Source organism: Pseudomonas sp. E315, from assembly GCF_055406205.1.
Genome location: NZ_JBUZPJ010000003.1, coordinates 57,672 through 283,928, shown reverse-complemented (window position 1 = coordinate 283,928; position 226,257 = coordinate 57,672). Strand labels below are relative to the sequence as shown.

207 protein-coding genes, 3 tRNA genes, 3 pseudogenes and 1 riboswitch (2 of these 214 running past the window's edge) are annotated in these 226,257 nt (G+C 55.5%); of the genes and pseudogenes, 104 read left to right on the top strand and 109 right to left on the bottom strand.

Going from position 1 to position 226,257, the window contains the following annotated elements:
• The 9 genes from aauS to ACZRJQ_RS06680 all read right to left on the bottom strand — a co-directional run.
• A protein-coding gene (gene aauS / locus ACZRJQ_RS06720) for a two-component sensor histidine kinase AauS (protein ID WP_463977589.1) crosses the window boundary here: on the bottom strand, positions 1-1,738 show its 5' portion. Its footprint begins 167 nt before the window's first position; only the first 1,738 of its 1,905 coding nucleotides appear in the window; its start codon is at positions 1,736-1,738; its stop codon lies off the left edge, out of view.
• A 158-nt stretch (positions 1,739-1,896) separates the two neighbouring features.
• The gene (locus ACZRJQ_RS06715; RefSeq protein WP_463977588.1) at positions 1,897-2,631 is read right to left on the bottom strand and encodes an amino acid ABC transporter ATP-binding protein; all 735 of its coding nucleotides are present in this window, start codon (positions 2,629-2,631) and stop codon (positions 1,897-1,899) included.
• A complete protein-coding gene (locus ACZRJQ_RS06710; RefSeq protein ID WP_261741124.1) occupies positions 2,628-3,302 on the bottom strand; it encodes an amino acid ABC transporter permease in 675 nt (224 codons plus the stop codon). The genes ACZRJQ_RS06715 and ACZRJQ_RS06710 overlap by 4 nt, the downstream gene beginning before the upstream one ends.
• The gene (locus ACZRJQ_RS06705; protein WP_463977587.1) at positions 3,302-4,048 is read right to left on the bottom strand and encodes an amino acid ABC transporter permease; all 747 of its coding nucleotides are present in this window, start codon (positions 4,046-4,048) and stop codon (positions 3,302-3,304) included. Before ACZRJQ_RS06705 ends, ACZRJQ_RS06710 begins: the two co-directional genes overlap by 1 nt.
• Before the next feature lie 197 nt (positions 4,049-4,245).
• Positions 4,246-5,175: a glutamate/aspartate ABC transporter substrate-binding protein gene (locus tag ACZRJQ_RS06700; protein WP_463977586.1), complete on the bottom strand. Its 930-nt coding sequence runs from the start codon at positions 5,173-5,175 to the stop codon at positions 4,246-4,248.
• Positions 5,176-5,524: 349 nt separating this feature from the next.
• Complete coding sequence (glpD, locus tag ACZRJQ_RS06695) at positions 5,525-7,063, bottom strand: glycerol-3-phosphate dehydrogenase (protein WP_463977585.1); 1,539 nt, start codon at positions 7,061-7,063, stop codon at positions 5,525-5,527.
• 262 nt (positions 7,064-7,325) lie between these two features.
• Positions 7,326-8,081, bottom strand: a complete 756-nt coding sequence (locus ACZRJQ_RS06690) for a DeoR family transcriptional regulator (RefSeq protein WP_060690881.1) — start codon at positions 8,079-8,081, stop codon at positions 7,326-7,328.
• A gap of 138 nt (positions 8,082-8,219) precedes the next feature.
• Positions 8,220-9,725, bottom strand: coding sequence for a glycerol kinase GlpK (glpK, locus tag ACZRJQ_RS06685; protein ID WP_463977584.1), 1,506 nt, complete (start codon positions 9,723-9,725; stop codon positions 8,220-8,222).
• Positions 9,726-9,812: 87 nt separating this feature from the next.
• A complete protein-coding gene (locus tag ACZRJQ_RS06680) occupies positions 9,813-10,664 on the bottom strand; it encodes an MIP/aquaporin family protein (RefSeq protein ID WP_463977678.1) in 852 nt (283 codons plus the stop codon).
• Between the two features lie 369 nt (positions 10,665-11,033).
• On the opposite strand from ACZRJQ_RS06680, the gene ybaK reads away from it, so the two are divergent.
• Entirely contained in the window at positions 11,034-11,504 is a 471-nt protein-coding gene (gene ybaK, locus ACZRJQ_RS06675) for a Cys-tRNA(Pro) deacylase (protein WP_463977583.1), read from the top strand.
• Positions 11,505-11,578: 74 nt separating this feature from the next.
• On the opposite strand, the gene ACZRJQ_RS06670 is transcribed toward ybaK, so the two are convergent.
• Both ACZRJQ_RS06670 and argF read right to left on the bottom strand, forming a co-directional pair.
• Positions 11,579-12,688 carry an ABC transporter ATP-binding protein gene (locus ACZRJQ_RS06670; protein WP_463977582.1) on the bottom strand — a complete coding sequence of 370 codons (1,110 nt, stop codon included), beginning with the start codon at positions 12,686-12,688 and terminating at the stop codon, positions 11,579-11,581.
• Positions 12,685-13,605 (bottom strand): ornithine carbamoyltransferase, encoded by a 921-nt coding sequence (gene argF / locus ACZRJQ_RS06665; RefSeq protein ID WP_463977581.1) that lies wholly within the window; start codon positions 13,603-13,605, stop codon positions 12,685-12,687. The genes ACZRJQ_RS06670 and argF overlap by 4 nt, the downstream gene beginning before the upstream one ends.
• A 377-nt stretch (positions 13,606-13,982) precedes the next feature.
• Here argF and grxD point away from each other — a divergent pair, with 377 nt between their 5' ends.
• Entirely contained in the window at positions 13,983-14,324 is a 342-nt protein-coding gene (grxD, locus tag ACZRJQ_RS06660) for a Grx4 family monothiol glutaredoxin (RefSeq protein WP_463977580.1), read from the top strand.
• A gap of 91 nt (positions 14,325-14,415) precedes the next feature.
• On the opposite strand, the gene bfr is transcribed toward grxD, so the two are convergent.
• Entirely contained in the window at positions 14,416-14,886 is a 471-nt protein-coding gene (bfr, locus tag ACZRJQ_RS06655) for a bacterioferritin (RefSeq protein ID WP_048378033.1), read from the bottom strand.
• Positions 14,887-15,084: 198 nt separating this feature from the next.
• Positions 15,085-15,303: a bacterioferritin-associated ferredoxin gene (locus ACZRJQ_RS06650; RefSeq protein WP_463977579.1), complete on the bottom strand. Its 219-nt coding sequence runs from the start codon at positions 15,301-15,303 to the stop codon at positions 15,085-15,087.
• A gap of 275 nt (positions 15,304-15,578) precedes the next feature.
• Between ACZRJQ_RS06650 and ACZRJQ_RS06645 the strand changes: the two genes are divergently transcribed.
• Positions 15,579-16,181: a peroxiredoxin gene (locus ACZRJQ_RS06645; RefSeq protein ID WP_047274004.1), complete on the top strand. Its 603-nt coding sequence runs from the start codon at positions 15,579-15,581 to the stop codon at positions 16,179-16,181.
• 76 nt (positions 16,182-16,257) lie between these two features.
• Here the strand turns inward: ACZRJQ_RS06645 and rnt are convergent, their stop codons facing one another.
• A complete protein-coding gene (gene rnt, locus ACZRJQ_RS06640) occupies positions 16,258-16,932 on the bottom strand; it encodes a ribonuclease T (protein WP_463977578.1) in 675 nt (224 codons plus the stop codon).
• Entirely contained in the window at positions 16,929-17,975 is a 1,047-nt protein-coding gene (gene pyrC, locus ACZRJQ_RS06635; RefSeq protein WP_463977577.1) for a dihydroorotase, read from the bottom strand. The genes rnt and pyrC overlap by 4 nt, the downstream gene beginning before the upstream one ends.
• A 155-nt stretch (positions 17,976-18,130) precedes the next feature.
• Between pyrC and ACZRJQ_RS06630 the strand changes: the two genes are divergently transcribed.
• Together ACZRJQ_RS06630 and ACZRJQ_RS06625 are read left to right on the top strand one after the other, a co-directional pair.
• On the top strand, positions 18,131-19,036 hold the full coding sequence (locus tag ACZRJQ_RS06630; RefSeq protein ID WP_463977576.1) for a flagellar protein MotY: 906 nt from the start codon (positions 18,131-18,133) through the stop codon (positions 19,034-19,036).
• Positions 19,037-19,164: 128 nt separating this feature from the next.
• On the top strand, positions 19,165-20,382 hold the full coding sequence (locus tag ACZRJQ_RS06625; RefSeq protein ID WP_048378028.1) for an argininosuccinate synthase: 1,218 nt from the start codon (positions 19,165-19,167) through the stop codon (positions 20,380-20,382).
• A 67-nt stretch (positions 20,383-20,449) separates the two neighbouring features.
• On the opposite strand, the gene ACZRJQ_RS06620 is transcribed toward ACZRJQ_RS06625, so the two are convergent.
• The gene (locus ACZRJQ_RS06620; RefSeq protein ID WP_463977575.1) at positions 20,450-21,244 is read right to left on the bottom strand and encodes a hypothetical protein; all 795 of its coding nucleotides are present in this window, start codon (positions 21,242-21,244) and stop codon (positions 20,450-20,452) included.
• A gap of 563 nt (positions 21,245-21,807) precedes the next feature.
• Here ACZRJQ_RS06620 and ACZRJQ_RS06615 point away from each other — a divergent pair.
• Positions 21,808-22,008 (top strand): hypothetical protein, encoded by a 201-nt coding sequence (locus tag ACZRJQ_RS06615; protein WP_463977574.1) that lies wholly within the window; start codon positions 21,808-21,810, stop codon positions 22,006-22,008.
• Positions 22,009-22,328: 320 nt separating this feature from the next.
• The gene (locus tag ACZRJQ_RS06610) at positions 22,329-22,955 is read left to right on the top strand and encodes a response regulator transcription factor (protein WP_048359026.1); all 627 of its coding nucleotides are present in this window, start codon (positions 22,329-22,331) and stop codon (positions 22,953-22,955) included.
• Positions 22,956-23,210: 255 nt separating this feature from the next.
• On the opposite strand, the gene ACZRJQ_RS06605 is transcribed toward ACZRJQ_RS06610, so the two are convergent.
• The 4 genes from ACZRJQ_RS06605 to metG all read right to left on the bottom strand — a co-directional run bounded on the left by ACZRJQ_RS06605 (position 23,211) and on the right by metG (position 27,461).
• On the bottom strand, positions 23,211-23,390 hold the full coding sequence (locus ACZRJQ_RS06605) for a PA3496 family putative envelope integrity protein (protein WP_463977573.1): 180 nt from the start codon (positions 23,388-23,390) through the stop codon (positions 23,211-23,213).
• A gap of 106 nt (positions 23,391-23,496) precedes the next feature.
• Entirely contained in the window at positions 23,497-24,135 is a 639-nt protein-coding gene (nth, locus tag ACZRJQ_RS06600; RefSeq protein WP_463977572.1) for an endonuclease III, read from the bottom strand.
• Between the two features lie 69 nt (positions 24,136-24,204).
• Positions 24,205-25,194 carry an electron transport complex subunit RsxB gene (gene rsxB, locus ACZRJQ_RS06595; protein ID WP_463977571.1) on the bottom strand — a complete coding sequence of 330 codons (990 nt, stop codon included), beginning with the start codon at positions 25,192-25,194 and terminating at the stop codon, positions 24,205-24,207.
• 215 nt (positions 25,195-25,409) lie between these two features.
• Positions 25,410-27,461, bottom strand: a complete 2,052-nt coding sequence (gene metG / locus ACZRJQ_RS06590; RefSeq protein ID WP_463977570.1) for a methionine--tRNA ligase — start codon at positions 27,459-27,461, stop codon at positions 25,410-25,412.
• A 182-nt stretch (positions 27,462-27,643) separates the two neighbouring features.
• Between metG and apbC the strand changes: the two genes are divergently transcribed.
• Positions 27,644-28,738 carry an iron-sulfur cluster carrier protein ApbC gene (gene apbC, locus ACZRJQ_RS06585; protein WP_463977569.1) on the top strand — a complete coding sequence of 365 codons (1,095 nt, stop codon included), beginning with the start codon at positions 27,644-27,646 and terminating at the stop codon, positions 28,736-28,738.
• A 126-nt stretch (positions 28,739-28,864) separates the two neighbouring features.
• Here the strand turns inward: apbC and ACZRJQ_RS06580 are convergent, their stop codons facing one another.
• Positions 28,865-29,074 carry a cold-shock protein gene (locus tag ACZRJQ_RS06580; protein WP_002554837.1) on the bottom strand — a complete coding sequence of 70 codons (210 nt, stop codon included), beginning with the start codon at positions 29,072-29,074 and terminating at the stop codon, positions 28,865-28,867.
• Positions 29,075-29,425: 351 nt separating this feature from the next.
• Between ACZRJQ_RS06580 and dcd the strand changes: the two genes are divergently transcribed.
• Both dcd and ACZRJQ_RS06570 read left to right on the top strand, forming a co-directional pair.
• On the top strand, positions 29,426-29,992 hold the full coding sequence (dcd, locus tag ACZRJQ_RS06575; protein WP_019411020.1) for a dCTP deaminase: 567 nt from the start codon (positions 29,426-29,428) through the stop codon (positions 29,990-29,992).
• Positions 29,993-30,086: 94 nt separating this feature from the next.
• Positions 30,087-30,293: a hypothetical protein gene (locus tag ACZRJQ_RS06570; RefSeq protein WP_463977568.1), complete on the top strand. Its 207-nt coding sequence runs from the start codon at positions 30,087-30,089 to the stop codon at positions 30,291-30,293.
• 58 nt (positions 30,294-30,351) lie between these two features.
• Here ACZRJQ_RS06570 and ACZRJQ_RS06565 read toward each other — a convergent pair whose 3' ends face one another.
• The 3 genes from ACZRJQ_RS06565 to ACZRJQ_RS06555 all read right to left on the bottom strand — a co-directional run bounded on the left by ACZRJQ_RS06565 (position 30,352) and on the right by ACZRJQ_RS06555 (position 34,672).
• Positions 30,352-31,479, bottom strand: a complete 1,128-nt coding sequence (locus ACZRJQ_RS06565) for a succinylglutamate desuccinylase/aspartoacylase family protein (RefSeq protein ID WP_463977567.1) — start codon at positions 31,477-31,479, stop codon at positions 30,352-30,354.
• Between the two features lie 50 nt (positions 31,480-31,529).
• The gene (locus tag ACZRJQ_RS06560; protein WP_463977566.1) at positions 31,530-33,980 is read right to left on the bottom strand and encodes a penicillin acylase family protein; all 2,451 of its coding nucleotides are present in this window, start codon (positions 33,978-33,980) and stop codon (positions 31,530-31,532) included.
• 236 nt (positions 33,981-34,216) lie between these two features.
• Positions 34,217-34,672: a carboxymuconolactone decarboxylase family protein gene (locus tag ACZRJQ_RS06555; RefSeq protein ID WP_463977565.1), complete on the bottom strand. Its 456-nt coding sequence runs from the start codon at positions 34,670-34,672 to the stop codon at positions 34,217-34,219.
• A 124-nt stretch (positions 34,673-34,796) separates the two neighbouring features.
• Here ACZRJQ_RS06555 and pdxR point away from each other — a divergent pair, with 124 nt between their 5' ends.
• Positions 34,797-36,233 (top strand): MocR-like pyridoxine biosynthesis transcription factor PdxR, encoded by a 1,437-nt coding sequence (gene pdxR, locus ACZRJQ_RS06550; RefSeq protein WP_463977564.1) that lies wholly within the window; start codon positions 34,797-34,799, stop codon positions 36,231-36,233.
• Between the two features lie 9 nt (positions 36,234-36,242).
• Here pdxR and ACZRJQ_RS06545 read toward each other — a convergent pair whose 3' ends face one another.
• The 5 genes from ACZRJQ_RS06545 to ACZRJQ_RS06525 all read right to left on the bottom strand — a co-directional run bounded on the left by ACZRJQ_RS06545 (position 36,243) and on the right by ACZRJQ_RS06525 (position 38,846).
• A complete protein-coding gene (locus tag ACZRJQ_RS06545; RefSeq protein ID WP_463977563.1) occupies positions 36,243-36,884 on the bottom strand; it encodes a glutathione binding-like protein in 642 nt (213 codons plus the stop codon).
• 183 nt (positions 36,885-37,067) lie between these two features.
• The gene (locus tag ACZRJQ_RS06540) at positions 37,068-37,280 is read right to left on the bottom strand and encodes an SEC-C metal-binding domain-containing protein (RefSeq protein ID WP_048362703.1); all 213 of its coding nucleotides are present in this window, start codon (positions 37,278-37,280) and stop codon (positions 37,068-37,070) included.
• A 7-nt stretch (positions 37,281-37,287) separates the two neighbouring features.
• Positions 37,288-37,773 (bottom strand): LEA/WHy family protein, encoded by a 486-nt coding sequence (locus ACZRJQ_RS06535; protein WP_463977562.1) that lies wholly within the window; start codon positions 37,771-37,773, stop codon positions 37,288-37,290.
• Positions 37,774-37,867: 94 nt separating this feature from the next.
• The gene (locus ACZRJQ_RS06530) at positions 37,868-38,344 is read right to left on the bottom strand and encodes a YchJ family protein (RefSeq protein WP_463977561.1); all 477 of its coding nucleotides are present in this window, start codon (positions 38,342-38,344) and stop codon (positions 37,868-37,870) included.
• Positions 38,345-38,348: 4 nt separating this feature from the next.
• Complete coding sequence (locus ACZRJQ_RS06525) at positions 38,349-38,846, bottom strand: DUF6231 family protein (RefSeq protein WP_463977560.1); 498 nt, start codon at positions 38,844-38,846, stop codon at positions 38,349-38,351.
• A 163-nt stretch (positions 38,847-39,009) separates the two neighbouring features.
• Here ACZRJQ_RS06525 and ACZRJQ_RS06520 point away from each other — a divergent pair, with 163 nt between their 5' ends.
• From ACZRJQ_RS06520 to ACZRJQ_RS06505, 4 genes are all read left to right on the top strand, one after another.
• On the top strand, positions 39,010-39,699 hold the full coding sequence (locus tag ACZRJQ_RS06520) for a PA1041 family peptidoglycan-binding anchor lipoprotein (protein ID WP_463977559.1): 690 nt from the start codon (positions 39,010-39,012) through the stop codon (positions 39,697-39,699).
• 90 nt (positions 39,700-39,789) lie between these two features.
• Positions 39,790-40,515 (top strand): PA1041 family peptidoglycan-binding anchor lipoprotein, encoded by a 726-nt coding sequence (locus ACZRJQ_RS06515; protein ID WP_463977558.1) that lies wholly within the window; start codon positions 39,790-39,792, stop codon positions 40,513-40,515.
• 139 nt (positions 40,516-40,654) lie between these two features.
• Positions 40,655-40,933 (top strand): DUF1145 domain-containing protein, encoded by a 279-nt coding sequence (locus ACZRJQ_RS06510; RefSeq protein ID WP_463977557.1) that lies wholly within the window; start codon positions 40,655-40,657, stop codon positions 40,931-40,933.
• Positions 40,926-41,684 carry a collagen-like protein gene (locus ACZRJQ_RS06505; RefSeq protein ID WP_463977556.1) on the top strand — a complete coding sequence of 253 codons (759 nt, stop codon included), beginning with the start codon at positions 40,926-40,928 and terminating at the stop codon, positions 41,682-41,684. Before ACZRJQ_RS06510 ends, ACZRJQ_RS06505 begins: the two co-directional genes overlap by 8 nt.
• 56 nt (positions 41,685-41,740) lie before the next feature.
• Here ACZRJQ_RS06505 and ACZRJQ_RS06500 read toward each other — a convergent pair whose 3' ends face one another.
• The gene (locus ACZRJQ_RS06500) at positions 41,741-42,205 is read right to left on the bottom strand and encodes a CopD family protein (RefSeq protein ID WP_463977555.1); all 465 of its coding nucleotides are present in this window, start codon (positions 42,203-42,205) and stop codon (positions 41,741-41,743) included.
• Positions 42,206-42,303: 98 nt separating this feature from the next.
• Here ACZRJQ_RS06500 and dinG point away from each other — a divergent pair, with 98 nt between their 5' ends.
• From dinG to pdxH, 6 genes are all read left to right on the top strand, one after another.
• On the top strand, positions 42,304-44,448 hold the full coding sequence (gene dinG / locus ACZRJQ_RS06495; RefSeq protein WP_463977554.1) for an ATP-dependent DNA helicase DinG: 2,145 nt from the start codon (positions 42,304-42,306) through the stop codon (positions 44,446-44,448).
• Positions 44,449-44,542: 94 nt separating this feature from the next.
• Complete coding sequence (locus tag ACZRJQ_RS06490) at positions 44,543-46,837, top strand: beta-galactosidase (RefSeq protein WP_463977553.1); 2,295 nt, start codon at positions 44,543-44,545, stop codon at positions 46,835-46,837.
• A gap of 113 nt (positions 46,838-46,950) precedes the next feature.
• Positions 46,951-48,096, top strand: coding sequence for a serine hydrolase domain-containing protein (locus ACZRJQ_RS06485; protein ID WP_463977552.1), 1,146 nt, complete (start codon positions 46,951-46,953; stop codon positions 48,094-48,096).
• A 237-nt stretch (positions 48,097-48,333) separates the two neighbouring features.
• Positions 48,334-49,479, top strand: a complete 1,146-nt coding sequence (locus tag ACZRJQ_RS06480; protein WP_463977551.1) for a serine hydrolase domain-containing protein — start codon at positions 48,334-48,336, stop codon at positions 49,477-49,479.
• 110 nt (positions 49,480-49,589) lie between these two features.
• Positions 49,590-50,612 carry an OmpA family protein gene (locus tag ACZRJQ_RS06475; protein WP_463977550.1) on the top strand — a complete coding sequence of 341 codons (1,023 nt, stop codon included), beginning with the start codon at positions 49,590-49,592 and terminating at the stop codon, positions 50,610-50,612.
• 24 nt (positions 50,613-50,636) lie between these two features.
• Positions 50,637-51,284 carry a pyridoxamine 5'-phosphate oxidase gene (gene pdxH / locus ACZRJQ_RS06470; RefSeq protein ID WP_463977549.1) on the top strand — a complete coding sequence of 216 codons (648 nt, stop codon included), beginning with the start codon at positions 50,637-50,639 and terminating at the stop codon, positions 51,282-51,284.
• Here pdxH and ACZRJQ_RS06465 read toward each other — a convergent pair.
• A complete protein-coding gene (locus ACZRJQ_RS06465; protein ID WP_463977548.1) occupies positions 51,232-51,513 on the bottom strand; it encodes a hypothetical protein in 282 nt (93 codons plus the stop codon). The two genes, pdxH and ACZRJQ_RS06465, sit on opposite strands and share 53 nt — an antisense overlap.
• 186 nt (positions 51,514-51,699) lie before the next feature.
• On the opposite strand from ACZRJQ_RS06465, the gene ACZRJQ_RS06460 reads away from it, so the two are divergent.
• Positions 51,700-52,164, top strand: coding sequence for an outer membrane lipoprotein (locus ACZRJQ_RS06460; RefSeq protein WP_463977547.1), 465 nt, complete (start codon positions 51,700-51,702; stop codon positions 52,162-52,164).
• A gap of 102 nt (positions 52,165-52,266) precedes the next feature.
• Here ACZRJQ_RS06460 and nhaA read toward each other — a convergent pair whose 3' ends face one another.
• Positions 52,267-53,448 carry a Na+/H+ antiporter NhaA gene (nhaA, locus tag ACZRJQ_RS06455; RefSeq protein WP_463977546.1) on the bottom strand — a complete coding sequence of 394 codons (1,182 nt, stop codon included), beginning with the start codon at positions 53,446-53,448 and terminating at the stop codon, positions 52,267-52,269.
• A gap of 265 nt (positions 53,449-53,713) precedes the next feature.
• Here nhaA and ACZRJQ_RS06450 point away from each other — a divergent pair, with 265 nt between their 5' ends.
• The gene (locus tag ACZRJQ_RS06450; protein WP_463977545.1) at positions 53,714-54,808 is read left to right on the top strand and encodes a PLP-dependent cysteine synthase family protein; all 1,095 of its coding nucleotides are present in this window, start codon (positions 53,714-53,716) and stop codon (positions 54,806-54,808) included.
• A gap of 61 nt (positions 54,809-54,869) precedes the next feature.
• Here ACZRJQ_RS06450 and ACZRJQ_RS06445 read toward each other — a convergent pair whose 3' ends face one another.
• The 3 genes from ACZRJQ_RS06445 to ACZRJQ_RS06435 form a co-directional block, all read right to left on the bottom strand.
• Entirely contained in the window at positions 54,870-56,480 is a 1,611-nt protein-coding gene (locus ACZRJQ_RS06445; RefSeq protein ID WP_463977544.1) for an NAD(P)/FAD-dependent oxidoreductase, read from the bottom strand.
• Between the two features lie 122 nt (positions 56,481-56,602).
• Positions 56,603-57,274 carry a COG3650 family protein gene (locus ACZRJQ_RS06440; protein WP_463977677.1) on the bottom strand — a complete coding sequence of 224 codons (672 nt, stop codon included), beginning with the start codon at positions 57,272-57,274 and terminating at the stop codon, positions 56,603-56,605.
• A 59-nt stretch (positions 57,275-57,333) separates the two neighbouring features.
• The gene (locus ACZRJQ_RS06435) at positions 57,334-57,933 is read right to left on the bottom strand and encodes a short chain dehydrogenase (protein ID WP_463977543.1); all 600 of its coding nucleotides are present in this window, start codon (positions 57,931-57,933) and stop codon (positions 57,334-57,336) included.
• A 105-nt stretch (positions 57,934-58,038) separates the two neighbouring features.
• Here ACZRJQ_RS06435 and ACZRJQ_RS06430 point away from each other — a divergent pair, with 105 nt between their 5' ends.
• Positions 58,039-58,965, top strand: coding sequence for a LysR family transcriptional regulator (locus tag ACZRJQ_RS06430; RefSeq protein ID WP_463977542.1), 927 nt, complete (start codon positions 58,039-58,041; stop codon positions 58,963-58,965).
• Between the two features lie 64 nt (positions 58,966-59,029).
• Here the strand turns inward: ACZRJQ_RS06430 and ACZRJQ_RS06425 are convergent, their stop codons facing one another.
• The 5 genes from ACZRJQ_RS06425 to ACZRJQ_RS06405 all read right to left on the bottom strand — a co-directional run bounded on the left by ACZRJQ_RS06425 (position 59,030) and on the right by ACZRJQ_RS06405 (position 64,050).
• Entirely contained in the window at positions 59,030-59,731 is a 702-nt protein-coding gene (locus ACZRJQ_RS06425) for an ABC transporter ATP-binding protein (protein ID WP_463977541.1), read from the bottom strand.
• Entirely contained in the window at positions 59,732-60,499 is a 768-nt protein-coding gene (gene livG / locus ACZRJQ_RS06420; protein WP_463977540.1) for a high-affinity branched-chain amino acid ABC transporter ATP-binding protein LivG, read from the bottom strand.
• Positions 60,496-61,752 carry a high-affinity branched-chain amino acid ABC transporter permease LivM gene (locus tag ACZRJQ_RS06415; protein ID WP_463977539.1) on the bottom strand — a complete coding sequence of 419 codons (1,257 nt, stop codon included), beginning with the start codon at positions 61,750-61,752 and terminating at the stop codon, positions 60,496-60,498. Before ACZRJQ_RS06415 ends, livG begins: the two co-directional genes overlap by 4 nt.
• Positions 61,749-62,672 carry a high-affinity branched-chain amino acid ABC transporter permease LivH gene (livH, locus tag ACZRJQ_RS06410; protein WP_463977538.1) on the bottom strand — a complete coding sequence of 308 codons (924 nt, stop codon included), beginning with the start codon at positions 62,670-62,672 and terminating at the stop codon, positions 61,749-61,751. Before livH ends, ACZRJQ_RS06415 begins: the two co-directional genes overlap by 4 nt.
• A 250-nt stretch (positions 62,673-62,922) precedes the next feature.
• Positions 62,923-64,050: a branched-chain amino acid ABC transporter substrate-binding protein gene (locus ACZRJQ_RS06405; protein WP_463977676.1), complete on the bottom strand. Its 1,128-nt coding sequence runs from the start codon at positions 64,048-64,050 to the stop codon at positions 62,923-62,925.
• Positions 64,051-64,248: 198 nt separating this feature from the next.
• On the opposite strand from ACZRJQ_RS06405, the gene ACZRJQ_RS06400 reads away from it, so the two are divergent.
• Together ACZRJQ_RS06400 and ACZRJQ_RS06395 are read left to right on the top strand one after the other, a co-directional pair.
• A complete protein-coding gene (locus ACZRJQ_RS06400; protein ID WP_463977537.1) occupies positions 64,249-64,416 on the top strand; it encodes a hypothetical protein in 168 nt (55 codons plus the stop codon).
• Positions 64,409-64,714 carry a DUF2288 domain-containing protein gene (locus ACZRJQ_RS06395; RefSeq protein WP_463977536.1) on the top strand — a complete coding sequence of 102 codons (306 nt, stop codon included), beginning with the start codon at positions 64,409-64,411 and terminating at the stop codon, positions 64,712-64,714. Before ACZRJQ_RS06400 ends, ACZRJQ_RS06395 begins: the two co-directional genes overlap by 8 nt.
• Before the next feature lie 147 nt (positions 64,715-64,861).
• Here the strand turns inward: ACZRJQ_RS06395 and ACZRJQ_RS06390 are convergent, their stop codons facing one another.
• From ACZRJQ_RS06390 to rapA, 3 genes are all read right to left on the bottom strand, one after another.
• Positions 64,862-67,045, bottom strand: a complete 2,184-nt coding sequence (locus ACZRJQ_RS06390) for a hypothetical protein (protein WP_463977535.1) — start codon at positions 67,043-67,045, stop codon at positions 64,862-64,864.
• Positions 67,046-67,255: 210 nt separating this feature from the next.
• Entirely contained in the window at positions 67,256-69,457 is a 2,202-nt protein-coding gene (locus ACZRJQ_RS06385; RefSeq protein ID WP_463977534.1) for a putative bifunctional diguanylate cyclase/phosphodiesterase, read from the bottom strand.
• A gap of 316 nt (positions 69,458-69,773) precedes the next feature.
• Entirely contained in the window at positions 69,774-72,620 is a 2,847-nt protein-coding gene (gene rapA / locus ACZRJQ_RS06380) for an RNA polymerase-associated protein RapA (RefSeq protein ID WP_463977533.1), read from the bottom strand.
• Between the two features lie 174 nt (positions 72,621-72,794).
• Here rapA and ACZRJQ_RS06375 point away from each other — a divergent pair, with 174 nt between their 5' ends.
• The 3 genes from ACZRJQ_RS06375 to ccoM all read left to right on the top strand — a co-directional run bounded on the left by ACZRJQ_RS06375 (position 72,795) and on the right by ccoM (position 73,659).
• Positions 72,795-73,130, top strand: coding sequence for an aspartate-semialdehyde dehydrogenase (locus ACZRJQ_RS06375; RefSeq protein WP_463977532.1), 336 nt, complete (start codon positions 72,795-72,797; stop codon positions 73,128-73,130).
• A gap of 111 nt (positions 73,131-73,241) precedes the next feature.
• Positions 73,242-73,403 carry a hypothetical protein gene (locus ACZRJQ_RS06370; RefSeq protein WP_463977531.1) on the top strand — a complete coding sequence of 54 codons (162 nt, stop codon included), beginning with the start codon at positions 73,242-73,244 and terminating at the stop codon, positions 73,401-73,403.
• Positions 73,404-73,545: 142 nt separating this feature from the next.
• Positions 73,546-73,659: a cytochrome c oxidase subunit CcoM gene (gene ccoM / locus ACZRJQ_RS06365; protein ID WP_019411060.1), complete on the top strand. Its 114-nt coding sequence runs from the start codon at positions 73,546-73,548 to the stop codon at positions 73,657-73,659.
• A 191-nt stretch (positions 73,660-73,850) separates the two neighbouring features.
• Here ccoM and ACZRJQ_RS06360 read toward each other — a convergent pair whose 3' ends face one another.
• Together ACZRJQ_RS06360 and ACZRJQ_RS06355 are read right to left on the bottom strand one after the other, a co-directional pair.
• Entirely contained in the window at positions 73,851-75,323 is a 1,473-nt protein-coding gene (locus tag ACZRJQ_RS06360) for an inorganic phosphate transporter (RefSeq protein ID WP_463977530.1), read from the bottom strand.
• A 361-nt stretch (positions 75,324-75,684) separates the two neighbouring features.
• The gene (locus ACZRJQ_RS06355) at positions 75,685-75,885 is read right to left on the bottom strand and encodes a hypothetical protein (RefSeq protein WP_463977529.1); all 201 of its coding nucleotides are present in this window, start codon (positions 75,883-75,885) and stop codon (positions 75,685-75,687) included.
• 731 nt (positions 75,886-76,616) lie between these two features.
• Here ACZRJQ_RS06355 and pcaR point away from each other — a divergent pair.
• The 9 genes from pcaR (at position 76,617) to pcaC (ending at position 86,157) form a co-directional block, all read left to right on the top strand.
• On the top strand, positions 76,617-77,459 hold the full coding sequence (gene pcaR / locus ACZRJQ_RS06350) for a pca regulon transcriptional regulator PcaR (protein ID WP_463977528.1): 843 nt from the start codon (positions 76,617-76,619) through the stop codon (positions 77,457-77,459).
• A gap of 303 nt (positions 77,460-77,762) precedes the next feature.
• Entirely contained in the window at positions 77,763-79,109 is a 1,347-nt protein-coding gene (gene pcaK, locus ACZRJQ_RS06345; RefSeq protein ID WP_463977527.1) for a 4-hydroxybenzoate transporter PcaK, read from the top strand.
• A gap of 167 nt (positions 79,110-79,276) precedes the next feature.
• On the top strand, positions 79,277-80,134 hold the full coding sequence (locus tag ACZRJQ_RS06340) for a CoA transferase subunit A (protein ID WP_463977526.1): 858 nt from the start codon (positions 79,277-79,279) through the stop codon (positions 80,132-80,134).
• Positions 80,131-80,913 carry a CoA-transferase subunit beta gene (locus ACZRJQ_RS06335; RefSeq protein ID WP_463977675.1) on the top strand — a complete coding sequence of 261 codons (783 nt, stop codon included), beginning with the start codon at positions 80,131-80,133 and terminating at the stop codon, positions 80,911-80,913. The genes ACZRJQ_RS06340 and ACZRJQ_RS06335 overlap by 4 nt, the downstream gene beginning before the upstream one ends.
• The gene (gene pcaF / locus ACZRJQ_RS06330) at positions 80,910-82,115 is read left to right on the top strand and encodes a 3-oxoadipyl-CoA thiolase (protein ID WP_463977525.1); all 1,206 of its coding nucleotides are present in this window, start codon (positions 80,910-80,912) and stop codon (positions 82,113-82,115) included. Before ACZRJQ_RS06335 ends, pcaF begins: the two co-directional genes overlap by 4 nt.
• A 120-nt stretch (positions 82,116-82,235) precedes the next feature.
• Entirely contained in the window at positions 82,236-83,528 is a 1,293-nt protein-coding gene (locus tag ACZRJQ_RS06325; RefSeq protein ID WP_463977524.1) for an MFS family transporter, read from the top strand.
• Positions 83,529-83,576: 48 nt separating this feature from the next.
• Positions 83,577-84,941 carry a 3-carboxy-cis,cis-muconate cycloisomerase gene (locus tag ACZRJQ_RS06320; RefSeq protein ID WP_463977523.1) on the top strand — a complete coding sequence of 455 codons (1,365 nt, stop codon included), beginning with the start codon at positions 83,577-83,579 and terminating at the stop codon, positions 84,939-84,941.
• Between the two features lie 12 nt (positions 84,942-84,953).
• Positions 84,954-85,754, top strand: a complete 801-nt coding sequence (gene pcaD / locus ACZRJQ_RS06315) for a 3-oxoadipate enol-lactonase (protein ID WP_463977522.1) — start codon at positions 84,954-84,956, stop codon at positions 85,752-85,754.
• Between the two features lie 10 nt (positions 85,755-85,764).
• Positions 85,765-86,157, top strand: coding sequence for a 4-carboxymuconolactone decarboxylase (gene pcaC, locus ACZRJQ_RS06310; RefSeq protein ID WP_463977521.1), 393 nt, complete (start codon positions 85,765-85,767; stop codon positions 86,155-86,157).
• An 82-nt stretch (positions 86,158-86,239) separates the two neighbouring features.
• On the opposite strand, the gene ACZRJQ_RS06305 is transcribed toward pcaC, so the two are convergent.
• The 7 genes from ACZRJQ_RS06305 to ACZRJQ_RS06275 form a co-directional block, all read right to left on the bottom strand.
• On the bottom strand, positions 86,240-87,064 hold the full coding sequence (locus tag ACZRJQ_RS06305; RefSeq protein WP_463977520.1) for a methyltransferase domain-containing protein: 825 nt from the start codon (positions 87,062-87,064) through the stop codon (positions 86,240-86,242).
• 18 nt (positions 87,065-87,082) lie between these two features.
• Positions 87,083-87,475 (bottom strand): helical membrane plugin domain-containing protein, encoded by a 393-nt coding sequence (locus ACZRJQ_RS06300; RefSeq protein WP_463977519.1) that lies wholly within the window; start codon positions 87,473-87,475, stop codon positions 87,083-87,085.
• A gap of 24 nt (positions 87,476-87,499) precedes the next feature.
• The gene (locus ACZRJQ_RS06295; RefSeq protein ID WP_463977518.1) at positions 87,500-88,690 is read right to left on the bottom strand and encodes an NAD(P)/FAD-dependent oxidoreductase; all 1,191 of its coding nucleotides are present in this window, start codon (positions 88,688-88,690) and stop codon (positions 87,500-87,502) included.
• Between the two features lie 237 nt (positions 88,691-88,927).
• Positions 88,928-90,196, bottom strand: a complete 1,269-nt coding sequence (locus ACZRJQ_RS06290; protein ID WP_463977517.1) for an OprD family porin — start codon at positions 90,194-90,196, stop codon at positions 88,928-88,930.
• 299 nt (positions 90,197-90,495) lie between these two features.
• The gene (locus ACZRJQ_RS06285) at positions 90,496-91,947 is read right to left on the bottom strand and encodes an AdeC/AdeK/OprM family multidrug efflux complex outer membrane factor (protein WP_463977516.1); all 1,452 of its coding nucleotides are present in this window, start codon (positions 91,945-91,947) and stop codon (positions 90,496-90,498) included.
• On the bottom strand, positions 91,944-95,099 hold the full coding sequence (locus ACZRJQ_RS06280) for an efflux RND transporter permease subunit (RefSeq protein WP_463977515.1): 3,156 nt from the start codon (positions 95,097-95,099) through the stop codon (positions 91,944-91,946). Before ACZRJQ_RS06280 ends, ACZRJQ_RS06285 begins: the two co-directional genes overlap by 4 nt.
• A gap of 3 nt (positions 95,100-95,102) precedes the next feature.
• A complete protein-coding gene (locus ACZRJQ_RS06275) occupies positions 95,103-96,254 on the bottom strand; it encodes an efflux RND transporter periplasmic adaptor subunit (RefSeq protein ID WP_463977514.1) in 1,152 nt (383 codons plus the stop codon).
• A gap of 265 nt (positions 96,255-96,519) precedes the next feature.
• Here ACZRJQ_RS06275 and ACZRJQ_RS06270 point away from each other — a divergent pair, with 265 nt between their 5' ends.
• The 3 genes from ACZRJQ_RS06270 (at position 96,520) to ACZRJQ_RS06260 (ending at position 98,944) form a co-directional block, all read left to right on the top strand.
• Positions 96,520-97,164, top strand: a complete 645-nt coding sequence (locus tag ACZRJQ_RS06270; RefSeq protein WP_463977513.1) for a TetR family transcriptional regulator — start codon at positions 96,520-96,522, stop codon at positions 97,162-97,164.
• Positions 97,165-97,613: 449 nt separating this feature from the next.
• Positions 97,614-98,312, top strand: a complete 699-nt coding sequence (locus ACZRJQ_RS06265) for a CoA transferase subunit A (RefSeq protein ID WP_463977512.1) — start codon at positions 97,614-97,616, stop codon at positions 98,310-98,312.
• Between the two features lie 2 nt (positions 98,313-98,314).
• Complete coding sequence (locus ACZRJQ_RS06260; protein ID WP_463977511.1) at positions 98,315-98,944, top strand: CoA transferase subunit B; 630 nt, start codon at positions 98,315-98,317, stop codon at positions 98,942-98,944.
• Between the two features lie 59 nt (positions 98,945-99,003).
• Here ACZRJQ_RS06260 and fdxA read toward each other — a convergent pair whose 3' ends face one another.
• Together fdxA and mutS are read right to left on the bottom strand one after the other, a co-directional pair.
• The gene (fdxA, locus tag ACZRJQ_RS06255; RefSeq protein ID WP_463977510.1) at positions 99,004-99,327 is read right to left on the bottom strand and encodes a ferredoxin FdxA; all 324 of its coding nucleotides are present in this window, start codon (positions 99,325-99,327) and stop codon (positions 99,004-99,006) included.
• Between the two features lie 142 nt (positions 99,328-99,469).
• On the bottom strand, positions 99,470-102,049 hold the full coding sequence (mutS, locus tag ACZRJQ_RS06250) for a DNA mismatch repair protein MutS (protein WP_463977509.1): 2,580 nt from the start codon (positions 102,047-102,049) through the stop codon (positions 99,470-99,472).
• A gap of 192 nt (positions 102,050-102,241) precedes the next feature.
• On the opposite strand from mutS, the gene ACZRJQ_RS06245 reads away from it, so the two are divergent.
• From ACZRJQ_RS06245 to recX, 5 genes are all read left to right on the top strand, one after another.
• Complete coding sequence (locus ACZRJQ_RS06245) at positions 102,242-102,976, top strand: LexA family transcriptional regulator (protein WP_463977508.1); 735 nt, start codon at positions 102,242-102,244, stop codon at positions 102,974-102,976.
• A gap of 275 nt (positions 102,977-103,251) precedes the next feature.
• Positions 103,252-103,581, top strand: a complete 330-nt coding sequence (locus tag ACZRJQ_RS06240) for a phage holin family protein (protein ID WP_463977507.1) — start codon at positions 103,252-103,254, stop codon at positions 103,579-103,581.
• An 83-nt stretch (positions 103,582-103,664) separates the two neighbouring features.
• The gene (locus ACZRJQ_RS06235; RefSeq protein WP_463977506.1) at positions 103,665-104,165 is read left to right on the top strand and encodes a CinA family protein; all 501 of its coding nucleotides are present in this window, start codon (positions 103,665-103,667) and stop codon (positions 104,163-104,165) included.
• Positions 104,166-104,248: 83 nt separating this feature from the next.
• The gene (gene recA / locus ACZRJQ_RS06230; protein ID WP_463977505.1) at positions 104,249-105,367 is read left to right on the top strand and encodes a recombinase RecA; all 1,119 of its coding nucleotides are present in this window, start codon (positions 104,249-104,251) and stop codon (positions 105,365-105,367) included.
• 8 nt (positions 105,368-105,375) lie between these two features.
• Positions 105,376-105,843, top strand: a complete 468-nt coding sequence (gene recX, locus ACZRJQ_RS06225) for a recombination regulator RecX (protein WP_463977504.1) — start codon at positions 105,376-105,378, stop codon at positions 105,841-105,843.
• A gap of 42 nt (positions 105,844-105,885) precedes the next feature.
• Here recX and ACZRJQ_RS06220 read toward each other — a convergent pair whose 3' ends face one another.
• Together ACZRJQ_RS06220 and ACZRJQ_RS06215 are read right to left on the bottom strand one after the other, a co-directional pair.
• On the bottom strand, positions 105,886-107,004 hold the full coding sequence (locus ACZRJQ_RS06220; RefSeq protein ID WP_463977503.1) for an LOG family protein: 1,119 nt from the start codon (positions 107,002-107,004) through the stop codon (positions 105,886-105,888).
• A 230-nt stretch (positions 107,005-107,234) separates the two neighbouring features.
• Entirely contained in the window at positions 107,235-107,645 is a 411-nt protein-coding gene (locus tag ACZRJQ_RS06215; protein ID WP_463977502.1) for a PA3611 family quorum-sensing-regulated virulence factor, read from the bottom strand.
• 221 nt (positions 107,646-107,866) lie between these two features.
• Here ACZRJQ_RS06215 and ACZRJQ_RS06210 point away from each other — a divergent pair, with 221 nt between their 5' ends.
• The 3 genes from ACZRJQ_RS06210 to ACZRJQ_RS06200 all read left to right on the top strand — a co-directional run bounded on the left by ACZRJQ_RS06210 (position 107,867) and on the right by ACZRJQ_RS06200 (position 110,011).
• Positions 107,867-108,628, top strand: a complete 762-nt coding sequence (locus ACZRJQ_RS06210; protein WP_463977501.1) for a tRNA-uridine aminocarboxypropyltransferase — start codon at positions 107,867-107,869, stop codon at positions 108,626-108,628.
• A gap of 294 nt (positions 108,629-108,922) precedes the next feature.
• On the top strand, positions 108,923-109,573 hold the full coding sequence (erdR, locus tag ACZRJQ_RS06205) for a response regulator transcription factor ErdR (protein ID WP_463977500.1): 651 nt from the start codon (positions 108,923-108,925) through the stop codon (positions 109,571-109,573).
• Between the two features lie 75 nt (positions 109,574-109,648).
• Complete coding sequence (locus tag ACZRJQ_RS06200) at positions 109,649-110,011, top strand: diacylglycerol kinase (protein WP_048362753.1); 363 nt, start codon at positions 109,649-109,651, stop codon at positions 110,009-110,011.
• Here ACZRJQ_RS06200 and ACZRJQ_RS06195 read toward each other — a convergent pair.
• A complete protein-coding gene (locus ACZRJQ_RS06195; RefSeq protein ID WP_463977499.1) occupies positions 110,008-110,934 on the bottom strand; it encodes a LysR family transcriptional regulator in 927 nt (308 codons plus the stop codon). The genes ACZRJQ_RS06200 and ACZRJQ_RS06195 overlap by 4 nt on opposite strands.
• Positions 110,935-111,051: 117 nt before the next feature.
• Here ACZRJQ_RS06195 and fpr point away from each other — a divergent pair, with 117 nt between their 5' ends.
• Positions 111,052-111,831, top strand: coding sequence for a ferredoxin-NADP reductase (fpr, locus tag ACZRJQ_RS06190; protein WP_262204218.1), 780 nt, complete (start codon positions 111,052-111,054; stop codon positions 111,829-111,831).
• A 372-nt stretch (positions 111,832-112,203) separates the two neighbouring features.
• Here fpr and tsaA read toward each other — a convergent pair whose 3' ends face one another.
• The 5 genes from tsaA to rimO form a co-directional block, all read right to left on the bottom strand.
• Entirely contained in the window at positions 112,204-112,899 is a 696-nt protein-coding gene (tsaA, locus tag ACZRJQ_RS06185) for a tRNA (N6-threonylcarbamoyladenosine(37)-N6)-methyltransferase TrmO (RefSeq protein ID WP_463977498.1), read from the bottom strand.
• Between the two features lie 121 nt (positions 112,900-113,020).
• On the bottom strand, positions 113,021-113,482 hold the full coding sequence (locus ACZRJQ_RS06180) for a YehS family protein (RefSeq protein WP_463977497.1): 462 nt from the start codon (positions 113,480-113,482) through the stop codon (positions 113,021-113,023).
• A gap of 76 nt (positions 113,483-113,558) precedes the next feature.
• Positions 113,559-114,269, bottom strand: coding sequence for an rRNA pseudouridine synthase (locus tag ACZRJQ_RS06175; protein ID WP_463977496.1), 711 nt, complete (start codon positions 114,267-114,269; stop codon positions 113,559-113,561).
• Positions 114,270-114,340: 71 nt separating this feature from the next.
• Positions 114,341-114,805, bottom strand: coding sequence for a GNAT family N-acetyltransferase (locus tag ACZRJQ_RS06170; RefSeq protein ID WP_463977495.1), 465 nt, complete (start codon positions 114,803-114,805; stop codon positions 114,341-114,343).
• A 104-nt stretch (positions 114,806-114,909) separates the two neighbouring features.
• On the bottom strand, positions 114,910-116,247 hold the full coding sequence (gene rimO, locus ACZRJQ_RS06165; protein WP_463977494.1) for a 30S ribosomal protein S12 methylthiotransferase RimO: 1,338 nt from the start codon (positions 116,245-116,247) through the stop codon (positions 114,910-114,912).
• A gap of 292 nt (positions 116,248-116,539) precedes the next feature.
• Here rimO and ACZRJQ_RS06160 point away from each other — a divergent pair, with 292 nt between their 5' ends.
• On the top strand, positions 116,540-118,441 hold the full coding sequence (locus ACZRJQ_RS06160; protein WP_463977493.1) for a potassium transporter Kup: 1,902 nt from the start codon (positions 116,540-116,542) through the stop codon (positions 118,439-118,441).
• 128 nt (positions 118,442-118,569) lie between these two features.
• On the opposite strand, the gene ACZRJQ_RS06155 is transcribed toward ACZRJQ_RS06160, so the two are convergent.
• The 5 genes from ACZRJQ_RS06155 to ACZRJQ_RS06135 all read right to left on the bottom strand — a co-directional run bounded on the left by ACZRJQ_RS06155 (position 118,570) and on the right by ACZRJQ_RS06135 (position 123,414).
• Entirely contained in the window at positions 118,570-119,853 is a 1,284-nt protein-coding gene (locus tag ACZRJQ_RS06155; RefSeq protein ID WP_463977492.1) for a virulence factor family protein, read from the bottom strand.
• Positions 119,853-122,495, bottom strand: coding sequence for a bifunctional lysylphosphatidylglycerol flippase/synthetase MprF (gene mprF / locus ACZRJQ_RS06150; RefSeq protein ID WP_463977491.1), 2,643 nt, complete (start codon positions 122,493-122,495; stop codon positions 119,853-119,855). The genes ACZRJQ_RS06155 and mprF overlap by 1 nt, the downstream gene beginning before the upstream one ends.
• Positions 122,496-122,750: 255 nt before the next feature.
• Positions 122,751-122,827: transfer RNA gene (locus ACZRJQ_RS06145), tRNA-Met, on the bottom strand.
• A 150-nt stretch (positions 122,828-122,977) separates the two neighbouring features.
• Positions 122,978-123,054 (bottom strand) — tRNA-Met (locus tag ACZRJQ_RS06140).
• Positions 123,055-123,337: 283 nt separating this feature from the next.
• Positions 123,338-123,414 (bottom strand) — tRNA-Met (locus ACZRJQ_RS06135).
• Positions 123,415-123,703: 289 nt separating this feature from the next.
• Between ACZRJQ_RS06135 and dinB the strand changes: the two genes are divergently transcribed.
• Positions 123,704-124,765, top strand: coding sequence for a DNA polymerase IV (dinB, locus tag ACZRJQ_RS06130; RefSeq protein ID WP_463977490.1), 1,062 nt, complete (start codon positions 123,704-123,706; stop codon positions 124,763-124,765).
• Positions 124,766-124,794: 29 nt separating this feature from the next.
• Here dinB and ACZRJQ_RS06125 read toward each other — a convergent pair whose 3' ends face one another.
• The 4 genes from ACZRJQ_RS06125 to ACZRJQ_RS06110 form a co-directional block, all read right to left on the bottom strand.
• The gene (locus tag ACZRJQ_RS06125) at positions 124,795-125,742 is read right to left on the bottom strand and encodes a hypothetical protein (RefSeq protein ID WP_463977489.1); all 948 of its coding nucleotides are present in this window, start codon (positions 125,740-125,742) and stop codon (positions 124,795-124,797) included.
• Between the two features lie 17 nt (positions 125,743-125,759).
• Positions 125,760-127,475 carry a proline--tRNA ligase gene (locus ACZRJQ_RS06120; RefSeq protein ID WP_463977488.1) on the bottom strand — a complete coding sequence of 572 codons (1,716 nt, stop codon included), beginning with the start codon at positions 127,473-127,475 and terminating at the stop codon, positions 125,760-125,762.
• A gap of 103 nt (positions 127,476-127,578) precedes the next feature.
• Entirely contained in the window at positions 127,579-129,123 is a 1,545-nt protein-coding gene (locus tag ACZRJQ_RS06115; protein WP_463977487.1) for an AmpG family muropeptide MFS transporter, read from the bottom strand.
• Positions 129,124-129,165: 42 nt separating this feature from the next.
• Positions 129,166-129,540: an MGMT family protein gene (locus ACZRJQ_RS06110; protein ID WP_463977486.1), complete on the bottom strand. Its 375-nt coding sequence runs from the start codon at positions 129,538-129,540 to the stop codon at positions 129,166-129,168.
• Between the two features lie 142 nt (positions 129,541-129,682).
• Here ACZRJQ_RS06110 and ACZRJQ_RS06105 point away from each other — a divergent pair, with 142 nt between their 5' ends.
• Complete coding sequence (locus ACZRJQ_RS06105) at positions 129,683-130,696, top strand: DUF481 domain-containing protein (RefSeq protein WP_463977485.1); 1,014 nt, start codon at positions 129,683-129,685, stop codon at positions 130,694-130,696.
• An 88-nt stretch (positions 130,697-130,784) separates the two neighbouring features.
• Here ACZRJQ_RS06105 and ACZRJQ_RS06100 read toward each other — a convergent pair whose 3' ends face one another.
• Positions 130,785-131,543, bottom strand: coding sequence for an SDR family oxidoreductase (locus ACZRJQ_RS06100; RefSeq protein WP_463977484.1), 759 nt, complete (start codon positions 131,541-131,543; stop codon positions 130,785-130,787).
• Between the two features lie 140 nt (positions 131,544-131,683).
• On the opposite strand from ACZRJQ_RS06100, the gene ACZRJQ_RS06095 reads away from it, so the two are divergent.
• From ACZRJQ_RS06095 to groL, 4 genes are all read left to right on the top strand, one after another.
• A complete protein-coding gene (locus ACZRJQ_RS06095) occupies positions 131,684-132,415 on the top strand; it encodes a HugZ family pyridoxamine 5'-phosphate oxidase (protein ID WP_463977483.1) in 732 nt (243 codons plus the stop codon).
• Positions 132,416-132,480: 65 nt separating this feature from the next.
• Entirely contained in the window at positions 132,481-132,954 is a 474-nt protein-coding gene (locus ACZRJQ_RS06090; protein ID WP_463977482.1) for an FxsA family protein, read from the top strand.
• A gap of 243 nt (positions 132,955-133,197) precedes the next feature.
• The gene (locus ACZRJQ_RS06085) at positions 133,198-133,491 is read left to right on the top strand and encodes a co-chaperone GroES (protein WP_016779794.1); all 294 of its coding nucleotides are present in this window, start codon (positions 133,198-133,200) and stop codon (positions 133,489-133,491) included.
• A gap of 49 nt (positions 133,492-133,540) precedes the next feature.
• Positions 133,541-135,184 carry a chaperonin GroEL gene (groL, locus tag ACZRJQ_RS06080; protein WP_463977481.1) on the top strand — a complete coding sequence of 548 codons (1,644 nt, stop codon included), beginning with the start codon at positions 133,541-133,543 and terminating at the stop codon, positions 135,182-135,184.
• A gap of 179 nt (positions 135,185-135,363) precedes the next feature.
• On the opposite strand, the gene ACZRJQ_RS06075 is transcribed toward groL, so the two are convergent.
• Positions 135,364-137,316: an LTA synthase family protein gene (locus ACZRJQ_RS06075; RefSeq protein ID WP_463977480.1), complete on the bottom strand. Its 1,953-nt coding sequence runs from the start codon at positions 137,314-137,316 to the stop codon at positions 135,364-135,366.
• Between the two features lie 202 nt (positions 137,317-137,518).
• Here ACZRJQ_RS06075 and colR point away from each other — a divergent pair, with 202 nt between their 5' ends.
• From colR to ACZRJQ_RS06050, 5 genes are all read left to right on the top strand, one after another.
• Positions 137,519-138,202 (top strand): two-component system response regulator ColR, encoded by a 684-nt coding sequence (gene colR, locus ACZRJQ_RS06070; RefSeq protein WP_463977479.1) that lies wholly within the window; start codon positions 137,519-137,521, stop codon positions 138,200-138,202.
• Entirely contained in the window at positions 138,192-139,472 is a 1,281-nt protein-coding gene (locus ACZRJQ_RS06065; protein WP_463977478.1) for a sensor histidine kinase, read from the top strand. Before colR ends, ACZRJQ_RS06065 begins: the two co-directional genes overlap by 11 nt.
• Before the next feature lie 192 nt (positions 139,473-139,664).
• Positions 139,665-140,345 (top strand): class I SAM-dependent methyltransferase, encoded by a 681-nt coding sequence (locus ACZRJQ_RS06060; RefSeq protein WP_463977477.1) that lies wholly within the window; start codon positions 139,665-139,667, stop codon positions 140,343-140,345.
• A 3-nt stretch (positions 140,346-140,348) separates the two neighbouring features.
• Positions 140,349-141,065 carry a lipopolysaccharide kinase InaA family protein gene (locus tag ACZRJQ_RS06055; protein ID WP_463977476.1) on the top strand — a complete coding sequence of 239 codons (717 nt, stop codon included), beginning with the start codon at positions 140,349-140,351 and terminating at the stop codon, positions 141,063-141,065.
• Complete coding sequence (locus ACZRJQ_RS06050; protein WP_463977475.1) at positions 141,065-141,292, top strand: hypothetical protein; 228 nt, start codon at positions 141,065-141,067, stop codon at positions 141,290-141,292. The genes ACZRJQ_RS06055 and ACZRJQ_RS06050 overlap by 1 nt, the downstream gene beginning before the upstream one ends.
• A gap of 142 nt (positions 141,293-141,434) precedes the next feature.
• On the opposite strand, the gene ACZRJQ_RS06045 is transcribed toward ACZRJQ_RS06050, so the two are convergent.
• From ACZRJQ_RS06045 to ACZRJQ_RS06005, 9 genes are all read right to left on the bottom strand, one after another.
• Positions 141,435-142,532, bottom strand: coding sequence for a DUF1513 domain-containing protein (locus ACZRJQ_RS06045; protein WP_463977474.1), 1,098 nt, complete (start codon positions 142,530-142,532; stop codon positions 141,435-141,437).
• A 14-nt stretch (positions 142,533-142,546) separates the two neighbouring features.
• Positions 142,547-143,611 (bottom strand): imelysin family protein, encoded by a 1,065-nt coding sequence (locus ACZRJQ_RS06040; RefSeq protein ID WP_463977473.1) that lies wholly within the window; start codon positions 143,609-143,611, stop codon positions 142,547-142,549.
• A gap of 26 nt (positions 143,612-143,637) precedes the next feature.
• Positions 143,638-145,062 (bottom strand): di-heme oxidoreductase family protein, encoded by a 1,425-nt coding sequence (locus ACZRJQ_RS06035; RefSeq protein ID WP_463977472.1) that lies wholly within the window; start codon positions 145,060-145,062, stop codon positions 143,638-143,640.
• Between the two features lie 181 nt (positions 145,063-145,243).
• On the bottom strand, positions 145,244-146,590 hold the full coding sequence (locus ACZRJQ_RS06030) for an imelysin family protein (protein ID WP_463977471.1): 1,347 nt from the start codon (positions 146,588-146,590) through the stop codon (positions 145,244-145,246).
• A gap of 162 nt (positions 146,591-146,752) precedes the next feature.
• Positions 146,753-148,804 (bottom strand): putative bifunctional diguanylate cyclase/phosphodiesterase, encoded by a 2,052-nt coding sequence (locus tag ACZRJQ_RS06025; protein ID WP_463977470.1) that lies wholly within the window; start codon positions 148,802-148,804, stop codon positions 146,753-146,755.
• A gap of 305 nt (positions 148,805-149,109) precedes the next feature.
• A complete protein-coding gene (locus tag ACZRJQ_RS06020) occupies positions 149,110-149,706 on the bottom strand; it encodes a superoxide dismutase (RefSeq protein ID WP_153381551.1) in 597 nt (198 codons plus the stop codon).
• Positions 149,707-149,957: 251 nt separating this feature from the next.
• The gene (locus ACZRJQ_RS06015; protein WP_463977469.1) at positions 149,958-152,606 is read right to left on the bottom strand and encodes a T6SS phospholipase effector Tle1-like catalytic domain-containing protein; all 2,649 of its coding nucleotides are present in this window, start codon (positions 152,604-152,606) and stop codon (positions 149,958-149,960) included.
• A complete protein-coding gene (locus tag ACZRJQ_RS06010) occupies positions 152,591-153,112 on the bottom strand; it encodes a DUF3304 domain-containing protein (protein WP_463977468.1) in 522 nt (173 codons plus the stop codon). Before ACZRJQ_RS06010 ends, ACZRJQ_RS06015 begins: the two co-directional genes overlap by 16 nt.
• A gap of 406 nt (positions 153,113-153,518) precedes the next feature.
• A complete protein-coding gene (locus tag ACZRJQ_RS06005; RefSeq protein WP_463977467.1) occupies positions 153,519-154,121 on the bottom strand; it encodes a LysE/ArgO family amino acid transporter in 603 nt (200 codons plus the stop codon).
• 110 nt (positions 154,122-154,231) lie between these two features.
• Between ACZRJQ_RS06005 and ACZRJQ_RS06000 the strand changes: the two genes are divergently transcribed.
• The 3 genes from ACZRJQ_RS06000 to ACZRJQ_RS05990 all read left to right on the top strand — a co-directional run bounded on the left by ACZRJQ_RS06000 (position 154,232) and on the right by ACZRJQ_RS05990 (position 157,143).
• A complete protein-coding gene (locus ACZRJQ_RS06000) occupies positions 154,232-155,125 on the top strand; it encodes a LysR family transcriptional regulator ArgP (RefSeq protein WP_463977466.1) in 894 nt (297 codons plus the stop codon).
• A 52-nt stretch (positions 155,126-155,177) separates the two neighbouring features.
• Complete coding sequence (locus ACZRJQ_RS05995) at positions 155,178-156,176, top strand: NAD-dependent epimerase/dehydratase family protein (RefSeq protein WP_463977465.1); 999 nt, start codon at positions 155,178-155,180, stop codon at positions 156,174-156,176.
• Positions 156,177-156,285: 109 nt separating this feature from the next.
• Positions 156,286-157,143, top strand: a complete 858-nt coding sequence (locus ACZRJQ_RS05990) for an ATPase (protein WP_463977464.1) — start codon at positions 156,286-156,288, stop codon at positions 157,141-157,143.
• An 80-nt stretch (positions 157,144-157,223) separates the two neighbouring features.
• Here ACZRJQ_RS05990 and ACZRJQ_RS05985 read toward each other — a convergent pair whose 3' ends face one another.
• A complete protein-coding gene (locus ACZRJQ_RS05985; RefSeq protein ID WP_463977463.1) occupies positions 157,224-158,741 on the bottom strand; it encodes an MDR family MFS transporter in 1,518 nt (505 codons plus the stop codon).
• 73 nt (positions 158,742-158,814) lie between these two features.
• Complete coding sequence (gene pobA, locus ACZRJQ_RS05980) at positions 158,815-159,999, bottom strand: 4-hydroxybenzoate 3-monooxygenase (protein WP_463977462.1); 1,185 nt, start codon at positions 159,997-159,999, stop codon at positions 158,815-158,817.
• A gap of 171 nt (positions 160,000-160,170) precedes the next feature.
• Here pobA and ACZRJQ_RS05975 point away from each other — a divergent pair, with 171 nt between their 5' ends.
• Positions 160,171-161,049, top strand: coding sequence for a helix-turn-helix domain-containing protein (locus ACZRJQ_RS05975; RefSeq protein WP_463977461.1), 879 nt, complete (start codon positions 160,171-160,173; stop codon positions 161,047-161,049).
• 318 nt (positions 161,050-161,367) lie between these two features.
• Here the strand turns inward: ACZRJQ_RS05975 and ACZRJQ_RS05970 are convergent, their stop codons facing one another.
• Entirely contained in the window at positions 161,368-162,273 is a 906-nt protein-coding gene (locus tag ACZRJQ_RS05970) for a LysR family transcriptional regulator (RefSeq protein ID WP_463977460.1), read from the bottom strand.
• A 113-nt stretch (positions 162,274-162,386) separates the two neighbouring features.
• Here ACZRJQ_RS05970 and ACZRJQ_RS05965 point away from each other — a divergent pair, with 113 nt between their 5' ends.
• A complete protein-coding gene (locus ACZRJQ_RS05965) occupies positions 162,387-163,268 on the top strand; it encodes an MBL fold metallo-hydrolase (protein ID WP_463977459.1) in 882 nt (293 codons plus the stop codon).
• A gap of 53 nt (positions 163,269-163,321) precedes the next feature.
• Positions 163,322-163,921, top strand: a pseudogene (locus ACZRJQ_RS05960) (NAD(P)-dependent oxidoreductase); the annotation flags it as partial.
• Here the strand turns inward: ACZRJQ_RS05960 and ACZRJQ_RS05955 are convergent.
• Positions 163,920-164,849 carry an AraC family transcriptional regulator gene (locus ACZRJQ_RS05955; RefSeq protein ID WP_463977458.1) on the bottom strand — a complete coding sequence of 310 codons (930 nt, stop codon included), beginning with the start codon at positions 164,847-164,849 and terminating at the stop codon, positions 163,920-163,922. The pseudogene ACZRJQ_RS05960 and the gene ACZRJQ_RS05955 overlap by 2 nt on opposite strands.
• A 318-nt stretch (positions 164,850-165,167) precedes the next feature.
• Here ACZRJQ_RS05955 and ACZRJQ_RS05950 point away from each other — a divergent pair, with 318 nt between their 5' ends.
• Together ACZRJQ_RS05950 and ACZRJQ_RS05945 are read left to right on the top strand one after the other, a co-directional pair.
• Positions 165,168-165,497, top strand: a complete 330-nt coding sequence (locus ACZRJQ_RS05950) for a putative quinol monooxygenase (protein ID WP_463977457.1) — start codon at positions 165,168-165,170, stop codon at positions 165,495-165,497.
• A gap of 41 nt (positions 165,498-165,538) precedes the next feature.
• A complete protein-coding gene (locus ACZRJQ_RS05945; protein ID WP_463977456.1) occupies positions 165,539-165,778 on the top strand; it encodes a hypothetical protein in 240 nt (79 codons plus the stop codon).
• Here the strand turns inward: ACZRJQ_RS05945 and ACZRJQ_RS05940 are convergent.
• Together ACZRJQ_RS05940 and ACZRJQ_RS05935 are read right to left on the bottom strand one after the other, a co-directional pair.
• On the bottom strand, positions 165,771-166,400 hold the full coding sequence (locus tag ACZRJQ_RS05940; RefSeq protein ID WP_463977455.1) for a flavin reductase family protein: 630 nt from the start codon (positions 166,398-166,400) through the stop codon (positions 165,771-165,773). The two genes, ACZRJQ_RS05945 and ACZRJQ_RS05940, sit on opposite strands and share 8 nt — an antisense overlap.
• A gap of 204 nt (positions 166,401-166,604) precedes the next feature.
• Positions 166,605-166,862, bottom strand: coding sequence for a hypothetical protein (locus tag ACZRJQ_RS05935; protein WP_463977454.1), 258 nt, complete (start codon positions 166,860-166,862; stop codon positions 166,605-166,607).
• A 374-nt stretch (positions 166,863-167,236) separates the two neighbouring features.
• Between ACZRJQ_RS05935 and ACZRJQ_RS05930 the strand changes: the two genes are divergently transcribed.
• Positions 167,237-167,992: a COG4705 family protein gene (locus ACZRJQ_RS05930; RefSeq protein ID WP_463977453.1), complete on the top strand. Its 756-nt coding sequence runs from the start codon at positions 167,237-167,239 to the stop codon at positions 167,990-167,992.
• A gap of 131 nt (positions 167,993-168,123) precedes the next feature.
• Here ACZRJQ_RS05930 and ACZRJQ_RS05925 read toward each other — a convergent pair whose 3' ends face one another.
• The 4 genes from ACZRJQ_RS05925 to ACZRJQ_RS05910 all read right to left on the bottom strand — a co-directional run bounded on the left by ACZRJQ_RS05925 (position 168,124) and on the right by ACZRJQ_RS05910 (position 173,770).
• Positions 168,124-169,446: an MFS transporter gene (locus ACZRJQ_RS05925; RefSeq protein ID WP_463977452.1), complete on the bottom strand. Its 1,323-nt coding sequence runs from the start codon at positions 169,444-169,446 to the stop codon at positions 168,124-168,126.
• Between the two features lie 380 nt (positions 169,447-169,826).
• Positions 169,827-171,161 (bottom strand): sigma-54-dependent transcriptional regulator, encoded by a 1,335-nt coding sequence (locus tag ACZRJQ_RS05920; RefSeq protein WP_463977451.1) that lies wholly within the window; start codon positions 171,159-171,161, stop codon positions 169,827-169,829.
• A 3-nt stretch (positions 171,162-171,164) separates the two neighbouring features.
• Complete coding sequence (locus tag ACZRJQ_RS05915) at positions 171,165-172,919, bottom strand: sensor histidine kinase (RefSeq protein ID WP_463977450.1); 1,755 nt, start codon at positions 172,917-172,919, stop codon at positions 171,165-171,167.
• Between the two features lie 125 nt (positions 172,920-173,044).
• Positions 173,045-173,770: a 4'-phosphopantetheinyl transferase family protein gene (locus ACZRJQ_RS05910; protein WP_463977449.1), complete on the bottom strand. Its 726-nt coding sequence runs from the start codon at positions 173,768-173,770 to the stop codon at positions 173,045-173,047.
• A 168-nt stretch (positions 173,771-173,938) separates the two neighbouring features.
• Here ACZRJQ_RS05910 and ACZRJQ_RS05905 point away from each other — a divergent pair, with 168 nt between their 5' ends.
• The 3 genes from ACZRJQ_RS05905 to ACZRJQ_RS05895 all read left to right on the top strand — a co-directional run bounded on the left by ACZRJQ_RS05905 (position 173,939) and on the right by ACZRJQ_RS05895 (position 177,659).
• The gene (locus tag ACZRJQ_RS05905) at positions 173,939-174,616 is read left to right on the top strand and encodes a response regulator (RefSeq protein WP_463977448.1); all 678 of its coding nucleotides are present in this window, start codon (positions 173,939-173,941) and stop codon (positions 174,614-174,616) included.
• Positions 174,613-175,959, top strand: a complete 1,347-nt coding sequence (locus ACZRJQ_RS05900) for an ATP-binding protein (RefSeq protein WP_463977447.1) — start codon at positions 174,613-174,615, stop codon at positions 175,957-175,959. Before ACZRJQ_RS05905 ends, ACZRJQ_RS05900 begins: the two co-directional genes overlap by 4 nt.
• A 365-nt stretch (positions 175,960-176,324) precedes the next feature.
• A complete protein-coding gene (locus tag ACZRJQ_RS05895; protein ID WP_463977446.1) occupies positions 176,325-177,659 on the top strand; it encodes a dicarboxylate/amino acid:cation symporter in 1,335 nt (444 codons plus the stop codon).
• Positions 177,660-177,707: 48 nt separating this feature from the next.
• Here the strand turns inward: ACZRJQ_RS05895 and ACZRJQ_RS05890 are convergent, their stop codons facing one another.
• Together ACZRJQ_RS05890 and ACZRJQ_RS05885 are read right to left on the bottom strand one after the other, a co-directional pair.
• Positions 177,708-178,202 (bottom strand): SprT family zinc-dependent metalloprotease, encoded by a 495-nt coding sequence (locus ACZRJQ_RS05890; protein WP_463977445.1) that lies wholly within the window; start codon positions 178,200-178,202, stop codon positions 177,708-177,710.
• Positions 178,203-178,324: 122 nt separating this feature from the next.
• Complete coding sequence (locus ACZRJQ_RS05885) at positions 178,325-178,927, bottom strand: Yip1 family protein (RefSeq protein WP_463977444.1); 603 nt, start codon at positions 178,925-178,927, stop codon at positions 178,325-178,327.
• A gap of 273 nt (positions 178,928-179,200) precedes the next feature.
• Between ACZRJQ_RS05885 and ttcA the strand changes: the two genes are divergently transcribed.
• Together ttcA and ACZRJQ_RS05875 are read left to right on the top strand one after the other, a co-directional pair.
• Positions 179,201-180,025 carry a tRNA 2-thiocytidine(32) synthetase TtcA gene (ttcA, locus tag ACZRJQ_RS05880; protein WP_463977443.1) on the top strand — a complete coding sequence of 275 codons (825 nt, stop codon included), beginning with the start codon at positions 179,201-179,203 and terminating at the stop codon, positions 180,023-180,025.
• A gap of 56 nt (positions 180,026-180,081) precedes the next feature.
• Positions 180,082-180,753: a DNA-3-methyladenine glycosylase I gene (locus tag ACZRJQ_RS05875; protein ID WP_463977442.1), complete on the top strand. Its 672-nt coding sequence runs from the start codon at positions 180,082-180,084 to the stop codon at positions 180,751-180,753.
• Between the two features lie 133 nt (positions 180,754-180,886).
• Here ACZRJQ_RS05875 and ACZRJQ_RS05870 read toward each other — a convergent pair whose 3' ends face one another.
• Positions 180,887-185,197: a fibronectin type III domain-containing protein gene (locus ACZRJQ_RS05870; RefSeq protein WP_463977441.1), complete on the bottom strand. Its 4,311-nt coding sequence runs from the start codon at positions 185,195-185,197 to the stop codon at positions 180,887-180,889.
• A 272-nt stretch (positions 185,198-185,469) separates the two neighbouring features.
• Between ACZRJQ_RS05870 and ACZRJQ_RS05865 the strand changes: the two are divergent.
• The 4 genes and pseudogenes from ACZRJQ_RS05865 to ACZRJQ_RS05850 all read left to right on the top strand — a co-directional run.
• Positions 185,470-185,903 (top strand): annotated as a pseudogene (locus tag ACZRJQ_RS05865) (transposase); the annotation flags it as partial.
• A gap of 84 nt (positions 185,904-185,987) precedes the next feature.
• Complete coding sequence (gene tnpB, locus ACZRJQ_RS05860) at positions 185,988-186,347, top strand: IS66 family insertion sequence element accessory protein TnpB (RefSeq protein WP_463977440.1); 360 nt, start codon at positions 185,988-185,990, stop codon at positions 186,345-186,347.
• Positions 186,348-186,365: 18 nt separating this feature from the next.
• Complete coding sequence (tnpC, locus tag ACZRJQ_RS05855; RefSeq protein WP_463977439.1) at positions 186,366-187,877, top strand: IS66 family transposase; 1,512 nt, start codon at positions 186,366-186,368, stop codon at positions 187,875-187,877.
• A 45-nt stretch (positions 187,878-187,922) separates the two neighbouring features.
• A pseudogene (locus tag ACZRJQ_RS05850) lies at positions 187,923-188,599 on the top strand (transposase family protein); the annotation flags it as partial.
• Positions 188,600-188,658: 59 nt separating this feature from the next.
• Here the strand turns inward: ACZRJQ_RS05850 and ACZRJQ_RS05845 are convergent.
• Positions 188,659-189,330 (bottom strand): hypothetical protein, encoded by a 672-nt coding sequence (locus tag ACZRJQ_RS05845; protein WP_463977438.1) that lies wholly within the window; start codon positions 189,328-189,330, stop codon positions 188,659-188,661.
• 449 nt (positions 189,331-189,779) lie between these two features.
• Here ACZRJQ_RS05845 and ACZRJQ_RS05840 point away from each other — a divergent pair, with 449 nt between their 5' ends.
• On the top strand, positions 189,780-190,916 hold the full coding sequence (locus ACZRJQ_RS05840; RefSeq protein WP_463977437.1) for a hypothetical protein: 1,137 nt from the start codon (positions 189,780-189,782) through the stop codon (positions 190,914-190,916).
• A 262-nt stretch (positions 190,917-191,178) separates the two neighbouring features.
• Here ACZRJQ_RS05840 and ACZRJQ_RS05835 read toward each other — a convergent pair whose 3' ends face one another.
• From ACZRJQ_RS05835 to arsC, 3 genes are read right to left on the bottom strand one after another with little or no spacing between them, the layout of a single operon-like run.
• Positions 191,179-191,592: a DUF2069 domain-containing protein gene (locus tag ACZRJQ_RS05835; protein ID WP_463977436.1), complete on the bottom strand. Its 414-nt coding sequence runs from the start codon at positions 191,590-191,592 to the stop codon at positions 191,179-191,181.
• The gene (gene wrbA, locus ACZRJQ_RS05830; RefSeq protein WP_463977435.1) at positions 191,585-192,190 is read right to left on the bottom strand and encodes an NAD(P)H:quinone oxidoreductase; all 606 of its coding nucleotides are present in this window, start codon (positions 192,188-192,190) and stop codon (positions 191,585-191,587) included. The genes ACZRJQ_RS05835 and wrbA overlap by 8 nt, the downstream gene beginning before the upstream one ends.
• Positions 192,187-192,540, bottom strand: a complete 354-nt coding sequence (gene arsC / locus ACZRJQ_RS05825) for an arsenate reductase (glutaredoxin) (RefSeq protein ID WP_463977434.1) — start codon at positions 192,538-192,540, stop codon at positions 192,187-192,189. Before arsC ends, wrbA begins: the two co-directional genes overlap by 4 nt.
• Positions 192,541-192,665: 125 nt before the next feature.
• Here arsC and ACZRJQ_RS05820 point away from each other — a divergent pair, with 125 nt between their 5' ends.
• On the top strand, positions 192,666-193,130 hold the full coding sequence (locus ACZRJQ_RS05820; protein ID WP_463977433.1) for a TlpA disulfide reductase family protein: 465 nt from the start codon (positions 192,666-192,668) through the stop codon (positions 193,128-193,130).
• A gap of 133 nt (positions 193,131-193,263) precedes the next feature.
• Here ACZRJQ_RS05820 and ACZRJQ_RS05815 read toward each other — a convergent pair whose 3' ends face one another.
• Genes ACZRJQ_RS05815 through ACZRJQ_RS05800 form a run of 4 tightly spaced genes read right to left on the bottom strand, consistent with a single transcriptional unit; the run spans position 193,264 to position 197,961 of the window.
• Positions 193,264-193,668, bottom strand: coding sequence for an META domain-containing protein (locus ACZRJQ_RS05815; RefSeq protein ID WP_463977432.1), 405 nt, complete (start codon positions 193,666-193,668; stop codon positions 193,264-193,266).
• Positions 193,665-194,102, bottom strand: a complete 438-nt coding sequence (locus ACZRJQ_RS05810) for a hypothetical protein (protein WP_463977431.1) — start codon at positions 194,100-194,102, stop codon at positions 193,665-193,667. Before ACZRJQ_RS05810 ends, ACZRJQ_RS05815 begins: the two co-directional genes overlap by 4 nt.
• A gap of 60 nt (positions 194,103-194,162) precedes the next feature.
• Positions 194,163-195,152 carry a 2-hydroxyacid dehydrogenase gene (locus ACZRJQ_RS05805; protein ID WP_463977430.1) on the bottom strand — a complete coding sequence of 330 codons (990 nt, stop codon included), beginning with the start codon at positions 195,150-195,152 and terminating at the stop codon, positions 194,163-194,165.
• 49 nt (positions 195,153-195,201) lie between these two features.
• The gene (locus ACZRJQ_RS05800) at positions 195,202-197,961 is read right to left on the bottom strand and encodes a response regulator (protein WP_463977429.1); all 2,760 of its coding nucleotides are present in this window, start codon (positions 197,959-197,961) and stop codon (positions 195,202-195,204) included.
• A 207-nt stretch (positions 197,962-198,168) separates the two neighbouring features.
• On the opposite strand from ACZRJQ_RS05800, the gene ACZRJQ_RS05795 reads away from it, so the two are divergent.
• The 7 genes from ACZRJQ_RS05795 (at position 198,169) to ACZRJQ_RS05765 (ending at position 206,566) form a co-directional block, all read left to right on the top strand.
• Positions 198,169-198,897, top strand: a complete 729-nt coding sequence (locus tag ACZRJQ_RS05795; protein WP_463977428.1) for a response regulator transcription factor — start codon at positions 198,169-198,171, stop codon at positions 198,895-198,897.
• Positions 198,887-200,257 (top strand): histidine kinase sensor domain-containing protein, encoded by a 1,371-nt coding sequence (locus tag ACZRJQ_RS05790; protein WP_463977427.1) that lies wholly within the window; start codon positions 198,887-198,889, stop codon positions 200,255-200,257. The genes ACZRJQ_RS05795 and ACZRJQ_RS05790 overlap by 11 nt, the downstream gene beginning before the upstream one ends.
• Positions 200,258-200,379: 122 nt before the next feature.
• Entirely contained in the window at positions 200,380-201,282 is a 903-nt protein-coding gene (gene cysM / locus ACZRJQ_RS05785; RefSeq protein WP_463977426.1) for a cysteine synthase CysM, read from the top strand.
• Positions 201,282-202,634, top strand: coding sequence for a 23S rRNA (uracil(1939)-C(5))-methyltransferase RlmD (gene rlmD / locus ACZRJQ_RS05780; protein ID WP_463977425.1), 1,353 nt, complete (start codon positions 201,282-201,284; stop codon positions 202,632-202,634). The genes cysM and rlmD overlap by 1 nt, the downstream gene beginning before the upstream one ends.
• Positions 202,635-202,753: 119 nt before the next feature.
• Entirely contained in the window at positions 202,754-205,006 is a 2,253-nt protein-coding gene (gene relA / locus ACZRJQ_RS05775) for a GTP diphosphokinase (RefSeq protein ID WP_463977424.1), read from the top strand.
• A 158-nt stretch (positions 205,007-205,164) separates the two neighbouring features.
• A complete protein-coding gene (mazG, locus tag ACZRJQ_RS05770; RefSeq protein WP_463977423.1) occupies positions 205,165-205,998 on the top strand; it encodes a nucleoside triphosphate pyrophosphohydrolase in 834 nt (277 codons plus the stop codon).
• 22 nt (positions 205,999-206,020) lie between these two features.
• A complete protein-coding gene (locus ACZRJQ_RS05765; protein WP_463977422.1) occupies positions 206,021-206,566 on the top strand; it encodes a DUF2058 domain-containing protein in 546 nt (181 codons plus the stop codon).
• Positions 206,567-206,683: 117 nt separating this feature from the next.
• On the opposite strand, the gene ACZRJQ_RS05760 is transcribed toward ACZRJQ_RS05765, so the two are convergent.
• The 4 genes from ACZRJQ_RS05760 to purM form a co-directional block, all read right to left on the bottom strand.
• The gene (locus ACZRJQ_RS05760; RefSeq protein WP_463977421.1) at positions 206,684-206,866 is read right to left on the bottom strand and encodes a hypothetical protein; all 183 of its coding nucleotides are present in this window, start codon (positions 206,864-206,866) and stop codon (positions 206,684-206,686) included.
• A 263-nt stretch (positions 206,867-207,129) separates the two neighbouring features.
• Entirely contained in the window at positions 207,130-207,843 is a 714-nt protein-coding gene (locus ACZRJQ_RS05755; protein WP_463977420.1) for a DUF3108 domain-containing protein, read from the bottom strand.
• Positions 207,844-207,851: 8 nt separating this feature from the next.
• The gene (gene purN / locus ACZRJQ_RS05750) at positions 207,852-208,502 is read right to left on the bottom strand and encodes a phosphoribosylglycinamide formyltransferase (RefSeq protein ID WP_463977419.1); all 651 of its coding nucleotides are present in this window, start codon (positions 208,500-208,502) and stop codon (positions 207,852-207,854) included.
• On the bottom strand, positions 208,502-209,560 hold the full coding sequence (purM, locus tag ACZRJQ_RS05745) for a phosphoribosylformylglycinamidine cyclo-ligase (RefSeq protein ID WP_463977418.1): 1,059 nt from the start codon (positions 209,558-209,560) through the stop codon (positions 208,502-208,504). Before purM ends, purN begins: the two co-directional genes overlap by 1 nt.
• A gap of 383 nt (positions 209,561-209,943) precedes the next feature.
• Here purM and ACZRJQ_RS05740 point away from each other — a divergent pair, with 383 nt between their 5' ends.
• The 5 genes from ACZRJQ_RS05740 to ACZRJQ_RS05720 all read left to right on the top strand — a co-directional run bounded on the left by ACZRJQ_RS05740 (position 209,944) and on the right by ACZRJQ_RS05720 (position 214,569).
• Positions 209,944-210,978 carry a DUF2066 domain-containing protein gene (locus ACZRJQ_RS05740; protein WP_463977417.1) on the top strand — a complete coding sequence of 345 codons (1,035 nt, stop codon included), beginning with the start codon at positions 209,944-209,946 and terminating at the stop codon, positions 210,976-210,978.
• Positions 210,979-211,010: 32 nt separating this feature from the next.
• The gene (locus ACZRJQ_RS05735) at positions 211,011-212,084 is read left to right on the top strand and encodes an AI-2E family transporter (protein WP_463977416.1); all 1,074 of its coding nucleotides are present in this window, start codon (positions 211,011-211,013) and stop codon (positions 212,082-212,084) included.
• A gap of 237 nt (positions 212,085-212,321) precedes the next feature.
• Complete coding sequence (gene hda / locus ACZRJQ_RS05730; RefSeq protein WP_463977415.1) at positions 212,322-213,026, top strand: DnaA regulatory inactivator Hda; 705 nt, start codon at positions 212,322-212,324, stop codon at positions 213,024-213,026.
• Between the two features lie 238 nt (positions 213,027-213,264).
• Positions 213,265-213,888 (top strand): C40 family peptidase, encoded by a 624-nt coding sequence (locus ACZRJQ_RS05725; RefSeq protein WP_463977414.1) that lies wholly within the window; start codon positions 213,265-213,267, stop codon positions 213,886-213,888.
• 144 nt (positions 213,889-214,032) lie between these two features.
• Positions 214,033-214,569, top strand: coding sequence for a C40 family peptidase (locus ACZRJQ_RS05720; RefSeq protein WP_463977413.1), 537 nt, complete (start codon positions 214,033-214,035; stop codon positions 214,567-214,569).
• Positions 214,570-214,646: 77 nt separating this feature from the next.
• Here ACZRJQ_RS05720 and ACZRJQ_RS05715 read toward each other — a convergent pair whose 3' ends face one another.
• Positions 214,647-215,954, bottom strand: a complete 1,308-nt coding sequence (locus ACZRJQ_RS05715; protein ID WP_463977412.1) for a PQQ-dependent sugar dehydrogenase — start codon at positions 215,952-215,954, stop codon at positions 214,647-214,649.
• 125 nt (positions 215,955-216,079) lie between these two features.
• Positions 216,080-216,322, top strand: a riboswitch (cobalamin riboswitch).
• An 81-nt stretch (positions 216,323-216,403) separates the two neighbouring features.
• Between ACZRJQ_RS05715 and cobO the strand changes: the two genes are divergently transcribed.
• From cobO to ACZRJQ_RS05665, 10 genes are read left to right on the top strand one after another with little or no spacing between them, the layout of a single operon-like run.
• Positions 216,404-217,015: a cob(I)yrinic acid a,c-diamide adenosyltransferase gene (gene cobO, locus ACZRJQ_RS05710; protein ID WP_463977411.1), complete on the top strand. Its 612-nt coding sequence runs from the start codon at positions 216,404-216,406 to the stop codon at positions 217,013-217,015.
• A gap of 10 nt (positions 217,016-217,025) precedes the next feature.
• The gene (locus tag ACZRJQ_RS05705) at positions 217,026-218,339 is read left to right on the top strand and encodes a cobyrinate a,c-diamide synthase (protein WP_463977410.1); all 1,314 of its coding nucleotides are present in this window, start codon (positions 217,026-217,028) and stop codon (positions 218,337-218,339) included.
• A complete protein-coding gene (gene bluB / locus ACZRJQ_RS05700; RefSeq protein ID WP_463977409.1) occupies positions 218,336-218,986 on the top strand; it encodes a 5,6-dimethylbenzimidazole synthase in 651 nt (216 codons plus the stop codon). The genes ACZRJQ_RS05705 and bluB overlap by 4 nt, the downstream gene beginning before the upstream one ends.
• Positions 218,983-219,891, top strand: a complete 909-nt coding sequence (gene cbiB, locus ACZRJQ_RS05695; protein ID WP_463977408.1) for an adenosylcobinamide-phosphate synthase CbiB — start codon at positions 218,983-218,985, stop codon at positions 219,889-219,891. The genes bluB and cbiB overlap by 4 nt, the downstream gene beginning before the upstream one ends.
• Complete coding sequence (gene cobD / locus ACZRJQ_RS05690; RefSeq protein ID WP_463977407.1) at positions 219,884-220,876, top strand: threonine-phosphate decarboxylase CobD; 993 nt, start codon at positions 219,884-219,886, stop codon at positions 220,874-220,876. The genes cbiB and cobD overlap by 8 nt, the downstream gene beginning before the upstream one ends.
• Positions 220,873-222,339 carry a cobyric acid synthase gene (locus ACZRJQ_RS05685; protein WP_463977406.1) on the top strand — a complete coding sequence of 489 codons (1,467 nt, stop codon included), beginning with the start codon at positions 220,873-220,875 and terminating at the stop codon, positions 222,337-222,339. Before cobD ends, ACZRJQ_RS05685 begins: the two co-directional genes overlap by 4 nt.
• Before the next feature lies 1 nt (position 222,340).
• Entirely contained in the window at positions 222,341-222,862 is a 522-nt protein-coding gene (cobU, locus tag ACZRJQ_RS05680) for a bifunctional adenosylcobinamide kinase/adenosylcobinamide-phosphate guanylyltransferase (RefSeq protein ID WP_463977405.1), read from the top strand.
• Complete coding sequence (gene cobT / locus ACZRJQ_RS05675; RefSeq protein WP_463977404.1) at positions 222,859-223,914, top strand: nicotinate-nucleotide--dimethylbenzimidazole phosphoribosyltransferase; 1,056 nt, start codon at positions 222,859-222,861, stop codon at positions 223,912-223,914. Before cobU ends, cobT begins: the two co-directional genes overlap by 4 nt.
• Positions 223,911-224,486, top strand: a complete 576-nt coding sequence (gene cobC, locus ACZRJQ_RS05670) for an alpha-ribazole phosphatase family protein (RefSeq protein ID WP_463977403.1) — start codon at positions 223,911-223,913, stop codon at positions 224,484-224,486. Before cobT ends, cobC begins: the two co-directional genes overlap by 4 nt.
• 2 nt (positions 224,487-224,488) lie before the next feature.
• The gene (locus tag ACZRJQ_RS05665; protein WP_463977402.1) at positions 224,489-225,220 is read left to right on the top strand and encodes an adenosylcobinamide-GDP ribazoletransferase; all 732 of its coding nucleotides are present in this window, start codon (positions 224,489-224,491) and stop codon (positions 225,218-225,220) included.
• A 74-nt stretch (positions 225,221-225,294) separates the two neighbouring features.
• On the opposite strand, the gene ACZRJQ_RS05660 is transcribed toward ACZRJQ_RS05665, so the two are convergent.
• On the bottom strand, positions 225,295-226,257 hold the 3' portion of the coding sequence (locus ACZRJQ_RS05660; protein WP_463977401.1) for a dermonecrotic toxin domain-containing protein. It continues 3,705 nt past the right edge of the window; 963 of the gene's 4,668 nt are visible here — the last part of the coding sequence; its start codon lies off the right edge, out of view; its stop codon occupies positions 225,295-225,297.

Genomic DNA, 226,257 nt, shown 5'->3' with positions numbered 1-226,257 from the left:
AGAAGGGTTCAAATAAATGTTTGCGGGTCTCTGGGTCAATGCCCGGGCCGTTATCCCGTACCCGCAGGCGGTATTTGTCGTCGATCAATTCACCTTCAAGCCACAGTTGGGGTGTTACGGCTTGGCCTTGCATGGCATCCAGCGCGTTCCCAATCAGGTTGACGAGAATCTGTTCAAGTCGGGTTTGATCGATTTTCAGGTCGGTGTCACTGATGTCGCGGTGCAGCTCAACGGCGCATGCTTCGATGCGACTGGCCAACAGTTGCAAGGCCGCGTCGACGGCCTTGCCCAAACTGGCTTGGCCGTGATCATCGCCGCGTCGGGCGAAGGAGCGCAGGTTGGCGGTGATGCGGCCCATCCGATCGACCAGATTGTTAATGGTGCTTAGATTGTCTGCGGCCACCTTAAGGTCGCCACGCTCAAGAAAACGCACAGTGTTACCCGACAAGGTGCGCAACGCGGCCAAGGGTTGATTCAATTCATGAGCAATGCTGGTCGACATTTGGCCGATGGCCGCCAGTTTGCCGGCTTGTACCAGCTCATCCTGAGCGCGGCGTAGGGTATTTTCAGTTTGTCGGCGCTCGCGAATCTGCCCCTTGAGACGCTCATTGCTGGCGCGCAAATGGGTGGTGCGCTCAGCGATTTTGCGTTCCAACTGATTGTTGGCCTCTTGCAAGGCCTCGCGAGCCGCCAGCCGGGTGGCAATGACTTTGCGCCGCTCGTTCCAGGCAATCAGCAGAAATGCCAGCAACGCAAAGGCCACGGCGACTAACATGCCTTGGTTCGCGGCTTCGCGGCGCAAGTCCTGCAAGGGGGTTAGTAGGGTAATGTCCCAAGGGGTGTCGTTCAGCCTGCGGGTTTGGGCCAGATAACTGACTTGTTGGTTATCGGTGACCACTTCGTTATTGCCAGCAAAGGTGACCTTTTCAACGCCTTCGGCTACGTGTTCACGGGCCAAGGGTTCAAGCTCATTGAGGGGCCACCAGTAATATTGCAGGCTACGGGCCAGCCGCTCTTTGATTTCAGGGGTTAGCGCCCTTACCGATTTGAGACGCCGGGCCGGGTCGCTGGACAAAATGATGATGCCGTTTTCGTCACTGACATAGGCTTCAAGGCGCGCGCGTTGCCAGCGCTCTTCTAACGCTTCAAGGCGGACTTTGATCACGGCAACGCCAATGATTTTGCCTTGCTCTTCCAGGCCGTGGGCCAAGTAATAGCCCGGCTCGCCGGAGGTGCTGCCGATCCCGTAAAAGCGTCCCGGCTGGCCGCGCACCGCGTCTTGGAAGTAAGCACGAAATGACAGGTCTTCGCCTAAATAGCTGTCGGTATCACGCCAGTTGCTGGTGGCCATTACCCGGCCAGTGGTGTCGAGCACATAGATCGCCCGGCTGCGGCTACGGCGGTTGAGGCCTTCCAGGTATTGATTGACCGTGACCCGGTTTTGCGTGCTTGGATCGGCCAGCAACGCAGAGACGCTGGACTCCAATTCGAGCAGGCTGGGCAGATAGGTGTACTTGCCCAGCTCACTCTCGACCGTGCGGGCGTGCAATTCGAGTTGGCGCTCGCCGTTTTCACTGAGGGTGCGAATGGCGAAGTGTTCGCTGGTGCGATAACCCGCGTAGCCCAGGCCCACCATCATCAAGAAGATCAGCGCAGGCAGCACAAAGTGACGGAGCAGACGTGGTTTCACGGCAAGTGAGGGCGGAGCACCGCGATAAAGAGTGGGGTCGCATTTCATCACAGATGCCTTGGGTCAACCACTGCGCGGTAAGGGGGATGCGAAGTCTGTCGTCACTGCCGATGGTTGCGGTGGGCTGCGTGGCAGCCCTTTTTACTCGAAAGCGAAGCCCTTTCGAGCTTTATCGCAGCCTGTGGCAGCGACTACAGATGAGTCACTTAGTGCTGCAGGATTTTGGCGAGGAAGTGTTGTGCGCGTTCAGAACGTGCAGTTACATCGCCAAAGAACTCTTCTTTTTCGCAGTCTTCGACGATTTTGCCCTGATCCATGAAAATCACCCGGTTGGCCACTTTGCGCGCAAAGCCCATTTCGTGGGTAACGCACATCATGGTCATGCCCTCGTGGGCCAGTTGCACCATGACGTCGAGCACTTCGTTAACCATTTCTGGGTCGAGTGCCGAGGTAGGCTCGTCAAACAGCATGACGATAGGGTCCATCGCCAGTGCGCGGGCAATCGCAACTCGTTGCTGTTGGCCGCCTGACAGTTGACCGGGGTGTTTGTGGGCGTGAGCCGACAAACCCACGCGCTCCAGCAATTCGAGGCCTTTTTTGGTGGCCTCTTCTTTGCTGCGGCCCAACACCTTGATCTGCGCGATGGTCAGGTTTTCGGTGATGGTCATGTGCGGGAACAGTTCGAAATGCTGAAACACCATGCCAACGCGTGAGCGCAATTTTGGCAGGTTGGTTTTTGGATCAGCGATTGAAGTGCCATCAACCACGATGTCGCCTTTCTGGAACGGTTCAAGGGCATTGACGCACTTGATCAGGGTCGATTTGCCTGAGCCTGAAGGGCCGCAGACCACAACCACTTCACCCTTTTTAACGTCGGTGCTGCAATCAGTCAGTACTTGGAAGTCCCCGTACCACTTGTTGATGTTCTTGATCGAGATCATACGGCAAACCTTTTTTGCAGACGCTTGACCAGCAGCGAGGCGGAAAAGCTGATGATGAAATACACCAGACCGGCGAAGATCAGGAACTCATTGGAGCGGCCGATGATGTCGCCACTGGAGCGCGAAGCATTGAGGAAGTCCACCAGGCCTACGGTGTAAACCAGCGAGGTGTCCTGGAACAAAATGATGCTCTGTTGCAGCAGCAATGGGGTCATTTTGCGAAACGCTTGCGGCAGGATGATCAAGCGCATGGCTTGGCCGTAACTCATGCCCAAAGCCTTGGCGGCGCCCATCTGGCCCTTTGGAATGGCTTGCACGCCTGCTCGCACGATCTCGCAGAAGTAAGCCGCTTCGAACATGACGAAAGCCACCATGCACGATTCGAATGCACCGATTGGCGTGTCTTTGCCGGTGATCCAGCGCAGCACAAACGGGACTGCCAGGTAGAACCAGGTAATGACCAACAGCAAGGGAATGGAGCGGAAGTAGTTCACGTAAGCGCCGGCCAGATTGGCCATCCACTTGCTCGACGACAAACGCATCAGTGCCAGCACGGTGCCCAAGGCAACGCCGCCGATCACGCCCAGAATCATGAGTTTTAATGTCATGACCATGCCGTTCCACAGGCCCGGCAGGGCAGGGACGATTCCGCTGAAATCGAAGAAGTCCATTATTTGCCCCCCAGTGACATTAGGCCGGGCACTGCGACTTTCTTCTCGATCAGGCGCATCAGCAGCATCAGGCTCATGTTCAAGGTGAAGTAAATCAACGTGGCCAAGGTGAAGGCTTCAAATAGGTTGGCCGAAAATTCGGCGGTCTGTTTGGTCTGAGCCAGCAGCTCCATCAAACCGATCAAGGACGCCACCGAGGAGTTCTTGAAAACGTTGAGAAACTCAGAGGTGAGTGGCGGAATGATGATTCGGTACGCTTGCGGCAACAGCACGTTCCAGTAGATCTGCACCAGACTAAAACCCATCGCACGGGCGGCAGCTTCTTGACCGCGTGGCAGGGCTTCAATACCGGTACGCACTTGCTCGCACACACGGGCAGCAGTAAACAGGCCTAAACACACGACAACGCTCAAGTACGCAGAGGTTGTTGGGTTGAGGTCTTGCTTGTACCACTCCTGCAAATCAGGTGGCAGCAGGTCGGGTACCAGGAAGTACCAGATAAATAGTTGCACCAGCAGCGGTACGTTACGAAAGATTTCCACGTAAACCGTGGCGATACCCGCGATAAAACGGTTAGGCAGAGTGCGCATTACACCCAGCAGCGAACCCAGTATCAGCGCAACAATCCAGGCAACGACAGCGATCGCAATGGTCCAGCCCAAACCGGAGATAAACCAGTCGAGATACGTCTCGCTGCCTACGCCGGTGGACTTGAAAAAAACGCTCCAGTCCCAGTTGTAATTCATGCAGGGTCTCCCCTCAGTTGGTTCTATGAACAAGCACTTGCTTCAGGGAATCCGTTCTTGCCCAACAAGGTTGTGGGCACACGCTCCCCGCTCGACAACCAGCGGGTCGAGTGCTCTAAGGCAGTAATAAGCAGTACAGCAGGTATTTGACGTTCCCGAGCGCGATTGCTCACGCTCGGGTGCCGGGGCGACAGAAATCAGGCTTTCTTGTCGTCGGCAGGTTTTTCGTCTGCTGCTTTGTCGGTTGGGTTGGCGATAAGCGCTTTCAGTTCGTCGCTCATCGGGAACATCAGGTTCAGGCCTTTTGGTGGAATCGGCTGCTGGAACCATTTGTCGTAGGTTTTGTTGATTTCGCCCGACTTGTAATAAGCCACGATGGCGTCATCCACTGCTTTTTTGAAATCGGGGTCGCCTTTGCGAACCATGCAGCCATAGATCTCGTATGACTGTGGAGTGCCGGTTACAGCCCAGTCAGCGGGTTTTTTGGCCTTGGCCATTTCACCAGCCAGCAGGGCGTCGTCCATCATGAACGCGACAGCGCGGCCCGACTCCAGCATGTTGAACGCTTCGCCGTGGTCTTTAGCTGAGATAACGTTCATGCCCATCTGCTTGTCAGCGTTCATCGCCTTGAGAATGCGCTCGGAGGTGGTGCCTGCAGTGGTGACGACGTTTTTGCCTTTCAGGTCTGCGAAATCTTTATAGGGCGAGTCTTTTTTGGACAGCAGACGTGTACCGATTTCGAAGATACCTACCGAGAAGTCAACTTGCTGCTGACGCTCAACGTTGTTGGTGGTAGAGCCACACTCAACGTCAACGGTGCCGTTTTGTACTAACGGGATGCGGGTTTGGGAAGTGACCAGGTTGTACTTGACCTTGAGGTCGGGCATGTCGAGTTGCTTTTTCAGCCCATCAACAATTGCCAATTGCACATCGTGGGAGTAACCAACCGGCTTGCCGGAGGCGTCTGCGATGTAAGAGAACGGGATGGAGGAGTCACGATGACCGAGGGTGATGGTGCCGGATTCTTTGATTTTCTTCAGTGTGCCGGTCAATTCGGCTGCAAAAACTGGAGTGCTAATCAGAGCGACAGCAATAGCTGCGCTCAAAAGTTGCGGAACGATGCGCATCGGTGTTTCCTCGACATTGTTTTTTTTATTGAGCCCGTTCGTGGGCCCTTTTGTACTTCAAATGTCCTAACAGGCTAGACGCACTGTTTAAGCATTCGGCTCTGAGTGTAGAGCATGAGTCATGCCAGACTCGAGAATTAAAGTTAATTCATTGATTTATATAAAGTTATTTAATCTTTGGCGAGAGCCTTGCGAGCACTGTGCCCGGAAAGCCGAATCGTTGCGGGGTGTTGCGTTCGGAAAACCGAATGAGGGAGGTGCAGGAGCATGCTTGCTCGCGACGTCGTCGATGCGGTATTTCAAGTGAATCGCATCGCGAGCAGCGTGTTCCTGAGTCAGGTCGGTAGGCTTAAGCCGCTTCAACCTTGCGGTATTTGAGGTTCAACGATGTCATGTATTGCGCCAAGTGTTGCTGCTCTTCAGGCGTGGTGAGCAAGCCAAGTTTGGTGCGGCGCCACAGAATATCGTGTGCCTCCAGCGCCCATTCTTGGCTGCACAGGTAATCGACTTCGCGGCTGTAGAGGCCGCTGCCGATGTGCTCGCCCATGTCGCTCAGCCCTTGTACGCCGTCCAGCAGGCGCCATGAGCGGTTGCCATAGGTGATTGCCCAGCGCTTGGCGATGGCGGCGTCGAGCCAGCTGTGTTTGCTGGTCAATGCTGCGCTCAAGGCCGACGGCGTCGTCATGTCTTCACCGCCGGGCAGTGTTGCGTTCGCGGTCCAGCTTGGCTTGATGTGGGTGAAGTACGGCGTCAATTGAGCCATCGCCGATTCAGCCAACTTGCGATAGGTGGTCAACTTGCCGCCAAACACCGACAGCAAAGGCGCTTCGCCCGGCGCGCCAGACAGCGCCAAGGTGTAGTCGCGGGTCACGGCTGATGGATTGTCGGACTCGTCATTGCACAGCGGGCGCACACCCGAGTAAGTGCGCAGGATGTCACTGCGGCTCACTTGCTGTTTGAAGTGAGCATTGACCACGTTAAGCAAGTAGTCGGTTTCTTCTTCGGTAATGCTGACCTTGGCCGGGTCACCGGTGTATTCGCGGTCAGTGGTACCGATGATGGTGAATTGGTCCATGTACGGGATCGTGAACACGATGCGCTGGTCTTCGTTTTGCAGGATGAAGGCGTTTGGCGCGTCATACAGCTTGGGCACGATCAGGTGGCTGCCCTGAATCAGGCGAATACCATAAGGTGAGTCTAGTTTCAGATCGTCCTTGATGAACTTGGCCACCCAAGGCCCGGCGGCGTTAACCAGCGCTTTGGTGCGAATCGAAAACAGGCTGCCGTCGGCGCGCTCCAGGTTCAATTCCCACAGCCCTTTGTTACGCCGCGCACTGACACAACGGGTTTGAGTGTGTACGTGAGCGCCTTTTTCGCGGGCGGCCATGGCGTTGAGTACGACAAGGCGGGCGTCATCGACCCAGCAGTCTGAGTATTCAAAGCCTTTTGTGATTTCAGCCTTAAGCGGGCTTGAGGCTCCGAACTTGAGACTGTTGGAACCTGCAAGTTTTTCGCGCTTGCCCAAGTGGTCATACAAAAATAGGCCCGCACGAATCATCCATGCTGGACGCAAGTGCGGACGGTGCGGCAACACGAAGCGCATAGGTTTGACGATGTGTGGCGCTTTTGCCAGCAACACTTCGCGTTCGGCCAGTGCTTCACGTACCAAGCGGAATTCGTAATGTTCGAGATAGCGTAAGCCGCCGTGGATCAACTTGCTGCTGGCCGAAGAAGTGTGGCTGGCCAAGTCGTCTTTTTCGCACAGGAACACAGATAAGCCGCGACCCGCAGCATCTGCCGCAATCCCGACGCCATTAATTCCGCCACCAATCACGGCAACGTCGTAAACCTCAGCGAGGGGAGTAGCAGGCAAGGTGGTGTGCGGCATGTGTGGGCCTCGCGTTCTTTACGCATATTTGAATTCGAACATTAATGTTCATTTTCGAAAATGGTAGCTGATAAATGAGCGCGCAGCCAGCCTCCTTCGATTAAAAAAACACATCGAAGAAGGGTTAAAAGAATAATTTCGAACATCTTCAGGGTGTTGCCGCTTAGCTTGTCGCCACACTCTGAATACAGAGTTGGCTTGCTCGCGACAGTCGAGGGTTGCGAGCAAGCGTGTTGTTGCAGCACAAAGGACAAGCTGTAGGTCAAACCACTTCGAGGCGGATTTTGTGCTGTGCTAACAGTTGGGCTAGCTCTGGTACGGGCGGCTGGTCCGTTACCAGGCAATCGATCAACGAGATAGGCCCAAGGCGGACCATCGCGTTACGACCGAATTTGCTGGAGTCTGCGGCAAGAATGGTTTGTCGGGCGTTGGCAATAATGGCTTGAGAGACCCGGACTTCCTGATAGTCAAAGTCCAGCAAGCTGCCATCTGAGTCGATACCGCTTATCCCCACCAAAGCAAAGTCGAATTTGAACTGATTGATAAAGTCGACACTGGCTTGGCCCACAATGCCGCCGTCGCGGCGCACATTGCCGCCTGCGATCAGCACTTCAAAATCGTCCTTGGCGCTCAAAATTGAAGCCACATGCAGGTTGTTGGTGATGATTTTCAGATGGTTATGGTTAAGCAATGCTCGAGCAATCGACTCGGTGGTGGTACCGATGTTGATAAAAATTGAGGCGTGGTCAGGGATTTGGGCTGCAATGGCTTCTCCAATACGACGTTTTTCATCGCGCATTTGATCGGCGCGCATGGCGTAAGCCGTGTTCTCAACACTGGAGTCATAAGCGGCGCCACCGTGGTAACGGCGTAACAAGTCGGCCTCTGCAAGCTGATTGATATCACGGCGAATGGTCTGCGGTGTAACGACGAACAACTGGGCCATTTCCTCGATGCTCACGTAGCCGCGTTCGCGTACGAGTTCGAGGATCTGCTGTTGGCGTGGAGGCAGATTCATGGTGTTTCCTTAGGGCGGCTAAGCAAAATTTGCCCATGATGCCGTAGGAAAGCGCCATCTGCTACACGTGACTTCGATCAGACACGCAAGCGTGCACTGTCGCGCCGAGGCGACAGTGCACGCTTGAAGGCAGGATGTTTAGTGGCTGTCTTCGTGTGGTTCCCAGTCGCGAGTGCGGCTCACTGCTTTTTTCCAGCCGGCATAGAGCTTCTCTTTGCTGGCTTCTTCAAGCTGCGGCTCAAACTGGCGTTCGATGACCGCTTTGCCACGAAGCTCATCCAGGCTGCTCCAGAAACCACAGGCCAGACCTGCCAGATAGGCGGCACCCAAGGCAGTGGTTTCGCGCATTTGTGGGCGTTCAACCGAGGTGCCAAGAATGTCAGCCTGGAACTGCATCAGGAAGTTGTTCGCAACAGCGCCGCCATCCACGCGCAGCGCTTTGAGGCGTTCGCCCGAGTCTTGCTGCATGGCGTCCAGAACGTCCCGGGTTTGGTAGGCAATCGACTCAAGCGCCGCACGAATGATGTGGTCAACGCGTACGCCGCGAGTTAAACCGAACAACGCGCCACGGGCATACGGGTCCCAATAAGGGGCGCCAAGGCCGGTGAATGCAGGCACCAAGTACACGCCGTTGCTGTCTTTGACCTTGTTGGCAAAGTATTCGGTGTCATGGGCGTCGTTGATTATTTTCAGCTCATCACGTAACCACTGCACTGTAGAGCCGCCGTTGAAGACGGCACCTTCCAGCGCGTAAGCCACTTCGCCGCGTGGGCCGCATGCGATGGTGGTAAGCATGCCGTGGGTCGATTTAACGGCATTGGCCCCGGTATTCATCAACAAGAAGCAGCCAGTACCATAGGTGTTTTTGGCCTGACCCGGTTCAACGCACATTTGCCCAAACAGAGCGGCTTGCTGGTCGCCTGCAATGCCGCCAATGGCGATTCCACTTTTAGTGCGGCCGTAGATTTCTGAAGAGGACTTCACCTCCGGCAGCATTTCGCGCGGGATATCCAGCACCTCCAGCATCTTGGCATCCCACTCCAGTGTGTGGATGTTGAAGAGCATGGTGCGCGAGGCGTTGGTGTAGTCGGTAACGTGGGTTTTACCGCCTGTAAATTTCCAGATCAGCCAGCTGTCGATGGTACCGAACAGCAGCTCTCCATTACGCGCACGCTCGCGGCTGCCTTCGACGTGATCCAAAATCCACTTCAGTTTGGTGCCGGAGAAGTACGGGTCAGTCACCAGGCCTGTGGTGTCGCTGATGTACTGCTCATGGCCATCGCGCTTGAGTTGTTCGCAAATTTCGGTGCTGCGTCGGCACTGCCAGACGATGGCGTTGTAGATCGGACGACCGCTGATTTTGTCCCATACAACAGTGGTTTCACGTTGGTTGGTGATACCGATGGCTGCGACTTGGTCGTGGTGCAGGCCCGCTTGGGCCAAGGCTTCGACCATCACGGCGCTTTGGGTGGCGAAAATTTCCATTGGGTCATGTTCAACCCAGCCAGCTTGCGGGTAGTGCTGTTGGAATTCTCGCTGGGCTGTGCAGACTACGTTGGCGTCACGATCAAAGATGATCGCTCGCGAACTGGTAGTGCCTTGGTCAAGCGCAATGATGTAGTTCTTATTCTGAATGTCGGTCATGAGATTGCCTTGCAGAATGTGGGAATGGTTCAGGGCGCGAGAAAGTAACGGGCAGTTGTCTCGTGCGCCCCGTTTCATAAGTCGATATCAGGAAGCCTGGGTTTTCACCGCAGCTGTGGCTTGGGCATCCGTTGCCACGGGCTCGACGTCAGGCAGATGGCGGGCAATTAACCCGCGATAAATGGCTGCGCCAAGGCAAGCACCGACGATCGGTGCAAAAATTGGAATCAAGAAATAGGGAATATCACGCCCGCCGGTGAACGAAACTTCACCCCAGCCAGCCAGGAAAGTCATCAGCTTTGGCCCGAAATCACGCGCGGGGTTCATTGCAAAGCCAGTTAGAGGGCCCATCGAACTACCAATTACGGCAATGAGCAAACCGATCAACAGCGGTGCCAATGCGCCACGCGGCAAGCCATTTTTGTCGTCGGTCAGTGCCATGATCACGCCCATGAGGATAGCGGTGATGACTACTTCTACCAGAAACGCCTGCAGCGTTGAGAGTGCAGGGTGCGGGTAGGTGGAGAATACAGAGGCTAATTCCAGACTTGCCTGGCTGCCACGAACCATTTGATGGGTTTGTTCGTAATCGAAAAACAAGTTGCTATAGAGCGTGTAGACCAATGCAGCTGCGCAGAAGGCGCCAGCAACTTGGGCAAGGATATAAAAAGGCAGTTTGCGCTTTTCGAAATCGGTGAACAGGCACAGTGCGATGCTGACGGCTGGATTCAAGTGCGCGCCAGATACGCCTGCGGTCAGGTAAATCGCCATGCTGACGCCAATGCCCCAGATGATGCTGATTTCCCATAAACCAAAACTGGCGCCCGCGACCTTGAGAGCCGCAACACAACCTGTACCAAAGAAGATTAAAAGTGCAGTGCCGAGAAACTCAGCCATGCACTGGCCTGAAAGCGTTGGGTGCTGCGTAGCGGTCGTCATTTGAAACCTCGTTTTTGTTGTTTTTTGACGTCGTCGATCAGGGTTGTTGTAGATGTTGAGCTGCTCGATCCAGCTTTTCATATGTAGGAAATATCGTATAAGTGCTGGCTGGACATATTCAGATTCGAAAAAATATAGACAAGAAACACTGCTGTCAAAGGTCGAAAGTGAACGAGCATTCACATTCTGACTTTTGACTTAGTTTTTGGTACTGGTTTTTCTGTAAGCAAACGCTACAAATTATCGGCTCAAGATGTAACGATTCAGCTGGCTGGCGTGCTGAAACCCCAGTTTTAGCGCTTCTGAACGGGCTGATGGCGCTAAAATTGCTCAGCGCTTTGCCTATCCAAATACATGACCGGGATTGCCATGACCCCTGCACTGGATCTATTGAAAAAAGTTCGCGCCGAACATCAGGTGCACAGCTACGAACATGACCCCAAAGCCGCATCGTACGGATTGGAGGCCGCAGAAAAGCTGGGCCTTGAGCCGGCACAGGTGTTCAAGACCTTGTTGGCCAGTAGCGAAAAAAGTGAATTATTGGTCGCCGTTGTACCGGTCGTCGGAAGTCTTGACTTGAAAGCGCTGGCGCATGCAGCAGGGGTCAAGAAAGTCGAGATGGCAGACCCGGCCGCGGCGCAGCGTGCAACGGGTTACCTGTTAGGCGGGATTAGCCCCTTGGGGCAGAAGAAGCGCCTGCGTACCTTTATTGATCAAAGTGCGCTGAGCTTTAAGACTATTTATGTCAGTGCAGGACGGCGCGGGCTGGAGGTTGAACTGGCCCCTGCGGTGCTGGCAGAACATACGCAAGCAAAGTTTGCAGAGATAGGCCGGGTTTAAGCGCAGGCTATTCTATTTGTAATCGTTACCGGAGGCTGCGTCGTAAGGCACAGCCTCCGGTCTCAGCGTGTGTTTCAGTTGCTCGCACTGAAGCGTCTTACACCCGATTCAGTACGCGGTATTTGTGCTGCGATGCTGCCGCTGGTTTGAAACATGACCAGGTGCTCGGCGGCGACGCGAATACCGACCTCAGTGCCCGGTAAATGATCAACATGGCTTGGGAAAATAGACTCCAGCTGGCTTCCTGTAGGCAGTTGCAGCCTGTATAGGGTTGAAGCCCCCAGGAAGGTCTTACCTATGATCTTGGCTTTCAACTCGCTATCGGGAGCGTAGACGATGTCGTCGGGACGCAGCAGAACGTCGACAGCGCCACCGGTTGGCCATGTGTAGGCTCGATTGCCACGCAATACGCCCAACTCGGTTTGAACTGACTCAGGACTGAGCAGTTGCCCGCGTATGAAGTAGCCCTGACCGATAAAACTGGCAACAAATGGGGTGAGTGGTTCGTGGTACAGGTTGTAGGGCGTATCCCATTGCTCAAGGCGCCCCTCTTTGAAGACGCCAACATGGTCGCTCACGGCAAACGCTTCTTCCTGATCATGCGTGACCAAGATTGCACTGGTGCCACGGGCCTTCAGGATGTCTCTGACTTCATGGCTGAGTTTGCGTCGCAGCTCACCGTCAAGGTTGGAGAAGGGTTCATCCAGCAATAACAGCTGAGGCTCCGGCGCGAGCGCACGGGCAAGCGCGACACGTTGTTGTTGGCCTCCCGAAAGCTCATGAGGGAAGCGCTTGCCGAGGTTTTTAAGGTTGACCAGTTCAAGTAGCTCTTGCGTCACACGGTCTTTTTGCGGGTGTTTACGAATGCCGAAAGCAATGTTGTCAGCCACGCTTAAGTGCGGGAACAGGGCGTAGTCCTGAAACACCATGCCGATACGGCGTTTCTCAGGTGCCAGAGTGAAGCCAGCACTGGAGATGACTTCTCCGGCAAGTTGAATCTCACCTTGATGAACAGGCTCGAAACCGGCAATCGCTCGCAACGTTGTCGTTTTGCCGCAGCCCGATGAACCCAGCAAGCAACCAATATCGCCGGCATTGAGGTGCAAGTTGAGATTTTGCACCACGCTCTGACCTTGGTAGCCGCAGGCCAGATCACGAAGACTTAATAACAGTGGCTGACTCATACGGACTGATACGCCGGTTGGAGCAGAAATTCGAGCAGCGCTTTTTGCGCATGCAGACGGTTTTCGGCTTGATCCCATGCAACAGAGCGTGGATCGTCCAACAAATCGAGGCTGATCTCTTCGCCGCGGTGAGCCGGAAGGCAGTGCATAAACAGCACGTCTTCAGCCGCTTGGTCGAGCAGGGCGCGGTTGACTTGATACGGTGCAAACAGCTGCATGCGTTTGGCGGCTTCTTCTTCCTGCCCCATTGAAGTCCAAACGTCGGTGCTCACCAAATGGGCACCGAGCACTGCTTGGCTAGGGTCACGCGTGATGGTGACGCGATCACCGGCTTGTGCCACGAATTCAGGGTTGGGCTCATAGCCTTCTGGGCAGGCGACGCGCAGTTTGAAGTCAAACTGGATGGCGGCTTCTATATAGCTGTTGCACATGTTGTTGCCGTCGCCGATCCAGGCCACGGTTTTGCCTTTGATGGAGCCTCGGTGCTCCAAGAAGGTTTGCATGTCGGCCAACAATTGGCATGGGTGCAGGTCGTCTGACAGGCCGTTTATGACAGGTACGCGGGAGTTGGCCGCGAAGTCGGTCAGCGTGCTGTGGGCGAAGGTGCGAATCATCACCGCATCGAGCATGCGAGACATGACGATGGCGCAGTCACCGATTGGCTCGCCACGGCCCAATTGAGTATCACGCGGCGACAGGAAGATGGCTTGGCCGCCAAGCTGGATCATCCCTGCTTCAAACGACAGTCGAGTACGGGTCGATGATTTTTCGAAAATCATGCCCAGTACGCGGTTTTTCAGAGGTTCGAAGAGCGCGCCGCGATTACGCAGGTCTTTGAGCTCAATGCCGCGACGAATCACGCTGAGTAGTTCTTCGGGCGTGCAATCCATCAAGGAGAGAAAGTGCCGTGCGCTCATCATTAACTACCTTTTTTGCAACGACCGCAGATGCTCAAAGCCGGGTTTTTCGGAAAAACGGGCGAGACCTGCGGCGAAAGCCGCACGTGGCGACGAAATAGGGGAAGGCGCGATCTTATAAGGAAATGTCGCGTCTTGCCAATAAGGGTCTTGTGTTTAAAGGTGTGGACGTGTGCTGCGCTGTGTCAGTTCGTTGGAGGTGACTGACGTCAGTTGCCCATTTGTACACTGACCTGACATTGCTTGGCAATTGGACGCTTTGCGCGCTTACCTTTCAGACTTTTGTCTGCCGGGCAGACCGAGCGCCTTGCAAGGCTTTGCGTTACAATGCGCCACCGTGCCGACAACTGAGTCGGAAAGTTCAGCCGAGGTGCTCCATGGATATCATCGAAACTATTAAAGAACAGATTGCCAACAACACCATTCTGCTCTACATGAAAGGCTCACCGAATGCCCCGCAGTGCGGTTTTTCGGCTAAAGCTGCTCAGGCCGTAATGGGCTGTGGTGAGAAGTTCGCTTACGTGGACATCCTGCAGAACCCGGAAATCCGTGCCAACCTGCCAAAGTACGCTAACTGGCCAACCTTCCCACAATTGTGGGTAGCAGGTGAGTTGGTAGGTGGCAGCGATATCATGGCCGAGATGGCCGCAGACGGTTCTTTGCAAGCACTGATTAAAGAAGCTGCCGAGAAAGCAGCGGCTGCCAAGGCAGATGCCTAATTAGTGTTGGGCAGCAAGTTCTGTTACGAAGTTGCTGTTTATTAAAAAGCCCCGTCAGTGTGAACTGGCGGGGCTTTTTAGTGAGTTTTAGTTACTCACCCATTTGCGATTGCAGATAGTTCTCAATGCCAACTTTGTCGATCAAACCCAATTGAGTTTCGAGCCAGTCGATGTGCTCTTCTTCAGATTCAAGGATATCTTCCAGAAGTTCACGGCTGCCAAAGTCGCCGACCACTTCGCAGTGTGCGATTGCAGCTTTAAGATCAGCGTGACCGGTCTTCTCGATGCGTAGGTCGCATTCGAGCATTTCCTTGGTGTGCTCGCCGATATGTAGCTTGCCCAAGTCCTGCACGTTCGGCAGGCCTTCAAGGAATAAAATGCGTTTAATTAATTTGTCCGCGTGTTTCATCTCATCGATGGACTCGTGGTATTCGTGCGCACCTAACTTTTCCAGGCCCCAATCCTGATACATGCGTGCATGCAGGAAGTATTGATTGATTGCGACCAGCTCGTTTCCGAGGATTTTATTGAGGTGCTGGATGACTGAAATGTCGCCTTTCATCGCGAGGGCCTGCCTTAATTAACGGTATATAGGCCAGAGTTTGAGCCGCGTACTTAAGACTGTCAAACCTAAGTGTTTGAATAATAAATGAAAATTAATCGGAATAAGAATGTTTGTGTTCCGCGTCTTGGCCCTAAGTGCTTGAATTTTTGGCATAAAAAAACCGGACATTGAGTCCGGTTCTTAAAAAAGAGGGGATTAAGCGACTGAAAATTCTGCCGGGAAACTCATCGCTGCTTGGCTGGCTTGCAGCGAAGTCAGGGTTTCACGAACCACTTGCTTGGCCAGGCAGGCACATTTGCCGCATTGACTGGCAACACCTGTCGCTTCGCGTACTTCGCGGTAGCTACAGCAACCGTCGTAGATAGCATCGCGGATTTTTCCATCAGTGACGCCGGTGCAAAGGCAAACGTACATAAATAAGAACCATCGCTGGTTGGGATTCAATGCGAAGGATCTTAATGTTAACGAGAATGATTGTCAAAGCAACTTAGGTCTAGATTGCCCTTGGTGTGGGCATGGCTGACGAACGGTCTCGGAGCAGGGGAGAGCGATTGTGAAAAGGGTTAAGAACGGTTCCGACGAGCGGTGTATGATGGCCGGTCATTTTCACAGGTGAACTGGCCGCTGAGCCTCCGTTTCAGGGCGGCTGGCCAGATCCCGTTTTCACGCTGCACATCAGGAGATAACCAATGAGCGTTCTCGTAGGCAAACAAGCCCCAGACTTCACTGTCGCCGCCGTACTTGGCAATGGCGAAATCGTAGACAGCTTCACGCTGTCCACCGCTATCAAAGGCAAATACGGCCTGGTGTTCTTCTACCCGCTGGATTTCACTTTTGTTTGCCCGTCCGAGCTGATCGCTTTGGATCACCGCATTCCTGAGTTCAAGGCACGTAACGTTGAAGTGGTAGCAGTCTCCATCGACTCCCACTTCACTCACAACGCATGGCGCAACACCCCAGTTAACAATGGCGGTATCGGTCAGGTGCAATACACAATGGCCGCCGACATGAAACACGAAATCTGCAAGGCCTACGATGTTGAGTCTGAGGGCGGCGTAGCATTTCGTGGCGCTTTCTTGATCGATGACAAAGGCATCGTTCGTTCGCAAATTGTTAACGATCTGCCGCTGGGTCGTAACATGGACGAGTTGCTGCGTTTGGTTGACGCTCTGCAATTCCACGAAGAGCACGGCGAAGTTTGCCCAGCCAACTGGAAGAAAGGCGACAAAGGCATGACCGCTTCGACTGCGGGCGTTGCTGCTTACCTGTCTGAGAATGCTGACAAGCTGTAAGCGTCAGTTTCAGGCGTAAAAAAACCGGACGTAATGTCCGGTTTTTTTAGGCGCCAAGAAAGTGCTAACAACTGAATCAGTCGTTAAAGTCTTTCCAGCCACCCATTTGTTTCCAGCTGTTGACGATGCCACAGAACAGCTCAGCTGTTTTCTCGGTGTCGTAACGTGCCGAGTGAGCTTCGCGTCCGTCAAAGTCGATGTCAGCGGCTTGACATGCTTTTGCCAGAACGGTTTGACCGTAAGCCAGACCGGCAAGGGTTGCGGTGTCAAAGCTTGAAAACGGGTGAAACGGGTTGCGCTTCATGTCTAGGCGGGCAACCGCTGCGTTCAAGAAACCCAAGTCGAAGCTGCTGTTATGACCCACCAGAATGGCGCGTTTGCAGCCATTGGCTTTTAAGGCTTTGCGCACACCACGGAAAATGTCGGTCAGCGCTGTTTCTTCGCTGACAGCCATGCGTAGCGGGTGATCAAGCTTGATGCCTGTAAATTCCAGTGCCGCGGCTTCGATGTTGGCGCCTTCAAAGGGCTCAACGCGGTGGAAATACGTGTGCTCCGGGAACACAAAGCCTTTTTCGTCCATGCCGATGGTCACTGCTGCGATTTCTAGCAGGGCATCGGTGGCGCTGTTGAAACCGCCGGTTTCAACATCGATTACGACCGGTAGGTAACCGCGAAAGCGTTCAGCCATTGGGTGGCGAGGGCCGCCGCCGTGTCCGCCTTCGTGTTCGTCATCAAAATGGTCGTCGCTCACAGCTGTTCCTCCAGCAGGCGCCAGCGCAGTTTTTCACCGGCGCGCAGCGGAATTACGGTTAGCTCGCCGAATGGCAGGCTAGTTGGGGCGGTCCACTCCTGGCGAACCAGGGTGATGTGTTCGGTGCTGGCTGGCAGTCCGTAAAAACGAGGGCCATTCAAGCTGGCAAAAGCTTCGAGTTTATCCAGCGCGTTACGTTGCTCAAAGGCTTCGGCGTACATCTCAATCGCCGCGTAGGCGGTGTAGCAGCCGGCACAGCCACACGCTGCTTCTTTAGCGTGTTGGGCGTGCGGTGCGGAGTCGGTGCCCAGAAAGAACTTCTCGCTGCCACTGGTCGCTGCATCCAACAAAGCTTCTTGATGGCTATTGCGCTTAAGAATCGGCAGGCAATAGAAGTGCGGGCGAATACCGCCAACCAGCATGTGATTGCGGTTGTACAGCAAGTGATGAGCGGTAATGGTTGCGCCGACGTTGGCCGGGGCCCCGTTGACGAACTGCACAGCTTCGGCGGTGGTGATGTGCTCGAACACGACTTTTAGGGTCGGGAAGCGATCCACAACGCGGCGCATGTGTTCGTCGATGAAGATTTTTTCGCGGTCAAACACATCCACATTGGCGTGGGTAACTTCGCCGTGTATCAGCAATGGCATGCCAACTTCGGCCATGGCTTCAAGCACCGGGAAGATTGCGTCGATGCTCGTAACGCCCGAGTCAGAGTTGGTCGTTGCGCCAGCCGGGTACAACTTGGCGGCGTGTACAAACCCACTGGCCTTAGCGGTGCGAATGTCTTCGGGCTGTGTTCGGTCAGTCAGATAGAGCACCATCAGCGGCTCGAAGCGGCTACCCGCCGGACGAGCAGCCAGAATGCGCTGGCGGTAGGCGTCTGCTTCGGTTGCATTACGCACCGGAGGCACCAGGTTGGGCATGATGATGGCGCGGCCAAAAGTGCGCGCAACATCCGCGACAGTGTGGGGCAACACAGCACCATCTCGAAGATGTATATGCCAGTCGTCGGGACGCAGCAGGGTCAGGCGGTCAGACATTGGGGATTCCAGGCGGGTCAAACTGATGCGAATGCTACCGGAAAAGACTCTATCAGGCACTCGCTATCAAGTTTTGTAAGCGTTAACCGATATCTCTAGGGAATGCCGTAAACCTGTTTGCTGTTTCTTTGCATCACAAGCCTGTGGAGCCTCCCGTGCGCCAGCGTTATCTAGCCTTACTCAGTATGTTTGCCAGCCTGCCCGCTGTGGCCATGACTTTCCAGACACGTCTGGAGAATATTGAGTGGAAGGTAGAAGGAGACAAATTTGAGTGTCGACTGATTCAGCCGATTACAGACTTTGGCTCGGGTGTCTTTGTGCGTCGAGCAGGCGAGCAGGCTATTTTTAGTCTCAATGCCTCTAATTCGGTTCTTGGAGAGGGCTCTGCTACTTTGCTGGCCGCAGCGGCACCTTGGCAGCCAGGCCGGGGTGATATCAATTTAGGGGCGGTGCGTATAGGACGTGGGCAAGTGCTGTTCAATAGCTCCCAAGCTCAGGCCGCAAGCTTGTTTCGCGGTTTGCTTGAAGGCCGAAGCCCATTGGTACGGCATTATTCGCGTGAGGGCGGTGTTTCGGAAGTTCGCCTGTTGCCGGTCAAGTTTCGTCAGGCAGTGGGTGATTACGATGCCTGTACGGCCAAACTATTGCCCAAGAACTTTGAACAGGTTCGTCAGAGTCAGATTGGCTTCCCAGGGGGCGGGATTGAACTGGATGCTCAGGCCAAAATCAGATTGCAGGTGATGGTTGAGTACTTGAAAGCGGACCCTACGGTTAATCACATTACGCTGGATGGGCACTCCGACAACACCGGCAATCGACTGACCAATCGTGATCTATCGCGCAGGCGTGCGTTGGCGGTGATGGACTATTTCAAAGAAAACGGTATTGAAGAATCACAGATAACGATGCGTTTTCATGGTGAGCAATACCCGTTAGCGCCCAATACCAATGCCGCTAATCGCGCCAAAAATCGTCGCGTCAGCGTGCGTCTGGAGCGAGTTCCTGAGCCCGAAAAACCTGCACCTGTGCCAGCCTCTACGAGCCCGGTGGCCATTTCTTGAACTGGGACGTTTGGTCGCACCTTTGACATAAACTGTCGCTTTGTCGTCTTAAGCTGTCGCGCCTCTGTAATTTCGGCTACATGAGCGGTAGACTGTTCGGCTTTTCGAACAACCCGTGGAGTGATGGCATGGCGGACGTAAACAAGGTCGTTCTGGCTTATTCGGGCGGCCTGGACACTTCGGTGATCCTGAAGTGGCTGCAGGATACTTATAACTGTGAAGTCGTTACCTTTACTGCTGACCTTGGTCAGGGTGAAGAGGTCGAGCCTGCACGTGCCAAGGCGCAAGCCATGGGCGTCAAGGAAATCTACATTGATGACCTGCGCGAAGAGTTTGTTCGAGACTTCGTGTTCCCTATGTTCCGTGCCAACACCGTTTATGAAGGTGAGTACCTGCTGGGTACCTCCATCGCCCGCCCACTGATTGCCAAACGTCTGATCGAAATCGCCAACGAAACTGGCGCTGACGCCATTTCTCATGGGGCAACGGGTAAAGGTAACGACCAGGTTCGTTTTGAGCTGGGCGCTTATGCTTTGAAGCCAGGCGTTAAAGTGATTGCTCCTTGGCGCGAGTGGGACTTGCTCTCTCGCGAGAAGCTGATGGATTACGCTGAAAAGCACGCAATCCCAATCGAACGTCACGGTAAGAAGAAGTCCCCGTACTCGATGGACGCTAATTTGTTGCACATCTCTTACGAGGGCGGTGTGCTGGAAGACACGTGGACTGAGCACGAAGAAGACATGTGGCGTTGGACTAAGTCGCCAGAAGACGCGCCTAATACGCCGACCTATCTGGAGCTGACTTACCGTAACGGCGATATTGTTGCGCTGGATGGTGTCGAAATGACCCCCGCGACAGTTTTGGCCACTCTGAACCGTATCGGTGGTGAAAACGGTATTGGTCGTCTCGACATCGTTGAAAACCGTTATGTTGGGATGAAGTCCCGTGGTTGCTACGAAACTCCGGGCGGCACCATTATGTTGCGTGCCCACCGTGCTATCGAGTCGATCACCCTTGATCGTGAAGTTGCTCACCTTAAAGATGAGTTGATGCCAAAGTACGCCAGCCTGATTTACACCGGTTACTGGTGGAGCCCTGAGCGTCTGATGTTGCAACAGATGATTGATGCTTCTCAGGCGCACGTTAATGGTGTTGTGCGTCTGAAGCTGTACAAAGGTAACGTGATTGTGACGGGGCGTAAGTCTGATGAATCTTTATTCGATGCAAATATTGCAACGTTTGAAGAGGATGGCGGTGCTTACAACCAGGAAGATGCTGCAGGGTTCATTAAGCTGAACGCACTGCGCATGCGAATTGCTGCAAACAAAGGTCGTAAATTGTTCTGATACAGTTGATTTAAAAAAAGCCCCGTCCTTTGGACGGGGCTTTTTTTTGGATGGCGGGTAAGTACTGTCATATCTGCGGTTTTTGTAAAAAAGTGTTTAGCGTCGCGGTATCAGTGTTGTAGTGCATAACAGTCATGTTCTCGGGAAGTTGGTTTTTTTTATGTGTGCTTACATGATTTTTGTGAACATTCAGAATCGAATTTAGTCGATTGTTAGTTAAGAAAAGAATAAAGCAGGTTTCCTTTGTGTTTTTTTTCTGGGTTCGAATTTTCTTGCAGTAATAATGTAATACATCGTTTAGGGAGCTCTTGGGCGGTAGGATCGCGTCTGGGGCGTTAAGGTCTATCAGGTAAATATTCATATTGTTTATGTGAGCGGTGGACAAAAGTGAGAAGGCAATGTGCCTGTTTTGAATTGCGGGCTTGCACGCGGCTAATGACGTATTGGTGCATGGGTGTGTGTGCAGTTTTGTCTGAGGAAGAAATACAAAGCTCGAAGCGGTGTGGGCTCGAAATTTCATGTCTGCACTGTAAGCTTTTCCTAAGTGTTCAGGTATTTCCCCCTTTTGTTTTGTTTTCATTGTTGTCTTGGAAGGCGGGTGGCTGGTAATGATATTTTGTTTAATAAAATTTTCTTCGTTTGTGAAATCTGAAGGTGAATAAAGCGACTGGTTATTAAAATTTAACGTCAAAAAGAATAAAGCTATTAAAAAAGAAGGGAATGTGATCAAAAACCATACATATATTTTCTGGTTCTCACTGTCGATAAACGGCAGCGATACAGCGGCTGATGCTTCAGTCAGCATGGAAAATATCGCAATGACAGTCAGTGGGTTATTTATTTTAATTATTTTTTTTGTCATGGGGAGGCCTGCTTTTTTGATTGAATTTCTTCCTTTGGCGTATAGGCATAAGGTGATGTTGTTTCAGTGAGTGTTTTAAGGGTATTCATTTCTTCGTCCGTTTGAGTAGTGTAAGAATTTATACCTGCTACAGGTAAGGTTGATGGGCAAGCACTAATAGGAGTAACGCTAGCCGGAGCGGGGAGGATGCGCAAATGAAGTGTGTCTTTAAATTCGAATCTAAGGGGCTTTGTCCTGAGGGTTAGTAGATTTTTAATCTGTATGTAGGTTCTATGCTTTCGGCGTGGAGCACGTATTCGCTCATCATGATGAGCAATCATTCATATGCGTGTAAGATTTTGACTGAAAAAATGTGAGTGAATTAACGAAGGTATGGGTATGTTCTTGAGGACTAAGAGTGCTTTAAGAGGTGATGTCAGTTTGAAGGTTTGTGATGCGAGAGGAGTAAAACGTAAGATGAATAAAGTTGTGATTTTTTTGAGTTTAGGGGATTTCCTAATACCTTGTAGTCCCATTCTCTAAGTGTGAAATTGTAATATTTTCTTCAAAAAAAAGAGTAGATTTTGTTTGGCATTCCTTTGGTGGATTTATCGCGATGGATTTTATCTTGTGGTATGTCTTTTGTGGTTTTTTTACTGAAAAATTTGTTTGAGTTTAAGGAAGGATTTGGTGCTCTTGAAAAGGTTTTTTTGAGAGATCGAAAGTGGCAGTTTGGTTTTATATCAATTGAACTGCCTCTAAGGAGCGGGGTGGCAGGCAGCTAAGAGGTGGTATTTTTTATAGATATAAGTCGAAGTCTTCTTGGGGACATTAAAATTGCACTACAGAGTCTGTCGGTTGAGCGCGTTACACAATAAAAGTGGCAAACGTTTGCTTTTTGCGTGTTGGTGTTTAGATGAGGTTTTTATGGTTTGCTTGCCTTCTATCTCAATGCTATCGGTGATTTCTTGTAGGGAAAGTCTTTATTGTCTGTAGGGAGTGTCTTTGGCTGTTAGTGCTCGGGGGGGAGCACTATGCCCAGGGTGTTGTGACTAGGCTATTGTGCTGACTCTAAAAATTCGAACAGCGAAAATTGGAATTACCCATGAATAAAGTGCTGATCGTGGATGATCATCCTGTGATTCGTCTTGCTGTACGTATGCTCATGGAACGTCATGGCTACGAGGTCATCGCAGAGACGGATAACGGAGTAGATGCTTTGCAACTAGCGCGTGAACATGCGCCGGATATTGTGATTTTAGATATAGGAATTCCTAAGCTTGACGGGCTTGAAGTCATTGCACGACTTTCCACGCCTGCCGTTCCTATTAAAGTGCTGGTGTTAACCTCGCAGGCGCCAGGCCATTTCTCTATGCGTTGCATGCAAGCGGGGGCAGCCGGTTATGTCTGCAAGCAACAAGACTTGACTGAGTTACTGAGCGCAATCAAGGCTGTCCTTTCTGGCTATAGCTATTTCCCTAATCAAGCGCTTCACTCTGTGCGTTCTAGTTTGGGGAATGCCAGTGAAGCCGACATGGTAAATCGCCTTTCCGGCCGAGAAATGATGGTATTGCAACAATTGGCTCGAGGTAAAAGCAACAAAGAAATAGCCGATGGCATGTTTTTAAGCAACAAAACCGTCAGTACCTATAAGACGCGATTGTTGCTAAAGCTGAACGCCCGCTCGTTGGTTGATCTAATCGAGCTCGCGCAGCGTAACGGTCTGGTGTAAGAGAATGCGATATAAACATTAGGTGTTGCACTAGGGTCTGTACGAAATGTTTTCGAGCGAACGTTTGGCAAGACGAAAGCAGGTGAGGAAGCGGATTTTACGTGTTTTAAATGAGCATTCTGAGCCTGTTTTCAACGCCGTATAACCGAGCGCAGATACATTTCGTACAGAGCCTAGGGGATTGTTTGCGTGCTGAACGTTCGAGTCCCTTAGGCCTTTAAAACAAAAAGCCTCCGTTTAGGAGGCTTTTGAGGGCTAAAGATCAAAGTCATAATCGGCTAGCTGTCTTTTGAGCCTTCTTTCTTCTAGAAGGTTGTCGATGGTGCGACGTTTGGCCAGGTTGGTTTTGGCGACCTCAACTACAGGCTCCACCACTTCTTCCAGATCACTGGGCTCGGTATCGTCCAGCTCTAAGTCTTCTTTGCCAGTGCTCATTCATTTCACTCCAGGCTAAGACGGTTGTTGGCGCACCTTATAGCGATATTCCTAAGTCAGGTAAAAAAGATTTTATCAATCGATCACCCCCTGGCTGTTCTATCGCTCAATCGTCTGATGTTTTTTCCTTGAATTCGCACAGGTCTTCAATACGACAGCTGCCGCACCTTGGCTTGCGCGCTTGGCACACGTAGCGTCCATGCAGAATTAACCAGTGGTGGGCGTCGAGCAGGTACTGTTTTGGTACAAACTTCATCAACTGCTTCTCGACCTCAACCACATTTTTTCCTGGTGCAATCCCGGTCCGGTTGCTCACTCTGAAGATATGAGTGTCGACGGCCATCGTTAGCTGCCTAAAGGCGGTGTTGAGCACAACGTTCGCAGTTTTTCGCCCTACCCCGGGCAGCGCCTCAAGTGCTTCTCGGGTTTGGGGTACTTCACTGGCATGTCGCTCGATCAGCAAGCGGCAGGTTTCAATGACGTTTTTGGCCTTGCTGTTATACAGGCCGATAGTCTTGATGTACTCCGACAAGCCCTCTACACCCAAAGCGTAGATGGCTTCTGGTGTATTGGCGACAGGAAACAGTTTTGCCATAGCTTTGTTCACGCTGACATCAGTAGCTTGAGCAGACAGGATCACGGCAATTAACAACTCGAAAGGCGAAGAGTAGGCCAGTTCGGTCTTTGGTTCGGGATTGTCTTCGTGAAACCGTCGGAAAATTTCAAGACGCTTGGCGGCATTCATGGATTAGCGTGTTCTCTGAGGAGCTGTCCGTAAGGCAGGGAGAGGCTGGCGCGAGCCCCAAAAAGATTATCAGTCTTTGCGTGGCTCAGCATTGTGAAGTGTTTGTTCGGCTTGAGTTACGGCCTCAGCGAGCAGCGCGAGTTGTTCGCTAGCCTGCTCATCAGTGATGGCCTTTTTGAGGGCGGCTCGACGCATGGCCAATTGAATTTTTGCGCGCTTGAGCTCTGCGTTATGACTGGCGGGTGCGGCCTTGGCGATGGCGGGGGCGTTTTCTAGCTGAGCCAGTGCTTGTTCAGCTGCTTCAAATTGTTCCTGAAGTGCTACGAGCTGAGCCTGTTGCTGTGAAGTCGGCGGATGACCAAATGCTTTCAGTGATTTGTTCAGTTGCGCGCGTGCCATAGCCAGCGTGACTTTGGCCTTTTTAAGTACTGCGTCGTTGGCCTGGCTTGCGCTGTTTGCCTGCGGCTCAATGCGGCTGGCCAGTGGGGTGGTCGATATACGCTGTGCGCGTGCCAGGCGCTCAGCTTGCTTGTGTTGCTCTTCAAGGCTTAGTCGTTCGTTACGGCGCTCAAAGCGGCGTCTGGTGTGGTCGCGCTTGTGTCTGCGAGCATCGTATTGTGCGCGTGTGAGTGTCAGTGCGCCGACAATCGGGATCACCCGGTCAGGCAGCGGGCGCATTTCTATGCAGTCAACAGGGCAGGGGGCCACGCAGAGGTCGCAACCAGTGCATTCATCTGTAATCACGGTATGCATAAGTTTGGCAGCGCCAAGAATGGCGTCAACCGGGCAGGCTTGAATACATTTGGTGCAACCTATGCACTCAGCTTCGCGAATATAAGCGATTTGTGCAGGGGCTTCACCGCGCTCTGTCTCTAATGCAAGTACGGGGATGCTGAGCAGGCTGGCCAATGCCGCGATTGTTTCAGTCCCGCCGGGCGGGCATTTATTGATGGCCTCACCTTGGGCAATGCCTTGCGCATAAGGTTTGCAGCCAGGGTGGCCACACTTTCCGCATTGGGTTTGCGGCAGTAAAGCGTCAATACGTTGAATCAGGCTCATGGGGTGATCAGTCCAGCGACAGCGGGCACGCACCCGTGCGGGCACTCATCATGCGCAGTGGTTAATAAAAATCAGACCATTAAGCAGCAATGCCAAGTCGGTCATTAATGATGCGGTTAAATCAACGGGGGCTGATTATCCGGCAAGGCAAGACAGGTGGCTACACCTGAATATCCGCTAACAGCCAATAGGCCGTTAGCGGATAAGGGGATGTGTTACTTGATGCGTTGACCAGGCTTGGCGCCGCTGTCCGGGCTCAGCAGGTAAATTTCTTCACCGCCAGGGCCGGCTGCCATCACCATGCCTTCGGATATCCCGAAGCGCATTTTGCGCGGCTTTAAATTGGCAATCATCATGGTCAAACGACCTTCGAGTTCTGCCGGGTTAGGGTAAGCGCTCTTGATGCCAGAGAATACGTTGCGTTGCTCATCACCGATATCCAGTGTCAGACGCAGCAATTTGTCTGCGCCTTCTACAGCTTCAGCCTTGAGGATCAATGCGACGCGCAGGTCGACGGCGGCAAAGGCATCGAAGTCAATTTCCGCTGCCAGAGGCTCCTTGACCAGCTCGCCATTGCCTTGAGGGGGGGCGGCACCGGTATCCGTTTGGCTCGCAACCAAGTCTTCTTTCGATGCGTCGGTCATGGCTTGTACTTTTACCGGGTCGATGCGTGTCATCAGGGGTTTGAACGCGTTTAACTGATGGTTCGCCAACAAGGTGCTGTGATCGGCCCACGTCAACGGCGAAACATTCAGGAATGCTTCTGCATCGGCTGCCAGAACGGGTAGTACCGGCTTGAGGAAAATGACGAGCTGGCGAAACAGGTTGATGCCCAGCGCGCAGACAGCCTGAACTTCGTCTTGCTTACCTTCCTGTTTGGCCATTGCCCACGGCGCTTTTTCAGCAATCCAGGCGTTGGCCCGGTCGGCCAGGCCCATGATTTCACGCATGGCTCGTGCGAAATCGCGAGCTTCATAAGCGTCGGCGATACTCGGTGCTGCAGCGAGAAAGGCGTCGGTCAATTCAGGGGCCGCATTGCCTTCTACCATCACGCCGGCGTTGCCTTTGTGGATGAAGCCTGCACAACGACTGGCGATGTTCACTACCTTGCCGACGAGGTCCGAATTAACTTTTTGTACGAAGTCTTCGAGGTTGAGGTCCAGGTCATCAACGCCACGACCGAGCTTGGAAGCATAGTAATAGCGCAGGTATTCCGGCGACAGGTGATCAAGGTAGGTGCGGGCCTTGATAAAGGTGCCGCGTGATTTGGACATTTTTTGCCCATTTACCGTTAGATAGCCGTGAACGTTGATCGCCGTTGGCTTGCGGTAGCCTGCCCCTTCGAGCATGGCCGGCCAGAACAAAGCGTGGAAGTTCACGATGTCCTTACCGATAAAGTGATACAGCTCGGTGGTGGAGTCTTTGGCCCAGTATGCGTCGAAGTCTAGGTCTGGTCGACGTGCACACAGGTTTTTGAAGCTGGCCATGTACCCGATAGGGGCATCCAGCCATACGTAGAAGTATTTGCCAGGCTCGCCCGGAATTTCGAAGCCGAAGTACGGTGCATCGCGGGAGATGTCCCATTCTTGCAGGCCCGAGTCTAACCATTCAGCGATTTTGTTTGCCACTGCATCTTGCAGCGCGCCGCTTCGGGTCCAGCTTTTAAGCATGGCGTCGAAGTCAGGCAGCTTGAAGAAGAAGTGCTGGGAGTCCTTGAGCACCGGCGTGGCACCCGAAATTGCAGACTTAGGGTTCTTCAAGTCAGTTGGAGCATAGGTTGCCCCGCATTTTTCACAGTTGTCGCCGTACTGATCTTCAGCGCTGCATTTAGGGCAGGTGCCCTTGATGAAGCGGTCGGCCAGGAACATTTTCTTTTCCGGGTCGAAATACTGAGTGATCGAGCGAGTGGCAATGTGGCCAGCCTCGCGCAACTTGATGTAAATCGCATTCGACAGTTCACGGTTTTCTTCAGCGTGGGTCGAGTGGAAGTTATCGAAGTCAACGAGGAACTCGGAAAAGTCGGCGCTGTGTTCAGCCTGGACGTTGGCGATCAGTTGCTCTGGCGTGATGCCTTCTTTCTCGGCGCGCAACATGATTGCCGAGCCGTGAGCGTCGTCTGCGCAGACGTAAGTGCATTGATTGCCGCGATGCTTTTGGAAGCGCACCCACATATCGGTCTGGATGTACTCAAGCATATGGCCAAGGTGGATTGAACCATTGGCATAGGGCAGGGCGCTGGTGACGAGGATCTTGCGTGGCTCGGACATGGGGCTCGGCTACTTGATGAGACGGTGGTCGGCCACTATAAAGCGCCGGACAATTTATTTCACCCCACGGGTGCTTATCTGGTGCTTTAAGGTGTTTTTAGCCTTTGCAAAAGCCTGCAGCGTCGGCTTTATAAGGGTTAGGATAGCGGCCTGTTTTACTCAGTCTTTTTCGGGAGTTGCCCATGAGCGCAGTCAATCGCGCAGCGGTGGAGGCCGTCCTTCGCCAATACACTGATCCTTACTTGAATCAGGACCCTGTCAGTGCCGGATGCGTGCGCACTATCGAGATCCAAAACGAGCGAGTTACTGTTGAGCTGCAGTTGGGCTATGCGGCGGGCTTGTTCAAGAGTGGCTGGGCGCAAATGTTGCAAATGGCCATTGAAAATATCGATGGTGTGACATCGGCCAAGGTTGAAATTACGTGCATAATTGCGGCGCACAAAGCTCAGGCGCAAATTCCGGGGCTGGCCAATGTGAAAAACATTGTAGCCGTGGCCTCAGGCAAGGGCGGCGTCGGCAAGTCGACGACGGCTGCCAACCTGGCATTGGCGCTGGCTCGTGAAGGCGCCCGAGTCGGAATTCTGGATGCCGATATCTATGGCCCGAGCCAAGGTGTGATGTTTGGTATTGCCGAGGGTTCTCGACCGAAGATCCGTGATCAGAAGTGGTTTGTACCCATTGAGGCTCATGGTGTTGAAGTTATGTCGATGGCATTTCTGACTGACGACAACACGCCGATGGTGTGGCGTGGCCCGATGGTTTCTGGCGCTCTCTTGCAGTTGGTGACGCAGACCGCTTGGAATGACCTGGATTATCTGGTTATCGATATGCCGCCTGGCACTGGCGATATTCAACTGACCTTGGCGCAAAAAGTGCCGGTCACGGGCTCTGTGATTGTGACGACGCCACAGGACCTCGCTTTGCTCGATGCGCGCAAGGGTGTCGAGATGTTCCGCAAGGTCAACATCCCGGTGTTGGGCGTTGTCGAAAACATGGCCGTTCACATCTGCACCAACTGCGGTCATGCAGAGCATTTGTTCGGTGAGGGCGGCGGCGAGAAGCTCGCGACTCAATACGGCGTTGAGGTGTTGGCGTCATTGCCTTTGTCGATGGAGATTCGCGAGCAGGCGGACAACGGCAAGCCGACTGTTATCGCAGAGCCTGATGGCCCTATTGCGCTGATGTATCAGGAGTTGGCTCGTCACGTAGGTGCGCGGATTGTTCAACAAGAGGCGATTTCTCAGGCGATGCCGAGCATCACTGAAAGCGACGACTGAGTACGAAGCGCTTGCCCTGCTGGGGTGAGCGCAAGCTTTGCAGTAAAAGCCACGATGATTGGCTTTTTTGCGGGCATAAAAAAACCCCGCTTTTAAGGGCGGGGTTTTTTACTGGATCAATACAAGTTAGATAACTTGTACTTCCTCAGCTTGCATGCCTTTCTGACCGCGAGTAGCGATGAAAGAAACCTGTTGGCCTTCTTTCAGGCTTTTGAAGCCGTCGGATTGGATTGCTTTGAAGTGAACAAACAGGTCGTCACCGGATTGTGGAGTGATGAAGCCGAAGCCTTTTTCATCGTTGAACCACTTAACGGTACCAGTTTGGCGATTAGACATGGTGTAACTCCTTGGACAAAGATAACTGCGACGCAGGAAAAGCCCTGGCCGAGACTGAGTGCAAAGAGCAGGAAAAATTCTTGGAGATGGTTGGATCGAAATTCAACATATCGTGTAGAGATTCTCAGTGACACAAGCAACACAGTGGCGCCACCTTAACGCTTTTTTTCAAACGTGCAAAGGGTCTTTGCGAAGGTTTCTCTAAAAACGTGACTGACGGTTAGCTCAACTGCCTGTATTCACGGCTCCTAAAGCTATTTTTGAGTTTTTTACGCCAGTCTTTGAACCGAGCCCTGCGCCCCGGTAAGATGGCGCACAGTTTTTTCCACCTCGCTATTCAGGACACCCGCCATGAGCATCAAGTCAGACAAGTGGATTCGCCGCATGGCGCAAGAGCACGGCATGATCGAACCCTTTGTCGAGCGTCAGGTACGCGGTGAAGGGGCTGATCGTCTGATTTCTTACGGCGTGTCGAGCTACGGTTACGACGTTCGCTGCGCAAACGAATTCAAAGTCTTCACCAATATCAACTCGGCCACCGTTGATCCGAAAAACTTCGATGAAGGCAGCTTCGTTGATGTCACCAGTGACGTGTGCATCATCCCGCCTAACTCTTTCGCCTTGGCGCGCACTGTTGAGTACTTCCGTATTCCACGGAACGTGCTGACTATCTGTCTGGGCAAAAGCACCTACGCGCGTTGCGGGATCATCGTTAACGTGACGCCGCTGGAGCCTGAGTGGGAAGGTCACGTAACGCTGGAGTTCTCCAATACCACCACGCTGCCCGCCAAAATCTACGCGAATGAAGGCGTGGCTCAGATGCTGTTCTTTGAGTCCGATGAAGAATGTGAAGTGTCTTACAAAGACCGTGGTGGCAAGTACCAAGGGCAGCGCGGCGTAACCTTGCCTCGTACCTGATCGGCTGAGGGAATTCCTGAGCGACAAAGCACTCTATTGATCGTATTCCCGGTTACGCACCCAGCGAGCCGGGTCATCGCTCAGGAGTGCCCTAATGAAGATCGATCCGAGTATCCACGCTCAGCTTGCAAGCCTTGAGCCCAATCAAGTGGGACTTTTGGCCTGGTCGTTGCTGGCTCATCCCCCGTTACATGCTGGTGGCATTCCCGGCCAGCCTGACCCTGATACCGATCCCACCCAACCGCAAGAGCCTGGTGTGCCGACACTGCCTGATGAGCCGCCACCTGCCCCCGTTGCGTAACAAGCGGCCATCAATGCCTGTGGTAGCTGCCGCAGGCTGCTTGCTGGTCAGGCTGCTTTCAAGATGAAAGCAGGTAGCCACTGCGATAAGCCTTGCTGCCCGCCACATGGGCAACCACCATGCCCGCTGTTGCCATACGCCGGAGTGATCGCGCGTAGAGCACGCCTGCATTTGTGGCGTATATGGGAGTGACGCGGTCATTGATCGGATCGATGATTTCAGCGACCTGTTGCCCTGCTTGTAGGTAGTCGCCAGGTTTGGCGCTAAACACCAGCAAGCCTCCTACAGGCGTGGCAACAGGTTCGACGCCTGCCAAGGGGGTTGCGGGGTAAAGCAGGGCAGGCAAAGGCTGAGGCTCGCCCTCAATGGCTCCGTAGGCAATCAAGTAGTCAATCAAGGCCTGGCAATCGCGCTCTGCCAGCTCATGGCTGACCTCGCCTTGCCCGCGCAGCTCAACCGTCACAGAAAGACTGCCCTGCGGGATCGCAAAGCAATCAGCGAAACGTTGCTGTAACGACCACCACAACAGGGTAAAGCACTCATCAAACGACAGTCCGCCTGAGTCAGTCGCCAGCAGGCTGGCCTGCGCGCCCAGATAACGAGCCAGCGGTTCGACTTGAGGCCAGGCCTGTGGCGTGGTGTAAAGGTGCGCGACGGCTTCGAAATCGCAATGCAGATCAAGTACCACATCGGCGTCGCAGGCCAATGTTTGCAAAATCAGACGCTGAGATTGCAGCTGTGTTTTGGGCGTTTGCGCCATCAAGGCATCGCGTAAATGGCGGCGGATGATAGGCAGGTTGTGCTTGGGATCGTCGTTCAGCAGGCCTTCAACTTGATCGCCGATTTGCGTACTTAAGTCCAAGAAGTTGCGATTGAAATTTTGCCCGCTTTCCAGCTCATAGCGCCCTAGCGGGAAATCCATCAACACCTGTTCCAGCCCGACCGGATTGGCCACGGGCACCAACACCACTTCGCTGCGCAGTCGCCCGGCGCTTTCCAGTTCGGCCAAACGCTGTTTCAGGTGCCAGGCGACAAGCATGCCAGGCAGTTCGTCGGCATGCAGCGAGGCCTGAATGTAGATCTTTCCTGTCGGCTGGGCAGGCCCAAAATGAAAACTGTGAATCTGTCGTTCAGTGCCAGGCACAGGGGCCAGTAAAGGATGAATCTGATGTCGCTGTAATTGCATGGATCAGTCCTGTTGTTTGCCGCTGTGCTGGGTGAACGCGCGTGTTGGTCTTACTTGCCTGGCACCAGTGTCAGACGGGTTTTACCGTAGCTTCTGTCGAAGTTCTGCGGCTGCATCGGGAAGCTGATGTATTGACCCTTGAGCCAAGGATCAATGCCGTCAGCATAATGTGGGCTGGCCGGGTTACTGGACTGCCCGCTGCTGTTTTGCCCCATCATCGGTTCGATTTGCCCGAAGTCTACGATCATGCGCATCGCTGGTATCAACGTGGTCTCGAAGTTGTTGCTGCCCGCGTTGTACGCAGCAATGTTCAGCGTGGTGTGATCACCACCAGCGGCAATGGGGCCGCGTACGGTTTGGCCATTAGCATTGCGCCACAGGTAGTGATGCAATTTGCCCCATTGCCAAGCTGTGTGATCGCTGCCCATCAGGCTGTCTCCCGTGCTGATGGCTGATGCCAGGCTGCGGGCCAGAATGGTTGGTTTATCTTCTTTTTGCGGGGTGCGAACGTCGTCCCAAAACGGGCTGTCTTCACGGCCCAACAAGTGGTCGGCTTGAGCCGAATACGACAAATTGCCGTTGGCGATAAAGGCTTTCCAGCTGGCGCTGGATTCGGGGCCTAGCTCATCAAGAAAGAGTTGGCGTGTGCTTTCTTGCAAAAACAGTTCATACAGCGCGGCATCGGCCGATGTTGGGCTGAGTTTGCCGTCAAAAGCCATCAAGCGGCTTAGCGCCTCACGGGCTTTGGCTTGATCTCCCGCAGGCAGTGCAGCAATAGCGTGTTTTAGCGGTTGCGCCATGCCCGCAGCGGTGAACATAGTCTTGAGTTTTGCCGCAAAGAGCGTGGTTTGGTCGTACTGCATCGCGATCATGCTGCGGGCGTCTTGCTTGCCGCTGCCTGCCAGCTGGGCGATGCGTTCGCTACGCTCAGGGGCCAGCCACGAATTGGACAGCTGCATGCCATAGCCATAAGCGGCGGTACGCTGGTTGGCTGTGCCTAGCCAGCCTTGTGCTGGGTCTTGATCGTAAGGGTGCAGCATCGGGTCGGCGTAGCCGTCCCAATCGTAGCGGCTGTCCCAGCCCGGTGAAGGGAATAAACCCAGCCCTTCGCGGCGATTAGGGTACGAACCGGTCACTTGCCAACCGATATGGCTGGCGTCGGCATACAGAAGGTTGAGTGCAATAGCGCGTATTTCGCGGCTGGCATCGGAGGCGCTTTCGCTGTTTTGCGCGCGCGAAAGGTCAAAAAACGCATCAAGGGTTTTATCGCCCTTCAACTCCGGGGTTTTCAGCGCCAGCCCAAGGGGGCTGTTGAGTGCATTTGGGTCACCCAAGGCGCTGTTGAGTAGGGGGCCGTGGCGTGTTTCGTAAACGGCTTCGCGAAGAGGACGCTGGCCTTTGATGAAATAGGTTTCGTTACGCACAGTGGCGGGTAGCCATTTTCCGTCAGCTTGGTAGTACAAGCTGTTGCCCTGACGTTTGAGTTTTTCGAGGAACACATCCTGGTTATCCCCCATAGCCATGCTCATGCCCCATGCCACCTTGCCGTTAAAACCGGCAAAAAGTGTTGGCAGACCTGCAATTGAAGCGCCAGCAGCCTGATATTTTGGCGCCCGAATTTGCACGAAGCTCCAGGCTGACGGAATGCCAATCGGCTGATGAATGTCATTGGCCAGCAAACTTTTGCCGCTGCGACTGCGTTGCGGGCCAATGGCCCAGTCGCTGGACGCAGTAACCCCAGGCAGGTTGAGTTGGCTGACGCGCTCAAGGGCTTGGGTGACGTCGTTCAGGCCTGTCAGATTCAGCCCTTTGAGCTTGTTGGCTTCATCCGTTGGCAATTGCTCATTGGGGTACGTTGGTGTCAGCCATGCGAGTTTTTCAGCGCCGACTTTCTGCGCGAGCACCAGCGCGTTGAGCTCTTCTTGCAGGTTGACCGAGGTTGAGAAGCTCAACAGGCTGAACATCAGCGCAGAGTCTTCAGGCTTCCAGTATTCGGCTTTATAGCCAGCCTGGGCGAGGTCAGCCGGGAGTTTGTCGCGGTAGCGGAACAAATAAGCGTTGACCCCGCGTGCATACACTTCAAAGAACTTTTTGAGGCGTGGCGACGAGCTTTTGTAGAGTTCGGCCGCCGTCTTTTTGAGGTTGATGCTGCGCATCAGGCGATCTGTGTCGAGTGCGTCGCTGCCTTCTAACTCCGCCAACCGACCTTGGGCTAACAACCGCAGGCGTACCATTTGGCTGATGCGATCACTGGCATGCACATAGCCCAGCGTGAACAGTGCATCGTGAAAGCTGCTGCTTTCGATCAGCGGCATACCCTGACTGTTACGGCGCACCGACACATTTTGCGCCAGCCCTTTGAGTGGCTGCACACCGGAGGTGGGAATAAGGCTTTCGCTGGAGTGGTTGTTTATCTGGCAACCGGTCAAGCCCAGCAGGCTGACCACTGCCGCGGCAACGCCGAACCGAGGTAGAAAATGAGTAAGGGCTGGCGAGGCCATGGCAAAGCTCCTGCGGGGGTAATGTCATCGAAAGGCGCTACGTTAGTGACGCCGATCACGCCGCGCAAGCGGTATCTAAAACACCCGAATAATTGCTTTGCATCGCCTCGCTAGTTGGCTGCTTTGGCGGCTGTAAGTGCTGCCACCCCCTGTCATTAGCGCATCGCTTTTTTGGGTCGCAAAGCGCTGCGGCCTTCAGTGCAATGAGCCGCCGACGCTACAAAAACACAGCCGGCTTAAGCCTTTTCGGCGCCCGCAGGCGTTGGGCGAAATGCCACCCCGAAGCGATTGAATGCGTTCATCAAACCGATTGCATAGGTCAGGTCGGCCAGTTCCTTATCGTTGAACGCTGCGCCGACTGCTTCATAGTCGGCATCCGGGACGCCAGCTGCGCCAATGCGCGTGACAGTTTCGGCCCAGGCCAGCGCAGCACGCTCGCGGGCAGTGAAAAGTTCGCCTGCTTCGTGCCATACCGGTACCAGCACAAGTTTGTCCACCGACAAGCCCAACTTGAGCAGGTCGCGCGAGTGCATGTCGATGCAGTAGGCGCAGCCGTTAATCTGCGAAACGCGCAAGTAAACAAGGTCGATAAGCAGGGCAGGCAGGCCGCACTGCTGTACATAGCCATGAACCCCTAAAAAGGCTTTGAACCCGGCTGGGGAGGCTTCGGCGTAATTAAGGCGATGCGTCATGTTGGATCCTTGAGTGAGCGTGTTTAAGGGCGCCATAGTGCAGCCCTTTGGCCTATTGAAAAAGAACCAAGATCCATGTTTAGTGCTAGGCCATGATTGCTCAAAAATGCTATTGGCCACCAAGATGACCTCTTCGGATAATCGCTTTCTCCCCCTCGACGCCTGCGCCACAGAGCCGATGTATAGGCAGCTGTATTGGCGTTTTCGTGGGGCCATTGCTGACAGTGTGCTCAAGCCCGGAGATCGCATGCCTTCCGCCAGGGCGCTGGCCAAAGAGCTGGGGTTGGCGAGGGGAACCATTGATGCCGCCTATGGATTGCTCAGCGCCGAAGGGTTTATTCAGTCGCGGGGGCAAGCGGGCACGGTTGTGGCGCCCGGGATTGATGCCAAGGCTTTAGTGGGCGCTGCCCCCAGCACGCTGGCTGCGCCTATCAATCAACAACCTGCTGCGGTATTGCCGCTTCAATTGGCCTTACCTGCACTGGATGCTTTTCCGAGGAAAATCTGGGCGCAATTGGGTGCAAAATGCGTGCGTGCAGCACAGACCGTGGACATGGCTTATCCGTCTGTCTACGGACTAGCCGCGTTACGCACAGCAATAGCGTCCTACTTGCAGGTCGCCCGGGGGATTACATGCCAGCCTGAACAAGTGTTCGTGACGTCGGGTTACCGCAACACATTGGCGCTCATTGCTCATGCACTGCTTAAGCCCGGTGACAACGTACTTGTGGAAGATCCGGGCTTTCCCTTGACCCGACAGCTTTTGCAGCATCTTCAAATGAACGCTGTGCCTGTTGAGGTTGATCAGGAGGGCATGCGGGTTGGGCTGGGTGTTGAGGGGTTTGCGCACGCCCGTGCGGCAGTTGTCACGCCCGCTCATCAAAGCCCGTTGTGCGTCACACTCTCGCTGGATCGAAGGCTTGAGCTATTGGCGTGGGCGACACGACAGCAAGCCTGGATTGTCGAAGATGACTATGACGGTGAGTACCGCTACGTCAGCCGCCCGCTGCCTGCGCTTAAAAGTCTGGACCATGCTGGACGAGTGCTCTATGCCGGCACTTTCAGCAAAGTGCTGTTCCCGGGGTTGCGACTTGCATATCTGGTTGTACCGAGTGCTCAAGTCGAACGATTTGAGCACGCCAGCCAAACCTGTCTTGGCGGTAGCCCTCATCTGACACAGGCCATCGTCGCTGCTTTCATGATGCAAGGGCACTTTGCGCGACATATCCAGCGCATGCGTAAGCTTTATGGCGAGCGTCGTGAGGCAACGGCAAAAGGGCTCAAATTGGCGTTGGGTGAGCGGGTGCGTATAGATGCTGCGCCGGGTGGCATGCACCTCATTCTTCATCTCACGCCAGCTCAGTCAGATCGCTTGTTGGTTGAGCGTTTACGTCACGAGGGTATTTACGCCGAAGCGTTGACGCAGTGGAGCACCCGGGATGACACTCAGCCTGCACTGCTGGTCGGTTTTGCCAACATCGACTCCCAAGGCACTGCCGAGCAGTTGGGCAGGCGCATCCTTGAACAGATGCTGGCGCAACACGAGGCGCCAGCGAGCTGAGCCTGTGACTTACGCGGGTGGATTGATCTTGGCCACCAGTGCGTAGGCGCGTTCGGTGGCCGGGCGGGCCTGGACACGTTCGAACCAGGTTTTGAGTGCCGGGAAGTCATCCAAGTTCTGACCTTGGCGCTCATGGGGCACGATCCACGGGTAGATTGCCATGTCAGCAATGCTGTACTCGTCGCCCGCAACAAACTCACGGCCTTGCAACTGGGTGTTCAGCACTCGATACAGGCGAGCGGTTTCATCGACATAACGCTTGATGGCGTAGGGGATTTTTTCTGGGGCAAACAGGTTGAAATGATGATTTTGCCCGGCCATCGGCCCCAAGCCACCCATTTGCCAGAACAGCCATTGCAATGCCATTTGCCGACCACGCAAATCTTTGGGCAGAAACTGTCCGGTTTTCTCGGCGAGGTACAACAAGATTGCCCCTGACTCAAACAATGACAGTGGAGCGCCGCCGTCGGCCGGCGTTTGATCAACAATGGCCGGAATTCGATTGTTTGGGGAAATTTTCAAAAAAGCCGGTTCAAACTGTTCGTTTTTACCAATGTTCACCGGATGAATGCGGTAAGGCAGCCCGGCCTCTTCAAGAAACAACGAAACTTTGTGGCCGTTGGGCGTGGTCCAGTAGTAAAGATCGATCATGGAGTGCTCCAGAAGGGGACATTTGCGCGTCTAGCAGTTCGCAGCGCCCTGTCAGTTTTACGCCAGATCAGGTGTGGGTTGAAAGTGCCTGACGCAGTTATGCGCAGGCATTTTGGCGGTGCTAAAACAAAAACGCCGCGCGAACCCAAGGTTCGTGCGGCGTTTGCAGGGCCTTTTAAAGAATCAGGCGCCGTGGCACTTCTTGAACTTTTTGCTGCTGCCGCATGGGCAAGGGTCGTTGCGGCCAACGTCTTTCAAGGCGTTGCGCACTGGCTCTTGGTGAGCGTGGCCGCAGTTCGGGCCGTGCACGTGACCGTTATCGTGGTCATGGGCGTGATCATGCTGGTCATGATCATGGTTGCAGTCTGGGCCGTGAACGTGGGGTTGTTGGGTCATTACTCAATCACTCTGGAATAAAATCGCCGGGGATTATCTCGCCTTTGCGCATCAGGTGCACGTCGTTCCCATAGAACAAGCCCGTTTGAAGCGTACCTTCAAGCCGATAAGGGATGGGACGCTCAGGAGACTCAAGCAATTTGACCAAAGGTTTGACGTGCTGCCACAGGTTGGTGCGTACAGGGACAATAAACTCAGCATGCTTTTTGGGCTCCACGCTGAACCACTCGCTGTATTCGCCCTCGGTCAGTTGGATCGGCCCCAGATAAACGTTGTAAGTCAGCCCGCGTACCGTAAGCGTTGAGTTATTGGGGTTGTCGACCCGAAAGTGCAGCTTGAAGCGTTGTTCTAGCAATTTGGCTTGAACCAGTTCGACCTCAACCAAATGAACTTCGGGTTCTTTGTCGGCTGATTCAAACCAAGAGGCGCAACCTGAGAGCGCCAGGATCATCGCAAGGCCAATAATTGTTGTTATTCGTGCCCGAGAATCCATTCCTTACTCCAATACAGACCGAGGCCTGAAATAGGTGCTTCAAGAGTGTGTGAACACGAGGCAACCACTGCGTGATAGCTCGTGTCAGCTCGACTCAATTACCGAAAAACCCCGCACAGCATTTTTTGAACTTAAAACCGCTTGCGCAGGGGCAGGCATCATTGCGACCCACTTTGAGCGGCACTGTGGGGTCGATGAAATACCAGCGGCCAGCGCTTTGTACAAATGACGAGCGTTCGCGGTGGCTGTGTTCACCTTGTAGGTCGTGCCAGCGTGCAGTAAAGGTTACAAATGCATGTTCAGGCTGACCGCCAAACACTTCGCTTTGCTCCACCTCCAGGCCTAGCCACGTACTGCGGGCGCTCCAGTCGGCGATCGCTAGCCGATCAAGCCCGGCCTGTTGTACGGGCAGGGTGGTATCGACCAGATAGTCGATCAGCCCCAACACATAAGCGCTGTAACGCGAGCGCATCAGCGATTCGGCACCTGGGGCGGGGTGCCCGGCGTGATAGTGCCCACAGCAGGCGTCCAGCAAATTGCCGCTGCCACACGGACAAATAGATGTACTCATCGGCTTACCACCAATATTTGCCAAAGTTTTCGGGATTGGCCCAAAACCTGGCATTTAGCCAATCGGGGACTTGTTTGTACTCACGTAGGTCATAAGTGAACAGATTTAGTTCCTGTTCGTCACGCTGAAAACGCTCGCTGTTTTGTAGGGCAAGAGCGAAAAAGTCGGTTTCTTTCCAGCCGCAAGCTGTCAGATCAGCCAACACAGCGATACGGCTCGCATTCAGGTTACGAATGCCTCCCAGCAGCTCCAGGCCTGTCTGCTTGGGTAAGTGCTCCAGACAATCGACAATCAAAGCAAGGTCAAAGCGCTGGGCCGCCAAGTCTGCGGGCAAAACACCGGGCTCGGCTTGCGCAATCAATGCTGTCGGATGCGCGGTTTGAAAGTCTGCCAGCGCGGGAAAGCTGCTAGCACTAACGATCAGCAGCCGTTGCGGGGCATGAAGATCAAGCAGTGCCGCCAAGGCTTGCTGGGGTGTACGGGGCGAAATACCAAGCGTCATTGAAAGTCCTCAATCAGAGCGCCCAAGACTAGCGTGCCAAGACGTATAGGCCTAGGGGCATTAACGTCGGGCAGGCTTATGGCACTTTGCTGGCGCATAACAAAACCGGCGTCTTTACTTCCAGAGCATCGGCCAATCGCCGACCCTCAGGAGAGACCCCTTTATGAGCATTATCAGAACAGCAGTCCCTTTGATTGTTCTCACCAGTGTGTTGACGGGCTGCGCCGGGTTGCAAAAAACCGACTGGCCCACCTGCGCAGCCGTTGGTGGTGTGGGCGGGGCGGCGTTGGGCGCCATACAAAGTTCGGCTTGGGCGGGCGGCGGGGCAGTGTTTGGCGCGGGTATGGCTGCCGCTTATTGCTGGGTGCATGGTGATGGCGATGCGGACGCAGATGGCGTGCCTGACAGCCGCGATAAATGCCCTGATACGCCAAGAGGGGTGCAGGTTGATGCGACAGGTTGCCCGATAGTGGAAGTAGTGGTCGTTCAGGAAGTCGTGGTGGTTGAAGAAACCATTGTGGTGCGCGACGTTCACTTTGAATTCAACTCGGCAAAATTGACTGCCACAGACAAGGAAAAACTCAACGTTATTGCCGCACGCCTGAAAAAAGATGCGGCCAATGCTCAGCTCAAAGTCACCGGTTATACCGACAGTGTGGGCAGCGAAGCCTACAACCTCAAACTGTCGAAAGAGCGGGCGCAAGCAGTGGTCAACTATTTGATCGACAGCGGTGTGCCGCGCAGCCAATTTGTGTCTGTGGCCGGTGGTGGTGAATCGAACCCTGTGGCCAGCAATCAGACGCCAGAGGGGCGCGCACAAAACCGCCGCACGGTGATTCAAATTATTCGCTGAGGTCCTTGTCCTGCGCGGCTTGTGTAGCCGTGAATGCGGGTCTTTACTCCTGTGTAACCGGTATCGGCCGGTGACACAGGAGCATTCACGATGAAAGTCCTATCACGGGCCGTTTTGCCGGCTCTTCTTCTGAGCGGTGTACTGACAGGCTGTAGCACTACCAGTGATGGCACCGCCCCACTAAATCAACGTACCTGGCCTATTTGCAGCCTGCTCGGCGGCTTGGTGGGCGGAGGGCTTGGCGCTATCGAAAGCGGGGCTTGGGCCGGTGGTGGCGCGGCATTGGGCCTGATTACCGGCGGCCTGATCTGCTATGCCCAAGACGGCGATGAAGACGGTGATGGCGTGTTTGATCGCCGTGACAAATGCCCCGACACCCCCGCCAACACGCCAGTGAGTCACAACGGTTGCCCGCTGCCGCAATATCCGGCCACAGCCAGCGTGCCAGAAGCAGTCGTGGTGCAAGACGAGGTCATAACGCTGAGTGATCAAGGGCCTGTGTTATTTGCCTTTGATTCGGCCGAACTGACTACTGAGGCGCGCAATCAACTGGCACCTCTGATGGCTAAATTGAGCAACGCTGACATCGTTAATATCAACATCGTTGGCTACACCGACAGCCAAGGCTCAGATGCCTACAACCAAAAACTTTCCGGGCGACGCGCCAATAGTGTGGCCACCTACTTGATCAGCCAAGGGATCCCGGCGGCTAAAGTGACCAGTCAGGGCATGGGCGAAAATCAGCCTGTGGCCGATAACGCAACTGAACAAGGTCGGACGCAAAACCGCAGGGTAGAGCTGCACATTAAGCGTTAAGGGGCACCGCTGGTCTGAGTAACTTCGTCAAACCAGCGGCGAACCTCGCGCTTTTATATATTTTTCACCCGGCCTCTGGCGTAGCCCTCATGCAAGCCGTTAATGTGCGCTCAAAGAAAAAACATAAAAGGGCGGTTGTATGAAGGTGTTTTGGGGGCTGGGGAAGGTTTTGACGCTGTTGTTCTGGGGAGTAGCCCTGATCAATGTGTTTAAACCGCTGATCAACCCATTTGATTTGCTGATTAACCTGGCCGCTAGCCTATTGCTGTTGACGCACATGCTGGAACTGGTGCTGTTCAATAGCAGCCTGCAAGGTCGCCCGCACCCTTGGCGTGATCGGTTGTATATCCTTTTGGTTGGAATCCTGCACGTGCAAACCCTCCCTAAACCTTCAGAACAAGGCGCGCGCCATGCGTAAGTTATGTTTATTGGCTGCGTTGTGCAGCCCTTTTGCTCAGGCGGATGTGGTGCAAGTGCAAGCCAACACCTTGATGCGTTTACCGGCCAATACCAGCGTATTGCAGCTCGAAAAGCTTGAAGTTGCCGACTACGGCACCTTGCTGATCCCGGCGGGAGTTACTCAGGTCAACATCGACCAACTGCGTTTAGGTCATGAGGCGCGCATTACCATTGTTCCTGGCGAGCGCGGGATTGAACTGCGAGTTGCTCATGCTGAACTCGACAGCGGGAGCCAGATCAATGCGCGTGGTGCCAGTGGCACGTTCGAAAAACCAGCGCGGCCTGCTCGCGACTTGACCTTGCGGTTTGACTCGCTGCAAGCCCCGCAATTGTCGATTGATGCCCGTGGTGGCACCGGAGCCCCAGGTTTTGTAGGGCTCGATGGCGGTAACGGCGAAGATCCAGGCTGTACGTGGGGCCAAGCGGGCAAAGGTGCAAATGGTGATAACGGCGGCAATGGCCAGCAGGGCGCTGCAGGTGCGCAAGTCCGGCTCGAACTGCCTCGCGATTACCCCGATGAGCTGATTAAAGTGCGTGTTGATGGTGGAGCAGGCGGTAAGCCGGGCGAAGCAGGGCGCGCAGGCGCTGGCGGTAAATCCAAGGGCTGCATTGTTTATCGCGCTGATGGCGGTAAGTCAGGCCACGCGGGGCTTGCCGGTGAGCCGGGTGAGGCAGGAGCGCCGGGTGCGCTGATTATTCAGCGCTTGTGATGCGTTTGCGGCAGTTGTCACGCACGGCTGCCGCAGGCTATGTCGAGCGGGCGTTTTCAAAACATGGGGCGTGCCGCTGCAATCGCCACTAACACCAACCCCACAATCAAATTGCACCCCACCCATCTGCGAATCCGGCCCAAGGCGCTTGCGCCTGCGGCCCAATCCTGTGCCTCAACTGCTTTGCGCAACTCAGGTAGTTGCAGCGATTGAATCCGAATAAACAGCGCCACCATGACGATGTACAAGCCCATCATGATTTGCACATAACGCGGCGCAGTTTCGAAACCGTTGAAGCGTATTTGTAACAAGCCCACACCGCTTATCGGCAAAATCACAACGGCGACCCACACCCAAACAAAAAATCGTTGAAACACCTGCACCCACAGTTTTAATCGCTGCGGGCCTTCAAGGGCCGTCATAGCGGCTGGGCGCAGAATCATCCAGGCGAAAAACATGCCGCCGACCCATATCAGGGCGGCCAATACATGCAGGCTGTAGGCGAGGGCAAAAGCAGTCATCGGGGTACTCCGTTCGGCGCAGGATGAATTAGCGGGGTATGATAGCGGCCATTCGAACCACTGAAAATTTATCCAGCGTTTCTTGCGCCCGAAGAACCATGATTAGTAACGAACTCAAATCCCAGATCCAGGGCGCCTACTCGCGTTTTCTCGAAGCTAAAAGCCTCAAGCCACGCTATGGCCAGCGTTTGATGATTGCCGAAGTCGCCAAGGTGTTGGGCGACATTGACACCGACGAAGAAGGCCATCGCAGTGGCGACCCTGCTGTGGTCGCCGTTGAGGCGGGCACTGGCACCGGTAAAACCGTGGCGTACAGCTTGGCTGCGATTCCTACCGCCAAGGCCGCCGGCAAGCGCTTGGTCATCGCAACGGCCACTGTCGCGCTGCAAGAGCAGATTGTTTACAAAGACCTCCCCGACTTGATGCGCAACAGCGGGCTGAATTTCAGCTTTGCGCTGGCCAAGGGCCGTGGGCGTTATATGTGCCTGTCCAAACTCGACATGCTGCTGCAAGAAGGCCACGCGCAAACCGCGACGGCGCAGCTGTTTGAGGAAGAGGGCTTCAAGATCGAGGTCGATGAAGCCAGCCAAAAATTGTTTACCAGCATGATCGAGAAGCTGGCCGGTAATAAGTGGGATGGCGACCGAGATAGCTGGCCTCAAGCCCTCGAAGATCAGGATTGGGCGCGTTTAACCACCGACCACAGCCAGTGCACCAATCGTCATTGCCCGAACTTCGGCCAGTGTGCTTTTTATAAAGCCCGCGAAGGCATGAGCAAGGTGGACGTGATTGTCACCAACCACGACATGGTGCTGGCCGATCTGGCGTTAGGTGGCGGTGCGGTGTTGCCTGATCCGCGTGACACGCTTTACGTGTTCGATGAAGGCCATCACCTGCCAGACAAGGCCATCGGCCACTTTGCCCATTACACGCGTTTGCGTTCGACTGCCGATTGGCTGGAGCAAACTGCCAAAAACCTCACCAAATTGCTGGCGCAACACCCGCTGCCGGGCGACTTGGGCCGCTTGCTGGAGCAAGTGCCGGAGCTGGCCAAAGAGATCAAGGCGCAGCAACAGTTCATGTTCTCGGCTTGTGAGCAAATTGCCGACTTTAAAGTAGGTGAAGAACCCGAGGGCCGTGAGCGCCCGCGCCATCGCTTTGTTGGCGGTTTGATCCCTGACCATCTACGTGAAATGGGCATTGAGCTGAAGAAGGGTTTTTCACGCCTCACAGACCTGTTCACCCGCCTGACCGAGATCCTCAAGGACGGCATGGATGGCGAGGTCAATATCGGTATTACCAGCAATCAGGCCGAAGAGTGGTACCCGCTGTTCGGCAGTTTGTTGTCCCGCGCCCAAGGTAACTGGGAATTGTGGACGGCCTTTACCGTAGAAGACCCGGAAGATAACCCGCCAATGGCGCGCTGGTTAACTTTGGCCGAAAGCGGGTCACTCTTTGACATTGAAGTAAACGCCAGCCCCATTCTGGCCGCCGAGATGTTGCGTCGAAACCTGTGGAACGTAGCCTACGGCGCTCTGGTGACCTCGGCGACGTTGACCGCTTTAGGCACTTTTGATCGTTTTCGCATGCGTGCAGGTCTGCCTAAAGCCGCCGTGACAGCCGTGGTGCCCAGCCCGTTTCACCACGCGGATGCAGGTGTGTTGCGAGTGCCGGATCTTAAAGCCGACCCACGCGATGCAATGGCCCATACCGCAGCGATCATCCGTGACCTGCCGGATCTGGTTGAGGGTTCGCGGGGCACATTGGTGCTGTTTTCATCACGCAAACAAATGCAGGACGTGTTTGACGGCCTGGAGCGTGATTGGCGCAAGCAGGTGTTTATTCAGGGCAACTTGTCCAAGCAAGAAACCCTCAACAAGCACAAGGCGCGTGTTGATGGTGGCGACTCCAGCGTGTTGTTCGGGCTGGCCAGCTTTGCAGAAGGGGTCGATTTGCCCGGCGCTTATTGCGAGCACGTGGTGATTGCCAAAATCCCGTTTTCAGTGCCCGATGACCCGGTTGAAGCGGCATTGGCCGAATGGATCGAAGCCCGTGGCGGTAACCCGTTCATGGAAATCTCCGTGCCTGATGCCTCGCTCAAGTTGGTGCAGGCTTGCGGGCGGTTGCTGCGAACCGAACAGGATCGCGGCACGATTACTCTGCTCGATCGGCGTTTGGTCACTCAGCGCTACGGCAAGGCTATTCTCAACGCGTTGCCGCCATTTCGGCGTGAAATTTCTTAAGAGCGAGTCGGCGTAATTTCCGACTTTGCGACCTATGCTTTGACTCTTAGCACCTCACAGGCCGCTTTCGGTCGTTAGGGAGACCCAGATCCATATGATTGGCCGTTCGTTATCTGCTGTTTTTGCGTTGATGGTCGCGACCCCGCTTTGGGCGGCGCCTGCGGGTCAACAAACCTTGTTCAACTTCGTCCGCCCCGCTGATGTGGTGCAAGTGGTGACCGTGGATGCGAGCTTGCCGCAATACAACGCGGAGCAAACAGCGGAAGGTGAAGTGCTGCGCCGCGTAACCTTCAACCCGGCCACTGCGCCCAGCCTGCGTTTGACCCCGCAAAGTGGTACCTGGGACTGGTCCGGCTCGGGGATGATGACCCTGCGCATCCAAAATGCGATGAGCTGGGCGTTGACCCTCGACGTCACGGTACAAAGCAGCAACGGCAAAACCCTCACCAGTCGCATTGACCTGCCGGCTGGGCCTGCTCAAACCTTGCTGCTGCCTTTGCAAGCCAATTCGCCCCGTAGCCAAGGCATGCGCGCAGGCCCGCCAATGCCGATGACCCTTGAGGGGCAGCGCATTCTGTTGGCTGGCAGTGAAGGCGAGATAGATCGTAGTCAAGTGGTGTCGGTCACCTTGTCGATCCCGCAACCTTCTGCTGCGCAAAGCATCTTGCTGGAGCGTTTTGGCGTGCAGGATGGCGAGGGTGTGATCAAGGCGGTGTACGGCTCGATTGTTGACGGTTACGGCCAGTCCACACGCGCCAAATGGCCAGAGCGTGTAAGCAATGACGAGCAGCTAAAAGCGGCGGCTGCCAAAGAGCAACAACAGCTTAAAGGTTGGTTGGCGGCACGTAGCGAGCAAGACACCTTTGGTGGGTTGCTTAAAGGCCCGACATTTAAGGCTACGGGGTTTTTCCATACCGAAAAGCGTAACGGCCGCTGGCATTTGGTCACCCCAGAGGGGCACCCGTTTTACTCGTTGGGCTTGAACGCCGTCACTGCCAATGACAGTCAGACCTACGTGACCGGGCGTGAATGGATGTTTACCGATCTGCCCGAAGGCAGCGCGCCGTTGGGTAATTTTTACGGCAACGCCGATCATGTGAACGGCAACGGAGCCTCTCAGGGCCGGGGGTTTAATGCCGGGCGTTGGTACAACTTTTATGGGGCCAACCTGCAACGCCTTTACGGCCAGCCCTGTGCGGTGACCCAAGCCGAGCCTGCTGTGCCTTGCCCGCCTGTTGTTTTCGACGCTAAACGCTGGCAGACCCACACTCTGGATCGCTTGCAAGCTTGGGGGTTCAACACCATTGGCAACTGGAGCGATCCGGCGCTAGGCCTAAACGATCGAGTGCCTTACACCTTGCCGCTGTCGATTGTGGGCGATTACGCCAGTATCAGCACCGGCGCTGACTGGTGGGGCGGCATGCCTGACCCGTTTGACCCGCGTTTTGCGATGGCCACTGAACGAGCGGTCGCGATTGCTGCGCGTGATCACCGCGATGATCCCTGGCTGATCGGTTATTTCGCCGATAACGAATTGGCATGGGCGGGCCCTGGCAACGACCCTAAATCACGCTACGCGCTGGCCTATGGCACGTTGCGCTTAAGCACTGATGTGCCGGCCAAGCGCGCCTTCCTTAAGCAATTGCGCGACAAGTACCGCAACCAGCAAGGTTTGTCCAAGGCGTGGGGGGTAGATATCCCGGCTTGGGAATTGATGGAAGACCCAGGTTTTGAAGCCCCATTGCCTAATGCTGAACACCCGCAGATCGAGGCGGATTATCAGCACTTTCAAAAGGTGTTCGCTGACACCTATTTCAAAACCATCACTGATTCATTGAAGTGGCACGCCCCCAACCATCTGATGCTTGGCGGGCGTTTTGCCGCCAGCACTCCAGAGGCCGTGGCCTCCTGCGCGCAGTACTGCGATGTGCTGAGTTTTAACTTCTATACCCTGCAACCGCAGGACGGTTATGACTTCGCGAAACTGCATGAGTTAGATAAGCCGGTGATGATCACCGAGTTCAATTTCGGCTCCCGCGATCGCGGCCCATTTTGGGGCGGCGTGACAGAGGTGCCTAATGAGCAAGCGCGTGGCCCTGCTTACGCCAAGTTCCTCAAGCAAGCCGCAGATGAGCCCTCCATTGTGGGCGTGCATTGGTTTCAGTACCTGGATCAGCCAGTGACCGGGCGTTTGCTGGATGGTGAAAACGGCCATTTCGGCATGATTGGGATCACTGACCTGCCTTTTACAGGCTTTGTCGACAGTGTGCGCAAAGCGAACCTGGGTCTGCTTGATCAGATCGGGCAAGAGGCAGCCAAGGGGCAGGCTCAAGCAGAGCAGGCCGTCAAAACCAGCTCTCACAGCCCAGCACCCGTTAAAAGTCACTGATTATCTGAAACCCGACAGGCGGCGATACTGTTCGTCGCTATCGGGTGGCTGTGACGTGGCGTACTGCCCCTCTAGAACTAAGGTTTTCCACTCAATTGAATGGAGCCTTCGATATGGACGCAAAAGGGAAGTGTGCAGCAGGATTCGAAGCCGTTCAGCAAGCGTTTGAGGCCATTTTTGATGACCCTCAAGAGAGAGGCGCTGGCGTTTGCGTACAAGTTGGCGGTGAAACGGTTGTGGATCTCTGGGCGGGTGTGGCGGATTTAGAAGGTAATAAACCTTGGGATCACGGCACGTTGGTCAATACCTACTGTGCCATCAAGCCTTTTACCGCAGTGGCCGCCTTAATGCTGGTGGAGCAGGGCAAGCTGGAGCTGGATGTTCCGGTTGCGCACTACTGGCCAGAGTTTGCGCAAGGCGGTAAAGAACGGGTCACTTTGCGTCAGGTGTTGTCCCATACCTCTGGGGTGCCTGCACTGCGCTTACCCAGTCGTAGCCCTGTTATGTACGACTGGGAAGCCATGATTGAGGTGATGGCGGCCGAGCCTCTTTGGTGGGCGCCGGGCACAGACGTAGCGTACGGTGCCACTACTTACGGCTGGATCGTGGGAGAACTCATTCGGCGCGTTGATGGCCGAGCCCCTTGCACCTTTATTAGGGAGCAGATTTCGCAACCCAACGGGCTGGAAGTTCACATGGGGGTAGAGCCACAGCACTTCCACCGCATCGCTTATTTCGAACGCGCACCGGGCCGAGTTGGCGACAACTATGCGCAAGACCTGCGCAACGTGTTGGTCGGTGAGCCCGAACATGTGGCAACCCTCGCGTTTACCAACCCTTCCAACTCACCTAGCCAAACAGATGACCCGCGTTGGTGGGCGCATCAGCAGCCGGGCGTCAATGGGCATGGCACCGCCCACGGTTTGGCCGGGTTTTACAGTGCGCTGTTGGCTGGGCGTTTGATTGGCCCTGATTTGTTGGAAGACTTCACTCGTGAGCACAGCAAAAGTATGGATCGCACCTTGCTGCGCCCCATGCGTTATGGGTTGGGCTGCATGATGGAACAACCGACTGAGCCGGGGGCAACGCATTGCATGGGCCCCAACGCATTTGGTCATGTAGGGTTGGGTGGCCCGGTTTCTTTTGCCGACCCTGAGCGAGAGGTGACGTTTGGTTTTGTCACTAACACGATGGGCAGCCATGTGCTGATGGACCCTCGTGTTCAAAAACTCGCCACCTTGGCTTACGCAGCGCTTTAGGTTTGGCGGGCGGTTGTTAGGGGTGCTCGCGATAGTACGCAACTGCGGCTAACGCGAGCACGTTAGCGTCAGGGCTTGGCTTTTTCACGAAAAATCCACTCATGGGTTGATAGCGTCTGCGCCACGCGTACTAGACGTGAAAATTGTACGAAAGGAGTTGTTTACTCTGTTTCAAAATCTGACTAGGGCTGGAACAATGCACCCCTTGTTGAGCGAAGCTTGATCCAGGAGGTACGGGTGCAGATTCAGGGTTTTCACGACCTTAAGTTCGAAGCAGTGCGCGAAGCGTTTGCAGAGATTTTTAACGACCCGCAAGAGCGCGGTGCGGCGTTGTGCATCCAAGTGGGCGGCGAAACCGTCATTGATCTGTGGGCCGGGACTGCTGATAAAGACGGCGAGCAGCCTTGGCACACCGACACCCTTGTTAATCTGTTTTCCTGCACCAAAACCTTTACCGCCGTCACGGCGTTGCAACTGGTGGAAGAGGGCAAGCTTGAGCTGGACGTACCGGTGGCGCGCTATTGGCCCGAGTTTTCGGCAGCGGGCAAAGAGTCCATTACATTGCGTCAACTGCTGAGCCATCGAGCCGGGTTACCAGCCTTGCGTGAACTGATGCCGCCAGAGGCCTTGTATGACTGGCAGGTGATGGTCGACGCCTTGGCTGCTGAGGCGCCGTGGTGGACGCCGGGTGAAGGGCATGGTTATGCGGCTATCACTTATGGCTGGCTGGTGGGCGAGTTGATTCGTCGCGCTGATGGGCGTAGTGCCGGTCAGTCGATCATGGCGCGCACGGCACAGCCGCTGGGGCTGGACTTCCATGTTGGTTTGGCTGACGAAGAGTTTTATCGGGTCGCGCATGTCGCTCGCAGCAAGGGCAATATTGGGGATGCTGCGGCTCAACGTTTGTTACAGGCGATGATGAAAGAGCCTACGTCCATGAGCACCCGGGCATTTACCAACCCGCCGTCTATCATGACCAGCACTAACAAGCCGCAGTGGCGACGGATGGAGCAGCCAGCGGCCAATGGTCACGGCAACGCACGCAGCTTGGCGGGGTTTTATAGCGGCTTGCTGGATGGGCGTTTGCTGGAGAGCGAAATGCTTGCTGAGTTGACGCGTGAACACAGCTTGGGTGAGGACAAAACCTTACGCACCCAAACCCGTTTGGGGCTTGGTTGCATGCTTGATCAACCCAGTGTGCCTAACGCTACGTATGGGCTTGGGCCTAAAGCGTTTGGTCATCCGGGTGCAGGTGGCTCGATCGGGTTTGCTGACCCCGATTCTGAGGTGGCATTTGGCTTCGTCACGAATACACTAGGGCCCTATGTGCTGATGGACCCGCGAGCACAAAAGCTGGTTAAAGTTTTGGCCGACTGTCTATAACGGGGTATTTGTAGGCCGTAGGTCGGAACGCTGTAGCTTTTATGTGTTTAATACGTTTTTTTATGTGGGCATAGCGCCTCTTTATTCTTAATTCATTGTGTGGATATTCAATGTCATCTAATAAGACCCTCGCTTTGGCTCTTTGCCTGGCTATTACCGGTTGCGCACAAACTCCACAGAATGACGCCGAAGGTGGCCACAAATGGTGGCAACTGGGATCGAGTGATCAGGCGTCCACTGCGGCTGACAAAAACGCCAGCGCAACCGACAAAAAAGTTACGCCGCCTGCCGCCAAGGCCGCCGTCGAAAAAGAAAAAGCCGTAGCAGTTGTAGCCCCCGCTGCAAGCACCAAGACAGAGAAGAACTGGTGGTGGCCATTCGGTGGTAGCGACGCCAAAGACTCGAAGACAGCTGCTACCAAAGTTATTCCAATGCCAGATCCGAAAATTACCCAAGCCTGGTTGGATGAGTATGAGCCGCGCCTGCGTTTGGCCATCAAAGACACCAACCTGAAGTTGGAGCGTCGTGAGAACCTGCTGGTGATCGTAGCCTCCGCTGACAGCTCGTTTAAAGCCACTCGCCCGGATTTGCTGATGCCTAACATGCTCGGCCCGTTCACTCGCGTGGCTAAAGTGGTTGAAGGTGACCCTAAAACAGCCGTTCTGGTACTGGGCCATGCCGACACCACGGGTGCGATGGCTGCCAATACCAAGTTGAGTCTGGATCGCGCCAAATCTGTGGCTGCGATCTTCCGCTTGAGCGGCTTGCAGAGCAATCGCCTGACCTTGCGTGGCATGGGCTCGGTTATGCCGCGTGCAGCCAACGACAGTAACGAAGGCCGGGCGCTGAACCGCCGGGTTGAAATCCTGATGACCCCGCAAAACACCATGTTGGCTTTGGTCAGCAAATACAGCCAGCCTGCGTTGTCGCCTGCTGAACTGCTGGCCGTACAACCGGCAGTAGCGGCGCCAAAAGCTTCGAGCAAAAAGGCCGCTGCACCCGCTAAAAAGGCAGTGGTGGCCAAGAAAGCAACGCCAGCTAAAAAGCCTGTAAAAGCGGCACCTGCCAAAAAACCAGTGGTGGCAAAAGCTGCGGCCAAAAAAGATGCTGCCAACACCCAAGCCAAAAACTGATGGTTTGATCTACGGGAGGGTGTCATGACTCAAGCGTTGGCCGATATGCGACGTGACTACACCCGTGACGGGCTCGCCGAGGCTCAGGCCCCGGCGGAACCTTTCGCGTTGTTTCATCAGTGGTTTGCTGATGCTGTCAAAACCGAGCAGCCACCGGTCGAGGCCAATGCCATGACGTTGGCGACGGTGGACGCCGAAGGTCGACCGCATTGCCGGGTTTTGCTGCTCAAAGGGTTGGACGAAAAAGGGTTCACCTTTTTTACCAACTACACCAGCGCCAAAGGCCAGCAACTGGTAGAGCGGCCATTCGCTGCAATGACGTTCTTCTGGCCGACACTGGAGCGTCAGGTGCGCATCGAAGGCGACGTGGTCAAGGTTACGGCGCAAGAGTCCGACGCCTACTATCAGGTTCGCCCACTGGGCAGCCGGATTGGAGCGTGGGCTTCGCCGCAAAGCCAGGTGATCAGTGGCCGTGAAGCATTAACCGAGTTGCTCAAGGCTACTGAGGCACGCTTCAGTGACACCCAACCACACTGCCCTGAGCACTGGGGTGGTTTTCGGCTACTGCCCAAGCGCATCGAGTTTTGGCAAGGGCGCCCCAGCCGTTTGCACGACAGGCTTAACTACCGGCTTGAGGGGGCTGACTGGACGCGCGAGCGTTTGGCGCCTTGACTGAGTAATCAGCCGCGGCCGCTTGCAGCCATGCTGGCAAGTCGCGGCGTTTTACTTTTTGCTGATGGGCAAGTTTAAGGCGCTCCAGCATAAAGGCCTTCTTGTCGGCATCGTCTGCTGCCAGCGACAGCGCCAAATCTCGATCCATCCAGCGTTTAATGCGCACATACAACCACCCGTGAAAATACAAACCTGCGGCCGTGGTGATGAAAATGATGAAGTAGTCCATGGCAATCCTGTGGCGGGCGGCGCAAGTTTTGTTATTACGCGCTACCCTTTGCTTAAGTTTTTAAATGGCTGTGGGGCCTGGCCTGGCTGTACAGGCGCTGAATAAAGGCCATTTTATCTGCGCCGTGCGGTGACATGCCCCCGGCTGCGGAGTTTAATGAATCCCTGATCTATTGGAGTTGATCTCATGCGTAAGTCCGTACTGTTAATTGCTGCTTTTTCTACCATGACAGTCTTGTTGAGCGGCTGCACCTCAAGCTTGACCGGCGACACATACTCGCGTGATGAAGCGCGTCGCGTACAAACCGTTCGTATGGGCACAATCGTTGCCTTACGCCCTGTACAAATTGAAGGCACCAAGACCCCGATCGGCGCTGCAACAGGTGCAATCGTGGGTGGTGTGGGTGGCAGTGCTATCGGTGGTGGCCGTGGCAGCATCGTGACCGCCGTAATTGGCGCCGTCGCAGGTGGTTTGCTGGGTTCTGCTGCTGAGTCTGGCCTGACCAAAACTCAGGGCGTAGAAATCACCGTGCGTGAAGATGACGGCAGCACCCGTGCTTATGTGCAGCAGGTTGAGCCGAATCAGGTCTTCCGTACTGGCGAGCGCGTGCGCATCATGACGGTTGATGGCACCAGCCGCGTGACCCAATAAGCCCACGGGTTTATCGCAAAAAATAAAAACCCCCGGCCAGCTTATGCTGTTCGGGGGTTTTTATTGCGTAAGTGCATCGCGAGTAAACTCGCGCCTACGCGGTTAAGCGGGTTGTTGATTGCGGCTAAAGAACGCCGTCACACCATACCCGATCAGTGCTGCGAGGATCGAGCCGGTCAGGATGCCCATGCGGTCCATGCCCACGTATTCGCTGCTACCCGCGACAAACGCCAACGAGCCAACGAACAGACTCATGGTGAAGCCTATCCCGCACAGAATGGCCACGCCAAACACCTGACCCCAGTTCGCGCCCGCAGGCAGTGCCGCGAGGCCGGTTTTGATGGCAAGCCACGTCAAACCAAACACGCCCACGGTTTTACCAATCAGCAAACCCGCCGCAATACCCATTGGGACATGGTGGGTGAAGCTGTGCAGGTTAACGCCCGCCAGTGATACGCCTGCGTTGGCGAATGCAAATAGCGGCAAAATCCCGTAAGCCACCCAAGGATGTAGCGCATGCTCGATGCTCAGCAGAGGCGAAGGCTCGGAATTTTTGGTTCGCAGCGGAATGCAGAACGCCAGTGTCACGCCCGCCAACGTCGCATGTACGCCGCTCTTGAGCACGCACACCCACAGGATCAGGCCGATGATCATGTAAGGCGCGATTTTCACCACGCCCATGCGATTCATCACAATCAACGCCACCAGGCACGCAGCAGCCAACAACAGTGACAGGCCGGACAACTCGCTGGAGTAGAACACGGCAATCACGATGATTGCGCCCAGGTCGTCGATGATTGCCAGCGTCATCAGAAACAGCTTCAACGACACCGGCACACGCTTGCCGAGCAGCGCTAACACGCCGAGGGCAAAGGCAATGTCGGTGGCCATCGGGATGGCCCAACCGCCAAGGGCGGCCGGGTTGTCCTTGTTCAGAAACCAGTAAATGAGCGCTGGAACCACCATCCCGCCAATAGCGGCTGCGCCGGGCAGAACCACTTGTGAGGGTTTGGACAAATGACCCTCGAGCAGCTCGCGTTTGACCTCCAGACCAATGAGCAGGAAGAACAAAGCCATCAGGCCGTCGTTGATCCACAGCAACGAGGGTTTGGCGATTTGCAGGGCGCCGATTTGAACCGCCACCGGCACATCCAAAAAGGCTGTGTAGAAGTGAGAAAGCGGTGAGTTATTGATGATCAAAGCCAGAGCGGCTGCGGCAATCAATAGCAAACCGCTGGCAGCTTCCAACTGAAAGAAACGAGTGAAAGTACTACGCAGAGGCAAGGTCGCTCTCCATTGAATAGTTAAAGGGTGCGACACCCTAACCCGTGCCGTTAGTTGTTAAAACAAAAAATATATTCTTTTTTGTTATAAGCAGTTGCCTGATATCACGACCTTAAAAAGCCTAGCAGTTGTGTGTCAAATTGAGTCGTTATTGTGTCTGTGTCAGTAGTGAGAAATACCTTAGGATGCACCTACTTTTGACGCACGCAGAGCAGCGCCTACCGTGGTGGTAAAGCCTGGCCGCTTGCCATTACGAGCCAATTTCATGATCGACGACCGCCAATGGGCACGTGAAGCCATACGAATAATTGAAGCGGATTTTCAGCGTTGCGCCGACACGCACCTGATCCCGCTGGCGTTGCCAGGTTTGCCGGGTATCGAGCTGTATTTTAAGGATGAGTCCAGTCACCCGACGGGCAGCCTTAAACATCGCTTGGCGCGCTCATTGTTTTTGTATGCGCTGTGTAATGGCTGGTTGAAGGCAGGCTCGCCAGTCATTGAAGCCTCAAGTGGTTCAACGGCGGTGTCAGAGGCGTATTTTGCGCGTTTGCTGGGGTTGCCTTTTATTGCCGTGATACCTGCCAGCACCTCGCCGGCCAAAATCGATCAAATTGCCTTCTATGGCGGCCAAAGCCATTTGGTTGAAGACCCGACGCAAATTCAGTCGGAGTCAGAACGCTTGGCCCGGGAAACCGGCGGCCACTTCATGGATCAGTTCACCTACGCCGAGCGAGCGACTGACTGGCGGGCAAACAACAACATCGCCGAATCCATCTTTCAGCAGCTGCGCTTTGAGCGTCACCCGGAGCCGAGCTGGTTGATTTCAAGCCCCGGCACGGGCGGCACCACTGCGACCTTGGGGCGATATGTGCGTTATCGCCAACACAGCACGCGGGTGTTGTGCGCGGATGCTGAGCGCTCGGTGTTTTTCGACTCTTATGTGAGTGGTGATACCCGATTGCAGCTTGATTGTGGCTCTCGCATTGAGGGCATTGGCCGACCACGGGTTGAAGCGTCCTTTTTGCCCAAGGTAATCGACGCGATGGTGAAAGTACCGGACGCCTTGTCGCTGGCGGCCATGCACTATCTGGCGCTGCGATTGGGACGACGGGTTGGCGGTTCCAGCGGGACTAACCTGATAGGCGCACTCGTTGCGGCGCAGCACATGGTGGCCAGCGGTGAGTCAGGTTCGATCGTGGCGATTTTGTGTGATGGCGGTGAGCGTTATGCAACCACTTACTACGATGAACAGTGGCTCAGCGCTCAAGGTTATGCGCTGCAAGGTCTGATCGACGCGGTGAAAGCCTGCGTGGAGCAGGGCGCAGCGTTGCCTGGCGGGGTGTTGAGGGCGGGTGTTTAAATCGTAATAAGCGTGCTGGCGTTATTGTCACCAGCACGCTCTTTGCTATCGAGCCAAAGGCTTAAGCCTCAATGCCCAAGATGTCACGGGCGACGGCTTCGGCAATCCGAATCCCATCAACACCGGCAGACAGAATACCGCCTGCGTAACCTGCACCTTCGCCAGCCGGGAACAGGCCTTTGACATTCAGGCTTTGCATCGACGCGTCACGGGTCATGCGCAGCGGTGATGATGTGCGGGTTTCGATACCGGTCAGCACGGCATCGTGCATTGAGAAACCTCGGATCTGCTTTTCAAATGCAGGCAAGGCTTCACGAATGGCTTCAATGGCGTAATCAGGCAAGGCCAGCGCCAAATCGCCCAACGCAACGCCCGGCTTGTAAGACGGCTCAACGCTGCCCAACTCGGTAGACGGTTTGCCCGCTATAAAGTCGCCAACCAGTTGCGCCGGAGCTTCGTAGTTGCTGCCACCCAGCACGTAGGCGTGAGCTTCGAGACGCTCCTGCAGCTCGATGCCGGCCAATGGCCCGCCCGGATAGTCTTCAGGGGTGATGCCAACCACGATGCCGGAGTTGGCATTGCGCTCGTTACGCGAGTATTGGCTCATGCCGTTGGTAACAACGCGGCCTGGTTCGCTGGTGGCCGCAACCACTGTGCCACCAGGGCACATGCAGAAGCTGTAAACCGAGCGACCGTTTTTGGCGTGGTGCACCAATTTGTAGTCGGCGGCCCCCAGTTTTGGGTGACCGGCGTACTTGCCCAAACGGGCACTGTCGATCAATGACTGCGGGTGTTCAATGCGGAAACCCACCGAAAATGGCTTGGCTTCCATGTACACGCCGCGACCGTGAAGCATGCGGAAGGTGTCACGGGCACTGTGGCCCAGCGCCATGATCACGTGGCGTGAATTCAGTTGCTCGCCATTAGCCAGCATCACGCCAGTCAGTTGCCCGTCTTCGATCAGCACGTCAGTCACGCGCTGTTCAAAGCGCACTTCGCCGCCCAGTGCGATGATCTGCTGGCGCATGTTTTCAACAACGCCGGTCAGACGGAACGTACCGATGTGCGGCTTGCTGACATAGAGAATTTCATCAGGCGCGCCCGCTTTGACAAACTCGTGCAGGACTTTACGACCGTGGTGTTTCGGGTCTTTGATTTGGCTGTAGAGCTTGCCGTCCGAGAATGTCCCCGCGCCGCCTTCACCAAACTGCACGTTGGACTCAGGGTTGAGCACGTTTTTACGCCATAGGCCCCAGGTATCTTTGGTGCGCTGGCGCACTTCTGTGCCGCGCTCAATGATGATCGGCTTGAAGCCCATTTGTGCCAGCAGCAGGCCTGCGAAGATACCGCACGGCCCAAAACCGACCACAATTGGCCGCTCGCTCAAGTCCTGCGGTGCCTGGCCTACTACTTTGTAGCTGACATCGGGGGCTGGATTGACGTTGCGGTCATCCGCGAACTTGATCAGCAGCGGCGTTTCATCGCGCACGCTCAGGTCAATGGTGTAGATAAAGCACAGCTCGGACGATTTTTTGCGTGCGTCGTAGCTGCGCTTGAACAAGGTGAAATCGAGCAGTTCATCGCTGGCGATGCCCAAGCGCTGCAGGATGGCAGGGCGAAGGTCTTCTTCGGGATGGTCGATCGGCAACTTGAGTTCGGTGATTCGTAACATGTCAGGGTCCAATTTGCGGGCCACTGGGGCGCCCCGGCAGCTTTAATGCGAACCGGCGATTATAAGCCGCTTCGGGGCGGTACTGTCAGGCTAAAAGCGCAATGTGCAGTAACAGTTGTCGATTAGTCGTTACGCGCGCCGCCAAAATAGCCGCAACCACGCTGAACTTGGCCGTTAATGCGCAGTTCGGCGCCCAAGTGCTGCACGCTGCCATTGGCGCTGTCGGTGCAACGCTGAGGGGCAACCCACAACTCAATGTGCTGATTGTTGGCTTCGGTCGATAGATAAAAGCGGCCGTCGCCAACTTGCTCCTCAACAAAGGGCAGCGCCAGTTTTGGCTGGCCTTCGCGCTCCAGCACCAAACCTTTGGCACCCGCTTGCACCACCCACGCCGGGCCGTTGCCGTTGGCATGCACGGTCAATTGCTTGAAGTTGGGGTCTTGGCAGGCTGCACTGTTGCGCTCCAGCCGATAAAGCTGTTGTAGCTGAACTTCGCCGTCAGTGCCCGCCGTGGTGCTGGCAGTAAAGCTGCCACGTATGTCGGCGAATAACTTGCCGGGCGTGTCAGGCATTTCTATCGCGTCTTGTACGAGAGTGGTGTTAGCGCTGTCGCGCACTACATATCGCTGTTGACCAACGCAGGGCTGGAACACTAATTGGCCATTTGCCGACACCAGCTCACCTTGTAAGCGGGTCAAGCTGGCATTGGAATCGGGGGTTTTGCTATTGAGCAGTTGGCAACCCGCGAATACGGGCAACAGGGCGAACAAAACTAAGGAACGGGCAGCACGCATCATCGGGACTCCTGGCAAGTGCCGCCACGTTACTGAGGCTAGTCGCGCATCACAAGTGTTTAGCCCACTTGATAGGTTTGGCCGGTGTGCAGGCCTTCGACACTTTTGGCGTAGGCCAGCGCCACGTCTGAAGCTGCCACTGGTTTGAAGCCCCGGAAGTAGGGGGCGTATTTGCTCATCGCTTCTTGCAGCACTGTTGGGCTGACCGAGTTCACTCGCAAGCCACGGGGTAATTCAATGGCCGCGGCGCGCACAAAGCCATCCAATGCCGCATTGACCAGCGCTGCTGAACTGCCGGTACGAATGGGCTCGCGGTTGATCACGCCGCTGGTAAAGGTAAACGAGGCCCCGTCGTTGGCAAATTCACGTCCGATCAGCAGTAAGTTAACTTGCCCCATGAGTTTGTCCTGCAGGCCTAGTGCGAAATCTTTTTCGCTCATGTCCGCCAAGGGCACGAAGTTGACGTTCCCGGCCGCGCAGATCAACGCATCAAAATGGCCAGTCTGTTCGAACAATCGGCGAATGGAGTGGCTGTCGCTGATGTCGACCTGAAAATCGCCGCTCTTGCGACCAATACGCACGATGTCGTGACGCGGGGCCAACTCACGATCAATCGCAGAACCAATGGTGCCGTTAGCGCCAATCAACAGGACTTTCATGGAGGTGTTCCTTCATTGGTGAGGTGTGGGCTCAGTCTAGTGGTGGTTTTTTAAGGCGATAAGCGCACTAATAGGCAACCTTTGGTTTTCATACGGAAACAATCGATGAGCGAAATGGACGATCTGGCTGCCTTTGCTGTGTTGATTGAAGCCGGCAGCTTTACTTTGGCTGCCCAGCAGTTGGGGTGCAGCAAGGGGCAGTTGTCCAAGCGCATTAGCCAGCTAGAGGCGCAGTTTTCGGTGGTGTTGCTACATCGCACAACACGCCGTTTAAGCCTGACAGCTGCCGGAGTTGCGCTGTTGCCGCAAGCACAGGCGTTGGTGGTGCAGGTAGAAAGGGCGCGTCAGGCGTTGGCGCGACTCAAAGACGATATGGCTGGGCCAGTGCGCATGACCGTACCGGTGTCGCTGGGCGAGACTTTTTTTGACGCGCTGCTGCTGGAGTTTTCGCGTGATTATCCGCAGGTACAAATCGAGCTGGAACTCAACAACAGCTATCGCGACCTGAGCCGTGATGGCTTTGATCTGGCCATTCGCTCGCAAGTGGCGAATGACGAGCGGTTGGTCGCCAAACCGGTATTGAGCTGGCACGAAATAACATGCGCCAGCCCCGCCTATCTAGATCAATACGGCGAGCCCGATACACCGGAGCAATTGGTTGAGCATCGTTGCTTACTTAACAGTCACTACAGTGGTCGCGAAGAGTGGCAGTACCACCAGCAACACGAGTTGTTTCGTGTGCGGGTTTCGGGGCCATTCGCCAGTAATCATTACAGCCTGCTGAAAAAGGCTGCTGTGATTGGTGCAGGCATTGCTCGATTGCCGTCTTATATGCTCAGCGCCGAATTGGCTGATGGACGCTTGCGTGGGCTGTTGTGCGAGTATCAGACGCGCAGCCATCCGATGTATCTGGTGCACCCTTATCAGGGTGGTTTGCCCAGACGTACGCAGGTATTGGCTGATTATCTTGTGGGTTGGTTCCAGCGCAGTGGTCAGGCGCTGAACCAGTTCTCGGGTGGGCATCGCCCGTAGGTGCTCATAAAACAGCCGCCCATAAAAAACGGCCCCGAAGGGCCGCTGTGTGCAGCAGGCAGGTTTAGCCGCCCAGATATGCATCACGTACTTTTGGATCGTTGAGCAATTGCTCGCCAGTGCCTTGCATGACTACCCGACCGTTTTCCAGCACGTAGGCGCGGTCAGCAATTTTCAGCGCTTGGTTGGCATTTTGTTCAACCAGAAACACTGTCACGCCTTCATCTCGCAGTTGTTCGATGATGTCGAAAATCTGCTGAATGATGATCGGTGCCAGCCCCAGTGATGGCTCGTCGAGCAACAAGAGTTTGGGCTTGCTCATCAACGCACGGCCAATGGCGAGCATTTGCTGCTCACCCCCCGACATGGTGCCGCCACGCTGGGTAAAGCGCTCTTTAAGGCGTGGGAACAGGTGCAGCACCTTGTCCATTTGTTCCTGATAGTCGTGTTTTTCAGTGAAGAATCCGCCCATAGCGAGGTTTTCTTCGACTGTCAGGCGGGCAAATACTCGACGACCCTCAGGCACAACGGCGATGCTTTTGCGCATGATTTGCGCAGAACTCAAACCCACCAGTTCGTCGCCCAAATAACGAATGCTGCCGCTGTGGGCCTGTGGTGAGCCGCACAACGTCATCATCAGCGTCGATTTACCGGCACCGTTGGCCCCGATCAGGGTCACGATTTCTCCCTGACGCACCTCCACGTTGACGCTGTGTAAGGCCTGGATCTTGCCGTAAAAGGTCGAGACGTTTTCAAATTGCAGCATTTACGCTTCCCCCAAATAGGCTTTGATCACTTCAGGATTGTCGCGGATCTGCTCCGGCGTCCCGTCAGCCAAAGGTGTGCCCTGATTGATCACCACGATATGGTCAGAAATGCTCATGACCAGTTTCATGTCGTGTTCAATCAACAGCACGGTGGCGTTGTGCTCGTTGCGTAAAACACTGATTAGCGCTTTGAGGTCTTCGGTTTCTTTAGGGTTAAGACCGGCTGCGGGCTCGTCGAGCATGAGAATACGCGGGCGCGTCATCATGCAACGGGCGATTTCAAGGCGGCGCTGCTGACCGTAAGCCAAGGTGCCTGCCGGGCGGTTGGCGAACTCAGTCAGGTTGACCTTGTCCAGCCAGTACGCGGCGTAGTCCATCGCATCGCGCTCGCTCTTGCGAAACGCCGGGGTTTTAAACAGGCCCGCCAGAAAGTTGGTATTGAGGTGACGATGCTGAGCAATCAGCAGGTTCTCAATGGCCGTCATGTCCTTGAACAGGCGCACGTTCTGGAAGGTTCGCACCACGCCCTTGCGGGCGATTTCGTGCCCCGGCAGGCCTTCAATGGCCTGACCATCCAACAGGATGCTGCCAGCGGAGGGCTTATAAAAACCGGTCAGGCAGTTGAACACAGTGGTCTTGCCAGCACCGTTAGGGCCGATCATCGATACCACTTGTTTTTCTTTGACGGTCAGGCCCACGCCGTTTACCGCCAACAAGCCGCCAAAGCGCATGCAAAGGCCACTGACTTTCAGAATCTCGCGGCTCATTTTCGCAGCTCCAAGTGAGGACGTTGCATTGGCAGCAGACCTTGCGGGCGCCAGATCATCATCAGCACCATCAGGGCGCCGAACAGCAGCATTCGGTACTCACTGAAGTCGCGCATCATCTCTGGTAGCAAGATCATCACCACGGCCGCCAAAATCACGCCCAGTTGTGAGCCCATGCCGCCCAGTACCACGATGGCAAGAATGATTGCTGATTCTAGGAAGGTGAATGATTCAGGGGTCACCAAACCTTGGCGAGCGGCAAAGAAACTACCGGCAAACCCAGCGAAAGTAGCACCCAAGGTGAAAGCGGACAGCTTGATGACGGTAGGGTTTAAGCCCAGCGCGCGGCAGGCGATTTCGTCTTCACGCAGTGCTTCCCACGCACGACCAATGGGCATGCGCAGCAAACGGTTGATCACGAACAATACGATCAGCACCAATACCAACGCGATCAGGTACAGGAAAATGACCTTGTTGATCGAGTTGTAGGCGATGCCGAAGTACTCGTGGAAGGTTTGCATGCCTTCAGCTGCGGTTCTATCGAAGCTCAGCCCGAACAGTGTGGGTTTAGGAATGTTGCTGATACCGTTTGGCCCGCCGGTGATGTCTGTCAGGTTACGCAGGAACAGACGGATGATTTCACCGAAGCCCAAGGTCACGATGGCCAGATAGTCGCCGCGCAAGCGCAGCACCGGGAACCCCAGCAGGAAGCCGAATGTCGCGGCCATCAGGCCCGCCAACGGCAAGCAAACCCAGAAGCTCAAGCCGAAGTAGTGCGCCAACAGCGCGTAGGTGTAAGCCCCCACGGCATAAAAGCCCACATAACCCAGGTCGAGCAACCCGGCCAGACCGACCACAATGTTCAGGCCAAGGCCCAGCATCACGTAGATCAGAATCAGCGTGGCGATATCGACTGCGCCACGCGAGCCGTAGAACGGCCAAATCAACGCAACAACGACCAAACCGAGAATGATCCAGCGTTGAGTGCTGGGCAGGGTCAGGAAGTTAGTCGCCTTGGCCGGGACTTTAGGCATTGCGGGCGAGGCCTTCCAGGCTGCACTCAGTTGTTGGCTGAACAACACTCGCACAAACATCAGCAGCGAACAGATCGCGATAACGCTCAGGGTAAAGGTGCTGGTGTTATGAACTTCAATGTTGATCCCGACGATAGTCAGTTTCAGACCGAGCACCGGGTAGGCCACAGCCCAGACCAACAGGGCACTAAAAAGCGCCGACTTAAGATTTCTAGTCATACTTTTTCAATCTCCGGACGTCCCAGAATGCCGGTCGGACGGAACAGCAGCACCAATACGAGCAGGCCGAAAGCCACTACGTCTTTGTACTGGTCGCCAAAAATATCGGCACCAAAGGCTTCAGCCACACCGAGCACCAGACCACCGAGCATCGCGCCGGGGATACTGCCGATCCCGCCCAATACTGCAGCGGTGAAGGCTTTAAGGCCTACCAGAAAACCTGCGTTAGGGTTAATCACGCCGTATTGCACGCTGATCAGTACCGCTGCAACGGCTGCCAGAGCAGCACCGATCACGAAGGTGAGTGCGATGACGTTGTTGGTATTGATGCCCAGCAAGTTGGCCATCTTCATGTCTTCGGCACAGGCGCGGCATGCGCGTCCCATACGTGAGCGAGAGATAAACAGGGTCAAGCCAAGCATGGCAAGGAAGGTGACGACGAAGACCACAATCTGCATGTAGGAGACGATAACTTCACTGGCGCCTCCAGGGCCAAAGGTGAAACCGCCAGGGATAAGGTTGGGGATGGATTTGTCTTTTGAGTCTTGGGACAAAAGCACCATGTTTTGCAGGAAAATCGACATGCCAATGGCAGAAATCAGAGGGATCAAGCGATTACTGCCCCGCAATGGACGGTAGGCAACCCGTTCAATGCTATAGCCGTAAGCACTGGTTACCACAATGCTGGCGATAAACGCGGCCGTCAGCAGCAGTGGCACGCTGTCCAGACCCATCATGGTCAGGCCTGCGATGGCGATAAATGCAATATAGGAACCAATCATGTACACCTCGCCGTGGGCGAAGTTGATCATTCCAATAATGCCGTAAACCATCGTGTAGCCGATGGCTATCAGGGCATAGGTGCTGCCAACGTTGAGGCCGTTAACCAGCATTTGGAAAAAGTGATAGATGTCAGGCATTACAAAGCTCCTAAAAACCTGAGACGCATTTCACTGGTGGAGTCATTTTCAGGCTTGAGCTGATTGGGTTTTCACCCACCTTGAGCGCAAGTCTTCAGCCAGCGAACCGCTGGTGACGGTTTTAAAGATTTTCAGGTGAGCAGACTCTCGGATCACGAAAGCGCGGCCCATTATCCGTGCGGCAAAGGCCTGTAAAACAAAACCCACCGCTAGCGCAGTGGGCTTTGTATATCAGGACGCAACCTCGCTCTTACTGAGGGCTTACTTCAGTTTTAGGTTTGCCGAAGTGCCATTCGTAGACCACGAATTTGAAATCTTCTACGTCGCCTTTGGCGTCAAACTTAAGGTTACCGGTTGGCGTTTTGAAAGTGCCTTTGTGGATGGCTTCAGCCACTTTGGCTGGGTCTTCGCTTTTCGCCTGCTCGATACCACCAGCGATGACTTCAACTGCTGCGTAAGCCGGGAACACGAACGGGCCGGTAGGGTCTTGTTTCTTGGCAGCAAAAGCATCAACCAGGGCCTTGTTGGCAGGGTCGGCGTCGAATGCTTTTGGCAGGGTCACCAACAGGCCTTCGGAAGCACCTTGAGCGATTTGCGAGATGGACTCGTTACCCACGCCTTCTGGGCCCATGAATTTGGCGTTCAAGCCTTTCTCTTTGGCTTGGCGCAGGATCAGGCCCAGTTCAGGGTGGTAGCCGCCGTAGTAAACGAAATCCACGTTGGCTTGTTTAAGCTTGGCAATAACAGATGAGTAGTCTTTTTCGCCAGCGTTGACGCCTTCAAAGACGGCGACTTTGGTGCCTTTGTCTTCGAGGGTCTTTTTGACGGCGGTGGCGATGCCTTCACCGTATTGTTGTTTGTCGTGCAATACCGCAACGACTTTCGGTTTGACGTGATCGGCAATGTAGTTACCGGCTGCTGGGCCCTGTGCGCTGTCCAGACCGATAGTACGGAAGATCATTTTGTAACCGCGAGCGGTGATTTCAGGGCCGGTGGCGGCCGGGGTGATCATGACAACGCCTTCGTCTTCGTAGATGTCCGAAGCAGGCTGGGTGGAGCTGGAACACAGGTGACCGACTACAAATTTAATACCGTCGTTGACCACTTTGTTGGCAACGGCAACCGCTTGTTTCGGGTCGCAGGCGTCATCGTAATCAACGGATTCAAGCTTTTTGCCATCAACGCCCCCCTTGGCATTGATTTGTTCGATGGCCATTTTTACGCCAGCGAACTGCATGTCGCCGTACTGGGTCAGAGGCCCGGTTTTAGGCCCTGCAATACCGATCTTGATGGTGTCTGCTGCAAACGAATGGCTGGCAACCCCGGCCAAAACCATAGCGGCAAACAGTTTAGTAATGTGCTTAGTAGCCATCTTTATTGGTGCTCCACTCTTCTGTTGTAATTTTTATAGTCCTGGAAGCCAAGGCAGCCGGACCGGGTCTTCTTTTAGCGAATTTCCCGGTCAATCCCCCCTGCAACTGTACCGGTACAGTGTAGAGCGCCGGTTTAGCGCTTGAATAGCGTGCAGCGGAGGGGAAAACCTGAAAATGTCGCTTAAACGAAAGAAAGAGACAGAATGGCGGCGAATTATGCTGATGATTTTTATCAGAATGTTGCCAATTCAACCTATCGCCCCGTATCTGCCAGATTTTTCTTCCAGTTCACACCTGAACCCGGGTTTTTCTACCCAGTGAGCGGCGCTATCATTGCGCCGATTTTTATACTCGGTGAAACCCATGATTGAAGAACCTAGCACCCTCTATGCCAAGCTGATTGGTGAGACCGCAACTATTGAGTGGAGCGTGTTGCAGCCGTTCTTTGCCAAGGGGGATTTACTGTGGATTGACCCCGCACTGGACTTGATCGAAGCGGCGCAAGCAGTGAGCCAGGATGATGCAGAGAAGGTGGCGGCCTGGATGGCCTCTGGAGTGCTTGGCAAGGTGTCTGACACGCAGGCTTTGGACTTTTCTGAACGCAATCCGCAGCTGTGGTCGGTGGTGGTATCACCTTGGATAATGATCCAGGAAAGGGCAGAAAAATAATCTTGCGCACCGAAAATGGGCGTTTTTAAGATTATTTTTCAAGCTGTGAGTGTGTAGGTCAGTAACTTGATTTTGCGTAGTGGCAACTTGCCGTAGAGAAACGCCACAGTTTGCGCTGTGGCGTTTTTTTGTGCTCGTGTGAGGGCTTTAGTACTCGGTTTTACCGGTGTGAGTGTTCAGGGAGATGATCTTGGTTTTACCAATGCGATGACGGTAGATTTCGCGCAGGTATTTGATGGCTTTTTTCACGCAGTCGCGTGAGAGGCGGATGTCATTGATCGAGACATATTTGTCTTTATCGTTAATCAGCTCGCGGTACTTCTTCTCGTACATCGGCTTGATCGCATACCAGTTGGTATCCAGAATTTTGGCCGGGTTTTCGAACTCATTGAGCAGCTCATCAATGCGGCTTTCATCAAACTCATCGCCTGTGATGAACTCCAACACCGAATCGTCCAGCGTCTCGTCAAAACGGTAGGGATTACGCGCAAAGCAGCGCTTGATAAACGCCACGATTAACGTCAGAAAGTCATCTGACAGGCATGGGCTTTTGGCGATCAAGGTAGTCAACGACAAGTTGGCCGAAGCGCCAATCACCAGTGCATAGCGCTTGAGCGTGGTGTTGGGGAACAGGCTGTTGAGGTGGGTCTTGAGTCGATTGAGGTCCATGTACGACAGTTTGTAGTCCTTGGGTAAGGATACGATCGACACCACCGATGAGCAGTTTTTGAAAAAGTGCAGGTCATGCAGTGCGGCAGCGTCATACCCTGAACTCTTGTACTGCTCAAGGGCGCAGCGATAGCGCTGCGACTCGATCGGCAACAGGCTGATGCCTTCGATGGCCTGGGTGTCTTTGTTGAAGTGTGGCAAGTCGATGGAGCGGAAAAACAGGTCGTCGATGTCCAGCCGCTGCGGCTCTTTTTCAAACACCTTGAATTTATCGGTGCTGGGCGCGGGTTGTTCAGGCACGACCGATTCGGCGTAGGCAATCGCCACAGGGCCTGCGAGGCTCATGAACAAGTCATTGGCGTCCAGGCGGATGGTTTCGCCAATGTCAATACCGGCGCGTCGGAAGTAAGTCTGGTCGTAGTCGGTGGTCACTGCCTGGGCAGTCAGAATGTTGAAAATCTGCTGCGAGATGTATTGGTTGGCGTGTTTTTCCATCGCATTGACGTCAATGTTCTGGATGTTGCCGTCATCGCTTTGTTCGGCGTAACGCATGATGTCGTTGGAGATCAGCATCATGGCGTTCCACGGGCGAATACGGCCCATGACGCTGGCTTCGCTGCTGTCTTCGTTGTCGAAGTTGTATGAGAAATCCCACTCTTCAGACAGGTACTTGCACAACAAACGCCCGGCGTTGATGTGCAGCGCCTCGGACATTTCACTGCGGTGATCGGAAATGTTCGGCAGTACGCAAATGCCGCTGGTAAAGATAGGCTCAAACACAAAGGCGTGACCGCTTTTGCTGTCGTGCTCGTCAGCCGGTTTGGTGTCGAAGGTTTTGTTCATGTACGAGAACTGCTGAGCCAGGCCAAACTCCGAGGCCATGCCTGAGCCCGTACCGCCGCCTGCGCTGAAAATCGAGAAATACAGACGCGATTGGTTGGCTTTGATCCCGCACGAATCAATCAGATAGGAATGAATCAGCTTCCAGTCTGGGCTTGAGAAGCGTTGGGCGTCCTTGTTCAGGATGATTTTGGCCAAATACTGACCCAAAATTGGCGCGTTGCCTGCACCGCCCGCATGGACTTCTGACAAGTCCATGATTTTCATTTTTTTGTAATCGCGGATGAAGTCGCTTTTTTCGCCTTTGCGCGAGAAGCGAATACGCCCGGCAATGTCTTTGTCCAAGTCGCCCAACAACACTAATGGCTCTACCAGAAACACCGGCTTGCTAGCTTTGCTTTGAACCAGTCGCAGGTTGTTGCGAATCCACTGGGCTGGTTTGTAACGCTTGTCTTCGAGGCGCAAGTCGGTGGCGTTGAACTCATTGAGGTAAAACTTGCGAGCGTTGTAAACCAGTTCAGCAACATCCAGCGCAATGTTCGAACCGCAGCGGCCCAGCCCGATCAAGCACACCGAAGGAAATTGCTGTTCGTCACGGCTTTCACTGTCGTCTTCGATCAACTCGGTACGCGGGTAAACAATGTCCCTCAAGCCGTCCAGGTTTTCGAGAATGCGATCAGTATTGGTTTCGGTGAAGTACAGGTATTGCTGGGTGGCGAGTGGGCGATGGCTTGAATAGCTTTTCGGTGCCTTGTGAGGCTCGATCAGTGTTTTCAGAGACAGCTCGGAAACAACGGGTGTCGCATTATTGTTAGAGGTCATTGGGTGCCATCTGCCTGGACTGTGCGACTGTTGAGGGGCTTTCAACGGCCAATACGAAGTAAGAAATCGCGTTTTTAGACGCGATTTGGGCGTGAACGATCCTTTTAACCCTCAGCTTGAATAAGGTTAATTTTGATCGAACAGAAATTAATCGGCCTGAAACGAAGGTTCTTTAATGGTCATACACGACTTTTAGTCGATGCTGGCATTTTACTGGCTTGAGAGTTGAAGCACTGCGAACTCAGGCTCTGGCAGATGCTGTTGATTGAGCTGTTCGAGCAGGTTGTTCAGTTCCTCCAGTGGCACGGGGTGGCTCAGTAAATAGCCCTGAATGAAGTCGCAGCCGTACTTGTTTAAAAACTCGAACTGGGCAAGTGTTTCGACACCTTCTGTCACCACTTGCAGGTGCAGCGTGTGGGCCATAACGATGATTGCTTGGACAATCTCCATGTCTTGGCTGGACTTGGGAATGTCTTGAATAAACGAGCGATCAATCTTCAACGTGTTGAGCGGCAAACGCTTTAAATAGGCGAGGGATGAGTAGCCAGTGCCGAAATCGTCAATCGACAGCGATACGCCGAGGGCCCGGATTTGAAGCAGCAGTTGTGAGGTATTGCTGATGTTGCCCATTAGCGCGTTTTCTGTGACTTCCAGCTCCAGGCGGTGGGCGGCGATACCGGATGAGCGCAGAGCGCTTTCAATTTCATCGGCAAGCTCGACGCGTACCAAATTCAAGGCTGAGCAATTGACGGCAATACCAATGCTGGCCCAACCCTGGCGTGTGAGGTCTGCCAGGTCGTGACAGGCTTTGCGCAACACCCAATTGTCCAGTTCGGCAATCAGCCCATTGGCTTCGGCGATGCTGATAAAACGTTCAGGGCTGAGCAAGCCATGTTCGGGGTGGTTCCAGCGAACCAAGGCCTCGAGTTTGGACACTCGGCCTGTTTTGAGGTCAACAATGGGTTGGTAATGCAAAAGCAGCCCCGTGTTTTCGCGCAAAGCATTGCGCAGCTCTTCTTCGATTTGCAGCTCCAGCGAAGCGCGAGCTTTGAGGTTTGTGCTGAAGAAGTTCAGGCTGTTGCGGCCATTGCCTTTGGATTGATAAAGCGCCAAATCAGCATGTTTGAGCAGTTCGTCGCTGGCTCTGCCGTCATCCGGGAATACGCTGATGCCAATGCTGGTGGTCATCACCATGCTGCGCCCAGCCAGCTCGATGGGCTCTTTCATTTTGAGCATGATGCGTTGCGCCATATGCCGTGCTTCATCGCGGTTGTTCAGGCTGATCAAGATGCAGAACTCATCCCCCCCAAATCGCGCGACAACGTCATCGTGGCTGCGCGTGGCGCTTTTAATCTGGTTGGCGATGACTTTGAGCAGTTCATCTCCCGCATCATGGCCCAGGCTGTCGTTGATGCGTTTGAAATGGTCAATGTCCAGAAACATGACCGCGAGCATGCTGTTGCTGTTTTCGCGCTCAATGAGTTTTTCAGCAAATAGCTGGTTGAACCCGCGGCGGTTAATCAGGTTGGTCAACGGGTCAAAATGCGCCACTTGCTGCAAGGACACGCGCGCCTGATCAAGCTGGCTGAGCAGCGCATTGACTCGCATTAAGTCGTGTTCTTTGTTTTGTAACTTTTTATCGACCAAGGCCGCGCTGATACTGCTGCCTATTAATAGCAAAGCGATCAGCGCCACCATCAGGGCCAACTGCCAATGATTGTTTTCGATGTGGGCTAGGGCGTCGCTTATGGGGGATGGGGTGTGCAGCGCCCACATGCCGACGAAGTGAACACTCAGGATGGCGGCACCGCCCGCAATACTGATGGCGTACTTTAAAAACTGGTGACGCAAACCGTTGACTGAGCGTAAAGATATGGCCAGCAATAGCCCGCCAAAGCTTGCACCGACTGCGAGCAGTAATGAGAGCGCAAACATGGCCCTGCTGTAATGCTGCTCACTGTTGGAGTGCATGGCCGACATGCCGACATAGTGCATGGCGCAAATGCTCAGCCCAAAAATCAACGCTGCCAGTAGTAGGCGAATACGCGATACGGGGCAGTGATTGAGGATCTGGGTGGTGATTACCGCGCCAATCAGGATAATCAGCAGGGAGCCAACAGTGATGCCTAAGTCGTAATGCACTTCGATGGGAGTATCGAACGCCAACATACTGATGAAGTGCATTGCCCAGATGCCGCCCGCCAAGCAACTTGCACCGAGCCAGCGCCACACTGTTTTGGCTTTGGTTTTTTCAGCGTTGGCTGCGCGTTCAACCATGTGTAAGGCGGCTAAACAAGAAGCACAGGCCACAACATAGGCAAGAAACACTAAATAAGGGTTATGACTGCTGCTGAGCAGTTGCTGCCCATGCTCAGTGTGTTCGCCAAGAAACTGCAACCCTAGCCATTCCATTGCGCGCCTCGGCACTTGTCCAAGTTTGCTAGTCGAAAGACGCTAGCTTGCGCTCAAGTATAGGTGGGTGGATTTGCTTTGGGAGGGGTGATGGCTAGATGACACCTATCATTTTGCTATAAGCGTCGAAGGTATCGTGCGTGTAGTACAAAAACGTACATTAAAGGACAACTTTAGAAGCGAGCCTGCTCGCGAAAAGCTCGAGGCACATCGCGCTCATCCAGCGCCCACACGTTATCGTTGACGTCCTTCGCGAGCAGGTCTCGTTTGATTAAGTGAATTAAGGCCCGCTTGTTTGCGCAAGCGGGCCTTTTTATCAGCCTGCGACCAGCACTCGAATCGCTTCAAGGCGCAGAGCCGCTTTTTCAAGCATGGCCAAGCCTTGTTCGCGTTGTTTGCGCAAGGCAACCAGTTCGCTGTCTCGCACGCTTGGGTTGACGGCCTGCAAGGCTGTCAGGCGCGCGAGTTCTTCTTCGGTGTCGGCAGCCAAGCGGCGCTGAGCTTCTGCCACACGTTCTGCGTGACGTGGTGCGATTTTGGCTTCACCGGCGTTGATTTTTGGCGTCAGGCTGTCGCGTTGGGCTTGAACGAACTTGTTGGCGCTGGCGCGAGGAACGCTTTCCAGCTGTTCATTCAGGGTTTCGAAGGCCACGCGTGACGACAGGTCGTTGCCATTAGCGTCGAGCAGGCAACGCAGCGCAGCAGGCGGCAGGTAACGACCCAATTGCAAGGCGCGCGGGGCAACCACTTCGCTGACGTAAATCAGCTCAAGCAGTACCGTGCCGGGTTTGAGTGCCTTGTTTTTGATCAGCGCGACGGCGGTGTTGCCCATTGAGCCTGACAACACGAGGTCCATGCCACCTTGCACCATTGGGTGTTCCCAAGTGATGAACTGCATGTCTTCACGCGACAGCGCCTGATTGCGGTCGTAGGTGATGGTGACACCTTCGTCGTCACCCAGCGGGAAGCTGGCGTCGAGCATTTTTTCGCTCGGCTTTAGGATCAGCGCGTTCTCTGAGTGGTCTTCGCTGTCAATGCCGAAGGCGTTGAACAGGGTTTCCATGTAGATCGGCAGGGTGAATTGATCGTCTTGTTCAAGGATCGCTTCAACCAGTGCTTCACCTTCGCCTGAGCCACCGGAGTTCAGTTCCAATAGACGGTCGCGGCCGGTGTGCAGCTCTTGCTCAAGACGCTCGCGGTCGGCTCGTGCTTCGTTGATCAGCGCTTGCCATTCGTCATCGTCTGCGCCTTCCAGCAATGGCAGCAGACGCGGGCCGAAGCGATGTTGCAGGGCGTTGCCAGTTGGGCAGGTATTGAGGAAGGCGTTTAGCGCTTCGTGATACCACTGGAACAGGCGCTGTTGCGGGCTGGTTTCGAGGTACGGAACGTGCAGCTCGATGACGTGCTTCTGGCCAATACGGTCCAGACGGCCAATCCGCTGTTCCAGCAAATCTGGGTGGGACGGCAGATCGAACAGCACAAGATGGTGTGCGAACTGGAAGTTACGACCTTCGCTGCCGATTTCGGAGCAGATCAGCACCTGAGCACCGAACTCTTCATCGGCGAAGTAGGCAGCTGCGCGGTCGCGCTCCAGAATGTTCATGCCTTCGTGGAAGACCGTGGCAGGAATGCCAGAACGCACGCGCAGTGCGTCTTCCAGATCCATTGCGGTTTCGGCGTGGGCGCAGATCACCAATACTTTGGTGCGCTTGAGCATTTTGAGGGTGTCGGTTAGCCACTCAACCCGAGGGTCAAAGCTCCACCAGCGTTCTTCATCGCTGGCGTCAGGCTGGGCCTGAAAACTGACTTCGGGGTACAGCTCGGCGTGTTCACCCAGCGGCAGCTCCAGATATTGGTCTGGGCATGGCAGCGGGTAAGCATGCAGTTTGCGCTCAGGGAAGCCTTGAATGGCAGCGCGGGTGTTACGGAACAGGACGCGACCGGTGCCGTGACGATCAAGCAGCTCGCGCACCAAGCGGGCACTGGCTTCGGTATCGCCTTCGTTGACCGCAGCAAGCAGCGTGTCACCTTCGGCGCCGAGGAAACCGTGAATAGTGTTATGGGCTTCGGGCGATAGACGGCCTTTGTCCAGCAGCTCTTGTACAGCTTGGGCGACAGGGCGGTAGTTTTCGCTTTCGGCCCGGAAGGCCGCCAGATCGTGGAAACGGTTTGGGTCCAGCAGACGCAGGCGCGCGAAGTGGCTGTCTTGCCCCAATTGCTCCGGGGTTGCAGTCAATAGCAAGACGCCCGGGATCACGCCGGCCAGTTGTTCGACCAGATCGTATTCAGGGCTGACGTGGTCTTCATGCCACACCAGGTGGTGGGCTTCGTCGACCACCAACAAGTCCCAATCAGCACCAAACAGCGCTTCTTGAGCTTTGGGGTCGTCGACCAGCCACTCAAGAGCCACCAGCGCCAATTGGCAGTCTTCAAACGGATTGCTGGCATCGCTTTCGATGAAGCGTTCTTCATCGAACAGCGCGACCTCAAGGTTGAAGCGGCGGCGCATCTCCACCAGCCATTGGTGCTGGAGGTTTTCTGGCACCACGATCAACACGCGGCTGGCTCGACCACTGAGCAACTGGCGATGAATGACCAGACCGGCTTCGATGGTTTTACCCAAGCCCACTTCGTCAGCCAGCAAAACCCGAGGCGCGATACGATCAGCGACTTCACGGGCGATGTGCAGTTGGTGAGCGATAGGTTGCGCCCGCACGCCGCCCAAGCCCCACAGCGGCGATTGCAACTGGCGGCTGGTGTGCTCAAGCGTGTGGTAACGCAATGAGAACCATGACAGCGGGTCGATTTGCCCGGCAAATAAACGGTCGCTGGCCAAGCGGAACTGGATGAAGTTCGACAGTTGGGTTTCTGGCAGTGTCACGGATTCGTTTTGCTCGTTAAGCCCGTGATAAACCATCAAGCCGTCGACATCTTCGACTTCGCGCACGGTCATCTTCCAGCCTTCAAAGTGGATGATCGTGTCACCCGGCGAGAAGCGGACGCGCGTGAGCGGTGCGTTGCGCAGCGAATATTGACGGGTTTCGCCAGTGGCCGGATAGAGCACGGTCAACAAGCGACCGTCCTGTGCCAGAACGGTGCCTAAACCTAGCTCAGCTTCGCTGTCACTAATCCAGCGTTGCCCCGGTTGATACTGCTGCGCCATGCTGCCTGACTCCCGCTTCGAAAAAGCCGAGTATATTAACGGATCAGAGGCCTCAGTCCAAAGCTCTCTCATAAAAAGCTACTCGGCTTATAAAGCTGGCGGTGGTGGTTTTCGACGAGTGGCTCAAGACGCACGACTTGCCGCCGACAGCTTGAGTACAGGAGAACAATAATTATGCTGCCGCCGATCTTACCGCTGAGCGTTATCCCCGTGACTTCGCAACAGGACCCAGTGCGCCCGCGCCCGGATATTCCGCCTGTGGTGCCCGCGCAAGCCAGCTCGGGCGATAGCAGCATTAACCTCAAACATCATGACTCCGAACAGGCCACGCTGTTGCTACGTGAAGAACAGCAGCGTCAGCAACAGCAGCGCCGTCGTGAGGCGCAAGGACAGGAGCAAGAGGTGGTGATTGTTCCGGGCGATGAGCTGAACGAAGACAACACAGTGCCTGTTTCCCCGCTGATTGATGGTGCGCCGCGCCAAGGGCTGTGGGTTGATGTCGAGGTTTAGGTGTTTTTTTCTGGTCAGGCAGGCGGGTGCGACGCATTATTGGCCCATTACCTGAGGCGGCCGCTTCATGTTGTGCCTGGACTGAAACAAACTGACGGTGACCCCATTTTTATGAGTCAAGACAATAAGCTGGTTGACCTTGGGGCCGAGCGCGCCAAGCGTGTGCACGACCTTAATGAAAAGCGTCTGATCGAAGTGCGCAATGCCTTTGAGCAAGCCATGCCGTTGGCAAATGCCAAGAAAAAGCCTAAAAAGAAGCCAAAAAAGCGCTGAACATCGGCGTTTTGATGATCTGAGTCAAAATCCCTCGTTATCTTCGCCTTGGCCGTGATCACTATTGATCCCGGTCAAGTTGTGCACGTGCCAGTCTGGTTAACCTAGCTTCAACACACACAGACACGCGCAGGAGGCCGTCATGTTTCTCGATAATGTGGTTATCGCCGGAGTACTCACCGTCGGTCTCATGGTTTTATTTTTCGCGGGTCTAGGGATTTTTATCTGGAAAGACTCCCAGAAGCGCAATAAGTAGCGCCGGGGTCTTACAGAGTTACAGAGCACGCAAGGCATTTTGGGCGACTTCGGTTGCCCATTTTTTTGCGCGTGTGTTTTGTATGTGTGGCGCCGTTGGGGCTTGGGTGCGGTAGTAAGCGCTCCATATTGCAGGCATAAAAAAAGTACGACCCGTGAGGGTCGTACTTTTTTGTGCTGCGCGTGTTGAGATCAGGCCAGCGCTTTGGAAGCCAGCCAGAACAGTGCCGCAGACAGTGCGATGGTTGCAGGCAAGGTCAACACCCAAGCCATCAGGATGGTCTTGATGGTGTTGCCTTGCAGGCCGCTCTTGTTGGCGACCATCGTACCGGCAACGCCCGAAGACAGAATGTGTGTCGTCGAGACAGGCAGGGCGAAGATGTTAGCCAGGCCAATTGCAAAGGTGGTGGTGATTTGAGCCGCCATGCCTTGTGCGTATGTCATGCCTTGCTTGCCGATCTTCTCGCCGATGGTTTTAACCACGCGCTTCCAACCGACCATAGTGCCCAGGCCCAAGGCCAGTGCAACGGCCAGAATTACCCAGAACGGGGCGTATTCAGTGGTGGCAGTCAGGTCTTTGCGCAGTTTTTCGAGGTCCGCTTTTTCGCGGCTATCAAGGGCTGGCAATTTGCTGACCTTTTTCGCGGTGTCATCCAGACAAAGCAGGTAGCGACGGATCTCGATGCGTTTTTCCGCTGACAGCGACTGGTAGTTCGCAACGCCTTTCAAGGAGCTGAGCAGCGCGTCAATGGTTGGCTCGGTCTGTTGCGGGTTGCAACGGAACTTGCCCGGCAAGTCGTCTTTTACGCTTTTACCCAGTGCTAAAAACTCGCTCAAGGTGGCGTCGTTACGCTTATAGAACTGGCTCAAGTGCAAAGTTGCATCGCGAGTACGTTCAATCTGGTAAGTGGTGCTGTTGAGGTCCAGAACAAAAGCGCTTGGCACGATGCCGATCAATACCAACATGATCAGGCCGATGCCTTTTTGGCCATCGTTGGAGCCGTGAACAAAACTCACCGTCATGGCCGAGATCACCAGAACCAGGCGATTCCAGAACGGCGGGTGCTTTTTGTCATCCATTTTGCGGCGCTGTTCGGGCGTCTTGTGCATCTTGGAGGCAGGGCGCCACCATTTAAGACCTACCAACAGCAGGCCCGCCACCACGAAACCGGCGAGAGGCGAGAACACCAGTGAGGCACCGATGTCGATTGCTTTTTGCCAGTTCACGCCATCGCTGAGCGGAATGTCATTGAGCAACGCATTGGCCAGCCCGACACCCAGGATTGAGCCGATCAGGGTGTGTGAACTGGACGCTGGAATCCCGAAATACCAGGTTCCAAGGTTCCACGTGATGGCAGCTGCCAGTAGCGAGAACACCATGGCCAGGCCATGTCCGGTGTTCACATTAATCAGTAGCTCTACCGGCAACAGGTGGACGATGGCATATGCCACCCCCACACCGCCCAGCAGAACGCCGAGAAAGTTGAACACACCAGAAAAGAACACTGCCAAATGAGGCGGCATCGCTTTGGTGTAGATGACAGTCGCTACCGCATTTGCGGTGTCATGAAAGCCGTTGATGAACTCAAACGCGAGAACAAAGGCTAGGGCGAAGAAGAGGCTGATAAGAACCCAGGCGTCCAATCCGCTTAATAGATCGATCATGAAGGTTTTCTGACACGGTCATAAAGGGGGCCGGATTATGCCAGAAAACCCCGGTAATCAATGCACTAGCTGCTGGTTGGTAACATCTGTAAATGAAAAAACCTGTAAGGCGTGCGCGTTCCCAGTCGTGGGAAAACCTCTCCAAGCCACTGAAATTGCAGGGTATAGGCCTTTACCGCTGACAAGTTTCAGCACCCGTGGAGGTCTGTTTTTAAAGTGCGAAATTTCTCTCGCAAGACGCTCTCACGGGTCAGGTTGCGGTTTCCGGGAAAAAACGGTCGCGCTGGCTGTTCACTCAAATCCCAAGCGTTAACCCATAGCAAAGTGGTCAACCTTGACGGGTTGCACTTGAGTGGGAGGCTTATGACTCCTCGGATTTGAGTTCTTTTTCGATCTTTTGGATTTCTTGGGAAAAAGCCTGATCAAGCAAGCTGGCGCGCTTACGCCAAGGTTTGCGTTCTGGCTCTGGTTGGGCGGCGTAGGTTGTAATTTCGCCGCCGTAAACATCCTTGTAACGTTGTTCCTGACGCTCAAGTTCTGCGCGCAGTTCTTCTTTCGTCACATTGTTACCTGATTAAGTTGAGTTTGAATCTGGTGAACACCCGGCATTGAACGTATTTGATCCATGACACGTTTGAACCGGCCGCAGGGGGTGTGTTGCCCTTGCGCAAGGTCTGGGTTAAACAGGCCAAACTTTGCCGTGTTGCCACGTGATCAACTAAAAAGTGATCGTCGTTGCTGATAAGTGTTCACCCCATATGGGTACGACCACTGCGCGCAGAAGTATTAGCCTCAGCGCACAACTGTGAGCGAGGTGTTTGTAATGGATCCAATGCGGCACGTGGCTTGGGCACATTTGCTCGGCGTTAGCCGTGCTACAGAACCCTGAATAACGGCGCTACTATCGCCGATGAACTTCATGCGCGTCAACGTTCAGATCAATAACCTACTACTGGCATCGCCGCGCTACAACTGAGCATAGATCTAATATCGAAATGCCGAGTATTAGTTATCCAAGTTATTGAACGTTTGTTGTGGTTTTAATCGAGACAACTATTCAGGCGTCTTACGTTCTTTTATTACTTCAGTATTTGTAAAGATAGGAGTGAGAGACGGGCAAATGCCACAGCAATGGCGTGGACAGGGCGAGTTAGCATTTGCTTAGCGCAGGGGATCAAGGATTGCGATTATCGGTTGATGGTTCGATAATCGCCCAACGATACGTGCTCCATGCTTGTTCCACGGCATGTGCAGGTCTGTAATAACAATAAATAGCGGTAGCAGGGGACATCCATGAATGACCAATTGCGCAATGCCTTTGCCTGTGTCGCGCCTCCGATCGTGGCTTCGCCCGCCAAACGTATCCAGGCGTTCACGGGGGATCCGGACTTTATGGCCTCACTGGCCCGCGGCCTTGCTGTGGTGCAAGCGTTTCAGGAGCGCAAGCGGCATTTGACCATTGCGCAAATCAGCCACCGAACCGAAATCCCGCGAGCGGCGGTACGTCGCTGTTTGTACACGCTAATTAAACTCGGTTATGCCACAACCGATGGCCGCACTTATTCGTTGTTGCCCAAAGTGTTGACGCTGGGCCATGCCTATTTGTCTTCGACACCTTTAGCTGTATCAGCCCAGCCGTATCTGGATCGTATGAGCGAGCAACTGCATGAAGCCTGCAACATGGCGACGCTCGAAGGTGAAGATATTCTCTATATCGCTCGCTCGGCGACGACCCAGCGTTTGATCTCGGTCGATCTGTCGGTGGGCGGGCGACTGCCGGCATATTGCACCTCGATGGGGCGTATTTTGTTGGCCGCACTGGACGATGTCACCCTGAACGAGTACTTGGCCCATACCGAATTCCAGGCCAAAACCAGCCGAACCCTGCACACAGCTGAAACGTTGCTTGAGTGTTTACATCAAGTGCGTGAACAAGGTTGGTGCGTGGTTGATCAAGAGTTGGAACAAGGCCTTCGCTCTATTGCGGTGCCTGTGTACGACGCTTCGGGGCAGGTGCTGGCGGCCTTGAATGTCAGCACACACGCAGGCCGAGTGACGCGTACCGAGTTGGAGCAGCGCTTTTTGCCGATCATGCTCAGCTCCAGCCGCGACCTGAGCGCTCAGTTGTTCAGTTGAAGATATTTTTGGACTAAGCGTTCGATAAACGCACAGTTAAGCGTTTATCGAATTGCATGAGCGCGGCGCGCTGATTAATGTCGCGACAGCGCTCTGAGTTGATGCCTGCAACCTTCGCTCGCTCAAGGCTCGCCCAATAATAATGAAGAGGCCAAAAGCCATGAATCTGCCCATCCGTCTGCTTCTAGAGCAGTTATCGAGCGTTTGCTTCAGACCCGTCTGATACCCCTAATACAGTTTTTAGTGTGAGCTGCTGGTCTCTGGCTGGCTTTCGTTCGCCTGCGTTTTTGCGGAATAAAAATAATGAATTCGCCTCAATCTGCTGTCGGTAACTGCCTTGATGTGCAGTCGTTTATCAATGCCCAACCCCTGTCGCGTTATCAATGGCGAGTTGTGATTCTGTGTTTTCTGATTGTGTTTCTGGACGGTCTGGATACAGCGGCAATGGGGTTTATTGCCCCGGCCTTGTCTCAAGATTGGGGCATCGACCGCGCCAGTCTTGGCCCGGTAATGAGTGCGGCGCTGATTGGTATGGTGTTCGGCGCCCTGGGGTCTGGCCCGCTGGCTGACCGCTTTGGGCGCAAAGTGGTGTTGGTTGTCGCGGTATTGGTATTTGGCGGATTTAGCTTGGCGTCTGCCTATAGCACCAACGTTGATCAGTTGCTGGTATTGCGCTTTTTGACCGGGCTTGGCCTGGGCGCAGGCATGCCCAATGCCACCACTTTGCTCTCGGAGTACACCCCAGAGCGACACAAGTCGTTGCTGGTGACCAGCATGTTCTGCGGTTTCAACCTGGGCATGGCAGGTGGCGGGTTTATCTCGGCCAAGCTGATTCCGATGTTTGGCTGGCATAGCCTGTTGTTGATTGGCGGGATATTGCCGCTGATTCTGACAGTGGTACTCGTGGTGTGGCTGCCGGAGTCTGCGCGTTATTTGGTGGTACGCAATCGAAGTGTTGAGCGCATTCGCAAAACGCTGTCACCAATTGCCCCTGCCGTGGTGGCGCAAGCCTCCAGTTTTAGCGTGCCGGAACAGAAGACCGTCAAGGCGCGTAACGTGCTTGCGGTGATCTTCTCCGGGACTTACAGCACGGGCACCCTGTTGCTCTGGCTTACTTACTTTATGGGGCTGGTGATTGTTTACCTGCTGACCAGTTGGTTGCCTACGCTGATGCGCGACAGCGGCGCCAGCATGGAACAGGCCGCCTTTATTGGCGCGCTGTTCCAGTTCGGTGGTGTGCTGAGTGCCGTGGGGGTGGGGTGGGCCATGGATCGATTCAACCCGCACAAAGTAATCGGCATTTTCTATCTGTTGGCCGGGATATTTGCCTACGCAGTTGGGCAGAGCCTGGGCAACATTACGATTCTGGCCACGTTGGTGCTGGTGGCGGGCATGTGCGTGAACGGCGCGCAATCGGCCATGCCTTCTTTGGCGGCGCGCTTTTACCCAACCCAGGGGCGTGCAACGGGGGTTTCCTGGATGCTGGGTATCGGCCGATTTGGCGCGATTCTCGGCGCATGGATGGGCGCAACCCTGCTTGGCTTGGGTTGGAACTTCGAACAAGTGCTGACCGCCTTGGTAATTCCTGCGGCATTAGCCACGGCCGCTGTCCTGATCAAAGGAAAGGTCAGTCACGCTGACGCAACGTGAGTCAGGGTAATTAACCAGCAAGCTAACTATGTGTTCGATTAACGAACACATAGTCGATTATCGGATTGTTTGGCTGATGGCAGCGGCTTAACCTGCTGAGCATCCGGTGCCGCTCTGGCGCACCTTCATCTAGCTAAGTGGCCAACAAAAAACGGGAGCTACCCCTCATGGCAGACATCATTTCGTTACACGACGCCGTGAAACAATTTGTGAACGATGGCGACACGGTCGCCCTCGAAGGTTTCACTCATCTGATTCCGACCGCAGCAGGTCATGAAATCATTCGTCAGGGTAAGAAAGACCTCACTCTGGTACGCATGACGCCTGACTTGATCTACGACCAATTGATCGGCGCCGGTTGTGCTCGAAAATTGATTTTCTCTTGGGGTGGTAACCCGGGTGTTGGTTCATTGCACCGCTTGCGTGATGCCGTTGAGAAGCAGTGGCCGCAACCGCTGGAAATCGAAGAACACAGCCATGCTGACTTGGCTAACGCTTACGTGGCCGGCGCCTCGGGCTTACCTTTTGCCGTGTTGCGTGCCTATGCAGGTTCCGATCTGCCCAAGGTTAACCCGCTGATCAAAACCGTGACCTGTCCATTTACCGGTGAAGTACTGGCCGCCGTGCCTTCAGTGCGTCCCGATGTGACGGTGATTCATGCACAAAAGGCCGACCGCAAAGGCAACGTGCTGCTGTGGGGCATTTTGGGAGTACAGAAAGAAGCCGCACTGGCTGCCAAGCGCTGCATTGTGACAGTTGAAGAAATTGTCGATGACTTGCAGGCGCCCATGAATGCTTGCGTACTGCCGACCTGGGCTTTGAGCGCGGTGTGTCATGTGCCGGGTGGCGCGCATCCTTCTTACGCCCATGGTTACACCGAGCGTGATAACCGTTTCTATCAGGCGTGGGACCCGATTGCCCGCGATCGTGAGACGTTTGTTGCCTGGATTGATGAATACATTCACGGCACTGCGAATTTCAGTGAGTTCCAGGCCAAGTTGGCTCGCCGTTCGGAGGCAAAATAATGGCTTACTCCACCAATGAAATGATGACCGTTGCGGCTGCCCGCCGATTGAAAAATGGCTCGGTGTGCTTTGTGGGTATCGGCTTGCCGTCCAAAGCGGCCAACCTGGCGCGCCTAACGTCCTCCCCGGACGTGGTACTGATTTATGAGTCTGGCCCGATTGGTGCCAAACCGAACGTGCTGCCGCTGTCGATCGGTGATGGTGAGCTGGCTGAAACCGCAGACACTGTCGTGTCGACCAGTGAGATTTTTCGTTACTGGCTGCAAGGCGGGCGAGTGGATGTCGGCTTTTTAGGTGCAGCTCAGGTCGATCGTTTTGGCAACATCAACACCACAGTGGTGGGCGACTATCATCAGCCAAAAGTACGTCTGCCGGGTGCTGGTGGCGCGCCGGAGATCGCTGGCTCGGCAAAAAGCGTGCTGATTATCCTCAAGCAGTCTGCGCGTTCGTTTGTCGAGAAGCTGGACTTCATTACCTCTGTAGGCCACGGCGAAGGCGGTGATTCGCGTAAGCGTCTGGGGCTGCCGGGTGCGGGGCCAGTGGGGATCATCACTGACCTGTGCACGATGGAGCCCGAAGCGCAAACCAACGAATTTGTGGTGACCGCTTTGCACCCTGGCGTAACACGCGAGCAAGTTATCGCGGCGACTGGCTGGGCGATTCGTTTTGCAGACAACGTTGTGCAAACGGCTGAACCGACTGAGGTTGAACTCACTGCGTTGCGCGATCTGGAAGCGCGCACGGCAGTGGCTCACGGCCAGGCACCGGGAGAAGCATGATGCGCGAGGTTTTTATATGTGACGCGATTCGCACCCCCATTGGCCGCTTTGGCGGTGGTTTGGCCGCGGTGCGTGCGGATGATCTGGCTGCGACGCCGATCAAGGCGCTGATTGAGCGCAACCCGAGCGTGAAGTGGGACGAAGTGGATGAAGTCTTTTTCGGCTGCGCTAATCAGGCAGGCGAAGACAATCGCAACGTCGCGCGTATGGCGGCATTGTTGGCCGGGCTGCCAGAAACTATTCCAGGTGTCACGCTCAATCGCCTGTGTGCCTCAGGCATGGATGCCATTGGAACTGCCTTTCGGGCGATTGCCAGTGGCGAGATGGAGCTGGCAATTGCTGGTGGCGTCGAGTCGATGTCACGTGCGCCCTTTGTGATGGGCAAGGCGGATGCAGCTTACTCGCGCAACATGAAGCTGGAAGACACCACCATTGGCTGGCGTTTCATCAACCCGCTGATGAAGGCGCAATACGGCGTCGATCCGATGCCGCAAACCGCCGATAACGTGGCAGATGACTACCACGTCTCGCGCGCTGATCAAGACGCTTTTGCACTGCGCAGTCAGCAGCGTACAGCTGCCGCCCAAGCCGCGGGCTACTTTGCCGAAGAGATCGTGCCGGTACGCATCGTGCACAAAAAGGGCGAGACCGTGGTTGAGCGCGATGAACATCCGCGTGCTGACACCACCCTTGAAACCTTGGGCAAACTCAAGCCAGTCAATGGCCCGGACAAAACGGTGACGGCCGGCAATGCGTCGGGCGTGAATGATGGTGCGGCGGCCCTGATTTTGGCGTCAGCTGAAGCGGTAAAACGTCATGGTTTGACCGCCCGCGCTCGGGTATTGGGCATGGCCAGCGCTGGCGTTGCCCCTCGGGTGATGGGTATCGGCCCTGTGCCGGCTGTGCGCAAGCTGGTTGAGCGGCTTGGGTTGGCGGTCAGTGACTTTGATGTGATTGAGCTCAACGAAGCGTTTGCCAGCCAAGGTTTGGCGGTGCTGCGCGAGTTGGGGCTGGCGGACGATGCGCCGCAGGTTAACCCCAATGGTGGCGCGATTGCCTTGGGGCACCCGCTGGGCATGAGCGGTGCGCGCATTGTGATGACTGCTCTGCACCATCTGGAAAAAACCGGCGGCAAAAAAGGCCTGGCAACCATGTGTGTGGGTGTGGGGCAGGGGTTGGCGTTGGCGATTGAGCGCGTCTAACAACTCACAACAACAAGCCGTGCCGAACGACTGGCCACAGTCGTTCGGTTCTTTGTGGTTGCGGTGTTAGTTGTTGCAAGGTATGTCTAGATCTAACTAATCCCAGATGAGTCCAAAAAGATGACAACAGACACTCACTACACCGGAGAGGAGCGTAAAAAAAGGATTTTTGCGATTGTCGGTGCATCCTCCGGCAACTTGGTCGAATGGTTCGACTTCTACGTTTATGCCTTTTGCGCGATCTATTTTGCCCCTGCGTTCTTCCCTTCTGACGACCCCACGGTGCAGTTACTGAACACGGCCGGGGTGTTTGCGGCAGGCTTTTTGATGCGCCCCATCGGTGGCTGGATATTTGGCCGGGTAGCCGATAAGCACGGGCGAAAAAATTCGATGATGATCTCGGTGCTGATGATGTGCGCCGGTTCATTGGTGATTGCCTTTCTGCCCACTTACGCCTCGATTGGCGCTTGGGCTCCAGCCTTGTTGCTGATGGCACGCCTGTTTCAGGGCCTGTCGGTGGGCGGTGAATACGGCACTACCGCAACCTACATGAGTGAAGTCGCGCTCAAGGGGCAGCGCGGTTTCTTTGCTTCATTTCAGTATGTGACCTTGATTGGCGGGCAGTTACTGGCGGTTTTGGTGGTGGTGATTCTTCAGCAGTTTCTGTCAGAAGATGAGCTACGGGCATGGGGCTGGCGCGTGCCGTTTGTGATTGGTGCAATTGCTGCGCTGATCTCGTTGCTGCTGCGTCGCACACTCAAAGAAACCACCAGCGCTGAAACCCGCAAGGACAAAGACGCCGGCAGCGTGAGGGCGTTGTTCCGTGACCACAAAGCCGCGTTTATTACCGTGCTGGGTTACACCGCAGGCGGCTCGTTGATTTTTTACACCTTCACCACGTACATGCAGAAATACCTGGTCAACACCGCTGGCATGCACGCCAAGACCGCCAGCTACATCATGACTGGCGCGCTGTTTCTGTATATGTGCATGCAGCCGGTGTTCGGCATGCTCGCGGACAAGATTGGTCGCCGTCAATCCATGCTCTGGTTTGGTGCTTTGGGCACGCTGTGCACAGTGCCTATTCTGCTGACACTCAAGACCATCACCAGTCCGTTTTTGGCCTTTGTGCTGATTACCCTTGCGCTGGCCATTGTCAGCTTTTACACCTCGATCAGCGGCTTAGTTAAGGCCGAGATGTTCCCGCCGCAGGTTCGGGCGTTGGGTGTGGGCTTGGCGTATGCCGTGGCCAACGCCATTTTTGGCGGCTCGGCGGAGTATGTGGCCTTGGGCCTCAAGTCGATGGGCATGGAAAACACGTTCTACTGGTATGTAACGGTCATGATGGCGGTTGCCTTTCTGTTTAGCTTCCGTTTGCCCAAACAGCCGAAATACCTGCACCACGATTTGTGATGTGCCCGCGCGCGCCGCTCGGTGGCGCGCGCCTGCTAAGGATGCTTTATGAGTGACCAAACCCATAACCAACTGTTCGATGCTTACTTCACAGCCAACGCTATGGGTGAAGTGTTTTGTGATCATGGCCGGGTTCAGGCCATGCTCGACGTCGAGGCTGGGTTGGCCCGTGCGCAGGCCCGGGTCGGGTTGATTCCAGCCACAGCGGTGGCACCGATTGAGGCTGCCTGTCGCGCTGAGCTTTATGACTTTGCCGCGTTAGGTCGGGCCATTGCCAGCGCCGGTAACTCGGCCATCCCGCTGGTCAAGGCCTTGGGCAAGCGCATTGCGAGCGTGGCGCCAGAGGCTGAGCGGTATGTGCATCTGGGCGCGACCAGTCAAGACGTGATGGACAGCGGCTTGGTGTTGCAATTACGGGCTGCTTTGCATCTGGTTGAGCGCGATCTGGAACAGCTCGGTGATGCGCTCGCTCAACAGGCCCAGCGCTATGCGAGCACGCCTATGGCGGGCCGCACTTGGTTGCAACAGGCGACGCCCGTAACCTTGGGGATGAAAATCGCCAACTGGCTGGGCGCCGTAACCCGCAGTCGCCAACGGCTTCAAGAGTTAAAGCCTCGTTTGCTTTGCCTGCAGTTTGGTGGTGCTTCTGGCACTTTGGCTGCGCTGGGCGATCAAGGGCTGCCGGTGGCGCAGGCATTGGCCGAAGAGCTGGGCCTGAACCTACCCGATCAGCCTTGGCACACCCAGCGCGATCGCTTGGTGGAGTTCGGTGCCGTATTGGGCTTGATTACGGGCGGTCTTGGCAAAATGGGCCGCGATATCAGCCTGTTGATGCAGACCGAGGCAGCAGAGGTTTTTGAGCCTTCAGCACCGGGCAAGGGCGGCTCATCAACGATGCCGCACAAACGAAACCCAGTGGGTTGCGCTGTGCTGATCAGCGCCGCGACTCGGGTGCCAGGCCTGCTGAGCATTTTGTTCAGCGCCATGCCTCAAGAACACGAGCGCAGCTTGGGCCTTTGGCACGCCGAATGGGAAACCCTGCCCGAGATTTGTTGCGTGGTGTCCGGGGCGCTGGCTCAAGCGCTGAGCATGGCCCAAGGCCTTGAAGTGGATGCTGAGCGCATGGCGCGCAATCTGGATCTGACCCACGGGTTGGTGCTGGCCGAAGCCGTGAGTATTGTCTTGGCTCAGCGAGTGGGGCGCGAGGCTGCGCACCATCTGCTGGAACAGTGCTGTAAACGTGCGGTGGCCGAACATCGGCATTTGCGTGCGGTGTTGGGCGAAGAGCCTGAGATTAGCGCGCAGCTGTCAGCGGACGAATTGGATCGCTTGCTTGATCCGGCTCATTACCTCGGGCAGGCGACGACGTGGGTCGAGCGTGCGCGAGCTGAACATTTTGCGTTAGCGCAATAAAAGGAGAAGTTCGTGGGACGTGTACAACTCGCTGAAGGTGAACTCAACTACCAACTCGATGGCCCGCAAGGGGCGCCGGTGTTGGTGCTGTCCAACTCACTGGGTACAGATCTGGGGATGTGGGACATGCAAATTCCAGCATTCGCTGAGCATTTTCAGGTCTTGCGTTACGACACCCGGGGGCATGGTCAATCGCTGGTCAGTGAAGGCCCGTACAGCATCGAGCAACTAGGCCGCGATGTGCTGGCGCTGCTGGATGCGTTGCATGTCGAGAAAGCACATTTTTGTGGGTTGTCGATGGGGGGGCTGATCGGACAGTGGCTGGGCATTAATGCCGGCTCTCGTCTGCGCTCACTCGTGGTGTGCAACACTGCCGCCAAAATTGGTGAACCAGGTGTTTGGAACCCGCGTATTGAAACCGTTCTGCGTGAGGGTCAAGCGGCGATGGTGGCGTTGCGCGATGCGTCGATTGCTCGCTGGTTTACGCCGGAATATGCCCAAGCCAACCCGGATCAGGCCAAGCGTATTACCGACATGCTGGCGGCCACCTCACCCCAGGGCTACGCCGCTAACTGTGCGGCGGTGCGTGACGCTGATTTCCGTGACCAGTTGGGCGCGATTGAAGTGCCAACGCTGGTGGTTGCGGGCACTGAAGATGCTGTGACACCTCCTTCGGGCGGGCACTTTATTCAAGAGCGAGTGCCCGGCGCTCAATACGCCGAGTTCTATGCAGCGCATTTGTCCAACGTGCAAGCCGGTGATGCCTTCAGTCAGCGCGTGCTGGTATTTTTGTTAGCGAGTGAATCGGTTTAAGGAGCGTTTTGTGGACGAGAAACAACGTTACGACGAAGGCATGAATGTGCGCCGTGCAGTGCTTGGCGATGCTCACGTTGATCGCAGCCTTAACGCCCTGACTGAGTTCAATAGTGAGTTTCAGGAAATGATCACCCGCCATGCTTGGGGTGATATTTGGACTCGCCCGGGGTTGCCGCGTCATACCCGAAGCCTGATTACCATTGCGATGCTAATTGGCATGAATCGCAGTGAAGAGCTCAAGTTGCACCTGAGGGCGGCTGCCAATAATGGCGTGTCCCGTGCCGAGATTAAGGAGGTGCTGATGCAAAGCGCCATCTACTGCGGTATTCCTGCGGCCAATGCGACCTTCCATTTGGCGGAGTCGGTGTGGGATGAGCTGGGAGTCGAGTCACGCGAGTGACTCAGGCGCTGTAGGCCAAATCTGTGGGGCGGGCTTGCTCGTGAGCCAGCTACCCGCCTCTACAGAAGCGCTATGGCTGCGATCAGATCGTTGCCAAGATGAAAATTCGCTTGAACGGAAATAAAGTCTGACCATTACTTTCTTGTGGGTAGTGCTCGTGTACTAAACGCAGGTAATGCTCGATAAATCGCTTTTTTTCGGGCTCATCCAACGCCAGTAGCACTGGGCGTAAGGCCGACACTTTTACCCAGTCAAAAATCGGCGATTGGCCCTCTACGACCTGAAGGTGTTCGGTTTCCCAAATGTCCAGCTGTTTGGTCAGCGGAGCCAGCAAGCGGTAGTAGGCGTTGAGTGACAGTACCGTACGCTCGGCCATGAACTGGCGAAGGTTCGCGCAGCCCATTGGTGTGCGGTTCGGGCCGCCTGTTTCCAGGGTTTCGAGCATCAATTGGTACCACAAGGCATCGCGCCAGTTGGACATATGGGCCGCTAGGCAGCCGCCAACATTCAGTTGGCTCAACAACTGGGGCAGCAGCGTTTCATGACCTTTTATGAAGTGTAAAACCGCCGCTGCAAATAACAGATCGGCTGGACTTTGCGCGCGCCATTGCTGCACATCGCATTTTTGCCACAACGCTTTGATGGGCAGATACGTCGCCTCTTCGAGCATTTCTGCTGAACTGTCGACCCCCGTTAGATCTGCCAAGGGCCAGCGCTTGGCCAGCAATTGCGTGGCGATCCCTGTGCCGCAGCCCAAGTCATAGATGCGTTGTGGGCGTTCGAGGTCAACGTGGTCCAACAGTTCAAGTACGGGTCGTTCGCGTAACCGAGCAAATTGCTGATAAGACTTGGCATCCCATTGAGTGCTGGCAGTCCGTGCCAGTGGTGTCTGAGCATTGGAAAGCATGAGGTTGTCCCCTAGTTTTCAGAGTTGTCTTCCGATGACATTGAGTGTGCGTAAAGCAACAGCGCAGCCACGTCGGGTGTCTTCCTGACGCAGCAGTGAAAGGAGTTGATAAAGGCTTGGCGCTTGGGGCTCGGCCGCTGTTTGGGCGCGTGCCATACGCACCGCGTTGCCTGTTTCCCATGTGGCGCTGGTGAGTTGTTCAAACAGCAAGGCCATTTTTTCGATCATGGCAGGGTCGAGCAGATCAATGACGTCCGAGATCAGTGACAGTGCATCGACCAGATTGTCGAGGCGGCCACTTTGAATCAACGGATTGATCTTGTTCAGCAGGGTTTGAATACCCGGCTCGGTGTGTGTGATTGCCGGGCTGCAAGCTGGGCTATCGTCTGGTGCTTCGTCGAATGTATCCATACACGTGCTCCTCCCAGTGTTGGGTCACAGCATTCCACGGGCGACGGCCCAATACAGGCCACGGTTGAATCCATTTCTGAGTAAACCACCCAGCTTGGTGGGCGGTGTCGGCAGCACGTCATTCTCGTAGTCGTACCAAAGTGGCATGCCTGCATTCAGGCCCATCTGGGCAACAGCTTGAACGCGGCCGTCATAGACACTGACGTTGACGCCCAAACGTATTTGCCCCGCGATATTGTTGGCAATCACCGGGCCTTGGTTGTGACAGGCGCCTCCCGCCTTACTGATCGGCAGATCCACGGTATCGCCGATAACGTAGACGTTCTCCAGGCCATACACCTCTAGGGTTTCGTGGTTGGTCGGCAGCCAGCCTTCATTGTTTTGCGCCTGCGAGGCTCCGCTGTTAAGCACAGCATCCACGGCGCGGATGGGCGGGGTGGCCATCAGGATGTCGAATGGCTGTTCTTCTCCCTCGGCGCTGTAAGCAATACGTGCATCCGGGTCGACCTTGCTCAACGTGAACCCGCGTTGAAAATGGATATTTCGCTGCTTGAAAACGGAGGGCAATATTTCTCCGGTGGGGCGTTGCAAGAACAAACAGTTACGCAGCAACTGGGCGGTGGTCGGGTAGGTGTAGACGATTTCAACGTGATCACGCACGCCCCGTCGACGTAAAAAGTCATCCAGCATGAGGGTTGTTTCTACTGGGGCAATCCCGCATTGATGCGGCACGTTGGGCGTTTGTGGAAATGAGACGGTGATAAAGATTCGGCCCTTTTTAATGGTGCTCAAACGTTCTGCCAATTGTTTGGCAGGTGCGTACTGGTAGAAGTGATCACCCGCCTGTTTGAGGCCTTCGATGCGTTCCGGTGCAGGAACACAACCGGTTGCGATTACCAGGTAGTCATACCCAAAACGCTTGCCGTTTCGGGTGTGCAAGGTTTGCTCTTTAAAATCGAAACGGGTGACTTCTTCGACTTTAAAGTCGATTTCTGGGCGTAACAGCGATCGTTCGCTGCGCTTGAGTTCTTGCTCAAAGAACTGATTGAACGCTATGTACATGAACGCAGGTTTGTAAAAGTGATCGGGTGAATTGGAGAGCAAGGTCACTTGCACCTCGCCGCGCAGTATCTCCGGGTAGAGCTTGGTGACCAATTGGTTGGCGAGCAACGTACCACCGACACCACCACCCACGATCGCAATTCGTTTGACCATCGCTTGACCTCCTTGGTCTGGTCAGCGAGAGAGCAGGCATGCGCGAGCCCGTTAGCTGACAAGCAGAAATAAACACACATAAACATTCTGGATAAAGCCTGACTGTATGCGAGTCGTGCGGTTATGCCAGTGAGGTGTCGATGAACGGCTAAGAGGCGCCAATGCGTTGGCAGTGTTGCGTTAACACTAAAACGGGCCGCTAAAGTGCGGCCCGTTATGGTTATTTAGAAAGCGTGGTTACAGCAGGTTGATTGGATAGCTGACGATCACACGGTTTTCATCGAATACATTGTTGCTGTAATCCCGATGGACGGTGGAGTTGCGCCAGCGCAGGTTAAGGTCTTTTAAAGCGCCTTCCTGGAAGGTGTAAGCCAATTCGAAGTCACGCGACCACTCTTTGCCATTGTCTGTGGTGGCGGTGTGGATGTTATCGCCGTGGGTGTAACGCACTGAAGTGGTAAAGCCGGGGATGCCCTGAGCAACGAAGTTGTGGTCGTAGCGCACTTGCCACGAGCGTTCTTTGACGGCATCGAAACTGGTGTTGTACATGTCGTTGGCCAAGGTGCCGCCACTGGTGCCCCCCACACGCATCCACTGGGTTTCACCCGTGAGTTGCTGCAAACCGACGAAGAAAGTGTTGCCCCCGATGCGTGCAGAGAACAAGCCCGAGGCGGTTTTGTTGTCGAGCTTGCCGGCGCGTTGGCTGCCGTCTTCTTTACCGATGAAGTAACCCAGATTGGCACCAAAGGTCCAGTCGCCAAGGGCCTGACTGTGTACCAGGTTGATGTACTGCTGGTTGTAGATGTCTTTTAGTTGGGCATTCCAGACGCCGACCATCGTGCGTTTTTCATTGAAAGTGTATTCGCCGCCCGCAAAGTTGAAGCGGTCAGAGGTTGCACCGCCGAAACTCATGTCTTCCATGTCTGAAGAGTTGCGCCAGCTGACGCCGCGCATTTGGCCGCCATACAGGGTCAAACCCGCGATTTCTTTGGCCGTGATTTGCGCACCTTCAAAGGTTTGCGGCAGTGAGCGGCCATCGTCCGAGCGCAAAATGGGTAACACCACCATCCATTCGCCCACTTTTAGCTCGGTGTTTGAAACGCGAGCCTTGGCGGCTACACCCAGCCGCCCGAAGTTGTCGGGCGCGCCGCGTTTGGCGGTCGAGCCGGTGCCCGTTTGTGGCAGCAATTGGGTGCCCGTGGTGCCGCCACCGCTGTCGAGCTTGTAGGCCATCAATCCCAGCACATCAATGCCAAAGCCCACTGTCCCTTGGGTGAAGCCCGAGCGTGCATCCAGAATGAAGCTTTGGGTCCACTCTTCAGCTTTGGCTTGGGGGTAGGTTGGGTTGGTGAAGTTGCGATTGATGTAGTAGTTACGCAGGTTCAGGTTGACGCTGGCGTCATCGATAAAACCTTCTGCTTGAACGTGGGCAGTGAGCCCGCAACTGACGAGGGCAGCAGTGAGTAGCGTAGGCCACAAGCAATGGCCAGAGTGCAGTGATGACATCGTGGGTCTCTCTAATTGTTAGGGGTGAAGCCGTTCATTGCCGCAACCATGAGGTTGCAGATCAGTGTTATTTGAGAGGGCGTTGGGCGTTGTTAACCCGGTAGAGGCAATGTTGCGAGCATGAGCGAAGACCCGTTTTTATGGTTATTAGGTATGGGGAGAATGGTGCGATGAAGGGTAGGGCAGTTCAATCGAGTGTTGAGAGTATTGGGCGGTAATCGAACGCTACTGGGCGTTGTTTGACGCTTAAAACGAACAAACCCGCCAGAAGGCGGGTTTGTCGTGTGGCGTGAACGTTATCAGGCCTTGGGGGGCTCGTCTGATACCGGTCGATTTTGACCGGTCTGTTCAAACCAGCCGCCGCCTAGCGCTTTGTACAGATTGACCTCACTGGTCAGCTGCGACAGGCGATCAGTGATCAGCGATTGCTGCGCGCTGAACAACGAGCGCTGAGCGTCAAGGAAGGTCAGGTTGCTGTCGATGCCAATCCGATAACGACGTTCGGCCAAACGGTAGTAATCCTGGTTGGCGTTAACGAAATCAGTTTGCGCCTGCAATTGCTGATTGTAGGTTTGACGAGCGGCCAAGCCGTCGGAGACTTCTTGAAATGCCGTCTGGATCGCCTTCTCGTACTGAGAGACGGTGATGTCCTTCTGGATTTTTGAGTAGTCCAGGCTGGCACGCAAAGCCCCTGCGTTAAAAATCGGCAGGTTGATTTGCGGTGAAAACAGCCATGTGCCCGAACCACCTTTGAACAGACCCGAGAGGTCTGGGCTCAAGGTCCCGGCATTGGCCGTGAGGCTGATGCTTGGGAAGAAGGCGGCCCGTGCAGCACCAATATTGGCGTTGGCGGCCAGCAACTTGTGCTCGGCTTCCAGAATGTCCGGGCGACGTTGCAGCAAGTCCGATGGCAAGCCTGCCGGTACTTCGGTCAACAGGTCTGCCGCCAGTGGTTTGCTGGCAGGCAGGTTGTCCGGAATGGTCGTACCGAGCAGCAAGGCCAAGCTGTTTTGGTCTTGAGCAACCTGACGGGTGTATCGGGCCAGTTGTACTTTGGCGTTTTCGACCGAGGTACGTGACTGGCTTACATCCAATGCTGAGGCCACACCGACTTCATTGCTGCGCAAGGTGAGTTTGTAACTCTCCTCGAACGTTTTGAGAGTGTCTTCGGTCAGCTTGAGCAGTTCTTTGTCAGCTTGCCAGGTCAAGTAAGCATTGGCGACGCTGGCCACCAAGCTGATTTGGGTCGTGCGGCGAGCTTCTTCAGTTGCAAAGTAGTTCTGCAACGCTTGATCGCTGAGGCTGCGAATACGACCGAACAAGTCCAGTTCGTAAGCGCTCACGCCCAAGGTCGCTGAGTAGGAGCTGGTGATGCCTGACTCGCCCGTCTGCGACATGTTGGCCGGTGTGCGCTGGCGGCTGCCGCTGCCATTGGCAGTGACGGCCGGGAACAGGTCGGCACGCTGAATGCGGTACTGCGCCGCATAAGCGTCAATGTTCAACGCCGCAACCCGAAGGTCGCGGTTGTTTACCAGCGCTGTTTGAATCAGCTGTTGCAGGGCCGGGTCTTGAAAAAACTGACGCCAGCCTTGTTCTGCAGCGGCCTGATTGGCCGCTTCGGTCGGCGAGTAAGCCGGCCCTGTCGGGTATTGCGCCGCTACCGGCGCTTCAGGGCGCTGGTAATCGGGGATCAGCGAGCAGCCGCCCAGCGCGAACGCTGCGACAGCTACTGCGAGAAGCGACTTGCTCATTGGCCAGCCTCTTTGTTTGGAGTTTTAGTCAGGTCCACTTTGGGTTCGGTCTCTTTTTTGCTACCAAAAGAGGACACGGCCACGAAGAACAGCGGCACCCAGAACACAGCGAGAACGGTTGCGGTGATCATACCGCCGATAACCCCTGTACCAATGGCGTGCTGACTGCCCGAACCTGCGCCCGAGGAAATGGCCAGTGGGATCACACCCAGTACAAACGCCAGCGAGGTCATGATGATCGGACGCAAACGCATGCGGCACGCCTCGATTGCAGCCTCCGTCAGGGTACGCCCTTGTTCATGCAGCTCCTTGGCAAATTCGACAATCAGAATGGCGTTTTTCGAGGCCAGACCGATGGTCGTTAGCAAGCCCACCTGGAAGTACACGTCGTTGGACAGCCCCCGCATGCTGGTCGCCATAAGTGCACCAATAATCCCGAGCGGAACAACCAGCATTACCGCAATTGGAATCGACCAGCTTTCGTACAGGGCCGCAAGGCACAGGAATACCATCAGCAAGGAAATCGCGTACAGGGCAGGTGCTTGCGAACCTGACAGACGCTCCTCGTAAGACAGGCCCGTCCAGGAGATACCGACACCAGCAGGCAGCTTCTTGGCCAAGGCTTCGACTTCGGCCATGGCCTCACCGCTGCTGTAGCCAGGCGCTGGAGCACCGAGGATTTCCATCGCTTCTACGCCGTTATAACGCGACAGCTTAGGCGCGCCGTAGATCCACTTGCCTTTGGCGAAGGCCGAGAATGGCACCATCGTCCCTTGGTCGTTGCGTACATACCACTTCTTCAGGTCTTCAGGGTTCATCCGCGATTCAGCGTCACCTTGCAGGAAGACCTTTTTAACGCGGCCACGGTCGATGAAGTCGTTGACGTAACTGGCACCCAAACCAATCGACAGGGTGTTGTTGATGTCAGACAGGCTTACGCCCAGAGCGCGAGCGGCTTCGTCGTCAATTTCCAGCTGGTATTGCGGCTCGTCGTTCAGGCCGTTAGGGCGTACGCCTGCCAGGACTTTGCTTTGAGACGCCATGCCAAGGAACTGATTACGCGCTTCCATCAGTTTTTCGTGACCGATACCGGCGCGGTCTTGCAGGTAAACGTCAAAACCGGTGGCGTTACCCAACTCCATAACCGCTGGCGGGGCAAAAGCAAACACCATTGCATCGCGGAAGGTGGAGAAGTGCTTTTGAGCGCGAGTAGCCAGTGCGAATACGCTGTTGTCTGCATCGCGCTCACCCCAAGGTTTGAGCATGATGAACGCCAACCCCGAGCTTTGACCACGACCGGCAAAGTTGAAGCCGTTTACGGTGAACACCGAAGACACTGCGCCCGATTCCTCGGTCAGCAGGTATTCGCGCATCCGGTCGATTACATCCTGAGTGCGTTCTGCTGTCGTGCCTGCCGGCGTTTGAACCTGGGCGAACAGTACGCCCTGATCTTCTTCTGGCAAGAAGGAGGTTGGAATGCGTGTAAACAGGAACACCATGCCTACCACGATCAGTACGTAAGCCAGCAGGTACGGTGCTTTGTGGCGCAGGATGCTGCCGACACCTTTCTCGTAGCGCTTTACGCCACTGTCGAAGGTGCGGTTAAACCAGCCAAAGAACCCGCGCTTGTTTTCACCGTGATCGCCTTTTTGAATGGGCTTGAGCATGGTGGCGCACAGGGCCGGGGTGAAGATCAATGCAACCAGTACCGACAAGGCCATCGCCGAAACAATGGTGATCGAGAACTGTTTGTAAATCACACCCGTTGAGCCGCTGAAGAACGCCATAGGCAGCAATACAGCCGAGAGTACCAAGGCAATACCCACCAGAGCACCCTGGATTTGCTCCATGGATTTTTTGGTGGCTTCTTTGGGCGGTAACCCTTCTTCGCTCATCACCCGTTCGACGTTTTCAACCACAACGATGGCATCGTCCACCAGCAAGCCGATGGCCAGAACCATACCGAACATGGTCAGGGTGTTAATGCTGAAACCGGCTGCTGCGAGAATCCCGAAAGTGCCCAGCAATACCACCGGCACGGTCATCGTGGTGATGATGGTGGCGCGGAAGTTTTGCAGGAACAGGAACATCACCAGGAACACCAGTACAACGGCTTCAACCAGGGTTTCAAGTACGCCCTTGATCGATGCCGAGACCACTGGCGTGGTGTCGTAGGGGTAAACCACTTTCATGCCTGGCGGGAAGAATGGTTCCAGGTCGCTGATGGTTTGGTGCAGTGCCTTGGCCGTATCCAGCGCGTTGGCGCCTGTTGCCAGCTTGATCGCAAGACCCGAAGACGGTTTGCCGTTGTACTGGGCGCTGATGCTGTAGTTCTCGCCGCCCAACGCTACATCGGCCACATCGCTCAGGCGAACCTGAGAACCATCGGTGTTGACTTTGAGCAGGATCTTTTTGAACTCATCGGCCGTTTGCAGACGGGTTTTGCCGATGATGGTTGCGTTCAGCTCCTGACCTTTTACCGCCGGCAGGCCGCCCAGTTGCCCGGAAGACACCTGTACGTTTTGTGCGGAGATAGCCGATTTAACATCGACCGGTGTCAGGTTGTACTTGTTCAGCTTGGACGGGTCGAGCCAGATACGCATTGCGTACTGAGCACCGAACACCTGGAAGTCGCCCACACCTTCGGTACGGGAGATAGGGTCCTGCATGTTCGAAACGATGTAGTTCGACAAGTCGTCCTTGTTCATGGTGCCGTCTTCGGACACCACGCCGATCACCATCAGGAAGTTTTTAACTGCCTTGGTGACTCGGATGCCTTGCTGCTGAACTTCTTGAGGCAGCAATGGCGTTGCAAGGTTGAGCTTGTTCTGCACCTGAACCTGAGCAGTGTCAGGGTCGGTGCCTTGCTCGAACGTAGCCGTAATGGTCATGCTGCCGTCGGAGTTACTCTCCGATGACACATAACGCAGGTGGTCAATACCGTTGAGTTGCTGCTCGATCACCTGAACCACGGTGTCCTGCACGGTTTGCGCAGAAGCGCCCGGGTAGGTCACGGAGATCGAAATGGCGGGCGGTGCAATGCTCGGGTATTGGTTGATCGGAAGTTTGAGGATCGATAGAGCCCCGACCAGCATGATCACCAGGGCAATTACCCAAGCGAAAATCGGACGGTCGATAAAAAATTTCGACATGGTTTATTCCCCTTTACTGCCCGTAGCTTTGTCTGTTGCCGGGGCAGATGCCGGGGTTGCGCCCTGTGGTTTGTCCATGATCTTGACTTCGATACCTGGCTTGATGAATTGCAGGCCGTCGGTAATCAGGCGATCGCCAGCATTCAGGCCTTTCTCGACCAGCCAGTTGTTACCCACAGTGCGAGATGCCTGAAGCACACGCAGCTCAACCTTGTTGTCCGGCCCTACAACCAGCGCAGTCGGTTGGCCTTTGAGGTTGTGAGTCACACCAATTTGCGGTGCAAGAATGGCGTCACTGTTGATGCCAGCTTCCAACTGGGCGTGAACAAACATGCCTGGCAACAGGATGTCATTCGGGTTGGGGAATACAGCACGCAAGGTAACGGAACCGGTGGTTTCGTCGACCGAAACTTCGGTGAACTCTAGGCGGCCTTCTTCTGAATATTCGCTGCCATCTGGCAGGGTCAGCTTAACTTTGGCAGCGTTATCACCGGCTTTCTTCAAGCGGCCTTCTGCCAAATCACGACGCAGCTCAAGCATCTCGACCGACGATTGGGTCACGTCAACATAGATGGGGTCCAGCTGGGTGATGACGGCCAGCGCATCAGCTTGACCGCTGGTTACCAGAGCACCTTCAGTGAACAGTGAGCGACCAATGCGGCCAGATAGCGGCGCCAGCACCTTGGTGTAGCGCAAGTTCACCTGAGCGGTGTTCAGCGTGGCTTCAGCTTCCAGACGTGCCGCTTCGGCGTTGTCGTATTCCTGACGGCTGACAGCCTGTTCTGCGACCAATTGCTTGTAGCGATTGGCCAGTGATTTAGCCGATTGTAAGGTGGCCTTGGCACTTAGAACGCTGCTTTCGTAGATAGCAGGGTCGATTTGGTAGAGCTGCTGACCCGCTTTAACGTCACTGCCTTCTTTGAAGTAGCGCTTGAGAATGATCCCATTAACCTGTGGGCGAACTTCCGCAGAACGGTAGGACGTCGTGCGACCTGGAAGGTCGGTGGTCAAGGTAAACGGCTGGGCTTTAAGCGTCACAACGCCGACCTGAGGGATTTGTGGGGCAGGTGCCACCTCTTCCTTTTTACATCCACTGAGCAGCGATGCTAGGGCGACGGCAGCAACCAGAGCGGTAACAGCTGGCTTGAATTGCATGAAAATCCTCGGGTCAGGCACGCGAAAGCGCACAAGAATAGTGGAAGGGTAAAGAAAGCTGTTCCGGGTGGATAAGTAGCTTGCTAAGGAATATACTTACATTCGTGTCTGTTTGTAAATAGTGGGAACTTGTCGTCATAGACGTTACGCGTCCCTTTTCAAAGCGTTAAGTAAGCCGGGATAAGGCATAACAAACGCCACCCGATGTTGATTTGGATGAGTGAGCTCAATCATTCAAATCCCCCTGATTGAGGTTGTTAGTGCCATGGTGCGTCGAACCAAAGAAGAAGCTCAAGAAACCCGGAGCAAAATCCTCGAAGCTGCCGAACAAGCCTTTTATGAGCGGGGCGTTGCGCGCACGACCCTGGCCGATATTGCGACGCTTGCCGGGGTCACGCGGGGCGCCATTTATTGGCACTTCAGCAACAAGGCTGAGTTGGTTCAAGCCATGCTCGATAGCTTGCACGAACCTTTGGATGAGCTGGCAAGAGCCAGTGAAAATCAGGACGAAATTGATCCGCTTGGCTGCATGCGCAAGCTGCTGATCCATTTGTTTCGGCAAGTTGCCACTGATCCAAAAACTCGACGTATTAATGAAATCTTGTTCCATAAGTGTGAACTCACTGACGAAATGTGCGATTTCCGTCGTCAACGCCAAGTCGAGAGCCTGGATTGCAACAGTCGAATCGAGCTGGCCTTGAATAATGCCATCCATCGCCAACAACTCCCTGCAACGCTTGATGTTCGTCGAGCTGCTATCTGTCTGCATGCCTATATCGACGGAGTCCTCGGGAAATGGCTGCTCGTTCCCGACAGTTTCGATCTTTATCACGAAGCTGAAGCTTGGGTGGACATTGCATTGGACATGCTGCGATCGAACCCCGGTTTGCAAGTCCCCAACCCAATTTGAAGCTGAGTCTAGTTGTCTCAGACGATAAGGCTAGGGAAGATTTTGCGCTAAAGGCTTTTTGATACCAAGGAGCCTTTATCTATGCCTGCGTCTGGGCTTTGAAGTTAGCCAGCTAAGAATTTTGTCGGTCAAATGTTACGGCTTTGTTAAGGGTGGCTGCTACCCAAATCAAAGCAGGCCCTTGTGGCCGAGTTAAATCCCTCCAAAAGCGCATTCGCCACGTCAAAGAGTTACTGAACGGCGACACGCCGCGCAACTATTTCCTTGCCTGCGTCACTCATCCCTAGAGTTTGCTCGCCTGCTTCCCCTACACTCGGGCAACGCTCTGGCACAGACCGGAGCAGCCAAAATCGGAGACTGGGTGATTATCTTGGAGTTGCCCGCTCTTGGCTTAAGCAAACAGACTGCGGTGGCGTTGCGAGTGCCGTGGTGAATTCGAGGAATAAAAAGTGAACAAGATTTACTCGAGTGCTGAATCCGCTTTGCAGGGCCTTGTCGAAGACGGCATGACCCTGGCTGTAGGGGGGTTTGGGTTGTGTGGGATTCCAGAAGCATTGATTGCCGCGCTACGAGACAGCGGCAAGCGTGAATTGACAGTAATCAGCAATAACGCAGGCGTAGATGGTTTTGGCTTGGGTCAACTGTTAACGACGCGTCAGATTCGCAAAATGATTTCTTCCTACGTTGGTGAGAACAAAGAGTTCGAGCGTCAGTATTTGGCGGGTGAGCTGGAGCTCGAATTCACCCCGCAAGGCACGCTGGCTGAAAAGCTGCGAGCGGGCGGGGCGGGCATTCCTGCTTTTTACACCAAGACCGGTTATGGCACTTTGGTGGCTGAAGGCAAGGAAACCCGCGAATTTGATGGCGAGTGGTACGTCATGGAGCGTTCACTGCGTGCCGATGTCGCCTTGGTTAAAGCCTGGAAGGCCGATAAGTCGGGCAACCTGTTGTTTAATAAAACGGCTCGCAACTTCAATCCGCTGGCTGCAATGGCGGCCAAGGTGTGTGTGGTTGAAGTGGAAGAAATCGTCGAAGTTGGCGAGATCGAGCCAGATCAGGTTCATTTGCCGGGGATCTACGTACAGCGGCTTATTCTCAATGCCACCCCTGAAAAACGCATCGAACAACGCACTGTGCGGAGCGCCTGACCATGGCTTGGACTCGTGAAGAAATGGCGCACCGCGCCGCTCAAGAACTACAGGACGGTTTCTACGTCAACTTGGGTATCGGTTTACCAACGCTGGTGGCCAATTACATACCGCAAGGGATGGATGTTTGGCTGCAAAGTGAGAATGGTCTGCTGGGTATCGGCCCGTTTCCGACTGAAGAGGAAGTCGATGCCGACTTGATCAACGCCGGCAAGCAAACCATCACCACTTTGCCGGGCAGCAGCTTTTTTAACAGTGCTGACTCGTTCGCCATGATTCGCGGCGGGCACATTAATCTGTCGATTCTTGGGGCGATGCAGGTGTCCGAGAAGGGCGATCTGGCCAACTGGATGATCCCCGGCAAAATGGTCAAAGGCATGGGCGGCGCAATGGACTTGGTCGCTGGGGTCAAGCGCGTAGTGGTGCTGATGGAGCACACCGCTAAAGGTGGCACCCATAAACTGCTTAAACAGTGCGATCTCCCCCTAACCGGCGTTGGCGTGGTCGACAGGATCATTACCGACCTTGGGGTGCTGGATGTGACCGAGCAGGGCCTCAAGCTGGTTGAGCTGGCAACAGATGTAACGCTGGAGCAACTCCAGGCTGCAACCGGCTGTGAAATTAAAGGCTAATCCTTTAAACGCAAAAAGCCCCGACTCACAGGAATCGGGGCTTTTTGGTGTGGTGCGAATTAGCGTATCAGATCTTTGATCTTGCCTTTCACACCATCAAACTCTTCCGCGTCCGGCAGAGCGTCTTTCTTTTCAGTGATGTTGGGCCAGATTTCAGCCAGCTCCACATTCAACTGAATGAACTCTTGCATGTCCGCAGGCACTTCATCTTCAGAGAAGATCGCCTGTGCTGGGCATTCAGGCTCACAAAGCGCGCAATCAATGCACTCATCCGGGTGAATCACCAGGAAGTTCGGGCCTTCGTAAAAGCAGTCCACCGGACAGACTTCTACGCAGTCGGTGTACTTGCACTTGATGCAGTTGTCGGTGACGACGAAGGTCATTTCTAATTTTCTCCTCAGGCGGCGGCAGCGAAGCCCTTCCAGATCGGGCTCGCCAGGTTCGAGAGTGATATCTACTGATCAGGCTAAAAGGCCAGTAGCATCTCGAACCGCGCGCGATTCTATCAGCTTGAAAGCATCTGCGTTAGATGCGCGTCTTTAATGTGTAGAGCAAATCAAGGGCTTTACGTGGCGTCAGGTCATCCAGATTGAGCTTGGCCAGGTCATCCAGCACTGGGTGAGGGAGGCTAGCAAACATATCGCTTTGTTGTGGCGCTAACGGTTTGCCCGGTGTTGGACGTGCAACTTCATGCGGCAAACTTGTGGTTTCGAGTCGGCTCAAGTGCTCGCGGGCCCGGGTGATCACATTGGCTGGAACCCCCGCCAATTGGGCCACTGCCAAACCGTAGCTCTGACTTGCAGGGCCAGGTAGCACGTGGTGCAAAAACACGATGCGTTCTTTGTGCTCGGTTGCGCTCAAGTGCACGTTGGCCACCATCGGTTCGCTCTCGGGCAGCACAGTCAGCTCAAAGTAGTGGGTGGCAAACAAGGTGTAAGCGCGCAATTGAGCGAGACGTTCTGCCGCAGCCCACGCCAGCGACAAACCGTCGAATGTACTGGTACCGCGTCCAACTTCATCCATCAGCACCAAGCTGCGCTCAGTGGCGTTATGCAAAATATTTGCGGTTTCGCTCATCTCGACCATGAAGGTCGAGCGGCCACCGGCCAAATCATCGCTGGAACCGATTCGGGTGAAAATTCGGTCAACCAATGACAGCTCGCAGCTAGCGGCCGGTACAAAACTGCCAATGTGCGCCAGCAATACGATCAGAGCGGTCTGACGCATGTAGGTCGATTTACCACCCATGTTCGGGCCGGTAATGATCAGCATGCGGGTGTTGTCATCCAGTGCCAGATCGTTGGCCACAAAGGGCGTGGTCAACACTTGTTCAACCACCGGGTGACGGCCTTGGTTGATGCGCATGCACGGTTCGTCAACAAAGCGCGGGCAATTCAAATCAAGGTTTAGCGCGCGCTCGGCCAGGTTGCTTAGCACATCGAGCTCTGCCAACGCAGCGGCAGTGTCCTGCAGCGGGGCAAGGTGGGTGATCATGGTTTCGAGCAGGGCTTCGTACAGCATTTTTTCGCGAGCCAATGCACGGCTTTTGGCCGACAGGGCTTTATCTTCGAACTCTTTAAGCTCTGGCGTGATAAAGCGCTCAGCCCCTTTGAGAGTTTGACGGCGAATGTAATCTGCCGGTGCTTGCTCGGCTTGCTTGCTTGGCAGCTCGATGAAGTAGCCGTGGACGCGGTTGTAGCCCACTTTGAGATTGGCCAGCCCCGTGCGCGCTTTTTCGCGGGCTTCCAGATCAATCAAAAACTGCCCGGCGTTTTCGCTCAGCGATTGCAGCTCGTCCAGCTCAGCGTCGTAGCCTGTTTTCAATACGCCACCATCGCGAATCACCGCAGGCGGGTTATCAATAATTGCTTTGTCCAACAACAGCGCCAGTTCCGGGTAGGTGCTGGTGGTGATTGCCAGTTGCTTCAGATGCGGGGTGTCCAGATCCAGCATTGCATCTTGCAGCTCAGGCAATGCCGCCAGCGCGTCGCGCAGGCGGGCCAGATCACGTGGGCGCGCATTACGCAGGCCGATTCGAGCCAGAATCCGCTCAAGATCGCCGATTTCTTTGAGTTGGGGCTGAAGCTTCTCGAAGCGGTAGCCGTCCAGTAGGCAGGTAATCGAGGATTGGCGCGCCAGTAATACGTTCAAATCCCGCAGTGGGCGATTTAACCAGCGTGTCAGCAAGCGGCTACCCATCGACGTTTGGCAGCGGTCGACCACAGATTGCAGGGTGTTGTCGCGCCCTCCCGCCAAATTGGTGTCCAGCTCCAGATTGCGGCGAGTAGCCCCGTCGAGCACCACGGTGTCGTCGAGTCGTTCATGGCGCAGGCTGCGCAAATGGGGCAGGGCCGTACGCTGGGTTTCTTTGGCATAGCTAAGCAAGCAGCCTGCAGCGCCGATGGCCAGAGTCAGGTTCTCGCAGCCAAAACCTTTAAGGTCTTGGGTCGAAAATTGTTGGCATAAGCTTTTAAGGGCTGAATCGCGCTCAAAGTCCCACGGCGCACGACGCCGCACACCACGGCGTTTTTCTGCGGGCAAACCTTGTGGCCAGTCGTCCGGGATCATCAGCTCAACCGGGTTGATCCGCTCCAGCTCAGCCAGCAGGTTTTCCCAGCCCTTGATTTCCAGAACCGAAAAATTGCCGCTGGTGATATCCAGCACGGCCAGGCCAAACAAACGCTCATCGCCCAGCACGGCGGCAATCAGGTTGTCACGGCGCTCATCGAGCAGCGCTTCATCGCTGACGGTGCCCGGCGTGATGATGCGAACCACCTGACGATCAACCGGCCCTTTACTGGTTGCCGGGTCGCCGACCTGCTCACAAATGACCACCGATTCGCCGAGCTTTACCAGCTTGGCCAAATAGCCTTCGGCGGCATGATAAGGAATCCCGCACATTGGAATCGCCTGCCCGGCCGACTGCCCGCGGGCGGTTAGGGTGATGTCCAGTAATTTGGCGGCTTTCTTCGCATCTTCATAAAAGATCTCGTAGAAATCGCCCATGCGATAGAACATCAGTTGATCTGGGTGCTGGTTCTTCAGGCGCCAGTACTGCTGCATCATCGGCGTGTGTGAGGACAGATCGGAAGTATTCTTACTCATGAGTGGCTTAGGCGGATTCGTTTAAAAGGTGGGATGAAAAGCAGGCGTGGCACGCGGCTTTTTTGCAATGGGCGCAAGGTTAACATGCCAGTGCATTGCATCTACAGGCATGTGCGGGCTGGTTCGGTGTGTTGCTATAAATAGAAGAAATAGCATTTGCCATCTGGCTGGGTCGACAGCAATATTCGGCCCATGCCCAACCGTACTGTTTCAACTGTCCTCAAAGCGCTGCTCACTCGGCATCAAATCAGCGCCATGACGCTGCACCGACTGACCGGCGTGCCGCAGTCCACTCTGTCCAGAATATTGAGTGGCAAGATTGCCGAACCCTCTGATCGCAACCTCTCCAAAATTGCTGAGTACTTCAACATCAGTACCGATCGCTTGCGTGGACGTGGCGACCCAGTAGTTCAGCCGATGGCTGACACTGAACCTCTGCACCCGGAGCTGCACGATATTTGCTTGTGGGACGACGATACACCTGTGGCAGATGATGAAGTCTCCATTCCTTTTTTACGGCAAGTTGAACTGGCTGCGGGGTCGGGGCGTTTTGCCATTGAAGAAAGCGAGCGCGCCAAACTCCGTTTCGGCAAGCGCAGCCTGCGTCACAATGGCGTGCAGTTTGATCAAGCCAAATGTGTGACGGTACGTGGAGACAGCATGTTGCCGGTGTTACGCGACGGGGCAACGGTCGGTGTGAATGCTGGCAAGCGCTCTATTGATGAGCTCATTGATGGTGATTTGTACGCGATCAATCACAACGGCCAGTTGCGGGTCAAACAGCTCTATCGTTTGGCCTCGGGTATTCGGTTGCGCAGCTTTAATCGTGATGAATACCCGGATGAGGATTACAACTACATTGATCTTGAGGACGAGCAGTTTGTGATTCTCGGTCATGTGTTCTGGTGGGGAATGTATGCCCGCTAGGCATCAGTTTTATAAATAAACCCACTCAGAAGTGGGTTTTTTTTCGGTTATCAAAAGGTAGTTCCTACGTGTTGTGGGTTTTTGTCTGTCGAGTCTAGAGGATGATGTGGAAAAATATGCATTGGTGCATTGACTGTATATCCATACATGAATAGTCTTTATCGCACCGCTGTACACGACCGAACTCATGCAAGGATGCGGTGTAAATGTAGTGCCGATTGTCAGCCCATGAGCCAGAAATTGGCGCTTATCAGTAAGGATTTAGGAGTGATGACATGATGAATGAGCCGCAAATGTTGCTGGATATGCCGGTTTTGCTGGTCATCCTTCTTGCCTTGGTGGGTGGTATTTTTGGCGAAATGTGGCGGGCCGATAAAGAAGGCGCCAGCGGGTGGCAGCTTGCGCGACGTCTTGCTTTGCGTTCGGGCGCCTGCATGGTGTGTGGCGTGTCTACTTTTATGCTGCTGTACTCGGCGGGTATGTCGGTTTTGGCGGCTGGGGCCTTGGGGTGCCTGACGGCCTTGGCGGGTGCGGATGCGGCAATTAGCTTGTACCAGCGTTGGGCGGCCAAGCGCTTGGGCGTTGAATCTCGGCTCGAACCCTAGTTGTCGCGCATGGTCGAGGTCATGGCGAGGCCCGCATTGCTGGTGTAGGTTAGGGCGCTGATGTCGTGCCTCAGGAGAAGAATGTGGACGAATTAACACGGCTTGCCGATGAACTTGGGCAGCAGTTGCGGACTCTCAAGGCACAGGTAACCACTGCCGAGTCTTGTACGGGTGGGGGGATTGCAGAAGCCATCACTCGTATTGCTGGCAGCTCTGCCTGGTTCGAGGCAGGGTTTGTCACCTATTCCAACCAGCAGAAAACCAAACAACTGAATGTGCCCGTGCCTTTATTTGCCGAGGTGGGTGCAGTTAGCCGCGAGGTGGTTGAGGCGATGGTGCGTGGTGCGCAAGCGCAAAGCGGAGCACAGTTTGCGGTTGCAGTGAGCGGCGTTGCAGGGCCGGGCGGCGGTTCTGTGAGCAAACCTGTCGGCACCGTTTGGTTGGCGTGGGGCGTGGGCGATCAGGTATTTGCTGAGTGCAGGCACTTTCCAGGCGAGCGCGACGATGTACGTCGACAAACGGTCAAAGCAGCTCTAGAGGGCTTAATACGCCGAACGGTAGGAGAAATAAAAAATCAGGGGTAGGCGATCGTTTAACCCTGTGGAATAATACTGGCTACTTATACAGTTATCGGCCATCAGGCCTTATTGATTACGAGAGGACTTTAATGGACGACAACAAGAAGAAAGCCTTGGCTGCAGCCTTGGGTCAGATCGAACGTCAATTCGGCAAGGGCGCCGTGATGCTGATGGGCGATCAAGACCGCCAGGCCATCCCGGCTATTTCTACTGGTTCCCTCGGGCTGGACATCGCCTTGGGTATCGGCGGTCTGCCAAAGGGGCGCATTGTTGAAATCTACGGCCCTGAGTCTTCCGGTAAAACGACTCTGACTTTGTCTGTTATTGCTCAAGCACAAAAAGCGGGTGCAACCTGCGCCTTCGTTGATGCCGAGCACGCCCTTGACCCTGAATATGCAGCCAAGCTGGGCGTAAACGTTGATGACTTGCTGGTTTCTCAGCCAGACACGGGTGAGCAGGCACTGGAAATCACCGACATGCTGGTGCGGTCCAATGCCGTAGACGTAATCATCATCGACTCCGTGGCTGCGCTTACCCCTAAAGCCGAAATTGAAGGCGATATGGGTGACACACACGTTGGCCTGCAAGCCCGTTTGATGTCTCAGGCACTGCGTAAAATCACCGGTAACATCAAGAACGCCAACTGCCTGGTGATCTTCATTAACCAGATCCGGATGAAAATCGGCGTGATGTTCGGCAGCCCTGAAACTACCACCGGTGGTAACGCGCTGAAGTTTTACGCCTCTGTACGTCTGGACATTCGTCGCACGGGTGCTGTTAAAGAAGGCGATGTGGTGGTGGGTAGTGAAACCCGTGTCAAAGTCGTTAAAAACAAAGTAGCCCCGCCATTTCGTCAGGCCGAGTTCCAGATTCTTTACGGCAAGGGCATCTACCTTAATGGCGAGATGATCGAGCTGGGCGTGTTGCATGGCTTCGTCGAAAAAGCCGGTGCCTGGTACAGCTACCAAGGCAGCAAAATCGGTCAAGGCAAGGCCAACTCGGCCAAGTTCCTGGACGAAAACCCGGACATCAAAGCCACGCTCGAGAAACAGTTGCGTGACAAGCTGTTGGGTCCAAAAACTGAAAGCGAACTGGCAGAAATGAAAGTCATGCCAAAGCTGAGCAAGGCTGCTAAAGCAGCGGCTGCTGAGCAAGAAGCTGCAGAAATGGAGCTTGAAAATGCTGGCTCTGACGACGACAACAACTGATTGACCCCATGACTGCCGTTCTGGATAACCTCGTCGCGATACGACGAACTGCAATGGACCTGCTCGCACGCCGCGAGCACGGTCGTGTAGAGCTGACGCGAAAGCTGCGTCAGCGCGGTGCTTGCCCTGAGATGATCGATGTCGCTCTCGATCGGCTCACGGAAGACAACCTGCTGTCTGAGTCGCGGTATCTCGAAAGTTATATTTCTTATCGTGCTCGTTCGGGTTATGGCCCTTTGCGTATTCGCGAAGAGCTTAACCAGCGTGGTTTGGCACGATCCGATATCGAAGAGGCGCTGCGTGAGTGTGGTTTTAACTGGCAAGAACAGTTAGAAGATACGTGGCGTCGCAAGTTTTCGGGGCAGTTGCCAGAAGATGCTCGAGAGCGTGCCCGCCAAGGTCGATTTTTGAGTTATCGAGGCTATCCACTCGACATGATTGGGCGCTTGCTCAGCGGTCGAGAGTTTGATGACTAAAAAACGGCCCGCTGAATAAGTGGGCCGTTTTTGTTGGGGCAATTAATGTGTCGCCATTGATTCGCTGAGGTTTTGCTGGCTTGGAGTGTTTGCAAATTCCCAGTTTTGCGGCTGATTGATAAAGTCGACCAGTTCACGCAAACGGCCTTGGTTGCGGCCACTGAATATGAAGCTCAGACGGGCGAGGTGCTTGAGCGCTAGGTCATCATGCTCCAAGTCGGTAAAGCGGCCTTGATGAAAGCAATCACTGAGACAAATATCCGCAAATGCTTTCTGAATGTGCTCCAGCGCCGCAGAGTTGAGTGGTCGCTGCATACGGATAACAAAGGTCTTATTGAGCCAGCGGCTTGAGTGAAAGTTGCTGTAAAACTGGTTTATTTCAGCCAGCGCTTCTTCAGCGCTGTGAGCAAAACGCATCAATTTCAAGTCGTTTGGAAGAATGTACTGGCTGGACTCCAGCTGGTCGCGGACGAAGTCCAGCGCCCCCTTCCAGAACGTACCGCCTGGCATATCCAACAACACAATGGGCACCAAAGGTGTTTTGCCCGTTTGAATCAGTGTCAGCACTTCCAATGCTTCATCGAGCGTGCCAAAGCCCCCGGGGCACATCACCAACGCATCGGCTTCCTTGATAAAAAATAGCTTGCGGGTAAAGAAAAAGTGAAACGCCAATAGGTTGGCTGAGCCGTTGATAGTCGGGTTGGCGCGTTGTTCAAACGGTAGGGTGATATTAAACCCAAGGCTGTGCTCAAGGCCCGCGCCCTCATGGGCGGCAGCCATGATGCCTGCACCGCCACCAGTAATCACCATCATGTTCGAGCGTGCCAGTGTTGCGCCCATTTCACGGGCCAGAGCATAAAGTGGATGCTCAACAGGGGTTCGGGCCGAGCCGAAAACAGTGACTTTGCGTCGGCCTTTGAATGGCTCCAAAACGCGGAAGGTTTTTTCCAGTTCTCGGATCGCCTGCAAGGTGATCTTGGCATTCCAGCGATCAAAGTCATCGTGGGCCATTCGTAAAACGGTCAGCAACATTTCGCGATACAGCGGGCGATTGGGGCTGTCGGGAGCGACTAACTGCAACTGTGCGTCGACCTGTTGCATAAGGTCTAGGCCGTGACTCTCGAAGTGAAGTGAAAGGGTGTCATTAGGTTGATCGGGCATGTACGTCTCCTTCTGCACAACATCCTTGAACGCGCCGCATATTGCGCATGCGCGCAGACACTAAGTGTCTAACGTGATGGCTTGATGATGGTCTTGCGATGTCCAGACTGGCAATAGCTAATTGCCTGATGTGGATGAAGAATAGGAGCGGCGGGAGGTGATGGCAGAGCGAGCGAAGCTGAAGCCAACACGCCGTCTCAAGCCACGGCGTGTTGGCAGAAAAGTGTTTTTTAGCCTTTACGCTGGCAGTTTTCGGCGCGGATATCTTGAGTCAGCACCGGCTTGTTATTTTTATATTCCTTGATGTCAAAACGCATGGTGGCGCCTTGGCTCATCAGCTTTCGGAAGTTAGGGTTGCTGCACACGCTGCGGCCCAATTGAGGCACGGCGGCTTCCGGGGCGGAGCGCATTTGTGCGGCCAACGTTGGGCTGGCTTCCAAATTGTTGATCAACACGGTGCCATCAACGGTGAAGCCTTTATCCAGCAAGTCCGCGTTGATTGCGCGCGGCTTTCCTTCATTGCTGAGTTCAGCCACTTTTTGCAAGTTTTTATTCAAGTTGAATTCTGCAAGAGAGGCCGCTTGTGCGCTCAAAGGCAGTGCGAGAAGTAGAGCGACGGTCGGAATGATATGGCGCAACATGAAACTCTCCTGATTCAGTGACGCAGGCTTAGACCGGCCACATATCTGTGCGTTCAGTGGCGCGAGAGTATAAGGCCAGCATTGCCAGACAGGAAATGCCCAAGGTCATGGTTTGAGGTAGCGATGGCCTGCCTCTGGTAGACTTCGCGCCTTTCTCTTGTTAGTCCGCTCTGGCGCCATTTGGCGGCGAATGTGCGGCCGGCCGCCCATAAGTAAAAACCATGACCCTGACGACCTTTTCCCCGAATGCTGTAGCCCGTTTACGAGACGAGCGAGAAGAGGAGAGCACCAAGCCCTTTTTAGCCCGTGGCTCACGTGCGCCGCGCTGCCACACTTGTCGCGTGATAGAAAGCCACTGCTTGTGCAACTGGCGGCCAAACGTCAGCTCCCGCTCGGGCGTGTGTCTGGTCATGACCAAAAAGGAAGTCTTCAAACCCAGCAATACCGGCTGGCTGATCGCTGATGTGGTGAGTGACAACTTTGCCTTCATCTGGTCCAGAACTGAAACCGATGCAGCTTTGCTTGAATTGTTGTCCGACCCGCAGTGGCAGCCTTACTTGGTGTTTCCGGGCGAATATGTGGCCCCTGAGCGCGTCACGCATACGGTAAAAGTCGACAGCAGCAAGCGGCCGTTGTTTATCTTGCTGGATGCGACTTGGACCGAAGCCCGTAAGATTTTTCGCAAAAGCCCATATTTCGATGCTTTTCCGATTTTGAGCCTCCTGCCAGAAAAATTATCGCGCTACCGCTTGCGCCGCTCCACGCGAAGCGAGCATTTGTGTACAGCCGAAGTCGCGAGCTTATGCCTTGATTTGGCAGGTGATATAGAGGCTTCAAACGCCTTGGATGCTTATTTCGATGTGTTCAGTCAGCACTATCTGGATGCCAAGAATCAGCTGCCGATGAATGAATTAAGTGTCGCGCATCAAGAGCTGGGTGTTTTCTGTAAAAGACCTTCCCCAGAATCGCTCTCAATAGACTAAAGAAGTAGCGCTACAATTTTCTGTGTGAAGTCGCTGCGTGTTGTCATCTGTCATTAAAGGCAGCATGCCAAGACAATTAAAGCTGAACCTGACGTCGAGCTTTTGGCTTGACCGGCCCAGACTCGCTGGGCATGCTTGGCGCCGGTTCGGGTGTGGCCACTGCTTAAACGTGGGTAATTAACGACGTTAAGCGTAAATCGCTCCCTTTGAAGCACAGTTTTTTACTGTTGCTCAAGTTGCCTTAGCGAGTGCTGGAATTCATCCGTGCTTGCCTGAAACAGGATCATTTGAAAAATGTCCACATACGAAATCCTGATTGCCGACGACCATCCACTGTTTCGCGGTGCCTTGCACCAAGCCGTCACGCTGGGTCTGGGGCCTGATGTTCGCTTGGTAGAGGTCGCCAGTATTGCTGAGCTTGAAACACAGTTGGCAGTAAAGGCGGATTGGGATCTGGTGCTGCTCGACTTGAACATGCCGGGTGCTTACGGTTTTTCCGGGCTGGTGCTACTGCGTGGGCAATACCCGCAAATCCCGGTGGTGATGGTTTCGGCACAAGAAGAAGCGTCGGTGATGGTGCGCTCCCGCGAGTTTGGCGCCAGTGGTTTTATTCCTAAATCCAGCTCACTAGAGCAAATTCAGAAGGCTGTGCGTGCAGTACTTGATGGCGATGTGTCATGGCCGCCACAAGCCTTTGAAGAGGTTCAAGTGTCGGCAGAGGCCAAAGCGGCCAGTGAAGGCTTGGCCAGCTTGACGCCTCAACAGTTCCGGGTGCTGACAATGGTCTGTGAAGGCTTGCTCAATAAGCAGATTGCTTATGAGTTGAGTGTTTCTGAGGCGACGATTAAAGCTCACGTGACGGCGATTTTCCGCAAATTGGGTGTCCGCACTCGGACCCAGGCAGCGCTGCTTCTGCAACAACTTGAGTCAATTTCGAATAATTAAACGACCAAGCTTCACGCTTTTTTGACAAAGCGTGAACTAGCGTTCCTTTCCTATTTTTTGCGCAGTTGCCTATTTATGTCGCCTTTCAAGGGTAAAACCGGTTTTAAACGGATTTTGAATGCTGGCGGTTACTCGCTGGACGGTTTGCGGGCTGCCTTTACGGGCGAGGCTGCGTTTCGGCAGTTGGTGTTGCTCAATGTGGTGTTGATCCCGCTGACGTTCTTCCTGAATGTCAGCCGGGTTGAGCGCGCATTGCTAATAGCGGTATGCCTGTTGGCATTGATCGTCGAACTGCTTAACTCGGCCATTGAGGCTGCAATTGACCGTATCTCGCTTGATCTGCACCCGTTGTCAAAAAACGCGAAGGACATGGGCAGCGCCGCTCAGTTTGTTGTGCTGACTCTGATTGCCGTTGTGTGGGCTGTGATCCTGCTTTAAGCGATGTTGGGCAATACGATTTCGTCGCTGCGTTGTACGCCAGCGGTGAATGCGCGGCACAGTTCCAAAAACTCGCGCATGGCAGAGGTTTGATACTTCTTTTTATGCCAGATGAAGTAAAACTGCCGCGCCAGATCCAGTTCGGGGGTTTCCACGGCCACTAAACTGCCGCGTCGAAAGGCGTCGCGCAAAGCCAGTCGCGATATGCAGCCGATGCCCAGCCCTGATTCCACGGCGCGCTTAATGGCTTCGGTGTGTTCCAGTTCGAGGCGAATGTTGAGTGTGCTTTGGTGGTGGCGCATGGCTTGGTCGAAGGTCAGTCGAGTGCCAGAACCTTGCTCACGCAAGATCCAGGCTTCACGGGTGAGCTCTTCCAGGGTGGCATGCCCGCGGGCGGCAAGGGGATGTTGGGGGGCGCAAAACACCACCAGTTCATCCTCGACCCAACTCTGTACTTCGATGTCGGGGTGAGTGCAGTCGCCTTCGATTAGACCCAGATCAATTTCATAGTGGGCGACTTGTTGCACGATATGCGCAGTATTTTGAACGATCAGTTTGACCTGACTTTCCGGGTGGGCCTGCATGAAGCTGCCGATCAGCAGGGTTGCCAGATAATTGCCGATGGTCAGGGTTGCGCCCACGGTCAGTGAGCCAAAGCCAGACTTGCCGTTGAGCAGGTCTTCGATTTCCTTGGCTTGATCCAGCAGGGCCACGGCTTGAGGTAAAAGTTGGCGCCCCAATGCGTTAAGGCTTAAACGTTTGCCTGCGCGATCAAATAACTGGCAGCTGGTTTGGCGCTCCAGTTCAGTAATTGAGGTACTGGCAGCTGATTGTGAAAGGGCCAATAAGCCAGCGGCACGGGACACGCTCTCTTGCTGGGCGACGGTAACGAACACTTGAAGTTGTCTGAGAGTAAATCGCATATCGATATAACCGATAACCCTTATCTTAATAATCCATTTAACAGATATTGTCGTCGCCATTAGAATGCTTTGCAATCGCGCTCATAGTCAGCGCTGGCGAATTTAGGAGCCCCGTACATGAGCAACATGAACCACGAACGTGTCCTCAGTGTTCATCACTGGAACGACACCCTGTTCAGCTTTAAGTGCACCCGCGACCCGGGCTTGCGCTTTGAGAACGGTCAGTTCGTGATGATCGGCCTGCAACAGCCCAATGGCCGTCCGCTTATGCGCGCCTACTCGATTGCCAGCCCAAATTGGGAAGAGCATCTGGAGTTCTTCAGCATCAAGGTGCCGGACGGCCCGCTGACTTCCCAGTTGCAGCACTTGAAGGAAGGCGACGAAATCATCATCAGCAAAAAACCGACGGGTACGTTGGTGCTTGATGATTTGAAGCCGGGCAAACATTTGTATCTGCTCAGCACTGGCACTGGCTTGGCGCCATTTATGAGCGTCATTCAGGACCCGGAAACCTACGAGCGTTTCGAAAAAGTGATCCTGTGCCACGGCGTGCGTTACGTCAACGAAGTTGCCTACCGTGAGTTCATCACTGAGCACCTGCCACAGAACGAGTTCTTTGGTGAAGCGCTGCGTGAAAAACTGATCTACTACCCAACCGTGACCCGTGAGCCGTTTGAGAATCAAGGTCGCCTGACTGACCTGATGCGCAGCGGTAAATTGTTCAGCGATATCGGCCTGCCGCCGATCAACCCGCAAGACGATCGTGCGATGTTGTGCGGCAGCCCAAGTATGCTCGACGAAACCAGCGAAGTGCTTAACAGCTTCGGCCTGACTGTGTCGCCACGCATGCGTGAGCCGGGTGACTACCTGATCGAGCGCGCCTTCGTCGAGAAGTAAGCCTCTCACTACAAAAAGCCCGCACTGCCTTAAGGCGGTGCGGGCTTTTTGCTGCGTGGCTACTACCTGGGTAACGCCTTAGAAAAACATGCTCTGTGTAGTCGTTGCCGATGAGAGCGAGGCGGCGTGCTGGGGCATAGCCGCCTTAGACTCAGGCAGCGTGGCGCTTCAGTAGCACCGCGTGTTTAGGTTTATGATCGCTTGGCAATCGATCGCAACCTTCGCCAGCGACTACACACCACGTTCGCGTAATAGTTGAGGAGTAGAACGAGGCTACGTCCGCAGGCTCAGCCGCCGTAAATCAGACGGCAAGATGTTTGATTGACACTGCGTTTGCTCAATGGGGGGCAAGACGAGCTCTACTGGCGTGGCTCAGTTGGCAGTGATTACTTCAAGTACGTGAATCAAGCCGGGTTGCGGGTAATGCCAGCGTACGTCGACATCCCAAAACTGGGCGCCGTATTCTCGTTCGGCTGTAGGCGTTTGATACGCCGGGCGAGGGTCTTGGGCCAAACATTGCTCTATCAGGGCTACGAGCGGCTCTTGAAGGCGCAAGGCGTGGGTGTGTGCCTGTTGCAAGGCGCTATCGGCCCATTGCACCGCAATTAACACCGGAGCTGCGCTCGCCATGCCGTTACTGGCGCTGTCGATGATGTCGGCGTAAGGCACATACGGTTTGATGTCGAGAATCGGCGTGCCGTCGAGCAGGTCGATTCCCGAAATCCACAGTTTGTTGGCCTCAACCTTGTCCAGCTTGACCACAGACTGGCCAATGCCATTCGGACGATGGGTTGCGCGCGTGGCAAACACGCCCATCGACTTGTTACCGCCCAGTCGCGGCGGGCGCACTTTCAGTCGGGGCTTGTCTTCCAGCGCCTGATGAAACACAAACAGCAGCCAAATGTGGCTGACTTGCTCGAGCCCTTGAACAGCATCGCCCTGATCGAAGGGCGGCACTAACTCCAGCACGCCACGGGCCGCCGGAGCGAGCTGTGGCTGACGCGGTATTGCGAACTTCTCCTTAAAGCAGGAGCGCACAAAGCCGATAGGGGAGACGTTGTAACTCAAGGGTTAAGCCTCTGTGGGAGCCGTTGCTCGACGCTCGATTGATCGCGCTTGCATGACTGCGTTCATTCAGAACAACCGGGCGAACCCGCTCTTACAGGATTTGGCGCCTGACAGCTGCGTATCAGCCGCGTACGCGAAGGGTCAGGCCCTTCAGGAAGTTGCGCAGCAATTGGTCGCCACAGGTGCGGTAGTTGGTGTGGCCAAACTTGCGGAACAAGGCGCTCAGCTCAGGCTTGGATACCGGGAACTCCGCAGCCTTAAGAATGGCGTGCATGTCGTCCTCCTTGAGTTCAAAGGCCACACGCAGTTTTTTCAGGATGATGTTGTTGGTAACTGGCAGTTCAACAGGCATCGGCGCACGGCTTTCGTCTTTGCCGCGCTTGAAGATCACCAAGCCATCCAGAAAGTGCGCCATTACGTCGTCAGGGCAACGAACGAAACCTTCTTCTTCATCTTTTTTCAGATAGGTCAGTACGTCTTCTTTGGAGACATCCAGGCCACCAAGCTTGATGATTTCGACAACCTTGTTGTCGCTGATGTCGAGCATGTAGCGCACGCTGCGCAGTACGTCGTTATGAATCATGTGGGCAATCCTGATAATCAGCAGTGAGCACCGCAGGCCATGCTGCGGTGTCGAAATGTGTGGGGTGCGGCGCTGTTTAGAACTTTTCTTTGGTCGTCATGTAGCGCCATTGGCCGACAGGCAGCTTGCCCATCGACACGCCGCCAATGCGAATCCGGCGCACCGAGATGACGGTGAGGCCGACAGCCTGACAGAACAATGCAATGACACCCGGCTGCGGGTTCTTCATTGCAAAGCGTAGGCGGTTTTCGCTCTGCCAGCTGGCTTTGACCGCTGGCAGCTCGCGACCTTTGTAGGTCATGCCGTGGTTAAGTCGATTCAGACCGTGGGGGGCCATCTCGCCAGAGACGTCAACCACGTATTCCTGTTCGATCTTGCTGGCATCAGCGGTCAGCTTGCGGACGATTTTCCAGTCTTGAGTAAACACCAGTAAGCCGCTGGCATTGGCTTGCAGTTCATTGCCAACGCTCAGACGCAGGAAGTGCCCCTTGAGTGGGCGCTTACCGTAGCGGTGTTCTTCGCTCAAACTTTGCGGGCCGAGCAATGCCATTGCGCTGTCGGTATCCAGCCCTGCCGGAGCGTTCAGCAAGAGGGTCACAGGCTCAGGCGCGGTAGCCTTGGCTTCGGGGTCAAGTTCGACTTTTTGCTGGTCGACCTTGAACTGCGGCTCGTCGATGACTTCGCCATCTACCGTGACCCAGCCACCTTCAATGAACAGTTCGGCCTCACGGCGGGAGCAGCCGACGAGTTCGATGAGGCGTTTGGAGAGACGTATCGGTTCAGACATGACAGGGGCCGTAATGGAATTGGGCGGCTATTGTACCCGCCTGAGGCCGGTTAAGCCCGGCAACATTTGCGTTATGCGCGAGCTGGGCGCTTATATCGCAGGCGCAGCAGTGGGTAGGGGTGGCCCAAGCCGTCTTTTTCGCAGCGCCCAATGACTTCAAACCCTTGCTTAAAATAAAAACCAATGGCTTGGGGGTTCTGTTCGTTGACGTCCAGCTCTTGGGCGTTGAGTTCGGCGATGGCGAATGTGAGCAGGCATTTGCCAATCCCTTGGCCGCGATAGTCTGGGTGGATGAACAGCATTTCAACCTTGCCCGCTGCTACGCCCGCAAAACCGGTAATGCGCTTTTTGATCGGGTCTTTGCAACAGATCAACATCACGGCGTCCAAGTATTGGTCTTTGACCAGCGTGCGCAGTAACTGAATGTAGCTGTCAGGTAAAAAGTCATGTGTTGCGCGAACGGAGGCTTCCCATACGTGGGTCAGTTCTTCGTAGTCCAAAAGGCGTGGTGTGTGAACAGCCCATGTTTGAGGCATCCCGCGTGTCTCCTGACGCTGATGATGTAAAACAGTGGCTTAACTTTAGACGTAAAAAAAGTCCTGACGCATGAGCGGCAGGACTTTTTGGTGTGGCGTGTGACTTAGAGCACTTCAGCCCACAAGTCGTATTCGTCAGCGTCAGTGACGCGGCACATGATCTTGTCGCCCGGCTTGATGTCTTTTTCGGTGGCAATAAACACATTGCCGTCAATTTCAGGGGCATCGAAGAAGCAACGGCCAACGGCGCCTTGCTCGTCCACTTCGTCGATCAGCACTTCGATTTCTTTGCCGATCTTCATTTGCAAGCGTGCAGCGCTGATGGCTTGTTGGTGAGCCATGAAACGATCCCAGCGATCCTGTTTGACGTCGTCAGGCACGATGTCCAGGTTCAGGTCATTGGCTGGAGCGCCTTCAACCGGCGAGTACTGGAAGCAACCCACGCGATCAAGTTGAGCTTCGGTCAGCCAGTCCAGCAGGTACTGGAAGTCTTCTTCGGTTTCGCCGGGGAAGCCAACAATGAAGGTCGAGCGAATGATCAAGTCAGGGCAGATAACCCGCCAGTTCTTGATGCGGGCCAAAGTTTTGTCTTCAAAAGCCGGACGCTTCATGGACTTGAGCACTTTAGGGCTGGCGTGCTGGAACGGGATGTCCAGATACGGCAGGATCTTGCCCGCCGCCATCAACGGGATCAGCTCGTCAACGTGTGGGTACGGGTAAACGTAGTGCAGGCGTACCCAAACACCCAGTGAACTCAGGGCTTCGCAGAGTTCGGTCATACGGGTTTTGACCGGGGCGCCGTTCCAGAAACCGGTGCGGTATTTGACGTCTACGCCGTAGGCACTGGTGTCTTGGGAGATAACCAGCAGCTCTTTCACACCGGATTTAACCAGACGCTGAGCTTCGTCGAGCACATCGCCCACCGGGCGGCTAACCAGTTTGCCGCGCATCGACGGGATGATGCAGAAACTGCAGCTGTGGTTACAGCCTTCGGAAATTTTCAGGTAGGCGTAATGGCGCGGTGTCAGTTTGATGCCTTGTGGTGGCACCAGGTCGATCAGCGGGTTGTGGTCTTGGCGCGGTGGCACCACCTGGTGAACAGCGTTCACCACTTGCTCGTACTGTTGCGGGCCAGTAACGGCTAATACGCTTGGGTGTACGTTGCGAATGGTGCCTTCTTCAACCCCCATGCAGCCGGTGACGATGACCTTGCCGTTTTCCTTGATGGCTTCACCAATCACTTCCAGCGATTCAGCCTTGGCGCTGTCGATAAAGCCGCAGGTGTTGACCACCACGACGTCAGCGTCCTGATAAGTGGAAACGACATCGTAGCCTTCCATGCGCAGCTGCGTCAGGATGCGCTCGGAGTCGACCAACGCTTTTGGGCAACCCAGTGAGACGAAGCCAACCTTTGGGTTGGCTGGCGTGGTAACGGTGGACATGGCGAACCTCGGTATGTAGTGACGTTACATGCCCGTAAAGGCTGCACGACGAACGGACGCTTAATGCGCCTCTGATCAAAAAAAGTGCGCAATTTTAGCTATGGTCAACGCACTTGACCAGCGTTATACGGGGATTTACGACGAGTGCTGCGCTATGCTGCGCGCCGTCGCGAAAGCAGGGTTTCTAACAGCCGTTTTTTCGTAGATAACAGTCAGTAAACTCAGCGCATGCTGGCAAACCAACGTAGCGCTCACCCTTAAGAAACGCGGTCCAGAGTCGTAGGAGTGGTTGATGGGGCATGCAAGCAGTCAGGCAGCAGGCGGCAGCGATTCAAAAGCCAAGCCAATAGGCATGTTGGTGGCGGCTGTCGGGGTGGTCTATGGCGACATCGGCACCAGCCCGCTTTACACCCTTAAAGAGGTGTTCTCTGGTGGTTATGGAGTGCAGGTCAACCACGATGGCGTGTTTGGCATTTTGGCGTTGATTTTGTGGTCGCTGATTTGGGTGGTCTCGATCAAGTACGTGCTGTTTATTCTGCGTGCCGATAACCAAGGCGAAGGCGGAATTATGGCCTTGACTGCGCTGGCCCGTAGAGCAGCGTCACCTTATCCAAAGTTGCGCACGGTACTGGTCATTCTCGGGTTGATTGGCGCGTCGTTGTTTTATGGCGACAGCATGATCACGCCCGCCATTTCTGTTTTGTCTGCTGTCGAGGGGCTTGAGTTAGCGTTCGATGGGCTTGAGCGCTGGGTGGTGCCGCTTGCGTTGATCGTGCTGGTGGCGCTGTTTTTGATCCAGCGTCATGGCACGGCAAGCATCGGCAAGCTTTTTGGGCCGGTGATGGTGGTGTGGTTTGTGGTGCTGGGTGGGCTGGGTATTCACGGCATCGTCCAGCACCCTGAAGTCCTTAATGCCTTGAACCCCCTATGGGGCGTGCGATTTTTTGTGTCGCATCCGGGCATGGGTGTGGCCATTTTGGGCGCCGTGGTGCTTGCCTTGACTGGGGCGGAGGCGTTGTATGCCGACATGGGGCACTTTGGCCGCAAGCCCATTGCACGCGCCTGGTTCATTTTGGTGTTGCCAGCGCTGGCGCTGAACTACTTCGGCCAAGGGGCGCTGCTGCTAGAAAATCCGGAAGCCGCCCGCAACCCGTTTTACCTGTTGGCGCCCAGTTGGGCGTTGATTCCTTTGGTGGGGTTGTCGACGCTGGCTACAGTCATCGCGTCTCAGGCGGTGATCTCGGGGGCGTTCTCCCTGACCCGCCAGGCGATTCAGCTCGGTTACATTCCACGCATGCACATTCAGCACACCTCCAGTGCCGAGCAAGGGCAGATCTACATTGGCGCGGTGAACTGGTCGCTGATGGTGGGGGTGATCTTGCTGGTGCTGGGCTTTGAGTCCTCGGGCGCCTTGGCCTCGGCATACGGTGTGGCAGTGACCGGGACGATGTTGATTACCAGTATTTTGGTGTCGGCGGTGATGTTGCTGCTGTGGAAGTGGCCACCGATTCTGACCGTGCCGATTTTGGTTGGCTTTCTGTTGGTGGACGGCCTGTTCTTTGCGGCTAACGTGCCTAAAATCGTGCAGGGCGGGGCGTTCCCTGTGTTGGCGGGGATCGTGCTGTTTATTTTGATGACCACGTGGCGGCGCGGTAAGCAGTTGCTGGTGGATCGGCTTGACGAAAGTGCGCTGCCGCTGCCGTTGTTTATCAGCAGTATTCGTGTGCAACCGCCGCATCGGGTGCAAGGCACGGCTATTTTCTTGACGGCCCGACCTGACGCAGTGCCACACGCTTTGCTGCATAACCTGCTGCACAATCAGGTACTGCACGAGCAAGTGGTGTTGTTGACGGTGGTCAACGAGGACTCGCCGCGTGTGCCGGCTGATCGTCGTTTTGAGGTGGATGCTTACGGCGACGGGTTTTACCGGGTGATCTTGCACTTTGGTTTTATGGATGAGCCAGACGTACCCGAAGCCTTGAAGTTGTGCCCTCTCAATGAGCTGGACTTCAGCCCAATGCGCACGACCTACTTCTTGAGTCGCGAAACAGTCATCCCTTCCAAGTTGGTGGGCATGGCGCAATGGCGTGAGTCGTTGTTCGCCTTCATGCTGAAAAACGCCAACGGTAACCTGCGTTTCTTCAAGTTGCCGGTTAACCGGGTCATTGAATTGGGCACCCAGGTCGAGATGTAGCCCTCATTCAAGCCATAAAAAATCCCCGACTCAGATGAGCCGGGGATTTTTTATGGGGCCTGGTAATGCTTGGCGAGCGTGTGGGCCCAAGCTTGCTCGTGAAACATCACCTCATGTCGAGGAGGATGTTACTCAGCCACTGCTTCGCGTTTCTTGATGGCGGCTACCAGACGCTTGGCCAGTGCCGGGTAGTTCTCGTCGAAGTGGTGCCCGCCCGGTAGCTTCATGTTCTCGCCAACCGCGGTTTTGGCTGTGCAGCCGCTCTCATCCACTTCTTCCTCGCCATACACGCAGAGGACTTTGGCCGCTGGCAACTTAGCCATTTCAGCGCCCGTGTCGGCCTCGGCTCCGGCTTTACCCAGCCAGCCATCGACATGGATTTCAAAACTGCCGGTGCGTGCAAAGGCCAACAAAATAATGGCGTCTACACGGTTTTGCTCGGCTTCTGGCAGGCGGTTGTAGGTGGCGGGTAAAACATCGGCGCCAAACGAGTAACCGACTAATACAAAGCGTTTGGTGCCCCATTTCTGACGATAGTGCTGCATCAGTTCTGTCAGGTCAGCTGCACTTTGCTCTGGAGATTTGTGCTGCCAGTAGTAGCGCAACGTGTCGATGCCGATGACGGGATAGCCCGCTTTGGCCATTTCATCGCCAATCACGTGGTCCAAATCGGCCCGCCACCCGCCGTCGCCGGAGAGGAATAACACCAGCGTGTCGCTGGGCTGGCTGGCAGGTATTTCCATCAAGGGCATGCTCAGCCCGCCGTTATCGTTACCGACTAACCGCTTGCGCAGCTCGTTGTTCAGTACCTGTGGGAGCTGGATGTCGTAATCGCTGATGCTGGTTTCGGCGTTGCTTTGATCGCGAACAAAGGCTGCGCTCGGGTCATCGGGGTCATCGTTCCAGGCCACCAGCCAATGGCCATGAGCGGCAGACTTGGGCACGGGAATGCTGCACTCGGGTTGCTCCAGGGTAAAACTGACTGATACGGCTTGGGCGGCGTCGCTGGTTTGTTCGGCCAGCCAGCGCCAGGCCAGTGTCGCCCCTGGGCCGATGCCACTGACCAGCGTGGCTGGGCCATCAAGGTGTTGCAGTGCTGTTTGCAGTGCTTGCTGCTGCAAGGTGCAATCAGTGTCGGGAACGACTACTTGCACCAATTGTGCTGCGCCGCTGCGGCTCAGGGTGAGCAGCTGTTGATCGTTGAGCGCATCGGCGGCTGGTGTGGCGATGATGACGTGCGCACGTGCCGACTGGCCGGGCGTGACTTTGGTCAGGGTCGAGCCATCGGCTTGGTTCAAATGCTCTACGGTTGGCTCGGGTGCAGGGCGGTTCCATAACCAATAACCTCCCGCTGCCAGCGCAACCAGCACGATTAGGGTTACCAGCCAGAACCGCCAGGAACGAAGTTTCATTAACGTTTCACCAATCCAGTCAAGCCGCCTGCAATCAAGGCAGCGGTATCGGCCAGCGCTACCAGCGGATCAAGCCCTGCAGGTACGGCCATGTAACGAGGTTCCCAGTCAGGCTGGAATTTGTCTTTAAAGCGACGCAAGCCCTGGAAGTTGTACAGGTGCTCGCCGCGCTGGAACAGCATCGACCCTAAGCGTTGAGTCAGTGGCGCGCCGCGACGTGGCTGCAAGCCCGATAGTGGCACCATGCCGAGGCTGAAGCGTGCGTAGCCATGCTTCTTATAGTGCTGAATCAAGCCGACCATCATGAACTCCATGGTCAGTTTTGGCGCTTCGGGGTGGGCGCGCATCAAGTCCAGGCTCGACAGCTCATGGCTGTGGGTTTCAAGCAGATTGGCGAAGGCCACCGGTTTGCCTTCAAAACGAATAATGGCAACGCGAAAGTGCTTGATGTACTCGGGGCTGAAACGCCCCAGAGAAAAGCCCTTTTCACGGACATTTTTGCCGGTCAGCCAGGCATCAGAAATCACCTTGAGCTCATCCATCGGCGCTTCACCGGGTTCGTGAATCTCCAGCGACAAACCATCGCGAGTGCCACGGTTCCAGGTGTAACGCAGGTCTTTCATCTCTTTGCCTTTGGCGTCGAGATCAAAGCGATGCAGATCGACACGAGCTTCTTCGCCGAGCTTGATCGCTGTCAGGCCAATGTCCATGTAAAACGGCAGGTTTTCTGCGCGGACTTGATAAAACACGGGGCGGGCATGGAAGGTGTCGCACAGGTCGCGGAACTGCCAGATCAGTTCGGCGCGTTGCTGATTCGGGCCGATAGGATCGTACAGTGCCACCAGGCTGCGCCCACGGCGGGCGTACATCAAAAACGCGTTTTCGTCCGGGTGAAACAGCAGCGCTTTGTCACCGGTCAGTGCCAGGCCACCATCAGGCTGATCGGAGGCGAGCAGGATTTTCTCGGCTTTTTCCAGCTCGGTGGCATCCGGTAGGTGAATCACCGGCCGGGCGGTACGCAGCAGCCAGGTCAGCGAAACAATCACCAGCACCACGGCGGCGCCCAACAAGGAGCGCAAGCCACGAGGGGCATCAGCATCCAAAGTGAACTGCCACCACAGTTGATGGCTGTAGGGGACGTCTTGGTAAGCAAACAGCAAAAGCCAGATGGACGCCCCCAGCACGCAAACACTGGCCACCAGATACAAGGGCGAAAAAGGCAGCTCAGTCAGGCGGCTCGGCCGATAAAACGAGCGACGAAACAGTGCCAGCAAGCTGGCGGTAAAGGCCAGAATGGTGGCTTCTTCCCAGTCAAAGCCTTTAAGCAGAGACAGTACAGCGCCTACCAGCAGTAGAACCGTGGTCAGCATCCATGCGGCTGACAAGCGACGTCGCAGGCCCTGCGCCAAAAGCAGGCAGAGCACGCCAATCAGGCTGGCACCAAAGTGCGAGGCGTCGATTAAGCGATGGGGGATCAAAAAACCGATATGTTCAAGGCGCGTATCGATTTCAGGTGTGGCGCCCGAGAACAGCAGTACCACGCCTGACATGAATACCAACACCGCCAAAATGGGGGCGGCCAGGCCAGAAGCGACGCGCAGGCTTTGTCGGGTTTGAATCAAGCGCTGCGCTTCGTTGAACAACAGCATCAGGCACGCGACCAGCAGCGGCAAAATCACATAGATCAAACGATACAACAGCAGAGCGGCAGCCAGTGGGGCGGCGCCCAGCTTGTCAGCAAAGGCAGCCAGCAAAATGGCTTCAAAAACACCCACGCCGCCGGGTACGTGGCTCAGTACGCCCGCCGCCAATGCCAGCAGGTAAACCAACATAAACGCACCCAAGGGAGGCGCTTCGGGCAACAGGAAATACAGCACGGTCGCGGCGGCGGCCACGTCCAGAGCCGTAATCACCAGCTGCAACAAGGTCAGGCGAGGGCTGGGCAGGCGCAGGGTGCGGCGACCTGCTTTTACCAGTAGGTTGTCCGGGATGGGTTGTTCGGGCAGGCGTCGGCGATAAATACCTAGCCCCAACAAGGCGAACAGTGCCAGTACGGCAACAGCAATGGCTCCTAATAAGGTTGCCGATATATGCAAGGCGGCAGAGGCTGCGGGCAAGTTGCTCAGCGTGGCGAGGGCTGCTAACGGCGGCAAGGCGCAACCGAGCGACAGGCTGGCGAACAGCGTCATATGCGCGACTTCAGAAGCGCCTACGCCGTGGCGTGCATATAAGCGATAACGCACCGACCCGCCAGAAAGCAGCGACAAGCCGATGGCATTACCAATGGCAAACGCCGTGAAACCACCCAGTGCGAGGGTTTTGGCTGGCAATTTGACACCGGCATAGCGGCTCGCCGACCACTCGTAACCGAGCAGAATCACAAATCCCACAGCCGTTGCAGCTACAGCGCCAAACAAGGCCGGTTGAGGGACTTCCATGATGGAGTCGTGCAGGGCGTAAAAGTCGAGTTCGCTGAGTAAGTGGCGGCACGCAATAAGTGCTATTGCAAACAGCAGCAGGGTGAGTGCAAGCCCAATGGGTTGGCGGTATTTGCTCAGCATGTCCAGCCAACGCAAGCGTGTGGCGGCAATCGGGTGCGCAGCTGTAACGGTGTCTTTGGGTACTGGCGAGTTATCGGGCATCAATCACCTCTGGATCGTGCGCGATAGGATGGAGGCATCGACTCAAGTTACCAATCCCTTTGGTTAAAATATTTTGAAATACTTTCAGCTGTTTGCCTGATGTTCAGGTTTGGGCTGTGAAAAAAAAGTAATGGCTGGCGCTGAGCATAGACGACCGATTCATCCTGAGGGGAAGAGGGGGTTGTGAGTGCTGGCCACTTACTTTTCGAGCACGCACAAAAAAGGCCACTCTTTCGAGTAGCCTTTTTTGATGTTTGGTTGCGGGAGCCGGATTTGAACCGACGACCTTCGGGTTATGAGCCCGACGAGCTACCAGACTGCTCCATCCCGCGTCTGTGGGGCGCATTCTACAGAAGATGACTAAGCTGTCAACTGTTTATGTCGCAAACGCTTGAAATATACGGTTTTAATCGCCGGGCAGTGGCGGGGTTAAAACAACCGGCCACAAAAAAGGCCACTCTTTCGAGCAGCCTTTTTATGTTTGGTTGCGGGAGCCGGATTTGAACCGACGACCTTCGGGTTATGAGCCCGACGAGCTACCAGACTGCTCCATCCCGCGTCTGTGGGGCGCACTCTACAGTGATGTGCGAGTGAGTCAACCTTTAATGCAAAAATGCAGCAAATAAGATCAAAACTGCCTAGGTCTTGGCGCAGATGCTAATGCGTCGTAACGACAGCATGGCAGGCCAAGCAGTGCTGGCGCTGGCAAAGGAGCGGAGCGTTTGACCTTTGAAAAGATTGATCTCAGCCCGACAACGCCGGTGCGAAGAGGGCGCCGGTCTGGCGGGTAAAACAGGCGCGCACAAAAAAGGCCACTCTTTCGAGTAGCCTTTTTCGATGTTTGGTTGCGGGAGCCGGATTTGAACCGACGACCTTCGGGTTATGAGCCCGACGAGCTACCAGACTGCTCCATCCCGCGTCTGTGGGGTGGATTCTACAGCGATACGCATGTGTGTCAAACCTTAATTTATAAAAAATGCTTTTGGTTCAATCAGTTAGACAGTAAATAGAGTTATTAAACGGGCTGCAGGGCAGAGAGCGTAAGGGTTGTAGCTCTATTAGGCTGGTGTCTTCGATTAGAAAAACAAATGCCAAGGTGCTACTGCCTGCGTTTGTCGGGCCGATTCAAGACTACTGGTGCGATATACAGTTCTCGGTGACATACTGGCAGCCCGCTTGCCTACAGCTCTAAAAGACCACTGCCCTACATGACGCAGCGCAAAATCATCCACGTCGATTGTGATTGCTTCTATGCCGCTATTGAGATGCGTGATGACCCGCGTCTGGCAAATAAGCCGATGGCCGTGGGCGGCTCGGTGGACAGGCGGGGGGTTATTGCTACCTGTAATTATGAGGCGCGGGCGTATGGCGTGCGTTCAGCCATGTCGTCCAGGCATGCGCTCAAACTCTGCCCGGACTTGATTATCGTGAGCGGCCGAATGGACGCTTATAAAGCGGCGTCTAAAGAAATTCACGGTATTTTGCGCGATTACACCGAGTTGATTGAGCCGCTGTCGCTGGATGAAGCCTATCTGGACGTGTCCGATAGCCCTCATTTCGCGGGCAGCGCCACCCGAATTGCGCAAGATATTCGGCGCAGAGTGTCCAATCAGTTGCACATCACCGTGTCTGCCGGTGTGGCGCCCAACAAGTTTTTGGCCAAAATCGCCAGCGATTGGAAGAAGCCCAATGGGCTGTTCGTGATTACACCAGATCAAGTCGATGATTTTGTGTCTGCGCTGCCGGTAAAAAAGCTGCACGGTGTAGGCAAGGTCACTGCTGACAAGCTCGCGCGGCTTGGGATCGAGACCTGTCTCGATTTGCGGGATTGGAACAAGCTGGCGCTTGTGCGCGAATTTGGCAGTTTTGGTGAGCGACTGTGGGGGTTGGCGCGTGGGATTGATGAGCGCTTGGTGCAGAGTGATAGTCGACGTCAGTCGGTGAGCGTGGAAAACACTTACGACACAGACTTGCCGGACTTGGCGAGCTGCCTCGAAAAACTGCCCGAGTTACTGGACACCCTGAATGGGCGTATTGGCCGGATCGACAGCACGTATAGGCCCGGTAAACCGTTCGTTAAGGTCAAGTTCCACGATTTTACGCAAACCACGCTTGAGCAATCAGGTGCAGGGCGTGATTTGGAGAGTTATCAGCACTTAATGAGTCAGGCGTTTGCACGCGGTGCCAAGCCCGTCCGGTTGTTGGGGCTTGGTGTGCGTTTGCATGATTTGAGTGGTGGTAATGAGCAGTTGGAATTGTTCAGTCGTTAGGTTGAAAGTTGCCTCCCAATCCGGCCCGATCAGATAACTCCAGGGTCTGCCACCAGCCGGCCAGCATTTTTGGTCAATGACTGAAGAAATTCATGCTGTAACTCGGGATCGTTACGCGTGAGTTCAATCAGGCTTTGTTCCAGTTCGCTGGCTTCTTCTTCCAGGCCCAGTTCTGATAGGCGCTTAACCCGATGCACCCATTGGTTGACGTCGTCACCCTCCAGGTCGTCGTAGATCAGGTTGTGCGCTTCCAGCAGTTTCCCGCGCAGGCTGCTGCTGATCGACAGGGTCGAATCTGAGTGGGTTTCGTCCTGTGCGTCCTCCACCTCAATAGTCAGTTTGCTGACGCGATTGAGGTCTTGTTCGGCAAACGGGCTGTCCAGCAAGTTGAGGCGCAAAACACCGTTACGGTCGGTGGTCAGTTCGTGATCGTGCTTGCCAGCCTTGACGATAACTGGGCGTTCGGCCCACGGCAGGCTTGAGTATTCCAGGCGCGAGTCGCGTTGGGTTTCATCAATACCTGCCAGGTTCTGCTGGGCTCGGCCGTGGGATTGCACGTTCATGGCCGGGTTTAAGCCAGCAACGCCATAGCTGATCCAGTCTCGGGTCACACTGTCGGGCAATTGCCCGAACATGAATACGTTGAGCACATTAGCACCCACGCCCGCTACAACCGCCACCGCGCCTAGCGGGATCTCATAGAGTTCACGCCAAGGTTGGTAAGGGGTGTAGCGGTCGTAACGACGCGTCACATCGAACTCGGTGACCTCAAAGGTCTTTTGTTCATTGATGCGCACACGGCGTTGCGGCAGCTCAAGAACTGATGGCGAGCCGACATCAATTAGCAGACTGTGCGCGAGCAATTTGCGCTCAATGCGCTCCTCGTGTTCGCTGCGTTGCGACATGTGGTTGGCACAGCCGCTCAGCAACAGGACGCCGCACATGGCGGCGCCCGTTAAGGTACTTCGATTGAACATGGCGTCTCTATTTGGGTTCAGCGACGGATGCGCGCCTGAAGGAATGCAAGGACATCAGCAACGGGCAGGGCTTGCGGCTCGGCTTCGGTGCGGCTCTTGTATTCCAGATTGCCTTCGGCAAGGCCGCGGTCACTGACGACGATCCGGTGCGGGATGCCAATCAGTTCCATGTCGGCGAATTTGATGCCTGGGCTGGTTTTCTTGTCGCGATCATCCAGCAGCACTTCAAAGCCTGCGCCAGTCAGTTCTGCGTAAAGCGCGTCAGTGGCTTCGCGTACAGCTTCAGTTTCATAACGCAGTGGCACCAGAGCAACCTGGAATGGCGCCAGAGTATCGCTCCAGATAATGCCGCGTTCGTCGTTGTTCTGCTCGATGGCAGCAGCGACTACGCGAGAAACGCCAATGCCATAGCAGCCCATTGCCAGGGTGACAGGCTTGCCGTTTTCACCCAGCACCTGGCACTTCATTGCTTCGCTGTACTTGGTGCCCAACTGGAAGATGTGGCCGACTTCGATGCCGCGCTTGATTTCCAGTGTGCCTTTGCCGTCCGGGCTTTGGTCGCCAGCGACCACGTTGCGTAAGTCGGCAACGGTCGGTACTGGCAGATCGCGTTCCCAGTTCACGCCAAAGTAGTGCTTGTCGTCGATGTTTGCGCCGACGGCGAAGTCGCTCATCAGTTCAACCGAGCGATCAATGATGCAAGGCAGTGGCAGGTTAAGCGGGCCCAAAGAACCAGCGCCAGCGCCGATGGCATCACGCAGCTCTGCGTCACCAGCCATGACCAGCGGGCTGGCAACCAGCGGGTGGTTGGCGGCTTTGATTTCATTCAGCTCGTGGTCGCCACGGATCACCAATGCAATCAGCTTGCCTTCTTCGGCCGCATGCACGATCAGGGTTTTGACGGTTTTTTCGATTGGCAGGTCGTAGCCTTCTACCAATTGAGCAATGGTCTTGGCGTCTGGCGTGTCGATCAGGCGCAGCTCTTGAGTGGCAGCGGCGCGCGAGGTTTCAGTCGGTACGGCTTCGGCTTTTTCGATGTTGGCTGCGTAGTCGGAACCATTGCTGAATACGATGTCGTCTTCGCCGGAGTCGGCCAGTACGTGGAACTCATGAGAGCCCGCACCACCGATGGAGCCGTTATCGGCTTCAACAGGGCGGAAGTTCAGGCCCAGACGGGTGAACACGTTGCAGTAGGCCTGGTGCATGCGGTCGTAGGTGACTTGCAGCGAGGCGTTGTCTGCGTGGAACGAATAGGCGTCTTTCATGATGAATTCGCGGCCGCGCATCAAGCCGAAGCGCGGGCGGATTTCATCGCGGAATTTGGTTTGGATCTGGTACAGATTGATCGGCAACTGTTTGTAGCTGTTCAGCTCGTTGCGGCACAGGTCGGTGATTACTTCTTCGTGGGTTGGGCCCACGCAAAACTCACGACCGTGGCGATCTTTTAGGCGCAGCAGCTCGGGGCCGTACTCTTCCCAGCGACCAGACTCTTGCCACAGTTCCGCTGGCTGGATGCTTGGCATCAGCACTTCAAGCGCGCCAGCAGCGTTCATTTCTTCGCGAACAATGGCTTCAGCCTTGCGCATAATCCGCAGGCCCATGGGCAGCCAGGTGTACAGGCCGGAAGCAAGTTTACGGATCATGCCGGCGCGCAGCATCAGCTGATGGCTGATAACGACCGCGTCGGAAGGCGTTTCTTTTTGTGTGGCGAGCAAATATTGACTGGTGCGCATGGTTAGCCGTTGCCGTTGCTGATGACTTGAAATGACTCAGCATTGTACGGGCGAGTTGTGCTTGCGTACAGGGCAGGCGGGGGAGGCGGGCTCCCCCTAATGTTTATGGGTGTTTTTCGAGGTCTATGCCGGGGTTTTCCCGTGCTCTGCGGCTTTGCTGATACCAGTGAAGGCTGATCAGCAGCAGGGTCGGGATGCCCATTAGTGCGGTGATGATGAAGAAGTTGTGATAACCAAATTTCTCGACCATTACGCCCGAATAACCGCCCATTAAGCGCGGCAGTAACAGCATGATTGAGCTGAGCAGTGCGTACTGGGTGGCCGAAAACTTAAGGTTGGTCAGGCTGGACAGGTAGGCCACGAACGCAGAAGTGGCTAGGCCGGAGCTGAAGTTGTCGAGGGAAATCGTGACAATCAGCATCTGAAGGTTGGGGCCCATGTCGGCCAGCATCATAAACAATAGATTGGTGCCTGCTGAAGCCGCGCCGCCAATTAGCAGGATCGGCAGAATCCCGAAGCGCACGATCAACAGGCCCCCCATGCCCGCGCCCACGAGGGTCATGATCAGGCCGAAAATTTTACTGACGCCGGCAATCTGATCCTTGGTGAAACCTTGGTCGATATAAAACACGTTGGCCATGACGCCCATAACCGTGTCAGACATGCGGTAGGTGGCAATCAGCCCCAGCAGCAGCAGCGCTTGCCAGCGATAGCGCACGATAAAGTCGTTGACGGGTGTAAGCACCGGCGCCAGGCCGCGTCGCCCGATTGAAGACAAGCACAGCACTGTCAGCAGGGTGTACAGAATGGCGCGCAAGAAAGCACGGTCTTCAAGCAGCAGGTCTTGCATGCTGATACCGCCAAACAACACGCCTGCAAAATCAGTGTTGTAGAGCTGGGTGAACATGGCGGGAACGGACACCAGCAATACAATCAGTACAAATACCGAGGCCAGCTGATGGCCAAAGCTGTAACGCCCGGCGGAAAGCTGAGTGCGCAAAGGTACAGGTGGTTCACGCATAAAGAAGGTGGTGAGCAGGGCTGGCACCATCAGCAAGCCAAACAACACGTAGGTGCCGGTCCAGGCTGAGTGCTTGTAGTTAAACCCGGTAGAGCCGAAGCCTTCGGCAAAGAACAGCGCACCCGCGGTTGCCAGCAAGGCGGCCACTCGGTAGCCGGACATGTAGCTGGCCGCGAGCGCGGCCTGACGGCTGTCGTCGGCGATTTCCAGGCGGTAGGCGTCCACGGCAATGTCTTGGGTGGCCGAGGCGAAAGACACGATAACGGCAATGGCGATCAGCCACGAAAGGTGTTTTTGTGGGTCGCAAAAGCCCATGCCGATCAGGCCAAGAATGACCAGCGACTGTGACAACACCAGCCAGGAACGGCGCCTTCCCAGTTTGCCGAGCAGCGGCAGGCGCCACTGGTCAAGCAGTGGGGACCAGACCCATTTAAAGGCATAAGCCAGACCGATAAGGCTGGCATAGCCAATGGTTTCACGGGCCACGCCCGCTTCACGCAACCAGACGGACAGGGTTGAGAACACCAGCATGTACGGCAAACCGGCGGCAAAACCGAGGAGCAACAGCACAAGAGTCGAGGGGCTGGCATAGGCAGCGAGCGCGGCGCGCCAGGTTTTACGGGGCATGGGCTGGAGTCTGCCTCAGGTTACGGAAACAAAGGGCGCACTCTAACCGTAGTGCTCTATCGGGCGCCAGCCATGACGCTGCATATCCACACGATTATTCACAATGCTCAAACCTTCGCTGCGTAGACGCGCACGCTGTTCATCTCCAGAAACAGTCCCTAATGGCAAACTGATACGTCCGCCTGACGCCAATACCCGATGCCAAGGCAGGCGGGTGCCTTCAGGGAGTTGGCTGAGTGTGCGCCCTACCCAGCGAGCTGCCCGGCCCAGGCCCGCCAGCTCGGCAAGTTGCCCATACGTGACGACTTTGCTGTATGGCACCAGCATTAAGGTTGAATACAGCGCGGTGCGGCGAATTTCAGCCGGAGTTTGGGCGGGATCACTTAGTGTGCTTGCAGCGTTAAGGGGTAATTTCATGTTTCAAATGCTTGCCCGGATAAGTCTGTCAATTGGACTAATGAAGGAACTACAACGCAATCAGCCGGTCTTTCTTTGCCTGGGGCGTGTCCATCGGGATAATGCCGGCCTTCTTTCGAAATTCTGAGTTTCGCATCAGCTTATGTTGTCCAGAACCCTGTTATGCCTTGCTGTCTTGAGTGTGTCTACGCCTTTGCTTGCCGACACAGTGTGGTTGAAAAATGGCGACCGCCTGACTGGCAAGATTAAAGTCTTCGATGGTGGCAAGTTACTCATTCAAACAGACTACGCGGGGGCGATCCCGATTGATTGGAAGCAGGTCAAAACCCTCGAAAGTGATCAGGAGTTGCTGGTCAAGCAAGATGCCTACTCGGGTGAAAAAGCCAAGTCACTGAAAGCGGCTGAAGATGGCAAAGTGACCCTGACTAACGGCGAAGCCCCTAAGACAGTCGAGCTGGCGAGTATCCAGCAGATCATCAAGCCTAAACCTGTGATTGAAGATTTGGTCTGGAAAGGCAATGTCGATGTGGCACTGGACTACAAGCGTGCCGACAAAGACACCGATGATTACGACATCGACTTTAAAACCACGGCCCGTCACGGGGCATGGCGTCACCATGCTGAAGGCGAATACAACCGCGAGTTTCAGAATGATGTTGTGACCACCGACAACTGGAGCGCCGAATACGCGCTTGACCACTTTATTGATGAGAAGTGGTATTGGCAGGGTCGCTTAACCTATAAGCGCGACAAGATCGAAGACATTGCTCGCCAACGCACTGTGGGTACAGGCCCCGGTTATCAGTTTTGGGATGATGAGTTGGGTGCGTTTTCATTGGGCTCGCTGCTAAACCGTACCGACTATGAATATTCAGACGGTCAAAAGGATAACTTCTACTCACTGGCAATGAAGTGGGACTACAACCGTTACTTGTTGGGCAAGACGGTTTCACTCTTTACCAATGGCGAGTTGGGTAAACCCCTGTCAGGTGCGTCCGATTACAGCCTCGATGCAGAAATAGGTTTGCGTTACAAAGTGACCGAATGGGCGTCGCTCAACCTTAAAGCGGAAAAAGACCTGATTGGTAGCGGTAGCGGGACGGGTAACGACCTCAACAAAACCCGCTACACGGCAGGTTTTGGCGTGACGTGGTAAGCAAGCTTCTGTAGTCGCTGCCGCAGGCTGCTGTTGTGCGGGCATAGGCCCTTCAAGCAACCCTGCAGCAGCTACAGCGCGCGCTGATTTAAATTCGCAGCCCACCATCGAGCTCAAGAATCCGGCCACTGTAATAGTCGTTTTCAAGAATGTAGGCCGCCGAGTGAGCGATTTCTTCGACTTTACCCATGCGTTTTAGCGGGATGCCCGCGGTCATTTTTTCAAGGGCTTCAGGCTTCATGCCCAGAGTCATTTCCGTCTCGATAAAGCCTGGTGCGATCCCCGCGACACGAATGCCGTAGCGTGCCAGCTCTTTTGCCCATGTGACGGTCGCGGCTGCAACACCGGCCTTGGCTGCCGAGTAGTTGGTCTGGCCAACATTGCCTGCGCGTGAGATCGAGGAAATATTGATGATTGCGCCTTGGCTGTTCAGCTCAATCATTTTTGCGGCCACCTCACGGGTGCACAGAAAAACCCCCGTCAAGTTGACGTCAATCACCGCCTGCCATTGCGCCAGACTCATCTTGGTCATCACGCCATCTTTAACTTTCAGCAGCAGGCCATCACGCAAAATACCGGCGTTGTTGATCAGGCCGTTGATGGCACCAAAATCTTCTGCTATCTGGGCTACGGTTTGCGTAACCTGCTCTTCGTCGGCGACGTTACACAGGTAAGCGCGAGCTTCGACGCCGTGTGCCTGACAGGCTGCGACGGCCAATTCAAGCTTTTCTGGGTTGAGGTCCACCAATGCCAGCCTGGCGCCTTTGGCCGCAAGATATTCAGCCATCGCACGGCCGAGCCCTTGGCAACCGCCAGTGATAATGATTACTTTGTCTTTTAATTGCATGAGAGCCCTCGAAGTCATTCAGGAGGATTCCTTATAGGCTGCAGATCTGCACTGTGTGCGCAGGTCGCCTATCAAGCATTGCCCTGAGGGCTAGCCCGAACTCGTCCGTTTTAGACGGAATTTTTATAAGGAGTCATAAGTTGAGCGTTGAAGCTGCCAAGCATGCCCGAGAATTACTGCTCAAGGAATACCGCGCCGCCTTGTCGACCCAGTCCAAAGCCATGCCGGGGTTTCCTTTTGGCTCTGTTGTTCCTTACTGCCTGGATGAACAGGGGCGGCCACTGATTTTGATTAGCCGAATCGCCCAACACACCCATAACCTGCGCAAAGACCCCAAGTGTTCATTGATGGTGGGTGAGCGCGGAGCTGAAGATGTACAGGCTGTAGGGCGGTTGACCTACATGGCTGAGGCTCAACAACTGACAGACCCTGAAGCTATCGAAGCGGCTGCTGAACGTTACTATCGTTACTTCCCGGAGTCGCAGAGCTATCACTCCGCCCATGATTTCGATTTTTGGGTGCTCCAGCCCGTACGCCATCGCTACATTGGCGGCTTTGGCGCAATTCATTGGCTGGATCAGGTGACGTTGGCTAATCCCTTTGCCGGCGAAGTGGAACTCAGAATGGTTGATCACATGAACAGTGATCACGCCAATGCCATTGAGCACTACGTCAAACTGTCCGGTCTGCCGCAAACCGCACCGGCGCGCTTGGTGGGCATTGATAGCGAAGGCATGCACTTGCGTATTGGAGACGGGCTTCACTGGCTGGGCTTTACCGAGACTTGCAACACCTCGACACAAGTGCGCGAAGCCTTGGTTTTTCTGGCACGGGCGGATGAGTGGCCGAAAAAACAGACAACTCAGCCTTGAATTCACAACCGCGCGCCGTCATCTAAGCTGGGTTGGAAGATATTCTTCCGGAGAGGAATCATTTGATGCGCGCTTTTTTATTGCTCTTTCTGTTGTTTCCAGTGCTAGAGCTGTACGTTTTTTTCAAGGTCAGCACCGCTATCGGGTTTTTCCCCGCGTTGCTGCTGATCATTGCTGGCTCCATGTTAGGTATTTTGGTGGTTCGTGTTGCAGGCTTGGCGACGGCCTTGAGCGCGCGCGAAAGTCTGAATCGTGGCGAGTTGCCTGCACAGCAAATGCTTCACGGCTTGATGATGGCGTTGGGGGGGGGCTTGTTGGTATTGCCGGGCTTTATCAGCGATATCGCAGGTTTGCTGCTGCTGTTGCCGCCCGTGCGAAGTTTTTTGGTCAATCGCCTGCGCAAGCGCGCAGAAGAACAGGCCATTCGTCAGCGTGCGTTTGCTGATGATTTTGAAGCGCAGCATCGGCCTGGCACTCATCAGCCCTTAGGGCGAGAGCCGAATGTGATTGAAGGCGAATTTGAGCACCGCGACAAATAAGGCTTTTGCACTGAACACACGGCACCCACGGTGCCGTGTTTGTTTTTCAGGCTTTCATGCGGGTAAAAAAATTCGTTGGGGCGCTCTTGTAAGTCAGAGGGTGCGCCCTTATGTAACGGACACCGCAGGGTTTTGCTGGTAACAGCAAACACCCTTGAGCGATTAGCACCCGGCATTTCCGGACTTGTAAACCCAGCCGGTATGACACCGGCCGATGAACACCACAATTAGGAGAGATCGACAATGAAGCTTCGTCCTCTGCATGACCGCGTCGTAATCCGTCGCAGCGAAGAAGAAAAGAAAACCGCTGGCGGTATCGTTCTGCCGGGTTCGGCTGCCGAGAAAGCTAACAGCGGTGAAGTCATCGCCGTTGGTACTGGTCGCGTTCTGGACAACGGTGAAGTGCGTGCGCTGGCCGTGAAAGTGGGTGACAAGGTTGTGTTCGGCCCTTACTCCGGCAGCAACACTGTGAAAGTCGACGGCGAAGACCTGCTGGTAATGGCTGAGAACGAGATTCTCGCTGTTATCGAAGGCTGATTTCCCGCTCATTTTCCCGTTACTACAAAGTATTTAAGGAAGAACGATCATGGCTGCTAAAGAAGTTAAATTCGGCGATTCCGCCCGTAAAAAAATGCTCGCCGGTGTAAACGTCCTGGCTGACGCAGTTAAAGCAACGCTGGGCCCTAAAGGCCGTAACGTGATCATCGAGAAGAGCTTCGGCGCTCCGACCATCACCAAAGACGGCGTTTCGGTTGCTAAAGAAATCGAACTCAAAGACCGCTTTGAAAACATGGGCGCGCAGCTGGTTAAAGACGTTGCCTCCCGTGCTAACGATGACGCTGGTGACGGTACTACGACTGCAACCGTTCTGGCTCAATCGATCGTCAACGAAGGCCTGAAAGCCGTCGCTGCCGGCATGAACCCGATGGACCTGAAGCGCGGCATCGACAAAGCGACCATCGCTATTGTTAAAGAGCTCAAGTCGCTGGCCAAGCCATGCGCTGACAGCAAGGCAATCGCTCAGGTAGGTACTATCTCTGCCAACTCCGACAGCTCCATCGGCGACATCATTGCCGAAGCTATGGAAAAAGTCGGTAAAGAAGGCGTGATCACAGTTGAAGAAGGCTCGGGCCTGGAAAACGAACTGTCTGTTGTTGAAGGCATGCAGTTTGACCGTGGCTACCTGTCTCCGTACTTCGTCAACAAACCAGACACTATGGTTGCTGAGCTGGACGGCCCGCTGATCCTGTTGGTAGACAAAAAAATCTCCAACATCCGCGAAATGCTGCCAGTGCTGGAAGCCGTTGCTAAAGCTGGCCGCCCACTGCTGATCGTGGCCGAAGACGTTGAAGGCGAAGCCTTGGCGACTCTGGTTGTGAACAACATGCGCGGTATCGTTAAAGTGGCTGCTGTTAAAGCACCAGGCTTTGGCGATCGTCGTAAAGCAATGCTGCAGGACATCGCTGTTCTGACTGGCGGTACCGTTATCTCCGAAGAGATCGGCCTGAGCCTGGAAAGCACCACTCTGGAGCACCTGGGTAACGCCAAGCGCGTGATCCTGTCCAAAGAAAACACCACCATCATCGACGGTGCTGGCGTTGAAGCGGACATTCAGGCTCGTGTTACTCAGATCCGTGCTCAAGTGGCTGATACTACTTCGGACTACGACCGTGAAAAACTGCAAGAGCGTCTGGCCAAGCTGTCTGGCGGCGTTGCAGTGATCAAAGTTGGCGCTGGTTCCGAAGTAGAAATGAAAGAGAAGAAAGCCCGCGTTGAAGACGCCCTGCACGCAACTCGTGCAGCCGTTGAAGAAGGCGTGGTACCTGGCGGTGGCGTGGCACTGGTTCGCGCTCTGCAAGCAATCAGCGAACTGAAAGGCGACAACGCTGACCAGAACGTCGGTATTGCACTGCTGCGTCGTGCTGTTGAAGCACCTCTGCGTCAGATCGTTGCCAACTCCGGTGACGAGCCAAGCGTAGTTGTCGACAAAGTTAAGCAGGGTTCGGGTAACTACGGTTACAACGCAGCCACTGGCGAATACGGCGACATGATCGAAATGGGTATCCTTGACCCAGCTAAAGTGACTCGTTCGGCTCTGCAAGCAGCTTCTTCGATTGCTAGCCTGATGATCACCACTGAGGCGATGATCGCTGAGATCCAGGACGACAAAGCAGTTGGCGGCGGTATGCCAGACATGGGCGGCATGGGTGGTATGGGCGGCATGATGTAAGCCAGCCTTACCCCGTTACGCAAAAGCCCCGCCTGAGTGATCAGGCGGGGCTTTTTTGTGGCGAAAAACCCACTCTTTCAGCACTGTATAGGCGTTATAGCAGGCGGCGATGCCTAGGTTTTTACCCTAAGGTCACCAAACCGCAGGCTTTGCCAGTCAAGGGTCACTCAGTTGTCCAATTAATGCTGCGTAATCTGTATTGGCGCTGCTTGCACGGGGGGCTTCCAGCTCAATAACTGCTGTTTATAGCCGTAGCTGGCGCTCTGGTAGTAAGTGATGGCACGTTCGATCAGAGGGTCAGTAGCAGGCACACGTGATTCAACGCTGGTGGTCAATGCATCGTCATGGCGACGCAAGCCTTGGCGCGGGCTGAGCATTGCCAAGTCTTTGCCATCAAACAACCCTAAGTGCTGATAGTTGCCCACCACTACGCGTGGCGCCAAGGTGTTCTCTTGCAGCAGGTTGCGGCCAAAAAAAGTCGATTGGTAATCCATGTTCAGCAAACCGAGCAAGGTGGGCGCCAAGTCGATCTGGCTGGCCAGTTGTGCGCTTTCGCGGGCCTCGATCAGCTTGGGCGCGTAGATAAACAGCGGAATTTGGTAGTTGGTGATCGGCAAGTCTTCTTTGCCCGCGCTGCCGGCTGTGTGGTCGGCGACGAAGATAAAGATCGTGTTGTCGAACCACGGCTTTTTACGAGCATCGTTGAGGAATTGGCCGATAGCGTAGTCGGTGTACTTCACCGCACCGTCGCGACCATTGCCTGATTTGATGTCGATTCGGCCTTCAGGGTAGGTGTACGGCCGGTGGTTTGAGGTGGTCATCAGTTGCAGCAAAAACGGTTTTTGCTGGGCATAGTCAGCGTCGGCCAATTTCAGGGTTTCGCGGTACAAATCTTCATCGGCCATGCCCCATGCGTTTTTAAAGTGGATGTCGGCCTCATTCACGCTGCTTTGGTCGACTACGCGATAACCGTTGCCGCTGAAAAACGCATTCATGTTGTCGAAATAACCACGCCCGCCATACACAAACACGCTGTCATAACCCACTGCATTGAGTTGTTGGCCCAAGCTGGCGAAACCGCTTTCACGGCCAATGCGTTTGACGATGGAGCGCCCCGGCGTTGGCGGAATAGCCAGAGTAATGGCTTCCAGCCCGCGGTCGGTGCGAGTGCCGGTGGCATAAAAATTGTTGAAATACAGGCTTTCTTTGCGCAGTTGATCGAGGTTGGGCGTCAAGTTGCGATCATCGCCGTTGCTGCCCAAGTACTTGGCGCTGAGGCTTTCGATGGTCACCAACACAATGTTCGGCTGACGCGCAGTGCCGGGGTTGTTGATAGTGCGGCGGATATCGAGCGGGTCTTTGCCCACAAACGTGGCGTTTGGTTCGGTCAACTCGCTACGTAACTGCTTAGCCACTACCTCGGCGGGCAGGCTGGCGTAGAACTGTTGGTAATCAAGTTCGTTATTACGGAACGCGGCAAAAAACTGGTAAGGGCCGTTGCTCGCTAACTCATGCTGGTATGCGTTGCCGCCTTGGCCGCGAGGGCTGTCTTGGTCAAGCACTTGCGCGCTCAAGCCCGCTATCAGCAGCAAACCGGCGAAGGTTGCCAAGCGGGTGCGAACGTCAGGTAGCGGTGCATTGAGTGCCGCGTTGAGCGGTTTGCGCAGGGCAAAACTCAGCACAAGGGCCACCACAGCGATGGCGCTGAGCAACAGGCCGATGGGGTAAGACTCCATCACGTTGTTGAGCACTTCGTCGGAGTAAACCAGATAGTCCACGGCAATAAAGTTGAACCGCACGCCGAACTCATCCCAGAACAACCACTCGGCTACGGCCGTGAACAGCATGGCAAACAGACTGACGGTCAGCAGGCCTTGCAGGAACCAGCGATGGCCGCGACGACGCCACAAGGCGGGCGGGCATAACAAGAGATACAGCCCTAGCGGCAAAGCGGCGTAGGTTAAAAAACCCAGGTCATACAACAAACCGATGCCAAACACGGGCAGCCAGCCGCTTGCGGCTTCTCCCAAGTGTGTGACCAGCAAAATGGCGCGGGTGATTAGAAACGTCGCCAGCCAGCAGCCGGTCAACAGAAGCAGATAGCGCATTGGCGCGGTGGACAGCAGACGCATTGTTGTTTTCCTTAAACCCGAGGGGTGCGCGAGTTTGCGGGCGCTGCTGTTGGGAGTTTGTGAATCGATAGTAAAAAATTTGTTAAGTAGATGCGTTTGTTAACTAATTTTCTCAAGTGCCCTGTGGCGCTGGCTCTCAGCCGTTCTTGGCCTTAAGCTGCGCGGGCCAAGACGGCCGTTACTGCGTACGGAGAAAGTGCCCATGCGAATTTTATTGGTTGAAGACAACCGCGATATCCTCGCCAATCTGGCTGATTATCTGGGGCTTAAAGGCTATACCGTGGACTGCGCACAGGACGGTTTGTCGGGTCTGCATCTAGCCGCCACCGAACATTACGACTTGATCGTGCTCGACATCATGCTGCCCGGCATTGATGGCTACACCTTGTGTAAGCGCCTGCGCGAAGACGCCCGCCGTGATACGCCCGTGATTATGCTCACGGCTCGCGATCAATTGGACGACCGCTTACAAGGGTTCAAGTCAGGGGCTGATGATTACCTGCTCAAGCCCTTTGCATTGTCAGAATTGGCCGCTCGTATTGAGGCCGTATTGCGTCGCGCGCAAGGTGGAGGTCGCCGTGAATTGCAGGTAGGCGATTTGCGTTATGACTTGGACACCCTTGAAGTCACCCGTGACGGGCGCTTGCTCAAACTCAACCCCGTGGGCCTGAAGTTGCTGGCCGTGCTGATGCAAAAAAGCCCACACGTGTTACGCCGTGAAGTGCTGGAAGAAGCCCTCTGGGGTGATGACTGCCCGGACAGCGACAGCTTGCGCAGTCACATTCACCAACTGCGTCAGGTGATCGACAAACCGTTTGATAAGCCGCTGTTGCAAACCGTACATGGCGTGGGCTATCGCCTCGCCGAGAGTCGTGATGGAGTTTAAGCAAAGCCTTGCTCAGCGGATCATCATCGCCTTTGCGCTGATGAGCGCGCTGGTGGCGGGAACCTTCGCGATGGGTATTGTCGCCACCGTGCATCTGGTCGAAGAAAAGCTGATTTCGGCGGGCTTGGGCGGTGACTTGCAACGCCTGCTGTTGATGGACAACGTAGCCGACTGGAGCCATCGCCCCGAGCCTGACCAACTGTTTTATTTCAGTGGTGGGCGTGGCGATTTTGCCTTGCCTAAAGACCTGCGCCATCTCGATCCGGGGTTTCATGAGGTGTTTCGCGATCAGCTGTCGTATCACGCGATTGTTGAAGTGGTGGATGGTCGGCGGTATGTGTTGCTACAAGACCAAAGCGATTTTGAAGAGCGCGAGCGCGTGCTGTTTGCTGTCGTGCTGGTGGGTTTTGTGCTGGCGCTGGCGTTAGCTGTCTTTTTAGGCTGGGTACTGGCGCGGCGTGTGATGGCGCCCGTGGTGCGATTGGCGCGACAAGTACGTCATCGCGATCAATTGCTGGGGCTGGCACCGCCGTTGGCGCCGGACTACGCGGCTGACGAGGTGGGTGAGTTGGCCGTGGCCTTTGATGCCACGCTGGGCCGCCTGCGGGACACCTTGACCCGTGAGCGCTTGTTTACCAGTGATGTGAGCCATGAACTGCGCACGCCTTTAATGGTGTTGGCCAGCTCGTGTGAGTTGCTGCTGGAGAACCCGTCACTCGATCAGCGCAGTCGCGCTCAGGTTGAGCGTATTTCGCGAGCGTGTGAAGAAATGCGCGAGCTGGTGCAAACCTTCCTGATGCTGGCGCGTGCGCAGCATGAAGATGCCAGCATGTCGCCCAAGGTCAACCTCAGCACCGTCGCCGAAGGCTTAATCAGCTTGTGGCGCGGGCCTATCGAGGCCAAAGGCCTGAAGCTGATTTATGAGCCGGGCAACCCTTTGGACACGCTCTACAACGCGACCTTCTTGCACGCGGTCATGGGTAACTTGCTGCGCAATGCGCTGCATTACACCGACACGGGCTTTATTCGCTTGGCCCTTGAGCCTACGGGCTTTGTCGTCGAGGACAGTGGTGTCGGCATTCCCGAAGAAAAACGCCAGGCCATGTTTCAGCCTTTTGTCCGTGGCAGCGAAAAACGCGGGGAAGGTCTGGGGCTGGGCTTGTCGCTGGTACAGCGTATCTGCGACAGCCAAGGGTGGCGCGTAACGCTGACCACTATGGAGCCAAATGGCTGCCGTTTTCATGTTGAGCTCAACCCCGCTGAGCTGTGATCGGTGGCCCGCGCCCTGCGGGCCACTCTCCAGAGGAATCTTTCGTGCAAAGATGGCCCTGCGCCACCCTCTACAGCCTGTAAAACCTTGCAACGTTTGCAGGCCATAAGGCACGTTTTTTTCACCTGCTGATGACCTGATGCTCACGACTGCCTGATTAATGTGGCGGCTATCTGCATCAGGAGATCGGTCATGAACCCTGCAATCAAACTCAAGTTTTCTGAAAAGTACGACCAACAACATGCCACCCAATACCTGCTGAAACACCAGGATGGCTTGGCGCGTCGTCTTTCGCACAAACGTGATGTACAACTGGCACGCAAGGCGTTGGCATTAGCTGGAGAGCCGAGCACGGTATTGGATTTACCATCAGGCGCAGGTCGTTTTTGGCCGCTGCTGGCCGAAAAGTCTGATCGTGAAATCATTGGCGCAGACTATTCGCAGGCCATGCTTGATGTGGCAGCGCTCGCTCAGCCTACTGAAGTCGTGGAACGGGTACGGCGATTGCAAGCTTCTGCATTCGATATCGGTTTGCCCGATAACGCTGTCGATAGCATTTTTTGCATGCGCCTGTTGCACCACATTGGTGACGCAAGTCATCGAATGGCTCTATTGCGCGAATTTCACCGGGTCAGTCGCGACAGCGTGATTGTTTCGTTGTGGGTCGATGGTAATTTCAAGGCTTGGAAACGCAAGCGTCTGGAGCGTGAACGCGGTTCGCCTGCGCGACAAGGGGGTTACCAAAATCGCTTCGTGTTACCTGCGGCAACAGTTGAGGCCGAATTTAAAAAGGCAGGCTTCGCTGTTCAAGCACATTTGGACTTCATTCCGCTCTACGCGATGTGGCGGGTTTACGTACTACGCAAGAGATAACTCATGGCCGTTGAATGTGTACAGCAATCCCACGCAAAGCCTGAAGACCGCTTTGAGCGCTATTGGCATGAACAAGGTGAGTGGGTTGAAGAACCTAATCAACGGCGTGGCGGCGAGAGTGGTGTGCAGCGGGTTCACGATGCCGAGGGCCGCTTGCTGTATGTCAAACGCCAAGTGGGTCATACCTACCGCAGTTGGCGTTATCCGTTGGGCCGCCCGACCGTCCTGCGCGAGCGAGATGCCTTAATAGCGTTGAGCCAGTTATCGGTAGGCGTTCCAGAGTACGTGTTCTGTGAGGCGCAGCAGGGTGTGGACAAGCAATGGCGGGCGCTATTAGTGACTCGAGCGCTGGACGGTTTTGTCGAGATCGACAACTGGTACGCCGCCGGTGAGCGCGAGCGTTATGGCGAAGGGGTTCATGACCAAGTGCTCCAAGCCATTGGGCAAACGTTGGCCCGCATGCACCTTGGCCGCTGGCAGCACAGTTGTTTGTATGCCAAACACATCTTTGTCCGGGTGTTGGGCAATGGCGAGAGCGCCAAGGTCGAAGTGGCGTTGCTTGATCTGGAAAAAAGCCGCCAACGCCTTACGCCACGCAAAGCGGCCGCGCACGATCTCAAACAGCTACGTCGCCATTCGTCGTGGAACAGCACTGACTGGAACAAACTGAACTACTTTTACGAGACGGTGTTTGGCAGCGCCATCAAAGGTTTACGGTGATGAAGCGAGAAATAGCACGAGGTTTGTTTCTGCTGGTGGCTCTGGCTGTTGCCTCTGTGGCGCTGGCGGCTTGGGAGCAGCCAGTTACTCAGATATTAAGCAGCGTCCACAATGATGCGCATTGCCCTCTACCGCGCGTCGTAAAAGTCGCGGCAGTGGCCAAGCCTGATCACGATTTGTTGCTGTTCATGTTCGGAATGTCACAAGGCCTGCGACCGCAAAGTTGAGGTGCAGAGCCTTGGGTACAACACCAACCCTGTGGGCGCGAGTTTGGTCGCGACAGTTCTGCCATGCAACGACAGAGCGATCACGCCGATTCCATCGCCAGCAAGCTCGCCCCGCCGCGCGATAAATGACCTAACTACGGGCTTACATCACATGTAAATGGTTGTCCCACAGCCCTGACGGCAAGTCCAAAGGCTTGGCAGTCAGCGTGGCTTGGCGGCAATCATAAAAGCGACAGCGACCTTGACCCGAGGTCACGACAAAACCATCGCTGACGGCTCCAACCCCGGCACAGTCTGGCAAGGGGGCATCGAGTCGCAATTGACCGCTGTCCAAATCCCAAACAAAAAACCGATTGCCCCGCGGCGCGGTGAGCGCGACCAGTCGCAACTCGCTGTGAACCGCCACACTGGCTGTGTAGTGGCCCATTGCACGCAACTGTTGCTCGGCCACCGGAAAAGGCTCAAAAGCTTGGCCGGGACGCTTGATGGCCAACAGTTCTGACAACTCGTGGGCATCGCCCATGAACTGCTGACACGCGACGATGGTGCCATCGGTGGCAATCCCCAGATGACGCACGCTGTTCATCTGCTGGCTCAGGGTTTCCTTGCTCAGCAATGTGCCGTCCCGCTGCATTAATACCAGGCTGGGTTCCATTGCATTGAGGTTCATCTCAACTCGGCTCTCGGCCTCGGTTCGAATCCCGCCATTGGCCACCACTAGCGTTTCGCCGTCTGGCATCCATGACACCTGATGCGGGCCTACGCCGTGAGTGGGAATTTCGCCACTGTGGATCAGGCGCTCACCTTCAAAGCGATAAACCCCCAACAAACCCCGGCCCGGATCTGTGGTGTCGTTTTCAGTGGTGTAGAGCCATTCGCCGTCTTTATGAATCACGGCGTGACCATAAAAGTGACGATTGGGCAGTGAAGTCAGGGTTTGTAGCAACTGCCCATCCTTGAGGTTGATCAGATAGCTTTCGGTGCCAGGGCGCCGAGCCACGAACAACGCGATGGGCAGCGAGGGGTGGTTGATGATGTCGTGGCAGCGCTGGCCGACTTGCGTATTGAACACTTGCGTGCCGTCGAGTCGGTAACCGACAGCAAAGTGGTTGCCGTCGCCATCGTCGCGTGCGCTCAACAGCAGCGGGCTCTGGCCTTTTTGCTTGAACAACGACCAGCCACCCAGTGTGATGGCACTGAGCAGTAAACCGCCGAGTTTAAGAGCTTGCCTGCGCATCATCGAACCACCCTTGATCAATCGCCGTCGTTGGCGTTAAAGCCCAATTGGATGCCCAGTGCTTTGGCCAGTTCACCTTCGTGCAGGCGATGCACCACGTTGAGGCTATCGTAGATGGCATCCAACTGAGCGCGACCGGCTTCGTCAGCCAGCAGTTCATTGAGCGAGCGCTGGTTGTCGTTGAACAGTTTGAGCGAGGCGGTGTAAGCGGCGTCGATCTTGTCAGCCAACGGCTTTTGATCGGCGGGCAGCAGGCCGCGCAGGCCTTTGTTGTCTACGCCGACCCACACGGTCTGAGCTGCGGCCAGGCTGGCGGCCAAGCTTTTGAGCGACGACTGGCTACGCCATGCGTCAGCCTGGAACGGTTGCGGGATGCCTTTGCTTTGACGGCCCATTGGCGTGCCGAGTTTTTTCTTCAGTGTGTCCAGGGCTGTCACTTGAACGCGCAGCAGGTCAGCAATGGCTTCGTGGGAGTCGGCATAACGCTGGTTAGGGAACTTGGTCATCTGGGCAAGCATGCCGTCGGTGCTGTTCCAGCCTGCCAGAATTTCTTCGGCCAGTTGCTTCTGACGTTCGCCAATGGCTGTCAGCAGTGGGCAGTAGCGGGCTTTTTGTGCTTCGTCTGCCTGGTCGATTTTGCTGTCGAACAAGATGTACTCGTAAGCCGACAGGCCTTGCACCACAACGCTGGACTTGGCCAGCGCAGCGGCATCAATTTGCGGCTGGGCAATCACCAGTTGTTCAACCTGCCGACCCACCAGGTTCTTTTTGTCTGGCCAGAACTGCACTTGCCACGAACGGTTGCCCTCGGCCAAAGGGCCGATCAGCAAAGGTTGCAGCTCGGCCCATGCTTTTTGCGCGTGCAAATAGTCGGCGCGAGCGGTGTCTAGGGTTTCTTTGCCTTGGCAGTAAGCCAGCGCGCTGACGGCCAATTGGCGGTCGGCTTCAACCCAACGGCTGTAGGTTGGCAAAATGACTTGTTTGGCAATGGCGGCCGAGGTCACGGCCTGTGGGTCTTGGGGTGAGCACGCGCCCAAGGCGAGGGCGGCAAGGCTGGTGAACAAAAGCTTGGGTCGAAACATGTCGGGGTCCCCGATCTTATAAGGCGTTAAAGAGAGTTCAGGAACGCCAGCAACGCAGCGCGCTGCTCGGCATTAAATTGCAAAACCTGTTGTTTGGCCGGCTCGGCCTCGCCGCCATGCCACAGCACGGCTTCGAGCAGATTACGGGCCCGGCCATCGTGCAAAAACTGGGTATGACCACTGACCTTTTGCGTCAAACCGATGCCCCACAAGGGCGGGGTACGCCAGTCGCGGCCGGTGGCGGCGAACTCGGTACGGTTGTCGGCAAGCCCCGGCCCCATGTTGTGCAGCAGCAAATCGCTATAAGGGCGAATGGTTTGATTGGCCAGCTCAGGCTCGGCGGCGTTGGCTGATGTGGTAAAGCTCGGCGTATGGCATGAGGCGCAACCTGCGTTATAAAACAGGTTTTTGCCCGCCAATACTTGTGGCGAACCCACATCCCGTCGCGCAGGCACGGCAAGGTTGCGGGTGTAAAACTCGACCAGCCGCAGAATGTTGTCGCTGACCTCGGGCTCGCCCTCAGGGCCATTGCCATTGGGTGCCTGGAGGCACGCGGTTTGTGCGGGCGTGCAATCATCAAACGGTCTCAGGCGGGTGGTTAGCCCCATATCACCAGAAAAGGCGTGAACATTTTGTTGATTGAGGTTCGGTTGCCCGGCTTTCCAGCCAAAACGACCTAAAACAGTTTTTTGCTGCGCGTCATCCCATACCCAATTAGGCCGCCCGGCGATGCCGTCACGGTTTTTGTCCTCGGGGTCGGCATTGGCCAAAATGGCTTCGTCGGGGATGGCTTCAAGCAAGCCCAGGCCGATCATTGGCGGGGCAATACGTGCCGAAAAACGCGTGTCGGGGTGCATCGGGCCGTAACCCAACTGGGTGATTTGCAGCGTCGGTTTGCGCAGCACCACTTCGGTGCCGTCCTTGAAGCGTACGGGCAGCGGTTCGTATTCGACCCGAACCTTGCCCTCGGGCGCGATGCCGGGCACGGCCATGTCTTGCAGTTGGCCACCATATACCGGCTCAGGAATAACCCCGACCTGCTCGATCAACTTGGCGAAGGCAGGGTCATTGGGGATCGACAGGCGAACCAGCATCGACACGGAGTTTTTGGCGCCGGGCGCAGGCGGGTGGCCGCGTCCATCTTTGATGTGGCAGTTCTGGCAGCCATTGGTATTGAACAACGGGCCTAGGCCATCACGTGCTGTGGTGGTGGAGGGCGCAATAACCCAAGGGCTGCGAAAAAAGCTATTGCCGACGCTGAAATCCAGACGCCGCGTAGGCGAAAGGTTGGCAGAAGGCATGGAAAACGCGTTTTGATCAGTTTTGCGCACCGTCGTTGCCCCGCCAGAGCGTGCTTCGCCGGGCTCGGGTTGGGTAAAACGGGGCGCATCATCACAGCCGGCAAGGCCTAAGGCCAGCAGCAGAGACAGGCGAAGAGGCAGCGAAGGCATCAAGCGTCCAGGTCAGTGAGCAAAATCGAGGGCGAAAGTTTATCAGGGAAGGTGAATTGAAATAAGAGGAATTAGCGTTTGCTTTGATTTGGGGCAGTAGAGCCCCCCGAACCACTGTCACGGCAGCACAAAAAAGGCGACCCGAAGGTCGCCTCATGTTGACTCACTCAAACGCAGCGAATTAAAACTCGTGATCAGCGTTGTCCGGGTTCAGGTCGGTGATACCCAGCTTGCCAGCAGCTTGCTCAATAGCGCCGGTCTGCTTGACCAGTGCTGCGATGGCGTCACGTACAACTTGATTGCCTGCGTCGTTGCCGGCCGCGATCAATTGGTCGTAGTGCTCGCCCTTGTTGGCGCGGTCAACCATGACCTGAATTTTGGCTTCGGTGTCAGCCAGGTCAGATTTGAGCGTGGCGTCTGCGGCCGGGTCAACGACCACGACCAGCGACGACAGGCTTGGGCCGGTCATTTTGGTGCCATCAGCGCGCAGGTACTCGCCCAGGTACACGTTACGAATGCCTTTGGCATCGTAAAAGTGCGAGTTGTGGGTGTTGTCGCTGAAGCAGTCTTGCTCGTCTTCAGGGGAGTTGGCTTCCAGCGACACTTTCATGCGCTCGCCTGCCAGTTCGCCCAACGACAGGCTGCCCATGCCGAACAGCATTTTGCGCAGGCCGTTTTGTACCGGTTCGGCTTCTAGCGTGGCGCGGTAGTTGTCGGCTACGTTAGGTGCCCAGTTACCGACCATTTCGTCCAGGTCGTTCACCAGCAGTTGGGTTACTGCTTTGAGATAAGCACGGCGGCGATCGTTGTGACCGCCAGTGGCGCCTTCGCCTTCGAGGTAGTCCGAAGCAGGGCGATTGCCCGCGCCTGGGCCGGTGCCGTTGAGGTCTTGGCCCCACAGCAGGAATTCGATGGCGTGGTAGCCGGTCGCAACGTTGGCTTCCGAACCGCCCAGCTCGTTGAGGCTGGCGAGGGTTTCAGGCGTGATTTCGGTCACGTCGACTTTGTCTTCGCCCACTTGAATTTGGGTGTTAGCGATGATGTTGGCGTTGGCGCCGGGGTTGCCCAGTGCGTGCGCGTAGCTGGCGTCAACGTAGTCGATCAGGCCTTCGTCCAGTGGCCATGCGTTAACCTGGCCTTCCCAGTCATCAATGATGGTGTTACCGAAGCGGAAAACTTCGCTTTGCAGGTAAGGAACACGCGCTTCAACCCAGGCAGCTTTTGCCGCTTTCAAGGTGTCGTCATTGGGCTTGGCGAGGAAGGCATCGACTGCGGTTTGCAGTTTTTTGGCAGTGGACTGAGCGTCGCTGTACACGGCGTGAACCATGTCGGCGTAATGTGCGACCACGGCTTTGGCTGCGGCTTCGTCGATTTTCACGGCGCTGATATCAGCCGCTGGCGTTGCAGTGCTGGTTGCTGCGGCTGGCGTTGGTGCGGCCGCTGTTTTTTCCTTGTCCTTGTCGCCACAACCGGCGAGTGAGATAGCAATGGCCAGCAGACTGGCGGTGGCCAGGGGCATACGAATCATGGCGAAAATCCTGCTTCGAGAGGTGGGACAAGCGTGCGGCTGCACGCAAAACTGCGACATGATGCGAAAGATTTGCATTTTGTGTAAAGGGTTAGCGTTGTAAATATTTCCTATTCACGTCACGCCTGCGATTTATTGTTGGCTATGACTGGCGTTGTCGATTTACATAACAACCGCTTTATTGCGTTGCGCCTGCTTCAAGAAAACGCTCAACTCCCGCGCTCCCAAGGGCTTGCTGTACAGATAACCCTGGCCTTCATGACAACCTTCGCTGATCACATAGGCTTCTTGTTCGAGGGTTTCGACACCTTCAGCGATCACTTGCATGCCCAAACTTTTACCAAGCTGGATAATGGCGCGCACGATGGTGGCATCGTCGTCATCGTCGATCAGGTCTTGTACAAAGCTTTTGTCGATCTTGATTTTGTCCAGCGGCAGGCTCTTCAGGTAACTGAGCGATGAGTACCCTGTGCCAAAGTCATCAATGGCAATCAACGCGCCCGAGCGGCGCAGGCTCAGCAAATGTTGGGCTGCGGTGCTGATGTCTTCCATCAGGCCGGTTTCAGTGACTTCCAGCTCCAGGCTACGCGACGGCAGGCGGTAAATTTGCAGCAGATTGTTCACCACACGCGGCAGTTCGGCGTGGTGCAGTTGCACTGTCGACAGGTTGACCGCCATGCGCAGTTCGCTGAAGCCCTGATCATGCCATTCGCGCAGCTGTCGGCAGGCTTGGTCCAGCACCCACTCACCAATGGCAATGATGCTGCCGTTTTGTTCAGCCAGCGGGATAAATAGGTCGGGCGGGACCATACCGTGCTCGGGGTGTTGCCAGCGCAACAGCGCTTCGACGCCAACCACGTGGTGATCGCTGTAGCGGATTTGCGGCTGGTAAACCAAGTACAACTGGTTGGCGAGCAGTGCTTCGCGCAGGTCTTTTTCAAGTTCGCGACGTCGGCGTATTTCACTGTCCACGCTGGCTATGTAGAACTGATAGCGGCTGCGTGAGCGAGTTTTGGCCAAGGTCATGGTTTGCTCGGCTTTTTGCAGCAGCTTTTCGGTGGTGTCGCCATCTTCAGGAAATAGCGTAATACCGATGGTGGCGCGCAGACGGATGCTGTTCTGCTCCAATGTGAACGGTATTTCGAACTCATCGAGAATGAGTTGCGCCAATTCGGCGGCCTCGTAAGGCTGTTCGATATGCGCCTGAACCAACGCAAACTGGTCGCCTCCCAAGCGCGCCAGTGCGCCCAAGCCACCGCTGTGAGCCCGCAGTCGGTCGGCCAGCGCGACGAGCAATTGATCGCCAGTTTGATAGCCAAACTGTTCGTTGATGCCTTTGAAATCGTCTAGCCCTACACAGAGCACTGCCACGCGGCGTTGCAAGCGGTTAGCGTCGAGCAAAATTTTGCCGAGCTGGGACTGTAATTGCTGGCGATTGGGTAAGCCTGTCAGAAAGTCATACTGCGACATGCGTTGTAACGTGCTTTCTGCTTCATGGCGCAAGTGGGTGTTGCGCTCAATCGAAGACAACAGCTCGTTGGCCGTATTGATCCAGATGCCCAGTTCGTTTTTCTCGTGGCCTTTGAGCAGCGGCAGCAAATGCTCACTGGGGCGATCGGGGTTGATGGTCGACAGGTGTTCAATCATCCGCGACAGCGGTTTTGTCAGCAGCCAGTGATACACCAGATACAACACCAGCCCCATTAGCAGTGCGCGCAGCACCCCGGAAATAAAGATGATCACGGAGTTGACCAAAAAGCCTTCGCCGTACGTCGCGGTATCGACCGTGATATTGAGGTCGCCGTAATACTCGCTGTAAGGCTCTCGTCCGATGAGCGGAATGCTGAATATGCGCTCCTGACCCAGAATGGGGTCTGTCAGCCAGCGGCTGGAAGACGCATGCAAAGGCCGGTCTTTTTCGGCGAGTGTGGCTTCTTTTGGATGACCAATGGATGCCTTGCGCACAGCAGTGTCTTGAAACAGACCTTCAATTACCTGCATCGCCATTTCGCGATCCAGGCTGTACACCGCTTGAGTGGAAGGATCGCGAAACATGTCCAGAATACGTTCAGCGTCCTGTGCGACCGATTGCCGGGTTTTATAGGCGTCGAACACAATTTGCGCGCAGCTCAGTACGACTCCTACAGCCAGTGCCGACAACAGCACGACCCGGAGCAACTTAAGTGACAAGCTGTTCTTGAGTTCCAGCTTCAAAGAGCAATTCCTTGTTTCTTTCGGATGATATCAATTAGCCATGTTCCTGTGGAGTCCCTTGCGCAGATTGATGGCCATGCTCCAAGGGCCGATTGCTGAATAGAAGCGCTCAGAAACGTTCTGGATAAGCGTATTACTGTGTCGGTATCACCCCCTTGTAACTTGAGCGGGGATCCAACAAATTACTGGTGTTTTGATCTTAGCTGCCTCAGTTTTTTGAGCTGAGCTTTTTTGCGATTTTATAGGCGTTCGACAGGCCAAAAAAAACCCGGCACAGGCCGGGTTTTTTGAACCTGAAGTCAGGATTAAGCTGTGAAGGTTTTGCCTTCGAACTGCTCAGCCACGAACTTCCAGTTAACGAGGTTCCAGAACGCTTCGACATACTTTGGACGAACGTTGCGGTAGTCGATGTAGTAAGCGTGTTCCCAAACGTCGCAGGTCAGCAGCGGGGTGTCGCCGCTGGTCAGCGGGTTGCCCGCGCCGATGGTGCTGGCCAGTGCCAGGGAACCGTCAGCTTTCTTCACCAGCCAGCCCCAGCCGGAACCGAAGGTGCCGATGGAGGTTTTGCTGAATTCTTCTTTGAATTTGTCGAACGAGCCAAACGCTGCGTTGATGGCATCAGCCAGAGCGCCAGTAGGTTCGCCGCCGCCGTTTGGCGTCATGCAGTTCCAGTAGAACGTGTGGTTCCATACTTGGGCTGCGTTGTTGAAGATACCGCCCGAAGAAGTCTTAACGATTTCTTCCAGGGTTTTGCCTTCAAACTCGGTGCCTGGCACCAGGTTGTTCAGGTTCACGACGTAGGTGTTGTGGTGCTTGTCGTGGTGAAACTCCAGGGTCTCTTTGGAGATGTGCGGCTGCAGGGCATCGTGTGCGTACGGCAGTGGCGGCAATTCAAAAGCCATGATGATTCTCCTAATCAGGTCAGTTGCGATGAGCGCAAGGCCGATCACGGGCGGCCAAACACGCGCCGGGGAGTTTTTACTCTTTGCGGCGCAGGGTCAGGATCATAGCACCGGGGTGCAGGCATAACCACGCAACAACTGTGTGGGATAGAGGTTCCAGCGCGATTGATAGAAAAAACAGATGATTTAAAGCGGGGGCAATTATTGATTTCGAATGTCACCCAACACGAGATTAAACGCTCCTGCAGGGCCTAAACGATTGAATCAATATCCAGCTCATAAGGCGCACCGATCACGTACTCGCCGATCAATGCCGCAATTGCTTGATCATCGCTGTCGATAACCGAGCCTCTGGGGGAGGCTCTGTAAGCAATTTCATTACTTGCGCTCTGTGGCTGGGCTTGCCGTGGGGCGGCCACGCCCTTGAGCACTGCGATCAGGTTTTCCGTTGTGGCGTTTTTTTCGGTCAGTGCAGGTGGAGCAGGTAAGGCTTGCACGGCTTTAACCACGCTGCCCGGGTCTTTGGTGTAGGCCCTAATGGATTCCAAGCCTTCAAGCATCGGCAATACCCGCCCGGTGACGTTGTCAAACGCACTGATAATGGGCAAGCCCACTTTGCCGCGAAACACCGGTGTACCCAAACTAGGAATAATCAGCCCCACCAAAAACCGTGGGTCGTGACGTTTGACACTCAACCCAACACTGGCCACGGCCAGCCCCACACCGACCACCTGCCCGGCAGCCACCACCAAGGACAGTTCGTTGTTGGACTCATTGTCAAAAAAGATGCCGCGATAGCGAAAGTAGTCGCTGAACAATTCGCGCTCGTTTAAGGCCGAGTTCATGAACCAGGCCCGCGAGTCATGCACATGCTCGTCAAACAGGCCGACGATCAACCAGGCTCTGTCGTCCACCGGCTTGCCTTGGTGACCAAACAGCTGCGCCTCGCAAGCCTCCCCGGCAGCCCGCAAATCGGCGTAGTGCTGGGCTTCATCCTGGCTGTTGGTCATGTACACCAACCCGCCCACCAAGGTATTGGCCAACGTGCCTAAACCGAGCATTTCCGAGGCACTCAGCCTCCACTCCGGCACGTAATCGCGCCGAAAGTCGTCCATCGCATTGATCAATTGCTGGCAGTCCAGGTTCGGTTCGAAATCCTTACTGGTGTTGAATTCCGGGATGCCGGGGGACGTTCCGGTGCGGGTTTCGTAGCTTCTTTTGATTTTCTTCCAGGCGTCCCGTTTTTTTTCATCGGCCTCAGACAGCACCGGCGGCGACTCACCCTTAAGGCGAGCCACATCTTCAGCCAGCTGCAAGTTGTGCAGCTTTTTGAAAGCGGTGCGCTCTTCATTGTTCATGTCGGGCGTTTCAGGCTTGCCCGCCTCGTTTTTCGTCACCTTCATGACATTACGATACGAGCCGGTGAACCGGGCTCGGCCCTTGGCGTAACGGTTGATCCGCCAACCGGTGATCAACCCCGCTTCACGGGCCATGACCTCCTCCAACGGGCCGTTGTCCATGTTGTCCAGCCAGGTGTTGAAGCGGTTAATGAGGGTGGGGCCGACTTCGTATTCTCCAAGGGTTGACTCATCCATGGACAACCAGGGCCTGTGATCTTGCAAATCCAAAGTGAGAGCATCTTTAGGGGCCTGCAACGGAGCCCCCATTTTGTAAGCTTCATCAAACATGTGGTGCAGCGCTATTTGCGACAACACTTCATGGGCGCCCTCTGATGCCCTGCCTTGATCGCCCGGCGGGTAACCGCCGCCCACATCCGAGTGCATGCCGGGATACATGTATTCAAAGGTGCCAGCGCGGTAGGTCGAAACGCACTGCGGGTCGTCGGGGTTGGCTTTGCGCCGTATCGAGTCCACCGGGAAGCAACTGCGCTGCTCATGGGCTGCCACCATATGTACGCAGCGCTCCAGAAATTGCTCTGAATCGGGCAAACGCATGCTGCCATCGGCCCAGCCCATGTGCCCGGCCGCAAACGGCACTAAATAAGGGATGCCTACCGAGGCCACGGTGTCGAACAACCCCATAAACACAATTTTGATCGGCAGCCCGGCAAACAGGTAGCAGGTGCTGCCCTCCACCTTGACCTTGGTCAGGGCTTCGAGCCAAGTGGCAAACGCCCGCGCCTCAGCAGCGCCTCGCGAAAAGCCGTACACAAACAGACGCAACGCCTTGATCGGGGCAATGCTCTTGGCGCTATGGCAGGCCTCGATTTGGCTTTTCAGCTCAGCCAGGGGTTGTTGCAGGGCGTCTTCACGGCGGGCATAGCTGCTTTTGAACAAGGAGGCGCCGAGGGCGTCCTCAGTAACGCTGGTGCCCATTTTTTGAACCAGAGCGTAAGCCTCACCAGAGTCAAGACGAGGCTTTTTGCATGCTCTTTTTACCGCATCAATCAGGCGCGTCAGCCCCCAGTTAACTCTGTTCTCACCCCCAATAGACATCATCAACCCCAGCGAGCTGGGCTCGAACTCGCCTATTTCCTTGAACTCAGTGCCAACACCCGGCATGTAATAACGATAGAAACCTTCAACTTCTTCTGCCTCCTTGCCCGAGCCCCCTAAGCTGGCATGAAAAAGGCGGGCCACATTCGTAGTCGTCGAAGGCTTGGCGATATTGTCGCTGGGCTCATGATTGTTGGTGCCATCGAAACACAAGGTGATCGACAGAATTTTCATGCACGGCGGGCCGACGTAAGGTCGGCCCGCAGCACGAGCTTCGTCCATAGCCTGCTGCTCAAACTCGTTGTAGGCTCTTTGCTGTACGCGGTAGTTGCTTAGTACATCACTCGGGGTCGCAGGTAACAGTCCTCCCATCTTGAAGTCTGGGGTTGGGCTCATAAATTGCGGCTTTGGCTTCAGGGTCTTAGGGCTCATGGCTTCGGACATGTCGTGGGCTCCTCCATTTTCCGAGGGAAGTTGAATGGGTATCCCGGCTGGCCGGGTAGCTCGGCAACAGCCGAGACCGCAACTTGATTGCAGGGTAAAAAGTGAACATCGACTACGCCCAACCGTTCATACCGAGCAACTGGGGCAACAACGCGATGGCGGGTGTAGTTTTTTTTATGCTCCTTGGCTGCTTCACGCCAAGCATCAGAAAAACGCGGCTTTGGCCAATTTACGTAAGCATGTGGATCAGGATCTTTTTCCCACTCCACGACCACGGTCAAATCAGGGCGCCACTTAACCGGTAGCGCAACACAGCACATTTGCCCTCCGTTATAGCCATAGGGGCTGAGATTCGGGCCGCCATTGCCGTTGACCGAAAAGCGATTAATCGCCGCCGAGGTATGGCTATACCCCTCAATCGGCGCCCCCAGCATCTTGGGCTTCGGCTCAGCACAACCTTGCAGCGCTAGGCCGCTAACACAGACTAAAAACAGCAAACGCTTCATAACTATTCCTTGTTCAGAGGCTCCAAAAAACATTAATGCGGCACTCACGCTTCAGTACTCACTGGGCACAGGGCAGCACTTCACGCACGGCTTCGCGCTGCTGTCTGAGCAGTAAGTGCCGGTGATTCAGGGAGGGGGGGCAGGATTGAACATCCGTTGTTCCTCACAGTTGAGTGTGGGTTTACGGCCACTAGCGCCCTCTTAGGGGAGGGCGCGCTGTAAGCCGCACTTCGGCAATAGCCCCCGAACGGCGTTTGCCGGTCGTCAGCTCCGAAGTACCGGACACGTCCCTGTGTATCGGCTGTTGTTTCGATCTGATATTCGCCAGCAACCGTGGCGAAATTGCGCACTACCTTAGTGATTCCCAGCGATTAATGCACGCATTGACTGATCAGCGAACAACGCTTTAGCCGGACACGATTAACTGCACGGCCACGGTGTACATCATGGCGGCGACCAGCAGATCCAGCAGGCGCCAAGTGCCGGGGCGGGCCAACCACGGCGCCAACCATGCGGCGCCCAATGCCAGAGTGAAAAACCACAGCAGCGAAGCACTGGCCGCGCCGATCACATAAGCGCCGGGCACGCTTTGTTGTGCACCCAGTGAGCCAATGAGCAACACCGTGTCGAGGTAAACGTGAGGGTTGAGCAAGGTGACAGCCAGCGCGCTGAGCATCACTGCTTTGAGCGAGCGGGCAGTCTGGTCAGCCGATTGTTCAAGGCTTGATTTGGAAAATGCCCGGCGCAACGCCTGCGTGCCGTACCACAGCAAAAATACGGCCCCTCCCCAGCGGGCAATGCCGAGCAAGACAGGGTTTTGCGCCAACAACGTGGCCAAACCAAAAACCCCGGCGGCTACCAGCAAGGCATCGCACACCACGCAGAACGCGGCCACGGGTAGATGGTGTTCCCGGCGCAGGCTTTGCGCCAGCACGAAAGCATTTTGAGTGCCGATGGCCATAATCAGGCCAAACGCGACCAACAGGCCGTTGAGGTAGCTTTGCCACATAAGAATTACTCGTCGAACTACAGGCGGGAGAGGGGTTTGCTGCTGGCTATTCTCTGGTGCTTCGCTGTATAAGAAAAACCAATATTACTGATCGCTCATTAGGAAAACTGATGTTCGACTATAAATTGCTTTCTGCGTTGGCAGCCGTAGTAGAGCAGGCTGGTTTTGAGCGTGCGGCCCAAGTGCTGGGCCTGTCACAATCGGCCATTTCCCAGCGCATCAAACTGCTCGAAGCACGCATTGGTCAGCCTGTGCTGGTTCGGGCGACTCCGCCGAGCCCCACTGAAATTGGGCGGCGTCTGCTCAACCACGTACAACAAGTGCGACTGCTTGAGCGTGACCTACAAAGTGCGGTGCCGGCGCTGGACGATGAGGGGTTGCCCGAGCGCCTGCGTATCGCCTTGAATGCCGACAGCTTGGCCACATGGTGGGCGCAGGCGGTGGGTGACTTTTGCGCGGAGCAGCACCTGTTACTGGACTTGGTGGTTGAAGATCAAACCGTTGGGCTCAAGCGGATGCGGGCGGGCGAAGTGGCCGCCTGTTTGTGTGCCAGTGAACGGCCTGTAGCCGGTGCGCGCAGCGTGCTGTTGGGGGCCATGCGTTACCGGGCGCTGGCCAGCCCAGGGTTTATTGCCCGGCATTTTGCGCAGGGCGTGAATGCCGAGCAGTTGCCTAAAACCCCTGCGCTGGTGTTCGGGCCGGATGATTTTCTGCAACATCGGTATTTGGCTGCATTGGGCGTTGATGGCGTTTTCGAACACCATTTATGCCCTTCGTCCGAAGGTTTTATTCGGCTGACCGAAGCCGGGCTGGGGTGGGGGTTGGTGCCCGAGCTGCAAGTGCGTGAACAACTGGCCAATGGCGCACTGGTAGAGCTTTTGCCAGATAAACCCATCGACGTGCCACTGTACTGGCATCATTGGCGCAATGGCGGGCAACTGCTGGGGCAACTGACCGAACATTTAACCCGCTCGGCGTCCCGCTGGTTAGTGCCTTTGGCCTGACAACCAGCGTTTAAACAGCAGGCAGCAAGAATTACAGCATTTGGAGCAATTGATGAAGATTCTGGTCACCGGCGCGAGCGGCTTTATTGGCGGACGCTTTGCGCGTTTTGCCTTGGAGCAGGGCTTTGACGTGCGGGTCAGCGGGTTGCGTGCCGAGAGTGTTGAGCACTTGGTGCGACGCGGAGCTGAGTTTATCCCGGGTGATTTGACCGATGGCCTGCTGGTGCGAGACTTGTGCGTCGATGTTGATGCCGTGGTGCACTGCGCTGGCGCCATAGGTGCCTGGGGGCGTTCTCAGGATTTGCACCGTGACAACGTGTTAGTCACCGAAAACGTGGTTGAGGCCTGTTTGAAGCAGCGGGTGCGTCGCTTGGTGCATTTGTCGTCGGCAGCGCTGTACTTCGATGGGCGTTCACACCTAGGCCTGACTGAAGAGCAACTGCCGAAACGGTTCAAGCATCCCTATGCGGCGACGAAAAATCTGGCCGAGCAAAAGGTCTTTGGTGCTCAGGAGTTTGGCCTTGAGGTGATTGCCCTGCGCCCACGCTTTGTGACGGGGGCGGGCGACATGAGTTTCTTCCCGCGCTTGTTGAAGCAGCAACGCAAAGGCCGTTTGGCGATTGTCGGCAATGGCTTGAATAAGGTCGATTTCACCAGCGTGCACAACCTCAATGAAGCCTTGCTGAGCAGCTTGCTGGCGACCGGCTCAGCGCTGGGCAAGGCTTACAACATCAGTAATGGCACGCCGATCCCGCTGTGGGATGTGATCAATTACGTGATGCGCCAGATGCAGGTGCCGCAGGTGACGCGTTATCGCGGTTATGGTGTGGCTTACAGCCAGGGGGCGCTAAACGAAGTTGCCTGTAAACTGTGGCCCGGCCAGCCGGAGCCTACCCTCTCGCGCTTGGGCGTACAGGTGATGAATAAGGAATTTACCCTCGACATCAGCCGTGCTCGGCACTATCTGGATTACGACCCAAAAGTCAGCCTATGGACTGCGCTCGATGAGTTCTGCAGTTGGTGGAAAGCACAAGACAGCCACACCCGCTAAACCCTGCAATACCGATGAGCCGACGAAGGTTCAAGGACGATCAAGGTGCGAGCCAGCGGTTTATACTCGCGCCATTCAGCTTTCACTCAGGTTTAGATAAGGTTTTGCCATGCGTAACGATGCCCGCGATGACTTCGATGATGTCCCGACCCTGCGTGCCACTGTGGACGACCACGACGCGCTGGCGCCCACAGCTGGCGCACGTGAGCGCACCACGGTGTACTCGCGCAACACCCCCGTAATCAAAGTAAAAGGCGCGAGCACCGGCCCGTTGTGGGTAATGATTGGCGCCTTGCTGCTGGCGATGGCGGGGCTTGCCTGGTGGAGTTTTCAGCAGATTTCGATGATGGAGCAACAGTTGGTCGCGACCCAGGAAAGCTTTGCTCGCATCAGTGAAGAAGCTGCCGGGCGATTAAAAGATATTTCCGGCAAGGTAGTCGCCAGCGAATCCACCCTCAACAGCGGCAGCGAAGCCCTGAAGCTAGAAATCAAGCAGTTGGAAGAAAAGCTGCTTGAGCAAGGCAAACACCAGCAAGGCGTGGTGGTAGGCCAGCAAGGCGAGTTGGACAAACGGTTTGAACAAATCAATACGGCCATCGTGGCGCAAGTTGCTGCTCAGCAAGAAGGCGCTGCCAAGTTGCAAACTGAGGTGAAAGGTTTGGGGGCAGAACTGGCTGTACTGAAAGCGACACTGGCCGAGCAGAGCAAGTTGGAGGCACAGGTCAAAGGTTTGAGTGCTGACATTGCGACACTCAAAAAACAGGGCGACTCCAGCAGCGCCATTCAGCGTCTGGAGCAAGACTTGATCGTGCTTAAAAGTGAGTTGGAAACCCGCCCGGCAGCCGCGACGACCCAAGGCGCCAATACTGCTGAGTTTGATGCCTTCCGTGGTCAAGTGACCCGCAACATCAACACCCTGCAAAGCCAGATCCAAAACCTGCAAAAGCAAATCAGCGCCAAGCAGTAACGCTTCGCGAGCAAGTTCGCTCCTACAATCTGGCGCAAAGCAGGTAGGAGCGAGCTTGCTCGCGATTCAGTTAATGGGATTTACCGCGCTTTATCTTCACGCCCGCGCAATACCTGATTGGGCATCACAATCGCTGCGCACAGCCCCAACAGCGATATCGCTGCGCTGATGCTCAGCAAATGGCGAAACGTCAACAGCAACTCAGCTCGCAAGTGTTCAAGTGCCGGGCCTTGTACCGCGTTCAGCCCATCGAGCAATACATTCCCCGAACTGCCTTCTCCCAATAGCGGCTGACCTGCCACAGGTGTCAGTACCGAGCCTTGCAGCAGCGTCAGTAGCAAGGCTGACATCAGCGCGACACCCATCGCCCCGCCCAGTGAGCGGAACAGATTGGTGGTACTGGTGGCCACGCCAATATCGCGTTGTTCCACCGAATTTTGCGCCCCTACCAATGAGGTCGGGAACTGCATGCCTGACGCAATCCCGGCAAGCAGCATAAACACGCTACTTAAGAGTTCAGCGCTGGGCGGGCTAAAGGCCATGCCAAAAATGGCGAAAGGCATCAGCGCCGCGCCACCCAAAATCATGGGTTTGTAGTGCCCGGTCACAGAAGTCATGCGCCCTGCAAAGTAGGCGCCCATAGGTAAACCCATTGCCAATGGCATCAGGTGTAATGCTGCGCTGTCGGCCCCTGCGCCCGTGATGCTTTGATAGCGCAACGGCATCAGCACAATTAGCGAAATGGACTGAAAACTGGTGAAAAACACGGTGCACCAACACAACACGGCATTGCGATTGGCAAACAGGTGCATTGGAAGCAGAGGCTCGGTGGCGCGCCGTTCGTGCCACACAAACAACAGCAGTGCGAGCAAGGCTGCCCCCAGCAGCGCCACCACTTGATCGTCACGCCAGCTCTGGCCTTGGCCGATAAAGGTGATGGACAGCAGCAATGAGGTCAGGCCCACGATCATCAGCATCGTGCCCAGATAATCAATTATCGGTTTGCGTTGTGGGACGGGCAGCCCGACCAGCGTGCGATAGGCGATCCACCATGACGCCAGCCCCAGCGGCAAATTGATCCAGAATACCCAGCGCCATGACAGGTATTGGGTCATGTAGCCGCCCAGTACCGGGCCTGCGACACTCGCCACGGCGTACATGCTGCTGAAGTAACCCTGATAGCGCCCGCGCTCGCGAGGCGGCACGATGTCCCCGATGATCGCCTGACTGACTGAAATCATCCCGCCGGCGCCAATCCCCTGAATGACCCGTGCCAGCACCAGTTGCTCCATGTTCTGGGCCAGAGCACAAAACATCGACGCTAGAGTAAACAGGCCCATGCCAAACAACATCAGGCGTCGCCGCCCGTATAAGTCGCCCAGCTTGCCGTAGATCGGCACGGCCACGGTCATCGCCACCATGTAGCCTGAAATCACCCACGCCAGTTGGCTGACATCCTTGAACTGGGCAGAAATGGCGGGCATCGACACCGCAACGATGGTTTGATCCAGTGCTCCGAGAAAGATCGCCAGCATCAAGGCAACCAGAACGCTGCGAATCGCCGGTTTGGATTGGGTTGGGTGATTCAGTGTGGTCAAAAAAACACCTGTGGCGCAGGGCCACAGGGCGGCAAGCCTAGGGCGAATGCCGCTCAGTGTACTCGATAGGTTCCTACTCGATAGCCTCGTAAGGGAGCCCGACGTAATTTTCTGCAATGGTTGTGCGCCCGGCCTCAGAGTCGATGAAATACGCCAGCTCACTGTCAGCAATACGCTGACTAAAACCGTCGCTATCCGGGAAGCGATGCAACATCGACGTCATCCACCACGAAAAGCGTTCGGCTTTCCAGATGCGTCGCAGGCATATGTCGGAGTAGCGCTCCAGCAGGTCGGTGCGTCCCTCGCCATAGACTTTGAGCAAAATGTTGAACAGGGTGCTGACGTCGCTGGCTGCCAGATTCAACCCTTTGGCCCCGGTTGGCGGCACGATGTGTGCGGCGTCACCCACCAGGAACATGCGCCCAAACTGCATCGGCTCGACCACAAAGCTGCGCAGTGGCGCGATGCTTTTTTCGATGGATGGCCCTGTGACCAAGCGCTCAGCCAGGTGAGTAGGCAGGCGCTTTTCCAGTTCGTCCCAAAAGCGTTGATCAGACCAGTCTTCGACCTTTTCTTCGCTGGGCACTTGCAGGTAATAACGGCTGCGGGTGGCTGAACGCTGGCTGCACAGGGCAAAGCCGCGCTCATGTTTGGCGTAAACCAGTTCGTCGTTGACGGGCGGGGTGTCAGCCAGCACGCCGAGCCAGCCAAAGGGGTAAACGCGCTCGAAGATGCTCAACACATCACTCGGAATGGACTGACGCGCCACGCCGTGAAAACCATCGCAGCCAGCAATGTAATCGCAGTCCAGACGCCAGCTTTCGCCGTCTCTGTCGAAGGTGACGTAAGGTGCGTCGGTTTTCATGTCATGAGGTTGCACATTACTGGCGCCGTAAAGCGTCTGTGCCCCGGCACTTTGGCGTGCAGCCATCAAGTCGCGGGTCACTTCGGTCTGGCCGTAAACCATCACGCTTTTGCCGCCTGTCAGGCCTTTGAGATCAATGTGGACTTGCCGATCGTCCAGCGCCAGATCAAAGCCATCATGCACAAGACCTTCGGCGTCCATGCGCTCACTGACCCCGGCCTGGCGCAGTAAATCGACCATGCCTTGTTCCAGCACCCCGGCACGAATGCGGCCAAGCACGTACTCGCCTGTTTGGCGTTCTAGGATGACGTTATCAATGCCTGCGTTGTGCAGCAGTTGGCCGAGCAGCAGCCCTGAAGGGCCCGCGCCGATAATAGCGACTTTAGTTTTCATGATGATTTCTCTCGCAAGCCTCGCGGTGGTCAGCGAGGGCGTTTTTATTGTGTTGTGCTTGTATTTTTCGCTTGCGAGCGTGGCAAATGAAGGTGATATCCACGTCAATACGGGTACTTTTCGACAATTGGTGCGATTATCGCGCTCTGCTTAGTGCTAAAGAGCCGCCTGATGACATCAATTCCGGTTTTTAAACTGTATGGCGAGCAACAAGACTGGCTCAGCCCGGACTTGCTGCACTGCGAAACCATCTCGCTGCGTAGCCGTATCCATGATTGGGAGATTCGCCCCCATCGGCATGCCGACCTGTGCCAGTTGTTGTACGTCCACACAGGGCGTGCGCAGGTGGAGATCGAAGGTCAACAACACGTGTTGGCGCAGTCAGCGATTCAGGTGATCCCGCCGCTGTGCGTTCATGGCTTTCAGTTTTCGCCAAACGTTGAGGGCTTTGTGCTGACCTTGGCCGCGCCCTTGGTGGCGCAGTTGCAAGTGCAATTGGGTGGCTCAATGAGCGCTTTGCAGCGGGCAGCCAGCTACCCGGCATGCCACGACCGGGATTACCTGAACAGCCTGTTCAATGCAGTGCAAAACGAATATCTCGGGGCACAGCCTGCTCGCGACATGTTGTTGCAGTCGTTGATCAGCGTGTTGTTGGTGTGGGTCACGCGGCAGGTGATTCAGCGGCGCGAAGCGCGCCAAGTGCCGCAGCGCGGGCGTGAGTATTTTAGCCTGTTCAACCAACGGGTCGAAGCACAGTTTCGTGAGCAGCCTAATGTTGAGCAACTGGCGCATCAGGTGGGGATTTCAGTGGCGCACTTGAACAGCATTTGCCGCGAATTGTCAGGGCAATCGGCATTGCAGATCATTCATCAGCGGTTGTTGCTGGAGGCCAAGCGGCATTTGATTTACACGCCCATGACCGTCAGCGAAGTGGCTGAAAACCTGGGTTTTGCCGACCCCGCGTACTTTTCGCGTTTTTTCAGGCGCTTGAGCGGCATGTCGCCGAGTGTGTTTCGTGCAGGCCGGACTGACAGCATCAGCCCGGCCTGAAGCGCTAAAAGCATCCTTACCTCAGAGCGCTGAACATGGCATTGCAATGCCCGCCACTGCAACTGGCGGTAAATCCGGTGGATTGTCGTGTTTGTTCGGCGCGATAACACGCACTGGCAAACAGTAAAGCGGCGGCAAACACGATAAAAACAGTCAAGCATGTCGTTCTTGTTTTAGTGGTCATGGCATTCATCTCTCCTGATTCCTATGGAGTCAGACCTAGACTTCACACCCTTGAGGCTAGTTCAGACCCACGCACTTGCCAGATCAGTTGTACGAGTGAGCATGCGTTGCCTCATCCCTCAAACGGACTACCTGCTACAACCACTTGTCCCACGCGGGCACTTCTGTGAAGCGCTCGGCCAAAAAGTCGAGCATGCTGCGCAACGTGGCGGGCATGTGTTTGCGCGAGGCATACACCGCGTAAATATTCATGACTTGCGGTTCGGCATCGGGCAGCAGGCGCACTAATTCGCCTCGTTGCACATACACCGCCGCCTGATAGCTGGGCAGCAGCGAAACCCCCGCGCCAGAGCGTGTGGCGCTCAGCAGCGTGCTGGCTTCGTTGGCGCTGATATTGCCCTGCACCGGGACTGATATTTGCTCGCCGTGCTGGGTGAAATGCCACAGGCTTTTGCCGAAATAAGAATGAGTCAGGCAGTTGTGTTGGCTGAGTTCTGCCACGTGTTGCGGCGCCGGGTGTGCTCGTAAATACGCCGGGGAGGCGCACAGCACAGACCGACAAACGGTCAGCTTGCGGGCGATCAAACTCGGGTCCAGTTCACGGCTAGTGCGTATCGCCAGATCAATTCGCTCGTCCACTAAATTGACCGTGCGATCCAGCATTTGCAGGTCAACGGTGACGTCTGGGTATTGCCGAACATAGTCAGTGACTGCCGCGGCTAATTGCGCCTGGCCAAATGAGGTGCTGACGCTGATGCGTAACACGCCGCGTGGCGCATCGCTGGGCGCGCTGACAGCGGCCTGCATCTCTTCTGACAACGCCAGTAGCTGGCGACAGCGGGGCAGGGTTTCGTCGCCAGCGGCGGTCAAACTCAATTTGCGCGTGGTGCGATGCATCAGGCGTGCGCCAATCCATTCTTCAAGCTCTGCCAGATAGCGCGAGACCACAGGCCGCGACAGGTCTAAATGATCAGCAGCGGCAGATTGGCTGCCCAGGTCGACAACGGTGACGAACACCCGCATTGCGATAAGACGATCCATGATTTGCCCGATTTCTGAAACAAACTATGTCCAAGCATCGCATTTTTTATCAACTATCGTGCATCTAAGCTTTGTCCATCGCCTTACTTGGCATCAAATTTTGGAATGACGTAATGACTGGATTTTCAACCCTTCGCGGTTTTTTGCTGGTTGCTGTGGCGCTGGGCTTTACGGCTCACGCGGCGGCTTCTGGGCCGTTGACGCTGGATGTATACAACCCGGGCGCCACGGCGATATTTCCGGTGTCTTCGGTGTTGGTCAGTGGCGAGAAAGACGCCATTTTGGTTGATGCCCAATTTGGCAAGGCTCAGGCGCAGCAGGTGGTCGACAAGGTTCGCGCCAGCGGCAAGCACTTGACCACGATTTACATCAGTCACGGCGACCCGGATTACTACTTCGGGCTCGAAACCCTGACTCAAGCGTTCCCGGATGCTCAAGTACTGGCCTCGGCCCCGACGGTTGAACACATCACTAAAACCAAGGATGCCAAATTGGCTTTTTGGGGGCCGCAGATGGGGGCTGACGTGCCGGGTCAATTGATCGTGCCCCACGTGCTCAAAGGCAATACGTTGAACCTTGAAGGGCATGAACTGGACGTTATTGGCTTGAACAGCAAGCAACCAGATCGCACTTTTGTGTGGATTCCATCGATCAAGGCTGTGGTGGGTGGTGTTGTGGTGGCGGACAACTTGCACGTGTGGATGGCTGACACCCAGAGCCCTCAGTCACACAAACAATGGCTGGCGACGTTAAAGCGCATCGACAGCTTGCAACCCGCTACAGTGGTGCCGGGCCATTATTTGGGTGAGAGCAACCGTTCGTTGAGCGCTGTGCATTTCACCCGTGACTACATTAAGGCCTTTGATGAGGAAACCTTAAAGGCCAAAAATTCGGCCGAGTTGATTGCTGCGATGAAGCAACGCTACCCGAATTTGGGTGAGGAATCTTCGCTGGAGTTGAGTGCCAAAGTGGCCAAAGGCGAGATGAAGTGGTGAGTTGATTTCAATTGCGGTGGTGTTGTTGCCACCTTCATTTAAAGGAGAACGATATGAGCAAGATTGCAATTATTGGTGCAACCGGTCATGTGGGTAGCCAATTGCTGGAAGAGGCGTTGCGCCGTGGACATAGCGTTACCGCCATTGCACGCCACGCGTCGAAAATTGGTCCCCGTGAGGGCGTGATCATCAAGGAGCTAGATATCAATGATGCCCCTGCGCTGCAAGCTGCGGTGGCGGGCCACGACGCAGTGCTGAGTGCTGCGAATTTTTCGACGTTACCAGCGGCAGCCATCATTGAACCAGTGAAAAAGTCCGGTGTGAAACGCCTGCTATTTGTGGGTGGTGCAGGCTCGTTGTTGTTGCCCGATGGCAGCAAGGTCATCGACAGCCCGGACTTCCCTGAAATGTACAAAGCCGAAGCCAGTGCAGGCGGCGTTTATCTGTAGACGCTGCGCAAAGAAGCAGAGCTGGACTGGACCTTCCTCTCACCGTCAGCCGAGTTTGTGCCGGGTGAGCGCACTGGTAAGTTCCGTCTGGGCCAAGACCATTTGCTGGTCAGTGCTGAGGGTCGAAGCTGGATCAGCTTCGCTGACTTTGCGATTGCGATGCTTGATGAAGTCCAAGACCCGAAACATTCCCGTCAGCGCTTTATGGGGTCATGCGCAAGCGCGCTAAATCCCGCACTGGGGGCGCACCAAACTGGCGACTGTACTCGCGGCTAAATTGCGACGGGCTCTCATAGCCCACGCGATACCCCGCGGCCGAGGCGTCCAGACCTTCGCTCAACATCAGCCGTCGCGCTTCGTTAAGCCGTAGCTGCTTTTGGTATTGCAGCGGGCTCATGGCGGTCATCGCCTTGAACCGATGGTGCAGAGTTGAAACGCTGAGGTTGGCTTCGCGAGCCAAGCTGTCGATGCGCAGCGGTTGCTCGAAGTTGCCGTTAAGCCAAGAAATCGCCCGGCTGACGCGGTGGGTTTGACTGTTTTCGGTGGCGATTTCATACAGCCGATAGCCCTGTGGGCTACGTAATAGTCGGTACAAAATCTCACGACGGATCAGTGGCGCGAGCATGGCGATGTCTTTGGGAGTGTCGAGCAGGCGGGTCAGCCGTAACAAGGCGTCGAGCATCGGCGGGTCAATAGGTTCAACGTACACCCCGCGCCCAGCCGGACGCGAAGGGACGCCGATAGGCCCGGCATCGCTGATTAACGTCGTGATCTCGACTGGGTCGATATCAAGGCGCAAGGCCAATACTGGCTTGTCGGGCGATATTTCAACCACTCGTCCACTGATGGGCATCGAGACTGACACCACCAAGTAATTAAGCGGGTCATAGGCGAACTGCTCGTCTGCCAATCGCACCTCTTTACGGCCTTGAGCCAGGATGCATAACGCCGGTTGCGGCAGGCTGGGCGCAAAGTCGCTGGACTCGCTGTAGCGCGACACAAACAGGGCATCAACCTTTGTGGCGCAAGTGCCATCACTGCGCGTGTGGCGGTCAATGAGATCGGCCAGTTCCACGCGCTGCTTTTCGAGCGCAGGGTCGAGCGCGGGGAGCGGTGGTTCCAACACAGACATGCGGCACATCCTCATTCAAGCAGCGGGGTTGTCACAGCTTAAGTTTGTGCAAGGCTTAGGGGTAGCCAATTTCTGCTGTTGTCTTGCCTGATCCTGTCAGCGTTACACCCTAGATGCGTGTTTACCACGGCCCAGACCGGTGTGATTGCTCGAAAGTCTGATTGCCAGCGGTGGGGCAGTTCTAGCCGGCTGATCATGGCCACAACGAGGATTTGCACGATTGTGCAAGCCAGGGGCAGGAATCGACTAACGCCCCAGCATGCTGCGCCTTAAGCTTTGAACCTTCCCCTAAAACCACTTGCCTGTGTGGAGGCCTCAATGCCCCAGCCCATTGCCGTCAGTCACATGACCGTGGTTCGCGCTCGCGTCGGGTGTTCGGCTCAGGTGCAAGCCTGCTTGAACCAACTGATCGAGCCGACGCTTCGAACGCCCGGTTGCCTGCATTTTGCCTTGCAGCATTCGCGTAGCGACCCTTTGCTGTGGCACGTTGCCGGCTACTGGCAAGATGAACCCTCGATGCAGGCGTATTTCAACTCACCGTTGATGGACGTTTATAGCGTGCTGGTGCAGCAGCAGGTGGTCGAGCGTCTGGATTTTCAGACGTTCAGCGATGCGCAACTGAGCCACGTGCAGATGCGCGCGGGCTAAGCGGGTAGAATGCCGGTTTTTCACTGGCCGAGATGTTAAGCATGGCGCGTAAAGAGTTTGCACAATTTGAAGCCGTATCGGCGGTTGTGCCTGTTGAACCTGGCGTTTATCACGCAGCAATTGCAGTCAAAGCATTGTACGAAGGCGGTGCCCCGCGTTTTCACAAGGTCTTGACTGAGCAAACCTTCAAAACCGCGTCTGAAGCCGATGATGCTGCTGCGCAACAACTGCAAGCCCTGCAAGGCGTCAGTGACGACGCCGAGCTGGTGTGGACTATTTAGCCACCTGCGGGCGGTGCATTTTGAACAACGCCTCGGGGCCTAGCTGGAAATAATCTGCTGGGCCGCCGCCACGCAAAATAGGTTCTGCCGCCGCCGTGTCATAAATCCCGTCTTTAAGCAGCGATTTGGCAATGTGCACGGCCACCACTTCGCCCAAAATCAGCCAGCTTGGCACCCACTCATGGTCTGCCCGCTGCAACTGAATAATCTGCGTCACCTTGCATTCAAACGACACAGGCGTCTCAGCCACACGGGGCACGCTCACAACGCGTGAAGCCACGGTGGTTAGCCCTGCCAGCTCAAACTCATTGACCTCAGGCCCTACCATTGCGCAGCTTTGGTTCATGGCTTCGGCCAATGGGCGGGTGGCCAGATTCCAGACGAACTCCCCTGTTTGCTCAATGTTATTGAGGCTGTCTTTACGGCCCACGCTACAAAAACCAATGATCGGCGGGATGTAATTGAAGGCGTTGAAAAAACTGTAAGGCGCCAGGTTCAACCGCCCTTGCGCATCGTGCGACGAAATCCAGCCAATTGGGCGCGGCCCAACAATGGCATTGAACGGATCGTGGGGCAGGCCGTGGCCCTGGGAAGGTTCGTAGAAATGGATATCGTCATGCATGGGCGTAGTCCGCAAACAACTGAGATAGAGGGGCCATATAGTGCAAGGCATTCAGGCGAATGACAAAGCCTGAGTCTGCGTTGACCTGATCTGCGGCGTTGCAGGCGTTACTTTGCTCGCTTGTTAGGTGAGCGCAGTGCTTCGTTTATTCCGCCCCAAAACGACTAAGCCCGGCCAAGGCCGGGCTGTATGCCAACTTCAGTGTTAGCTGAAGCGGGCGCCGTTGGTGCGGTCGTAGCCATCGGCTGCGAAGGCGGCGGAATGCGTCCTGCTGTAGCCGTCTTCGGCAAAGGTTGCAGAGCCTGTGCGGTCGTAACCGTCAGCTGCGAACGAAGCTGAACGCGTGTTGCTGTAACCATCCTCAGCAAAGGTAGCGGAGTGTGTGCGGTCATAACCATCAGCGGCGAAGGTGTTAAGGGCCAGAACCGAAAGGGCAGTGGCAAGGATCAATTTGGTTTTCATGGTGGAGCTCCTGTTGCGTGTTTGGGTGATTGCTGTCTATGGATCGAATTTTACGCCGATTAATCCGATTAAAAAGCGCATTAAATAGCTGTTAATAATCTATTAATTAGATGTGTTAGGGCGTGTTTAATCATGGCTCGCAGGGTGTTGGGCTTACGGAGGCCGATGCCAACTACGCTGCTTGCCACTGTAGGAATTGTTTGAGTGGAGAGTGGGTCTTCAGAATTAACTGGCCATTAATGTCAGTTAATTCTTATTTGAAGACGGACTTTTCATCTGTGCGTTACCTTTTTTTCACCGCATAAACGCCAGTCTCCAGCGGGCAAAAAAGCCGAAAACCCTAACGGCTTTGCATCCCTTGGAGCCATAACTCAATGAACAAACTTCCTCAAGTTACCCTTGCGTTTTGGGTGATGAAAATTTGCGCCACGACCTTGGGCGAGACGGCCGGTGATTTGCTGTCGATGACCCTGAATGTGGGTTATGCCGTCAGTTCGATGATCCTGATCAGCGTGTTTGTTCTGACATTGCTGACGCAGCTGTTTTCCAAAACGTACAACCCCGTGTTGTATTGGCTGGTGATTCTGTCGACCAGCACTGCTGGCACCACCATGTCGGACTTTATGGACCGCACGCTGGGCTTGGGCTACGCCACTGGATCATTGATTTTGGTGTCGATTTTGGTGGCCATTTTTGCGCTCTGGAAGTGGAGCGGCGAGTCACTCAACGTCAGCAAAGTGCAAACCCCGCGGGGCGAGATGTTTTATTGGATGGCCATTTTGTTTTCCAACACGCTGGGCACTGCGTTGGGAGATTACCTGGCAGATGATTCTGGGCTGGGCTTTGCAGGCGGCGCGCTGTTTATTGGGGCGACTATCGCGCTGGTCGTGCTGGCGCGCTACTTCACCAAAATCTCGTCGGTGGTGCTGTTCTGGGTCGCGTTCGTGCTGACGCGGCCTTTTGGCGCAACCTTGGGCGACTTTCTGACCAAGCCTCATGAAAAGGGTGGGCTGGACTTCGGCACTGTGGGTTCGTCACTGGTCTTGGCGGGGGTTTTGGTACTGATGATCGCAGGGGCGGCGTACGCCAAAAATCGACAAACTCAGCCGCCAGTGGCTGAGTTGTATTAACACTGCACATCACCCCGTAATCGCTGCCGGGCAACGGTTACGGGGTGAGCGTGGAATGTGTCTGCGTCGGTTATGCGGCTGTTGAAAACAGGCGCGTCTAACCTTTGCTCGAAAACATGTCGCGCATACCTTTAGTCAGTTTCGATGCGCGAATGTTTGCGGGTGTCTTTCATGGTGACGTACACCAGCAACGAACAGGCGATACACGCCGTGACGTACCAGTAGTAGCCGGTTTCCATGCCCGCACTTTTGAACCACAGCGCGATGTATTCAGCGGTGCCGCCGAAGATCGATACGGTCAGTGCGTAGGGCAGACCAACACCCAGTGCGCGGATTTCAGTCGGGAACAGTTCGGCTTTGACCACGGCGTTGATCGAGGTGTAACCACTGACGATGATCAGTGCCGCCATGATCAGGAAGAACGCCCCCCACCAAGTGGTGATGGTGTGCAATGTGGTCAGGATTGGCACCGTGAACAGCGTTCCTAGCACGCCGAACGCGATCAAGATTGGACGCCGCCCGACCTTGTCAGACAGCCCGCCTACCAGCGGCTGAATGCACATGAACAGAAACAGGGTGGCGGCCGAAATCGTGGTGGAGTCCGAGATGCTCATGCCCACGGTGTTGACCAAGTACTTCTGCATGTACGTGGTGTAGGTGTAAAACGCTAGCGTACCGCCCATCGTCAGGCCGACAACGGTCATCAGCTCTTTTGGATGGCGCAGCAAAGTGCGCATGGCGCTTTCTTTGGGCTTGACCTTGGTTTTTTTGAACGACTCGGTTTCTTCCATGCCACGACGCAGGTACAGCGCAACCACTGCACACAAGGCGCCGATCACAAACGGAATGCGCCAGCCCCAGCTGTACAGTTGCTCTTCAGTCAGGGTTTGTTGCAGCACGATGAGTACGCCCAGCGCGATGAGCTGGCCCGAAATCAGGGTGACGTACTGGAAGCTGGAGAAGAAGCCACGACGTTCTTTGGTCGCCATTTCACTCAGGTAAGTGGCCGAGGTGCCATATTCGCCACCCACCGACAACCCTTGCAACAAGCGGGCGAAAACCAACAGCACAGGAGCCCAGACGCCGATGGTTTCATAACCCGGTGACAGCGCAATGAGCAGCGAGCCGAAACACATCAGCAATACGGAGGCCATCAACGCGGCTTTACGGCCTTTACGGTCAGCGTACAGGCCCATCAGCCAGCCGCCGATTGGGCGCATCAAAAAGCCGACAGCGAAGATCGCGGCGGTGTTGAGCAATTGGGCGGTGGTGTCGCCTTTCGGGAAAAATGCCTTGGCGAAGTACAGCGAGAACGCGGCGTAAACGTACCAGTCGTACCACTCGACCATGTTGCCGACGGAGCCACTGAAGATCGATTTAATGCGGCTGGAGGTGGTCTTTTCTTTGGGGGATGCAGAGGCAGACCCAGCAGGCAGGGTGCTTGAGTTGTCCATTGAATGGATCCTTGTTTTCTTGGTTTTGTTATAGCGCGACAAAACGCGTGCTTGCGCTGCTTATAGCAGGAGTTGTGCCAAGAAAAAAAAGCCCTGTTTACAAGGGGGTGGCGAGATTGATGAGCGGAAATCCGCTGATGCTGTTGGTGGCGCTAAGCGGAAATCCGCCTATTGGAATGGCGCGTGCGCAGACCACACACCCTGTAGTTGCTGCCCAAGGCTGCGATCGACTGCACAGCAATCGTAAAATCAGGTGCTGCGGTGGGGGGGCGGACGCAGCGCGCCCGAACTCAGCCTTTGGCAGCCACTACAAAAGCACTGTGCTGTGGGGCTATGTTCGATGGTGTAGCCGCCGTAAAGTCAGGCAGTGCGTGAAGCGTTTACGGGGCCTGGGTAAAGTCTTCGCGCACCAGCCCGTGGCGTTGCATCTTTTCGTTTAGCGTGCGGCGGGGCAGTTGTAGCTCATTGAGCACAGCCTTGATATCGCCTTTATGCCGGGTCAACGCCGCGCGCAGACATTGCGCTTCAAACGCTTCCTGTTGTGCCACCAAGGATTGGCCTGCGTCGATTTCATCCAGATGCGGGTCGCCCAAGCCCAGTAAGTGGCGCTCAGCGACGTTAGCCAGTTCGCGCACGTTGCCGGGCCAATCGTGGCTCAGCAGGTGCAACAACTGTGTTCCGGTCAACGGCTGGGCGTTACGCCCCAGGCGTTCGCCAGCGCTGCGGGAAAAGTGCTCGTACAACAATGGAATATCTTCACGCCGCTCGCGCAGCGGTGCCAATCGCAGTTCGGCCACGGTCAGGCGATAAGCCAAGTCTTCGCGAAAGCGCCCCGCACGGGCTTCTTCGAGCAAATCGGGCTTAGTGGCTGCAATCACGCGCAAGTCCACATTGATGCTTTGGTTTGAGCCCAAACGCTCCAGTTTTTGTTCTTGTAACACCCGCAACAGCTTGGCTTGTTGCGCCAACGGCATGCTTTCGATCTCGTCGAGAAACAAGGTGCCACCATCGGCGTATTCGAGCTTGCCCACGCGCTTGCCTTGGGCGCCGGTGAACGCTCCACTTTCGTGGCCAAACAATTCGGCTTCAAACAGCTGTTCAGGGATGGCCGCGCAGTTAAGGGCTACAAAGGGTTTGTCGGCGCGAGGGCCAAAGTCATGCAGGCAGCGGGCGATCAGTTCTTTACCGCTGCCGGTTTCGCCGCGAATCAGCACATTGACGGGTAGCGGCGCCAAGTCCATTACTTGGCGGCGTAAGGTGTGCAAGCTGCGGGACACGCCCAACAAGCGTCCATCGATCAACTCGCGCAAGTCAGCCTGTTCGTGCAAGCGGCGATTTTCGAGTACCAATTGACGTTTTTCCAGGGCACGTCGCAGGCTGCTGAGCAACGCTTCGGGGCTGAAGGGTTTTTCGAGAAAGTCGTAAGCGCCCACGCGCATGGCCTCAACCGCCATTGGCACATCGCCATGACCGGTCAGCAGGATCACCGGCAAGTCTGGGTCCAGTTGTTGCAGTCGAGTCAGCAGCTCCATGCCGTCCATGCCTGGCATGCGCACGTCGCTGACAATCACACCGGGGAAGTGCACGGGTAACTGTTTGAGGCAGTCTTGCGCGCCACTGAACAACTGCACGTCAAATCCGCTCAGGCTCAACCATTGCTCCACGGCGTTACGAATACTGGCCTCGTCATCGACCACAATCACCGAATTGAGCATGTTTCAAATGTCCTGTGCGATGGGCAGTGTGAGCGTAAACAGCGCGCCATCGGTGTGATTGCTGGCAGTCAGGCGACCGCCCAGTTCGTGAACAATGGCGTAAGACACCGCCAATCCTAACCCAAGCCCTTCGCCCACGGGCTTGGTGGTGAAAAACGGGTCAAATACTTTACCCAACTGTGCCTCATTGATCCCGCCGCCACTGTCGCTGACGGTCAGGTGCCACAGTTGTTGATCGGCCGTGATGCAGATTTCAAGGCGCTTGCGCGGTTTGTCGTGCATGGCATCCAGTGCGTTGCGCAATAGGTTGATCAGCACTTGCTCCAAACGAATCGCATCGCCGCGTACCCACGCGGGTCGTATCAATTGAAGGGTTAGCTCAACGGCTTCTTCTTTCAAGCGTGGCTCTAGTAGCTGTAAGGATTGGTCCACCACGCTCGCCAGATCCAATCGTTCGCGCAGGCCGCTTGGGCTTTGTCTGGCGTAGGTTTTGAGATGTCCTGTCAGTGCGGCCATGCGGGTGAGCATCTGCTCCAGTGGGGCCAAGGCTTTGTAGGCGTCTTCGATGCGGCCATGATCGAGTAACAGGCGCAACGTGGCCAATTGCATACGCTGAGCGGTGAGCGGTTGATTGATTTCATGAGCCAACGCTGCCGACATTTGCCCCAGCGCTGCAAGTTTGGCTGATTGCACCAGGCCGTCTTGGGCGGTGCGTAAATCCCGGGTGCGCACTTCGACCAGTTCTTCAAGCTCTTCACGATTGCGTTGACGCATTCGTGCCAGCCGCCAGCGCTGGAATAAAAACAGCCCCAAAAACACCAGCGTCAGCCACAACCCAATGGCGGCCAGTGCAGCATTGCGCCGGTCTTCGACAGCAGCAGGTGGGCGGCGCAGTAAGTGCAGCGTCCAGCCTTCGGCGCTGAGCGGTAAAGAACCCCACAGGTAATCCGCCGGGCCGTCCGGGCCATCAACACGGCTCAAGTAACTGTTGTCGCCAAAGCTGCTTAGAGTGCGGGTGTTCATCAGCGTCAGCGGTTGTTTGTCGTATTGGCGGGTAATGGAGATTTCGTTGCGGTCGTTGTCGTTCAATGGGCGCAAAAGTCGATAACGCCAACCAGGCTGATTGGCGATAAACACAATCCCTCGGGCATCGCTGACCAATAGCGTGTCGTTGCCCTGGCTCCATTCGCGTTCCAGCTCCGGGAACTCCAGCTTGACTACCATCGCCCCTAAAAACTGACCATTGGCGTCGTGTACGGCGCTGGACAGGAAGTAGCCCGGAATCCCGCTGGTGACACCCACGGCATAAAAACGCCCGCTCCCTTTACTGCGGGTTTGCAAAAAGTAGGGGCGAAATCCGTAATTGTTGCCCACATAACTGTTTGAGGTGTTCCAGTTACTGGCGGCAACGGCCAGGCCGGTGCTGTCGAGCAGTTCAAGGGTCGAAGACTTGGCCGCGCCGTTGATGCGCTCCAGCTTGTGATTAAGCGCCGCTTGAACTTGCGGGGTGACAGGGCCGCTCAGTGCGTTGATCAGCTCGGCGTCTAAGGCGAGCACGGCGGGCAGGGCGCGATAGCGCTCAATCAAGGTGTGCAACGAATTGGCATACAGGCTGAGTTGCTCAGGCCCACGCTTGGCGCTGTCCAGCAACGCATGCTCTTGGGCCTGACGCATCGCCCAACTGCCAGCCAAAGCCGCCCCGATCAAAACCAATACGGTATACAACGCCAAGCGCAGAGAACGAGAAGTCACGGGCATGGTTGCAAGATGCTCGATTAGGGGGCGCAAACCATAACATGACGTTGGATCAGGCCAGAAATGTACGCGCGGTTAAGCGAGCAAATAATGATGCAAGTCTATTTTTGCGGGCAGGCAGGCGCATTTTAGGCCTTGATCGCCACCACACTCAGCAGTTGCCCATTGGTCACACAAAACTGAGCGTCCAGCTCGCGACCGTGATGCCATTGGGCAGACAAGTCAGTCAGTAGCCGCAGGCGTATGTGACCCTCGGGCGACCAGCTCAAGACTTCGGCGTGTTCGAAGTAGAAGCGTTGCCCAACGAGGGGGAATAGCGCTTTGAACAGGCTTTCTTTGACGGAAAAGGTCAGGGTCACCCACTGTGCGATCTGTTCGGCAGGCCCCTTGGCCATGCGTTGCAGCTCATCGGGGGTGAGGATCTCTCTAGCCAGACGCTTGGCGCGTTCGTCGCTGAGCAGGTTTTCGAGGTCCATGCCCAGTGCTTGCCAGTCACGCTTAAGCGCCACGATGGCGGCGGCGCGACCGTTGCTGTGGGTGATAGCGCCTGCGATGTGCGCGGGCCAGACAGGTGCGCGGTCTTCGCCAATGGTGGGCGTGGCGTGGGTGTTGTCCAGTTGCAGCAAGGCTGCACGGGCACAGAGCCGCCCGGCCAGAAATTCGGCTTGGCGTTTAGCCACCGAGCGTTGAATACTGGCGGGCATGTCGATGGCGCAATGCTGAAAATCATCGACGTTGAGTAGGGCCGCAGTGAAGTCGGTGCTGACCAGCACGCAACCCGGCAACGCTTGCGGCAAAGGCCAGTCAGTGCGCAGCGGTGTGCAGCAGGCGGGCAAAGTGGGGAGTCGATTCATGCGGCGCATTTTGCCGGGTCTGAGCCAGGCTGGGTAGGCCTTAACCATATTGTTCAGAAAGTGTTCAGGGCTAACGGCTTACTGTGGCGACGTTACAGGTGTGCAGGCGCTGCATGCTGGCATTGGGCATACGCCCTGAGAGATGCAGATTTAGCTTGGGAGAGTGCGATGAAATTGCTGGTGGTCGAAGATGAAGCATTGCTGCGCCATCACTTGCAAACGCGCCTGAGCGAAAACGGCCATGTGGTCGAGGCTGTGGCCAATGCTGAAGAGGCGCTGTATCAAACCGAGCAGTTTAATCATGACCTGGCAATGATTGATCTCGGGTTGCCGGGGCTTGGGGGGCTGGAGCTGATTCGCGAGTTGCGCGCACGTGGCAAGACGTTTCCGATTCTGATTCTTACGGCACGCGGCAATTGGCAGGACAAAGTCGAAGGGCTGGCGGCTGGCGCTGACGATTACGTGGTCAAGCCGTTTCAGTTTGAAGAGCTTGAAGCGCGCCTTAATGCGTTGTTGCGCCGTTCCAGCGGCTTTACCCAATCGACCATCGTTGCTGGCGAGTTAGTACTGGACATCAATCGCAAGCAAGCAGTGCTTGAGGGCCAGCCGCTGGCGTTGACCGCTTATGAGTACCGGATTCTTGAATACCTGATGCGCCATCATCAGCAAGTAGTCGCCAAGGATCGCTTGATGGAACAGTTGTACCCGGATGACGAGGAACGTGATCCGAATGTGATCGAGGTGCTGGTCGGGCGCCTGCGACGCAAGCTTGAGGGGGCAAACGGTTTTAAACCTATCGATACAGTGCGTGGCTTGGGCTACCTGTTTACTGAGCGCTGCCGTTGATTCGTTCACTTCGTGTTCGGTTGATGCTGGCGGCCACGCTGCTGGCCGTGTTGTTTATGCTCGCGCTGTTACCGGCGATGCAGGGCGCGTTCAGTCTGGCGCTCAAAGATGCCATCGAGCAGCGCCTGGCGTCAGATGTCACCACGCTGATCTCGGCGGCCAAGGTCGAGAAAAATCGTCTGAAAATGCCAGTGTTACTGCCGGATGAGCAGTTCAACCTGCCTGACAGCCGCCTGCTAGGTTACATCTATGACCGTGAAGGCCATTTGGTCTGGCGTTCGCGGGCCACCCAAGAAGAACGCATCAACTACAAGCCGCGCTATGACGGACGCGGCAATGAATTTGCGAGCATTCGTGAAGCCAGCGGCGAAGAGTTTTTTGTTTACGACGTAGAGGTCAAGCTGCTGGGGGGCAAGAGTGCGGCCTTTAGCTTTGTTGCGTTGCAACCCATGCGTGAATACAACCAAACCCTCGCCGGGCTGCGGGAAAACCTGTATTTGGGGTTTGGCGCGGCCTTGTGTGTGCTTTTGGCATTGCTGTGGATTGGTCTGACGTGGGGGTTACGTGCGTTGCGACGCTTGAGTCAGGAACTGGATCAAATTGAATCGGGAGAGCGCCAAAGCCTCAGTGAGCAGCATCCGCGTGAGCTGTTGCGCCTTACGGGCTCGTTGAACCGGTTGCTGCAAAGCGAGCGTGAACAGCGCACTCGTTATCGCGATTCCCTTGATGACTTGGCCCACAGCCTGAAAACCCCGTTGGCCGTATTGCAGGGGGTGAGCGAAAGCATGGCCCAGCGCCCGACTGAGCGCGAGCAAGCCTGGGTGCTGCAAACCCAGATCGAGCGCATGAATCAACAAATCAGCTACCAGTTACAGCGCGCCAGCTTGCGCAAAAGCGGCCTGGTGCGTCATCAAGTCGAGCTTCAGCCCGTGGTGCAAAGCCTGTGCAACACGCTGGACAAGGTGTATCGCGACAAGCAGGTCAAGGTTAGCTACGACATTCCGACGCTCAGTCACGTGCCCATCGAGCAAAACGCGTTGCTGGAGCTGCTCGGTAATTTGCTGGAAAACGCCTACCGACTGTGTCTGGGGCAAGTACGAATCAGCCTGCAACAACACGCCGGTGGGATCGACGTGACTGTGGAAGACGATGGCCCCGGTATACCCGAGGGGCAGCGGGCTCGGATTCTGCAACGGGGCGAGCGGCTGGACCGTCAACATCCGGGGCAGGGCATTGGCTTGGCAGTGGTCAAAGACATCATCGAAAGTTACGACGCCCAACTGACGCTAGGAGACTCACCGCTAGGCGGAGCTGTGTTTCGAATCCACTTTCCCGGCAAATAAGTAAGTTGAAGCGGGCGCAGGCTGAGCGCTTTCTTATTAGAGATCAAAAGATTGCAGTCTTCTCCTGCTCCGGTCTTTGGTAAGGCGGATATCCGCCATCTTGCGGCTCAGACTCCCTTCAATGGGCGGAAACCCGCCAAATGTTGTCCTACAAAACCCGCCTGTAAAGTCCTGCAAGTGCAGGCGTGATAAGCGCTGGAGCGGTTTTTATTCGATCTGGCCCGCGCCTTGCAATAAGTGCGAGAGGTCTGCCGTTAGAGCAGCTCGACACAACAAATCCCTCCAAGTACAGGAGGGTTCGCGCTTTAGGTGTCACCGGTCTCAGATGGAATGATGACTGAGTGATGCACTTGAGGAACTTTGCAATGACGACTCGTCAGCCACTGTACAAATCCCTGTATGTCCAAGTGATCGTAGCGATTACTATCGGCATTTTGCTGGGCCACTACTACCCGGAAACCGGCGTAGCACTCAAACCTTTGGGTGATGGCTTTATCAAATTGATCAAGATGGTCATCGCCCCCATTATTTTCTGTACGGTGGTGAGCGGTATCGCCGGAATGCAGAGCATGAAGTCGGTTGGCAAGACCGGTGGTTATGCGTTGCTGTACTTTGAAATCGTGTCGACCATTGCCCTGTTGATCGGGCTGGTCGTGGTGAACGTGGTTCAACCGGGCGCGGGCATGCACATTGACGTGTCCACTCTGGACGCGTCCAAAGTAGCGGCTTATGTCACCGCTGGCGCGGATCAAAGCATCGTTGGCTTTATTCTTAACGTCATTCCTTCGACCATCGTCGGCGCGTTTGCCAATGGCGACATCCTGCAAGTGTTGATGTTCTCGGTGCTGTTCGGTTTTGCCCTGCATCGCCTGGGCGCTTACGGCAAGCCGGTGCTGGACTTCATTGATCGCTTCGCCCACGTGATGTTCAACATCATCAACATGATCATGAAGCTTGCGCCACTGGGTGCCTTGGGTGCGATGGCCTTCACCATCGGCGCTTATGGCGTGGGTTCGCTGGTGCAATTGGGCCAGTTGATGATCTGCTTCTACATCACGTGCGTACTGTTCGTGCTGGTGGTGTTGGGTGGGATTGCTCGCGCTCACGGTTTTAGCGTGATCAAGCTGATTCGCTACATCCGTGAAGAACTGCTGATCGTACTGGGCACGTCCTCGTCGGAATCGGCCCTGCCGCGCATGCTGGTGAAAATGGAGCGCCTGGGCGCCAAGAAATCCGTTGTGGGGCTGGTGATTCCAACGGGTTACTCGTTCAACCTCGATGGCACCTCCATCTATCTGACGATGGCTGCCGTGTTTATTGCTCAGGCAACCGACACACACATGGACATCACGCACCAGATCACCTTGCTGCTGGTACTGCTGCTGTCATCCAAAGGTGCGGCGGGTGTGACCGGTAGTGGCTTTATCGTGCTGGCTGCCACCCTGTCTGCTGTAGGCCATTTGCCGGTAGCCGGTTTGGCGCTGATTCTGGGTATCGACCGCTTTATGTCCGAAGCGCGTGCTCTGACCAATCTGGTGGGGAACGCCGTTGCCACACTGGTTGTGGCCAAGTGGGTTAAAGAGCTGGACGTAGACCAGATGCAATCTGAGCTGGACTCTGGTGGTCGTCCGCTGGATGACACTCGCCCAGTCGATGATCTGGGTGTGGCCGAAGGCCCGGCGCCTTCGTTGTTGAAGTAAACCTGAGCGCACAAAAAACCCATCTTCGGATGGGTTTTTTTATGGGGCTCATTCCACTCGGGTTTGGCCGCTGAACACCAAGGTGCTTCGACAGCGCCGGCATAAGTACCCCCGGCCTTGCTTGACCAGACCATGACGCTGGGCTGAAAACGCGAAATCGCTGTCAGGGCAGGGGCATTTGTAAATGTAGCGGGTGGCGGTACGGCGGTTGATGGCGTAAGTGTGGCAACGATTGGGCGCCAGCTCATACACCCCGCGCATGATCAGTTGCCACTCTTCGCCGTGAGGGGCAATGCGTTCGCCAAACAATTGATGAGCAATCAGATGGGCGACTTCGTGCGCCACCGTTTGCTTGAGGAAGTCTTCACTGTTTTCGCGGTAAAGCTGTGGGTTAAAGCGCAGCAAGTTTTCATGCAAATGCGCCACGCCCGCTTTTTGGCCGCGCAGTTTGAAGCTGACCACAGGGCGTTTGAAAGGGCGCTTGAAAAACACTTCGGCCTGTTTGAAGCAGTCTTCGACGCGGGTTTTGAGCAACTCGGGCATGTGATTCGGTTCTCCAGAGCTGGCGATTATGCCGCAAGCAGAGGGGGTTCCGAAGCTGAAGGCGCCCAATGGTTAATCACCTCCCGTATGAGCTGGCGCCAGCTCATACGGGAGAAGTGTTTTCAGTTGGTATAAATCGGGCCAACGCCCAACCCCCAGACAATCACGGTAAACGCCATGATCGCCACCAGCACTACAAGGCCTACCGCCAGAACAGAACTTGAAAACAAAAAGCCTTCGTCTGGGTCAATGTTCATGAAGGTAGGCAGGCCCACGTACAGCAAATACACCGTGTAGCAAATGGCCGCGGTGCCAACCACCATGCCCAGCCACATATGCGGGTACAGCGCTGCCAGCCCGCCAATGAACAACGGCGTCGCTGTGTACGTGGCAAACGCCACGCAACGCGCCATGCTCGGTTGCGCATCGTAGGTGCGGGCCATCCAATGAATGAACGCCCCCATCACCGCCACACCCGCCAGCATTGCGATGTAAGACATCAGCGTCATCCATAGCGCGCTGTCGAGCGTCAGCATCACGGGTGCACGGTTGCCAATCACCCAGCCCACCTGGGTCGTGCCGATAAACGCAGAAATGGCCGGGATGGCGGCCAAAATCAATGTGTGTGTGAAGTACATGTGGCTGATGCTTTCTTCGGCATCGCCACGGATCTGCCGCCACTCTTGATCGGGGTGGGTGAAGAGGCCCACAACGTGATGGATCATGGCTAATTGCTCCTGTCTGAAACGCATCGCCCCCAGTGGGACGCGTGGAGGTCGCGCAGCCAGAACATGTCATCGAGCAGGTAGGTGTGCGGCCTTATGTCGCAGTATAGGAAACCTGCCGCCCAATAAAACCGGCCCCTTAGAGCATATTGTGCTGTCAGGGGCTGGCTTATAGCATTGGCGTCTTTAGCCGGGTCGCCGGGGCTTCGACCGCAGAACATTTTTAAGTAAAATGGCCAGCTTTTTTGGTCTAACTCGCGGATTTGAAGCGCTATGGGCACTCTTTCGGTCTCTCAACTTAAACTCCAGAAACGCCTGCGCCGACTAACTGGCGAGGCAGTCGCTGACTTCAACATGATTGAGCACGGCGACAAGGTGATGGTTTGCCTGTCGGGCGGGAAGGACAGCTACACCTTGCTGGACGTGCTGCTGCACCTGCAAAAGGTGGCACCAATTCAGTTCTCGATTGTGGCCGTGAACATGGACCAAAAGCAGCCGGGCTTCCCTGAAGACGTACTGCCGGCGTACCTCAAGTCGTTGGGCGTGGAATACCACATCGTTGAAAAAGACACCTACTCGGTAGTCAAGGAACTGATCCCCGAAGGCAAGACCACCTGTTCACTGTGTTCGCGCTTGCGTCGCGGCACCTTGTATACCTTCGCGGATGAAATAGGCGCGACCAAGATGGCCTTGGGGCATCATCGTGACGACATCGTAGAAACCTTCTTCCTCAATATGTTCTTCAACGGCACGCTCAAGGCGATGCCGCCTAAGTTGCGGTCTGATGACGGGCGCAATGTGGTGATCCGACCGCTGGCTTACTGCAACGAGAAGGACATTCAGGCGTATAGCGATTTGCAACAGTTCCCGATCATCCCGTGTAACCTTTGCGGCTCGCAGGAAAACCTGCAACGCCAAGTAGTCAAAGACATGCTCCAAGAGTGGGATCGCAAGACCCCAGGGCGCACCGAAAGCATCTTTCGCAGCTTGCAGAACGTGATGCCATCGCAATTGGCCGATCGCGACCTGTTTGACTTTGTCAGCTTGAAAATAGATGAAAACGCCACCCCGCGTTTCGTCAACCTGTTGAACCTCTAGGCCGATCCTTGGCTCTGAGCCCGTGTGTAACACCCCAAAGACCAAGAGGAGAGGGCATGCGCGATTACAAATGGCTGCACGAATACTGTTTGAACCGCTTTGGTTCGTCAGCCGCGTTGGAAGCCGAACTGCCCATACCGCGCACCCCGGCGCAATTGCGTCAAATCCCTGATGATCGCTACCTGTCCACCTTGGCCCTGCGGGTGTTTCGTGCTGGGCTCAAGCACAGCGTGGTTGACAATAAATGGCCCGTGTTTGAAGAGGTTTTTTTTGGCTTCGACCCTGAAAAGGTCGTGCTGATGGGCGCTGAGCATTTGGAGCGCTTGATGCAGGATGCGCGCATCATTCGCCATTTGGGCAAGCTTAAAAGCGTGCCGCGCAACGCGCAGATGGTGCTCGATATCGCTCACGAACATGGCAGTTTCGGCGCGTTTATTGCCGATTGGCCGGTAACGGACATTGTGGGGCTGTGGAAGTACCTGGCCAAACACGGGCATCAATTGGGCGGGTTATCGGCGCCGCGCTTTTTACGTATGGTTGGCAAAGACACTTTCGTGCCCAGCTACGACGTTGTTGCTGCGTTGAATGCACAAAAGTTGGTGGACAAAGCGCCGACCAGCTTGCGTGACTTGGCGATTGTGCAAAACGCTTTCAATCAATGGCATGCCGACAGTGGTCGCCCTATGTGCCAGTTGTCACAAATGCTTGCGTTTACAGTGAATCATTGAGTATGAAATGCGTGATATCGACCTTTTGTCCATCTTCAGACAAAAGGCCGCTTATTAAGAGCTGGCATAGTAGGGTTAGTTTTTTTGACTGTTGAGTTCAACTCTGCCTTTGTGTGCCATGAGGTTTGTTTGGCTAGCGGTCGCAACTTCCAAAGCCAGTGCTCAAATAATACCTCTTGCAAAAAACACTCAATGATTTGGCCCCCTCTGCATTGATAGCCTCCACTTTTATGGTGACCGAGGGGGGCTCAAGTGACTCGTTAAAGGTAGAGCGAATAGTTAGCTCAGCCTGTTCATGGTCAACACCATTGTTGGTCAGAAGTGAGTAATTAACGGTGTTGTTGTCTCCTGGGAACCAGGAGAAGTCAACGACAGTTGCCGATGATGTATAAACGCCCTTTATATCTTTTGGCATATTTGGTCTGTTGTGGTATAGCACAAGATCTTTAGGGGTTGAGTAATTGTTGGCTGCATCGTAAGCCCGCAGTGTGAAGGTATGGTTAGTGGTGGCGTCTAAATCTAAGCCAATGGTACTGAAAGGCGCACTGGCTGCGGTGTGTATTACTTTGCCGTCAAGCGAAAGCTCGTAACCTGTAACCGCTATATCGTCAGTTGCATCACTCCAGCTTAGGCTTGGTGGTTCGTCGTTGGTGCCGTAAGGGCTATGTGCCCAGAAGAACGGGTCTATTATTGGTCGCACCCGATCTACCAATATTGAAGTGCGTTCTGATTTGTTGCCAGCCTCATCGAATGCTTCGATATAAAAGGTGTAAGTCGTGTCAGGTGATAGTTTGTTCACGGTGGCGCTGGTAGAGGTGCCAGTGTTTATGGTCGTGGGGTTGTCGTCTTGGTAGATATTGTAGCCAGTGACGCCTATGTCATCGGTTGATGCAGTCCATTTGAGTTGTAATGCAATGCCGGTATCGCTGTCTTTGTCGTGACTGAGGTTAGTCGGTGCTGAAGGAGGAACACGATCAAGTAGTAATGTGCCCGGTTGTGAAATGTTTAAGTTGTCGTCGTAAGCGCGTACCTCATATCGGTAAGTGGTGACGGGTTTGAGTGGCGTGTCAGTAAAGTTTAGGGTTTTAGTGTCAAATGTTGCGGCGTCATCGCGGTCGATTTTGTAGCCAGTGGCACCCACGTTATCGCTTGATGAGTTCCAAGACAGATCAACTGAGGTGTCGGTAGCTTTGGCGTATTTAAGTGCTGTCGGTTCAGTGGGAGACTCTCGGTCAACGAAGACACTCTTAGCCTCGGAGTAGTTGTCTGTAGTGTCTATGGATTTTACGGTGAATGTGTAGTTGGTTTCAGGCGTTAGATGGCTGACGTTAAAGGTTGTATCTGAAGTATGGTCTAATAAAATGTTGTCTTGGTAAACAGCATAGTCTTTCATTTTTATATCGTCGGTTGACTGTGCCCACGTTAGTTTTAATGAGGTTGGTTTCAATTCGCTAAATATAAATGTTTCTGGTTTTGAAGGTGGTGTCCGATCGATAAGCAGTGATGCCGCAGGGGAGGAGGTTCCGTTGAATTTATGCGCCTTTATAGAAATGGTGAAGTTAACAGGGGCATCCGGATCCTTGAGAGTCATTGATGTGTCGCTTGTATTACCTGTGACCTTGTCATCTATCGATACTTCATAGGATAGTGAGTCGGCAGGGGCTGCGCTTTTATCCCAGATGATTTCAATTAAGCCGCCTTGAAGATTATTAACTCTTAGTCCTGTAGGTGTCACAGGAGGAGTGTCATCATATTTTGGAACTGCTGCAGTAACAGTGGGGGAGCGGTTGCCATCAGAATCAACAGCGGTGACTGATATTTTACTGATGCCAGAGGTTTTAAACTCGGTGAAGTTAGTTTTGGTGGTGAGCAAGATATTACCATCGCCATCTTTTATTTCAAATTCAGCGAGCCCATCTTCGACTTTGGAATCGTCCCAGTAGAGGATTGATGTGTCAGGGGTAAGTTGCTCTATTATAGGTTCAATAGGTAAGGGTATTCCTAGGGTACGATCACAATACATTCTCAGGCCATTCATTGCTGTATCGTCATTATCGCCAACATAGTCTTCTACTCGGGTTTTAAATCCAACGACCTGTGTTCCTTCTGGGCAGTAGAATTTATTGCCCCATGCGCCCCATAAGGGATCCTCGTTCTCGAACTCGCCGCCTATGGCATTATTGTCTTGGCAGATGCCGCTGATGTCTGTCGCCATTATTTCATCATTAGCATTTATCGGGAGTCGCGTTCTCAATTGAAACCCTTTGATTGGGCCACTACTCGATGGGCACTTAAAAATTTTGCCATATTCCCCCCAGTCACCAACTTTGCTTTCTATTGGTACTGATTCACCATCTTCACCGCAAAACATTTTAATTGAGTTCAATGCAGTGTGGTCCTTGCCTCCATCTTTTTCGAATTTAAGCTGGAATCCCCAGGCAAACTTACCCACTGGGCAAATAGCTTTTGGGCCCCATGCGCCAAAAGATCCATCGGCTTCTGATGACGTGGGTATGACATTTTCATTGTTGAAATCTTCTACACCTGTGGACACTTGTATATAAGATATTTTTCCATATAATTGTTGCATGCCGCCATACCGCTTAATAAGTACTTCTTCGTTTGAATACGTGTGGCTTGACATTTCATCAATGTTTTTGATTGTGACTGGTTCTGTCATGTCCTTGCGAACAAAAATTTTGACGCAACCTTGTTTGCAATTTTCATCACTGTTTTTGTCACCGTATAGTGTGATTGTTGTCCCGGCGGAAGCCCCCGTTAGTGTGAAGCCTGCGATATGGTCATTTTTGCAGCTATTAGAGCCAGCGCTGCCATTCGCCTCGAATAAAGCATCGATATCGGCGGGGACGGAGCAGCTGAATTCTTCCTTGCTGTTGGTAAACCTTACTTTGGGCTCGGTGCTGCCAGTGGTGGGTTCAATAATGAGATATGAGATTTTACCTTTAAGCCCATTTTTATGTTTGTGTGTAATTTTCACGTCGCTATTTGAGCTAGTATCTTCCAGATCATTGAGTACGATGCGTTCGTCCAGTCCGATGTCGCGTAGCACTTCAATAGTTGTATAGTCATCGGACTTACTTGCTTTTGGACTGTCAAAAAGCTTTATGCTAATGCCTTTTTTTACACCGCGAAGAGCAAGTGAGCGTGCTTCGTCATTTTCACAACCATAGGCTTTAAACTTCAATTCCCAGTCATGGCTAGTAGGCACTACGCAGACAACATCATGAGCGTTAGCAGTGTTTGGTGTTGGAGTAGGGTGGCCTTCAGACACACCGTCATTATTTTCATAGAAGTACACACCACCCTCTGTCAATGCCGCTGCATAAGCAAATGCATCTCCAACTTTAAAATCATCTAGAGCGATATAGTTTGGTACGAGACGCACGCCATCATTGGTCTGTGCACAGACACTGTCTACTCGGTTTTCAAGCCAGGTTAGATTATTGTCAATTTGAGCAGCATGTGCTTTGGTTGATAAAAATGCATGAAATTGATTGAGGGTAAAAAGTTTGCTCCACTTTGTAAAATTTTTGTGATTGACTTTTTTAGTGTTTAGTGGAGTGTCGGGCCAGCGACTTTCGCATGCCCAGTTATCAATTAGGGGGCTCTTTAAGTCGTAGGTGTTTTGCACCATGAAGTCTTGGTCTTCCGGAACTAATATTGTTTCCGTGTTTGTGCCGCGTCCAAGTATGTAATTTCCGTTTTCCTGCTCGACGAAAATAATCAGTCTTTTTTGGCTGTCAATTATTTTTTGTAAGGTTGGCCATTCGTTGGTGTCTTTGTAGTCGTTAAAATTAAATACTTTGCCTTTTAGAGCGGGTAATTTGTCGAAGGTTTTTTGTATCAGTTCTTGGCCGACACGATCTTCTAAAAATAAAGTGACCACTGCATGGGCATTTTTTGGTTGATCTAAGAAATGTAATATTTTCTGTATTTCTGTACTGAATAGTTTTTTCTCGTTTCCCCCGTTTTCATCGTAAGTGCAATAGCCAGAACTTGGTGAGTGACACAGATATGCGTCTAGCGAGGTATGAGGGGGGGTGCCTGATCTGATGGGATGAAGGTCCCACATAAGCCCCCGGACTCCACTTTCCAGTACCTCTTCAGTATCGCCACTGTAGGCATTATGTGCGGTGACCCACGTGTATTTATTAAATGGCTTTGATAGGTCAAATATGTCCGGGGCGCTTGGGATCCTAGGCGCTGTATCAGTGGTGTTTTTCGAGTCCGTAGGGAGAGTGATTTCTACATAGGGGGCTGATTGAATACTATTTGATGTGCTTTTGTCGGTGGCTGTTTGTGCCCACGCCCATTGTGTAAGAAGTATGAAAAGTGTTGTGACTAGCGCGATGATCGCAAGCGAGAGTCTCAATGTAAAACGAGGCCTACGGCAATTACTGTTCTCTGTGGTATTTCTGTTCATTTTGCGGGCCTCAAACTCGTTCAGCAGTGAGCCCACTATGTGTTTTTTATAAACAGGAGGGTACTGGCATAACTGATAGGTTTTCGCTTTAACGTAAAGGTTTTATGGGCTAATCGTGAGCGTTTGTGGGCGATTACCATGACTTGCATGGTGCGCAAGGTGGTGCTTCAGGTGTATAACCGCTGCCGCTACTGCACCCCCGGTGTCAGGCTAGTTGTCAGCCTCAGCTGATTTATCAAAACGATAGATCGGGGGCGTCAAAGAGAGCTGGCATGTCGAGCTATTCACCCGAACGTAAAGCTGCCCTTATCAACAAGTTATTGCCCCTCAAAACATGTCTGTGGCCCAGTTGTCACGCCAGGAAGGGATCGCCCCAACCCTGTATGCTTGGCGGTCCAAGCTCAAAGCAGGAGGCGCTGTGGTGCCCGCAGATAAAAGCAGTGCCGATAACTGGTCGGCTGAAGCCAAGTTCGCAGCGGTGTTGCACACGGCCACACTGAGCGAAATTGACCTCACCGAATACTGTCGCAGCAAGGGCTTGTATCCCGAACAGATAGCAGCTTGGCGGCAAGCCTGCATCACGGGTCAGTTGTCCGCTCAGGCGCAACGCCAAGCCGAGCGAGAGCAGGCGCGGGCTGATAAAAAGCGGATTGCCGAGCTGGAACGCGATCTGCGTCGCAAGGACAAAGCACTGGCAGAAACTGCGTAAGCGCTCCATGAACCCCACATTCAAAGCCGCCGCGTGATCCCGGATGCTGTGCTCCCGATTTCTTTCTGGAGCCCATCCGCCATGATGCGACCCGACGCAAAAGTCGAAAAAGTGTATCTGTACCCCAAGCCTGTCGACTTCCGAAAATCCATTGACGGTTTGGCTGCCCTGGTCGAGCTGGACATCAAGGTCGCAGTATTCGACCCCGTGCTTTTCATTTTCCTCAACAAGCCGCGTAACCGTGTGAAGATTTTGTACTGGGAGCGCAACGGCTTCTGCCTTTGGCTCAAGCGCCTGGAGTCTGAGCGATTCAAAACTTCGCCCGACGTGACGGACGAGGCGATTGTCCTGATCGTCCAGGAGCTTAACTGGATGCTCGACGGCTTTGACCTCTGGCGTAATCGACCTCACCAGGTTTTAACACCGCGATTCGTGGCCTGATTCGGTACAATCCGGGGCATGAACTCCATGCCCGAAGACCTCCCTGACGATCCTCAACTGCTCAAGCAAATGCTTGCGAAGATGCAGTCGCGGGTCGGTTTTCTCGAAGAGGAAAACGCGCTGCTGCGCCAGCGATTGTTTGGACGCAAGTCCGAGCAAACAGCCGATCCTGCCACGCCTCAGTTGGCCCTTTTCAACGAAGCTGAAAGCGTTGCTGAGCCTATCGGCGAAAACGCTGAAGAAGAGGTCGTCGCACCCAACAAGCGCCGTGGCAAACGTAAGCCACTGCCTGCCAATCTGCCGCGCATCGAAGTCATCCACGAACTGCCCGAACATGAGCTGACCTGCGTCTGTGGTTGCCGCAAACACGCCATCGGCGAGGAAGTCAGCGAGCAGCTCGAAATCGTGCCGATGCAGATACGGGTGATCAAACACGTTCGTAAAGTCTACGGTTGTCGCGACTGCGAGACCGCACCAATCACTGCGGACAAGCCCGCGCAACTGATCGAAAAAGGCATGGCCAGCCCGAGCGTTCTGGCGATGTTGTTGACCACCAAATACGTAGACGGCCTGCCACTTCATCGCTTCAAGAAAGTGCTGGGACGTCACGGCATCGATATCTCGCGTCAAACCTTGGCACGCTGGGTCATCCAGTGCGGCGAGCACTTTCAGCCGCTGCTGAATCTGATGCGCGACAGTCTGTTGAATAGCCGCATCATTCACTGCGATGAAACCCGGGTGCAGGTATTGAAAGAGCCTGACCGCGAGCCGAGCAGCCAATCCTGGATGTGGGTGCAAACCGGCGGCCCACCCGATAAGCCAGTCATCCTTTTCGACTACTCCACCAGCCGAGCGCAGGACGTACCGACGTGCCTGCTCGATGGCTATCGTGGCTACGTCATGACCGATGATTACGCCGGTTACAACGCGCTGGGCGCTCAGGCTGGAGTTGAGCGCTTGGGCTGCTGGGCTCATGCACGTCGCAAATTCGTGGAAGCACAAAAAGTGCAGCCCAAAGGCAAGACGGGTCGTGCCGACATCGCGCTGAATTTGATCAACAAGCTTTATGGGATCGAACGCGACTTGAAGGGCGGCAACGACGCTGAGCGTAAAACCGGTCGTCACGAACAAAGCCTGCCGATACTTGCTCAATTGAAAAGCTGGATCGAAAAGACACAACCGCAAGTCACTGCTCAGAACGCCCTCGGAAAAGCCATCCGTTACCTGGCAAGTAACTGGAGCAAACTTGAACGGTACGTGGAGGAAGGCTACTTACCGATCGACAACAACGCCGCAGAGCGCGCGATCCGCCCCTTCATGATTGGACGAAAGAACTGGTTGTTTAGCGACACGCCTAACGGCGCGGCGGCCAGTGCTCGACTTTACAGCTTGGTCGAGACCGCCAAAGCTAACGGTCAAGAGCCCTATGCGTGGCTGCGCCACGTACTGGAGCGCTTGCCACAGGCGTCCTCAATTGAGGATTACGAAGCCCTGCTGCCGTGGAGTTGCGTGCCTCAAGTGCATTGGTGACGCACCGCCCCACCTTTGACAAGGTGGGGTTTATGGATCGCTTACGAAACTGCCGCGATCCTGGTGCTGCGAAAAAAGATGAATGCCTTCTGGGGAAGCGACAGCGAGGACGCCTGACCTCGCTGCCAGAGCGGCTACAACTCGTTGAGCGTTTTAACCATGCCGTGGCTTCTGGTGCGCGTAAAGCCATTGCCAGTGCAGAGATCGGACTGTCACTGCGCAGCCTGCAACGCTAGGCTTTGACACCGGTGATGCAAGCCGATGTGCGTATGACTACGCTGCGCTCGCGCCCCCGCAATGCCCTGACTGAGCAGGAGCGTTGCGCTATTTTAGAGGTTTGCAACAGTCCGGCATTCGTCAGCCTGCCGCCCAGTCAGATCGTGCCAATGTTGGCCGATCAAGGCCGTTATCTGGCCTCAGAATCGAGCTTTTATCGTGTCCTCAAAGAGGCTAATCAGCAGCACCGACGTGGCCGCAGTCATGCACCGCACAAACATGCATCTCCAACAACTCATCGTGCTTGCACCGCCAATCAGGTTTGGTCTTGGGACATCACCTACCTGTATTTGATTGAGGATATTTACAGTCGCAAGGCCGTAGGCTGGGAGGTTTACGAGCAAGAAAGCGGCGAGCGGGCGGCTGAACTGATGGAGCGCACGGTGCTTGCCGAACGTTGTGCAGGGCGCCCCTTGGTGCTGCACTCGGACAACGGTGCGCCGATGGGGCGGTATTGGGCGGGGCATAGACCACATGGGAAGCTCTGCTTGAACTCGGATCACGATCATCCCATTGGATCATGCCGGCCGGGGCGGCTACTGCCGTCAGCAGGCAGGGGCAGGCGACTGACACCCAGGTAATATTCCCGTAACTGAATGTCGCTGTTCTCATCGCCACTTAGTTGTTGATGCTCAAACAGATAATCCCGCAGTTCGAGCGATGGCAGGGGCTCGGTCATCACATCGACCGAAGAGTTGAACATATGCCCGTTGCCGTCTGAAACGTAATCATAGTAATTGTCGTCGAGCTGGTGGGTGATGCAAGCATACACCGTTAGCGATTCGCCGCCGCGCTGGCTGGAGTTCATCACGTAAAGCTGACGGGTGTAGATGGCCGGCTCGCTCTCTGCCGGTCTTGGTTCATTGATAGTCGGTGTAGGATTAAACTGCCCCTGCGGATAATAGTCATATTCGTTGCGGGTCAAGGATGCCCGCCAGCCGTGCGTATCCGGCGCGTCAGTCAGTGGGATAGGGGTGCCATCGGCCTTGTGTACCATCAGCCGCAAACTGGCAAGCTCTTTCGCGGTGATAGTTTGGCCGGGTTGGGGCTCAACCACTAATAGCAGTTCGATCTGCTGCCGGCCGTTGGGGTAGAGACGATTGGACGAGGACGAGACGGTAATTTCCCCTTTGGTCAGCCAGTTAGCTCGTTGGGGGGGCTGGAGGTTCGGAGACATGTGGCATGAAGTGACTCCTGTGAGAAGTTATAAAAACGAGGTCGTTAATTGAGCAACGCAAGCGCGTTAACCAAAAAGTGGCGTTGAAGAATAAGACGGAGCGGTTACGTTCATTCATCCTGTATGCGTATGTATTTGATGCAACACACATAAATGTTGCTTGTTGGGAATTAAGATGCCCCTTATCTTGGGTTGGTTAAGTCTTTTAAAATTTCCAGTGGAAAAATATCTGAATTTCCAGCGCGGAAGTATGCAGATTAGGTGTAAGCCCCCATTGTTTTAATCGCGAGATGGTATTTGATGCTCAAGAAATAAAACTACTATTAAGGTATCCCAGTTTATATTGGGGCCCACAAAAGATTTTTTGCGAAAAGTTGAGTGCGGTTTGTTTGGGTGGACGCAGGCGCAATTCAATGCCGAGCTGGCTAATAGAGAAAAGGACTATCTAAATGAAAAGGTTTTTCAGCGAAGCTGCACAGAATGAGAAAAAAAATAGCAATGAGGTAGGCATAAGCGATCTTGGTACCTTGGAAACAGAAGCTACGTCGGATTGGAGTAGCTTGAGCGAGTTCAAGGTGACTTATCACGACCAGGGTGCGGATCATGCCACTGCTCAAGTCTATCGTAACGGACGTCAGCAAGTGCCTATTAAAGTAGTCATACAAGGGCGCAATAATAAAAATGAAGTGGTTCCTATATCGCCTAATGATTTGGCGGAAATTCAGCTTGTTGTTTACAGTACGGGATTAGCGCTCCCGGCAGAAGTTCAGTATGTACGAACAAGGAATGTAAAGTATGACTACTTCCCTGAAAATCTTTCTTATGTGGCGGAAGGTGATGGGGCGAAAGATATCAATCAAGACCGTTCCGAAGCTGATTTAGAATGGCAAAGAAAAACCGGAAATATGACGGGCGGGGCTTTCTTGCAAGTGAGTGAAATGGTTATCTCGACCGATGAGGGTATGGAAACTCTGGCCCAAGAAGTGTCTTTTTGGGTAACGACAACAACGCCAGATACGATCCGTATAGCAGCGAAAATTACAAAGCAGGGCGCTGTCTTTCAAACACGTAGCCCACAAGGGGGGGCAGGAATGTTTGATAGCTCGGTAACTATCATACCTATAACCCCAGTTGCCCATGTTATGGCTATTTTAGATATTCGCCGTCGAGATGAGATTGGTAACGATTTATTCGATGTGGATATTTACGACATTTTCTTCAGGGATCCAAATTTAAAAATTCGAGACAGTATCCACTTTATAGACGATGGAAATGACTGGCATTATTCTGCGTTCCGGTCAAATGCAAACAAGGTCCAGACGGCATATAAAGCTGATGCATTTCGGGTTGAAAAATTTAACTCTTTCAAGCCGGGAGGTGGCTCCATTGAATTTTATGTAAACTATTTTTTAGCAAGTGAGGGAAAGGCAACCGCGTCACGCATTATAGATAAGCCAGGAGCTTCTTGGAGTGCTGGAAGACTTAGTTATGCGATGGTGAGTTATATTGATAACTTCGGGAATTCGACCAGAGTGCGGTTAGTTTCAAGTGATGATGGAAATGGTATGTTTTTAGCGAATCCATAAACCAAGAAGGATTTTGGGTGTGTAAAGAAGGCTTGGAGCAGTCGCCGATTTTTGTGGCCTTGAACTTTTTAGAGTGAGGCCACTATGGCTGCTTTTCAAAACAGAGGGTACTGGCAGAACTGATAGGTTGTCCGTTTTAACCTAAAACTCTATGGATTAATTACAAGCGTCAGTGGGTAATTATCCTGGCTTGCATGCTGTATAAGGCAGCCTCATGCAGGTAACCGCTGCCGCTACTGCACCAGCGGTTACAAAAGCGGCCTTAAGCGCCTTCACCGGCCAAGCGGCGGTCCAACTGGTAACGCCAGCGCACAAACAGCATCGCGCTGCAAAATACGGCCACGCTGGCGGCAATTTCCAGCAGGCCGAACAGTTGGCGGTTGGGGTCGAATGCGGCCAACGCACCTTTGATCAAGTACAAGTTGACCACGTAACAGGTGAACGAATGCCCGCGTGGGCTGCCTGTAAGCATGCCCGGCACCAGCAGCATTAATGGCACCAGTTCGATCAGCAATATCACCCACGGGCGTGCGCCATGCAGGTCAGCAAACAGCAGGTAATAAGCGCACAGCAAACCGATCAGGCCAAAAAAGCACACTAGGCTCAGTACACGCATCAGCCGCACCCGCGGCTCTAGCCATTCAATGGATGGCAACACTTTTGGCTTTTTAGCCACGGGTGTTCTCCAGTTTCAAAGCGACAGTGGCCAAACGCAGGCCGAGCGCTCGGCACAGGGCGATTTCGTGTTCGTCCAGCCCACGTTTGCCGTCAGCGCCGGCGTGATGGCTTGGCCCATAAGGCGTGCCGCCGCCGGTGGTGTTGAGCAATGCCGATTCGCTGTACGGCAGGCCGGTGACGAGCATGCCGTGGTGCATCAATGGCAGCAGCATCGACAGCAGGGTGGTTTCTTGGCCGCCGTGCAGGCTGGCGGTGGAGGTGAACACCCCGGCCGGCTTGCCGACCAGTGCGCCGGTCAGCCACAGGTTGCTGGTGCCATCCAAAAAGTATTTCAGCGGCGCGGCCATGTTGCCAAAACGGGTCGGGCTGCCCAGCGCCAAACCGGCGCAATTTTTAAGGTCGTCTAAGCTGGCGTACATCGCGCCTTCTGCGGGAATGCTTGGCGCTACCGCTTCGCATTCGGTAGAGATGGCGGGCACTGTGCGCAGACGAGCTTCAAGGCCACCTTGTTCGATGCCGCGAGCGATGTGCCGTGCCATGTCGCTGGTTGAACCATTGCGGCTGTAATACAGCACCAGAATGTAAGGCGTGCTCATGGCAGGATCTCCAGGATTTTTTCTGGTGGACGGCCAATAACGGCTTTGTTCCCTGCGACCAGAATCGGGCGTTCGATCAGTTTGGGATGGGCGGCCATCGCTTCGATCAGTTGCTCATCGCTGACGCTGCTGTCGGCCAAGTTGAGGGTTTTGTATTCATCCTCGCCGGTGCGCAGCAGTTGGCGGGCGCTGATGTTGAGTGTGCTCAGCAGGCTGCGCAGTTGGGCTGCGTCCAGTGGGGTGTCGAGGTAACGCACCACGTTGGGCGTCAGGCCGCGGGCTTCTAGGAGTTCCAGCGCACCGCGCGATTTCGAGCAGCGCGGGTTGTGATAAAGCGTCAGGTCGGTCATGTGCGGGTCGCTTCTTGCGTAAGTTGGCGGCTATTCTACCCGCCTGATGGGCGCGCCTGAACTCTGTGCGGTAATTGGCCGCCATTCCATAGTTTTTATGTGTATTTATCAAAAGGGCTCAACGCATGTTTAAGCGACTCATGGCAGTAACTGCCGTCGCCGTTACCTTACTGCTGGCCGGTTGCGGCAATGATTATGGGGTTGATCAACACGGTGAAAAGGTGGCCTCCGAACGTTTGGACAAGCAATGGAAGGTGATCAATTACTGGGCCGAGTGGTGTGGCCCATGCCGAATCGAAATCCCTGAGCTCAATGCGCTGGAAAAACAGTTGCAGGGGCAATCGGTGGGGGTTTTTGGGGTGAATTTTGATGGTTTGCAGGGCAAGGAATTGAGCGATGCCAGCACTGCGATGGGCATCACCTTTACTGTGCTGGCGCAGGACCCGGCTGAACAATTTGACCTGCCACGCAGCGAAGCTTTACCGGTGACCTACATCATTGATGAGAAGGGCAAGGTGCGGGCGCAGTTGCTGGGCGAGCAAACAGCTGCCGGGGTGTTGGCCAAAATCAAAGCGTTGAAGGGGGCGTAAGGCGTAAGGAGTGGCCGGTGATACACGGTATGAGCCGGTAAATATCACCTCGTTGGAGCTGGCGCAGGTTGCGATCTTTTGACGTTATAGATCAGAAGATCGCAACCTGCGCCCGCTCCAACGGAGGCGTCAATCAGCTGTCTTCGGGCCACAACCGTAAGGGTTTGCCTTCCGCTGGCCAGAAACGGACTTGCTCGATGGGTGAAATATCCCAGCGTTGTACAGCTTGCAGAGCTTCGAAAAATCGGTGCTCTTGCTCCATCAGCGCTGGAGCACAGGCTTTGCGGGTGCTGCCAACGCCACCAAAGGTCAGCTTGTTGCCTTCCAGTGTGTAAGGCGCGAACCAGTGGTTGCAGCCACCGCTGCCGTAAGCGCGACCGGCTTCGTCGAAAGTGACGGTCAGATGGCTGTAATCCATCAGCGGACGCTCACCAATCCACTCCACAACATAAGCGTGGTTGTGCTGCAACTTAACCGGGTCGCCCGCGCAGCCCATCAGGCTTGCGCCGAATAAGGTCAGCAGGGTCAGGCGTTTCATTGCGCGGCCTTTTGGCATTTTGGACACAGATGCTTGCTGCCCTCGCTGCTCCAACCCAGCTCTGCAATGCGCACACTGGCAGCAGGTTTTTGCGCTTTGGTGCCCAGCTTGGCGTCTACCGCGAACTCAAATTTCAGCTCAGTGGCGCACGCGTCGCAGTTCACCTGCCACTCGTGAATTGCCAGTTCGCCAAACACCGGGCCGCGTGTAACAGCAACCCACTGGCCGCGCGGGTTGATCAAGTGACGAACCTTTTCGACAGTCAGGCGCATGGACAAGTCCTTGCTGCCTTTGAGGGTGACAATCAGCACGTCATCGTTCTGAATCGAGCCGCCGTTGCCGGTAACTTGGTAGCGGCCCGGCATCAGGGCGCGGCATTCGATCAAGGTGTGCTGCGGGTTGAGCAGGCTGTAGCGGAAATCGTGTTCGACCATGGGTCCTCCAAATAGGCCGCTATGCTAGCACGCAGACTCCAAAGCCCAAGGCTTGGACGTTCAGCCTTCGATCAGGTTTTTGGGCTGACCATCACGCCAGGCGGCGATATTGTCCAACGTCGTCGATGCAATGGCGGCCAGGGCTTCACGGGTCAGAAACGCCTGATGGGCGGTAATGATCACATTGGGGAAGGTCAGCAAGCGTGCGAGCACGTCATCTTGCAGGGGCAGGTCGGAGCGGTCTTCGAAGAACAGTTGGGCTTCTTCTTCGTACACATCCAGCCCTAGATACCCCAGTTGGCCGCTTTTTAACGCTTCAATCAGCGCCGGGGTATGGACCAGACCACCACGGCCCGTATTGATCAGCATGGCGCCGTGTTTGAGCGTTGCCAGTGATTGGCTGTTGATCAGGTGTTTGTTGTCTGCGGTCAGCGGGCAATGCAGGCTGATGATGTGCGAGCCCGCCAGCAGCTCGGGCAAGCTGACGTATTTGGCACCCAGTGCTTGCAGTTGCGCATTGGGATAGGGGTCAAAACACAGCAGTTCACAGCCGAACCCAGCCATGATTTTGCCGAAGGTGGCCCCGATCTGGCCGGTGCCGACGATGCCTACGGTCTTGCCCACCAGATCAAAACCCGTCAGCCCGTGCAAGGTGAAATCGCCTTCGCGGGTGCGGTTGTAAGCGCGGTGCAGGCGACGGTTTAGCGCCAAAATCAACGCAACGGCATGTTCGGCTACCGCATGCGGTGAGTACGCAGGCACGCGCACCACACTCAAACCCAGACGTTTGGCAGCGGGCAAATCCACGTGGTTGTAACCCGCCGAGCGCAGTGCAATCAGTCGCGTGCCGCCAGCGGCCAGTTGTTCGAGCACAGGGGCGCTCAGGTCGTCATTGATGAACGGGCAGACCACTTCGTGATGATGAGCCAGCGCTGCAGTGTCGAGGCTCAAACGCGCAGGTTGAAAGTGCAGCTCAAGGCCTTCGGGGTGTGGGGCGGCATTGAAGCTGTCGCTGTCGTAAGTCTGGCTGCTGAAAAGAATCGTGCGCATGAAGTCTTCCTTGGTATGACCTGTTCGGGGTAACGGCCTGTCGCCGCGCTTACGCGATACTGCGGGCTTCACAGGCCAGTCGCGTAATGGCTTGGTCCAGTTCGTCGAGGGCGGCACAGGCTTGCGGGTTTTCTTGCTTGAGCAGGGTTTCGCTGCGTTGGCAGGCGGCGCGCAATTGCGGCACGCCGCAGTAGCGGGTTGCACCGTGCAGCCGGTGTACGCGCTCGATCAGTGCGGTGTTGTCCTTGGCTTCGCGGGCCTGATGAATGGCGTGGCGATCGGCTTCCAGTGAGGCCAGTAACATGGCCAGCATATCAGCGGCTAAATCGGCTTTGCCTGCTGCCAATCGCAACCCTTCTTCAGGGTCGAGCACAGACAGTTTAGTGTTGTGGCGCAGAGGTTCGTGGGGGCTGTCGCTGACTTGATTGCGCAGGGCCAGCCCAGTCCATTTCAGCACCACTTGAGCCAGTTGGCGCTCGCTGATGGGTTTGGTCAGGTAGTCGTCCATGCCGCTCTGGAGCAAGGCGCGTTTTTCGTTGGCCATCGCGTGGGCCGTCAGGGCCACAATCGGCAACGGCGTGGATTGGCGCTCGGCCTCCCATTGACGCAGCACCTCGGTGGTTTCGCGCCCATCCATACCCGGCATTTGCACGTCCATCAACACCAGATCAAAGGCCTCAGTTTTGACGGCATCAATAGCGTCATAACCGCTGTCCACGGCCATCACCTTGGCGCCCATGTCTTCGAGCAGGGTTTGCACCAGCAATAAGTTGGCGGGGTTGTCATCGACGCACAAAATGCGCGGTGCGCGGCTGGCAATCAGCTCGCCGGGTTCGGCACGGCTTGGGCGCGGGTTGATCAGGTCAGCCAGTGCCCGGCGCAGTTTGCGGGTGCAGGCGGGCTTGGCTTGCAGTTGGCTGTGCGGGTTGGGCACGGTGGCGTTGAACAGCAGTTGTTCGGTGGTCGGGCACAGCACCAACACTTTGCAGCCCAGATGCTCAAGGTCCCAGATGTGCTGGTTGAGGCGCTCTGGCGGCATGTCGTTGGCCGTGACCCCAAGCACCGCCAAGTCAATGGCGTGCTCGGTTTGATGAGCATTGGTCACGCCGTTGGTGAGGTTTTCGAGCGAGGTATAAGGTGTGACGCTCAGGCCGCAATCTTCGAGTTGATGCTGCAAGGCCTGGCGCGCCAGTTCGTGGTTCTCCAGCAGCGCGATGCGTCGCCCCTGTAGCGGCGGGCCGGGCAAGTCTTCAACGTCGTCACGGGCTTTGGGCAGGCTGACGCTGATCCAGAACACCGAACCTTCGCCCGGCGTGCTTTCGACCCCAATCTCGCCCCCCATTTGCTCGACCAGACGCTTGGAGATCACCAGCCCTAAACCCGTACCGCCGGGTTGGCGCGACAACGAGTTATCAGCTTGGCTGAAGGCCTGAAACAAGGCCCGGACATCTTGGCTGGTGAGGCCGATCCCAGTGTCTTGCACACTGATGCGCAGTTGAACGTTACCGCTGTCTTCGTCCTCATCTTCGAGCATGGCGCGCACGGCGATGGTGCCTTCGCGGGTGAACTTGATCGCGTTGTTCACCAAATTGGTGAGGATTTGCTTGAGCCGCAGCGGGTCGCCAATCAGCGACAGGGGCGTGTCGCGATACACCAGGCTGACCAGCTCCAGACCCTTTTCATGGGCCGAAGGGGCGAGGATGGTCAGGGTGTCTTGCAGCAGGTCGCGCAAATTGAATGGGATGCTGTCGAGCACCAACTTGCCGGCTTCGATTTTTGAGAAGTCGAGAATTTCGTTGATGATGCCAAGCAGGCTGTCGGCCGATTTTTCGATGGTGGTGAGGTAGTCGAACTGGCGTGGCGTAAGTTCGCTTTTTTGCAGCAAGTGGGTAAAGCCGAGAATGCCATTGAGCGGGGTGCGGATTTCATGGCTCATGTTGGCCAGAAATTCAGACTTAATGCGGCTGGCTTCCAGGGCTTCCTTGCGCGCCAGATCAAGTTCAAGGTTTTGAATCTCGATGGTTTCGAGGTTTTGGCGCACATCTTCGGTGGCCTGATCGACGCTGTTTTGCAGTTCTTCCTGAGCATTTTGCAAGGTTTCGGCCATGCGATTGATGCCTGAGGCCAGTTCATCCAGCTCATGGCTGCCCAGCGGTGGCAAGCGGGTTTCGAGGTGGCCGTCCTTGAGTTGCGAAACGGCTTGTTTGATTTGCCCCAGCGGTGCATTGATCGTGCGGCTCAAACGCAATGCCAGCAGGGCTGTGAGCACAAGGCCGGTGAAGATCAGCAGCAAACTGGCGAACAGGCTGCGATAACCGCGCAGCAGCATTCCGTTATGCGACAGCTCCAGTTCAACCCAGCCCAACAAGCGGTGGGCCTCATTAGGAATCACGTCACCTGCCAGATTGCGATGGCGGCCAAACACCGGCAGTAAATAGCGAGTGGCATCGTTATCGCTTTTTTGTAAGAGCTGTGTGCTGTTGCCCAATGGTGCTTGATTGAGCATGGTCGGCCCGGCGTGGGCCAGTGTTTCGCGGTTGGCGCCCAGAAACGACACGGCTCGCACATCTTGCTGCTCAAGGGTTTGGGTGGCGATACGTTCCAGCAGCGCGGCGTCCCGTCGCCCCAGCGCAGGGGCGACCAAGGGCGCCAGTTGCTCGGCGATCATTTCACCACGCTGCAAGAGCTGGGATTGCAGTTCAGACTGCTGTAGCCACGTAAAATAACCGCCCAACACCAGCGCCATCAGGCTGACGGGCAATAGCGTGAGCAGCAATACGCGGCCTTTGATCCCCAGGTTTTTAAGCACGCAACTCTCCAGCCCCACGTTTTGAAAATGCTGTGCTTGATGCACACGATTGCTCGCAGTGTAGCCATTTGGCTGTCGGCAATCCCTTGAAAATTAATCGCAATGGCGCTTGCGTTGATCAATATCAGCGTCACTTAGCCTTAAGTCGGTTGCTCGCCATGACTCAATCTTGAATAATCGCCGATTGAGAATGACTTGCAGACGCTAATGAATCCCGTCGCTATAAACCCGTCCCGCCTTTTGGCCATTGAGGATGACCCTATTTTGGGTGCTTATCTTCATGAGCAGCTTGCGCGCTACGGGTTTGATATTACCTGGTGCCAGAACGGCCAAGAGGGGTTGAGGCTCGCGCAGCAGCAGCCTTTTGACGTGGTGCTGATGGACATTCTGCTCCCCGGTATGAATGGCTTGCAGGTGCTGACGCAATTACGTGAAACCCACGCGTTGCCCGTGATTTTGATGTCAGCTCTGGGCGCTGAGGCTGATCGCATCAGCGGCTTTCAGTTGGGGGCCGACGACTACCTGCCCAAGCCGTTCAGCATGGCTGAGTTGCGGGTACGAATTGAGGCGATCTTGCGCCGGGTCGCACTCGATCGCATGCCCAGACCCACCCCCAGCCCAGAGTTACCGACCGCCGAGGCGCAACTGTTTCTCGACGAGCAGGCCTCAGACGTGCGTTACGGCCAGTTGTGGGCGGGGCTGACCCGTAGCGAGTTTCGCTTGCTTGAGACGCTAAACCGCAACGCGGAAGAAGTGTTGAGCAAGGCCTTCCTTTATCAGCATGTGTTACAGCGCGGTTATGCGGCCCATGACCGCAGCCTGGACATGCACATCAGCCAAATCCGTCGCAAGCTCAAAACCATTGGTTACCACGAGCGTGAAGTGCGCACCGTTTGGGGCAAGGGCTATGTATTGAGTGCCTGTGATGCGCTGTAAGGTGCCGGGCAAGCATTCAGTGTTTTGGAAGCTGGCGTGTCTGCTGGTGGCTTTTTGTTTGCTGATGATCTGGCTCAGTTGGTCTTGGGGCCGGTACATGGACAAACGCACCGGGTTTTTATCCGAAGAGGCGCGCAGCACCTTGGTGCGTTATGCAGGCGAAGCTGAGCGCGCTTGGGAAACCGGCCAGCAAACGGGCGTCGATCAGTGGTTGCAGGCACTGGGCCAGATTGAAAGCGGCTGGGTCGGGGTCATCGGTCAAGATTTACAATCGTTGAGCAGTTACCCGCTGAGCGAACTCGAAAGCCAGCGGCTGACCTTTTTGCGCGGGCTGGAGTGGCCAATCAGCCATATCAAAACGGCCCGCCCTTGGCTCAAGGTGCCGTTCCCGAAGGATTCGTCGGCGGGTTATCTGGTGATCGAATTGCCCCAGCGGTTTATGCCGGGGCGTTCGCAAGTGATCTGGCGCATCGTCACCAATGGGGTGATTCCGGGGCTGTTCACGCTCTTGCTGTGCGTGGGGCTCTACCGTTTGCTGATCGTGCCGCTCAATCATTTACGTGAACAAGCCCATGCGTGGCGCGCTGATCAATTGGGGGCTCGGCTGTCGAGCCAAACCACCAGCCGTCAGGATGAACTGGGGGATTTGGGACGTGCCTTCGATCAAATGTCCGAACGTCTGCAAAGCACTGTGAACCAACAGCAGCAACTGCTGCGTGATTTGTCCCATGAACTGCGTACACCGTTGAGCCGTTTGCGTGTGGCGTGTGACACCGAACAGGGCCTTGATGCCCTGCGCGAACGCTTGAGCCGCGAGGTCGACGGCATGCAGCGTCTGGTCGAAGACACGCTGCAACTGGCCTGGCTGGATGCGGAACGCGGGCCGCTGCCGGTTGAGGACATTCAGATTCAAGCGTTGTGGGAGATGATCAGCGAAAACGCCTGCTTTGAAAGTGGCTGGTCGCCTTCGCGCTTGCCGTGTTGGGTGGATGAGCAGTGTTGGGTGCGTGGGCACCTCAATAGTTTGGCGCAGGCGCTGGAAAACGTGCTGCGTAACGCCATTCGACATTCGCCCGCCGACGGGATTGTCAGCTTGGCCGGCCAGCGCGAAGGTGACGCGTGGCATTTGTGGCTCGACGATCAGGGCGGCGGCGTGGCCCCTGAAGAGCTGGAGCGGATCTTCGCGCCTTTCATTCGGCTCGACGGCTCCCGCCCCGGCGACGGTGGTTTTGGCTTGGGCTTGAGCATTGCGCGCAATGCGTTGCGGCTTCAAGGTGGCAGCCTGTGGGCGCAAAACACCGAGCAGGGTTTGCGGGTGCATCTTCGCTTGCCAGCCCGGCCTGATGCTCGGCTGTCCTGAGGTGAGTTATTGATCTGCGCGCCTTATAGCCTTTCGCCATAAGCATCACACTTTGCGTGATATGGGCTGTGGGCGTTTGTCGGTATGATGTGCGACCCCGCGGTCTGGATTGCGAATACGCCATGACATTGCAGTACCCCACAATCGCCGATTGCGTCGGCAACACTCCGTTGGTGCGCTTGCAGCGCCTGGCTGGAGACACCACCAATACCTTGCTGCTCAAGCTTGAAGGGAATAACCCTGCGGGCTCGGTCAAGGACCGTCCGGCTCTGTCGATGATTGCTCGCGCTGAAACACGCGGGCAGATCCAGGCGGGCGATACCTTGATTGAGGCCACTTCAGGTAATACCGGGATCGCGCTGGCAATGGCCGCCGCGATCAAGGGTTACAAGATGATCCTGATCATGCCTGACAACTCCAGTGCCGAACGCAAGGCCGCCATGACCGCCTATGGCGCCGAACTGATTTTGGTCAGTCAGGAAGAAGGCATGGAAGGCGCTCGCGATCTGGCCGACAAGATGCAGGCCGAGGGTCGCGGTAAGGTGCTCGATCAGTTCGCCAACGGCGACAACCCCGAAGCGCACTATGCCAGCACTGGCCCGGAAATCTGGCGTCAGACCGAAGGCACCATCACCCACTTTGTGAGTTCGATGGGCACCACAGGCACCATCATGGGCGTGTCGCGCTACCTCAAAGAGCAAAACCCCAACGTGCAAATTGTCGGCTTGCAGCCGATGGAAGGCGCCGCCATTCCGGGTATCCGTCGCTGGCCGACCGAGTACCTGCCGAAAATTTACCAGGCTGATCGGGTTGATCGAATCGTCGATATGGCTCAGCGCGAGGCCGAAGACGTCATGCGCCGATTGGCCCGCGAAGAAGGCATTTTCTGCGGCGTGTCGTCAGGCGGTGCTGTGGCAGCGATGTTGCGTTTGTCGCAAGAAGTCGAAAACGCCGTGATCGTGGCAATCATTTGTGACCGAGGCGACCGTTACTTGTCGACCGGCATTTACGATGCGCCTAACTGATGGCCAAGCAAGAGAGAGGCCTGCGTTTCCAGCCCACGGGCGGCACTAAGGCTGCGCAAGTGCCTACGGGTAAAAAACAACGTGTGAACATCGAGCGTTTGGCTAACGATGGCCGTGGTATTGCCTTTATTGATGGCCGCACCTGGTTTGTGTCGGGCGCGTTGGCTGGCGAAGAGGTGGAGTCGCGGGTGTTGGGCGCACACGGCAAGGTGGTTGAGGCGCGCACAGAGCGCGTGTTCAAGGCCAGTGAGTTGCGACGCGTCGCACCCTGTGTGCGTGCGGGTAAATGTGGCGGTTGCAGCGTGCAGCATTTGCCCCATCAAGAGCAGCTTGCACTGAAACAGCGCATGCTCGCCGAGCAGTTGTCTCGTGTGGCAGGCGTTGAACCTCAAGAGTGGGCTGAGCCGTTGACGGGCCCAGAGTTTGGATATCGCCGCCGAGCCCGCATTGCAGTGCGTTGGGACGCGCGCGCCAAGCATTTGGATGTTGGTTTTCGCGCTGCCGGCAGTCAGGACATCGTCGCCATCGACCACTGCCTGGTGCTGGTACACACTTTGCAACCTATCATGAGCGGGCTGCCCGCCATGTTGCGTCAGTTGAGCAACCCCAAAGCCCTTGGGCATGTTGAGTTGTTCAGCGGGTCGGCGATTGCTGTGTTGTTGCGCCACATGGCGCCGCTTAGCGAAGCCGACATGAAGGTATTGCAGGCTTTTTGCGTCACCCACAACGCGCAACTGTGGCTGCAAGGTGAAGCGCTGCCGCAGCCGGTCGATTTGAGTCAGACCTTGGGCTACCGTTTAGAGACGTGGGATCTGGGGCTGGCGTATCGTCCCGGCGACTTTGTTCAAGTGAATGCGGGTGTCAACGAGGCAATGGTTGCTCAGGCACTGGACTGGTTGGCGCCGCAAGCGCACGAACGGGTTCTTGACTTGTTTTGTGGGCTGGGTAACTTCGCGTTACCACTGGCGCGACAAGTGCGCGAGGTGGTGGCCGTTGAAGGTGTTGCGACTATGGTCGAACGTGCTGAGCAAAACGCGGTCAGTAACAACCTGCATAATGCAGCGTTTTTTCAGGCTGACTTGTCGCAACCGCTGGTGGACGCTGCATGGGCCAAAGAGGGTTTTGACGCCGTGCTTCTCGACCCGCCGCGTGACGGGGCTTATGAGGTGGTGCGCAAGCTGTCAGGTTTGGGCGCAAAGCGCTTGGTGTATGTGTCGTGTAACCCAGCCACGTTGGCGCGCGACACGGTTGAGCTGATGAAACAGGGGTATCGGTTAAAACGTGCCGGAATCCTCGATATGTTTCCGCAAACCGCGCATGTCGAGGCAATGGCGTTATTTGAAGCAGACTAGGATGTCTGTCTATTTCGACGGGCCCGCAATGGTGCGCTGCTTAGCCCTGTAGCGTGCTGTTGGGATTTGGGCCGGTGATTTCGACACATTGAACGTGTGTCGTAGGGAAGGTAAGCAAGATGGTACAGGTCAGAGCACACCAGCCGATCAACACCGACGGCAGTATCAATCTCGATGCGTGGCTTGATCATGCGGTGAGTGTCGATGTGGCGCTGGACCGTGAAGCCTTGAAGCAAGCCTGTGAGTTTGCACGCGAGGCAGAACAACAAGCCAATGCGGCGAAGAACCTGTGGACTGAGGGTACGTCGAGCTTTCGAACCGGTCTGGAAATCGCGGAAATCCTCGCTGATCTCAAGCTCGATCAGGACTCATTGGTCGCGGCGATTTTGTACCGTGGGGTGCGCGAGGGGCAAATTTTGCTCCCGGCAGTCAGTCAGCGCTTTGGTACGGTCGTGGCCAAGCTGATTGATGGCGTGCTGCGCATGGCGGCAATCAGTACCAGTCTCAGCCCGCGCCAGTCGATGGTGCTGGGCACGCAAGGGCAGGTCGAAAACCTGCGCAAAATGCTTGTGGCTATGGTGGATGACGTGCGCGTTGCACTCATCAAACTGGCCGAGCGCACCTGCGCAATTCGCGCCGTCAAAAATGCCCCGGATGAAAAGCGCAATCGCGTTGCCCGTGAGGTGTTTGATATCTATGCGCCTTTGGCGCACCGCTTGGGTATTGGCCATATCAAGTGGGAGCTGGAGGATTTGTCCTTCCGCTACCTTGAGCCCGAGCAGTACAAACAAATTGCCACGTTGTTGCATGAGCGCCGCCTTGATCGCGAGCGCTTTATCGGTGACGTGATGAACCAGTTACGCACCGAACTGGTGGCCACCGGGGTTGATGCAGACATCAGCGGCCGGGCCAAACACATCTATTCCATCTGGCGCAAAATGCAGCGCAAGGGTTTGGCTTTTAGCCAAATCTATGACGTGCGTGCGGTGCGGGTACTGGTGCCGGAAATGCGCGATTGCTACACCGCGCTGGGCATTGTCCATACGTTGTGGCGGCATATTCCCAAAGAGTTCGATGACTACATCGCCAACCCAAAAGAGAACGGCTATCGCTCTTTGCACACGGCCGTGATCGGGCCAGAAGGCAAGGTGCTGGAAGTGCAAATTCGCACCCACGCCATGCACGAAGAGGCCGAACTGGGGGTGTGCGCGCACTGGCGTTACAAAGGCACTGACGTTAAGGCTGGGTCTAACCAGTACGAAGAGAAAATCTCGTGGTTGCGCCAAGTGCTGGAGTGGCACGAAGAGCTGGGGGATATCGGTGGTCTGGCCGATCAGTTGCGGGTCGATATCGAGCCGGATCGGGTGTACATCTTTACCCCGGATGGTCATGCCATCGACTTGCCCAAAGGCGCTACACCGCTGGACTTCGCGTATCGGGTGCACACCGAAATCGGCCACAACTGCCGAGGCGCGAAGATCAACGGGCGCATTGTGCCCCTCAATTACAGCCTGCAAACCGGTGAGCAGGTCGAGATCATCACCAGCAAGCACGGCACGCCGAGCCGCGACTGGCTGAACCCTAACTTGGGTTACATCACCACGTCCCGGGCACGGGCCAAAATTGTTCACTGGTACAAGTTACAAGCCCGCGATCAGAACGTAGCGGCCGGTAAAACCTTGCTTGAGCGTGAGCTGGGCCGCCTTGGTTTGCCAGCCGTGGACTACGAGAAGCTCGCCGACAAAGCCAACATGAAAACCGCCGAGGACATGTATGCCGCCCTCGGTGCTGGTGACTTGCGGCTAGCGCAACTGATCAACCTTGCCCAGCAAATGGTTGAGCCGGAGCGTGGCAGCGAGCAGATGGAGCTGATCCCACGCAAAGCCACAGGCTATAAGCCGGGCAAGCGCGGAGACATCCAGATCGAGGGCGTGGGTAACCTGCTGACTCAAATGGCCGGGTGCTGCCAGCCGCTGCCGGGCGATGCAATTGTGGGTTACATCACCCAAGGGCGCGGCGTGAGCATTCACCGTCAGGACTGCGCCTCGGTGCTACAGCTGGGCAGCCGCGAGCCAGAGCGGATGATTCAGGTCAACTGGGGCCCGATCCCGGTGTCGACTTACCCGGTCGATATCGAAATTCGGGCTTACGACCGCTCAGGCTTGCTGCGTGATGTGTCGCAGGTGCTGCTCAATGAGCGCATCAACGTGCTGGCGGTCAATACCCGCTCGAATAAAGAGGACAACACCGCATTGATGTCCTTGACCATCGAGATTCCGGGGCTAGACGCATTGGGGCGATTGCTGGGGCGTATTTCGCAATTGCCGAACGTTATTGAAGCCCGCCGGATCGGGCGCAGTGAGCCTAGATAGCGTGTAGCAACTGCCGAAGGCTGCGTTCGATTGCGAAGCAATCGTAAATCCTGGGCATGTGGTTTAACTGACAACCACAGCCCCTGATTTTTACGACGCCAGCGCCACCGGACGCAGCCTGCGGCAGCGACCACAGGTCTTATCCAAAGAGATTATTGATGCACACCCTCGACGATTTGCTTCATCTCATGGCCCGCCTGCGTGACCCGCAGTACGGCTGCCCGTGGGACATTAAACAAACCTACGCTTCTCTGGTGCCATACACGCTTGAAGAAGCTTACGAAGTGGCTGACGCCATCGAGCGCAGCGACTTTGAGCATTTACAGGGTGAATTGGGCGATTTGCTATTTCAGGTGGTGTATTACAGCCAACTGGCCCGTGAAGACGGGCGTTTTGAGTTTGCCGGGGTAATCGACAGCATCACCCGCAAACTGATTCGCCGACACCCGCATGTATTTCCGACCGGCGATCTGTATGCACCGCTGGATGTACCGCGTTTAAGCGAAGAGCAAGTCAAACAGCGCTGGGAGCAGATCAAGGCCCAAGAGCGCAGCGAGCAATCTGCCGCGCCCGAGCAGTTGTCGTTACTCGATGATGTGCCGGTGGCATTGCCTGCACTGTCCCGTGCGGCAAAGTTACAAAAGCGTGCAGCCCAGGTCGGTTTTGATTGGCCAGCGGCGTTGCCGGTGTTGGACAAGGTGCGCGAAGAACTGGACGAAGTGCTTGAAGCGATGGCTGACGACGATTCGGCGGCTATTCACGACGAAATCGGCGACCTGTTGTTTTCAGTGGTTAACCTTGCACGGCACCTTAAAGTTGATCCCGAAACAGCGCTGCGCGGGGCTAATGCGAAATTTGACAGACGTTTCCGGTTTATTGAGCAGGCATTGCGCGATACCCTGCGTCCCATTGAAGATTGCACCCTTGAAGACTTGGACGCCCTGTGGGGCGAAGCCAAGCGTCAGGAAAAGAATTTACCCAGCTGCGGCTGAGTTTGCCTAAGTGAGTAAGTAGATGAGCATTTCCCTACGCGACCAGTTGCTCAAAGCGGGACTGGTCAACGAGAAGCAGGCCAAGCAGGCCGGTAAAGAAAAGCAAAAACAGCAGCGTCTGGCTCATAAAGGTCAGATCGAACTGGACGACACTCAGCAGCGCCTGGCAGCAGAAGCCAAGGCCGAGAAGCTCAAGCGCGATCAGGAACTCAATCGCCAGCAGCAAGAGAAGGTTGAGCAAAAGGCCCGCGCCGCGCAAATCAAGCAATTGATAGAAGTGTCGCGCTTGCCCAAGTTGACCACTGAGGACTACTACAACTTCGTTGACGACAAGAAGGTTAAGCGTCTGTCGGTCAACACGTTGATGCGCAACAAGCTGGCCAATGGCTCGTTGGCCATTGTGCAGCACGCTGGCGGTTACGAAGTGATTCCGCGTGAGGCTGCGCTGAAGATTCAAGAGCGCGACCCGCGCCGAATTGTTCAGCTCAACATTCTGGTTGAGTCGAAAACGCCAGAAGAGGACGATCCTTACGCGGCTTATCAGATCCCTGATGACCTGATGTGGTAACACGCTCTACGGTTTTAAATGATCAAAAGATCGCAGCCTGCGCGTTAGGTGTTGCGACAGAAACAACAAACCCCGCTTCGGCGGGGTTTGTTGTTTCAAGACAGTAGCTTCAGAGGTTCATGCCTGAGCTTTATGCGCTTGCTGCTTTTCCAGCTCAGCCTTATAGCTGTGAGCGTCGCTTTCGCGGTGGAACATGCCAACCAGTACGTCTTCTTGATGGACATCCCACAGGTGAACGCCGTGGGCCACAAGCTGGTGAAACATACGTGAATCGTCGCGCTCAGTTACTTTGATAGTCATCTGCTTGCTCCAAATTCTAAAGAAGGTCTGCGGCAAGGCGTCGCAGGCCTTCTTTATAGAATTTGTTAGCTTCCTAAGTAAATACCCCATCGCTGCGCTGTCATTTTGCGTAAAACCAGAAACCCCCTACAGGCCTTTAAAGACGGTGTGTTGACGGTTTTGGTCGATAGTTTTATGACAAATGTTTCATGTTAGGGGCGTATCACAGGTCAAAAAAAACCTCACCGAAGTGAGGTTTTTGGGCGTTTCAGCCAATGGCGTGTTTAGTTGCCTTTGACCGTTTTGCCGCTCACCGTGCCGTCCAACAGCATGATGTTGTATTCCTTGCCGTCTTTTTCGACCTGACGCAATTTGACCAGCAGCCCATCCCAGCTCTTGGCGAACCACATTTCAGTGATGCGCTTGTTCTGTGTTGGGTCGCGTACCCGTTCAACCTTAATGGCATCAATGGAGCCTGCCTTGGTTTCGACCTTTTCTGGGCCAAGCACGCGGAAGTCGTAGGTGTCGACATCGTTACCGTCTACAACCTGATAGCTCATGCTCTTTTTGCCAGCCGCAACATCGCGCTGTAGCGCCAGTTGGTAGGTGGATTTGTCGAGCATGCCCGTGATAAGTGGCACTTTGACCGCTTCGTTCTGTTCAGTGCCTGTGACCATTTTGGTGGCCCAGTCAAAGTCCAGCTCAATCTTTTTAGCCTTGCCCAAACCGCCACGTTCGAAGTGGTAGGTCAGTGGGACGAGGGTGTTGTTTTCAAGCTTGAGGGTGCTTTCTTCATTCAGGCTGGCCACCAGCATTGAGGCCTTGAAGTTCAAGGTCCAAGTGCCGTTGTCATTTTTGGTCAGGCTGCGTTCGGCAGAACCGCTCATCGGCAACTGTTTCCAGTCGGCGGTGTAGCTGGCGTGGAAGGGCTGAAGATCGGCCGCTTGCACTGCTGGGATGGCCAGCAGGCTAAGGGCAAGGAGCAGGGCACGACGCATAAAATCTCCTAGATGTGTATCTGGTGGCCGCTGGCCGGGAGTAATTGACCGTCCAATAATGCGCCTTGCTCGTCAAGTGACAAGCGACCTTCGGCAAACCAGCGCACTGCAAGCGGATAAATCTGGTGTTCCTGGGTGTGAACCCGTTGCGCCAGACTGTGTGGCGAGTCGTCGGACTCTACCGGAATCACTGCCTGTACGACCAGTGGTCCGCCGTCGAGTTCCTCGGTTACAAAGTGCACGCTACAGCCATGTTCACTGTCACCGGCCTCTAGGGCGCGTTGATGCGTGTGTAACCCTTTGTATTTTGGGAGCAGCGAGGGGTGGATATTGAGCAGGCGACCCTGATAGTGACGCACGAAGTCTGGGCTCAGAATGCGCATGAATCCGGCCAGAACTACCAGTTGCGGGTTGAAGGTGTCGATGATTTCGATCAGTGCAGCATCGAAGGCCTCGCGGCCCTCGAATGCTTTGTGATCCAGTACGCGGGTGTCGATCCCCGCGTCTTTGGCGCGTTGCAGGCCGTAGGCATCTGCGCGGTTGGAGATCACCGCGCGGATTTTGGCCGAACTTTGCTTGACGTCATTGCTGTCGATCAAGGCCTGCAAGTTGCTGCCGGTGCCGGAAAGCAGCACCACTACATCACAGGTATCAGGCATTAGTGCGCCTTGAGGTTTTGCAGCTCGACTTGTGGAGCGCCTTCGGCCGCGGTTGCGATCTGGCCGATCACCCAAGGCTGCTCGCCTGCTTCGCGCAATACGTTCAGAGCGGTTTCAACGTCAGCCTGAGCCACGCAGATCACCATGCCAACGCCGCAGTTCAGCACGCGGTGCATTTCGGTTTCAGCCACGTTGCCTTTTTCTTGCAGCCAGTCGAAGACAGCAGGGCGCTGCCAGCTAGCAACGTCAACCACGGCCTGAGCGCCTTTTGGCAGAACACGCGGGATGTTATCGAGCAGGCCACCACCGGTGATGTGAGCCATGGCCTTAACAACGCCGGTTTCTTTGATCAGCTTGAGCAACGGCTTAACGTAGATGCGAGTCGGCGCCATCAGCAGGTCGGTCAGCGGCTTACCGTCGAGCTGGATGTTTTCGATGTCAGCACCCGACACTTCAATGATTTTGCGGATCAGCGAGTAGCCATTGGAGTGCGGGCCAGAAGAAGGCAGGGCCAGCAGGGCGTCGCCGGCAGCAACCTTGGAGCCGTCGATGATTTCGGATTTTTCGACAACGCCCACGCAGAAACCTGCCAGGTCGTAGTCTTCGCCTTCGTACATGCCAGGCATTTCTGCGGTTTCGCCGCCTACCAGCGAGCAACCGGACAATTCGCAGCCAGCGCCGATACCGGTGACCACTTGGGTCGCGGTTTCTACGTTGAGCTTGCCGGTGGCGTAGTAGTCGAGAAAGAACAGAGGCTCGGCACCGCAGACGATCAGGTCGTTAACGCACATCGCAACCAGGTCGATGCCGATGCTGTCGTGCTTGTTCAGGTTCAGCGCCAGACGCAGCTTGGTGCCTACACCGTCGGTGCCAGAAACCAGTACAGGCTGTTTGTAGCCAGCCGGGATTTCGCAGAGGGCGCCAAAACCGCCGAGGCCGCCCATCACTTCCGGGCGTGCAGTGCGCTTGGCCACGCTCTTGATGCGTTCGACCAATGCTTCACCGGCGTCGATGTCTACACCGGCGTCCTTGTAGCTCAGGGAGGGTTGCTTGCTCATAATCCAGGCCTTTAGGGGGGATTCGGGGGTATCGACCGATCTCAGGGGGCTGGCCTGCAAGTGCTCATCGTTTGAAACAGAGCATTTGCAGAGTGCCCGGCTGTCGCCGGTCTGCGAAGGCGCGCGATTTTATCAGGCTTGAAGGGCAGCGGCCATCCTCGGGCCGACAGGGAGGGTTATATCTGTCGAAAAAAACCTTTTTTAGTCGTACTGGCTGCTACGCGCGGGGCTGTATAAGGTATAGCGGTTTACTTTTATTGTTTATGGCTGGATGAAAACTGCGGCGCGGGCGTGAATGATTTGGCCAAGGCTCTGTCAGAAACGTGTTCGAGTGTTTTTATGTGGTCTTTTAAAGCTGCTTTTTTTGTCGTCAGGAATTGTTCATGCGTTTTCATCAATTTATAGCTGTGGGCTGCTTGTCATTTTTCAGCCTGGCCAGTCATGCCGAAATTCTGACCGGTCTTTATCAAGTACGAGAGCCGGTGACCAGTCAATCGCCTGAAGAGCGCACCCAGGCCACACAAAAGGCATTAGAGACGCTGGTGTTGCGCCTCACTGGCGATGCCAAGGCCGTGCAAAACCCGGGGTTGGAGGCGATTCGTAAAGACCCTCAACAAATCATCAGTCAGTACGGCTATGACGCGGGCCCGCCCGAAAGCCTGCAAGTGGATTTCGATCCGGTCAGCACTGACAGGGCCTTGCATCAGGCTGGGCTGTCGCTGTGGGGCAGTAATCGGCCAGCGCTGTTGAGTTGGTGGCTGAGCGATTCGGTCGATGGGTCGAGCTTGGTGGGGGATGGTCAAGCGGCAGCTGAGCCTTTGCGCCGCGCCGCGCAACATCGCGGGTTGCCGCTGCGCTTGCCGTTGGCAGACTTGAACGAACAATTGGTGGCAACGGTCGAAAACCTCGAAGGCAGTAATCCTGCCCCGCTGAAGGAGGCATCTGAGCGTTACGGCGCAGATGCACTGCTGGCTGTGCATGCTCGCGAAGAGGCTGGTCAGTGGCAAGCCAAATGGCGTTTGTGGTTGGGTGATCAACAGGAGCAAGGCAGCGCGCAAGCCAGTGATCAGGCGGCATTGGCCGACGCTGTATTGCTGGCGGTCAGTGAGCGCTTGGCGCCGCGTTATGTGGTTAAGCCGGGTGTTTTCAGGGAGCAACTGCTGGAAGTGCAGGGCATGACGCTGGAGCGTTACGCCGTGCTGGGGCGTTTGCTGGAGCCGTTTGGTGGGCAGCTTAAGCGTGTCGACGCGGACCGTGTTGTGTATCAGGTCAATGGCAGCGCTGAGCAATTGCGCTCGCAGCTCAACCTGGCGCATTTGCAGGAGCTGCCAGCAGGAGACACATCCGCTGTGATGAACGCGGGGCAAGCCCCCGGTGTTGTTGCTACGCCAGCGCCACAGCTGCGGTTTGGTTGGTAGGTTTTTCTCTTCTATATAAAGGATGGCTGTTCATGACGGATTCGCGGCGATGGGTATGGTGGGGCGTGGCGTTGGGGGCGTGCCTGTTTGTGTACTTCCTGCACGCGATACTGACGCCTTTTTTAGTCGCGGTCGTTTTGGCTTATATGTTCGACCCTGTTGTTGATCGGCTCGAAAGGTTCGGCTTCTCAAGAACGTGGGGGGTGGTAACGGTATTCGCGTTGTTCACGGTCTTGCTGATGGCGCTGTTGTTGGTGTTGGTGCCCTTGTTGGCCAAGCAGCTCCTGAAGTTGTATCAATTGGCGCCCTTGGTACTCGATTGGTTGCAGCACACAGCAATGCCGTGGGCGCAGGCCAAGCTGGGTTTGAGTGACAGCTTCTGGAATTTCGACAAAATTAAAGCGGCGATTACCGCAAACATGGGGCAGGCCTCCGATTTCGTTGGGGTGGTGCTGTCACAGGCAACGGCGTCGAGCTTGGCGTTGATCGGCTTCTTGGCCAATTTGGTATTGATCCCCGTCGTGGCTTTTTATCTGCTGCGCGACTGGGACATCATGCTGGCCAAGATCCGCAGCTTACTGCCGCGTGATCGGGAAGAGCAGATTGTGTCGCTGGCCAAGGAATGTCACGACGTGCTTGGGGCGTTTGTTCGCGGCCAATTGCTGGTGATGCTGGCGCTGGGGGTGATCTACTCTGCCGGTTTGATGTTGGTAGGGCTTGAGCTGGGGCTGCTGATTGGTTTGATGGCAGGTTTGGCAGCCATTGTGCCGTACATGGGCTTTATCATCGGTATTGGCGCGGCGCTGGTGGCCGGGTTGTTCCAGTTTGGGGGCGATCTGTACCCGATGATCGGCATTGTGGCCGTGTTTATGGTGGGGCAGGCGCTTGAAGGCATGGTGCTGACGCCGTTGTTGGTGGGCGACCGTATTGGGCTGCACCCAGTGGCGGTGATCTTCGCCATTTTGGCGGGCGGTGAGCTCTTTGGCTTTACCGGTGTGCTGTTGGCGCTGCCGGTGGCGGCCGTGATTATGGTGCTGGTACGCCATGTGAACGATTTGTATAAAGACTCGCAGGCCTACAAAGGCGACGAAGACCCCCAGCTGTAGCGACTTATGCCTGAAGGCTGTGATGTTTAGCGATCCCAAAATCGCAGCCTTGGGCAGCTCCCGCGGGGGATTTAATCGATTGCACCCTGCCAAAAAAACTTCATTCAATCCAAAGCCTTAACGCAAACCTTTGATTTTGCTCGTGGTCTGTTACATTGTGCGCCCGGCTACACGGGTATAAACTTTGCAAACTTTACACAGAGGCCACTAACGGTTCGTTTGAACTGTTCAGTCAGCATGAAACCGATTCAGCTGCCCCTAGGTGTGCGTCTGCGTGATGACGCTACCTTCATAAACTACTATCCAGGCGCCAATGCCGCTGCACTCGGCTATGTTGAGCGACTATGCGAAGCCGACGCTGGCTGGACAGAAAGTCTTATCTACCTTTGGGGTAAGCAGGGTGTGGGGCGTACGCACCTGTTGCAGGCCGCTTGCTTGCGTTTCGAGCAAATGGGCGAGCCGGCCGTTTACTTGCCCTTGGCTGAGCTGTTGGATCGCGGCATCGAGATTCTCGACAATCTGGAGCAGTACGAGCTGGTGTGTCTGGATGACTTGCAGGCCGTGGCTGGCAGAGCTGATTGGGAAGAAGCGCTGTTCCACTTGTTCAACCGCTTGCGCGACAGTGGCCGCAGACTGCTGATCGCAGCGTCTAGCTCACCCCGTGAATTACCGATCAAACTGGCTGATCTCAAATCCCGCCTGACCCTCGCACTGATTTTTCAAATGCGCCCCTTGTCTGATGAAGACAAATTGCGAGCCTTGCAACTGCGCGCGTCGCGTCGCGGTTTGCACCTGACCGACGAAGTGGGCCATTTCATCCTTACGCGGGGCACTCGCAGCATGAGCGCTTTGTTTGAATTGCTTGAGCGACTTGATCAGGCGTCCTTGCAAGCGCAGCGCAAATTGACCATTCCCTTCTTGAAAGAAACCCTGGGCTGGTAACGTCCATTTAGTCATGGCAGCTCGCTAAAAGCGCAGCCTACAGGCTATTTGGCAATTTACAGGCGCCAGAAAACCTGCATGCCTGACAGGTCGGCAACGCAAAATCTATGGCTGGGGGTGTAAAACCTTAGATGGCGCGAAGAAACTGCTAAGTCACATTTCAATCGATTGAATTTGCAAATGAGGATGATAGAAGGCATAGTCGCGGCTACTTTTCCTACAAGCCACGGTCGTGCCCATGCTAAATCGCTTCGCACCCCTCGTGCCCTTAGCACTTGTTACCCTGCTATTTGGCTGCGCTGCTCACACGCCAGTGTCTCAGCAAGTTATCAGCCAGCAGGATCAAAAATTATCTTCGTCCCAAGCTTCCGCTATTTATCAGGAAGAGTTGGCGACTGAAAAAGAACTGGCTCAGTTCTCCGAAAACAGCAAGCCTTACGAGTTGCCAGCGTTGGCTGACAGCATTCTCGAGCGTGGCATGTCCTTGATCGGTACGCGTTACCGTTTTGGCGGCACCTCTGAGGCAGGCTTCGATTGCAGCGGCTTTATTGGTTACTTGTTCCGTGAAGAGGCTGGCATGCAATTGCCGCGTTCAACGCGTGAAATGATCAACGTAAAAGCACCGCTCGTCGCACGAAACAAGCTTAAACCAGGTGATTTGCTGTTCTTCAGCACCAATGGCCGTGGCCGTGTTAGTCATGCCGGGATTTACTTGGGCGATGACCAGTTTATTCACTCCAGCAGCCGCCGCAGCGGGGGTGTACGGATTGATAACCTGGGTGACTCCTACTGGAGCAAAACCTTTATGGAAGCCAAGCGCGCATTGGCGATGGCACCTACGAGCGTAGTGGCCCGCAAGTAAAGTTAAAGTCTTACTTGAAGTTTGGCCTCTAAGGGCTAGAATTCAGTCGCATTGTTAAAATCTTGAAGCCGCGAAGGAGCCCCCTGTCGCGGCTTTGAGTTTCGCGGCCGAGTTGCCGTATCCAGAATCAGGAACATTCTGTTTATGTCATTCACGGCCCGCGTCGCACTTTTAACTCTAGCAGCGCTGCTCAGTGCCTGCGCCAGTCACACACCGCCAGCCCCCGTGGCCAAGCCGGTCGTGTTTACCCAACAAGCAGAACAAACCTCGCCGATTGCCGCTGACGTGCTGTTTCGCGCCTTGGGTTTGGTGGGGACGCCTTATCGCTGGGGCGGCAATACCCCGGACTCAGGTTTTGATTGCAGTGGCTTGATTAAGTACGTCTATAACGACGCTGCTGGCATCTCGTTGCCGCGCACCACGCGCGAAATGATCGTGATGCGGGCGCAGAATGTCGGCAAAGACAAGCTGCAAACCGGTGACTTACTGTTCTTCGCCACCAGCGGCGGTTCGCAGGTCAGCCATGCGGGAATCTACGTGGGGGAAGGCCGTTTTGTTCATGCGCCTGCCACCGGGGGCACCGTCAAACTGGACAGCCTGTCCAAAGCCTACTGGCAAAAAGCCTACCTGAACGCCAAGCGCGTGCTGCCCACTGAGCAGCATCTGGCGCAGATTCCTTGAGGCTGGAGCTGGCGAAGGCCGCGATCTTTTAATTTTTTAAAAGTCGCAGCCTTCGCCAGTGCTTACGTCAGCGGGAACTACTTCGCGGATACCCGCCAAATCTTGTTGCCAACATCATCGGCCACCAGCAAATCGCCCTGTTTGTCGATCACCACGCCCACAGGCCTGCCCATAGCCTTTTCGTCGGCGTTCAGAAAGCCAGTGAGTACGTCGACCGGCATGCCGGTAGGTTTGCCGTCGGCAAAGGGCACGAAAATCACTTTGTAACCGCTGTGCGGTTTGCGATTCCATGACCCGTGCTGGCCAATAAATGCGCCTTCGGTAAAGTCGGGGAGCTGGCTGCCACTGGCGAAGCTTAAGCCCAGCGACGCGGTGTGCGGGCCGACGGCATAGTCCGGTGCAATGGCATTGGCCACCAATTTCGGGTTTTGCGGGTTGACCCGCGTATCTACGTGCTGCCCGTAATAGCTGTAAGGCCAGCCATAGAAGCCGCCGTCCTTAACGGAGGTAATGTAGTCGGGCACCAGATCGCTGCCGATTTCGTCGCGCTCGTTGACGGCGGTCCATAATTTGCCGGTTTGGGGCTCCCAGGCCATGCCGTTCGGGTTGCGCAGGCCAGAAGCGAAAATGCGATGGCTGCCGGTCGCCGGGTCGACTTCCCAGATCGCAGCGCGGCCTTGCTCCTGATCCATGCCGTTTTCGCCCACGTTGCTGTTGGAGCCGACCGTGACATAAAGCTTTTTGCCGTCAGGGCTGGCGATGACGTTTTTGGTCCAGTGATGGTTGAGTGGGCCGCCCGGCAAATCGACCACCTTGGTGGGTTGGGCGCTGATCGAGTTCGCCCCGGCCTGATAGGGGAAGCGCAGCAGTTTGTCGGAGTCCGCCACGTATAAGTCGTTGCCCACCAAAGCCATGCCGAACGGCGAGTTGAGGTTGTCGATAAACACTGTGCGGGTTTCAACGACGCCATCGTGGTTGGCGTCGCGCAACAAGGTGATGCGATTGGCGCTGGGCACGCCGGCGCCAGCCTTGCCCATGACTTTTTCCATGACCCAGCCGCGAATCCCTTTGCTGTCATCAGGCTTGGGTGGCGCGTTGGTTTCAGCCACCAACACATCGCCATTGGGTAGTACGTATAGCCAGCGAGGGTGATCAAGGTTTTCAGCGAACGCTGTCACCTGTGTGCCTTGGGCTGCAATCGGTGTGGCGCCCGCGGCCCAGCCAATGGCGGGAGCGATATTGACTGTAGGGATCACCGTTTTGTTGGGTTCGGGCAGCTTGGGGGATGGCCCGGTGCCGTCGCTCACTTGCAGGGTCGAGCTTTCACCGCAGGCGGCTAACCCTGCCGCAAGGACGATGACAACAACGTGCTGGCGCTTGAGCATGTGTATCTCCATGAATAGGTCTTGTCAGTGATAGAGGAGCGTAGTTGCTCAAAGGTTCAGACGTTGCCAGTGAATGACCTCGATCAGTGCCAGCTTTAATTGACGCTCCACCCCCAACCCTCTAACCTTCGCCGCTTGTTTCAGGTGCTCTGTGGCCAAAGGTCGACAGGGTGAAACAGGGAAGCCGGTGAGGGCGCGTTTGACCCACACAACCGCTTGATCCCGGCGCTGCCCCCGCAACGGTAAATGAATAAAAACCACGCCAAGTGCCACTGTGTTACTGCACGGGAAGGCGCGTGGTCAGGGCTGCTCCGTAAGGGGGTCGCTCGTTCATGAGCCCGGAGACCGGCCTGATCCATCCAACACTTCGCGGCGGGCGAGGGTGTGCTGTTGTCTATAAATGTCCCCCGCCTCCCGTTTGCATCATCGAGCCCCAACGGAGAGCTGCCATGAACGAATCCCCTGAACGTGACGAACGACATCAAGCGCGCATGCTGCGCAAAAAAGCCGTTATGGACGAGCGCATTGCCAGCTCACCTAACGAGTGCGGCTTGCTCCTGGTATTGACCGGCAACGGTAAAGGTAAAAGCAGCTCGGCGTTTGGCATGTTGGCCCGTGCGATGGGGCACGGCATGCAGTGCGGCGTTGTGCAGTTCATTAAGGGGCGCAACAGCACGGGCGAAGAAATCTTCTTCCGTCGCTTCCCAGAACAAGTTCGCTATCACGTCATGGGCGAAGGTTTTACGTGGGAAACTCAGGACCGCCAGCGCGATATCGCTGCGGCCCAAGCAGCATGGGAAGTGTCCCGCGAGATGCTGTGCGACCCCTCTATTGGGTTGGTGGTGCTCGATGAGCTGAATATCGCGCTCAAGCACGGCTACCTCGACCTTGAGCAAGTGCTGAGTGACCTGCAAGCCCGCCCGCCGATGCAGCACGTGTTGGTGACAGGCCGTGGCGCTAAACCCGAAATGATTGATCTGGCCGATACCGTGACCGAAATGAACGTGGTCAAGCACGCGTTTCAGGCCGGAATTAAAGCCCAAAAAGGCATCGAATTGTGAGTGTTAAAGCATGAGAGAGTCGCGTCATTGCCCGGCGGTTTTGATCGCCGCACCGGCTTCCGGTCAGGGCAAGACCACTGTTACCGCAGCCTTGGCCCGATTGCACCGCAATCAAGGGCGCAAGGTGCGGGTGTTTAAATGTGGCCCGGATTTTCTCGACCCCATGATTCTTGAGCGCGCCAGCGGTGCGCCGGTGTATCAGGTGGATTTGTGGATGGTGGGCGCCGATGAAAGCCGCCGTCTGCTGTGGGAGGCCGCTGCCCAAGCGGACTTGATTTTGATCGAAGGGGTGATGGGGTTATTTGATGGCACCCCGTCGAGCGCCGATTTGGCGCGTCATTTTGGCGTGCCGGTATTGGGCGTGATTGACGGCACTGCAATGGCGCAGACCTTTGGCGCTTTGGCATTGGGCTTGGCGCGTTATCAGCCAGATCTGCCATTTGCGGGCGTGCTGGCCAATCGCGTCGGCACGGTGCGCCATGCTCAACTGCTCGAGGGCAGCTTGACCGAAGGCCTGCGCTGGTACGGCGCCTTGTCCCGTGAAACCGGGATTGAGTTGCCAAGTCGTCATTTGGGTTTGGTGCAGGCCAGTGAGCTCAATGACCTGGATGCGCGTCTCGATGCGGCGGCCAATGCCTTGGCCAGCACCTGTGAGGTAGCGCTGCCACCGCCCGTTGAGTTTGCGGCGCCTGCCCCGGTAGACGTAAAACCGCTCTTGGCAGGCGTGCGCATTGCTGTGGCTCGCGATGAAGCGTTTGCGTTTACCTACGGCGCAAGTCTGGCATTGCTGCGTGAAATGGGCGCCGAGTTAGTGTTTTTCTCTCCCATTCGCGATACACAATTGCCCGAGGCTGACAGCCTGTATTTGCCGGGTGGCTACCCGGAGTTGCACCACGTTGCGCTGTCGCATAACACCGCGATGCTGGAGGCCATTCGTGCTCATCACCTCGCGGGTAAGCCGCTGTTGGCCGAGTGCGGCGGGATGCTTTATCTGCTCGATGCGTTGACCGATGTTGAAGGGCAGCGCGCCGAGCTGGTGGGTTTGTTGGCGGGCGAGGCGACCATGCAAAAGCGCTTGGCGGCCTTGGCGTTGCAAGCGGTGGACATGCCCGAAGGCAGGTTGCGCGGTCACACCTATCATCACTCGCTGACTAGCACGCAGTTGCAGCCCATCGCGCGTGGCCTGAGCCCCAATGGTGGGCGTGGCGCCGAAGCGGTATACCGTGAAGGGAGGCTCACCGCGTCTTATGTGCATTTCTACTTCCCGTCCAACCCTCAGGCCATTGCGGCCTTATTTGCGCCGTGCGCTGTGACGGTGTCATGAGCGACAACGCCTTTAGCCCTGAAGAACGGGCCGCTGTTTATCGGGCCATTGCTGAGCGCCGTGATATGCGGCACTTCAACGGCGGCACGGTCGCGCCCGAGCTCTTGGCGCGACTGCTTGAAGCTGCGCATCAGGCTCCCAGTGTGGGGTTGATGCAGCCGTGGCGCTTCATTCGCATCACCGATCGTGAATTGCGCGGCAAGATTCAAGCCTTGGTCGAAGAGGAGCGCGTGCGCACAGCCCAGGCATTGGGCGAGCGTTCTGATCAATTTATGACGCTCAAGGTCGAAGGCATCAACGACTGCGCCGAGGTGCTGGTGGCTGCGTTGATGGATGACCGCGAAAAGCACATTTTTGGTAGGCGAACCCTGCCTGAAATGGACATGGCGTCGTTGTCTTGCGCTATTCAAAACCTGTGGCTGGCCGCTCGTGTCGAGGGACTGGGCATGGGCTGGGTGTCGTTGTTTGAGCCACAGGCACTGGCCGACTTGCTGGGCTTACCCGCAGGGGCCAAGCCACTGGCAGTGCTGTGCCTGGGGCCTGTTGAGGCGTTTTATCCGGCGCCGATGTTGGTGATGCAAGGGTGGGCGCAAGCGCGCCCGCTGAGTGAGTTGGTGTACGAGAATTATTGGGGAGTGAGTCCATGAGTGTGGCGTTGTTGTGCGTTGCCGGGGTGGCGTTAGACGCGCTGCTCGGCGAGCCCAAGCGCTGGCATCCGCTGGTTGCGTTCGGCCGTATGGCAGATCGTATCGAGCAGCGTTTCAATTCAGGCGGGCGTGGCTGGCGCAGTCATGGCGTAACCGCGTGGGTATTGGCGGTGTTGCCGCTGACACTGCTGGCCACGGCGTTGTCTTGGCTGCCTTATATCGGTTGGTTGGTGGACATTGTGGCGCTGTATTGCGCGTTGGGGATGCGCAGTTTGGGTGAGCACGTACAACCCGTGGCGCAGGCCCTGCGTGCCAATGATCTGGAGGAGGCGCGCACGCGGGTGGGCTATTTGGTCAGCCGCCAAACCAGCGAGCTGGACGCCACCGAAGTGGCGCGTGCGGCCACCGAATCTGTCCTGGAAAACGGCAGCGACGCTGTGTTTGCGACCTTGTTCTGGTTTGCCGTCGCCGGTGCGCCGGGCGTGGTGCTCTATCGTTTGAGTAATACGCTGGACGCGATGTGGGGTTATCGCAATGAACGCTTTGAGCGTTTTGGCTGGGCCGCAGCGCGAATTGACGACGTGATGAACTACATTCCGGCGCGTTTGGTGGCGCTGACCTACGCACTGCTGGGTAAAACCCGGCTGGCGATGCAGTGCTGGCGCAAACAAGCGCCGCTATGGGACAGCCCCAATGCTGGCCCGGTGATGGCTGCAGGCGCGGGTGCGCTGGGCGTCGAGTTGGGTGGTGCAGCGATCTATCACGGCGAATTGCATGAGCGCCCACAGTTGGGCGAGGGCGTGCCTGCCGATGCAGAGGCCATAGATCGCGGTTGGCAATTGGTACAACGTGGCGTGTGGCTGTGGTTGTTGATCCTGTGTGTCGGGAGTGAGTTCTATGCTTGAGCACGGCGGACGTTTACGTCAGGCAGCTTTGCAGTACGGGATTGCCGAGCCGCACTGGCTGGATCTGTCCAGTGGGCTGGCGCCTTGGCCTTTTGCAGTCCCGGACATTCCTGAGCGTGCATGGGCACGCTTGCCTGAAACCGATGATGGCCTTGAGCAAGCAGCCTGCGCCTACTACGGCGCGCCCAATGCGTTGCCAGTGCCGGGTTCACAGTGCGCAATTCAGTTAATTCCGCGTCTGCGCCGCAGTGGCAAGGTCGGCGTGTTGTCGCCGTGCTATGCCGAACATGCGCAAGCCTGGCGGCGTAACGGCCACATCGTGCGCGAAGTGATGGAGCAAGAGGTGGATTTCTACCTCGACAACCTGGACGTGCTGGTGGTGGTCAACCCCAATAACCCCACGGGCCTGAGTTTGGCTCCTGAGCAACTGCTGGAGTGGCACGCGCGTTTGGCGCAACGCGGCGGCTGGTTGGTGGTGGATGAAGCCTTTATGGACAACACCCCAGCATTGAGTTTGGCCGCATACAGCACCCGCACGGGTTTGATTGTGCTGCGCTCTTTTGGCAAGTTTTTTGGGCTGGCTGGCGTTCGGCTAGGGTTTGTGCTGGCCGAATCCAGGCTACTCAAGTTGCTTGCCGAGCAGGTCGGGCCGTGGGCTGTCAGTGGGCCAACCCGCATCGTGGGGCAGGCGTGTTTACGTGACATCGAAGCGCAGGCTCGTCAGCGTGAGCGCAGTGAGCGTGCCAGCGAGCGTTTGGTTGCGTTATTGGTTTTGTACGGCTTGGCCCCGCTGGGCGGCTGCGCGCTGTTTCAGTGGTTGATCACACCAAATGCCGAGCGCCTTTACGAATTCATGGCGCAACGCGGGATTTTACTGCGCTTGTTTGCCCATAACAGCAGCGTACGTTTTGGCCTGCCCGGCCACGAGGCCGATTGGCTGAGGCTGGAGCAGGCGCTGATGACTTACGCCAAGGAAACCCCATGAGCACGTTGATGGTGCAGGGCACGACGTCCGATGCTGGTAAAAGTACGTTGGTCACGGCGTTGTGCCGTTGGCTGACCCGCCAAGGTGTGCGCGTGGTGCCCTTCAAGCCGCAAAATATGGCGCTCAACAGCGCGGTAACGGCTGAAGGCGGCGAGATTGGTCGTGCTCAAGCGGTACAGGCACAGGCCGCCGGTTTAGCGCCGCACACTGACATGAACCCGGTGTTGCTCAAGCCCAACAGTGACACGGGCGCGCAAGTGATTATTCATGGGCGTGCGGTCACCAGCATGAACGCAGTGGCCTATCACGACTACAAGGCCATCGCCATGCAAGCGGTATTGGCCTCACATCAACGCTTGAGTGCAGCTTATCCAGTGGTGATGGTTGAAGGGGCGGGCTCGCCTGCCGAGATCAATCTGCGAGCGGGTGATATCGCCAACATGGGCTTTGCCGAAGCGGTGGATTGCCCGGTGGTGCTGATCGCCGATATTAATCGCGGCGGGGTCTTCGCACATTTGGTCGGCACGTTGGAGCTGCTTAGCGAAACTGAGCAGGCGCGGGTCAAGGGCTTCATCATCAACCGTTTTCGCGGCGACATTGCCTTGCTTCAGCCGGGGCTCGACTGGTTGGAACAACGCACAGGCAAACCAGTGATTGGCGTTCTGCCTTATGTGATGGATTTGCACCTAGAGGCCGAAGACGGTATCGACCAGCGTCAAACCGATAAGGCCGAGCAAGTGCTCAACGTTGTGGTGCCTGTGCTGCCGCGCATCAGCAATCACACTGACTTCGACCCGCTGCGCCTGCACCCGCAGGTGAATTTGCAGTTTGTGGGGCCGGGGCAGGCCATCCCGCCTGCGGATTTGGTGATCCTGCCGGGCTCCAAAAGCGTGCGCAGCGACTTGGCCTATTTGCGGGCCAACGGCTGGGATGCTGCCATTGATCGCCACTTGCGCTACGGCGGCAAGGTGCTGGGCATTTGCGGCGGTTTGCAGATGCTGGGCGAGCACGTCCATGACCCGTTAGGGCTTGAAGGTGCGCCGGGCTCCAGTGACGGCTTGGGGTTATTGGCGTTTAGCACGCAGCTTGCCGCTGAGAAGCAACTGCGCAACGTGCGCGGGCACTTGGTGCTGGAAAACGCCGAAGTCAGCGGGTATGAAATCCATGCAGGTGTGACCACTGGCGCGGCGCTGGAGCAGCCCGTGGTGCAATTGGATGATGGCCGTTGCGACGGCGCCCACAGTGGAGACGGGCAAATTTTGGGCACGTATCTGCATGGTTTGTTCGAGTCGCCTGCTGCCTGTAGCGCCCTGTTGCGCTGGGCCGGGCTGCAGAACGTGCAAGCGGTGGACTATCACGCAGTGCGTGAGCGTGACATTGAGCGGTTGGCGGACCTGGTTGAAAAACACTTGGACACGGCCTACCTGCGTGAATTGTGTGGTTTGCCGCTGGAGCACAACTGACATGCTGCAACTGATTTTGGGCGGCGCACGCTCAGGCAAAAGTCGTTTGGCCGAGAAGCTTGCCAGCGAATCTGGCTGCGCCGTCACCTACATTGCGACGAGCCAACCGCTGGACGGCGAGATGAATGAGCGTGTGCGCCATCATCGTGAGCGTCGTCCCGCGCATTGGTCATTGATTGAAGAACCCCTTGAGCTGGCCCGCGTACTGCGTGAAAACGCCCTTGCTGACACCTGCTTATTAGTGGATTGCCTGACGCTGTGGCTGACCAATCTACTGATGCTCGAAACCCCGCAACGCCTGGCCTTGGAGCGCGATGCGCTGCTGGCGTGTTTGGCAGACTTGCCGGGTGAAGTCATTTTTGTCAGCAACGAAACCGGAATGGGTGTCGTGCCGCTGGGTGAACTGACGCGACGTTATGTCGATGAAGCCGGTTGGTTGCATCAAGCCTTAGCCGAGCGCTGTCAGCGAGTGGTGCTGACAGTGGCGGGTTTGCCCCTGACATTGAAAGGAACTGCACTATGAATACCCCGTGGTGGTTGAAACCGTGCAAAGCGGTTGACCGTGACATGCAGGCAGCCGCAGCCGAACGTCAGCAGCAGTTGACCAAGCCCGCTGGCTCGCTGGGGCAACTGGAAGCGCTGGCCGTGCAGTTGGCCGGGTTACAGGGGCGACTCAAACCCCGTATTGATGCGTTGTGGATCGCTATTTTTGCGGGAGATCACGGCGTGGTGGCAGAAGGCGTTTCGGCCTATCCGCAGGCGGTCACCGGGCAAATGCTGCATAACTTCGTCAACGGAGGGGCGGCGATCAGCGTTTTGGCGCGTCAACTGGGTGCGCAGCTGGATGTCGTGGACTTGGGCACGGTAACGCCCATGCTTAACTTGCCGGGCGTACGTCATTTGCAGTTGGGAGCGGGTACAGCCAACTTTGCCACAGGCCCTGCCATGACAGACGCTCAAGGTCTGAAAGCGCTACAAGCGGGGCGCGACAGCATCGTGCGGGCACGCGAGCAGGGCAGTGAACTGTTTGTGGGTGGCGAGATGGGCATCGGCAATACTGCCTCGGCCAGCGCTGTGGCCAGTGCGCTGCTGGGATGCGCGGCATCGCAATTGACCGGGCCGGGCACAGGGCTTGATGCCGCAGGGGTGAGCCATAAGGCTCGGGTGATTGATCGGGCGCTGGCGTTCCACGCCGGGTACTTGGATGACCCTTTGCAGACCCTGTTTCGTTTGGGCGGATTTGAGATCGCGGCTTTGGCCGGGGCTTATGTGGCTTGCGCACAAGAAGGCATTGTGGCGTTGGTCGATGGCTTTATCTGTACCGTCGCGGCGATGGTGGCCGTGCGCTTGAATCCCGAGTGCCGTGAGTGGCTGATATTCGGCCATCGCGGGGCCGAACAAGGCCATCGTCATGTGCTGCAAAGCTTGCAGGCGCAGCCGTTGCTGGATTTGGGCCTGCGCTTGGGCGAGGGCAGCGGGGCGGCATTGGCAGTGCCGTTGGTGCGACTGGCCTGTGATCTGCATGGGCACATGGCGACGTTCGCCGAGGCCGCAGTGGCGGATCGTCCGGCATGACGGTGCTGCTGGATGTGCTGCGCCATGGTGAAACCGAATTGGGTGGCGGCCTGCGTGGCAGTCTGGACGACGCCTTGACCCCTTTGGGTTGGGAGCAAATGCGCGCCGCTGTCAAAGGTCGCGGCCCGTGGGATCGGATTGTCAGCTCGCCGTTGCAGCGCTGCGCCCTATTCGCCCAAGAACTGGCTGAGCAGCTCAAGCTGCCCGTCAGTTTTGATAAGGGGCTGCAAGAGCTGCATTTTGGCGCCTGGGAAGGGCAAAGCGCAGCGGCATTAATGCAAACCGACGAGCAGGCGCTTGGCAGGTTTTGGGCAGATCCGTACGGGTTTACCCCGCCAGAAGGCGAGCCGGTGTCGGTTTTTTCGCAGCGCGTGTGGGCGGCGGTTAATCGTTTGCACCACGCCTATGCCGGTGAACGGGTATTGGTGGTGTGCCACGGCGGTGTGATGAAGTTACTGTTGGCTCAAGCGCGAGGTTTGCCACGAGAGCACTTGTTACAGGTTCAAGTGGCCAATGGCGCGTTGTTCTCATTGCGTGTGGCGGCGCAGGGCGTCGTGAGCGAAGAGGGCTGAGCATGCTGGCGTTCTGGATCGCCTTGCAATTTTTGAGCAGTTTGCCGATTCGTTTGCCCGGCATGCCGCAGCCTCAAGAGCTTGGACGTTCGTTACTGTTTTATCCGCTGGTGGGGTTACTGTTTGGCCTGTTGCTGTGGGGGTTGAACACTGCGTTGGTAGGCACGCCCTTAATGTTGCACGCGGCGTTGCTGTTGACAGTGTGGGTGCTGCTCAGCGGTGGCTTGCATCTGGATGGTTTGGCAGACAGTGCTGATGCGTGGCTGGGCGGCTTTGGTGATCGCGAGCGCACGCTCACTATCATGAAAGACCCGCGCAGTGGCCCGATTGCCGTAGTCACGTTGGTACTGGTGCTGTTGCTCAAGTTTTGCGCGTTGCTGGCGCTGATTGAGCAGCAACACAGCGCTGTATTGCTGATTGTGCCGTTGATCGGGCGCAGCGCTTTGCTCGGGGTGTTCTTGACCACGCCTTACGTACGGGCAGGCGGTTTGGGGCAGGCCTTGGCGGACCATTTGCCGCGTAAGGCTGGGTGGTGGGTACTGAGCCTCAGCGCTGTGGCCTGTGTTGCGTTGGCAGGTATTGCTGGGCTGTGGGCGCTGTTGTTGGCCACGCTGGGGTTTGTGTGGTTACGCCAAGTGATGATGCGTCGCTTGGGCGGCACCACTGGCGATACGGCCGGCGCGTTGCTTGAGCTGCTTGAAGTGCTGCTGTTGGTTGGGTTGGCGCTGATTTGACCCCTGTTTTTTGCGTCGCCTGAGGCACCGATGCAAACCAGCGCCACCTGGTTTGCATCGGTTATTTAAAGTCCTTAAGGGGCCAGAGGCAGGAACCAGCGTTCTGCCAGATCCTTGCCGATGGCTCCACGGTGGATATCGACAACTGCCTGCTGACCTTGCGCCTTGGCCAACTGCGAGTAGTAGTTTTGCTTGCGCTGCTCTTTGGTTTTCATGTGGGCGACGCTGTAGTCCAACTTCGGTGTGTTGGCCTTTTGATAGTGAAAGTGGGCGTACCACAGCGTGTGACCTTGGCGGTCATTAATCGCGTATTCCTGCATGAAGTCCTGACGCTCGCCCCGCATCGCCCCGCGATCGCCAAGCAGGGCGATTTGCACCAGTTTTTCATCCAACAGGTATTTGAGGTTGCCGTGGGTTGGCGCCAGCTTCAGGCTTAACTCGATGCGCAATTCCTTGCCCCGCTTGGTCAGGCGCAAGGCGCTGTTTTGTAAGTCGGTGACGAGTGTTTGGTCAGCCGCCTGGCGCGAGGCTTCAGGTTGAGTCTGGATGACCTGATCAAGTTCTGCGGCCAGCTTATTCAGGTGATTAGCTTCTGACTGAAGCACATGCTCAACATCTTCGGGGTGTCGGGTAATTTTCATGTAGCCCTCGACCCGCTTTAGATGGTCATTGACCATGCTCAAGCGCTTTTGCGCATCGCTTTTGATCGCAGTCAGTGCTCGTGCCGGGGGCTGTGGTTGAGCGGAATGCACTATTTTAACTTCATCCCACCCATCTTCGTGTTCTGAATAAGTGGACAATAATCGGTTGTCGTACTCGGAACGTACTTCGATGACGTCAATGGGCAGGTCTTCGCTTCGCGGTTTTAACTCACCAATTAGTCGGCCGTTGTTGCGAGTTTTAATAATTTGCTTTTTGGGCTTGCCGGGTTGAGACGGTATAAGCGTGGGCGGTCTTTTACGTGGTTTCGATGGCGGTTTTATTTCGTCCGCCAATCTTTCGGTTACATCCTTGTACATGCCCTCTAGCAGCGTCAG

Coding starts and splice junctions, on each gene's coding strand:
- ACZRJQ_RS06715 (WP_463977588.1), bottom strand. CDS start 2,631: ATGATCTCGATCAAGAACATCAACAAGTGGTACGGGGACTTCCAAGTA.
- ACZRJQ_RS06710 (WP_261741124.1), bottom strand. CDS start 3,302: ATGGACTTCTTCGATTTCAGCGGAATCGTCCCTGCCCTGCCGGGCCTG.
- ACZRJQ_RS06705 (WP_463977587.1), bottom strand. CDS start 4,048: ATGAATTACAACTGGGACTGGAGCGTTTTTTTCAAGTCCACCGGCGTA.
- ACZRJQ_RS06700 (WP_463977586.1), bottom strand. CDS start 5,175: ATGCGCATCGTTCCGCAACTTTTGAGCGCAGCTATTGCTGTCGCTCTG.
- glpD (WP_463977585.1), bottom strand. CDS start 7,063: ATGCCGCACACCACCTTGCCTGCTACTCCCCTCGCTGAGGTTTACGAC.
- ACZRJQ_RS06690 (WP_060690881.1), bottom strand. CDS start 8,081: ATGAATCTGCCTCCACGCCAACAGCAGATCCTCGAACTCGTACGCGAA.
- glpK (WP_463977584.1), bottom strand. CDS start 9,725: ATGACCGACATTCAGAATAAGAACTACATCATTGCGCTTGACCAAGGC.
- ACZRJQ_RS06680 (WP_463977678.1), bottom strand. CDS start 10,664: ATGACGACCGCTACGCAGCACCCAACGCTTTCAGGCCAGTGCATGGCT.
- ybaK (WP_463977583.1), top strand. CDS start 11,034: ATGACCCCTGCACTGGATCTATTGAAAAAAGTTCGCGCCGAACATCAG.
- ACZRJQ_RS06670 (WP_463977582.1), bottom strand. CDS start 12,688: ATGAGTCAGCCACTGTTATTAAGTCTTCGTGATCTGGCCTGCGGCTAC.
- argF (WP_463977581.1), bottom strand. CDS start 13,605: ATGAGCGCACGGCACTTTCTCTCCTTGATGGATTGCACGCCCGAAGAA.
- grxD (WP_463977580.1), top strand. CDS start 13,983: ATGGATATCATCGAAACTATTAAAGAACAGATTGCCAACAACACCATT.
- bfr (WP_048378033.1), bottom strand. CDS start 14,886: ATGAAAGGCGACATTTCAGTCATCCAGCACCTCAATAAAATCCTCGGA.
- ACZRJQ_RS06650 (WP_463977579.1), bottom strand. CDS start 15,303: ATGTACGTTTGCCTTTGCACCGGCGTCACTGATGGAAAAATCCGCGAT.
- ACZRJQ_RS06645 (WP_047274004.1), top strand. CDS start 15,579: ATGAGCGTTCTCGTAGGCAAACAAGCCCCAGACTTCACTGTCGCCGCC.
- pyrC (WP_463977577.1), bottom strand. CDS start 17,975: ATGTCTGACCGCCTGACCCTGCTGCGTCCCGACGACTGGCATATACAT.
- ACZRJQ_RS06625 (WP_048378028.1), top strand. CDS start 19,165: ATGGCGGACGTAAACAAGGTCGTTCTGGCTTATTCGGGCGGCCTGGAC.
- ACZRJQ_RS06620 (WP_463977575.1), bottom strand. CDS start 21,244: ATGACAAAAAAAATAATTAAAATAAATAACCCACTGACTGTCATTGCG.
- ACZRJQ_RS06610 (WP_048359026.1), top strand. CDS start 22,329: ATGAATAAAGTGCTGATCGTGGATGATCATCCTGTGATTCGTCTTGCT.
- ACZRJQ_RS06605 (WP_463977573.1), bottom strand. CDS start 23,390: ATGAGCACTGGCAAAGAAGACTTAGAGCTGGACGATACCGAGCCCAGT.
- nth (WP_463977572.1), bottom strand. CDS start 24,135: ATGAATGCCGCCAAGCGTCTTGAAATTTTCCGACGGTTTCACGAAGAC.
- rsxB (WP_463977571.1), bottom strand. CDS start 25,194: ATGAGCCTGATTCAACGTATTGACGCTTTACTGCCGCAAACCCAATGC.
- metG (WP_463977570.1), bottom strand. CDS start 27,461: ATGTCCGAGCCACGCAAGATCCTCGTCACCAGCGCCCTGCCCTATGCC.
- apbC (WP_463977569.1), top strand. CDS start 27,644: ATGAGCGCAGTCAATCGCGCAGCGGTGGAGGCCGTCCTTCGCCAATAC.
- ACZRJQ_RS06580 (WP_002554837.1), bottom strand. CDS start 29,074: ATGTCTAATCGCCAAACTGGTACCGTTAAGTGGTTCAACGATGAAAAA.
- dcd (WP_019411020.1), top strand. CDS start 29,426: ATGAGCATCAAGTCAGACAAGTGGATTCGCCGCATGGCGCAAGAGCAC.
- ACZRJQ_RS06570 (WP_463977568.1), top strand. CDS start 30,087: ATGAAGATCGATCCGAGTATCCACGCTCAGCTTGCAAGCCTTGAGCCC.
- ACZRJQ_RS06565 (WP_463977567.1), bottom strand. CDS start 31,479: ATGCAATTACAGCGACATCAGATTCATCCTTTACTGGCCCCTGTGCCT.
- ACZRJQ_RS06560 (WP_463977566.1), bottom strand. CDS start 33,980: ATGGCCTCGCCAGCCCTTACTCATTTTCTACCTCGGTTCGGCGTTGCC.
- ACZRJQ_RS06555 (WP_463977565.1), bottom strand. CDS start 34,672: ATGACGCATCGCCTTAATTACGCCGAAGCCTCCCCAGCCGGGTTCAAA.
- pdxR (WP_463977564.1), top strand. CDS start 34,797: ATGACCTCTTCGGATAATCGCTTTCTCCCCCTCGACGCCTGCGCCACA.
- ACZRJQ_RS06545 (WP_463977563.1), bottom strand. CDS start 36,884: ATGATCGATCTTTACTACTGGACCACGCCCAACGGCCACAAAGTTTCG.
- ACZRJQ_RS06540 (WP_048362703.1), bottom strand. CDS start 37,280: ATGACCCAACAACCCCACGTTCACGGCCCAGACTGCAACCATGATCAT.
- ACZRJQ_RS06535 (WP_463977562.1), bottom strand. CDS start 37,773: ATGGATTCTCGGGCACGAATAACAACAATTATTGGCCTTGCGATGATC.
- ACZRJQ_RS06530 (WP_463977561.1), bottom strand. CDS start 38,344: ATGAGTACATCTATTTGTCCGTGTGGCAGCGGCAATTTGCTGGACGCC.
- ACZRJQ_RS06525 (WP_463977560.1), bottom strand. CDS start 38,846: ATGACGCTTGGTATTTCGCCCCGTACACCCCAGCAAGCCTTGGCGGCA.
- ACZRJQ_RS06520 (WP_463977559.1), top strand. CDS start 39,010: ATGAGCATTATCAGAACAGCAGTCCCTTTGATTGTTCTCACCAGTGTG.
- ACZRJQ_RS06515 (WP_463977558.1), top strand. CDS start 39,790: ATGAAAGTCCTATCACGGGCCGTTTTGCCGGCTCTTCTTCTGAGCGGT.
- ACZRJQ_RS06510 (WP_463977557.1), top strand. CDS start 40,655: ATGAAGGTGTTTTGGGGGCTGGGGAAGGTTTTGACGCTGTTGTTCTGG.
- ACZRJQ_RS06505 (WP_463977556.1), top strand. CDS start 40,926: ATGCGTAAGTTATGTTTATTGGCTGCGTTGTGCAGCCCTTTTGCTCAG.
- ACZRJQ_RS06500 (WP_463977555.1), bottom strand. CDS start 42,205: ATGACTGCTTTTGCCCTCGCCTACAGCCTGCATGTATTGGCCGCCCTG.
- dinG (WP_463977554.1), top strand. CDS start 42,304: ATGATTAGTAACGAACTCAAATCCCAGATCCAGGGCGCCTACTCGCGT.
- ACZRJQ_RS06490 (WP_463977553.1), top strand. CDS start 44,543: ATGATTGGCCGTTCGTTATCTGCTGTTTTTGCGTTGATGGTCGCGACC.
- ACZRJQ_RS06485 (WP_463977552.1), top strand. CDS start 46,951: ATGGACGCAAAAGGGAAGTGTGCAGCAGGATTCGAAGCCGTTCAGCAA.
- ACZRJQ_RS06475 (WP_463977550.1), top strand. CDS start 49,590: ATGTCATCTAATAAGACCCTCGCTTTGGCTCTTTGCCTGGCTATTACC.
- pdxH (WP_463977549.1), top strand. CDS start 50,637: ATGACTCAAGCGTTGGCCGATATGCGACGTGACTACACCCGTGACGGG.
- ACZRJQ_RS06465 (WP_463977548.1), bottom strand. CDS start 51,513: ATGGACTACTTCATCATTTTCATCACCACGGCCGCAGGTTTGTATTTT.
- ACZRJQ_RS06460 (WP_463977547.1), top strand. CDS start 51,700: ATGCGTAAGTCCGTACTGTTAATTGCTGCTTTTTCTACCATGACAGTC.
- ACZRJQ_RS06450 (WP_463977545.1), top strand. CDS start 53,714: ATGATCGACGACCGCCAATGGGCACGTGAAGCCATACGAATAATTGAA.
- ACZRJQ_RS06445 (WP_463977544.1), bottom strand. CDS start 56,480: ATGTTACGAATCACCGAACTCAAGTTGCCGATCGACCATCCCGAAGAA.
- ACZRJQ_RS06440 (WP_463977677.1), bottom strand. CDS start 57,274: ATGCGTGCTGCCCGTTCCTTAGTTTTGTTCGCCCTGTTGCCCGTATTC.
- ACZRJQ_RS06435 (WP_463977543.1), bottom strand. CDS start 57,933: ATGAAAGTCCTGTTGATTGGCGCTAACGGCACCATTGGTTCTGCGATT.
- ACZRJQ_RS06430 (WP_463977542.1), top strand. CDS start 58,039: ATGAGCGAAATGGACGATCTGGCTGCCTTTGCTGTGTTGATTGAAGCC.
- ACZRJQ_RS06425 (WP_463977541.1), bottom strand. CDS start 59,731: ATGCTGCAATTTGAAAACGTCTCGACCTTTTACGGCAAGATCCAGGCC.
- livG (WP_463977540.1), bottom strand. CDS start 60,499: ATGAGCCGCGAGATTCTGAAAGTCAGTGGCCTTTGCATGCGCTTTGGC.
- ACZRJQ_RS06415 (WP_463977539.1), bottom strand. CDS start 61,752: ATGACTAGAAATCTTAAGTCGGCGCTTTTTAGTGCCCTGTTGGTCTGG.
- livH (WP_463977538.1), bottom strand. CDS start 62,672: ATGCCTGACATCTATCACTTTTTCCAAATGCTGGTTAACGGCCTCAAC.
- ACZRJQ_RS06400 (WP_463977537.1), top strand. CDS start 64,249: ATGGCGGCGAATTATGCTGATGATTTTTATCAGAATGTTGCCAATTCA.
- ACZRJQ_RS06395 (WP_463977536.1), top strand. CDS start 64,409: ATGATTGAAGAACCTAGCACCCTCTATGCCAAGCTGATTGGTGAGACC.
- ACZRJQ_RS06390 (WP_463977535.1), bottom strand. CDS start 67,045: ATGACCTCTAACAATAATGCGACACCCGTTGTTTCCGAGCTGTCTCTG.
- ACZRJQ_RS06385 (WP_463977534.1), bottom strand. CDS start 69,457: ATGGAATGGCTAGGGTTGCAGTTTCTTGGCGAACACACTGAGCATGGG.
- rapA (WP_463977533.1), bottom strand. CDS start 72,620: ATGGCGCAGCAGTATCAACCGGGGCAACGCTGGATTAGTGACAGCGAA.
- ACZRJQ_RS06375 (WP_463977532.1), top strand. CDS start 72,795: ATGCTGCCGCCGATCTTACCGCTGAGCGTTATCCCCGTGACTTCGCAA.
- ACZRJQ_RS06370 (WP_463977531.1), top strand. CDS start 73,242: ATGAGTCAAGACAATAAGCTGGTTGACCTTGGGGCCGAGCGCGCCAAG.
- ccoM (WP_019411060.1), top strand. CDS start 73,546: ATGTTTCTCGATAATGTGGTTATCGCCGGAGTACTCACCGTCGGTCTC.
- ACZRJQ_RS06360 (WP_463977530.1), bottom strand. CDS start 75,323: ATGATCGATCTATTAAGCGGATTGGACGCCTGGGTTCTTATCAGCCTC.
- pcaR (WP_463977528.1), top strand. CDS start 76,617: ATGAATGACCAATTGCGCAATGCCTTTGCCTGTGTCGCGCCTCCGATC.
- pcaK (WP_463977527.1), top strand. CDS start 77,763: ATGAATTCGCCTCAATCTGCTGTCGGTAACTGCCTTGATGTGCAGTCG.
- ACZRJQ_RS06340 (WP_463977526.1), top strand. CDS start 79,277: ATGGCAGACATCATTTCGTTACACGACGCCGTGAAACAATTTGTGAAC.
- pcaF (WP_463977525.1), top strand. CDS start 80,910: ATGATGCGCGAGGTTTTTATATGTGACGCGATTCGCACCCCCATTGGC.
- ACZRJQ_RS06325 (WP_463977524.1), top strand. CDS start 82,236: ATGACAACAGACACTCACTACACCGGAGAGGAGCGTAAAAAAAGGATT.
- ACZRJQ_RS06320 (WP_463977523.1), top strand. CDS start 83,577: ATGAGTGACCAAACCCATAACCAACTGTTCGATGCTTACTTCACAGCC.
- ACZRJQ_RS06305 (WP_463977520.1), bottom strand. CDS start 87,064: ATGCTTTCCAATGCTCAGACACCACTGGCACGGACTGCCAGCACTCAA.
- ACZRJQ_RS06300 (WP_463977519.1), bottom strand. CDS start 87,475: ATGGATACATTCGACGAAGCACCAGACGATAGCCCAGCTTGCAGCCCG.
- ACZRJQ_RS06295 (WP_463977518.1), bottom strand. CDS start 88,690: ATGGTCAAACGAATTGCGATCGTGGGTGGTGGTGTCGGTGGTACGTTG.
- ACZRJQ_RS06290 (WP_463977517.1), bottom strand. CDS start 90,196: ATGTCATCACTGCACTCTGGCCATTGCTTGTGGCCTACGCTACTCACT.
- ACZRJQ_RS06285 (WP_463977516.1), bottom strand. CDS start 91,947: ATGAGCAAGTCGCTTCTCGCAGTAGCTGTCGCAGCGTTCGCGCTGGGC.
- ACZRJQ_RS06280 (WP_463977515.1), bottom strand. CDS start 95,099: ATGTCGAAATTTTTTATCGACCGTCCGATTTTCGCTTGGGTAATTGCC.
- ACZRJQ_RS06275 (WP_463977514.1), bottom strand. CDS start 96,254: ATGCAATTCAAGCCAGCTGTTACCGCTCTGGTTGCTGCCGTCGCCCTA.
- ACZRJQ_RS06270 (WP_463977513.1), top strand. CDS start 96,520: ATGGTGCGTCGAACCAAAGAAGAAGCTCAAGAAACCCGGAGCAAAATC.
- ACZRJQ_RS06260 (WP_463977511.1), top strand. CDS start 98,315: ATGGCTTGGACTCGTGAAGAAATGGCGCACCGCGCCGCTCAAGAACTA.
- fdxA (WP_463977510.1), bottom strand. CDS start 99,327: ATGACCTTCGTCGTCACCGACAACTGCATCAAGTGCAAGTACACCGAC.
- mutS (WP_463977509.1), bottom strand. CDS start 102,049: ATGAGTAAGAATACTTCCGATCTGTCCTCACACACGCCGATGATGCAG.
- ACZRJQ_RS06245 (WP_463977508.1), top strand. CDS start 102,242: ATGCCCAACCGTACTGTTTCAACTGTCCTCAAAGCGCTGCTCACTCGG.
- ACZRJQ_RS06240 (WP_463977507.1), top strand. CDS start 103,252: ATGATGAATGAGCCGCAAATGTTGCTGGATATGCCGGTTTTGCTGGTC.
- recA (WP_463977505.1), top strand. CDS start 104,249: ATGGACGACAACAAGAAGAAAGCCTTGGCTGCAGCCTTGGGTCAGATC.
- recX (WP_463977504.1), top strand. CDS start 105,376: ATGACTGCCGTTCTGGATAACCTCGTCGCGATACGACGAACTGCAATG.
- ACZRJQ_RS06220 (WP_463977503.1), bottom strand. CDS start 107,004: ATGCCCGATCAACCTAATGACACCCTTTCACTTCACTTCGAGAGTCAC.
- ACZRJQ_RS06215 (WP_463977502.1), bottom strand. CDS start 107,645: ATGTTGCGCCATATCATTCCGACCGTCGCTCTACTTCTCGCACTGCCT.
- ACZRJQ_RS06210 (WP_463977501.1), top strand. CDS start 107,867: ATGACCCTGACGACCTTTTCCCCGAATGCTGTAGCCCGTTTACGAGAC.
- erdR (WP_463977500.1), top strand. CDS start 108,923: ATGTCCACATACGAAATCCTGATTGCCGACGACCATCCACTGTTTCGC.
- ACZRJQ_RS06200 (WP_048362753.1), top strand. CDS start 109,649: ATGTCGCCTTTCAAGGGTAAAACCGGTTTTAAACGGATTTTGAATGCT.
- ACZRJQ_RS06195 (WP_463977499.1), bottom strand. CDS start 110,934: ATGCGATTTACTCTCAGACAACTTCAAGTGTTCGTTACCGTCGCCCAG.
- fpr (WP_262204218.1), top strand. CDS start 111,052: ATGAGCAACATGAACCACGAACGTGTCCTCAGTGTTCATCACTGGAAC.
- ACZRJQ_RS06180 (WP_463977497.1), bottom strand. CDS start 113,482: ATGATTCATAACGACGTACTGCGCAGCGTGCGCTACATGCTCGACATC.
- ACZRJQ_RS06175 (WP_463977496.1), bottom strand. CDS start 114,269: ATGTCTGAACCGATACGTCTCTCCAAACGCCTCATCGAACTCGTCGGC.
- ACZRJQ_RS06170 (WP_463977495.1), bottom strand. CDS start 114,805: ATGCCTCAAACATGGGCTGTTCACACACCACGCCTTTTGGACTACGAA.
- rimO (WP_463977494.1), bottom strand. CDS start 116,247: ATGTCCACCGTTACCACGCCAGCCAACCCAAAGGTTGGCTTCGTCTCA.
- ACZRJQ_RS06160 (WP_463977493.1), top strand. CDS start 116,540: ATGGGGCATGCAAGCAGTCAGGCAGCAGGCGGCAGCGATTCAAAAGCC.
- ACZRJQ_RS06155 (WP_463977492.1), bottom strand. CDS start 119,853: ATGAAACTTCGTTCCTGGCGGTTCTGGCTGGTAACCCTAATCGTGCTG.
- mprF (WP_463977491.1), bottom strand. CDS start 122,495: ATGCCCGATAACTCGCCAGTACCCAAAGACACCGTTACAGCTGCGCAC.
- dinB (WP_463977490.1), top strand. CDS start 123,704: ATGACGCAGCGCAAAATCATCCACGTCGATTGTGATTGCTTCTATGCC.
- ACZRJQ_RS06125 (WP_463977489.1), bottom strand. CDS start 125,742: ATGTTCAATCGAAGTACCTTAACGGGCGCCGCCATGTGCGGCGTCCTG.
- ACZRJQ_RS06120 (WP_463977488.1), bottom strand. CDS start 127,475: ATGCGCACCAGTCAATATTTGCTCGCCACACAAAAAGAAACGCCTTCC.
- ACZRJQ_RS06115 (WP_463977487.1), bottom strand. CDS start 129,123: ATGCCCCGTAAAACCTGGCGCGCCGCGCTCGCTGCCTATGCCAGCCCC.
- ACZRJQ_RS06110 (WP_463977486.1), bottom strand. CDS start 129,540: ATGAAATTACCCCTTAACGCTGCAAGCACACTAAGTGATCCCGCCCAA.
- ACZRJQ_RS06105 (WP_463977485.1), top strand. CDS start 129,683: ATGTTGTCCAGAACCCTGTTATGCCTTGCTGTCTTGAGTGTGTCTACG.
- ACZRJQ_RS06100 (WP_463977484.1), bottom strand. CDS start 131,543: ATGCAATTAAAAGACAAAGTAATCATTATCACTGGCGGTTGCCAAGGG.
- ACZRJQ_RS06090 (WP_463977482.1), top strand. CDS start 132,481: ATGCGCGCTTTTTTATTGCTCTTTCTGTTGTTTCCAGTGCTAGAGCTG.
- ACZRJQ_RS06085 (WP_016779794.1), top strand. CDS start 133,198: ATGAAGCTTCGTCCTCTGCATGACCGCGTCGTAATCCGTCGCAGCGAA.
- groL (WP_463977481.1), top strand. CDS start 133,541: ATGGCTGCTAAAGAAGTTAAATTCGGCGATTCCGCCCGTAAAAAAATG.
- ACZRJQ_RS06075 (WP_463977480.1), bottom strand. CDS start 137,316: ATGCGTCTGCTGTCCACCGCGCCAATGCGCTATCTGCTTCTGTTGACC.
- colR (WP_463977479.1), top strand. CDS start 137,519: ATGCGAATTTTATTGGTTGAAGACAACCGCGATATCCTCGCCAATCTG.
- ACZRJQ_RS06065 (WP_463977478.1), top strand. CDS start 138,192: ATGGAGTTTAAGCAAAGCCTTGCTCAGCGGATCATCATCGCCTTTGCG.
- ACZRJQ_RS06060 (WP_463977477.1), top strand. CDS start 139,665: ATGAACCCTGCAATCAAACTCAAGTTTTCTGAAAAGTACGACCAACAA.
- ACZRJQ_RS06055 (WP_463977476.1), top strand. CDS start 140,349: ATGGCCGTTGAATGTGTACAGCAATCCCACGCAAAGCCTGAAGACCGC.
- ACZRJQ_RS06050 (WP_463977475.1), top strand. CDS start 141,065: ATGAAGCGAGAAATAGCACGAGGTTTGTTTCTGCTGGTGGCTCTGGCT.
- ACZRJQ_RS06045 (WP_463977474.1), bottom strand. CDS start 142,532: ATGATGCGCAGGCAAGCTCTTAAACTCGGCGGTTTACTGCTCAGTGCC.
- ACZRJQ_RS06040 (WP_463977473.1), bottom strand. CDS start 143,611: ATGTTTCGACCCAAGCTTTTGTTCACCAGCCTTGCCGCCCTCGCCTTG.
- ACZRJQ_RS06035 (WP_463977472.1), bottom strand. CDS start 145,062: ATGCCTTCGCTGCCTCTTCGCCTGTCTCTGCTGCTGGCCTTAGGCCTT.
- ACZRJQ_RS06030 (WP_463977471.1), bottom strand. CDS start 146,590: ATGATTCGTATGCCCCTGGCCACCGCCAGTCTGCTGGCCATTGCTATC.
- ACZRJQ_RS06020 (WP_153381551.1), bottom strand. CDS start 149,706: ATGGCTTTTGAATTGCCGCCACTGCCGTACGCACACGATGCCCTGCAG.
- ACZRJQ_RS06015 (WP_463977469.1), bottom strand. CDS start 152,606: ATGTCCGAAGCCATGAGCCCTAAGACCCTGAAGCCAAAGCCGCAATTT.
- ACZRJQ_RS06010 (WP_463977468.1), bottom strand. CDS start 153,112: ATGAAGCGTTTGCTGTTTTTAGTCTGTGTTAGCGGCCTAGCGCTGCAA.
- ACZRJQ_RS06005 (WP_463977467.1), bottom strand. CDS start 154,121: ATGTGGCAAAGCTACCTCAACGGCCTGTTGGTCGCGTTTGGCCTGATT.
- ACZRJQ_RS06000 (WP_463977466.1), top strand. CDS start 154,232: ATGTTCGACTATAAATTGCTTTCTGCGTTGGCAGCCGTAGTAGAGCAG.
- ACZRJQ_RS05995 (WP_463977465.1), top strand. CDS start 155,178: ATGAAGATTCTGGTCACCGGCGCGAGCGGCTTTATTGGCGGACGCTTT.
- ACZRJQ_RS05990 (WP_463977464.1), top strand. CDS start 156,286: ATGCGTAACGATGCCCGCGATGACTTCGATGATGTCCCGACCCTGCGT.
- pobA (WP_463977462.1), bottom strand. CDS start 159,999: ATGAAAACTAAAGTCGCTATTATCGGCGCGGGCCCTTCAGGGCTGCTG.
- ACZRJQ_RS05975 (WP_463977461.1), top strand. CDS start 160,171: ATGACATCAATTCCGGTTTTTAAACTGTATGGCGAGCAACAAGACTGG.
- ACZRJQ_RS05970 (WP_463977460.1), bottom strand. CDS start 162,273: ATGGATCGTCTTATCGCAATGCGGGTGTTCGTCACCGTTGTCGACCTG.
- ACZRJQ_RS05965 (WP_463977459.1), top strand. CDS start 162,387: ATGACTGGATTTTCAACCCTTCGCGGTTTTTTGCTGGTTGCTGTGGCG.
- ACZRJQ_RS05955 (WP_463977458.1), bottom strand. CDS start 164,849: ATGTCTGTGTTGGAACCACCGCTCCCCGCGCTCGACCCTGCGCTCGAA.
- ACZRJQ_RS05950 (WP_463977457.1), top strand. CDS start 165,168: ATGCCCCAGCCCATTGCCGTCAGTCACATGACCGTGGTTCGCGCTCGC.
- ACZRJQ_RS05945 (WP_463977456.1), top strand. CDS start 165,539: ATGGCGCGTAAAGAGTTTGCACAATTTGAAGCCGTATCGGCGGTTGTG.
- ACZRJQ_RS05940 (WP_463977455.1), bottom strand. CDS start 166,400: ATGCATGACGATATCCATTTCTACGAACCTTCCCAGGGCCACGGCCTG.
- ACZRJQ_RS05935 (WP_463977454.1), bottom strand. CDS start 166,862: ATGAAAACCAAATTGATCCTTGCCACTGCCCTTTCGGTTCTGGCCCTT.
- ACZRJQ_RS05930 (WP_463977453.1), top strand. CDS start 167,237: ATGAACAAACTTCCTCAAGTTACCCTTGCGTTTTGGGTGATGAAAATT.
- ACZRJQ_RS05925 (WP_463977452.1), bottom strand. CDS start 169,446: ATGGACAACTCAAGCACCCTGCCTGCTGGGTCTGCCTCTGCATCCCCC.
- ACZRJQ_RS05920 (WP_463977451.1), bottom strand. CDS start 171,161: ATGCTCAATTCGGTGATTGTGGTCGATGACGAGGCCAGTATTCGTAAC.
- ACZRJQ_RS05915 (WP_463977450.1), bottom strand. CDS start 172,919: ATGCCCGTGACTTCTCGTTCTCTGCGCTTGGCGTTGTATACCGTATTG.
- ACZRJQ_RS05910 (WP_463977449.1), bottom strand. CDS start 173,770: ATGAATCGACTCCCCACTTTGCCCGCCTGCTGCACACCGCTGCGCACT.
- ACZRJQ_RS05905 (WP_463977448.1), top strand. CDS start 173,939: ATGAAATTGCTGGTGGTCGAAGATGAAGCATTGCTGCGCCATCACTTG.
- ACZRJQ_RS05895 (WP_463977446.1), top strand. CDS start 176,325: ATGACGACTCGTCAGCCACTGTACAAATCCCTGTATGTCCAAGTGATC.
- ACZRJQ_RS05890 (WP_463977445.1), bottom strand. CDS start 178,202: ATGCCCGAGTTGCTCAAAACCCGCGTCGAAGACTGCTTCAAACAGGCC.
- ACZRJQ_RS05885 (WP_463977444.1), bottom strand. CDS start 178,927: ATGATCCATCACGTTGTGGGCCTCTTCACCCACCCCGATCAAGAGTGG.
- ttcA (WP_463977443.1), top strand. CDS start 179,201: ATGGGCACTCTTTCGGTCTCTCAACTTAAACTCCAGAAACGCCTGCGC.
- ACZRJQ_RS05875 (WP_463977442.1), top strand. CDS start 180,082: ATGCGCGATTACAAATGGCTGCACGAATACTGTTTGAACCGCTTTGGT.
- ACZRJQ_RS05870 (WP_463977441.1), bottom strand. CDS start 185,197: ATGAACAGAAATACCACAGAGAACAGTAATTGCCGTAGGCCTCGTTTT.
- tnpB (WP_463977440.1), top strand. CDS start 185,988: ATGATGCGACCCGACGCAAAAGTCGAAAAAGTGTATCTGTACCCCAAG.
- tnpC (WP_463977439.1), top strand. CDS start 186,366: ATGAACTCCATGCCCGAAGACCTCCCTGACGATCCTCAACTGCTCAAG.
- ACZRJQ_RS05845 (WP_463977438.1), bottom strand. CDS start 189,330: ATGTCTCCGAACCTCCAGCCCCCCCAACGAGCTAACTGGCTGACCAAA.
- ACZRJQ_RS05840 (WP_463977437.1), top strand. CDS start 189,780: ATGAAAAGGTTTTTCAGCGAAGCTGCACAGAATGAGAAAAAAAATAGC.
- wrbA (WP_463977435.1), bottom strand. CDS start 192,190: ATGAGCACGCCTTACATTCTGGTGCTGTATTACAGCCGCAATGGTTCA.
- arsC (WP_463977434.1), bottom strand. CDS start 192,540: ATGACCGACCTGACGCTTTATCACAACCCGCGCTGCTCGAAATCGCGC.
- ACZRJQ_RS05820 (WP_463977433.1), top strand. CDS start 192,666: ATGTTTAAGCGACTCATGGCAGTAACTGCCGTCGCCGTTACCTTACTG.
- ACZRJQ_RS05815 (WP_463977432.1), bottom strand. CDS start 193,668: ATGAAACGCCTGACCCTGCTGACCTTATTCGGCGCAAGCCTGATGGGC.
- ACZRJQ_RS05810 (WP_463977431.1), bottom strand. CDS start 194,102: ATGGTCGAACACGATTTCCGCTACAGCCTGCTCAACCCGCAGCACACC.
- ACZRJQ_RS05805 (WP_463977430.1), bottom strand. CDS start 195,152: ATGCGCACGATTCTTTTCAGCAGCCAGACTTACGACAGCGACAGCTTC.
- ACZRJQ_RS05795 (WP_463977428.1), top strand. CDS start 198,169: ATGAATCCCGTCGCTATAAACCCGTCCCGCCTTTTGGCCATTGAGGAT.
- ACZRJQ_RS05790 (WP_463977427.1), top strand. CDS start 198,887: ATGCGCTGTAAGGTGCCGGGCAAGCATTCAGTGTTTTGGAAGCTGGCG.
- cysM (WP_463977426.1), top strand. CDS start 200,380: ATGACATTGCAGTACCCCACAATCGCCGATTGCGTCGGCAACACTCCG.
- rlmD (WP_463977425.1), top strand. CDS start 201,282: ATGGCCAAGCAAGAGAGAGGCCTGCGTTTCCAGCCCACGGGCGGCACT.
- relA (WP_463977424.1), top strand. CDS start 202,754: ATGGTACAGGTCAGAGCACACCAGCCGATCAACACCGACGGCAGTATC.
- mazG (WP_463977423.1), top strand. CDS start 205,165: ATGCACACCCTCGACGATTTGCTTCATCTCATGGCCCGCCTGCGTGAC.
- ACZRJQ_RS05765 (WP_463977422.1), top strand. CDS start 206,021: ATGAGCATTTCCCTACGCGACCAGTTGCTCAAAGCGGGACTGGTCAAC.
- ACZRJQ_RS05760 (WP_463977421.1), bottom strand. CDS start 206,866: ATGACTATCAAAGTAACTGAGCGCGACGATTCACGTATGTTTCACCAG.
- ACZRJQ_RS05755 (WP_463977420.1), bottom strand. CDS start 207,843: ATGCGTCGTGCCCTGCTCCTTGCCCTTAGCCTGCTGGCCATCCCAGCA.
- purN (WP_463977419.1), bottom strand. CDS start 208,502: ATGCCTGATACCTGTGATGTAGTGGTGCTGCTTTCCGGCACCGGCAGC.
- purM (WP_463977418.1), bottom strand. CDS start 209,560: ATGAGCAAGCAACCCTCCCTGAGCTACAAGGACGCCGGTGTAGACATC.
- ACZRJQ_RS05740 (WP_463977417.1), top strand. CDS start 209,944: ATGCGTTTTCATCAATTTATAGCTGTGGGCTGCTTGTCATTTTTCAGC.
- ACZRJQ_RS05735 (WP_463977416.1), top strand. CDS start 211,011: ATGACGGATTCGCGGCGATGGGTATGGTGGGGCGTGGCGTTGGGGGCG.
- hda (WP_463977415.1), top strand. CDS start 212,322: ATGAAACCGATTCAGCTGCCCCTAGGTGTGCGTCTGCGTGATGACGCT.
- ACZRJQ_RS05725 (WP_463977414.1), top strand. CDS start 213,265: ATGCTAAATCGCTTCGCACCCCTCGTGCCCTTAGCACTTGTTACCCTG.
- ACZRJQ_RS05720 (WP_463977413.1), top strand. CDS start 214,033: ATGTCATTCACGGCCCGCGTCGCACTTTTAACTCTAGCAGCGCTGCTC.
- ACZRJQ_RS05715 (WP_463977412.1), bottom strand. CDS start 215,954: ATGCTCAAGCGCCAGCACGTTGTTGTCATCGTCCTTGCGGCAGGGTTA.
- cobO (WP_463977411.1), top strand. CDS start 216,404: ATGAACGAATCCCCTGAACGTGACGAACGACATCAAGCGCGCATGCTG.
- ACZRJQ_RS05705 (WP_463977410.1), top strand. CDS start 217,026: ATGAGAGAGTCGCGTCATTGCCCGGCGGTTTTGATCGCCGCACCGGCT.
- bluB (WP_463977409.1), top strand. CDS start 218,336: ATGAGCGACAACGCCTTTAGCCCTGAAGAACGGGCCGCTGTTTATCGG.
- cbiB (WP_463977408.1), top strand. CDS start 218,983: ATGAGTGTGGCGTTGTTGTGCGTTGCCGGGGTGGCGTTAGACGCGCTG.
- cobD (WP_463977407.1), top strand. CDS start 219,884: ATGCTTGAGCACGGCGGACGTTTACGTCAGGCAGCTTTGCAGTACGGG.
- ACZRJQ_RS05685 (WP_463977406.1), top strand. CDS start 220,873: ATGAGCACGTTGATGGTGCAGGGCACGACGTCCGATGCTGGTAAAAGT.
- cobU (WP_463977405.1), top strand. CDS start 222,341: ATGCTGCAACTGATTTTGGGCGGCGCACGCTCAGGCAAAAGTCGTTTG.
- cobT (WP_463977404.1), top strand. CDS start 222,859: ATGAATACCCCGTGGTGGTTGAAACCGTGCAAAGCGGTTGACCGTGAC.
- cobC (WP_463977403.1), top strand. CDS start 223,911: ATGACGGTGCTGCTGGATGTGCTGCGCCATGGTGAAACCGAATTGGGT.
- ACZRJQ_RS05665 (WP_463977402.1), top strand. CDS start 224,489: ATGCTGGCGTTCTGGATCGCCTTGCAATTTTTGAGCAGTTTGCCGATT.